Source organism: Commensalibacter melissae (assembly GCF_003691365.1).
Taxonomy (GTDB): domain Bacteria; phylum Pseudomonadota; class Alphaproteobacteria; order Acetobacterales; family Acetobacteraceae; genus Commensalibacter; species Commensalibacter melissae.
The window spans coordinates 1069901-1300586 of sequence record NZ_CP033087.1; the positions used below are offsets into that span (position 1 = coordinate 1069901).

General features: G+C 37.2%; 213 protein-coding genes and 3 tRNA genes (2 of these 216 cut by a window edge). 82 read left to right on the plus strand and 134 right to left on the minus strand.

Annotated elements, in window-relative coordinates; all coding sequences use genetic code 11:
- The 5 genes in view from trpC to D9V35_RS04870 are tightly spaced (at most 39 nt apart) and all read right to left on the minus strand, a layout consistent with a single transcriptional unit that may run on beyond the window.
- On the minus strand, nt 1-455 hold the 5' portion of the coding sequence (gene trpC / locus D9V35_RS04850) for an indole-3-glycerol phosphate synthase TrpC (RefSeq protein WP_122123602.1). The gene continues 403 nt to the left of window position 1, outside the view; the window shows 455 of its 858 coding nt (coding positions 1-455); its start codon is at nt 453-455; its stop codon lies off the left edge, out of view.
- Nucleotides 456-467: 12 nt separating this feature from the next.
- Nucleotides 468-1544 carry an anthranilate phosphoribosyltransferase gene (gene trpD / locus D9V35_RS04855; protein ID WP_155565479.1) on the minus strand — a complete coding sequence of 359 codons (1077 nt, stop codon included), beginning with the start codon at nt 1542-1544 and terminating at the stop codon, nt 468-470.
- Between the two features lie 2 nt (nt 1545-1546).
- Entirely contained in the window at nt 1547-2149 is a 603-nt protein-coding gene (locus tag D9V35_RS04860) for an anthranilate synthase component II (protein ID WP_110438022.1), read from the minus strand.
- A 39-nt stretch (nt 2150-2188) separates the two neighbouring features.
- Nucleotides 2189-3700, minus strand: a complete 1512-nt coding sequence (gene trpE, locus D9V35_RS04865; protein ID WP_122123603.1) for an anthranilate synthase component I — start codon at nt 3698-3700, stop codon at nt 2189-2191.
- A 21-nt stretch (nt 3701-3721) separates the two neighbouring features.
- Nucleotides 3722-5644: a peptidylprolyl isomerase gene (locus D9V35_RS04870; protein ID WP_122123604.1), complete on the minus strand. Its 1923-nt coding sequence runs from the start codon at nt 5642-5644 to the stop codon at nt 3722-3724.
- A 210-nt stretch (nt 5645-5854) separates the two neighbouring features.
- Between D9V35_RS04870 and tpiA the strand changes: the two genes are divergently transcribed.
- From tpiA to kdsA, 4 genes are read left to right on the plus strand one after another with little or no spacing between them, the layout of a single operon-like run.
- Nucleotides 5855-6610, plus strand: a complete 756-nt coding sequence (gene tpiA, locus D9V35_RS04875) for a triose-phosphate isomerase (protein ID WP_122123605.1) — start codon at nt 5855-5857, stop codon at nt 6608-6610.
- Nucleotides 6611-6650: 40 nt separating this feature from the next.
- Nucleotides 6651-6944 (plus strand): preprotein translocase subunit SecG, encoded by a 294-nt coding sequence (secG, locus tag D9V35_RS04880; RefSeq protein WP_110438026.1) that lies wholly within the window; start codon nt 6651-6653, stop codon nt 6942-6944.
- 56 nt (nt 6945-7000) lie between these two features.
- On the plus strand, nt 7001-8632 hold the full coding sequence (locus tag D9V35_RS04885) for a CTP synthase (RefSeq protein ID WP_122123606.1): 1632 nt from the start codon (nt 7001-7003) through the stop codon (nt 8630-8632).
- Entirely contained in the window at nt 8629-9465 is an 837-nt protein-coding gene (gene kdsA / locus D9V35_RS04890; RefSeq protein WP_122123607.1) for a 3-deoxy-8-phosphooctulonate synthase, read from the plus strand. The genes D9V35_RS04885 and kdsA overlap by 4 nt, the downstream gene beginning before the upstream one ends.
- Here kdsA and D9V35_RS04895 read toward each other — a convergent pair.
- The gene (locus tag D9V35_RS04895; protein ID WP_162988583.1) at nt 9446-9922 is read right to left on the minus strand and encodes a DUF3429 domain-containing protein; all 477 of its coding nucleotides are present in this window, start codon (nt 9920-9922) and stop codon (nt 9446-9448) included. The two genes, kdsA and D9V35_RS04895, sit on opposite strands and share 20 nt — an antisense overlap.
- A gap of 207 nt (nt 9923-10129) precedes the next feature.
- Between D9V35_RS04895 and eno the strand changes: the two genes are divergently transcribed.
- The gene (eno, locus tag D9V35_RS04900; RefSeq protein ID WP_122123609.1) at nt 10130-11419 is read left to right on the plus strand and encodes a phosphopyruvate hydratase; all 1290 of its coding nucleotides are present in this window, start codon (nt 10130-10132) and stop codon (nt 11417-11419) included.
- A gap of 35 nt (nt 11420-11454) precedes the next feature.
- Nucleotides 11455-11784 carry an FtsB family cell division protein gene (locus D9V35_RS04905; protein WP_122123610.1) on the plus strand — a complete coding sequence of 110 codons (330 nt, stop codon included), beginning with the start codon at nt 11455-11457 and terminating at the stop codon, nt 11782-11784.
- Nucleotides 11785-11886: 102 nt separating this feature from the next.
- Here the strand turns inward: D9V35_RS04905 and rpmG are convergent, their stop codons facing one another.
- From rpmG to D9V35_RS04925, 4 genes are all read right to left on the minus strand, one after another.
- Nucleotides 11887-12054: a 50S ribosomal protein L33 gene (gene rpmG, locus D9V35_RS04910; RefSeq protein WP_008853818.1), complete on the minus strand. Its 168-nt coding sequence runs from the start codon at nt 12052-12054 to the stop codon at nt 11887-11889.
- A 156-nt stretch (nt 12055-12210) separates the two neighbouring features.
- Nucleotides 12211-13626 (minus strand): dethiobiotin synthase, encoded by a 1416-nt coding sequence (gene bioD, locus D9V35_RS04915; RefSeq protein WP_122123611.1) that lies wholly within the window; start codon nt 13624-13626, stop codon nt 12211-12213.
- Nucleotides 13619-14284: an alpha/beta fold hydrolase gene (locus D9V35_RS04920; RefSeq protein WP_122123612.1), complete on the minus strand. Its 666-nt coding sequence runs from the start codon at nt 14282-14284 to the stop codon at nt 13619-13621. Before D9V35_RS04920 ends, bioD begins: the two co-directional genes overlap by 8 nt.
- A gap of 2 nt (nt 14285-14286) precedes the next feature.
- Nucleotides 14287-15459 carry an aminotransferase class I/II-fold pyridoxal phosphate-dependent enzyme gene (locus D9V35_RS04925; protein WP_122123613.1) on the minus strand — a complete coding sequence of 391 codons (1173 nt, stop codon included), beginning with the start codon at nt 15457-15459 and terminating at the stop codon, nt 14287-14289.
- 76 nt (nt 15460-15535) lie between these two features.
- Here D9V35_RS04925 and D9V35_RS04930 point away from each other — a divergent pair, with 76 nt between their 5' ends.
- On the plus strand, nt 15536-16786 hold the full coding sequence (locus D9V35_RS04930; RefSeq protein WP_122123614.1) for an adenosylmethionine--8-amino-7-oxononanoate transaminase: 1251 nt from the start codon (nt 15536-15538) through the stop codon (nt 16784-16786).
- On the opposite strand, the gene D9V35_RS04935 is transcribed toward D9V35_RS04930, so the two are convergent.
- The 3 genes from D9V35_RS04935 to uvrC all read right to left on the minus strand — a co-directional run bounded on the left by D9V35_RS04935 (nt 16783) and on the right by uvrC (nt 20036).
- A complete protein-coding gene (locus tag D9V35_RS04935; RefSeq protein ID WP_122123615.1) occupies nt 16783-17415 on the minus strand; it encodes a hypothetical protein in 633 nt (210 codons plus the stop codon). The two genes, D9V35_RS04930 and D9V35_RS04935, sit on opposite strands and share 4 nt — an antisense overlap.
- 85 nt (nt 17416-17500) lie before the next feature.
- Nucleotides 17501-18079: a CDP-diacylglycerol--glycerol-3-phosphate 3-phosphatidyltransferase gene (pgsA, locus tag D9V35_RS04940; protein WP_110438037.1), complete on the minus strand. Its 579-nt coding sequence runs from the start codon at nt 18077-18079 to the stop codon at nt 17501-17503.
- A 94-nt stretch (nt 18080-18173) separates the two neighbouring features.
- On the minus strand, nt 18174-20036 hold the full coding sequence (gene uvrC / locus D9V35_RS04945) for an excinuclease ABC subunit UvrC (protein ID WP_122123616.1): 1863 nt from the start codon (nt 20034-20036) through the stop codon (nt 18174-18176).
- 450 nt (nt 20037-20486) lie between these two features.
- Here uvrC and xth point away from each other — a divergent pair, with 450 nt between their 5' ends.
- On the plus strand, nt 20487-21281 hold the full coding sequence (gene xth, locus D9V35_RS04950) for an exodeoxyribonuclease III (RefSeq protein WP_122123617.1): 795 nt from the start codon (nt 20487-20489) through the stop codon (nt 21279-21281).
- Between the two features lie 4 nt (nt 21282-21285).
- Here the strand turns inward: xth and D9V35_RS04955 are convergent, their stop codons facing one another.
- A complete protein-coding gene (locus D9V35_RS04955; protein WP_122123618.1) occupies nt 21286-22002 on the minus strand; it encodes a response regulator transcription factor in 717 nt (238 codons plus the stop codon).
- 205 nt (nt 22003-22207) lie between these two features.
- Here D9V35_RS04955 and D9V35_RS04960 point away from each other — a divergent pair, with 205 nt between their 5' ends.
- On the plus strand, nt 22208-23452 hold the full coding sequence (locus D9V35_RS04960) for a cation:proton antiporter (RefSeq protein ID WP_122123619.1): 1245 nt from the start codon (nt 22208-22210) through the stop codon (nt 23450-23452).
- On the opposite strand, the gene D9V35_RS04965 is transcribed toward D9V35_RS04960, so the two are convergent.
- The 4 genes from D9V35_RS04965 to D9V35_RS04980 all read right to left on the minus strand — a co-directional run bounded on the left by D9V35_RS04965 (nt 23449) and on the right by D9V35_RS04980 (nt 28200).
- Nucleotides 23449-24744 carry an RsmB/NOP family class I SAM-dependent RNA methyltransferase gene (locus D9V35_RS04965; RefSeq protein WP_122123620.1) on the minus strand — a complete coding sequence of 432 codons (1296 nt, stop codon included), beginning with the start codon at nt 24742-24744 and terminating at the stop codon, nt 23449-23451. The genes D9V35_RS04960 and D9V35_RS04965 overlap by 4 nt on opposite strands.
- A gap of 38 nt (nt 24745-24782) precedes the next feature.
- Nucleotides 24783-26267, minus strand: a complete 1485-nt coding sequence (gene guaB / locus D9V35_RS04970) for an IMP dehydrogenase (protein ID WP_122123621.1) — start codon at nt 26265-26267, stop codon at nt 24783-24785.
- Nucleotides 26268-26445: 178 nt separating this feature from the next.
- Entirely contained in the window at nt 26446-27165 is a 720-nt protein-coding gene (locus D9V35_RS04975; RefSeq protein WP_122123622.1) for an RlmE family RNA methyltransferase, read from the minus strand.
- A gap of 36 nt (nt 27166-27201) precedes the next feature.
- On the minus strand, nt 27202-28200 hold the full coding sequence (locus tag D9V35_RS04980) for a Ppx/GppA phosphatase family protein (RefSeq protein ID WP_122123623.1): 999 nt from the start codon (nt 28198-28200) through the stop codon (nt 27202-27204).
- Between the two features lie 192 nt (nt 28201-28392).
- On the opposite strand from D9V35_RS04980, the gene D9V35_RS04985 reads away from it, so the two are divergent.
- Together D9V35_RS04985 and D9V35_RS04990 are read left to right on the plus strand one after the other, a co-directional pair.
- Nucleotides 28393-28466 (plus strand) — tRNA-Gln (locus tag D9V35_RS04985).
- Between the two features lie 34 nt (nt 28467-28500).
- Nucleotides 28501-29202, plus strand: coding sequence for an NUDIX hydrolase (locus D9V35_RS04990; RefSeq protein WP_122123624.1), 702 nt, complete (start codon nt 28501-28503; stop codon nt 29200-29202).
- Here the strand turns inward: D9V35_RS04990 and D9V35_RS04995 are convergent, their stop codons facing one another.
- The 3 genes from D9V35_RS04995 to D9V35_RS05005 all read right to left on the minus strand — a co-directional run bounded on the left by D9V35_RS04995 (nt 29203) and on the right by D9V35_RS05005 (nt 32628).
- Entirely contained in the window at nt 29203-30750 is a 1548-nt protein-coding gene (locus D9V35_RS04995) for a peptide chain release factor 3 (protein ID WP_122123625.1), read from the minus strand.
- A gap of 90 nt (nt 30751-30840) precedes the next feature.
- The gene (gene rpsD, locus D9V35_RS05000; protein WP_110438048.1) at nt 30841-31458 is read right to left on the minus strand and encodes a 30S ribosomal protein S4; all 618 of its coding nucleotides are present in this window, start codon (nt 31456-31458) and stop codon (nt 30841-30843) included.
- Nucleotides 31459-31701: 243 nt separating this feature from the next.
- Nucleotides 31702-32628 carry an SEL1-like repeat protein gene (locus D9V35_RS05005; RefSeq protein ID WP_122123626.1) on the minus strand — a complete coding sequence of 309 codons (927 nt, stop codon included), beginning with the start codon at nt 32626-32628 and terminating at the stop codon, nt 31702-31704.
- 171 nt (nt 32629-32799) lie between these two features.
- Between D9V35_RS05005 and D9V35_RS05010 the strand changes: the two genes are divergently transcribed.
- Complete coding sequence (locus D9V35_RS05010; RefSeq protein WP_122123627.1) at nt 32800-33330, plus strand: HdeD family acid-resistance protein; 531 nt, start codon at nt 32800-32802, stop codon at nt 33328-33330.
- Between the two features lie 5 nt (nt 33331-33335).
- Here D9V35_RS05010 and D9V35_RS05015 read toward each other — a convergent pair whose 3' ends face one another.
- A complete protein-coding gene (locus D9V35_RS05015) occupies nt 33336-34103 on the minus strand; it encodes an RNA methyltransferase (RefSeq protein ID WP_205910293.1) in 768 nt (255 codons plus the stop codon).
- Complete coding sequence (cysS, locus tag D9V35_RS05020; protein ID WP_122124271.1) at nt 34100-35455, minus strand: cysteine--tRNA ligase; 1356 nt, start codon at nt 35453-35455, stop codon at nt 34100-34102. Before cysS ends, D9V35_RS05015 begins: the two co-directional genes overlap by 4 nt.
- Nucleotides 35456-35547: 92 nt before the next feature.
- On the opposite strand from cysS, the gene D9V35_RS05025 reads away from it, so the two are divergent.
- Nucleotides 35548-36927: an MATE family efflux transporter gene (locus D9V35_RS05025; RefSeq protein WP_122123629.1), complete on the plus strand. Its 1380-nt coding sequence runs from the start codon at nt 35548-35550 to the stop codon at nt 36925-36927.
- A gap of 7 nt (nt 36928-36934) precedes the next feature.
- On the opposite strand, the gene D9V35_RS05030 is transcribed toward D9V35_RS05025, so the two are convergent.
- The 7 genes from D9V35_RS05030 to D9V35_RS05060 form a co-directional block, all read right to left on the minus strand.
- Nucleotides 36935-37960 carry a lipid A deacylase LpxR family protein gene (locus D9V35_RS05030; protein WP_122123630.1) on the minus strand — a complete coding sequence of 342 codons (1026 nt, stop codon included), beginning with the start codon at nt 37958-37960 and terminating at the stop codon, nt 36935-36937.
- A gap of 133 nt (nt 37961-38093) precedes the next feature.
- Nucleotides 38094-38789, minus strand: coding sequence for a DNA polymerase III subunit epsilon (dnaQ, locus tag D9V35_RS05035; RefSeq protein WP_122123631.1), 696 nt, complete (start codon nt 38787-38789; stop codon nt 38094-38096).
- Nucleotides 38786-39382 (minus strand): dephospho-CoA kinase, encoded by a 597-nt coding sequence (coaE, locus tag D9V35_RS05040; protein ID WP_122123632.1) that lies wholly within the window; start codon nt 39380-39382, stop codon nt 38786-38788. Before coaE ends, dnaQ begins: the two co-directional genes overlap by 4 nt.
- Before the next feature lie 9 nt (nt 39383-39391).
- Nucleotides 39392-40231 carry a shikimate dehydrogenase gene (locus D9V35_RS05045; protein WP_122123633.1) on the minus strand — a complete coding sequence of 280 codons (840 nt, stop codon included), beginning with the start codon at nt 40229-40231 and terminating at the stop codon, nt 39392-39394.
- Nucleotides 40228-40632, minus strand: a complete 405-nt coding sequence (locus tag D9V35_RS09495) for an N-formylglutamate amidohydrolase (RefSeq protein WP_122123634.1) — start codon at nt 40630-40632, stop codon at nt 40228-40230. The genes D9V35_RS05045 and D9V35_RS09495 overlap by 4 nt, the downstream gene beginning before the upstream one ends.
- A complete protein-coding gene (locus tag D9V35_RS09500) occupies nt 40557-41015 on the minus strand; it encodes an N-formylglutamate amidohydrolase (RefSeq protein ID WP_122123635.1) in 459 nt (152 codons plus the stop codon). The genes D9V35_RS09495 and D9V35_RS09500 overlap by 76 nt, the downstream gene beginning before the upstream one ends.
- 28 nt (nt 41016-41043) lie before the next feature.
- Nucleotides 41044-41787, minus strand: coding sequence for a JAB domain-containing protein (locus D9V35_RS05060; RefSeq protein ID WP_122123636.1), 744 nt, complete (start codon nt 41785-41787; stop codon nt 41044-41046).
- A gap of 50 nt (nt 41788-41837) precedes the next feature.
- Between D9V35_RS05060 and D9V35_RS05065 the strand changes: the two genes are divergently transcribed.
- The 7 genes from D9V35_RS05065 (at nt 41838) to D9V35_RS05095 (ending at nt 49953) form a co-directional block, all read left to right on the plus strand.
- Nucleotides 41838-44051 (plus strand): ATP-dependent helicase, encoded by a 2214-nt coding sequence (locus D9V35_RS05065; protein ID WP_122123637.1) that lies wholly within the window; start codon nt 41838-41840, stop codon nt 44049-44051.
- Complete coding sequence (locus D9V35_RS05070) at nt 44048-44953, plus strand: 50S ribosomal protein L11 methyltransferase (RefSeq protein ID WP_122123638.1); 906 nt, start codon at nt 44048-44050, stop codon at nt 44951-44953. The genes D9V35_RS05065 and D9V35_RS05070 overlap by 4 nt, the downstream gene beginning before the upstream one ends.
- Nucleotides 44950-45447 carry a GNAT family N-acetyltransferase gene (locus D9V35_RS05075; protein ID WP_122123639.1) on the plus strand — a complete coding sequence of 166 codons (498 nt, stop codon included), beginning with the start codon at nt 44950-44952 and terminating at the stop codon, nt 45445-45447. Before D9V35_RS05070 ends, D9V35_RS05075 begins: the two co-directional genes overlap by 4 nt.
- A 31-nt stretch (nt 45448-45478) precedes the next feature.
- Nucleotides 45479-47236 (plus strand): aminopeptidase P family protein, encoded by a 1758-nt coding sequence (locus D9V35_RS05080; protein WP_122123640.1) that lies wholly within the window; start codon nt 45479-45481, stop codon nt 47234-47236.
- 95 nt (nt 47237-47331) lie between these two features.
- Nucleotides 47332-48360, plus strand: coding sequence for an isocitrate/isopropylmalate dehydrogenase family protein (locus D9V35_RS05085; protein WP_122123641.1), 1029 nt, complete (start codon nt 47332-47334; stop codon nt 48358-48360).
- A gap of 159 nt (nt 48361-48519) precedes the next feature.
- The gene (locus D9V35_RS05090) at nt 48520-48855 is read left to right on the plus strand and encodes a DoxX family protein (RefSeq protein ID WP_122123642.1); all 336 of its coding nucleotides are present in this window, start codon (nt 48520-48522) and stop codon (nt 48853-48855) included.
- 81 nt (nt 48856-48936) lie between these two features.
- Nucleotides 48937-49953 carry a HoxN/HupN/NixA family nickel/cobalt transporter gene (locus D9V35_RS05095; protein ID WP_122123643.1) on the plus strand — a complete coding sequence of 339 codons (1017 nt, stop codon included), beginning with the start codon at nt 48937-48939 and terminating at the stop codon, nt 49951-49953.
- Between the two features lie 7 nt (nt 49954-49960).
- Here D9V35_RS05095 and D9V35_RS05100 read toward each other — a convergent pair whose 3' ends face one another.
- Nucleotides 49961-50425 (minus strand): hypothetical protein, encoded by a 465-nt coding sequence (locus D9V35_RS05100; protein WP_122123644.1) that lies wholly within the window; start codon nt 50423-50425, stop codon nt 49961-49963.
- Nucleotides 50426-50454: 29 nt separating this feature from the next.
- Nucleotides 50455-51126, minus strand: coding sequence for a glycine zipper domain-containing protein (locus tag D9V35_RS05105; RefSeq protein WP_232347464.1), 672 nt, complete (start codon nt 51124-51126; stop codon nt 50455-50457).
- 277 nt (nt 51127-51403) lie between these two features.
- Here D9V35_RS05105 and D9V35_RS05110 point away from each other — a divergent pair, with 277 nt between their 5' ends.
- Nucleotides 51404-52912: a carboxylesterase/lipase family protein gene (locus D9V35_RS05110; protein WP_162988584.1), complete on the plus strand. Its 1509-nt coding sequence runs from the start codon at nt 51404-51406 to the stop codon at nt 52910-52912.
- Between the two features lie 78 nt (nt 52913-52990).
- Here the strand turns inward: D9V35_RS05110 and D9V35_RS05115 are convergent, their stop codons facing one another.
- From D9V35_RS05115 to D9V35_RS05145, 7 genes are read right to left on the minus strand one after another with little or no spacing between them, the layout of a single operon-like run.
- Nucleotides 52991-54565: a formylglycine-generating enzyme family protein gene (locus tag D9V35_RS05115; RefSeq protein WP_158523850.1), complete on the minus strand. Its 1575-nt coding sequence runs from the start codon at nt 54563-54565 to the stop codon at nt 52991-52993.
- Nucleotides 54562-55788 carry an ABC transporter permease gene (locus tag D9V35_RS05120; RefSeq protein ID WP_110438069.1) on the minus strand — a complete coding sequence of 409 codons (1227 nt, stop codon included), beginning with the start codon at nt 55786-55788 and terminating at the stop codon, nt 54562-54564. The genes D9V35_RS05115 and D9V35_RS05120 overlap by 4 nt, the downstream gene beginning before the upstream one ends.
- Nucleotides 55781-56491: an ABC transporter ATP-binding protein gene (locus D9V35_RS05125; RefSeq protein WP_110438070.1), complete on the minus strand. Its 711-nt coding sequence runs from the start codon at nt 56489-56491 to the stop codon at nt 55781-55783. The genes D9V35_RS05120 and D9V35_RS05125 overlap by 8 nt, the downstream gene beginning before the upstream one ends.
- Nucleotides 56491-58443 (minus strand): vWA domain-containing protein, encoded by a 1953-nt coding sequence (locus tag D9V35_RS05130; RefSeq protein ID WP_240993343.1) that lies wholly within the window; start codon nt 58441-58443, stop codon nt 56491-56493. The genes D9V35_RS05125 and D9V35_RS05130 overlap by 1 nt, the downstream gene beginning before the upstream one ends.
- Nucleotides 58440-59675: an SEL1-like repeat protein gene (locus tag D9V35_RS05135; RefSeq protein ID WP_122123646.1), complete on the minus strand. Its 1236-nt coding sequence runs from the start codon at nt 59673-59675 to the stop codon at nt 58440-58442. The genes D9V35_RS05130 and D9V35_RS05135 overlap by 4 nt, the downstream gene beginning before the upstream one ends.
- Before the next feature lies 1 nt (nt 59676).
- Entirely contained in the window at nt 59677-62313 is a 2637-nt protein-coding gene (locus D9V35_RS05140) for a virulence factor SrfC family protein (RefSeq protein WP_122123647.1), read from the minus strand.
- Nucleotides 62314-62329: 16 nt separating this feature from the next.
- Nucleotides 62330-65254 (minus strand): virulence factor SrfB, encoded by a 2925-nt coding sequence (locus D9V35_RS05145; RefSeq protein WP_122123648.1) that lies wholly within the window; start codon nt 65252-65254, stop codon nt 62330-62332.
- Between the two features lie 266 nt (nt 65255-65520).
- On the opposite strand from D9V35_RS05145, the gene D9V35_RS05150 reads away from it, so the two are divergent.
- Entirely contained in the window at nt 65521-66888 is a 1368-nt protein-coding gene (locus D9V35_RS05150; RefSeq protein ID WP_122123649.1) for an MFS transporter, read from the plus strand.
- On the opposite strand, the gene D9V35_RS05155 is transcribed toward D9V35_RS05150, so the two are convergent.
- From D9V35_RS05155 to thiD, 3 genes are read right to left on the minus strand one after another with little or no spacing between them, the layout of a single operon-like run.
- Nucleotides 66889-67812, minus strand: coding sequence for a retroviral-like aspartic protease family protein (locus tag D9V35_RS05155; protein ID WP_122123650.1), 924 nt, complete (start codon nt 67810-67812; stop codon nt 66889-66891). It abuts the gene before it with no gap.
- Entirely contained in the window at nt 67809-68792 is a 984-nt protein-coding gene (locus D9V35_RS05160) for a tyrosine recombinase XerC (protein ID WP_122123651.1), read from the minus strand. Before D9V35_RS05160 ends, D9V35_RS05155 begins: the two co-directional genes overlap by 4 nt.
- A 45-nt stretch (nt 68793-68837) precedes the next feature.
- Nucleotides 68838-69638, minus strand: a complete 801-nt coding sequence (thiD, locus tag D9V35_RS05165) for a bifunctional hydroxymethylpyrimidine kinase/phosphomethylpyrimidine kinase (RefSeq protein ID WP_122123652.1) — start codon at nt 69636-69638, stop codon at nt 68838-68840.
- 153 nt (nt 69639-69791) lie between these two features.
- On the opposite strand from thiD, the gene D9V35_RS05170 reads away from it, so the two are divergent.
- Nucleotides 69792-72047, plus strand: coding sequence for a primosomal protein N' (locus D9V35_RS05170; RefSeq protein ID WP_240993344.1), 2256 nt, complete (start codon nt 69792-69794; stop codon nt 72045-72047).
- Between the two features lie 152 nt (nt 72048-72199).
- Nucleotides 72200-73183, plus strand: a complete 984-nt coding sequence (locus D9V35_RS05175) for an MYG1 family protein (protein WP_110438079.1) — start codon at nt 72200-72202, stop codon at nt 73181-73183.
- Nucleotides 73184-73246: 63 nt separating this feature from the next.
- On the opposite strand, the gene gabD is transcribed toward D9V35_RS05175, so the two are convergent.
- A complete protein-coding gene (gene gabD / locus D9V35_RS05180) occupies nt 73247-74713 on the minus strand; it encodes an NADP-dependent succinate-semialdehyde dehydrogenase (protein ID WP_122123653.1) in 1467 nt (488 codons plus the stop codon).
- A 230-nt stretch (nt 74714-74943) separates the two neighbouring features.
- On the opposite strand from gabD, the gene D9V35_RS05185 reads away from it, so the two are divergent.
- Nucleotides 74944-76041, plus strand: a complete 1098-nt coding sequence (locus D9V35_RS05185) for a branched-chain amino acid aminotransferase (RefSeq protein ID WP_122123654.1) — start codon at nt 74944-74946, stop codon at nt 76039-76041.
- 72 nt (nt 76042-76113) lie between these two features.
- Here the strand turns inward: D9V35_RS05185 and D9V35_RS05190 are convergent, their stop codons facing one another.
- Genes D9V35_RS05190 through D9V35_RS05205 form a run of 4 tightly spaced genes read right to left on the minus strand, consistent with a single transcriptional unit; the run spans nt 76114 to nt 80364 of the window.
- The gene (locus D9V35_RS05190; protein ID WP_122123655.1) at nt 76114-76623 is read right to left on the minus strand and encodes a hypothetical protein; all 510 of its coding nucleotides are present in this window, start codon (nt 76621-76623) and stop codon (nt 76114-76116) included.
- Nucleotides 76624-76628: 5 nt separating this feature from the next.
- Nucleotides 76629-77891: a hypothetical protein gene (locus D9V35_RS05195; RefSeq protein WP_122123656.1), complete on the minus strand. Its 1263-nt coding sequence runs from the start codon at nt 77889-77891 to the stop codon at nt 76629-76631.
- A 5-nt stretch (nt 77892-77896) separates the two neighbouring features.
- Nucleotides 77897-78649, minus strand: a complete 753-nt coding sequence (locus tag D9V35_RS05200) for a hypothetical protein (RefSeq protein WP_122123657.1) — start codon at nt 78647-78649, stop codon at nt 77897-77899.
- A complete protein-coding gene (locus tag D9V35_RS05205; protein ID WP_122123658.1) occupies nt 78646-80364 on the minus strand; it encodes a S1 family peptidase in 1719 nt (572 codons plus the stop codon). The genes D9V35_RS05200 and D9V35_RS05205 overlap by 4 nt, the downstream gene beginning before the upstream one ends.
- A gap of 303 nt (nt 80365-80667) precedes the next feature.
- Here D9V35_RS05205 and D9V35_RS05210 point away from each other — a divergent pair, with 303 nt between their 5' ends.
- The 4 genes from D9V35_RS05210 to D9V35_RS05225 all read left to right on the plus strand — a co-directional run bounded on the left by D9V35_RS05210 (nt 80668) and on the right by D9V35_RS05225 (nt 82499).
- On the plus strand, nt 80668-81165 hold the full coding sequence (locus D9V35_RS05210) for a hypothetical protein (RefSeq protein WP_122123659.1): 498 nt from the start codon (nt 80668-80670) through the stop codon (nt 81163-81165).
- A gap of 2 nt (nt 81166-81167) precedes the next feature.
- A complete protein-coding gene (locus D9V35_RS05215; protein ID WP_162988585.1) occupies nt 81168-81599 on the plus strand; it encodes a hypothetical protein in 432 nt (143 codons plus the stop codon).
- A gap of 46 nt (nt 81600-81645) precedes the next feature.
- The gene (locus D9V35_RS05220) at nt 81646-82062 is read left to right on the plus strand and encodes an outer membrane protein assembly factor BamE (RefSeq protein ID WP_122123661.1); all 417 of its coding nucleotides are present in this window, start codon (nt 81646-81648) and stop codon (nt 82060-82062) included.
- 65 nt (nt 82063-82127) lie between these two features.
- Complete coding sequence (locus tag D9V35_RS05225; RefSeq protein ID WP_162988586.1) at nt 82128-82499, plus strand: DUF1499 domain-containing protein; 372 nt, start codon at nt 82128-82130, stop codon at nt 82497-82499.
- A gap of 3 nt (nt 82500-82502) precedes the next feature.
- On the opposite strand, the gene D9V35_RS05230 is transcribed toward D9V35_RS05225, so the two are convergent.
- Both D9V35_RS05230 and D9V35_RS05235 read right to left on the minus strand, forming a co-directional pair.
- Nucleotides 82503-82901 carry a hypothetical protein gene (locus D9V35_RS05230; protein ID WP_122123663.1) on the minus strand — a complete coding sequence of 133 codons (399 nt, stop codon included), beginning with the start codon at nt 82899-82901 and terminating at the stop codon, nt 82503-82505.
- Nucleotides 82901-83509: a hypothetical protein gene (locus tag D9V35_RS05235; protein ID WP_162988587.1), complete on the minus strand. Its 609-nt coding sequence runs from the start codon at nt 83507-83509 to the stop codon at nt 82901-82903. The genes D9V35_RS05230 and D9V35_RS05235 overlap by 1 nt, the downstream gene beginning before the upstream one ends.
- Nucleotides 83510-83714: 205 nt before the next feature.
- Here D9V35_RS05235 and D9V35_RS09505 point away from each other — a divergent pair, with 205 nt between their 5' ends.
- From D9V35_RS09505 to D9V35_RS05255, 5 genes are all read left to right on the plus strand, one after another.
- Complete coding sequence (locus tag D9V35_RS09505; RefSeq protein WP_255415879.1) at nt 83715-83843, plus strand: hypothetical protein; 129 nt, start codon at nt 83715-83717, stop codon at nt 83841-83843.
- 183 nt (nt 83844-84026) lie between these two features.
- The gene (gene gpt / locus D9V35_RS05240; protein ID WP_110438092.1) at nt 84027-84500 is read left to right on the plus strand and encodes a xanthine phosphoribosyltransferase; all 474 of its coding nucleotides are present in this window, start codon (nt 84027-84029) and stop codon (nt 84498-84500) included.
- Between the two features lie 67 nt (nt 84501-84567).
- Nucleotides 84568-84645, plus strand: a tRNA-Pro gene (locus D9V35_RS05245).
- A gap of 59 nt (nt 84646-84704) precedes the next feature.
- Nucleotides 84705-85013 (plus strand): NADH dehydrogenase ubiquinone Fe-S protein 4, encoded by a 309-nt coding sequence (locus D9V35_RS05250; RefSeq protein WP_122123665.1) that lies wholly within the window; start codon nt 84705-84707, stop codon nt 85011-85013.
- A gap of 11 nt (nt 85014-85024) precedes the next feature.
- A tRNA-Arg gene (locus D9V35_RS05255) sits at nt 85025-85098 on the plus strand.
- 23 nt (nt 85099-85121) lie between these two features.
- Here the strand turns inward: D9V35_RS05255 and D9V35_RS05260 are convergent.
- On the minus strand, nt 85122-85784 hold the full coding sequence (locus D9V35_RS05260) for a L,D-transpeptidase family protein (protein WP_162988588.1): 663 nt from the start codon (nt 85782-85784) through the stop codon (nt 85122-85124).
- Nucleotides 85785-86307: 523 nt separating this feature from the next.
- Between D9V35_RS05260 and putA the strand changes: the two genes are divergently transcribed.
- Nucleotides 86308-89949: a bifunctional proline dehydrogenase/L-glutamate gamma-semialdehyde dehydrogenase PutA gene (gene putA / locus D9V35_RS05265; RefSeq protein ID WP_122123667.1), complete on the plus strand. Its 3642-nt coding sequence runs from the start codon at nt 86308-86310 to the stop codon at nt 89947-89949.
- Between the two features lie 122 nt (nt 89950-90071).
- Here the strand turns inward: putA and D9V35_RS05270 are convergent, their stop codons facing one another.
- From D9V35_RS05270 to D9V35_RS05295, 6 genes are all read right to left on the minus strand, one after another.
- Entirely contained in the window at nt 90072-91445 is a 1374-nt protein-coding gene (locus D9V35_RS05270) for a 4Fe-4S binding protein (RefSeq protein ID WP_122123668.1), read from the minus strand.
- A gap of 26 nt (nt 91446-91471) precedes the next feature.
- The gene (locus D9V35_RS05275) at nt 91472-92302 is read right to left on the minus strand and encodes an FTR1 family iron permease (RefSeq protein WP_110438097.1); all 831 of its coding nucleotides are present in this window, start codon (nt 92300-92302) and stop codon (nt 91472-91474) included.
- Between the two features lie 11 nt (nt 92303-92313).
- Nucleotides 92314-92643 (minus strand): cupredoxin domain-containing protein, encoded by a 330-nt coding sequence (locus tag D9V35_RS05280; RefSeq protein ID WP_110438098.1) that lies wholly within the window; start codon nt 92641-92643, stop codon nt 92314-92316.
- A 130-nt stretch (nt 92644-92773) separates the two neighbouring features.
- A complete protein-coding gene (locus tag D9V35_RS05285) occupies nt 92774-93304 on the minus strand; it encodes an iron transporter (RefSeq protein WP_122123669.1) in 531 nt (176 codons plus the stop codon).
- Nucleotides 93305-93783: 479 nt separating this feature from the next.
- A complete protein-coding gene (locus D9V35_RS05290; RefSeq protein ID WP_122123670.1) occupies nt 93784-95010 on the minus strand; it encodes an autotransporter strand-loop-strand O-heptosyltransferase in 1227 nt (408 codons plus the stop codon).
- Nucleotides 95011-95022: 12 nt separating this feature from the next.
- Nucleotides 95023-97299: a Hint domain-containing protein gene (locus D9V35_RS05295; RefSeq protein WP_122123671.1), complete on the minus strand. Its 2277-nt coding sequence runs from the start codon at nt 97297-97299 to the stop codon at nt 95023-95025.
- A 546-nt stretch (nt 97300-97845) separates the two neighbouring features.
- On the opposite strand from D9V35_RS05295, the gene galE reads away from it, so the two are divergent.
- On the plus strand, nt 97846-98862 hold the full coding sequence (galE, locus tag D9V35_RS05300; RefSeq protein WP_122123672.1) for a UDP-glucose 4-epimerase GalE: 1017 nt from the start codon (nt 97846-97848) through the stop codon (nt 98860-98862).
- Nucleotides 98863-98928: 66 nt separating this feature from the next.
- Here galE and D9V35_RS05305 read toward each other — a convergent pair whose 3' ends face one another.
- The 8 genes from D9V35_RS05305 to cydD all read right to left on the minus strand — a co-directional run bounded on the left by D9V35_RS05305 (nt 98929) and on the right by cydD (nt 108183).
- Nucleotides 98929-99411 carry a YbhB/YbcL family Raf kinase inhibitor-like protein gene (locus D9V35_RS05305; RefSeq protein WP_110438103.1) on the minus strand — a complete coding sequence of 161 codons (483 nt, stop codon included), beginning with the start codon at nt 99409-99411 and terminating at the stop codon, nt 98929-98931.
- Between the two features lie 155 nt (nt 99412-99566).
- Nucleotides 99567-100316: a DNA repair protein RecO gene (recO, locus tag D9V35_RS05310; RefSeq protein ID WP_122123673.1), complete on the minus strand. Its 750-nt coding sequence runs from the start codon at nt 100314-100316 to the stop codon at nt 99567-99569.
- Nucleotides 100317-100344: 28 nt separating this feature from the next.
- A complete protein-coding gene (gene tsf, locus D9V35_RS05315; protein WP_122123674.1) occupies nt 100345-101250 on the minus strand; it encodes a translation elongation factor Ts in 906 nt (301 codons plus the stop codon).
- A gap of 131 nt (nt 101251-101381) precedes the next feature.
- A complete protein-coding gene (gene rpsB / locus D9V35_RS05320) occupies nt 101382-102170 on the minus strand; it encodes a 30S ribosomal protein S2 (protein WP_110438106.1) in 789 nt (262 codons plus the stop codon).
- A 306-nt stretch (nt 102171-102476) separates the two neighbouring features.
- Nucleotides 102477-104309, minus strand: coding sequence for a DNA helicase RecQ (recQ, locus tag D9V35_RS05325; protein WP_122123675.1), 1833 nt, complete (start codon nt 104307-104309; stop codon nt 102477-102479).
- A 26-nt stretch (nt 104310-104335) separates the two neighbouring features.
- Nucleotides 104336-104725 carry an OmpA family protein gene (locus D9V35_RS05330; protein ID WP_122123676.1) on the minus strand — a complete coding sequence of 130 codons (390 nt, stop codon included), beginning with the start codon at nt 104723-104725 and terminating at the stop codon, nt 104336-104338.
- A 76-nt stretch (nt 104726-104801) separates the two neighbouring features.
- Nucleotides 104802-106487 (minus strand): thiol reductant ABC exporter subunit CydC, encoded by a 1686-nt coding sequence (gene cydC / locus D9V35_RS05335; protein ID WP_122123677.1) that lies wholly within the window; start codon nt 106485-106487, stop codon nt 104802-104804.
- A gap of 1 nt (nt 106488) precedes the next feature.
- A complete protein-coding gene (gene cydD, locus D9V35_RS05340) occupies nt 106489-108183 on the minus strand; it encodes a thiol reductant ABC exporter subunit CydD (protein WP_122123678.1) in 1695 nt (564 codons plus the stop codon).
- A 264-nt stretch (nt 108184-108447) separates the two neighbouring features.
- Between cydD and D9V35_RS05345 the strand changes: the two genes are divergently transcribed.
- Together D9V35_RS05345 and D9V35_RS05350 are read left to right on the plus strand one after the other, a co-directional pair.
- Nucleotides 108448-110283, plus strand: coding sequence for an ABC-F family ATP-binding cassette domain-containing protein (locus tag D9V35_RS05345; protein ID WP_122123679.1), 1836 nt, complete (start codon nt 108448-108450; stop codon nt 110281-110283).
- Nucleotides 110284-110447: 164 nt separating this feature from the next.
- Nucleotides 110448-111506 carry a beta/alpha barrel domain-containing protein gene (locus D9V35_RS05350; protein WP_122123680.1) on the plus strand — a complete coding sequence of 353 codons (1059 nt, stop codon included), beginning with the start codon at nt 110448-110450 and terminating at the stop codon, nt 111504-111506.
- 453 nt (nt 111507-111959) lie between these two features.
- Here the strand turns inward: D9V35_RS05350 and D9V35_RS05355 are convergent, their stop codons facing one another.
- Nucleotides 111960-112958, minus strand: a complete 999-nt coding sequence (locus tag D9V35_RS05355) for a Gfo/Idh/MocA family protein (RefSeq protein WP_122123681.1) — start codon at nt 112956-112958, stop codon at nt 111960-111962.
- A 242-nt stretch (nt 112959-113200) separates the two neighbouring features.
- Between D9V35_RS05355 and secD the strand changes: the two genes are divergently transcribed.
- Together secD and secF are read left to right on the plus strand one after the other, a co-directional pair.
- The gene (gene secD / locus D9V35_RS05360; protein ID WP_122123682.1) at nt 113201-114754 is read left to right on the plus strand and encodes a protein translocase subunit SecD; all 1554 of its coding nucleotides are present in this window, start codon (nt 113201-113203) and stop codon (nt 114752-114754) included.
- Nucleotides 114755-114764: 10 nt separating this feature from the next.
- Nucleotides 114765-115703: a protein translocase subunit SecF gene (gene secF / locus D9V35_RS05365; protein ID WP_122123683.1), complete on the plus strand. Its 939-nt coding sequence runs from the start codon at nt 114765-114767 to the stop codon at nt 115701-115703.
- A 38-nt stretch (nt 115704-115741) separates the two neighbouring features.
- Here secF and D9V35_RS05370 read toward each other — a convergent pair whose 3' ends face one another.
- Both D9V35_RS05370 and mscL read right to left on the minus strand, forming a co-directional pair.
- Nucleotides 115742-116074, minus strand: coding sequence for a hypothetical protein (locus tag D9V35_RS05370; RefSeq protein WP_122123684.1), 333 nt, complete (start codon nt 116072-116074; stop codon nt 115742-115744).
- A gap of 51 nt (nt 116075-116125) precedes the next feature.
- Complete coding sequence (gene mscL, locus D9V35_RS05375; protein ID WP_240993345.1) at nt 116126-116596, minus strand: large-conductance mechanosensitive channel protein MscL; 471 nt, start codon at nt 116594-116596, stop codon at nt 116126-116128.
- 198 nt (nt 116597-116794) lie between these two features.
- Between mscL and rpmE the strand changes: the two genes are divergently transcribed.
- The 4 genes from rpmE (at nt 116795) to D9V35_RS05395 (ending at nt 119533) form a co-directional block, all read left to right on the plus strand.
- A complete protein-coding gene (gene rpmE / locus D9V35_RS05380; RefSeq protein ID WP_110438117.1) occupies nt 116795-117022 on the plus strand; it encodes a 50S ribosomal protein L31 in 228 nt (75 codons plus the stop codon).
- Nucleotides 117023-117198: 176 nt separating this feature from the next.
- Nucleotides 117199-117867 carry a DUF1013 domain-containing protein gene (locus tag D9V35_RS05385; protein ID WP_122123685.1) on the plus strand — a complete coding sequence of 223 codons (669 nt, stop codon included), beginning with the start codon at nt 117199-117201 and terminating at the stop codon, nt 117865-117867.
- A 2-nt stretch (nt 117868-117869) separates the two neighbouring features.
- Nucleotides 117870-118379, plus strand: coding sequence for a 5-(carboxyamino)imidazole ribonucleotide mutase (gene purE, locus D9V35_RS05390; RefSeq protein WP_122123686.1), 510 nt, complete (start codon nt 117870-117872; stop codon nt 118377-118379).
- A gap of 26 nt (nt 118380-118405) precedes the next feature.
- Entirely contained in the window at nt 118406-119533 is a 1128-nt protein-coding gene (locus D9V35_RS05395; protein ID WP_122123687.1) for a 5-(carboxyamino)imidazole ribonucleotide synthase, read from the plus strand.
- Here the strand turns inward: D9V35_RS05395 and D9V35_RS05400 are convergent.
- Nucleotides 119496-120158: a JAB domain-containing protein gene (locus D9V35_RS05400; RefSeq protein ID WP_162988589.1), complete on the minus strand. Its 663-nt coding sequence runs from the start codon at nt 120156-120158 to the stop codon at nt 119496-119498. The genes D9V35_RS05395 and D9V35_RS05400 overlap by 38 nt on opposite strands.
- A gap of 154 nt (nt 120159-120312) precedes the next feature.
- Between D9V35_RS05400 and argH the strand changes: the two genes are divergently transcribed.
- On the plus strand, nt 120313-121713 hold the full coding sequence (gene argH / locus D9V35_RS05405; protein WP_232347466.1) for an argininosuccinate lyase: 1401 nt from the start codon (nt 120313-120315) through the stop codon (nt 121711-121713).
- Nucleotides 121710-121859, plus strand: coding sequence for a hypothetical protein (locus D9V35_RS09350; protein ID WP_162988590.1), 150 nt, complete (start codon nt 121710-121712; stop codon nt 121857-121859). Before argH ends, D9V35_RS09350 begins: the two co-directional genes overlap by 4 nt.
- A 4-nt stretch (nt 121860-121863) precedes the next feature.
- Here D9V35_RS09350 and D9V35_RS05410 read toward each other — a convergent pair whose 3' ends face one another.
- A complete protein-coding gene (locus tag D9V35_RS05410; protein WP_162988591.1) occupies nt 121864-122616 on the minus strand; it encodes a trypsin-like serine peptidase in 753 nt (250 codons plus the stop codon).
- A gap of 133 nt (nt 122617-122749) precedes the next feature.
- Between D9V35_RS05410 and lysA the strand changes: the two genes are divergently transcribed.
- Nucleotides 122750-124075, plus strand: coding sequence for a diaminopimelate decarboxylase (gene lysA, locus D9V35_RS05415; RefSeq protein ID WP_122123690.1), 1326 nt, complete (start codon nt 122750-122752; stop codon nt 124073-124075).
- Nucleotides 124076-124346: 271 nt separating this feature from the next.
- Here the strand turns inward: lysA and D9V35_RS05420 are convergent, their stop codons facing one another.
- Both D9V35_RS05420 and D9V35_RS05425 read right to left on the minus strand, forming a co-directional pair.
- Nucleotides 124347-125030, minus strand: a complete 684-nt coding sequence (locus tag D9V35_RS05420; protein WP_122123691.1) for a Fe2+-dependent dioxygenase — start codon at nt 125028-125030, stop codon at nt 124347-124349.
- Nucleotides 125031-125056: 26 nt separating this feature from the next.
- On the minus strand, nt 125057-127357 hold the full coding sequence (locus tag D9V35_RS05425; protein ID WP_240993346.1) for a TonB-dependent receptor: 2301 nt from the start codon (nt 127355-127357) through the stop codon (nt 125057-125059).
- A gap of 282 nt (nt 127358-127639) precedes the next feature.
- Here D9V35_RS05425 and D9V35_RS05430 point away from each other — a divergent pair, with 282 nt between their 5' ends.
- From D9V35_RS05430 to hpf, 7 genes are all read left to right on the plus strand, one after another.
- The gene (locus tag D9V35_RS05430; protein WP_122123692.1) at nt 127640-128056 is read left to right on the plus strand and encodes an EVE domain-containing protein; all 417 of its coding nucleotides are present in this window, start codon (nt 127640-127642) and stop codon (nt 128054-128056) included.
- A gap of 48 nt (nt 128057-128104) precedes the next feature.
- The gene (locus tag D9V35_RS05435) at nt 128105-128767 is read left to right on the plus strand and encodes a ribonuclease D (RefSeq protein WP_122123693.1); all 663 of its coding nucleotides are present in this window, start codon (nt 128105-128107) and stop codon (nt 128765-128767) included.
- An 88-nt stretch (nt 128768-128855) separates the two neighbouring features.
- Nucleotides 128856-129848: a KpsF/GutQ family sugar-phosphate isomerase gene (locus tag D9V35_RS05440; protein WP_122123694.1), complete on the plus strand. Its 993-nt coding sequence runs from the start codon at nt 128856-128858 to the stop codon at nt 129846-129848.
- The gene (lptC, locus tag D9V35_RS05445) at nt 129845-130618 is read left to right on the plus strand and encodes an LPS export ABC transporter periplasmic protein LptC (protein WP_232347468.1); all 774 of its coding nucleotides are present in this window, start codon (nt 129845-129847) and stop codon (nt 130616-130618) included. Before D9V35_RS05440 ends, lptC begins: the two co-directional genes overlap by 4 nt.
- 5 nt (nt 130619-130623) lie before the next feature.
- Nucleotides 130624-131586, plus strand: coding sequence for an LptA/OstA family protein (locus D9V35_RS05450; RefSeq protein ID WP_122123695.1), 963 nt, complete (start codon nt 130624-130626; stop codon nt 131584-131586).
- Nucleotides 131587-131618: 32 nt separating this feature from the next.
- Entirely contained in the window at nt 131619-132398 is a 780-nt protein-coding gene (lptB, locus tag D9V35_RS05455; protein WP_122123696.1) for an LPS export ABC transporter ATP-binding protein, read from the plus strand.
- A 143-nt stretch (nt 132399-132541) separates the two neighbouring features.
- Nucleotides 132542-133117, plus strand: coding sequence for a ribosome hibernation-promoting factor, HPF/YfiA family (hpf, locus tag D9V35_RS05460; protein WP_122123697.1), 576 nt, complete (start codon nt 132542-132544; stop codon nt 133115-133117).
- A 58-nt stretch (nt 133118-133175) separates the two neighbouring features.
- Here hpf and D9V35_RS05465 read toward each other — a convergent pair whose 3' ends face one another.
- Entirely contained in the window at nt 133176-133442 is a 267-nt protein-coding gene (locus D9V35_RS05465) for a DUF1150 family protein (protein WP_110438132.1), read from the minus strand.
- A 62-nt stretch (nt 133443-133504) separates the two neighbouring features.
- Nucleotides 133505-134023: an Hsp20 family protein gene (locus D9V35_RS05470; protein WP_122123698.1), complete on the minus strand. Its 519-nt coding sequence runs from the start codon at nt 134021-134023 to the stop codon at nt 133505-133507.
- 212 nt (nt 134024-134235) lie between these two features.
- On the opposite strand from D9V35_RS05470, the gene def reads away from it, so the two are divergent.
- From def to truA, 3 genes are read left to right on the plus strand one after another with little or no spacing between them, the layout of a single operon-like run.
- Nucleotides 134236-134760 carry a peptide deformylase gene (gene def, locus D9V35_RS05475; protein ID WP_122123699.1) on the plus strand — a complete coding sequence of 175 codons (525 nt, stop codon included), beginning with the start codon at nt 134236-134238 and terminating at the stop codon, nt 134758-134760.
- A 21-nt stretch (nt 134761-134781) separates the two neighbouring features.
- Nucleotides 134782-135711: a methionyl-tRNA formyltransferase gene (gene fmt / locus D9V35_RS05480; RefSeq protein ID WP_122123700.1), complete on the plus strand. Its 930-nt coding sequence runs from the start codon at nt 134782-134784 to the stop codon at nt 135709-135711.
- Nucleotides 135711-136490, plus strand: coding sequence for a tRNA pseudouridine(38-40) synthase TruA (gene truA / locus D9V35_RS05485; RefSeq protein WP_110438136.1), 780 nt, complete (start codon nt 135711-135713; stop codon nt 136488-136490). The genes fmt and truA overlap by 1 nt, the downstream gene beginning before the upstream one ends.
- Here the strand turns inward: truA and D9V35_RS05490 are convergent.
- The 9 genes from D9V35_RS05490 to rpmH are packed head-to-tail and all read right to left on the minus strand — an operon-like array spanning nt 136484 to nt 143375.
- Nucleotides 136484-137131 (minus strand): hypothetical protein, encoded by a 648-nt coding sequence (locus tag D9V35_RS05490; protein ID WP_110438137.1) that lies wholly within the window; start codon nt 137129-137131, stop codon nt 136484-136486. The two genes, truA and D9V35_RS05490, sit on opposite strands and share 7 nt — an antisense overlap.
- Complete coding sequence (gene dapE / locus D9V35_RS05495; protein ID WP_122123701.1) at nt 137128-138261, minus strand: succinyl-diaminopimelate desuccinylase; 1134 nt, start codon at nt 138259-138261, stop codon at nt 137128-137130. The genes D9V35_RS05490 and dapE overlap by 4 nt, the downstream gene beginning before the upstream one ends.
- Nucleotides 138262-138289: 28 nt before the next feature.
- Nucleotides 138290-139138, minus strand: coding sequence for a 2,3,4,5-tetrahydropyridine-2,6-dicarboxylate N-succinyltransferase (gene dapD, locus D9V35_RS05500; protein ID WP_122123702.1), 849 nt, complete (start codon nt 139136-139138; stop codon nt 138290-138292).
- Nucleotides 139139-139175: 37 nt separating this feature from the next.
- The gene (argB, locus tag D9V35_RS05505) at nt 139176-140108 is read right to left on the minus strand and encodes an acetylglutamate kinase (protein WP_110438140.1); all 933 of its coding nucleotides are present in this window, start codon (nt 140106-140108) and stop codon (nt 139176-139178) included.
- A 24-nt stretch (nt 140109-140132) separates the two neighbouring features.
- Entirely contained in the window at nt 140133-140792 is a 660-nt protein-coding gene (gene yihA, locus D9V35_RS05510; protein ID WP_122123703.1) for a ribosome biogenesis GTP-binding protein YihA/YsxC, read from the minus strand.
- A 2-nt stretch (nt 140793-140794) separates the two neighbouring features.
- Nucleotides 140795-142567, minus strand: coding sequence for a membrane protein insertase YidC (gene yidC / locus D9V35_RS05515; RefSeq protein WP_122123704.1), 1773 nt, complete (start codon nt 142565-142567; stop codon nt 140795-140797).
- A gap of 26 nt (nt 142568-142593) precedes the next feature.
- Complete coding sequence (yidD, locus tag D9V35_RS05520; protein WP_110438143.1) at nt 142594-142827, minus strand: membrane protein insertion efficiency factor YidD; 234 nt, start codon at nt 142825-142827, stop codon at nt 142594-142596.
- Nucleotides 142828-143184, minus strand: coding sequence for a ribonuclease P protein component (rnpA, locus tag D9V35_RS05525; RefSeq protein WP_110438592.1), 357 nt, complete (start codon nt 143182-143184; stop codon nt 142828-142830).
- 56 nt (nt 143185-143240) lie between these two features.
- Nucleotides 143241-143375, minus strand: coding sequence for a 50S ribosomal protein L34 (gene rpmH / locus D9V35_RS05530; protein ID WP_110438144.1), 135 nt, complete (start codon nt 143373-143375; stop codon nt 143241-143243).
- Nucleotides 143376-143746: 371 nt separating this feature from the next.
- On the opposite strand from rpmH, the gene D9V35_RS09355 reads away from it, so the two are divergent.
- Nucleotides 143747-143977, plus strand: a complete 231-nt coding sequence (locus D9V35_RS09355; RefSeq protein ID WP_155565578.1) for a hypothetical protein — start codon at nt 143747-143749, stop codon at nt 143975-143977.
- Here D9V35_RS09355 and gloA read toward each other — a convergent pair.
- The 20 genes from gloA to folK form a co-directional block, all read right to left on the minus strand.
- Complete coding sequence (gloA, locus tag D9V35_RS05540) at nt 143974-144363, minus strand: lactoylglutathione lyase (protein WP_122123706.1); 390 nt, start codon at nt 144361-144363, stop codon at nt 143974-143976. The genes D9V35_RS09355 and gloA overlap by 4 nt on opposite strands.
- The gene (locus tag D9V35_RS05545; protein WP_122123707.1) at nt 144364-145227 is read right to left on the minus strand and encodes an LpxI family protein; all 864 of its coding nucleotides are present in this window, start codon (nt 145225-145227) and stop codon (nt 144364-144366) included.
- 7 nt (nt 145228-145234) lie between these two features.
- Entirely contained in the window at nt 145235-146110 is an 876-nt protein-coding gene (lpxA, locus tag D9V35_RS05550; RefSeq protein ID WP_122123708.1) for an acyl-ACP--UDP-N-acetylglucosamine O-acyltransferase, read from the minus strand.
- Nucleotides 146111-146195: 85 nt separating this feature from the next.
- Complete coding sequence (gene fabZ, locus D9V35_RS05555; RefSeq protein WP_255412353.1) at nt 146196-146651, minus strand: 3-hydroxyacyl-ACP dehydratase FabZ; 456 nt, start codon at nt 146649-146651, stop codon at nt 146196-146198.
- Between the two features lie 98 nt (nt 146652-146749).
- Nucleotides 146750-147817: a UDP-3-O-(3-hydroxymyristoyl)glucosamine N-acyltransferase gene (gene lpxD / locus D9V35_RS05560; protein WP_122123709.1), complete on the minus strand. Its 1068-nt coding sequence runs from the start codon at nt 147815-147817 to the stop codon at nt 146750-146752.
- Between the two features lie 26 nt (nt 147818-147843).
- A complete protein-coding gene (locus D9V35_RS05565) occupies nt 147844-148695 on the minus strand; it encodes an OmpH family outer membrane protein (RefSeq protein ID WP_122124277.1) in 852 nt (283 codons plus the stop codon).
- Between the two features lie 51 nt (nt 148696-148746).
- Nucleotides 148747-151170 carry an outer membrane protein assembly factor BamA gene (gene bamA / locus D9V35_RS05570; protein ID WP_122124278.1) on the minus strand — a complete coding sequence of 808 codons (2424 nt, stop codon included), beginning with the start codon at nt 151168-151170 and terminating at the stop codon, nt 148747-148749.
- Nucleotides 151171-151369: 199 nt separating this feature from the next.
- Nucleotides 151370-152476, minus strand: a complete 1107-nt coding sequence (gene rseP, locus D9V35_RS05575) for an RIP metalloprotease RseP (RefSeq protein WP_122123710.1) — start codon at nt 152474-152476, stop codon at nt 151370-151372.
- A gap of 25 nt (nt 152477-152501) precedes the next feature.
- Nucleotides 152502-153659, minus strand: a complete 1158-nt coding sequence (gene dxr / locus D9V35_RS05580) for a 1-deoxy-D-xylulose-5-phosphate reductoisomerase (RefSeq protein WP_122123711.1) — start codon at nt 153657-153659, stop codon at nt 152502-152504.
- Nucleotides 153660-153704: 45 nt separating this feature from the next.
- Nucleotides 153705-154583, minus strand: a complete 879-nt coding sequence (locus tag D9V35_RS05585) for a phosphatidate cytidylyltransferase (protein WP_162988592.1) — start codon at nt 154581-154583, stop codon at nt 153705-153707.
- On the minus strand, nt 154576-155349 hold the full coding sequence (locus tag D9V35_RS05590; protein WP_122123713.1) for an isoprenyl transferase: 774 nt from the start codon (nt 155347-155349) through the stop codon (nt 154576-154578). The genes D9V35_RS05585 and D9V35_RS05590 overlap by 8 nt, the downstream gene beginning before the upstream one ends.
- A 25-nt stretch (nt 155350-155374) precedes the next feature.
- The gene (gene frr, locus D9V35_RS05595) at nt 155375-155896 is read right to left on the minus strand and encodes a ribosome recycling factor (RefSeq protein ID WP_231504077.1); all 522 of its coding nucleotides are present in this window, start codon (nt 155894-155896) and stop codon (nt 155375-155377) included.
- Between the two features lie 87 nt (nt 155897-155983).
- Nucleotides 155984-156727, minus strand: a complete 744-nt coding sequence (gene pyrH / locus D9V35_RS05600) for a UMP kinase (RefSeq protein WP_110438157.1) — start codon at nt 156725-156727, stop codon at nt 155984-155986.
- A 114-nt stretch (nt 156728-156841) separates the two neighbouring features.
- The gene (era, locus tag D9V35_RS05605) at nt 156842-157726 is read right to left on the minus strand and encodes a GTPase Era (RefSeq protein WP_122123714.1); all 885 of its coding nucleotides are present in this window, start codon (nt 157724-157726) and stop codon (nt 156842-156844) included.
- Nucleotides 157726-158478 carry a ribonuclease III gene (rnc, locus tag D9V35_RS05610; protein WP_110438159.1) on the minus strand — a complete coding sequence of 251 codons (753 nt, stop codon included), beginning with the start codon at nt 158476-158478 and terminating at the stop codon, nt 157726-157728. Before rnc ends, era begins: the two co-directional genes overlap by 1 nt.
- Nucleotides 158475-159335 (minus strand): signal peptidase I, encoded by an 861-nt coding sequence (lepB, locus tag D9V35_RS05615; protein WP_122123715.1) that lies wholly within the window; start codon nt 159333-159335, stop codon nt 158475-158477. The genes rnc and lepB overlap by 4 nt, the downstream gene beginning before the upstream one ends.
- A 70-nt stretch (nt 159336-159405) precedes the next feature.
- On the minus strand, nt 159406-159828 hold the full coding sequence (acpS, locus tag D9V35_RS05620) for a holo-ACP synthase (RefSeq protein WP_122123716.1): 423 nt from the start codon (nt 159826-159828) through the stop codon (nt 159406-159408).
- A gap of 16 nt (nt 159829-159844) precedes the next feature.
- Nucleotides 159845-162112 (minus strand): RelA/SpoT family protein, encoded by a 2268-nt coding sequence (locus tag D9V35_RS05625; RefSeq protein WP_110438162.1) that lies wholly within the window; start codon nt 162110-162112, stop codon nt 159845-159847.
- A 70-nt stretch (nt 162113-162182) separates the two neighbouring features.
- Entirely contained in the window at nt 162183-162590 is a 408-nt protein-coding gene (rpoZ, locus tag D9V35_RS05630; RefSeq protein ID WP_110438163.1) for a DNA-directed RNA polymerase subunit omega, read from the minus strand.
- 57 nt (nt 162591-162647) lie between these two features.
- Nucleotides 162648-163145, minus strand: coding sequence for a 2-amino-4-hydroxy-6-hydroxymethyldihydropteridine diphosphokinase (gene folK / locus D9V35_RS05635; RefSeq protein WP_122123717.1), 498 nt, complete (start codon nt 163143-163145; stop codon nt 162648-162650).
- Between the two features lie 179 nt (nt 163146-163324).
- On the opposite strand from folK, the gene D9V35_RS05640 reads away from it, so the two are divergent.
- From D9V35_RS05640 to D9V35_RS05655, 4 genes are all read left to right on the plus strand, one after another.
- Nucleotides 163325-163870: a LabA-like NYN domain-containing protein gene (locus D9V35_RS05640; protein ID WP_110438165.1), complete on the plus strand. Its 546-nt coding sequence runs from the start codon at nt 163325-163327 to the stop codon at nt 163868-163870.
- 62 nt (nt 163871-163932) lie between these two features.
- Entirely contained in the window at nt 163933-164568 is a 636-nt protein-coding gene (locus D9V35_RS05645) for a uracil-DNA glycosylase (RefSeq protein WP_122123718.1), read from the plus strand.
- Nucleotides 164569-164955: 387 nt separating this feature from the next.
- The gene (locus D9V35_RS05650; RefSeq protein WP_110438167.1) at nt 164956-165204 is read left to right on the plus strand and encodes a hypothetical protein; all 249 of its coding nucleotides are present in this window, start codon (nt 164956-164958) and stop codon (nt 165202-165204) included.
- A gap of 173 nt (nt 165205-165377) precedes the next feature.
- Nucleotides 165378-166847 (plus strand): PepSY-associated TM helix domain-containing protein, encoded by a 1470-nt coding sequence (locus tag D9V35_RS05655; RefSeq protein ID WP_122123719.1) that lies wholly within the window; start codon nt 165378-165380, stop codon nt 166845-166847.
- 331 nt (nt 166848-167178) lie between these two features.
- Here D9V35_RS05655 and D9V35_RS05665 read toward each other — a convergent pair whose 3' ends face one another.
- The 3 genes from D9V35_RS05665 to D9V35_RS05675 all read right to left on the minus strand — a co-directional run bounded on the left by D9V35_RS05665 (nt 167179) and on the right by D9V35_RS05675 (nt 171784).
- Nucleotides 167179-168672: a Ppx/GppA family phosphatase gene (locus D9V35_RS05665; protein WP_122123721.1), complete on the minus strand. Its 1494-nt coding sequence runs from the start codon at nt 168670-168672 to the stop codon at nt 167179-167181.
- 43 nt (nt 168673-168715) lie between these two features.
- The gene (locus D9V35_RS05670) at nt 168716-170785 is read right to left on the minus strand and encodes an RNA degradosome polyphosphate kinase (protein WP_240993411.1); all 2070 of its coding nucleotides are present in this window, start codon (nt 170783-170785) and stop codon (nt 168716-168718) included.
- Nucleotides 170786-171043: 258 nt separating this feature from the next.
- The gene (locus tag D9V35_RS05675) at nt 171044-171784 is read right to left on the minus strand and encodes a P-loop NTPase family protein (protein ID WP_122123723.1); all 741 of its coding nucleotides are present in this window, start codon (nt 171782-171784) and stop codon (nt 171044-171046) included.
- A 109-nt stretch (nt 171785-171893) separates the two neighbouring features.
- Between D9V35_RS05675 and purM the strand changes: the two genes are divergently transcribed.
- Both purM and purN read left to right on the plus strand, forming a co-directional pair.
- Entirely contained in the window at nt 171894-173009 is a 1116-nt protein-coding gene (purM, locus tag D9V35_RS05680; protein ID WP_122123724.1) for a phosphoribosylformylglycinamidine cyclo-ligase, read from the plus strand.
- 19 nt (nt 173010-173028) lie between these two features.
- The gene (gene purN, locus D9V35_RS05685; protein ID WP_110438174.1) at nt 173029-173646 is read left to right on the plus strand and encodes a phosphoribosylglycinamide formyltransferase; all 618 of its coding nucleotides are present in this window, start codon (nt 173029-173031) and stop codon (nt 173644-173646) included.
- A gap of 40 nt (nt 173647-173686) precedes the next feature.
- Here the strand turns inward: purN and ndk are convergent, their stop codons facing one another.
- Nucleotides 173687-174109: a nucleoside-diphosphate kinase gene (ndk, locus tag D9V35_RS05690; protein ID WP_110438175.1), complete on the minus strand. Its 423-nt coding sequence runs from the start codon at nt 174107-174109 to the stop codon at nt 173687-173689.
- A gap of 116 nt (nt 174110-174225) precedes the next feature.
- Here ndk and D9V35_RS05695 point away from each other — a divergent pair, with 116 nt between their 5' ends.
- Nucleotides 174226-176115, plus strand: a complete 1890-nt coding sequence (locus D9V35_RS05695) for an ABC-F family ATP-binding cassette domain-containing protein (protein WP_122123725.1) — start codon at nt 174226-174228, stop codon at nt 176113-176115.
- Nucleotides 176116-176181: 66 nt separating this feature from the next.
- On the opposite strand, the gene proP is transcribed toward D9V35_RS05695, so the two are convergent.
- From proP to D9V35_RS05715, 4 genes are all read right to left on the minus strand, one after another.
- Nucleotides 176182-177684: a glycine betaine/L-proline transporter ProP gene (proP, locus tag D9V35_RS05700; RefSeq protein ID WP_122123726.1), complete on the minus strand. Its 1503-nt coding sequence runs from the start codon at nt 177682-177684 to the stop codon at nt 176182-176184.
- Nucleotides 177685-177781: 97 nt separating this feature from the next.
- Nucleotides 177782-178288 carry a hypothetical protein gene (locus tag D9V35_RS05705; protein WP_122123727.1) on the minus strand — a complete coding sequence of 169 codons (507 nt, stop codon included), beginning with the start codon at nt 178286-178288 and terminating at the stop codon, nt 177782-177784.
- A gap of 4 nt (nt 178289-178292) precedes the next feature.
- Nucleotides 178293-179426, minus strand: coding sequence for a DegT/DnrJ/EryC1/StrS family aminotransferase (locus D9V35_RS05710; RefSeq protein ID WP_122123728.1), 1134 nt, complete (start codon nt 179424-179426; stop codon nt 178293-178295).
- Nucleotides 179427-179483: 57 nt separating this feature from the next.
- Entirely contained in the window at nt 179484-181442 is a 1959-nt protein-coding gene (locus D9V35_RS05715) for a polysaccharide biosynthesis protein (protein WP_240993347.1), read from the minus strand.
- A gap of 162 nt (nt 181443-181604) precedes the next feature.
- Here D9V35_RS05715 and D9V35_RS05720 point away from each other — a divergent pair, with 162 nt between their 5' ends.
- Nucleotides 181605-182540 (plus strand): MraY family glycosyltransferase, encoded by a 936-nt coding sequence (locus tag D9V35_RS05720; RefSeq protein ID WP_162988593.1) that lies wholly within the window; start codon nt 181605-181607, stop codon nt 182538-182540.
- A 41-nt stretch (nt 182541-182581) separates the two neighbouring features.
- Here the strand turns inward: D9V35_RS05720 and D9V35_RS05725 are convergent, their stop codons facing one another.
- The 3 genes from D9V35_RS05725 to D9V35_RS05735 form a co-directional block, all read right to left on the minus strand.
- Entirely contained in the window at nt 182582-183181 is a 600-nt protein-coding gene (locus D9V35_RS05725; protein WP_110438181.1) for a hypothetical protein, read from the minus strand.
- A gap of 158 nt (nt 183182-183339) precedes the next feature.
- Nucleotides 183340-183684 (minus strand): MarR family transcriptional regulator, encoded by a 345-nt coding sequence (locus D9V35_RS05730; protein WP_110438182.1) that lies wholly within the window; start codon nt 183682-183684, stop codon nt 183340-183342.
- A gap of 207 nt (nt 183685-183891) precedes the next feature.
- Entirely contained in the window at nt 183892-185289 is a 1398-nt protein-coding gene (locus D9V35_RS05735) for an amino acid permease (protein WP_110438183.1), read from the minus strand.
- 200 nt (nt 185290-185489) lie between these two features.
- On the opposite strand from D9V35_RS05735, the gene D9V35_RS05740 reads away from it, so the two are divergent.
- From D9V35_RS05740 to fdxA, 3 genes are all read left to right on the plus strand, one after another.
- Entirely contained in the window at nt 185490-187988 is a 2499-nt protein-coding gene (locus D9V35_RS05740) for a helicase-related protein (protein ID WP_122123730.1), read from the plus strand.
- Nucleotides 187985-188266 carry an RNA-binding S4 domain-containing protein gene (locus tag D9V35_RS05745; RefSeq protein WP_122123731.1) on the plus strand — a complete coding sequence of 94 codons (282 nt, stop codon included), beginning with the start codon at nt 187985-187987 and terminating at the stop codon, nt 188264-188266. The genes D9V35_RS05740 and D9V35_RS05745 overlap by 4 nt, the downstream gene beginning before the upstream one ends.
- A 147-nt stretch (nt 188267-188413) precedes the next feature.
- Entirely contained in the window at nt 188414-188746 is a 333-nt protein-coding gene (gene fdxA / locus D9V35_RS05750) for a ferredoxin FdxA (protein ID WP_110438186.1), read from the plus strand.
- Nucleotides 188747-188858: 112 nt separating this feature from the next.
- Here fdxA and cyoD read toward each other — a convergent pair whose 3' ends face one another.
- The 5 genes from cyoD to D9V35_RS05775 form a co-directional block, all read right to left on the minus strand.
- The gene (gene cyoD, locus D9V35_RS05755) at nt 188859-189194 is read right to left on the minus strand and encodes a cytochrome o ubiquinol oxidase subunit IV (protein WP_110438187.1); all 336 of its coding nucleotides are present in this window, start codon (nt 189192-189194) and stop codon (nt 188859-188861) included.
- The gene (cyoC, locus tag D9V35_RS05760; protein ID WP_196424137.1) at nt 189194-189814 is read right to left on the minus strand and encodes a cytochrome o ubiquinol oxidase subunit III; all 621 of its coding nucleotides are present in this window, start codon (nt 189812-189814) and stop codon (nt 189194-189196) included. Before cyoC ends, cyoD begins: the two co-directional genes overlap by 1 nt.
- Entirely contained in the window at nt 189814-191802 is a 1989-nt protein-coding gene (gene cyoB, locus D9V35_RS05765) for a cytochrome o ubiquinol oxidase subunit I (RefSeq protein ID WP_110438188.1), read from the minus strand. Before cyoB ends, cyoC begins: the two co-directional genes overlap by 1 nt.
- Before the next feature lie 4 nt (nt 191803-191806).
- Entirely contained in the window at nt 191807-192745 is a 939-nt protein-coding gene (cyoA, locus tag D9V35_RS05770; protein ID WP_110438189.1) for a ubiquinol oxidase subunit II, read from the minus strand.
- Nucleotides 192746-193097: 352 nt separating this feature from the next.
- On the minus strand, nt 193098-193868 hold the full coding sequence (locus D9V35_RS05775; RefSeq protein WP_122123732.1) for a Bax inhibitor-1/YccA family protein: 771 nt from the start codon (nt 193866-193868) through the stop codon (nt 193098-193100).
- Nucleotides 193869-194005: 137 nt separating this feature from the next.
- Between D9V35_RS05775 and thpR the strand changes: the two genes are divergently transcribed.
- Nucleotides 194006-194551: an RNA 2',3'-cyclic phosphodiesterase gene (gene thpR / locus D9V35_RS05780; RefSeq protein ID WP_122123733.1), complete on the plus strand. Its 546-nt coding sequence runs from the start codon at nt 194006-194008 to the stop codon at nt 194549-194551.
- Here the strand turns inward: thpR and D9V35_RS05785 are convergent.
- Both D9V35_RS05785 and D9V35_RS05790 read right to left on the minus strand, forming a co-directional pair.
- Complete coding sequence (locus tag D9V35_RS05785; RefSeq protein ID WP_122123734.1) at nt 194548-196614, minus strand: lysylphosphatidylglycerol synthase domain-containing protein; 2067 nt, start codon at nt 196612-196614, stop codon at nt 194548-194550. The two genes, thpR and D9V35_RS05785, sit on opposite strands and share 4 nt — an antisense overlap.
- A 51-nt stretch (nt 196615-196665) precedes the next feature.
- Nucleotides 196666-198279, minus strand: coding sequence for a lysine--tRNA ligase (locus D9V35_RS05790; RefSeq protein WP_122123735.1), 1614 nt, complete (start codon nt 198277-198279; stop codon nt 196666-196668).
- A 126-nt stretch (nt 198280-198405) separates the two neighbouring features.
- On the opposite strand from D9V35_RS05790, the gene D9V35_RS05795 reads away from it, so the two are divergent.
- Nucleotides 198406-201228 (plus strand): ATP-dependent DNA helicase, encoded by a 2823-nt coding sequence (locus tag D9V35_RS05795; RefSeq protein ID WP_122123736.1) that lies wholly within the window; start codon nt 198406-198408, stop codon nt 201226-201228.
- A gap of 95 nt (nt 201229-201323) precedes the next feature.
- On the opposite strand, the gene D9V35_RS05800 is transcribed toward D9V35_RS05795, so the two are convergent.
- From D9V35_RS05800 to groES, 3 genes are all read right to left on the minus strand, one after another.
- Entirely contained in the window at nt 201324-201527 is a 204-nt protein-coding gene (locus D9V35_RS05800; RefSeq protein ID WP_110438195.1) for a cold-shock protein, read from the minus strand.
- A gap of 462 nt (nt 201528-201989) precedes the next feature.
- Nucleotides 201990-203636, minus strand: coding sequence for a chaperonin GroEL (groL, locus tag D9V35_RS05805; protein WP_110438196.1), 1647 nt, complete (start codon nt 203634-203636; stop codon nt 201990-201992).
- A gap of 67 nt (nt 203637-203703) precedes the next feature.
- A complete protein-coding gene (gene groES, locus D9V35_RS05810) occupies nt 203704-203994 on the minus strand; it encodes a co-chaperone GroES (RefSeq protein WP_110438197.1) in 291 nt (96 codons plus the stop codon).
- Nucleotides 203995-204333: 339 nt separating this feature from the next.
- On the opposite strand from groES, the gene D9V35_RS05815 reads away from it, so the two are divergent.
- From D9V35_RS05815 to D9V35_RS05825, 3 genes are all read left to right on the plus strand, one after another.
- Complete coding sequence (locus tag D9V35_RS05815; protein WP_122123737.1) at nt 204334-204921, plus strand: TetR/AcrR family transcriptional regulator; 588 nt, start codon at nt 204334-204336, stop codon at nt 204919-204921.
- Between the two features lie 70 nt (nt 204922-204991).
- Nucleotides 204992-206077 (plus strand): alkene reductase, encoded by a 1086-nt coding sequence (locus D9V35_RS05820; RefSeq protein ID WP_122123738.1) that lies wholly within the window; start codon nt 204992-204994, stop codon nt 206075-206077.
- Nucleotides 206078-206188: 111 nt separating this feature from the next.
- Nucleotides 206189-207280, plus strand: coding sequence for an alkene reductase (locus tag D9V35_RS05825; RefSeq protein ID WP_122123739.1), 1092 nt, complete (start codon nt 206189-206191; stop codon nt 207278-207280).
- A gap of 54 nt (nt 207281-207334) precedes the next feature.
- Here D9V35_RS05825 and D9V35_RS05830 read toward each other — a convergent pair whose 3' ends face one another.
- From D9V35_RS05830 to D9V35_RS05840, 3 genes are read right to left on the minus strand one after another with little or no spacing between them, the layout of a single operon-like run.
- Entirely contained in the window at nt 207335-208228 is an 894-nt protein-coding gene (locus tag D9V35_RS05830; protein ID WP_122123740.1) for an S-methyl-5'-thioadenosine phosphorylase, read from the minus strand.
- Nucleotides 208215-208997: a cytochrome c1 gene (locus tag D9V35_RS05835; protein ID WP_162988594.1), complete on the minus strand. Its 783-nt coding sequence runs from the start codon at nt 208995-208997 to the stop codon at nt 208215-208217. The genes D9V35_RS05830 and D9V35_RS05835 overlap by 14 nt, the downstream gene beginning before the upstream one ends.
- Before the next feature lie 16 nt (nt 208998-209013).
- On the minus strand, nt 209014-210255 hold the full coding sequence (locus D9V35_RS05840) for a cytochrome b (protein WP_122123742.1): 1242 nt from the start codon (nt 210253-210255) through the stop codon (nt 209014-209016).
- Nucleotides 210256-210435: 180 nt separating this feature from the next.
- Between D9V35_RS05840 and D9V35_RS05845 the strand changes: the two genes are divergently transcribed.
- Nucleotides 210436-211503 (plus strand): hypothetical protein, encoded by a 1068-nt coding sequence (locus D9V35_RS05845; RefSeq protein WP_122123743.1) that lies wholly within the window; start codon nt 210436-210438, stop codon nt 211501-211503.
- A gap of 8 nt (nt 211504-211511) precedes the next feature.
- Here D9V35_RS05845 and D9V35_RS05850 read toward each other — a convergent pair whose 3' ends face one another.
- From D9V35_RS05850 to D9V35_RS05870, 5 genes are all read right to left on the minus strand, one after another.
- Nucleotides 211512-212000, minus strand: coding sequence for a Smr/MutS family protein (locus tag D9V35_RS05850; RefSeq protein WP_162988595.1), 489 nt, complete (start codon nt 211998-212000; stop codon nt 211512-211514).
- A 219-nt stretch (nt 212001-212219) separates the two neighbouring features.
- A complete protein-coding gene (locus D9V35_RS05855) occupies nt 212220-213638 on the minus strand; it encodes a cytochrome-c peroxidase (protein ID WP_122123745.1) in 1419 nt (472 codons plus the stop codon).
- Nucleotides 213639-213739: 101 nt separating this feature from the next.
- Nucleotides 213740-214561: a DNA-methyltransferase gene (locus D9V35_RS05860; protein ID WP_240993412.1), complete on the minus strand. Its 822-nt coding sequence runs from the start codon at nt 214559-214561 to the stop codon at nt 213740-213742.
- A gap of 46 nt (nt 214562-214607) precedes the next feature.
- Nucleotides 214608-215807, minus strand: a complete 1200-nt coding sequence (mltA, locus tag D9V35_RS05865) for a murein transglycosylase A (protein WP_122123746.1) — start codon at nt 215805-215807, stop codon at nt 214608-214610.
- A gap of 16 nt (nt 215808-215823) precedes the next feature.
- Complete coding sequence (locus D9V35_RS05870) at nt 215824-216528, minus strand: Tim44/TimA family putative adaptor protein (RefSeq protein WP_122123747.1); 705 nt, start codon at nt 216526-216528, stop codon at nt 215824-215826.
- Between the two features lie 232 nt (nt 216529-216760).
- Between D9V35_RS05870 and secB the strand changes: the two genes are divergently transcribed.
- On the plus strand, nt 216761-217285 hold the full coding sequence (gene secB / locus D9V35_RS05875) for a protein-export chaperone SecB (RefSeq protein WP_122123748.1): 525 nt from the start codon (nt 216761-216763) through the stop codon (nt 217283-217285).
- 14 nt (nt 217286-217299) lie between these two features.
- On the opposite strand, the gene D9V35_RS05880 is transcribed toward secB, so the two are convergent.
- Both D9V35_RS05880 and hemC read right to left on the minus strand, forming a co-directional pair.
- Nucleotides 217300-218031 carry a uroporphyrinogen-III synthase gene (locus D9V35_RS05880; protein WP_162988596.1) on the minus strand — a complete coding sequence of 244 codons (732 nt, stop codon included), beginning with the start codon at nt 218029-218031 and terminating at the stop codon, nt 217300-217302.
- A gap of 2 nt (nt 218032-218033) precedes the next feature.
- Nucleotides 218034-219104, minus strand: a complete 1071-nt coding sequence (hemC, locus tag D9V35_RS05885) for a hydroxymethylbilane synthase (protein WP_122123750.1) — start codon at nt 219102-219104, stop codon at nt 218034-218036.
- Nucleotides 219105-219162: 58 nt separating this feature from the next.
- Between hemC and tsaD the strand changes: the two genes are divergently transcribed.
- From tsaD to D9V35_RS05915, 6 genes are all read left to right on the plus strand, one after another.
- Complete coding sequence (gene tsaD, locus D9V35_RS05890; protein ID WP_122123751.1) at nt 219163-220263, plus strand: tRNA (adenosine(37)-N6)-threonylcarbamoyltransferase complex transferase subunit TsaD; 1101 nt, start codon at nt 219163-219165, stop codon at nt 220261-220263.
- Nucleotides 220264-220292: 29 nt separating this feature from the next.
- Nucleotides 220293-221255 (plus strand): NAD(P)H-dependent glycerol-3-phosphate dehydrogenase, encoded by a 963-nt coding sequence (locus D9V35_RS05895; protein ID WP_122123752.1) that lies wholly within the window; start codon nt 220293-220295, stop codon nt 221253-221255.
- A gap of 87 nt (nt 221256-221342) precedes the next feature.
- Nucleotides 221343-221831, plus strand: a complete 489-nt coding sequence (locus D9V35_RS05900) for a glutathione peroxidase (protein ID WP_122123753.1) — start codon at nt 221343-221345, stop codon at nt 221829-221831.
- A 60-nt stretch (nt 221832-221891) separates the two neighbouring features.
- On the plus strand, nt 221892-223445 hold the full coding sequence (gene murJ, locus D9V35_RS05905) for a murein biosynthesis integral membrane protein MurJ (protein ID WP_122123754.1): 1554 nt from the start codon (nt 221892-221894) through the stop codon (nt 223443-223445).
- 27 nt (nt 223446-223472) lie between these two features.
- Nucleotides 223473-226115, plus strand: a complete 2643-nt coding sequence (mutS, locus tag D9V35_RS05910; RefSeq protein WP_122123755.1) for a DNA mismatch repair protein MutS — start codon at nt 223473-223475, stop codon at nt 226113-226115.
- A gap of 63 nt (nt 226116-226178) precedes the next feature.
- Nucleotides 226179-229106: a [protein-PII] uridylyltransferase gene (locus D9V35_RS05915; protein ID WP_122123756.1), complete on the plus strand. Its 2928-nt coding sequence runs from the start codon at nt 226179-226181 to the stop codon at nt 229104-229106.
- Here the strand turns inward: D9V35_RS05915 and D9V35_RS05920 are convergent.
- On the minus strand, nt 229096-230686 hold the 3' portion of the coding sequence (locus D9V35_RS05920) for a tetratricopeptide repeat protein (RefSeq protein WP_122123757.1). It continues 293 nt past the right edge of the window; the window shows 1591 of its 1884 coding nt (coding positions 294-1884); its start codon lies beyond the right edge, outside the window — the gene reads right to left on this strand; its stop codon occupies nt 229096-229098. The genes D9V35_RS05915 and D9V35_RS05920 overlap by 11 nt on opposite strands.

Sequence of the window (230686 nt, forward strand, 5' to 3'; positions counted from 1 at the left end):
TAAACTTGATAAGGTTCAAGAATAAAATCTTTACGTAGAACAGGAAGGGAACAAGCATCTCTTGCAATTTTGAGATCCTCATTATTTCCATGAAAATATGCATTTTCTGTCAAAACGGATAAACAACAAGCTCCTGCATTTTCATATTGAACCGCGATCATCGCCGGATCATAGTCAGGACGAATAATTCCTGCAGATGGAGACGCTTTTTTACATTCAGCAATTAATCCAATCTGTTTTTTTGCCACCTGGTCTTTTATTATTTTAGCAAAACCGCGAGTAGGCGTATTTTTATTTTTTGCTTCTCGAATAATATCCTTGAAGGATTTTATTTCAGCCCTTTTTGCAACCTCAGCTCTTGTTCTTGCACAAATTCGCTCCAATACATCAGAAGGATGATTTTCAGATTGCAAAATGGCATTCAATACGGAATTGGATTTTTCTTCGTCATTCATGATATTGTCTAATTAAAAATGGTTTTCATTTTGTATGGCCCGAAGAACTGATAAAGCCTTACCGCTATCGATCGCTTCAGACGCTTGGTTTATAAGTCTCTTCAAGATACAAGGATCAATTTCACCATGTGAATTTATCAAAGAATAACCTTTTACAATATGTAGCGCAATAGCGGTATTTATCAAGACTGTGTCACGATAGGCACCTTTTTCACCATAAAGAAGATCCAGCAATGCCTTCGCATTTTCGGATGGTGTTCCACCCTGTATCTCTGTAAGAGGGGTATGTCTCAGACCGGCCGCTTCCATAGTGGACAATGTTAAATCAACCGGTACAATCCTGTTATTTTCCAGGGCCAGTATCGTTGATGGTCCTGCCAACGTAATTTCATCAACACCGTGTTCGGATTTATTGGGATCAATAAACCCATGAACAGCCCATACCCGTTTTGAACCCAGTTTTTGCAAGACCTTGATTAGAGGATACAACCATTTTTCATGATATACCCCAATCATTTGATATGAAACATTTGCAGGATTGGATAAAGGACCCAGTAAATTAAATATAGTCCGAATTCCAAGTTCTTTACGTACGATATTAATTTCTTTAAGAGCCGGATGATGAATAAAGGCCGATAAAAAAGCCAATTTATTATCACGCAAATTATTTTCAATAACTTCAAAATCATCCTCTGGCATAATACCCAGAGCAGATAGTACATCAACACCACCACTTTTGGATGACTGTGCCCGATTTCCATGTTTGGCAACCGGTATTCCAAGAGCGGCCAGAACAAAACTGACAGCAGTAGAAATATTCAAAGTGCTGCGTCCATCTCCGCCTGTTCCACATACATCAATTGTTTCATCATCAATCAGTTTTATGGACAGCATGCGTTGACGCATTGATTGAACAGCTCCTAAAAGCTCTTCAACCGTTTCACCCCGCATTCGTAATATTATTAAAAAAGCCGCTATTTGAGCATTTGGAACATTACCAGAAAATATATGCTCGAAAATTTCATAGGACTTTTCCGTAGAAAACTTTTGTCCTTGTAAGGCTTGTTGTAAAATATGTGTAAAAGACAAAGTTAAATCCTGTTTTTCAATGACTTTTTTTCATTCCATTCATTTGATAAAAAAAGGAAGTTTTTCAATAAATCATGACCTTGTTCAGAAGCAATGCTTTCTGGATGAAATTGCACTCCATATAAAGGAAATCTTTTATGTTGCAAAGCCATTAAAATATAATCGTCGGTGAATGCCGTTAAATTAAAATCATCAGGGAGACTTTCCGTTTCAATAATTAAAGAATGATAACGAGTTACCTTTAGGGGATTGTGCAAATTCTTAAATATTCCCCTTCCATCATGTTTGATTTTTGAAATTTTTCCATGCATTGGATTTGTCTTGATAATTTTGGCTCCAAATGCCTGCCCAATAGCCTGATGTCCAAGACAAACACCCAAAATGGGGATTCTTGATGCGGCACTTTTAATCAACTCACAACATATCCCTGCATCAGAAGGTGTACAAGGGCCAGGTGAGATAACAATTGCCTCGGGTTTTAATGATATGGCTTCACTTACAGAGATTGAATCATTTCTGTAAACCTGACAGTCACATCCCAAATCACCAAGATATTGGACAAGATTATATGTAAAACTGTCATAATTATCGATAAGTAAAATCATGATTTCTTCGAATTCCAAAAATTTGATTAAAGCATATGACTAATTTGCTTTTTTAGAAAAATTCTTGTTGGTAAACGTATAACGCCAAGCCTCTTCAGCAGCACGAAATAATGCTTTTGCCTTATGTTTTGTCTCTTGGTATTCCGCTTCCGGATCGCTGTCAGCAACCACCCCACACCCTGCTTGAACATACATGTGCTGATCTTTAATGAGAGCTGTTCGCAATCCTATACAGGTATCCATACTTCCATCCGCTCCAAAATAGCCAATACATCCGGCATAGGTTGTTCTGCGTGTTGGTTCTACCTCATCAAGAATTTCCATCGCTCTTATTTTGGGTGCTCCCGTCAATGTTCCAGCTGGAAAACCGGCAATCAAAGCATCCAGAGCGGTTAGCCCTTTACGCAATTTCCCTTCAACATTTGATGAAATATGCATTACATGGCTAAATCGTTCAATAACAAATTTTTCTGTTACTTTTACACTTCCAATTTCACTGACACGCCCAACATCATTCCGACCCAAATCAATCAGCATAAGATGTTCGGCCAATTCTTTTTTATCAGCCAACAATTCTTTTTCTAACTTGAGGTCTTCTTCATAACTTTTACCTCTTGGACGAGTACCCGCCAAGGGGCGAACCGTTACTTTTCCACCTCTCAACCTGACAAGAATCTCAGGTGATGAGCCAACCAGAGAAAAATTTTCAAGTTGAAGACAAAACAAGAAAGGTGCCGGATTGATTCGTCTTAACGCACGATATAATGATACTGGTGATAGAGCAAAAGGAACAGAAAAGCGTTGACTGGGGACAACCTGAAAAACATCACCATCATAAATATATTTTTTGATATTTTGAACAATATCCCTAAACTGATCTTTGGTTAATGTTGATTGCGGTTTTGGTAATGTTAATGGATTGATATTCGAAGTTTTTTGCTCTAAAGGAAAAGGCTCAGCCAATGCTTCTTGAATTTTTTGCAAGTTTTTTTTTGCCTGAAATTCTGTTTTGTCTGACGTATCCCTTAGAGGTGCCGCCAAAATCAGTTCGTCCTTAACGGCATCAAAAATTGCAAAAACAGAAGGTCTGATCATGATTCCTTCAGGCAAATGAAGATCATTGGCCGGAGGATTGGGCAGATCTTCCATCTGTCTGACCATATCATATCCCAAATATCCAAAGATCCCCCCAACCATGGGTGGAATATTTATATCAATTTCTAATTGGCTTTCAGAAATCAATGCACGCAGAGATTCCAGAGGCTTTTTATTTTCCTTAATGTAATTTTTCGCACTGTCTGATGGATTTCGATTAATATAGGCAATTCCATCTATAGATTTCCATATCAAATCGGGAAATAAACCGATAATGGAATAACGTGCTTTGTTTATTCCTCCTTGCACGCTTTCCAACAAAAAAATATTGGTCAGATTCTTTCCAACCAATTCGGATAATCTTAAAAACGCAGCAACAGGGGTCAGTAAATCAGCTGATTTAATTGAATATATTACTGTTTTTTGTTGATTAATCTGAAAATCTTCATTCAACACGAAATCTTAATTCCTTTTGAGTTAATGGCTCAGCTGATCAATTAACGCATCAAGCGCTTTTTTATTGATTGTGGGTTTACTTGATTGTTCTAATGATAATGCATAACTAGCCTCAATATCGTTTTGTAAAGACTGAGCTAATTTATCTTTCAAAATTTGGTAGTTGTCCTGATCATTTTTCGATTGCGGTGTTTCAATCAAATTCAAACTTGCCACCACAAAACCATCATTTGATTCAATCATAGTGACATCACCAAGTTTCATTGAAAAAGCTGCATTCTGCAATACTGGCGATAGATTCTGGGCTGGCTTTTGTCTAGTAAATCCCTGACTTAACTGTAAGGGAAAACCTGACTTTACTTCTTCAAGTTTCTTTTTCTGAACAAAAACAGCTTTATATATGTCTGTAGCGGCAATATTTGCCTGATGATAAATATCTGCATTTTGCCAGGCTTTTATAACCTTGTTTTTTGCTTTATCATAAGGTTCCTCATGAGCAGGCAATATATCCTCAATTAAAAATGCATAATATGAATTATTTCCGCCATCTATCACAGAAGGATAGGTATTTTTGGCAGTTGAGAAAATTTTGGTCAACATATTCTGTCTGAATTTTCCACTTGCGGGTATAGGTGCCTGTTCTCCATTAAGGGTCAATCCCTGTTCATTAATTGTTCCTTCCACTGCATCAGCACCTATATCAGATGTAATTTTATCAAGACTACTTCCTTCTGCCAAAATGTTCTGTAATTTGGAAACACGACTTCCCAATTCCTGTTTGGCTTGTTCATTTGCAATTTCAGCTTTCAATTGTGATTTGGCCTGTTCAAAACTAACAATTTTGGAAGGTAGTATCCTGGTTACTTTAACTACCGACCAACCTAAAGTTGTTTTGAATGGTTCTGTCACTGTTTCAGGATTTGCATTGAAAACCTCATTACCCAGTTCGGGCAGAGGAATTGCCGTTTTTTCTAGACCTGTCATTTCCAAAGCCGTTCCTTGATTATTATGCGCATACTCCTGTATTTTTTCCCAGTTGTTCTGATGACGCCAATATACAGATGCTGTCTGCGCCTGACTTTGCTGGTTAAAAGTCAATACTTGAAAGCTTCTGGCTTCAGAATGAACAAATTGCTTTTTCTTGTATTCATAGGCTTGATGTAAACTTTTATCATCAATCTCCAGACTTTTGGCTATTGTGTCAGGCGATAGAATGACAATTTTTACCCTTCTATATTCAGGGATTTTAAATTCCCATAAGTGATTGTCATAATAACGCTTCAATATTTCTTCCTTTGGCGTTTCTCCTGAATGAAAATGACTATATGGCACTGAAACAAAGGATAATTTTCGCGTCTGATTCAAAAATTGATAATAGGGCTGCACAAAACTATCAGAAACTTTAACCCCCGATACAATTGGATCAATCATGTTTTGAATGGATATTTGATCCCGAACCATGGAAAGAAAATATTTTTCGGATATATTTGCCGCTTTTAACTGCAAATTGAATTTCTCACGATCAAATTTTCCATCTGTTTGATATTCAGGCATATTCCAGATTGTATCTCTAATCACCGTATCAGGAACATTAAGCCCCAATGAATGAGCGTTATTAATCAAAATATTTTGCAAAATCAGCTGCTGCAACGTTTGATTAATTGTCATATTTTTAACTATGGGTGGAATTTGGGAAATATCCGAATATCCCTCTTTCATAGCCTCTTGGTATATTTGCTTTTGGGAAAGGTTATCCAATTCCATTACAGAAATTTTTCTATCACCAACCTTGGCAACAACATTAGGATCACCATTAAGGCCATTGTTCCAGACATTCATGAATATGTCACTGACGCCCCATCCAACAAATACAATAAATATGAGTGCGACGAGAATTCGCCCAAACCAGGAATCAATAAATAAATGCCTTAACCGAGATAACATGTGATATAACCCAACCGCGTTATTTTAATTGATAATGAATCATTCTATAATTGATAAGACCAAACTGATCCACAAAAACATTTGAAAATATTATTCATAAACAGCTTTAAAAAACATCCTTTCATAACATATCCACATTATATACTATAAGCTTTATATCTTATCTATCCTGATTATCAAACATTACCTTATTCAAAGGAGTATATTAAAATGAGCAGCCCGATTATTATTGGTAATTGGAAAATGAACGGATTAACCCAAGAGGCAAAACATATTGTTTCAACCTTGCTTACCTATGCAACAAATCATCAGAATTTTGCAAAGACAGTCGTGTGCCCACCGTTCACCCAGTTACAACTTGTTAAAGAAATGATCGAAAGCAGCCCTTTTGGACTTGGTGCTCAGGATTGCCATTTTGAAGATAAAGGTGCACATACGGGTGATATTTCCCCTGCCATGTTACAGGATATTGGAGTGAAATACGTTGTTTTGGGTCATTCTGAGCGGAGAAAAGATCATCAGGAGAGTGATCAACTGGTTTTAAAAAAAACAATCGCAGCACAAAACAAAGGGCTATTACCTGTTGTATGTATCGGTGAAACCAAACAAGAACGAGAAACAAACCAACAAGAAAAAATTGTAGAGGCACAGTTAAAAGGTTCACTACCTCAAAATTTTAATGGGTTAGTCGCTTATGAACCTATTTGGGCCATTGGTACCGGATTAACAGCCAATAATGATCAGATTTCTGAAATGATTCAATTCATTCGCAAAAAACTTGTTGCTCAATATGGAGAAAATGGTAAAAAAATATCTATATTATATGGGGGTTCTGTAAAACCTGGTAATGTTAGGGATATTTATGCCACTCCTGAACTGGGCGGTGTTCTAGTTGGAGGTGTCAGCATTGTTCCTGATGATTTCATAAAATTAATTGACATAGCTCAAGAATTTATTAGGTCTTAATCTTTATTATCCCTATCGATTGTGAAAGTATATATACACCATGATGACTGCTCTATTAATTTTGCATATAATCGTAACCTTTGCACTGATCGGAATTGTTTTAATTCAAAGAAGTGAAGGTGGAGGATTAGGTATTGGAACCAGTCAAGGCATGGGTGCATTTATGACCGGTCGAGGAACAACCAATCTTTTGACTCGCACTACAGCGATTCTTGCAGCCATTTTTATGATCTTATGCATTACAATGGCTGTTATGAACAAGGGGGCTTCGACCAAAACAAATGATATACTTGCACAACCAGTGTCCAATGGAAAAAATATTCCCCAAAAATAGTTTTTCCCTTAATCACTTCAATTCTTATAAAAGCTACTCCGTGTAAAGAAAGCTGCATGACACGATATATATTCATTACTGGTGGTGTTGTATCCTCATTAGGCAAAGGCATTGCCTCTGCCGCTTTGGCAAGTTTATTGCAATCTCGTGGTTATTCTGTCCGACTGAGAAAACTTGATCCCTATTTGAACGTGGATCCGGGAACCATGAGCCCTTACCAACATGGGGAAGTGTTTGTTACGGATGATGGAGCTGAAACCGACCTTGATTTGGGTCATTACGAACGTTTTACAGGAGTCAATGCAACTAAAAATGATAATGCAACGACCGGTCGTATTTATTCTGATGTAATCATGCGCGAAAGACGTGGAGACTATCTAGGCGCAACCGTTCAGGTAATTCCCCATATTACTAATGCGATCAAGTCCGTTATCCTGAACAATTCTGGAGATGTGGATTTCATGTTGGTTGAAATTGGGGGAACAGTCGGTGATATTGAAAGTCTTCCTTTTCTTGAAGCCATACGACAATTAAAAAATGAACTCGGAACAGATCATACATTATTCATTCATCTCACTCTTGTACCATGGATTGCTTCTGCGGGTGAGCTTAAGACAAAACCTACCCAGCATTCTGTCAAAGAATTGCAGAATGTTGGAATACAACCCCAAATTTTATTATGTCGTTGCGATCGTCCTATTCCCAAAAATGAACGACAAAAAATTGCGAATTTTTGTAATGTAAAACCTGAAGCTGTCGTCCCCGCCTTAAACGTTGACACTATTTATGACTGTCCAATTGCCTATCATCAAGAAGGGCTTGATACGGAAGTATTGAAACATTTCAATTTACCATATCAAACTGAACCTGATTTGAGCAAATGGCAGGAAATTGTCGATGCCATTCGTCATCCTCGTTCAGAAATTAATGTTGCAATCGTGGGTAAATATACTGCCTTGCTCGATAGTTACAAATCCCTCATTGAAGCGTTAATTCACGGTGGAATTGCCAATAAGGTTAAAGTCAACTTTCAATGGATTGAAGCCCAAAAACTTGAAACAATGGATAATCTTTCCGGATTTTTTGAAAATACAAATGCCATTCTGGTTCCGGGTGGATTTGGTGAACGTGGTAGCGAAGGCAAAATCAAGGCCATACAATATGCAAGGGAGCAAAATATCCCTTTCCTTGGTATTTGCTTTGGAATGCAAATGGCGGTTATTGAATGTGCCCGTAATCTGGCAAATCTTACAAATGCTTCCTCTTCTGAATTTGGTCCAACGGATGAACCCCTTATTGGTATTTTAACAGAATGGATTGATGCTGATCAGGTCAAACATCGATATTCAGGAAATAATATGGGTGGCACAATGCGTTTGGGATCTTATCAAGCTGTTTTGACCCCAAATTCAAAAGTTGCCGAAATCTATGGAGATGTCAAGATTCAAGAGCGGCATCGTCATCGTTATGAAGTTAACATTCATTACAAAGATCAACTTGAAAAAACCGGCCTTAGATTTTCAGGACTTTCTCCGGATGGTGTTTTGCCAGAAATCGTAGAATATACCGACCATCCCTGGTTTATTGCAGTACAGTATCATCCCGAACTCAAATCCAAGCCATTTTCACCTCATCCTCTTTTTTCAAGCTTTATTAAAGCTGCAACAGAACAGGCCATTCCAAAATGATTCTGAATAAATCAGTCAATGTTCAATCCCTGACACTGGCAAATAATTTGCCTTTCATATTAATTGCGGGTCCTTGTCAAATTGAATCTCTAGATCATGCACTTGAAACGGCTGGTATTTTAAAAAATATTTGTCAGGAATTAAATATTGGACTGGTTTATAAAAGTTCTTTTGATAAAGCTAATCGCACCAGTATTGGAACGAAAAGAGGGCCAGGAATGGATAAGGGTCTATCCATTCTTGAAGAGGTAAAGTCAAAGTTGAAAATTCCTGTTTTGACTGATATTCATCTACCAGAACAATGTGCGGAAGTGGCTTCAGTTGTAGATATATTGCAAATACCTGCTTTTTTATGCAGACAAACGGATTTGTTGATAGCTGCGGCGAAAACTGGAAAAGTTGTCAACGTCAAAAAAGGTCAGTTTCTTGCACCATGGGACATGAAAAATGTAGCCCAAAAAATAGCATCTACAGGCAATGAAAATATTTTGCTATGCGATCGTGGCACATCTTTTGGATATAACACGCTGGTTAGCGATATGCGGGGATTGCCTATAATGGCGCAAACAGGTTATCCAGTTATATTTGACGCCACCCATTCTGTTCAGCAACCCGGTGGAATGGGAGGATCATCAGGTGGTCAGAGAGAATTTGTTCCATATTTATCCAGAGCCGCTGTTGCTGTGGGAGTTGCAGGTCTGTTTATTGAAACGCATGAGAATCCAGATCAGGCCCCGAGCGATGGGCCAAACATGTTACATTTAAAAGATGTTCCCCCATTAATGAAAACCTTGATTAAAATTGATCAAATTGTTAAATCAGACGGGCAATAAAAGCGCTTATCAAACAAACTTCAATCATGATTGTTAATATCCAGCGAATTGAATAATATCCATTTGGCAACTCGCTGGAAAGATAAATTTTTTTCTCATAAGAGAATAATAGCATATAACTTGATATCAAAAGAAAAATTGCGATCAGATCATATTTATAAATTGTCAGTACAATTATTATTTCACCTATAATGCAGGGTGATATGGCCAGCAACATTCTTTTTTTATTTATTTCCTCACTCTCTGATTGCAAATAGAGAATTGGTTTTTGCATTGCAAGTATCCAGTTTATTCCCCCAGTGAAAGACAAAAGAATTACTGCATAACTGACAAAAGAAATTATCAATTTTTGAATTGAAACAGAAGCAGGATAAAATAGAATGAAAATTGTCATTAAGAACAAGGGTAAAGGCGACAGTATTCCTGTAATAAAAAATATAAAGGGAATACGATTCATAGATTTCTCCATAATGATCAATTATTTTTTTAAAATTAGCTGAATATTGTAAATAGCTGGCAATTTGACCATTTCTTGATTATACTTGGTAATGTTTAACAAAATGTCCAATATTCTTGGCATTTTACTAAGTTATCAATCTAGTTAAATAGATTTGGAAATACAAATTTTTACTCTTATTAAAAATAAAAATGTAAGGATTAAATAATGAGTACAATTGTTGATATTCATGCTCGGGAAATCCTCGATAGTCGCGGAACCCCAACAATTGAAGTCGATGTTGAACTGGAAACAGGCGTTATTGGACGTGCCGCTGTTCCATCCGGGGCTTCTACCGGCGTTCATGAAGCCGTTGAACTTCGTGATAATGATAAAAACCGTTATAATGGCAAGGGTGTTCAAACAGCTGTTAAAAACGTCAATAGCGAAATATTCGAAGCAATCGTTGGTCTTGAATCCTTGGATCAGTTACAAATTGATCAAACCATGATTGAACTCGATGGCACTCCGAATAAAGGACGTCTTGGCGCTAATGCACTTTTGGGTGTTTCAATGGCTGCTGCCAAGGCGTCAGCAGAGGAATTGGGTCTTCCATTATATCGTTATATAGGTTCTCCATATTCACATATTCTTCCAGTTCCAATGATGAACATCCTGAATGGTGGTAAGCATGCCGACAATCCTATCGACATTCAAGAATTCATGATTGTTCCTCACGGGGCATCTTCAATTGCTGAAGCTGTGCGCATGGGTTCTGAAGTTTTCAATGCATTGAAAAAAGACCTTAAAGCAGCGGGACTAAACACGAATGTTGGTGATGAAGGGGGATTTGCCCCTAACCTCAAATCAGCACATGAAGCATTGTCCTATATCGTAAAAGCTATTGAAAAAGCTGGATACAAAGCTGGTGAGGAGATTTCCTTGGCGCTAGATCTTGCCTCTTCAGAATTTTTCAAGGACGGTAAATATAATATGACAGGTGAAGGGAAAATTTTCAATTCCAGTCAGATGGTTGATTATATTGTCGAACTTTGCAACAGTTTCCCGATTATTTCTGCAGAAGATGGATGTGCTGAAGATGATTGGGAAGGATGGACTGAATTAACACAAAAACTGGGAAATAAAATCCAATTGGTCGGCGATGATTTATTTGTAACCAATCCTGAAAGACTTGCAAAGGGAATTAAAGCCCATGTAGGTAATTCATTGTTGGTTAAAGTCAATCAAATCGGAACATTATCTGAAACTTTCAAGGCGATGGAATTGGCACATCGTCATGGTTATACAACCGTTGTAAGCCACCGTTCTGGTGAAACTGAAGATGCCACTATTGCTGATTTGGCTGTTGCAACCAATGCAGGACAAATTAAAACCGGTTCCCTTTCCCGTTCTGACCGCATGGCAAAATATAATCAATTAATCAGAATTGAGGAAGATTTGGGAAATACAGCCAAATATGCTGGTCGTAACGCCTTTAGAGCTTTAGAAACCTTGTAATTCTTTTTCAATTGATAAACACGGGGAGAAAATCAATGCATATCATACATGCAATCAAAAGATTTGTAAAAGCAACGATTCCTCCCCTTTTCTTCTTGTTACTGACAGCATATTTTGTAAAAAATACCTTTGATGGGGATCATGGCCTAAAAAGTTATCATATTCAACAGGAACAGATGATAAGAGCACAGCAAAGTCAGCAAGATGCAATTTCCGAACAAGCAGCCTGGGAAAGAAGAGTAAAAGGATTAAAAGAAAATGCCCTTGATGCAGACCTTTTAGATGAGCGAACACGGGTTATGTTAAGTTATTCAAACCAGGAAGAAATTGTTATTCCTTATAAAACAAATGAACATCTTTATTAATATAAAAGATTATTGATTTATTGAAACAAATCTGAATAAAAAAACCCTGACTAAATCAATAGTCAAAGTTTCTTTTTGATCCATAAATTAATTTAAGATTAATTACTTAATTTTTGCTTCACGGAAAACAACGTGTTTACGAACAACTGGATCGTATTTTTTCAATTCCATCTTGCCGGTATGGGCTCTTGCATTTTTTCTGGTTACATAGAAAAAACCAGTTTCCGCCGTTGAAAGCAATTTAATTTGTATTGTGTTACTTTTCGCCATTCTGTCCTCATTTTGATCAGGCTGATTTACTAAAATATAACTATATATTTTAGGGTTATATTTTACATATAAAAGCAAGTCTATTCTTTAATTCAACTTACTTACAAAATTTTAAGATTTTGTCAAATATTATTTGTTCATAATATTTTACGGATTTTAGACCATTTCTTCAGGAATGGAAATACATTCACATAACGTGGAAAGATTATCTGGATTTACATTTGATAGAAAAGGCACTTGTCCCAAAATCTTGACTTTTCCATGACTTATTATAGAATTTTTACAATCTTCGTTCAACGGGCCATTTAAAATTACCCCTGAAATTTTTATATTTCTATTTCTTAAAGCCTCGATTGTCATTAAAGTATGATTCAATGTTCCCAAAATAGTCCGGGCTACAACTATAACAGGTAAATTAATCTTTTCAATAAGATCAATGATAAACAAATGATCATTGATAGGTACAAAAATCCCACCCGCTCCTTCAACTATGTATTTGTTTTCTTGTTTTAAATCAGATACATTCACGTGATCAAGGCTTAATTCACGATTTTCCAGTCTTGCAGCATCTTCAGGAGATAAAGGTGCTTGCAATTTTATAATTGGGGATAAATATTGTGTCTCGGAAAGTTCGGCTAAATGGCAAACTGTATCTGTATCTCCAATATCGCAATTTAAACCTGTTTGAATAGGTTTCCAATAAACCGCATTTAGCAATTTTGTTAAACATGCAGAAATTAGTGTTTTTCCAATATCTGTATCAGTTCCCGTAACAAAAAAACCTTTAGCGGAAAATTTACGGAAAACACCATAGGCTATATGATAAGAACAATAATTGTAATTTTTACTAAAATCAGAAAGAACTTTCTTAAACTGAGATAACTTCAAGGGTTTTGAGGTTTCGAGAGGAACAGAAGCTCCTATAGAACGAAGTCCTTTGAAAAAATCAATTGCTGTGTCAAATTGAACAATGATCTCATCAGTTTCCCAACGACCGGTTCCTGTTTCTGGCCAAACTGATTGAATAGATTCAATTGATGGATAAGTCTGTAAATTACAGCTAAAATCATTGTCGTTATAGATAGAACGCCATTCTTTAAACGTTTCAAACGTTAGGGTAGAACAAATCAAATAGCCATTTTGTTTCAAATAATTTGTAAGAGTCCTGATTGCACTTGCAACATTATCAAACCATTGGAAAGTCAGGCTTGAACAAATCAAATCATATTTTTCATCCAATTCTGGATATTCACCATCCATAAGCTTAAATGTTAAATCGTATTTATGGTTTTTGAACTTATTTTTTGCACGATTCAGCATTTCAGGTGATATATCTGTCAATACAAAATGTGCATCAGGAAAAAAATCGATAAGATATTGAGTTAATAATCCAGTTCCACAACCAATTTCAAGAATTGATATTTTTTCTTTACGATTGACTGATGTTCTGTATTGTTTCCGAATACAATCAGACAATTTTTTCGCAACAATTTTTTGTATTGAGGCAAATTTTTCATATTGATCCGCCTGATCAAAAGCTTTGATTATTTTTTCTTTATAATTTCTAGACATTATTTATAAGTTCTCTGATGATTTCCGCACAGGCATTCGTTTTTGATAAAGGCAATATATGTGTATCATCGTCAAGCCACAAATAGTTGCACTCTTGAAATGATTGTATGGTCATGGTTTCATTAACAACAGGATCTTTTTTTGAAGCTATAATTGTGAGTTTATTTCTGATCTGTGGAATGATACCTCGAACATCCCCAAATTTAAGAAATTCAAGTCCTTTTTGCAATTCTTCAATATTAAAGCTGGGCAAAAAATTTACTACTTGACCACATTGCTGATAAAACTGTTTCATTATAAGATTTGAATCAGTGGATAATCCTCTGGACATACGATCCAGAACCCTTGATGCCACACCTTTCGGAAATGTAGGATCTCTGGAAAATCTGGCGAAACTGTTAATAGCCACGTAATATTTGAAACGAAAAGAAAAATTTTTTAAGAGATATAAAAAACCTAAAGAGTGTCCTACAGCAATATATTTCTCTTGTAAGTTTAAAATTGATTTAAGATTACAATTTTTATCCGTGTTTTTCCCTATAAAACCCAAATCAATTGTTTCTGAGTGGTATTCTTTTAGATTATTTTGTAATTTTTGCCAAAATGATGATGAATATCCCCATCCATGGACAAATAGCAAACGATAATTATTTTTCATGATCAATGAATTGAAATTAAATCAATTGAATGAAAAGATTTTAGTAAATACTCTATTTCATCCTCTCGATGACCTGCACTAAGAGTCAATCGTAAACGACTTCCATGAGAGGGAACGGTGGGTGGACGAATTGGGGTAATCCAGATATTTTTTTCTTTCAAAGCATTTGCCATTAATTGGGCCTTTATTGGTGATCCAACAATAACAGGAATTATATGTGAAATAGACTGACCACATTGATATCCCAGTGACTCTAATTGTTTTCTAACCTTTTCAGACTGTTTAACCAAAAAGGCACGTTGGTTTGTTAATGAAGGCATTAATTCTAGTGCTGCCTCGATGCTACCCATTACGGCGGCGGGCAATGCAGTCGTGTGAATAAAAGCAGAACAAAAATTCACCAGCCATTCACATAAATCTCTGGATCCAGCTATATAGGCCCCAAAACTTCCCCACGCTTTACTAAATGTTCCCATCGTTAAATCAGCAAAGGCAGGGGCCAATCCCTCGCCTTTACTTCCAAATATTCCGGTTGCATGTGCGTCATCTAGAAATAAAAAGGCATTAAATTGGTCGGCAACTGATCTTAATCTTTTCAAGTCACAGACATCGCCATCCATACTGAATATGGTTTCCGTTAAAATTATTCTTGAACCTTTTTCCCCCTCAATTTTTTTCAACCGTGTTTGTAGATGGTCAAGATCATTGTGATTGAAACGGATCTGTTTAACTTGACCAGCTTTGCATCCATAATGCAAACTGGCATGATTCAATTTATCCGTAAATACCCATACTGGTTTTGGAAAATTTTCAATGAGTGAAGCAACAACCCCAACATTTGCCTGCCAACCAGATGGAAATATTAATGCCGCTTCAGTTCCTAGAAAATTAGCTAGTTTCTCCTCAATTTTACCATAATATGAAGCATTGGACGTAATTAATCTGGATGCCCCGCTTCCAGTACCATATTGTCTTAAAAACTCCTCACCTTTAATTTTTAAATTTGCATTGTTTGATAATCCCAGATAATCATTACTGGAAAAATTTATATAACTTTTACCCTTATTTTTTATATGTAATGAATCAATTATTTCAAACGTTGGCAATTCTCTTTTTAAATCCTCTTTAGCTCTTTTGTCTAATTCCCGAGAAAAAAAAATATCAAATCGATTCATTAAGTTAGTCTTTTCAAATTTTAAAATTTTTGTTTAGTTATGCAAACTCTACCTTAACAATTATAGGCAAAATCCCATGTTTCATTCAACTTTAAAAAATATATGGTTACCCTATACGCAAATGAATAATTGTAATGCCCCAATTGTTGCAAAAGCCACGCATGGAAGTACAATTATCCTAAATGATGGAGCTAAATTGATTGATGGTATTGCTTCATGGTGGACAGCCTGTCACGGGTATAATCACCCACATATTATCAAAACGGTAAAAAAACAACTTGAACTAATGCCTCATATTATGTTTGGTGGCATTATTCATCAACCTGCAATTGATTTGGCAAAACATCTGGCAAACCTGTTGCCTGGAGATTTAAACAAAGTTTTTTTTTCTGAATCAGGCTCCGTATCTGTGGAAGTGGCACTAAAAATTGCAGCCCAATTCTGGTTAAACCAAAATAACAATATCAAAAACAAAATAATTTCTTTTCATGGTGGATATCATGGTGATACCATGGCGACAATGGCGGTTTGTGATCCTGAAGAAGGAATGCATAATTTATTCAAGAATATTATTCCCCACCAATACAACATTCCTTTGCCTGATACCTCGGAGAAACAAAAGGATTTCATTCAGTTTCTAGAAAAGCATCATAAAACCATTGCTGCAATTTTAATTGAACCTTTGATACAGGGAGCTGGAGGCATGTTATTTCATTCTCCAGAAATTTTAAGATTTTTGCGAAAACAAGCTGATCATTTTGAAATTTTATTGATATTTGACGAAATTTTTACCGGATTTGGCAGAACGGGAAGTTTTTTTGCCTGTGAACAGGCAGATGTCATTCCGGATATTATTACACTTTCGAAAGCATTAAGTGGAGGCACGATGGCATTGGCTGCAACCATTGCGAAAGAATATATATTTGACGGGTTTTTATCTGATAGTGATCAACATGCCCTGATGCATGGACCAACATTTATGGCTAATCCCCTGGCCTGTTCCGCTGCCAATGCATCCTTGGAAGTTTTTGATCAATACAATTGGAAGAATGCAGTCAGTTCCATTGAAAGACAAATGAAAAAAGAATTAACACAATGTAAAAATTTAAAAAATGTCAAGGATGTTAGGATAAAAGGGGCCGTTGCCGTTGTTGAGTTATACAATATTTCAAACTTAAACCGTCTAAAGACAAAATTTATCCAACAGAATGTATGGATACGTCCCTTCAGAAATATCGTTTATCTTACACCCTCTTTCACCATAACACCTGAAGAATTATCCTTGTTAACTAATTCAATATATGATGTGATCAAACATGAATATTAATTTTCACCATCATTTTTTGATGATTTATTTTTACCTCTTTTATTTTCATTTTTAGATGTCGGCAATTGGCTATCCGGGATAATCTTTACAACACCCCTGGAATTGATAATGGTACTGGTTCCATCCCCATTCGGAACGATTACTGGAGCGTCCTTACCTTTTTCAATATATTTCGCTCCCTGATCCTTAATTGAGTCAGGCAGCCTTCCATTGATGAAATCCGTCATTCCATTTTTGATCTGATATTGTTCCCCTAGATTCAGATTACCATCTTCTGGAAAATCAACAGGAACAGATTGCTTATTGATTTGATCATGCGTTACGCTGTCTACATCACCACCTGCCGCTCTACTGTAATCTGATAGGGAGAAACTTTTATCATCACTCGCAACATCACTCAACGTAGGTAATGCAGGAGGACGAGAGGGCCAAATATTTTCACTTTGAGGTAACAAAGGGGTTGTAGCTATCGCCATATTGCCTTTTACCCTTTGCATATTTTCCGCATATCCTTCTGGAGCCTCGGGATTATTTCCTGGTAAAGAAACGGTATCATCAAAAAATTTATCTATCCCGGAACACCCACTTAATATCAAAAATGTGGTAATAAGTGCAGCATAATTCCGCATGATTGTTCTCCATCCGTTTTAAAAATTTGATGATACATAATTTAAAAAAATACATATCCAACAAGATAATTCAAATATAAGCTTTTTAAAAATCCGTTTTATTAATAAATCTGATACCCGTATGAATATAACCCCAACCCGTAATAATCGTTAAAATTGCCGCAATCCATAATAATATCGATCCAATAACATTAACCGGAAACCAGTTAATGTTCAATAATTCTGCACTGCTATCTCCAGCAAGTAAAAAACCAATAGCCACCATTTGAAAAGTTGTTTTCCATTTTGCCAGTTTTGTGACTGGTAGGCTGATCTCGAAAGAGGAAAGATATTCTCTTAATCCGCTGACCAGTATTTCTCTTGCCAAGATAATCATTGCAGGAATCAGTCCACCGTATGGAAGACGATCGTAACCAGCCATAACAATCAATATGATACCCACCAGTAATTTATCCGCAATGGGATCAAACATTTTTCCAAAGTCGGAAAGCTGTTGCCATGCACGGGCAAGCTTACCGTCTAAATAATCCGTAATACCAGCGATAATAAATAGTATACAGGCCAATAAATCTGTTACCGGCTTATGAACCATTACAAGAACAGCCACCAATGGTATTATAATTATACGGGACAAGGTAAGACAATTAGGTAAATTATAAAACATTTCTATTTAGGATCACGGCTGAACATTTATCAAAATAGTTATTTAACATTTTATAAAAAAAATGGAATAAAAAATATATATTTTCTTATATTTGTTACTTATATACACCAGGTCTAAAATAATCATATATTGATTCAGCCAAAACTCTATTAATACCTGGAATATTTTCTAAATCCGCAACACTGGCCTCTTTAACGGCGCTGGCAGAACCAAAATGGTTTAGTAGATTACGTTTTCTCTTATTACCTATACCCGGAATTGAATCCAGTTCGGATTTTTCTATGCTTTTTAATCTTCCCCCTCTATGAGTAGTAATGGCAAATCGATGCGCCTCATCTCTTAATCGTTGCAGATAATACAGAACAGGATCTCTTTCAGACAATTGAAAAGGATTTTGATCACGTGTAAAAAACCACTCTCTCCCTGCATTCCGGTCCGGTCCTTTGGCAATACTGACCAAAGCGACATTTTCAATCCCGAGCTCTTTCAAAATTGCATCAACAGCCGAAAACTGTCCCGCACCACCATCTATTAACAGTAAATCAGGGAAATTCTGCCAATCAGCAATTTTACCCTTGTTAAAACGTCTGAATAAAACCTCACGCATCATACCAAAGTCATCTCCAGGGGTGATATCAGATTTAATTGAAAATTTACGATAACCAGACTTAATAAAACCTTCAGGTCCAGCCACAACCATTGCCCCATATGCATTGGTACCCATTATGTGACTATTATCGTAAATCTCAATTCTTTTCGGAATATCAGACAGATTAAAAATATCACGAACCTGTTCTAATAATTTTGTTTGTGATGCAGTTTCAGCCAATTTCCGATCAAGCGCCATATGAGCATTATGTACCGCATGATCAACAACAGCCCTTTTCTCCCCTATTTTTGGCACATACAAACTTACCCTTTTCGATGCCCTCATACTTAATGCCTTACTCATCAGCGCTTGGTCAGATAATTTAATATTCATGTATATTTGTGATGGCGGCGGTTTATTTTCATAGAATTGTCCCAAAAAGGCATCCAAAATTTCTTCGGGGCTTTGATCCTCTGTTTGTATCGGGAATAAAGCACGATTGCCATTATTTCTTCCTCCCCTAATAAAAAACACCTGAATGCAGGTTAGATAACCCTTTTGCGCAAATGCTATTATATCAGCGTTGTCAATTGTTGCAGGATTAATTACTCCATTTGTTTGAACATAGGTAAAGGCCCGAATACGATCACGCATCACCGCAGCACGTTCAAAATCCAATTGCTCTGACGCCTTTTCCATTTCGGTAGCCAATTGCTGCTGAATAATGTTTGTTTCTCCAGAAAGAAATGATTTTGCTTGATTTATAAGATCATCATAATCTGTTTTACTAACGCGATCATCACAAGGACCAGAACATCGTTTGATCTGATAAAGCAAACATGGTCGCTTTCTGGAATTAAAAATACTGTCTTCACAACTTCTTAGCAGAAATATTTTCTGTAAAAGTTCAAGAGTCTGATTGACTGCCCCAACCGAAGCAAACGGCCCCCAATAGTAATTTTTCTTGGATATTTTTCCCCGATGTTTATCAATTCTAGACCATTTTTCTTTTGTTATAACTAACCAAGGGTATGATTTATCATCCCTCAACAAAATATTATATCGTGGTTTAAGACTTTTAATCAGATTGGCTTCAAGTAGTAGAGCCTCAGCTTCCGTATAGGTGGTTATAATTTCCATGGAAGTCGTTTGCAAAATCATTTTACGTATACGCTCGGTCAATTGTGTCAAGCGTGTATAGGAGGATACGCGTTTTTTTAAATTTTTTGCTTTACCAACATATAAAACTTCCCCTTTTTCATTAAGCATACGATAAACCCCTGCCGTTTCGGGCATTGTTTTCAAAGCATGCTTAATTGCTTTTGTACCCTTATACGAATCCAAAGTTTTGTAATCATGAAGTTTCATTGCATTTTTTTTACCATCATCACAAATAAGTTCTGTTATCCTTTTATTTTCTAAGACTTATTTTACTTCTCCACTGATTTTGTGGATAACTCTATGGATGAATATCTAATATATGGATGTAAAAGGCAGTTTATCAAGCCCTTATATGTTTTGCCTAATTTTTAAGCAATTAATATAACTCATTGATTTTCAATCATTTTTATTGTTACATGGAATTATTCAATATTTATAACTAATTTATCACAAACCCTAAAATCACTGTCAAGTCCAATAGTGGACAAAATAAAAATTTTAATTTCAATAATGTAATTATCCACAATTTTCAATATTAAGATTTATTTATTTTTTACTGGACATTTTCTGATTAAATTCCTAAATTGACCTTCTTCTCTTAATTTGAATTTATTTTAAATTATAATCAATTTCCCTTTTCAAATTTGAAATTTCTATATGCGTATAATTAGTTGGAACATTAATTCATTAAGGTTACGCTTGCCTTTGTTAAAACAACTGGTAGAATTAGCAAATCCCGATATTTTATGCCTTCAGGAAACAAAAGTCCCTGATCCTCTTTTTCCCCGATCTGAAATAGAATTACTCGGTTTTCACAATTGTCTTTTTAAAGGAATGAAAAGTTATAACGGCGTTTGTATTTTATCAAAACATCCATTAGGATACCATGTTTCCAACACTATACAATGGTGCGGTAAAAGTGACTGCAGACATATTTCAGTTCAATTCAATTATAAAAATAAAAAAATAAACCTTCATAATTTCTATATTCCTGCAGGTGGGGATGAACCTGATCCAACTATAAATCCCAAATTCAAACATAAATTAGATTTCCTGACAGAAACAAAAGAATGGTTTTCTCAAAATAAGGAGACCAGTTCAATTCTTGTAGGAGATTTTAATATTGCACCCTTGGAAAATGATGTATGGAACCACAAACAATTATTGAAAATTGTCAGTCATACACCCATTGAAACTGAAAAACTCAATCAATGGTTACATACGGGTTATATTGATGCAATGCGTGAAATAATTCCTCCCCACGAAAAACTATATACCTGGTGGTCTTATAGAAACCGTAACTGGGAAAAGTCAAACCGGGGAAGAAGGTTGGATCATTTATGGATTTCTCCAGATCTACGATCACACCTAAAAACAATTCAGGTTTTTAAAGAGGCTAGAAACTGGGACAAACCTTCTGATCATGTCCCAATCATGCTGGAATTAAAATAAATAACTATTCTTCTTTTTTATCAGAAATTGAGCTCAGCCGATATCCACCAGCCTCAGTTATCAGAAGGGTTACATTCGAAGGATCAGGCTCGATTTTTTGGCGTAGACGATAAATATGGGTCTCAAGTGTATGGGTTGTCACCGCTGAATTATATCCCCAAACCTCATTCAACAAAACTTGTCTTGGTACTGGTCTTGATCCTGACCGATATAAAAATTTGAGTATGGCAGCCTCTTTTTCAGTCAAACGGATCCGACGATTTGAATCCTGTTCCTGCAACGACTTTGCAGACGGACGAAAAATATAATTGCCAATTGTGAAAACAGCATCCTCACTACTAGCAAAAATACGCATCTGTGCCCTTAATCTTGCCAGTAACTCGGCAATGCGAAATGGTTTTGATACATAATCATTACCGCCTGCATCAAGCCCCCTTACAACATCCTCTTCATTATCTGAACCTGTCAGCATAATAATGGGTGTTCTGCAACCTTCCTTACGTAAATAGGCACATAGATCACATCCATCGCCATCTGGAAGCATTACATCCAATATGATTGCATCATAATGCTTATCAGAATCCAGAATTTTGTTTTTAGCCTCATTTACCGTTAAGGCACTTGAAACCTCAAATTCTTGATTTTCTTGCAATTGTTCGGTTAGTGTTTCAATTAACTTTGGATCATCATCAACCACTAAAACAGGATGAATGCCTGTCATTGAATTTACCCTTCTTTTAAAACCATATCCCTATTACAAATATAAGGATGAAGTTAGAGATTAGTATCTTTATACTCAAAATTACGTTAATTTTTAATAATTTTTAACTAAAAATTACAAAAATTTTCAATTTTATAGCTCAAAAATAATTTACTTAAACTCAAATTACCCTAAAATTATACCTAAATAATAAAGGGAAATTAACATGAGTATCCTGACCCTTATTTCTTTATTGTTTCTTCTTACCGCAATTTGCGGGGCAATTAATCTGAAATATCTCAAACTTCCCATGACCATAGGAATTATGATTGCCGCATTCATATTTTCAATAATCCTATTTATCTCGGATTATTTCCTTTCATTTGTTTCCGGATATTCATTTGCACAGAAAATTATCTCACAAATCAATTTTCCCACTTTGCTTCTCAATGGTGCTCTAGCATTTCTGCTTTTTGCAGGAAGTTTGCAAATTTCATTACATGAGTTGTGGAAAGCTCGCTATAATATTGCTTCCTTGACAATTATTGGCACTTTATTATCGATATTATTTCTCGGTCTTGTTTTTTGGGTTCTGTTTTATCTATTTTCTATTCCCATTTCTTTACTCTGGTGTCTCACCCTAGGCGCTATTATAGCCCCGACAGATCCGGTTTCAGTTATCAGTATGTTCGGCAGACTAGGCCTTTCCAAACGGTTACAAGCAATTTTTGCTGGAGAAAGTCTTTTCAATGATGGTATAGCTTTAATTGCTTTTACAACATTTTTATCCGTAATCATTCATCAAAAGACCCCATCCACAACCAGTCTATTCTTGATTAGCATAAAAGAGATTATTGGCAGTGGTCTTCTGGGTATTATAACCGCCACCATTGTTATTTTTATAATCAGACGATTGTCCCACAACGAAATTACCATATTATTTTCACTGGCTTTGGCGGCAGGTACCTTTTCTATCGCAAGTGATCTTAACATGTCAGGTCCCATTGCAGTTGTGGCAAGCGGTTTATTGATCGGTAACCATCTTCAAAAACAGCCTGCGGAAAAAAGTGATTCGGTTATTTACTGCTGGCATGTAATTGATGAAATCCTCAATACCATGCTATTTTTGATAATTGGGTTGCAGATTGTCATCATCCCTTTCAGTTATCATATTCTGGTTATCACATTCCTAGCTTTTCCATTTCTGGCAATTACACGTTTCATAGCCCTCAGTCTAAGTGGTTTTGTATTATTATATCAGGATTCAAACCCGAAGGGTTTGATTTCCATTCTAACATGGGGAGGACTAAGAGGAGGTATTTCCCTGGCAATAGCCTTATCTCTCCCCAATATATTTCCAAAAAATGAAATCCTGCTCATCTGTTATGGGTGCGTAGTGTTAACCGTTTTAATTCAGGGATTAACCATAGAATACGTTGTTAATTATTTTTACAGAAAAGAAATAAATTAATTATTCACCATAACCGTGCAAAAAAAACCATCCGTTTGATTTTGCGCTGGTGTTAATTGAAAACTTGTTTTTTTCATGAATTTTTCGGGTAACAATCCTGAGGTCGTATCAGGTTCTACGAGTGAAAAATTGTTATTTCTTTCCAGAAAATTATTGATTTGATTTTGATTTTCCTGACGTAATATTGAACAGGTTGCATATATCAACCTTCCACCTTTTTTTACCATTCTCGCTGCAGAATCAAGAATATGGGCCTGTTTTTCAACAAGTTCCAATAAATCATTTTCCTTAAACCTTAAACGCGCATCAGGATTACGTCTCCAAGTTCCGGTACCGCTACAAGGTGCATCAACCAAAACACGATCGAAACTTTCAACACGCCTTTTTAACCATTTTGCATCTTCAGCAAAAATATGGGTTTCACAATTAAAAACACCTGCCCTTCGCAAACGACTTTGAGCGGCATTTAACCTAGTGGAAAAAATATCTGATGCAATAATATGCCCTTTATTTTTCATCATCATCGCCATAGCCAACGTTTTACCTCCAGCTCCCGCGCAATAATCCAGGACACGCATTGACGATTTAACACCAGTCATGAGTGCAATTAATTGGCTACCTTCGTCTTGAATTTCAACCAGACCATTTTTGTAAGCATTTGTGGATGTTATGGATTGTCTTCCTTGAGCTCTCAATCCCCATGGAGAAATATTCATTAATTCTGTTTGTATATTTTCAGATGCTAGAATCTCCCTGGCTTTATATCGATCTTCCACTTTTAGAAAATTGACACGCAAATCAAGAGTGGCTGGTTCCAACAATGTTGAAAGTTCTTTTTCTGTCTGATCCCCGTATTGGTCATTTATGATAGGATATACCCAATCTGGAACTTCATAAATTACCGCTTTGGACATTTCAGCGGAAACAAACGGTTTGTTTACCAAAGATTGCAAATATAAAATTTCGTTATTATTTAACAATAATGGCGCATATTTTTCACCTGAATAAAAATTATGCACTTTATTTATAGAATTTCCTGACAAAACCAAATAAGCTGCGACCATCATACGAGGATTGATCGGACTACCTACTCTTTTCAGCCACCATTTCAACTTTCGGTAACAACGTAAAATTTCCCAAACTTTACCTGAAACAAAACGACGATCCCCTCCTCCAATATAACGGCGCCGCCTGAAAAACCGATTGGCTGTTGAATCAGCCGGAATATATTTTTCTTTCTGAATAGCTAAAAGCAGTTCAATCACTGCCGAAATTTGTGCTGAAGGGGTCATACGTCTTTACTTAAATATCTGATAGACAAATTTATTATTTAATTATGATGATAGTTAGGCGCTTCACGCGTAATTACAACATCATGAACATGGCTTTCCCTCAATCCCGCTCCCGTAATTTTACGGAATTGAACATTTATTTTCATTTCTTCAATCGTCGCATTGCCAGTATATCCCATACCTGCTTTCAAACCGCCAACCATCTGATGTATAACTCCTTCTGCCGCCCCTTTGTATGTTACCTGCCCTTCAATGCCTTCAGGAACAAGCTTATGGCTTTCCTTGATATCCTGTTGAAAATAACGGTCAGCAGATCCACGAGCCATGGCACCAAGACTTCCCATTCCGCGGTATGATTTATAGGAACGTCCCTGATATAGAAATACTTCACCAGGGGCTTCATCAGTACCTGCCAGTAAAGATCCAATCATGACAACATCTGCACCCGCACCGATAGCTTTAACAATATCGCCAGACGTGCGAATTCCACCATCTGCTATTAAAGGAATATTGGCAGCATGACAAATTTCAGACACTTCCATTACTGCCGAAAATTGGGGAACTCCTACCCCTGCAACAACACGGGTTGTACAGATTGAACCTGGACCAATTCCAACTTTTACTGCATCAGCGCCAACATCAATCAATGCTTGAGCACCTTCTGGTGTCGCAATATTTCCCGCAATAATTTGAACGTCAGCATAATTTTTCTTGAGGCGCCCTATCGAGTCCAAAACACCCTGGGAATGTCCATGTGCCGTATCTACGACCAAAACGTCAACACCAGCCTCTATAAGCGTGACAGCCCGTTTATATCCGTCCTCACCAACACCTGTGGCAGCAGCACAACGTAAACGACCATATTGATCCTTGTTGGCCAAAGGATAAACGACTGATTTTTCCATATCCTTGACAGTCATTATTCCGACACAACAATCATTTTTATCAACGACAAGCAATTTTTCGATACGATTTTGATGAAGCAGTTTTTTAGCTTCATCGGGACTCACACCCTCTTTGACTGTAACCAGGTTATCTTTTGTCATTAACTCCGCAACAGGTTGTTTTGCATTTGTTGCAAACCGGACATCACGATGCGTGACAATACCAACAAGCCGATTCGTATTTTTTTCAATAACAGGTAGACCACTTATGTTATGGCGTTTCATTGTTGCAATGACTTCTTCTAAAGTCTGTTCAGGATGAACAGTTACCGGATCAACCACCATTCCCGATTCAAAGCGTTTTACCTGCTTGACCTGATTGGCTTGTTCCTGAATGGATAGATTTTTATGAATAACCCCTATTCCTCCATTTTGTGCCATAGCAATGGCCATTGCACATTCGGTCACTGTATCCATGGCTGATGAAATCAAGGGTATATTCAAACGGATAGATCGGGTCAAATTGGACCGAACATCAGCCTGATTAGGCAATACATTAGATTTTGCTGGAATAATCAAAACATCATCAAAAGCAAGGGCTTCTCGAATATGTTTTTGGGAAATAGATGAATGTGCCATTATGGTACCCTTTATTAAAAATTAGAAAATTAAAGATAAAAAGGGATAACCGAAAAAAATCGGGTTCCAATTATTGGCAATTCTTCATACCTAAAAAATTGTGATTAGACAAGCCAAAAATCAATTTTGTGTCAAATAGTGACAAAATCAAATTATCCTTGAAATTTTATCAACACATTCACGATTTATCTTCGGAATTATTCCCTTTAAACCCTGTAGCAATCACATATAACTCTTTGGATTCCTTACGACTTGCTGGAGGTTTTGCATGTTTTACAATTTTGAAGGATCGCTTGAGTTTATTTAACATCAATTTTTCACTTCCCCCCTGGAAAACTTTGGCAATAAAAACTCCATTCAAATTTAAAATTTTTATTGCAAAGTCCAAAGCCTGTTCTGTCAAATCAATTATTCTTATATGATCCGTTGCTGCATGTCCTGTCGTGTTCGGTGCCATATCAGACATGACCAGATCCGCCTTACCCTCTAATTTACCCAGTAAAACTTCAAGATTATGGGGCTCTGTAAAATCTCCCTGAAAAATATCAGCTCCCATGACTGGTTCAACTTGCAACAAATCAATACCTACAACTTTGGATGCCTTGTGATATACCGCAACCTGAGACCATCCTCCTGGCGCTGCACCCAGATCAACAACCTTCATCCCCTTTTTTAAAAAATGAAATTTGTCATTTAATTCTATCAGCTTATAAGCGGCACGGGACCGCCAGCCATGTTGTTGTGCAGCTTTTACATAAGGATCATTTAACTGACGCGTCAACCATCTTTGTTGAGATGTTGAACGCCCTTTTGTTTTTTTTAAGGTAACCGTCAATCCAGTATCAAAACGCGATTTCTTCTTTTTGCGCGAATTAGAATTCGCATTATCTTTATTCATAGTTTTTACTTTAATTATACTGATTAATTAAATTCATTACTGGTTTAACAAATAATGATGATTTTTATAATAGTTTCTTAACTTGTTTGTCGTCATTTTGGCAATTATTCCATCTCGAATACCTCGATCGGCAACGACAATGTCATTGGCGGGCCACAAGGTATGTATGGCATCAAATATTGCGCATCCAGGTAAAAGATAATGAATTCTTTTTTTATATCGGTCGGAAAGAATTTCAGTCTCTTTGAATTTCTGATCTAGCAAAGTCCTGATTATTTCCTTGAGTTGGGCTGTTTGCAAAGACAAACCATCAATCGCCGCACGATTATACTTATTTTGGTTTAACAAAATGCTTGCAAGGGTGGTTATAGTCCCACTTACCCCTATGAATTGAACCTGATTTCTTACAATCTCTGCCTGAATACGGTGAATGGCCTCGAATTCCATTACCTTGGATAAAACAAAATCAAACATTTGATAGTAATTCTGCAAAGTGGCAATATTGAATTGCTCCCTTAACGTAAGAATGCCAACAGGTATACTGAAACATCCAATCAAAATATATTTTCGTCGCGCAAAATCAATTTTAACCCATGCAATTTCAGTGGAACCACCTCCAATATCAAATAATAGAGCCTTGGTCTTATTACGTTTCAACACATTGTCATATAAAAATGAATTACAACCGGCCAAAGCCAGCTCAACCTCTTCCCGTGGTGAAATAACCTTAATGTTCAGTCCTGTTTCATATAAAACCTGACTAAGAAAATGATCAGCATTTGAGGCGCGTCGACAAGCTTCGGTAGCGACAGCATAAAAAGCGGAAAATCTTTTACCTTCAATTTTGGATGCACAATGTCGGAGGGCGACCATTGTACGTTCCATGGCAGCTTGACTCAACTGACCTGTTTCATACAATCCCTCACCCAATCGAACTACTCGATTATAATGATCAACAATTCTCAACCTGCCACGATCAGATGACACGATCAGCAGACGACAATTATTTGTGCCTAAATCCAATGCCGCAAACATATTTACGCCCTAATTACTTTATCCAGTCAAAGTTAATTCCTTATATTTTGTATAGCTCCTTAATATTAACACAATTTATTATTAATTTGGATTTTTTTATTAAAATAACTAAAAATTTTTGTAATTAATTTATTTTACCATACCCTTGTTTTATAATTTTTTACATGTTATAAGCATCCACATTAAATGTATTGGGAGATAGTTTAGCGGTAGAACTACCGGCTCTGACCCGGTCAGCCCTGGTTCGAATCCAGGTCTCCCAGCCAAAAATGTTTCCGTTATGACATTCAAGATAATAAAATGAGATGGAAAACATTTACTTTATATTCAGAATGTTCCGTAAAAGTTATAGATTATAAAACTGAATTATCTATAAATCTTGAAAAATGGATTGAAAATTCATGGGTTGCCAAAAAAACATTATACCCAAAATTGTTTAATGGACGTGTATTTACCGCTACTTTGATATTACCCCATCAAATAACGGGATATTGGACAGAATATAGATATGTTTCGGCCCAAATGGAAAATAAGGAGTTTAATAAATCTCTTTGTCTTAAACCTTTGGCTGTAACAGGTTTAATTTTTTGCGATGATGGTTTTATTCTTGGAAAAAGAAATAAAAATAGCGTTTATTTACCCAGTTACTGGCAATGTGCCCCTGCGGGTAGCGTGGAAGCGCGTCATAAAGAAAAAACTGTAAATTTGCACGAACAATTATTTGTGGAGGCAAGAGAAGAACTTGGATTAAAAAAAGATTTTTTTTCAAATAGCCGCATTCTTATTGCAACTCAACATCCTGAAACAGACATAATCGATATCGGAATAATGTTGAAAACACACTTGAATTTTCAACAAATATATAATTATTGGCAAAAAAAAGGCAACTCAGAATATGATGAACTTATATGCATATCCGATTTAACCCTTTTACCTAAACCAATTATTCCATCCACCAGATATTTAATCAAGGCCAGCTATAAAGATAATAACAGGATATGACTAGCTGCTTTTAACAATGCCGATCTGTTTGATATCATGAAATTTTAAGTCTTTTTGCATTTCAACAGTTCGTTGCATCATGAATTCAGAAGTGGCCAGAAATACTGGATCTCCGTCTATGTCATCAGCAATGGCACTTTTGTTGGAATTAATAAATTTCTCAATTTTGTTTTTCTCACCCTCAAACCAACGGACCTGTGTAAAAGATACAGTATCAAATCCTATTTCAACACCGTACTCATGTTTCAAACGCGTCTGTAAGACATCAAGTTGCAATATTCCAACCACACCAACAATAGGCGAAGACCCGTCCTGTGGTTTAAAAAGCTGGACAACGCCCTCTTCTGCAAGCTCAATTAATGCCTGTTTTAATTTCTTGGCTTTCATCGCATCAGCAAGGCGAACCCGTCGTAATATTTCAGGGGCAAAATAGGGTACTCCTGTAAATTGAAGCTCCTCTCCTTCCGTCAAGGTATCTCCAATACGTAATGTGCCATGATTGGGAATTCCAACAACATCTCCCGCAAAAGCCTCTTCTGCCAATTGTCTGTCTTGTGCAAAGAAAAACTGAGGCGTATGTAACGCAAAAGTTTTTCCTGTACGGGTATGTTTCAATTTCATACCTCGTTCTAAACGTCCAGAACAAATACGGGCAAAGGCGATACGATCCCGATGATTTGGATCCATATTTGCCTGAATTTTAAATACAAGGGCAGTCATTGATGGTTCATTTGCCGCCACCAGACGTTGATCACTTTCCTGATTTCGTGGACTTGGGCCAAATTCAACCAATGCATCCAAAAGATCATGAACCCCCAATTCCTTAATCGCACTTCCAAAAAAAACCGGGGTTAAAAAACCTGCCTTAAAATCATCAATATTAAATTCCGGCAGAGCAGCCTTAACCAATTCCACTTCTTCTTTTAATGCTATAACACGATCATCTGTTTCTGGAATTCCCTGTTTTAGGCGCATGGTTTGTTTCCGAACATCATAAGCACCCAAAAATTTGGCAGCCCGTCCCACAGGCCATGTTAAAGGTGTTGTTTCAAGAGCCAGTGTAGAGGCCACTTCATCTAGCAATTCAAAAGGATCCCGAGATTCCCTGTCCATCTTGTTGATAAAGGTTACAATCGGTATATCGCGCAAACGACAAATTTCAAAAAGTTTCCGTGTTCTTGCCTCAATCCCTTTTGCCGCATCAATAACCATAACTGCGGCATCAACAGCCGTCAAAGTCCTGTATGTATCTTCAGAAAAATCTTCGTGACCAGGCGTATCCAACAAGTTAAAAATGCAACCACCATATTCAAACGTCATAACAGAAGTTACAACTGAAATACCACGATCCTTTTCAATATTCATCCAGTCCGAACGAGTTCGACGCTGTTCCCTTTTAGCACGGACATTTCCCGCCATCTGTATAGCCCCACCAGCATGCAATATACGTTCAGTCAAAGTCGTCTTACCCGCATCAGGATGGGAAATAATAGCAAAAGTGCGACGACGGGAAATTTCTTTATCCAGACTCTGAACTGTATCTAACATCAAGCAGCCCTAAATTTATATTGAAAACAATAAACGCACAAAAGCCGAGCAAAAAATTGCTCGGCATTTTTGTATAAAAATAAAATGTAATTAACGAGAATAAAACTCGACAACCAAATTGGGTTCCATAGTTACAGGATATGGAACATCATTTAATTTTGGCGTACGAACAAATGAACCCTTCATTTGACGATGATCAACCTCTAAATATTCAGGAATATCCCGTTCTTTACTTTGAACAGCATCCAGTACAATAGCAAGTTGTTTTGATCTTTCCCTAACTTCAACAACATCATTATCTTTTAATGAATATGATGGAATATTAACACGCTTGCCATTTACTAAAATATGTCCATGATTAATGAACTGACGTGCAGCAAATGGAGTGGATGCAAATTTTAACCGATAAACAACAGCATCCAAACGACGTTCCAACAAATTGATTAAGTTTTCAGAAGTATCACCTTTACGACGAGATGCTTCAGCGTAATAACGACGGAATTGCTTTTCACTGATATTTCCGTAATATCCCTTGAGTTTTTGTTTAGCCATTAACTGAACGCTAAAATCGGAAGGCTTTGCACGGCGGCGTTGACCGTGTTGACCAGGACCATATTCACGCTTGTTAACCGGTGATTTAGCACGTCCCCACAAATTAACCCCTAAACGACGGTTAATTTTATATTTGCTTTGTAAACGCTTACTCATACGTCTAAATATCTTTCTTTATATATGTTAAAATATCGCATTGAGGTAAAGCAATATTAGATTTTATTGTACCAGTAGTTCTTTAACTCGCATCAAAGACGGGTTTATATTTGATACAAAGTAACCTCATCACTTCTTTGGATAAAAATAAACCACTTTTCTGGCAGTAGAAGCCTATATATTCAAACTTTAATGAATTGTCAAATAATTAACAGTTTGAATAATATTAAAAAAAATTTAAAATTATTTCGTATTCAACAACCTATATTTGTCGCAGCCTTTTTGAGATCTATTTAAACATGATTGTTTAAAATACTCTTTTGCCATGGCCTCATCTTGAGGAAGCAACTTCCCTTCATGATATATTTCCCCAAGTCGCAATTGGGCATCCGTATTTTCTTGATCTGCAGCTTTACGATAATAGAAAAGAGCCGTCTGAAAATCCTGTAATACACCGTGACCCGCTTCATACATTTTTCCCAACTTGTATAAAGCGCCTTCATATCCCTGATCAGCTGACTTCTGATACAATTCTTTCGCCTTGAAATAATCTAAATCTGTGCCCTTACCTGTATCATATAATGATCCCAGGATATACTGGGCAAAACTATTTCCTTGTTCTGCAGATTTACGGGTCCATTGAAAGGCTTTGGAAAAATCTTGTTTACATCCCTTACCTTCTAAATACATAATTCCAAGAGCGGATTGAGCCATTAGATTCCCTTGCAAAGCAGCCTTATGAAAATAATCAAACGCCTTGTCATAATTCTGCTCAATCCCTTCACCATTCTGATACAAATTACCTAAATAAAACTGCGCTTCAGCATTCCCCTGTCCTGCGGAATAGTTAAACCATTCAATCGCTTTATTATAATCTTGCGGCACAATAACACCCAAGGCATAAAACCGACCTAAAACAAATTGTGCTGGCGCAAAACCTCCGCTGGCAGATTGTGTAAAAAATATAAGGGCTAATCTATCATTTTTCTGAACCCCTTTACCCGTTAAATAAATTACACCTAACCTGTAACAATATTCAGCAGAGGGTAGATAGAGAATTTTTTCAAATTGACCGAACCAGTATGATAAATGGCTTTCATATGCATGGGAACGAACAGGATATGTACATATAAAAAAAGTAGCGGCAAGAATAACAATAATGTTTTTCATTATGAACCTTAATGATTTATAAAATGAAATAAAAAAATATCGTTAACTATCTGTTCATACCAAATTATGACTGATTTTATTAATAAATAAATAGATTAATTTCATAAAAAAAATTAAACTAACTACAATTAACCGCTTTACAAAATTATAAAATATTTTTCGGAGATCATAATGGATCAATTAATAGCCCAAAAATGGAAATGGTTCGTAGGATTGGGAATATTGTGTTTGATTACCGGCATTCTGTGCCTAATTGACACGGTTTTTGTAACAATTGCAATGGTTATAATTATTGGAATTTTATTAATTATTACAGGTTTGGCCCAACTCATTCACGCCTGTTATCTTAAAGATTGGAGCAGTTTTCTCTGGTCAGCCCTATGCGGTATCATTTATCTTATTGGCGGTATATTATTGATTCGTGAACCTGTTAATGGTTCGGTTATAATTACCATTTTTCTTGGTATTTGTTTTTGTTTTGGTGGAATCATGCGTCTTATGATTGCCTTTAACAATAAAAATACCAAAGGATGGGGATTGTTGGTATTCAGTGGTATTCTTGGCTTGATTTTAGGGTTTATTCTTTTTGTCAATCCAATAAACGGCCTGTGGTTTATCGGATTCATGGTTGGTTTTGACCTTATCTTCAATGGAACTGCATGGTTGCAACTTGGCCTTACGCTCAAATCCCAAATTAAATAATTTAATTATTTCTTGGGGCCCTTAACCAATTCCGCCACAACACCATGAAGGGTTCGTAATTCCTGTTCTGTCACTTCTCCCCTTTGAAAAAGATGATACAGATTACGAATCATTCCTGACCGTTTTTCCTGATTGCGTAGAAATCCACAATGATCAAGCTCCCTGATCAAATGATTCATAAAATTATTCAGCTCTCCTTTAGTAGCGATATGCGTTTTGTTAGTCTGCAACTGGCGCTCCGGTGTTTCTTCAGTGGACATCCACCACTCATAAGCCATAATCATAACCGCTTGTGATAAATTCAATGACATGAATCTTGGATCCAAGGGATAACGGATCCAATAATCAGTCTGAACAAAATCCTCATTTTCCAACCCGGTTCGCTCTGGCCCAAACAAAATACCGATTTTCAATCCACGATTGGTCATTTCCCGCATTTCACATGCGCCACCACGCGCCGTTAATAAAGGTTTGATAATTTGACGAGGTCTGGGACAGGTTGCAAAAACATGCTGTAAATCCGCAACAGCGGCTTCTACCGTATCGAAAACTTTTGTATGATCCAATAAACGGTCTGCACCAGATGCTGCTCTCCAGGCTTTTGGCTGTGGCCATCCATCTCGCGGGGCCACCAACCGCAAATGGAACAATCCCCCGTTCGCCATCGCTCGAGCTACACTGCCAATATTATCAGCAAGCTGTGGGCGAACCAAAATAACGACAGGTGTATTTCCAACTGGAATCAGATCAGCACCACCATCACGACCTGTCATAATTTTCTCCATGTCGTACCTTGTGGACTGTCTTCCAATAAGATACCCTGAGCTTTGAGCTGGTCACGTATTTTATCCGCCTTGATAAAATCTTTCGATTTTTTTGCATTATTTCTTTCTTGAATTAAGATCTTAATCTCATCTTCATTATCAATATCTTGAAACCATTGAGTTGGTAGACTATTAAACAAGCCAAGCTGTTGACCCGCCTGTTTCAATTTTAAGGCAGAATGTTCATCACCTTGTAAAGCTTTATCTGCAAATTGATGCATAAACACCAAAGCTTGGGGGGTGTTTAAATCATTTGCCAAAGCATCCATGACTAATTCTGGCAAATCCATTTCTGAATTAAAATTCTGTTCATAAGGCAATAAGGCGCGATAGAAACGATCCATAACCTTTTTAGCATCTTTTAAGGCTTCATCAGTGAAATTCAAAACAGAACGGTAATGAGATTGCAATAATAATAACCGTAATGCTTCTGGATTATGCTTTGTCAATATTTCCCGTATTGTAAAAAAATTGCCTAGAGACTTGGACATTTTTTCACCATTTACCAACAGCATGGCATTATGTAGCCAATAATTGGCAAACTGACTACCTGGAAAACAACATAGACTTTGTGCACATTCATTTTCGTGGTGGGGAAAAATCAGATCCTGACCACCGCCATGAATATCAAAATTTTCACCGAGGTAACGATGGGACATTGCAGAACATTCAATATGCCAGCCTGGCCTACCCTTTCCCCAGGGACTATCCCATCCTGGTTCATCCTCATTTGAAGGTTTCCATAAAACAAAATCACCGGGATTTTTTTTGTAAGTCGCGATCTCAACTCTTGCCCCAGCCAGCAATTCATCTGGATTGCGGCCCGATAAACTCCCATATTTCTTGTATTGATGGACAGAGAAAAGAACATGACCATCAGCTTCATAGGCATATCCCTGACTGACAAGACTGATAATCATCTCTTGTATGTCTTCAATATGTTCTGTAGCTTTTGGTTCAATATCAGGGGGCAAGATAAACATTGAAGCCATATCTTGATGAAATTCTTCAATCGTTCGACAGGTCAATGCTTGAATAGATTCATGATTGGCTCTGGCACGGGCATTTATCTTATCATCAACATCCGTAATATTCCGTACATAAGTCACTTTAGGATAAATTTTCCGCAACAATCTTACCAAAATATCGGCTGTTAACATTGCACGCAAATTGCCAATATGTAAAAAATCGTATACTGTAGGGCCACAAAAATATAAACGGATATTTAAAGAATCTAATGGTTTAAAAGGTAAAATCTTATGATGACGACTGTCATATAGGGAAATTTCTGGCTTATTCATTGTTTTACCTTGTTCATATCCTGTATTCGATTGTGTCCAAACAACACTCAATAAATTAAATCTTTATTCTTTATTAGTCATAAATAAATATAATGCAACTTTCTCAACCAGCTTTTCTGAAAAAAGAACTTTCTGCGATCTTTTTTATTGCCATACCAATCGCATTTGCCCAACTATGTCAAATGGCTATGGGTGTAACCGATACGATTTTATTGGGAAAAGTCGATAAAGAAACCTTAGCAATCGGTGGATTTACAACACAGTTATTTTTTACTGTTTGTGTTGTTTTGCAATCGGCGTTGAGTTCAGCTGCAATTTTAATTGCTGAATATATAGGATCAAAGAGAATTTCACAGATATCCAAAATTTATTGGACAACCTATATATTTGGATTAATTCTCTGTATTCCCTGCTATTTTCTTTTGAAATCAACAAACTTTATATTGATGTGGACAGGTGAAAATCCTGATATGATTGCAAAATCCAGTCATTTTATGGATATTCTCTTATGGGGTATGCCCCCTGTTCTTGTTGGAACAGGTTTAATAAGAGTTGTTTTACCAGCTTTTAATGCCTCGAAAATTCTTTTGCAAATAACACCTTTAACTACAATTATCAACGCCTTGTTAAATGCAGCCTTTATTTATGGTTTATGGGGCGCCCCTAAAATGGGCTTGTATGGTTCAGCAATTGGCAGCACAATTACTTTGTGGGTTTCAACAATTTTATTTATTGGAGTAACCCATTGCAAAAAGAATTTAAAACAATATCTTTATCCTTTTAAAATTGATTTGTCCTTGCTTTTACCCTTGATGCGTCTGGGGTTGCCCATCTGTGTCAGTTCAGCAGCTGAAATGCTTCTTTTCCTTGCAACTTCTTTCCGGGCAGGACTACTAGGAACCGATGCACTTGCCGCCCATCAAATTGCCAACAGCTTTGCCACTTTTACGTTCATGATACCCCTTGCTATTTCTCAGGCCGCCAATGTTCGGGTAAGTTATTGGGTTGGCGCTCAAAAACCTTTGTATGCGAAAAATTCAGGTTTTTTATCTATCGGTCTTGGTTCTGTTTTTATGGGGCTGATTGGTATAATCATTTTCATTTTCCCGAAAACCATTGTCAGCCTTTTTATTGATATTCATTCAGTCAGTAATCAATCAACAATTGAAATTGCGATCGTTATATTGAAAATTGTTGCTCTTTTCCAGATTGTTGACGGTATGCAAGGCGTTGCGATGGGTGCATTACGCGGATTGAAAGATACCACAATCCCAATGATCTTTGCTTTGATAAGCTATTGGGTAATTGGATATACACTGAGTGGTTGGTTTGCATTTTCATTGAACTATAAAGCACCAGGATTGTGGACAGGCATGGCTATTGGCCTTGCTGTTATTGCTGTATTGGCAACAGCACGTTTTTATTATCTTACCTATCGCCCAAGCAGAATAATGGAACGTGCCTTACGTTAGAGAAAAATCAAAATTTAAAGGATACGGAAACAGATCCATAATTAAATAATCCACTTTTTTGTCCTCTGAATTCTTGGGTCTGCCAAGTTTGGGTATAAGCAATTTTATATCCTTTGATAATTAAAGCGGCCCCTGCAAGAATTTCGCCAACATCTGATCTTTTTGAAACATGTTGCGCATGTGATTTAGAGGGATCCCCTTGCAAAGTGGCATTATAGGCTACAGCCTGACCATCTACACCACCAAATAAATACCAGTTAACAAAACGGGTTCCAACATAGGCATCAGTACCGTCATTTCCCGAACCAATTCTTGTAGGTCCGAAATCACTTTCAAGACCCTGTCCAAAACGGAATAGGGAACCGATTTGTCCATAAATTCTATAAATCCCCATTGCACCATTAGCTGAAGGTAAGATATCAAAATCAACCGATCCAGCATGCCCTGCGAGAAATCTCCATGTTCTACCCATTTGAACCTGAAAAACGGGCACACTCTTTAACTGGTTGTGCCAGCCACGGTTTTTGTGATCCCCAGTAATGGCATGAAAACCATTTTGAACCTGACGTCCCATAGCTCCGGGGCCTAAAACACCGGCTTGAATACCAAACACACTCCTCGTATCATCCGTGTCACTTATAAGATTAACGGTTGTTAATAAAACCCCAGCATAAGGTCGATCATGTGGCAATCTCTGGCTCGATTGAGTATCACGTGGTGTAAATATCGACTGCTGCAATCCCCAATGAATTCGTTGCATTCCCTTTCCCAAAAGAAACGTGTTCATATCCGCGACAGGTTGAGGCAACGTGTCAGTAGGAGATGTCCACCCTATTCTAAGTCCGTTTGTATAATATTGATCAGACGTTCCTTTCAAGGTTGAGGCTGCATCATTTTCCCATTGTATTGTTAGGGTATTATATGGATCTTGTTTCGGTGTTGAAAAAGAAGGATGAGAATAGAATAAACCCATTGAACAGATGGAAAAACATGATAATAATTTTGTTAGTGACAAATGATCCCGTTTGCCCATTTTCAACCTTTTGACTCTAAATATTCTATTTAATCTAAACTTATAAAATCAAACAAAATTTGAATATAGTATATCAAAATAAAAGATTATTTTCTTAATATGCAACCTATTCACAAATTAAATTATTGAATAATCAATTTTTATCCATAAAATGATTCCATAAGGCATTTGGTATTTTCTTATTCAAAAATTCCTTGTGAATCTTCAATTCTTTTTCAGTGGCTTTCATGAAAACGGGTTGATGAATATGATTTTTTTTATAGGTTTTTCTTATTTTTTCCTTTGTTTGATTATCAAAGCTCAATCCTCTCTGACGGCCGCCCGTAAGCTGAATATACACCTCTGACAATAATTTACAGTCCAACAACGCGTTATGTGTTGTGCGTTCTGACAAATCTATCGAAAACCGTCGACATAATGCATCCAGGCTATTTGGCGAGGATGGATATTGAGCACGGGCAATTTGTAAGGTATCAACCATTCTGTCCAGAGATAATGTTGGACGATTGATATATTTCAGTTCTGAATTTACAAATTTAAAATCAAACGGTGCATTATGCGCGACCAGGGGATCATTTTGAATAAAATTCAGAAACTCGTCAGCAATATCCTTGAATTTTGGCTTACCTTGCAGATCTTCAATTGTAAATCCATGAATTCGTGTTGCCTCAACAGGAATATCTCGCTCTGGATCAATCAAAACATGATAAAAATTATCTGTTGGCAAATCATTGATTAACTCTATTGCGGCAATTTCTATAATTCGATCGCCATTATCTGGATTGACACCTGTTGTTTCTGTATCAAAAAGTACAGACCTTTTTTTCATAATTGATCTTTCTTCATTAATATAGCCAAGCGCTTTACCTGAATGTAAGTATATGCCCTATTCAATCCTGTTTGAATAACCCTATCCGCCCATTGACATTTCAAACTATTGGGAAGCTGATGAGAAATTAATATTTCAGCCTGTTGCCATGAAATTCCACCTCGATTGATAATGCGTATTTTTTGAATTTGCTTTGGTGCATTAACCAAAAGGGTTTTGGTGCATACTTGATCTATCTTTTTTTCGAACAACAAGGGAATATCCAATACACACCATAATTTTCTTTTTCCCTGCCAAAATTGGATGAATTTTTTTCGTTCCATATCAACCAATGGAAGGATAATGTTTTCAATTTTTTTTAGATTATTCCGATCCTGTGAAATTAATTTCCTCAAATAGGATCGATCAAGTATATTGTCATGCACTGACCCGGGAAAAGCTTTGGCAAGAAATGGTAAAGCTTTACCATCAGATCCCTGTAATTGATGCACAACATGGTCAGCATCAAAAACTGGGAAACCCTCTTTACGCAACTGGGAACATACCGTGGTTTTACCCATACCCATTCCACCTGTTACGCCCAATATCTTCATAATGAAATATTATGCTCTAATTGTTTTGGCAACATATTCGATTGTCTCGGAATCAATCTTGGGATCCACTCCAAACCATTCGCGAAAACCGAAACGGGCCTGGTGAAGCAGCATCCCCAATCCTTCAATGGTCTTCAAATTGAATTCTTTTGCCACTTTTAACAGAGGGGTTAAACGAGGAACATAGACAATATCCGTAACAACCAAACCTGATTTTGCTTTGGATAGATCAAAATCAAAACTTTCTTTCCCTTCCATTCCCAAAGAGGTTGTATTTACCAGTAAGTCATATTGACCCAATAAAGATGTCCAGGTATCCCATGCGATAACATTACCTGTCCCAAGATCTTGAGCAAGCTGCAATGCCCTGGAATTTGTGCGATTTGCTATTGTAATCTTCGCTTTCTCATGGGCAAGCGATGAAATAACCGAACGTGCAGCCCCACCTGCTCCAAGTATTAGTACATTACAATTTTTAATTCTGATGTTATGATCCCTAAGGGATTCTATAAAACCAGCACCATCTGTAGAAGTGCCAAATATCTTACCGTCATTTTTAAAAGTCAAGGTATTGACAGAACCTATTTTCCTCGCGATTTCATCAACCTCATCACAACAAGAAAAGGCAATTTCTTTATTGGGGATGGTTATATTGCATCCTTTAAACCCCGAAGCTGACAGGCCAATTATGACTTTTTTGAAATTTTCAGGCTTAACGGCCAGAGGAATGTAAACCCCGTCAATTCCATACCGATTCAACCAAAAATTATGAAGCAGGGGAGATCGGGAATGTTCAACTGGCCACCCAAGAACCGCAGCAACTTTAGCTTTTCCTGTAATAATATTCATCGTTTTCCGTATTCCTGTAAAGTCAGTGGCAATAAGTAAGCCAGACGATCCGCCCATTCCTTTTGCTGAATTTCCGATCTTATTAAATCCTGTCGAATCTCCAGTTCCAAATATGGCAATTTTCCTCCATACGCATGACAAGGTACAGAATAATCATTCTTCTCATTTAATCGATAGGGTTCATTATCTCCAATTGGAAAATCATAATATTGCTCAAGATATTTTTTGAATATTAATCCGAATTCCGGATAACGATCATGCAAAATACCCGCATGCCAGGGTCTTTCAATATTATCCATTTGAGGTGTAAAACTGTGCAGCGCTATTAAACAGGTTGAAATCTGCGCATTTTGTCGACGTTCAATATCCTGTTCAATACAAGCATGATAGGAATTGTAAATTGATGAAACACGTGATTTTTTTCCTCATCAGACAAATCAAGATTACCTTTTATAACTGTTTTATCGCTAATTTCAATAATCAGGTTTTCATGATTTGGATTTCTGTTGCAATCAATGACAAGTCTTGAATAGTTTTGAAGAATTAACGTGGCATTTAATTTTTTTGCAAGTTTTTTTCCTACCCCTTTTATTCCAATATCAAAAGCAATATGTCGCTCAAGATCATTTGGCTCCAATCCAAGGTTATTTAGTTTTTCAGGAATGAATTTCCCTGCATGATCACAAATAATCAAAAAGGGTGAAATCGAATGCCGGTTTATCATATTCACAGGATCAGGATCATTGACTGATAAAATACTGGATGATTTTGATTTGTAAAACATAAACGCAGTCAGTTTGTTGGGTTCTGGATTATTTTAATATACTAACATAATGATGATTAACACAAAATAAATGTTCACTGAGATTTAAATCAAAAAAACCAACCTTTGATTGCAACATTTTGGAGAATTGATCAATCTGATATTTCATATCAGGAGTTATTTCTTCATTAATATAATGTACCAATACAATTTGAGTCGCATCATTTTCAATCGCTTTCTTTAGTATAGTCGCAACAGAATTTTTTGATGGATACACCATAAAATATTCTTTGATGAAGCTATATTGACTGTTTAAATAAATTATCCTCAAGGATTTAAGATTGATTTTATCCTGTTTTGGAAAGTTTTTTTCCAAAAAAACAACCATTTCATTCAAGCGTTTAAAACTTGTTGGCACAATTAAATCAGACATGCATAGACGCAAAGCCACCAATTGAATGAATTGAATCAATTCAGTAAATCTCTTACTGTATATGATCTGATCAGTACGATCTGTATTTGCTTTGATAACATGCCACAAAGAACCATGCTGGTTAATCAATTGTTTTGCCAAAGGTTTTGTATCCTTTCTGGGAATGAATGAATATAACAGCATTTCAAGGATCTCGTAATCTTCGAGAACATCTGTTCCCCTGGATAAAATTTTTGAACGCATACGGTTGCGATGCCCTCTACCGTCCAAATTTTTAAAAGGTTTGCTTCCTTTATAATTCGAGGGTAAAGAAGAATTATGATCCATTAATATGTTCAACCTGTTATCATTTGATTTCATCAATCACCTTATCAACAATATTGAAAATTAATTCAATCCTGTAAAGCGTAATGACCCAATATCTAAGCCAACTTAACGAAACGCAAAAAAAAGCTGTTGAAACAACAGAAGGTCCTATTCTAGTGCTGGCTGGTGCCGGAACCGGTAAAACTCGTGTTTTAACATCACGTTTTGCCCATATTCTCCTTTCAGGAAAAGCGTATCCCAATCAGATTTTAGCGGTGACTTTTACCAATAAAGCTTCAAGAGAAATGAGCGAAAGAATTGCCAGCCTCATAAATAAACCAGTCGAGGGATTATGGTTGGGAAGTTTTCATAAAATATGTGCAAGGATGTTAAGGCAAAATGCTACACTTGTCGGATTAACCTCTAATTTCACCATTCTGGACACAGATGATCAATTACGCCTAATCAAGCAAATTACACCCGCTTATTCAATCGACACAAAAAGAGTATCCCCACAGTTAATTCTTGGTATAATCCAGTTCTGGAAAGACAAGGGTTACTCACCGGATAATTTGCCTAATGATGAAATAAATAAATCCGGAAATTCCCTAATCAAGACAATTTATGCCCATTATCAAAAACGCCTGCGGGAAATTAACGCATGTGATTTTGGCGATCTTATGCTGCACATGTTTAATATTTTTAGCCAGCATCAACATATCTTGGAAAAATATCAGCGTTATTTTACGTATATTATGGTTGATGAATATCAAGACACCAATATGATACAATATTTGTGGTTAAAATTATTAGCCCAAAAAAATGGACAAGAAGCCAATATTTGCTGTGTAGGAGATGACGATCAATCCATATATTCCTGGCGTGGGGCAGATATAACCAATATTTTGAGATTTGAAAGGGATTTTCCAGGGGCTAAAATTATCCGTTTGGAAAATAATTATCGTTCAACCTCTTCTATCCTTGGTGCCGCATCAGGCTTGATATCATTTAACTCGCAACGATTGGGAAAAACTCTTCACGCTGCCAATGCCACCGTTGAAGGAGAAAAAATCAAAATTCTCTCAACCTATGATTCCGATGAAGAGGCAAGAATCATTTGTAAAAATATTATTGATTTTCACAAAAAAGAACAACAATTTGGCGATATGGCAATCCTGATGCGTACCAGTTCCCAAACCCGTCCTTTTGAGGAATGCATGATTAAATTGGGAATACCCTATAAAATCATTAGCGGGGTAAGGTTTTACGAACGTGCTGAAATACGCGATGTCATCGCTTACATGCGCACTGTCGCCCAGCCGTCTGATGATTTGGCATTTGAAAGAATCATTAATGTTCCGAAACGCGGAATTGGCAAAGCCGCCCTTCAGAAATTGCATCTGCTTTCCCGAGAGTCCAATATTTCCCTAACGATGGCAGCACAGCAAGCATTAAATCAGGGAATAATCAGGGGTAAGGTAGCGAGTGAACTGAATCAACTGATGCTTCAACTTGAAATGGCAAGATCCACGAGTGAAAAAGCTGGTCATCTAAAGGCGATTGATGACCTGATTCATCATTGCGGCTATATTGAGATGTGGCAGCAAAACAAGTCTGTTGAATCAGAAGGTCGACTTGAAAACATCAGGGAACTTTTCCGGGCGATGTCCGAGTTTCAATCTTTGTATGAATTCTTGGAACATATCTCTCTTATAATGGATAATGATGAACTGAGTGGAGATGACAAGGTCAATTTAATGACACTTCACGCCGCCAAGGGCCTTGAATTTGATACTGTTTTTTTGCCGGGATGGGAGGAAGGCCTTTTTCCCTCACAACGCACACTGGATGAAAATGGATTGAATGGCTTGGAAGAGGAAAGACGTTTGGCTTATGTTGGCATTACCCGTGCCAGGCGAAATCTGGTGATATCCTATGCCGCAAACCGCCAGATTTATGGAAACTGGCAATCAGCAATTCCCAGCCGTTTCATTGAAGAATTACCCAGCCAGTTTATTGTAAATCCGTCAATCAGAATCAATAGAAACCATAGTAATCCAAATTATTTTGATAATTTGAATTTTGAAAAAAAACAGAAAGAAACCCGAGACACCATTTCTTTTGGAAATATTTTTACACCAAATAAACAACGTCAAAATTTGCCAAAATCTAAAAATATTCTTGTAGGTGCCCGTGTGTTTCATCAAAAATTCGGTTATGGAACTGTATTAAAGACTGAACAGAATAAACTTGAAATCAATTTTGATAAAACCGGAATTAAAAACGTTATAGACAGCTTTGTGACGGAAACATCATGACATTAAAAACTAAACGGCATGCCAATGCGCTTGAAACCATTTCACTAATTGTTCCAGAAAAACATATTGAAATATTTGAACAGGCCCTAAACACGGTTTGCCCGACCGTAGGGATATTTGAGGAAAATGAAGACAAGAATCTTTGGCGATTGGAAGGAATCAAGGATACAGGCTATGGAGATAAAGAGCTTAACAGTGCAATTACGTTAGCAGGCGGCCTTACCCAGTTCTTTCCAGAAATCCAAAAACATTCCACTGAAACAGAAGGATGGCTTGCAAAAACCTATGAATCTTTTCCTGCACAAAAAGTGGGTAATATGTTCATTATTCGTGGCACGCATTTGAACGATCCAATCTCTTCTTCACGTGTTGTTTTAACCCTTGATGCAGGTGTGGCTTTTGGATCTGGTGAACATGGTTCAACTCGTGGATGTCTAATTGCCCTTGAAAAGATCGCTTATAAAAATCCTCGTAAAATTCTAGATCTTGGATGTGGCTCAGGAATTTTGGCAATGGCTGCAGCTGCCTTATTCCACAAAAAGGTTCTGGCTGTTGATATTGAACCATGGTCCGTTCGAGCTGCCCGAGAAAATGTTAAAAGAAACAAACTGGGGAATTTCGTCCATTGTGAGGTTGGTAATGGTTGGCTGACACCTTCAATTCGAAAGCAAGCCCCATATGATCTTGTTTTTGCCAATATTCTTGCACGTCCCTTATGTAAAATGGCCAGAAATCTAGCCAGAAATTTACAACCTGAAGGTATAGCAATATTATCGGGTCTACTTATATCCCAAACAGCAATGGTATTGTCCGCACATCAAAAACAGGGTCTGAAGCTTGAAGACAAAGTTACACAGGGACATTGGGCGACATTAATTCTTAAAAAACCGAGAGAAAAATGATTCAAATCCGCCATGCATTAATTACGGATCTTAACAGTATCCTCCAGATCGTTAATCGAGAGATTATTTATGGAACGGCTTTCTGGATGACAAAAGTCCGCACCTATGATGAACAGCTAGTATGGTTCGAAAACCATGAAAAAGAGGGATTCCCGATTTTTGTTGCCGTCAATGAACAGCAAAAAATCCTCGGTTTTGCCACATATGGACATTTCAGGGCCTATGACGGGTATAAACATACTGTTGAGCATTCGGTTTATCTGATTCCGGAAGCCCAGGGTCAAGGACTTGGCAAAAAACTGATGAAGCATCTTGTGAATTATGCCTCCCAAAATAATGTGCATGTCATGGTCGCTGCCATAACCGCCAATAACCAGGTCTCGATACGATTACATGAATGGTTCGGATTCAAACATGCAGGTATCTTACCGCAAACAGGAATAAAATTTGAAAAATGGCTGGATCTATTGTTCATGTACAAAATAATAAATTAAGATCATTAATAACCTTGAATAAAATCATCTTATGCAACATACAGAAAAACTGTCTTCGCTACGTTCCATACTAAAAAAAGATCATCTTGACGGATTTATAATCAATCGCGGGGATGAATTTCTCAATGAATATGTCGCCCCTTATGCCGAACGCCTTGCGTGGTTGACTGGATTTACTGGAAGTGCAGGCATAGCTGTTGTATTACCGGATAATGCTGCTGTATTTTCAGATGGACGCTATATTCTTCAAATGCAACAGCAGCTTGACCAAGAATTATGGGAATATCACCATATTTCCCATAAATCACCTCTTGCATGGATCTTAGATCACAATCATCTGCAAAAATTAAAATTAGGATATGACCCAAGATTAATGAGTCAAAAAAACTTGGAATCACTACAAAATAATAAAATAATACTTGTTCCAATCACTGATAATCCAATAGACACAATTTGGCTGGATCAACCAGGCTATCCTAATCAACCTATTGAACCTCATCCTCTGGAATTTTCTGGTTTATCACATCATAATAAAATCGAAAAATTGCAAAAAGAACTACTTTTCAACAATGAAGATGCATTTATATTTTGTGATCCAGCCTCTATATGCTGGCTTCTTAATATTCGTGGTTCCGATGTTCCATATAGCCCTATTCCACTTGTTTTTGCAATTTTATATAGAGATCATGTATGTTTATATGCAGATCAGGAACAATATTCCGAAACACTGTCAGATTTTCTCGGTCACACTGTAAAATTATGTTCACGAAATGATATATATTCAGATTTAAGAAAAATCACATCTTTTGTCATAGGATTGGATAAAAATCAGACACCGATAGGATTTATTCAACTTCTAGAAAAACAAGAAATATCAATTCATTATCGTACAAATCCCATTCTATTGCCCAAGTCATGCAAAAATCAAGTTGAACAAAAAGGTGCCATAAATGCCCATATCAGGGACGGTATTGCAATGTGCCGTTTTTTATTCTGGCTTGAGAAACATGGTATTGATAAATCCGAAACTGTAGTGGCAGAAAAACTCAACCAGTTCAGAATAGAAACCGGGGGAAAATTTTACAAAGAGGAGAGTTTTCCCGCAATCTCTGCCATCGGTTCCAACGGTGCGATTATCCATTACCAAGCAACAAAAACAAACCACTCGATTATAAGGGAAAATCAGCTTTACCTTATTGACAGTGGCGGGCAGTACAAAGACGGAACCACAGATATCACCCGCACCATTTGGATGGGAAAAAAATTTGCCCCCTCCTCAATTCGTGAACAGGCAACAATGGTTCTAAAAGGCCATATCGCACTTTCATCAGCCGTTTTTCCAATTGGAACAACAGGAAGTCAACTTGACGTATTGGCACGTTACGCTTTATGGCAGAACGGTTTGAATTATGATCACGGAACTGGTCATGGTGTGGGAAGTTATCTTTCCGTACATGAAGGTCCCTGTCGAATATCATCACAACCCTTTCCTATTTCCCTAAAAGAAGGAATGATTCTTTCCAATGAACCAGGATACTATCTTGCTGGACATCATGGTATCCGTCTTGAAAACCTTTTACTTGTTTGCAAGGCTCCTTATGATAACTTTTTGAAATTTAAACCCCTAACGCTTGTCCCTTTTGACTGGAAAATCATAAATTCAACTTTGTTAACCCCACAGGAAAAAAATTGGTTAAACAATTATCATAAACAAATTACCGATTTGATCTATCCTCATCTGAATAAAAATGAGCAAACATGGCTCATGAAAATGTGCACGTTCATTTGATAGTTGATGCCTTTATTAACCCCGAGATCGATGATAAAAATATATGAAATTAACATAGATCTAATTTTTATTTAGAATTATTCAAAGGTACAATCATGTCAAATCTATCTCTAATTCCAGCCACCCTTATCCCAGGCGATGGAATAGGTCCCGAAATTGTTGGTGCAACTATCGAAATTCTCGATGCCATTCAGGCACCATTCAAATGGGACAGACAACTTGCGGGCATGGCTGGCGTGGATGCATCAGGCGATCCATTACCTCAGTCAACAATCGAGAGTATTCACAAAACTGGCCTGGTATTGAAAGGACCCCTGACAACACCTGTAGGTAAAGGTTACCGTTCAATCAATGTTACCCTACGCAGGGAATTCGGACTTTATGCAAATGTTCGTCCCACCAAAACTCTTATTCAGGGTGGCAGATTTGATAATATTGACATTGTTGTAATACGTGAAAATCTCGAAGGTTTTTATGCTGCCATGGAAAATCATATCCCTGTTGATAATGATCTGAAAGCTATCGCCACATGTGCAGGTTACACCTCACGTAAAGAATGCCGGAGAATTGTGAAATTTGCCTTTGATTATGCAGTGCAAAACAATCGTAAAAAGGTTACACTTGTTCACAAGGCTAATATTCTTAAAGAATTATGCGGTCTGTTTCTTGAAGAGGGTCGCAAGGTTGCCAAGGAATACGAAGGCAAAATTGCCTGTGAGGAACGTATTGTTGATGCCTGTTCGATGGAACTGGTTATAAAACCCGAAACCTACGATGTAATCGTTACAACCAATCTCTTCGGGGATATTCTATCAGACCTGACATCAGGTTTAACAGGTGGGCTGGGTCTTGCACCAGGCGCTAATATCGGTGAAAAAGCGGCAATGTTTGAGGCTGTTCATGGTTCCGCTCCAGATATAGCAGGTAAAAACTGCGCCAATCCTATCGCTGTGTTGAGAGCCGCAGCCTTAATGTTGAAACATGTTAAACGTGACGATCTTGCAAAAAGAATTGATAAGGCAATTCATAAAGTTGTTGTAGAGGATAAAGTCAGAACCCGTGACCTGGGAGGTGATGTAACTACGAAAGAAATTACGGCGGCATTAAAACAAGCTGTAGCTTAATTTATCATAATCTTCGATTTATATAGATTTTCTTACAGGCATTTTGTAAAATATATTTACAGTTTTAAATAAGTTCATTTCAAATTTATTTACTTAATTTCTTGGAATGGTAATTGTTACACTTATTTACAAAATATTCATATTTAGGAGATTATAATTATGGCTAAATGTTGCAAAAAAATCTTTAAAACCCTTGTTGGTTTGGGATTTGTTGCATGTGGAACAAGCAAGGTTTTAGGCGCTAGCATCCAAGAAAAAAGATTTTCTGAAATGAATTGGTCTCAAACCAATATGAAAATAGTTGGTGGCCTTGAAGTTGCTGGGGCATCAATGCTTTTATGCAAAAAAACCTCTAAATTGGGTGCTCTTACCCTATTGGCAGCTGCAACATGCATGTTTGCTGCAGGTCTGAAACATAAAAGAAAACAGGATCTCGCTCTTGATGGTGTTGGTATTTTTGCCGCTCTCTCGCTTTTACGGTGTAAAAAAAATTAAAATCTGAATTTTAATGCCCCTTTTATTTAAGGTTAAATTACTTTAATAAAAGGGGTTTTAATATATATCTCAAGGATTTTGATGCGAATTTCTCCTAAACGTCCGGTAAAATCTGTCATTTCCATTTATTTTTTCTTGATACTTGCAAATACACTTGCATGGATTTGGGCCCTGAAATCATTTTACCATTCACCACTTCTTCTCAACACAGCGTTTTTGGCTTGGGTATTCGGTTTACGTCATGCAGTGGATGCAGACCACATTGCTGCCATTGATAATGTTGTCAGACAATTTACCCAACATAAAAAACCTTCCCTTGCCACTGGATTATGGTTTGCTCTTGGTCATTCAAGTATAGTTATTCTTTTTTGTCTGCTCGTTGCAGCTTTTGCCAATCGGTTCAAAACACAAATTGATGAATTCCAATTAATTGGTGGCACCCTAGCGACTTTGGTATCCGGCAGTTTCTTGTTGATCATAGCATTTATCAATTTTTTTATATTTTTGAAAATTTGGAAAATATTCAAAGATTTTCGTGCAAATAAATCCTATTCAATCGAGGATATGGATAATATACTCGCTTCAAGAGGATTTTTATCGAGAATTTTAAAACCCGCCTTTCGCATGGTGTCCAAGGAATGGCATATGTTACCATTGGGTTTTCTTTTCGGTTTGGGATTCGATACCGCAACCGAGATCGGTTTATTGGGAATTGCCGCCATACAGGCAGCTAAAGGCATGGCCACGTGGGATACTATGGTTTTTCCGCTTTTATTTACTTGCGGAATGACCTTGATTGACACTACAGACAGTATTGTTATGACAGGTGCCTATAATTGGGCATTTAAAGAACCACTAAGGAAATTATGGTACAATCTAACCATGACTGGCCTTTCAATCTTTATCGCGACTGTCATTGGTGGAATTGAAATTCTAGGGTTGTTACAGGAAAAATTCAAGCTTTCCGGATTTTTTTGGGATCAAGTGCAAGAATTACAAGAAAATCTAGGGTCAGCAGGTTTCATAATTATCAGTATATTTATACTCTGCTGGATCTCATCCTTTACAATATTTCATAAATTTAGGAAAGCTACCTAATTATTCATTACATTTTACCCAAGATTGCTGACAGAGCATTTAGATCCTTTTGTGAAGGATCATCATTTACCCTGGATCTTCTTGCATTGTAATTATCGAGCAATTTTTGTTTCTGATTTAACTGCTGTTGCGTCAAACTATGATTCGCTCGAGCATGCTGCAATTTTTTCCGTACAGCCCAAGCCTGATTATCTATTTGAGTCAATTGATTGCGTCTTTGTTCTAACCTGGTCTGCAATTCAATGGATTGTGAATGAGCCTGAGCCGCATTCTGTTGCTGGTTTACCGCATTTTGCTGTTCATATTGCAATTGATTATTCAAATTCTGGGAGCGTTTATTATAACCATTACCAACAGAACATCCCAATCCGCTAAAAAAATTTGTTTTATCAGGATCACAACTTTGAGGATTGGAACAGTTTGTCAATATCATGAATGAAGTTAAGGGTATGATAAATTGATAGAATTTCATTAATAAATCCTTTTGAAAATTTATTTTAATCAACCTGCAGGTTGATTGTTCATGCCATTCACTAAAATATTCTCGGCATATTTTAAACGGCTAACTGCTGCATCTGTTGATTGTGCTTCCTGCTCAAAACGATTATCATGAGCTATCTGAGCGTATTGGTGCATTTGCTCACTTTGTTTAGAATAATAATTTATCTTATTGTTTAATTGGGCTTTTTGATTATTAAAATGAGATAATTGTTGTTTATATTGTCTAACAGTAATTTTTTTTGACGCTATCTGTTTATTAAGGTTTGCCAGTTGTCTCTGTAACTGAGCAACCTGCAGCGATGCCTGTTGCGCGTCATTACTTGCATTCAAAGCTATCTGATGAGCGGCGGCAATTTGTTTGTTCAATTGATCTTCCTGTAACTGCTGATTTTCTGTACGATGTGCAACAGCATATCCAGCACCGGTTCCCAATGCCGCTCCACTTAATGAACCAATCAAAGCCCCCTTACCATGACCAGCCAAACCTCCCACCAAAGCCCCAAGAGCTGCACCGCTCAATGCTCCTGTCCCAAGCGTTTGATTGAATTGGGAATTTCTTTGCATTTGTCGATTTTGTTCGGGAGATAGATTTGGATTATAGGCAGGTGTACATGCCATTAATGAAAAACAGGAACAGCCAATAATAATTTTAGTAAAATAGGATCTGGACATACGTTACCTTAATATTTTATTAAATACAAATAATCTAAACCAAATGGGTTCATGATCCAATCCTTTAATAAATTTTGGAATCACGATAATTGTTGTAAGGTGATAATTATATCATAAAAGAGATATTTATTTATACTATTTGAGTTAACTGGCCTATAAACATTCAGATTTGTTCATTTCATATAAAAGTACAATACGCATGTATGAATACCCTTTTTTAAAAAAAGTAATATTTCAATTTTTTCTCACATTTTTATCATCTTTGGCGCTTATTACAATGACTTCAGCATCAACATCACATCCTTTTATTGAATTAAATAATCAAGGAAAACTTCAGGGATATTTTGATAACCAACTAGCTATTTTCAAAGGGATTCCGTATGCCACGCCTCCTGTTCGTTCATTCAGATGGTTTCCCCCACAGCCTGTTCAGCCTTGGCAGGGAATCAAAACAACCACTGAATATGGACCAAATTGCAGTCAGTATCCCAATCGATGGGATAAGAAAGAAACCTTTCCTATAACAAGCGAGGATTGCTTATATCTTAATATCTGGATGCCAAAATCCTTTTTTGAAAAAAACGAAACTCCAAAAAAATATCCTGTAATGGTCTGGATTCATGGCGGTGGTTTTGTTTCCGGCGGAAGTAATCAGGAAGTCTTCGATGGCAGTTCAATGGCAAATGAAGGGGTTATAGTTGTTACTTTCAATTACAGACTTGGACGTTTTGGTTTTTTTGCACGTCCGGACTTGCAGCAAGAAAATGAGGAGAACAAATGGGCAAACTATGGAATTATGGACCAAATTGCAGCTTTACAATGGGTACAGAAAAATATTTCCTCTTTTGGCGGGGATAGCGATAATATCACCTTATTTGGCGAATCTGCAGGCGGCGCCTCAATTATATCCCTAATGACCATTTCAGAGGCAAAAGGTTTATTTAATAAGGCCATTATTCAATCTGGAACAGGGCATTCACGCTTTTTCCCACCCAGAACCATTGATGACGCAGAAAAAACAGGCCTAAATTTCGCAAAAAAAAATAATATCCAAAACGATGAATATGCTTTGGAAAATTTGCGTAAGCTACCTGCTGAAACCATTGTCGATAAATTGAATTTAGATGATCTACAACCTGACTATTTTTCAGGATTGATTATTGATGGTATCATGTTGAAGCAATCCCTTGATAGTGCTTTTGAAAAAGGTGCTTTTTATCCTGTTCCTACATTAATCGGCGATACGAGTGGTGATGGTTTTATGATTAACCAATCCGGTTTGAAAGATATGGCAGGCAAGCTGGGAATGAATATAGAGGATCTCAATAAAATTTATAATCCGAATGGAAAACTATCCGAAACCAGAATTTTGCATCAATTTATGGCCGATATTCAAATTCTTGAACCGACCCGGTTATTGACACAACAAATTGCCAGTAAAAATGTTCCTGTCTATCGCTATCGTTTTTCCTATATTACCAGTTCGGCCCGTCCTTATACTTCCTATGGGGCACCACATGCATCAGAATTACCCTATGTTTTTGGAACGTTGAACAAAGTATACTCATCCTTGACACCTCAAGACAATGCCATGTCAGAAGCAATAAAAAAATATTGGGTCAATTTTGCAAAATATTCAAAACCTAAAGTAGACGGATTATCGGAATTTTCCGAATTTAAAATTCATCCTGATAAATTACTCAATTTTTCAACAACCGGTATCAAATTTGAAACTGATCCATTTCAATCGAGATTGGATTATATTGAAAATGCATTAAAAAAATAAAAAAATCCTGACTAAGAGATCAAATCTGTATTGTCTCATGATTCTCTTTCGAGGTCTGTAACACTAAGTTTACGGACTTCAATTATTGTTTTTATTATTGATGTTTACAGAATCTCTTGCCTGATTTGACTGAATATTTTTCATATCTTGCAGGACATATACATTTGTCCACTTACTTTTTGGTAAAGAGAGCAATACCTGTATTCGATTGGCAAAAAATGCCAGATTATTGAGTTTTCTAGCTTTATATGCTGTTTCAATCATGGTAAATTGTTTTTTTCTATCAATAATCGATGATGAATCTGCTATTTTACGGATAGTTTCCAAATACCCGTCAATTGAATTATTTAAGATTTGTTTATGATTGATAATGTTTGATTTTATATCGTTTTTTTGTTTTTGGCTCAACATATTCAAAAGCGATAATTCCTTTTCCAAAATCAATATTGTATGTTGATTTTCCCAAATATTTAATGCCAAAGCGGATGCCGCTTCAATTTGGGCACGCATGGTTGCCGCCAAGAAATCATTACGAGCTCTGGCATCCTGATCCAGTTGTGTTGATATCTGTTCAAGCCCGGCCTTTAAGGATGCTTCTGTTGTCTGTTTCTTAAGCTTATCAATCAGCTGATGCGTATTGGCTGTCACTTTTTGAGATTTTTGCAATAATTGATCAAACTCTGATGAAGCCTGATTGGTTTCTTGCAGGCTACCCAATGTAGGTGCGGAAATAACAACTCTAAAACCCATGGTTGCGAGATGTGTCGGTTGATTGGTATTTTGGTCATATAAAGGGATTTCCTCACGTAATGCCGTATTGAGATCCGATGGATTAAATGTATAATTTCCACCTTTTACTATTATTCCACCTGTTAATCCATGCTGACGTCCCACACGATTCAAATGATAATAATCCTGCATCATCTGCCCCACTTCTCCCAACATATCATATAACCCCAAAGGATTTGGTTTCATGCTACCTACCGTTTGAACCTGACCATTTGCCAGTTCCGAACCAGTCATAACATATTCTTCAATTCCTTCTGGCATTGGCCATGTTGGTGCAAGAAAATCCGTTTCGCTAACCTTGTTGCCTCCCTGAGCAGCATAATACCATTCCGCTTCTGTAGGTAAACGGATATAACCATATTTATTACCACGTTTTGGCAATGAATTTTTAGCATGTTGCAATAGCCAAACAGACCATTTTTCCGCAAAATTTTCAGCCTCAAACCATGAAATATTATTGACTGCTTTCTGTCCTGACTGATCGGGTTGTTTGCATGAATCCTGATCTAGAATGGCATCATATTGATTTCTTGTAACGTCATATTTCCCAATATAATAGAAATTACTTCCATTCACCCCGCTCGAAAAAGGTGCTGCAAGCTGCGCTTGCCTTATATAATCGCTATAACCTTGCTGAGTTTCAGATTGCCCTATCTGAATTGGTAAATCATCCAAAACTCCACCTTCTGTCGGCACTTCAACCTTACGAAAAACCATTTTACCTCCACAAGGCAATGGCAAGGCAAAATCATCCTTCATTGGATGGATATCTATAAATTTACTTGGCCATGATGCGTTTATTGCTTTTGAAATAGTAGGAAAAAATCCAATACCAAGTCCAATAATCAAAACAATTTGTTTCATAAAGCAATTACCCCTTCCCATGGCTGTATTTTGGCTGCTCTCTTTCCCGATAAAAAACTGATTATGAAACTTGCCCCAAAGGTTAAACAGATAGTTGCCAAAATCAATTCCTTATTCAACAAAAATAAAACATGATTTTGTGGTAGAATATTTTTAAATAAATGATTGATCAGTTCTCCTGCTCCTATCGCGGCAACAAACGAAATCGCCAGACCGCAAAATGCAAGAATAAAAGATTGAAAAAGTGGAAAAAAAATTAAATCCAATGAACAAAACCCAGAATAGCGCAATAAAGCCAGAGATCTGTGTTTACGTTCGGTATTTGCCCAAAGGCCAGATCCCAATGAAATACATAAACCGCCCCCTCCCAATGACGCAATTAAGATGAAAAGATATTGCAAGCGTTTTGTTAACGATAATAATCCAGAAACATCTCCTGCTCTTGATATGATATCTATATTGTTATTACGTAGATTCCTGTCTAATTTTGGCACATCAGTCAAATTTTTGGCATATAACCGGAAACCAGAATACACGATATTTGGCGGTATTTTGAAATTATTAACTTGAACGGGCCAGTTTTCAATACCATCCTGATAGGTTTCCACGGCAACAGCCAATGACAAGGATACAAAGGCGCAATCCTTATCTGTAACGGAGGGTGGCAATACAGATACGACTTTCAAAGGAAAATTTACTTGCTGTTTAGTATTATGATATATTCTTTCAAGAATGGCATTTACTTGATCTCCATCATGAATATGCAAATAGCTGGCCGCTGAGGCTGATAAAAAAATTTCATCATTTTCTTGTATAAAAGCAGAAATATTACCTAACAAGGGGTCACCTTTGGCTGAAGGTACTAACATGATATGCCTGCCATCACCATTATTCTTGTCAGCCATATTTTCCATAAACAAACTTGCTGCCAATGTACGGGTTCGAGGCATGATAAATGCAATATCGTTATTTGAATTAATGTTCTTTATATCACCAAGGGAAAAACTACGATTGGATATTGTGACTATTTCCCTGACATGAGGATCTTCAAGCAATGATTGCCTAATACTGGTTAATACACCACTTCTTAATCCGGCAATGACAATTAAAGGGGCCAAAACTGCGACAATGCCCAGAATATGGCATAATGATAAAATTGGTTCATTTTTCAAGTCTTTCCAGGCAAGTTTAGCGGATAAAAATAAATGCAGATTTTTATGCATGGATCCGTAACCGAGTTATTTTCGTTTCATTGTCAATATAACACGCCATCTCCTTTAGACCATATTGTAACGCCCGTTTAACATCATGTGAGGTCATGATTAAAACGGATCCAGCCTCCGTTACTGTCTCAACCAATAAATGTAAAATTTCGTCGGCTAGAGTGGGATGAACAGAAGCCGTGGGTTCATCCGCTAAAACAATCATGGGTCTATTGATTAATGCTCTTGCAACAGCCACTCTTTGACGCTGGCCAACAGATACCTGACATGGTTTTTTAGATAAAATTGGTCCAATTTCAAGAAAGGTAATCAACTGATCAAACCAGACTTTATTCTTTTTTCCAATAATCGATAAGGGTAGAGTTATATTTTCCTTTACAGTGATAAAAGGAATTAGGCCCGCTGTTTGCGGAACAAAACCAGAATATGCTGACCTTAAATGAGCCAATTGATCCCGTCTGTAATTATTCCATAATTTTAAAATATCATTTTGTTCAAAATAGAAATTACGTCCTTTTGTCGGTTTCAAGGATAAGGATAACATTCCCAATATCGTACTTTTACCACATCCTGAAGGACCGGAAATGAGTATACGATCACCATGTTTAATTTCTGCATGATCAATATTGATTTTGATTCCGTCAGAAAATTCATATGCAACATTATCAAGAAAAATAAAGGGATTTCCCGAAAATTCTCTCATCAAGGTAAGGCTTCCAAGGGAACAGGATAAACCGCTTCACCAGGATCTTTGCTTCCAGTTAACTGTACCCAAAGATCAGGATGAGACTCATATTCCTGATAAAGTCGTAAACGGCTTTCAACATTATTCAGAACTGTTCTTTGCGCAATTGCTCCCATTGCCAGCCAATCCTGTTCCGAAATGTTCATGATATCCGACTTATAAGGTAAACCTTGCAAATATTCTCCCAGTAATCCGCCAATATTTTTAGATTGGGAAATTTTTTGCGGATCACGGGCTGCTGTTGCAAAGGCTGAACGAAGTTGGGTAAAAAATGTCTGTGGTTCGGTTCTTCCCGCTAATCCTGTTTTCAAGATGATCTGTAAGGATTGGGCTAAATCTGACAACTGGTTTTTGGTTAAGAGAACACGTACTTCAATGGCCTTTTTAACTGGATTAGTCAAATCCCGATCTGTTGTATAACTCGAAATCACATCAGGAACGGAAGTATTTTCCTCCTTACCCATATAGGCAAGACGCATAGCCTGGCTGACAACTTTGATTTGATCCTCTGCTTTTTTAGATTGAGCATTTTTCTTTGACGGATTCAATCCTGCTATAGGTCTACCAGTTGTATCCGCCACCTGTTGCAATAATGCCATTGTGAGGGTCTGAATCACTTCTGAAAAAGCCTCTGGTGTCCCCCCCCTAACAGGAAAATATAAGGATCCAGCCGTACCAAACTGGCTTAGCTTTCTATATTGGCTTGCAGCCTTGGTATGATTATTGATTTTCTGACCTGCAGGCGTTAATAAATGAACAACAAATACAGCAACTCCTTTTGATTCAGCAAGCTGTTTGATTTCTTCAATTCCCAGTTTAGTTATACTGTGAGGATCATTTGCCTCCCTTGCACCTGCATCCGTCACCAGAATAATATATTTACCAGCTGATTGATTCCAGTCAATTTCATCAAGTGCGGTTTTAATTCCAGCGATAGCATCCTCGTCAAAAGACTTTGACGAAACTTTTGCATCATGAACTGAAGCTATGGCATTGTTAACATTATCCACAGGTTGCTTGAAATCGGGTCTTGCAAAAACCTTTGTTTCATATTCCAGTGACGGATTATCTTTTAAACTGTCCCGAAAGGCAACCAATCCAAAACGAAAATTATTTTTAACCGCTGTATTTTTTATTGAATTAATCAATGATTTAACCGCTGCCTGAGTTTGTTCAATATAGGGTTCCATACTTACAGTCGTATCCATAACAAACACCAAACTGGCCTTGAAATTCCTCAAATTCGCTGGCGATGCATCAAGTTTGCTTTTTTGTGACGGAGCGGAAACGACATGAAGCAAACGTAATGGAGGGCCACTTGGACGATCTATCTGCTGGGCATCAAGAATTGGCAACAAATAGAAATTATGAGTGATATCTACATATGTATCAGGTTCCATGGCTATCACCGGACCAGGATTACCGGCCAGTGCATTTTTTGCTAATTCCTTGGCTTTATCCCCACCAGATTGATCCAGCAGTATCTGTTTTTCATCCTGCTCATTTTTCATGAATAATGAACGCTCGCGTCCAGCCGGATTGGTAAAGGCACCAACCATTGTATGCGCCCAGTTAATTACTTTATCAGCTGGCACCCAGCCTACAATATGACCCTGGGTATCGCTTCCAACCTGCAACCAATCTTCATTTCCCTGTGTGTCTTTCTGACGTTTATAAACATAAAAAACCTTGAAGCCCTCAATCGGTTTCGCATTCTGATTTGAGGGTGAATCTGATAAGACAACACCAGGTCTAGTTATGATTTTTTGATAAAGATTATGTTTTCCTTCCATAAGCAATGGTGTGGAGGATGGGGAAACAGCAGGATCAGCAAAAATAACTGAGGAACTTTCTATTGCTGAAAAATACAATAGCGAAAGAATTAATGATTTATTCAGAATTTTTCTCACTGCCAAAAATCCTTTAACGTAAGACGAGCCATTTCATTCCCAGTTTCAGCTTTTTTACTTAACCAGTCGTACAATGCCTGACGTGGGGCAACAACTTCTCGAGAGCCTTTTTGGGCAGCCATCCGGAAATATCGTGCCGCTTCACGCATATCAGGACTGGGAATGGGACCATCCACCTTGAAGTTTACAGGACTGTAAAGTAAACCCAACTTGACCATTGCTTCACTTTCCCCCTTGGATGCTGCATTTTCCAGTAACAAAATTCCATCATCAGCCTGCTTATTTTCTAACCGCCTTTCCCCCTCTTTAGTAATAGCCAATGTGCTGGGTGCTTTGCTAAGAACATCCTGTAATGGCATTACTTCCAAATTTTCCGCCTTGTTTTGGGAATTGGATTTGGTTGATTCAGGAAAAGATTGCTTCTGGGAATTTTCAGATTGTTTTCCATCATCATTATTCTTTTTATCATTACTCTGTTTTATTACTGGTTTGTTTTCTAGAGTTTTTTCCTTAACAGAAGGATTTTTATTGGGAACATGATGTTTTTTTATATAAATTCCTGTTCCAATGCTGAATAACGACAAAAGACCCAAACCTGATCCTAAAATTATCCAGGGTAGTTTGCTTCTGGTCTTGTTTGATTCTCCATGCAGATTTTCACTATTCAATAAATCCTCTTTTTGTGGAAAAATGGGGCGTTTCTTTTGTATCTCTGGATTTATAACCGGTAAGTCAGGTTTGTTTTCATTCTGATTAACTCGATTATTTTCAGTATCCATTACAACAGTTTCTATATCCGGTTCAGCTCCCGATTGATCTAGGGAAACAGTGGGTTCTTCTTGTTGTTTATTTATTTTATTAACTATTTCTAAATTTTTTTTCTCTTTCCCGGGACTGCTGACATCATCTATTTTTTTATTTTCAACAACTTTTCTGGAAACACTTCGTTTGCCGATAATGGGAGGCCAGATTACGGTTTGGACAAGATCCAGTTCCGGAACCTTGATCTGGCATGGGCTCCCCGCCTCCAGTAAATCACATAAACGGTCAGCTTCAATAAATAAAACTAGATCATTTCCTTGTTGTTCCTGACGTATAACCTTTTGAACAGGAATTGAGGGAAATTGTGGAAACGTAATATTAAAATTCTGCCCCTTCAAATCTGCCTTACTTATTACGGTAATAGCGGCTTCACCTGGTCCTGATGCTGAAATTTTTAATACCGAATTCATTTTATAAACCTTTTAATACGGTTATGATACGCCCTAGGGCTTCATTTGCAGCTGGATCAATTCCATCAAGACTGGAAGCGCCAGCATTTTCTTCAAATCGCTGTACCATGGCTGAAATCCAATCTCGAACAAAACGTTCGTGATATGGAACGGGATGTTCAGGTAAAATCAATATATCATTGGGTGCCTCTCTTGGTTCGAATACATGATGCTCACCCTTTAATCCTCTTGTCATGGGTCTTTCAGATAATGGTACGGAATGATAACCCAAATAATAAACAAAATTACCAATTTCCATTTCTGCCAACAAAACCTGTGTTTCACCCTTTAATGAACCACTGGTGAAAAGCGCCGCATTGCGTCTTAATTGTTCAGCAAGCCTATCCCTGAGATTTAACCGTCTTGCAAGCAAGGATATCTCTGCCGTTAATGCGGTTAATTGTTCTGTTGAAATATAAAAATGCTGTTCAACCTGATCATTACGAGAAAAATCATCCATAATATGATTCCATTTGGACAATACTAAATCGGCATATTGTTCATGACGATCTTTTGCCTGTCCCGTATCCACTTCTTTTTCCTGTTTTTGATCCGATAAATCGGCATCTGGAAACATATCCTGAAAAAGATCGTCTACATCACTTGTTCGACCGATCAACAATCTCTGGTTGGAAAGCTGCATTTCCATACTATGCCATGCTTCCATCATATCCTCTCGCCTAACCTGGAGTGACCGTAACAAAGATCCAAACATTTGTGATTTGACGGATTGCATCAATGATAGAGCTATTGATTTAGCCTCCGATGAAGCCTTTTTGATAGCTTCTTCCGTATTGCCACTATGATAATAAGGAGAAATGAAACGTGCCAGGTTAACAGCAAGATGTTCGATCTGTCCATTAATCTGTTCAACTTTTAACCGTGCGTCACATACTTTTCCCAATGCACCGGCAAGATAGGTGATACCTCCATCATTTGGCTGCAAAACAGCATTCCATGCCTTTTCAGGATCAGCCACATAACGCTTGATTTCAGGATTACTCAAATAAGCCTGTTTCATCGTTTCAACTAAATTTTTTGCCCGTTCAGCAATTCCAGCTTCTTCCTTATGTCCGTTAACGACCGTGTAATCCATAACAGCTGGGAAACTTATAGAGGGACTACGTAACCAGTAAAGATTATTGAAAGGATGATTATCTCTCCAATTCTCAATCCAACTGCACGTTTTAAAAAAGTCAATTAGACTTGCATTAATTCTGGCTGTCCATCTTGTGCTTGATGAAGGAGATTCTCCTGCTTTTTGTTCAAACTCCCGATCAAATTTTGTTAAAACAACAAACAAATTATCTCTTTGTCTATTACGTTCTTCTTCCGTCGTACCGATACTGTTTCTTACCCATCCATCAATCATACCTGGCAGGGTTGAAACATTCTGTATGGAATCACCAATACACAATAACATTGCCGAAATTTCACGTTCGGCTTCATAGCGTTGAAAAAGATAGGCCACCTTTCCCCGAAGAAATAAACGTCCCAAAGCTTCTGGTGCCTGGAGAAACGCTTGTGGATCGTAAATCATTTCTCTTGATCTTGCGCCAGGAAAATCAAGCAAATCCGTTTCCTTGAGAAATGCCCATGGAGCATCACTTCCTATTGGAACGGTTAATTCTGCCGTCAATGCCGTTACAATTGAACGGTCAATTGATTGTCTTTCCCCTTTTGAAGTCAAAACGGTAACTTTATCTTGGGAATTCATTCCAAGCGTGAATAGGGTTTCAACATTCAATATACTTTTTTCTCTTGGCTTCAGTGCTTCTGTAGAGCAATAGACATTTTCCGTTTTTCCCAAATTTCCTAAAACTGTAAATAAATTTCTTCCTAAATTGGTAAATTGCCCCAGATTGTTCCATAATGGTGAAAACAAGACAGCCGATTCATGAGCTGGAATATACGGAACGGTTTCCCTCAGTTGCTGCCAGTAAATTTCTCTTAATTTTTCAAATCTATGATGGTCGGGATATTGTTTTTTTAAATATTCATATAGAACCTCTATATCATCAATATCTATAATTGAATTAATGATCTTGTCTTGCATAAAAGGTTTCATTGACTGAAACAAATTCTGTAGTGACTGATCGTCAATTTCGGCATCTTTTGTCTTAAAATCCTCAATTGATGTATTGGTCAATATTTTTATGACATCAACCGCTGACAACAATCGTAATGGAACGGGCATATTTTCATCAATAACGTCAATTTTCCGCGTCGTAAAACGAGATACAAGCCCCGTTGATTCATTACCACCTTGTGGATTCATATCCGTTAAGAAATTAAGATTTTCTTTTTGATAATACGCTATCAATGCCTGTCCGGGTTTTGTCGCCAAACTTGAAACAAGATAGGATTTACCTGCCTGAGACGCTCCAAAAACCGCCACGGCAGGTGGCTGGTAAGCTGCATTGTCAAGTTGTCTGGCCTGCCGACGAAATCGCCTAAGGGTATATTTGACTGCATCCCCATCTCCCCTAATGGCTTTTGGATTATCTTCAAACCAGTGTAAAGCCATATCAGCAGAACATAATACATTCCCGGTTCTTTTTTGTAGATGCCTGGTCATTTCTTGAATATCGTTTGGCATATTAAATAATCTTTCTCTAGGCTAAGGTAAAGCGACCTGTATCACGCCAATAACCTTCGGAATTCATCATGGTTTGCAATCTCAGGACCAAAAGTCGGGTGGAATATTGCTCGCCATTCCGATCTGTTATTTCAACAATCCTGAATTGTTCGCGATCTGAATAATCATTTTTTAGATTTTCCTTTTCTTGATCGATATCCTGACGCTTAATTGTTACCGTCAAAGGCAGGGCAACTTTATTCAGAGCATTGAAATTATTTATTTCCAAAACATATAATGGCGACGCTGGCCATCTTTCAATTCCAAGCTGACGAAAACCAATCTTGGTGGTATTTTCAAAATCATCAATCTTGAAACCTACATCTTCTTGAGGCTTCCTTTCGGGTAAATCTATATTTGAAAGCCAAACATTTTTATTCCTCAACTGACCATTTTTTTCCAAACGACCAATAAAACGCACAGTGGAATACATATGCAAATCACGTGATCGTAATACAAAATTCTGTAACTTCCCTTCCGCCTGTAAACATAAAGATGCACCAACTACAACGGTGGTTTTTGGATCACTTATACGGTTCTGAGCATCACGGAAAGAATAATATGCACCAACACGATAATGGTACATACCTATAATACGGTGAACCGGAACCGGCATGGCGGCCATAATCATATCAACAATTCTGCGTAATCTTGAAGGTCTACCTGAAATCAACAAGACATCACAATCATAGGTCCAAATTGCTTCGCACAATTTCGCTATGACATCACCCATAACATATGTGATCGAGGCCTCAACCTGTTGCACCTTGGCTATGATTTCCAAATCGGTTATTTTAAAATTTTCTGCTCCTGCTTTTTTGGCAAGGGTCTGAATGTAATTTTGGGATCGCTCGATATTTTCCTTGTCCTCACCAAGAACATCGCCAATATGGAATGCATCAAGTATATCGATTGTTCGATCAGTTAAATTTTCATAACGGGACAATATTGCCAATGCAACCGGTTCCAAAACATTATTGACAAAAAGCTGTCTTAAATGACGCTCCTGTTCTGATTGCCCTCCCCAGTCCTGTCCAATGGCGGAACTAAAAAATGCCTGGGTGTCAATTACGCCCGCTTTACGTAGGGAATTTTCCATTATGGGTAAAATGATATGCGTTATGATATGTTCAAGAATATCATCCCCTGCTATTTTAAAGCTTTCCCTAAATTCCTGATGTGGACAAATTGTCTCACCCACAGGCACAGAATAGGAACTTATCATCAAGTCAGTCGTTCCACCTCCAATATCCAAGCTTGCTATCCTAATTTTCGGTATCCGGTTATCAGTTTCCCTATCTTTATCGACATGACCGTTTAATTGCATGAACTCATCCAAATTTCCACCGAGACGTTCGGTAATCTCGTTATATAACCAAACGATTTGGGTTGCTGTTGCCTCATCAAGATGCGTGTGAATTTTTGGCCGTTCATTTGTAGATATACCCAGCATTTCGCAATATAAATCAATGGCTGAAATCGCACGATTACGTAAGATTTTCTGTTCTGCTACCGGCATACCGGGAGGTAATGTCAATGTTACAGACCGAAGATGTCTCATTAAAGTTTTATTTTGTCTTTGTTCACGATTTTGAGGTGAGTTCATCTGTAATCTTGCTTGAAACAAAATTTCCACAAGCATAAAGGTAAATAATGAACTCCGTGAAAAATTTGGTTGTGTAGTGATATTCTCCCCTATTAAACGTTCCTCCTCAGTCAAAACACGACCATCCGGTGAAATCATTGCCATAAATGCCCCCGTAACTGGAGGATCGATTATTCTGCCCGAAATACCCATGGAACGGCTATTGTAACGCCAGCTTTGCAAAGATAAACGCGTGTCCCATATATATCTTTTAGGAGATGTGATACCGGTTATACCTTCATTTCCAATTCTTGTCCCTGCCAAATGTGCCGCCTCATAACCTACCCTGACCGGACTTGGCCAATAAAAGGCAGACACCCTTCCGGAACGACGAGAGAGAAGATCACTTCCAAAATTTGCACGAGCAAATTCTATACAGCTTGGAAATGGTTTGTCATATTTAAGATTGGGACGTGAAAGATCTCTAAGAATCAAAGGATAGCTATTTGAAAAATTAACATCCTGTCCCGGATGATCCTCAACTAAAATTCCACAGCTCCTTGAATTTCCCAAATCCAGAATTAGGTCTACCTCAACCGGGACTTGTGATGTTATTCCCTTACCACCATCCAGCAAATGCACTGATGGTAAGGTTTGCAAGGAGGTTAAAATCTGTAGGAATGCCTGATAGACGGCATAATGCCAACAATATCGTTCTTCATATAAAGAACTATTGACAACATTTTCCTGTTTGATTTTCAAAAGCCAATCACCAACCCATCCTTCATTCAAAAACCATGCCACATCAGTAAAATTAGAAACGAATTTATAACAGTCCTGTCTTTGGCTATCTTCTATAGTGGGTGCATTATAAATTTCATTATTATCCTGTGTTTGCAAACTTGTATCAAAGACAAGATCAAATTGATACAAATCCTCCCTTATCTGTGTAAGATATCCACGTACCCAATTTGCCGGTCCATTTCGAAAATGCTCATTACCTGTTTCTTCACCCGATATGAGCGCAAAAAAAGGCAAGGGTATCCATTGATGCAGAAACATTTGCATCATCCCTTTCCAGGAAATCTCATAAATCTGATTTTCAGGTGGAACCTGACCGGATTGAACATCCCTCAACACACCTGTTTCGGGATCCTCCCTAAGGGAATGCAAGATATAACGTGGTGTACCATCATCATATTCACCATTACGCTCTTCCCAAAACCAGCAATGAACATTTTTTAATTGCGCAACAGGAATTTTAATAGACCAAAACTGTATTCCACTGTCAGGAATTAAAGTGATGATACGAGACATATGATTCTCAATCCCCTGAGAAATATTAGGACACAAATTGATAGATTAAACTATAACAGCTATTATAAAATAAAAAATAAATAATTGAATTGTTTTAACGACCCAGTTTTTATGAAATAATTTTGAAAATCTATTTAAATATAAATTTCAACCAATTAAAAAATAAATAATATTCTGAGTATGATTGAACACTATATTAATTGAGCTTCATATCTTGACTATATAAATCAAATACCGTACCTAAATAACTAGGTATATTAATAATCATGAACATTCCGATTGAAAACAATCAAAAACGGTTTTTACCCATTGTCGCAGCAATATCATTTTTCATGGCTGCACTTGATTCAACTGCCGTCAATACAATAATTCCCTACTTATCCAATTTTTTTAACACACCTTTATTCAAAACAAAAAATATCATTATTTATTATATGGTGGCTGGGTCTCTTTTCATTCCCCTTACGGGATATCTATGCCAAAAACATGGATGTCGCATAATTTTTTGTCTTTCACTGGCAATTTTTACATCTGGTTCTCTTTTATGCGGACTTTCCCATAACTTGAATGAATTGTTAATCGCAAGGATTATTCAGGGTTCTGGAGGAGCACTTATGCTGCCGATCGGTCGATTGGCAATTATCCAGACCTTTTCCAAAGACGAACTGGTAAAAGCATTAAGTATGGTAACCCTTCCCGCTTTGACTGGTCCCTTGATCGGTCCCATTGTTGGGGGGATGATCACTTCTTATTTTCATTGGTCTCTAATATTTTTAATCAATATACCCTTCGGTATTCTTGGAATTATATTTGCCTTACGAATTTTCCCCGATATCAAGGATAAATCAATTAAAATGGATTATACAGGGTACGGAATATTTGCCATTTCAATAGCCTTTCTTACCTATGCACTCAGTCTATTTAGTGAAACAAAACAATTTAAAATTCCAACCCTGATTCTTATTCTGGGCATTCTTTTAATGATATTTTACTGGATAAAATCCTATAATCATAAACACCCCTTATTTCATCACAACCTTTTTAAAGTAAGAAGCTTCACAATTGGAATTTTCGGTAACATCGTTGCACGTATCGGATGCGGCGCCGTGCCGTTCATGCTGCCATTGATGTTACAAATTCTATTGGGACTTTCACCCGTAAAATGTGGTTTTGCAATGTTACCATTGGCCATTGCTTCTTTTGTAGGAAAATCTTTCGTCGATCAGATTATAAGACAAACCGGTTACCGACGTTTTCTGTTTATCAACACTATATTGCTCAGTTTTTCATATATTTCGTATGTAACTGTAACAAGTTCATCCAGCTGGACATTACTGGTTGTTCTCATGCTCATTACTGGATTTATAAATTCCATTCAATTTACAGCTATGAATACAGTTACCGTTATTGATCTATCTTTTCGTAAACAACCTTCAGGAAGCGGTCTATTATCCACAGTCATGCAACTTTCCATGGCTTCTGGTGTTGCCGTCTCTGCAATACTTTTAAATGTAGATCAATCTTTGCATCCCAATTCCGCTCCTGCAATGCATTTTCATTTTACATGGTTTTGGTTGGGTATAACGACACTTTTCAGCTCTTTTATCTTTTGGTTTTTGCCAAAAGGAAAATAATTATTCTTCCCTATTATTTATAAAATACAATTTTTCACGTTTATAGGATATCCATATTTTATTTAGTGCAAACCAGTCTGAACCAATCAGCATATCTGCTTCATCATGCAATGGGGATACGGTCAATGTAGGTTTGATTTCAACCTGTCCACCAATTTCGAAACGCTTAAATTGATACCAGTGATAAACAACCTCTTTTGAACCAATCGAGCTTGCCAGTCCACCCGGACGTGTGGCCAGCTCATTTTCATGAATTCCCATTTCTTTTACTTTTTGAAGGGCAACTATTCGGGATCGTGCACCACTGTCAATTAGGGCTTCTAGGGGAAACTGATCAATTCTTACCTTTGTAAACACACGAAAACCTTTTTTGTCCAAATCAGTAATATGACCTTTTTCTTGCCAAAAAGGTGGTACCATACATAATAATGAATGGCTGTTCACCTCCCATAAATTCAGCTTTCCTGTTTTTAATGAAAATTCAACATCAAAATTTGATAATATATCTCCACCGATCAATCCTGAAATGGCAGGTTTAATTCTTGGAAATTGAGGTAAATTACCAACTGGTATAGATAAAGCGCCCAGATTGTACGTTCCTATGTGCATATTTCGGATAAAAACATTTTGTACTGTTTTACTTCCCCCTTTTGAACCCAGTATTATTGTTTTTTGGCCTGGATCCACAGGTAAATGCAACCTTGAAGCTCCATCCAAAGAAATAAGACTTCCTTCTGATCCTGTGTCAATAATCAGGGAAACCATTTGTCCATTAATTTGAAAATCCCCTATTATATAACCTCCTATATTTCTGAGAGGAATTTGCGCAATTTTTTCATAACTGCATAAATTCCTTTCGGCTTTGGCAGAATCAAAAGACCATAAGCCTGTAAAAAAATAAAATGTCAGAATGAGTTTTTTCATATTTTTCTGTTTATATTTGCTTTGGGATGGGCTTTATTCCATACTTCCAGTAAATGAGATTCATCCATCAATGTATAACGCTGCGTTGTAGACAGGCTTGCATGTCCTAACAACATCTGTATTGTTCTTAAATCTCCTCCGTTTTGTAAAATATGGGTGGCAAATGAGTGACGTAGGGCATGAGGTGTTGCCAATTCTGACAATCCCGTAATGCGTCTGTATTCACGCATATTTTTTTGGGCAATCGATGGATTTAACCTTTTGCCTTTAACACCGACAAAAACTGGTGATTGAGATTTTATCATAAAAGGGTAATGTTTTTCCCATTTTATTAATGCCTCAGCCACATAGGACAAAATCGGCACAAGTCGTTCCTTGTTTCCTTTACCGGTTATCCTTAGGGTTGCACCCTCACGGGTCAGGTCTGCATTTCTGAGATCCCCCCAATTTAAGGATAAGGCTTCAGACAACCGCAAACCACAACCATACAACAATGTAAATAAAGCGATGTCACGATTTTGAGTCATTGGCGACTGATCAACAATTGCAATATTCCTAGTCAACTCTGAAGCCTCTTTTTCCGTCAATGGATGAGGTAAAGGTTGATTGACCTTTGGAATCTTTATTAATGAAGCAATATTATTCTCAATATAATAAAACCTTGCCAAAAAGCGATAAAATGACCGTAATGCGGATAAACGCCTTTTACGTGTACGGATTGCGGCATCTTGCGTATGTCGACCCTGACCAAGATAATGACTTTTAAGGGCTTTATTGTTTTCATCCGCCATCCATGCCCTGACATCCTTATATGAAAGATCGGCAAGATCATGCCCGGTTATTTCTTTCCCCCTATAATTTGCAAAAAATTGTAAAAAAAGGGTTAAATCTTGTTGATAGGCAATAATACTATTAGATGAGGCTCTTTGACTGTCCCTCATCCATTTCAAGAAATGCTTTAAATAATCTTCTGCCAGCATGATTGGATCCTTTCAACGCGATTCTGTCACTGAAATGATAATTTATTATAAATTCCATATTCTGTAAAAATGATTGACCGGCCCATGTCCCTTACCCACTTGCAGCTGATTGCCAGCCTTAAGTGCATGCCCTAGATAATTCTTGGCCTCTCTGACCGCATCAGGAATTTTCATAACGGGAATCAAGGCTGTTATGGCAGAAGACAACGTGCATCCTGTCCCGTGATTATTATTTGTCATCACTCTTTCATCTTCATAATCGAAAATTTCATTCTTATTACATAATACATCAAAACAGTTAAATCCCTCGAGATGTCCCCCTTTTAACAAAACCCAATGAGATCCAAATGAAAGTAATTTCTGTGCCTCCTCTTTCATTTCCAGCATTGTTATTGGATCATCTCTATTCAATAAAACGCATGCCTCCGGGATATTTGGGGTAATAAGGGTGGCAAGAGGAAATAGTTCGTCCTTCAATGCATTAACTCCCGCATCATTGATCAAATAATCACCGCTTTTTGCCACCATGACAGGATCAATAACGACCTTGGCAACATTATATTCTCTCAATTTCTGGGCTACAATCCTGACAATAAGCTCATTGCCAAGCATTCCGATTTTGACAGCGTCAACATGGATATCCTGAAAAATCGCATCGATCTGATCTGCAACCATTTTAGGATCCATAATCTGAAAAGATCTTACCCCTTGGGTGTTTTGCGCAACAACCGCCGTTATGACTGACATTGCATAGGTTCCCAATGCGGAAAAGGTTTTGATATCAGCCTGGATTCCCGCCCCTCCACTTGGATCGGTTCCAGCAATTGTTAAAATATTTTTAATCATGTAGATCCCAATTTATGTCTAATATTTTATGATTATAGCTTTAATTCATTCTAGAGATATATTTTATCTTAAATCCAGAACATATAATTTCAAACAATGCTATACTATCCTCATAAAATAAGATTTTGCCTCAATTTCAATTGAGTTTGTCAAATGAATCCTGATATTTTATCTGATATGCCTCTATCTTACCGTAAAACAGTCCCGGTTCTTCTCCCTTACCCATTCAAGGAACCTTTTGATTATATAATTCCACACGACCTAAAAGTAGAAAAAATCATTCCCGGTACCCTGGTTATTGTACCGCTCAATCAACGTAAGGAAATAGGGGTTGTCTGGCAAGATCACGTTCTATCAGGCAATTTGTCTTTATCACTCACCCCCACCCCCAAAAAAGAAAAAAGAAAATTAAAAGAAATTATTTCGATTTTACCCATTCAGCCCCTACCGAGAGTTTTAATGCAATTCATTGATTGGATGGCAAATTACAATTTTACGGAATCAGGTTCCGTTCTGGCAATGGCAATCCGTAATATCAGAAATCTCACCGTTCCCTTAAAAAAAGAATATGGGTGGATAAAAACATCACCTTTGCCAACAAATTTGAAAATTACCGAAAAAAGAAAAAAAATTCTGGATTTCATGAATATTCCAGATCAAGCCTATACAACAAGGGAATTGACAGAAAATTTACATATAAAACCTTCGGTTATTTATGGACTGGAAAAATCAGGGGGCATTTTCAAACAACCCCTTACCAATTTTACGCAATTTTCAAAACCTGATCCCAATTTTCATCAACCTAACCTTTCCGAAGAACAAACCAAAGCAACAATTTTTTTAAGAAAACAAGTAGATAAGAAAAAATTTTCTGTAACTTTACTGCAAGGCATTACCGGTTCAGGAAAAACAGAAGTTTATATGCAAGCCATAGCTTCCTGCATCGAACAGAATAAACAAGTTCTGGTTTTATTGCCAGAAATCGCTTTGTCAGCTCAATGGACCAACCGGTTTTACAAACGTTTTGGCGTAAATCCTGCACTATGGCATTCCGATCTAGGTTTGAAACACCGTAAACAAACCTGGATGGCTATATTAAAAAATGAAGTTTTCGTGTTAGTTGGCGCGAGATCCGCCCTATTTCTACCTTTTTATGATCTGGGATTGATAATTGTAGACGAGGAACACGAATCTTCCTTCAAACAGGAGGAAGGTGTTATCTATAATGCCAGGGATATGGCCATTGTCAGGGCTAAACTATCCTCGTGTCCTATTATTTTGGTTTCCGCCACCCCTTCAATGGAAACCCTGATAAATGCGCATCAGGGAAAATATTTTCATCTCACCTTAACCAAACGACATGGTGGGGCTATCATGCCACGAACCGAACTGGTTGACATGAAAATACATCCACCAGAAAAAGGACATTTCCTGTCACCACCTCTTGTAAAGGCAACACAGGAAAAACTTGACAAAAACGAACAGGTCTTGTTTTTTTTGAACAGGCGCGGTTACGCCCCTTTAACTTTATGCCGTGCTTGTGGTTACCGTCTTGAATGTCCACATTGTTCAGCATGGTTGGTTGAGCATCGCAGCACTAGAAAACTGGTATGTCATCATTGCGATTATTTTATACCCGTTCCGCTGGAATGTCCCCATTGCAATACCAAGAATAGTCTGGTTCCCATTGGTCCTGGAATTGAACGCATTACCGAAGAGGCAAGAATTACCTTTCCTGACGCAAAAATCCTTGTCATGTCCAGTGACTGTTTAAACAGCCCCAAAATGACAGCCGAAGCCGTTCGCCAAATTATGCGAAAAGAAGTCAACCTTATTATCGGCACCCAAATTGTTGCCAAGGGATGGCATTTCCCTGATCTTACTCTTGTTGGGGTTATAGATGCCGATTTGGGATTAACCGGCGCAGATTTACGTGCGGCTGAAAAAACATTACAGTTATTGAATCAGGTCGGGGGTAGAGCCGGTCGAGCCAGATTTCCCGGTACAGTTATAATTCAAAGTTTTTTAACAGATCATCCCGTAATGGAGACGTTAATCAAAGGTGATTTCAATCAATTCATGATCGAAGAGGCGCATGAGCGTAAAGCCGGATTTTGGCCTCCTTACGGTCGATTGGCCGCCATAATCGTAAGTGCAGATACAAATCAGGATGCTTTGGAAACAGCTCAAGAACTCGGTCTAAATGCACCCAGCCGAGATGGGGTCATCGTTTTGGGACCTGCCCCAGCTCCCCTATCTCTGCTTCGTAACCGTTATCGACAGCGTTTATTGTTAAGAACACATAAATCCATCGCCATACAGCCGATCCTACATCAATGGTTGGATCCAATTAAACCCAAAAAAAACGTAAAAATAACCGTGGATATCGATCCAATATCGTTTTTGTAAAATCAATTAAGATTTATAGTCTGAATATTTTCATAATTAGAATTCATATAAAATATTCTGTATGAAATCTTAATTAATCGCTCGCATCCAATGATGTTTTTATTTATTATGTTTTTTCGTTATTAATTTATTTGTACTGATCAGGAGATCCCATGCCTAACTCCCCTACAATTCATTCTGATTCTCTTACAGAAGGATTGATGGATTATTCAAAGGAACTTTTAATCGTCACACATAACGGACGTTTTCATATTGACGATGTTTTCGCCTTTACAACCTTATTTCTTGCATTGGATTTAGAAAATAGACCCTTTCGGCTAGAAAGAACACGTAACCCTGAAATCATTGAAAAAGCTGATATTGTTTTTGATGTTGGGGGAATTTTTGATGGTAAGCGTTATTTTGACCATCACCAGATTGGTGCTCCTGAAAGAGATATCAAACAGACACCCAAAAACATGGAAGGAACCATTCCCTATAGTTCTGCTGGTCTTATATGGACCGCTTTTGGCTTGGATGTCATTAAAAAACTAGCCCCTGACCTGGATGAGAAATCACATCGTGTTGCGCATAGTGTAATTGAAAAAGCGCTAGTCATTCCCATAGATGCAATCGATAATGGAAAAATGCAACCTGAAAACGGATTAAATTTTTCATCAATCATAAATATTTTCAATCCTGCGTGGGATTGCGACGACCCGTCAAACCAGCTGGAACGTTTTTTTGAGGCAAGTAAAATCGTTCAAACTGTTTTGATTTATCAACTTAATATTGAATTTGCTCGTAACAGAGCCATCAGCTGTTGTGAAGAAGCATACAAGAACAGCCCCGATAACCGTATTTTGATGTTGCCTCGCTGGATGCCACATATATATCCGATTTTTGCCAATGCTTGGAATACACAACTGGTAATTTACCCTGCAGAAAATGAATGGCGTGTCGGAACAGTTCCGATCCGTATGCACGGAAACGATCGACGTAGATTGTTTCCTGCCAGCTGGGGAGGATTAGAAGGTGAAAACCTAGAAAAAGAAACAGGAATTCTGGGGGCGAAATTCGTTCACAAGGGATTGTTCATAGCTGTTGCCACATCAAAAGAGGCAGCAATTGCACTTGCGCACAAAACCCTGGAATAATTTATAGAAAACTATAATTAAGGATTAGAATTCGTGTTAATCCTTAATCTTGTCTAATCTAATTTACAGGTGAATACCCAAGCATAAATATTTGATTTCAAGATAATCATCTATACCATATTTGGAACCTTCCCTTCCAAGACCTGATGCCTTTATTCCGCCAAAAGGTGCCATTTCATTTGAGATCAAACCAGTATTAATTCCCACAATCCCGTATTCCAAGGCTTCTGATACACGTGTTATTCTTGAAATATCATTGGCATAAAAATAGGATGCCAAACCAAATTCCGTATCATTGGCCAGATAAATAACCTCTTCTTCAGTTTCAAAGCGATATACAGGCGCCAATGGTCCAAAAGTTTCCTCTTTCGAAACCAGTGCATTAAATGGTACATTCGATAAAATTGTCGGCTCGAAAAAACATCCCTCAAGAGCTTCACCACCAATGACAACAGTTGCGCCTTTATTTACAGCATCATCAATATGTTCTTTCACCTTTTTCAAGGCATTTCGATCAATCAAGGGACCAATGGTTACATCTTTATTCAATCCATTGCCAACCTTGAGTTTGGTAACGGCATGTTTAAATTTTTCAATAAATTGATCATAAACTGAATCATGAACATAGAATCGATTTGCACAGACACAAGTTTGACCCGCATTTCGATATTTGGACATCATTGCCCCTTCCACCGCCGCATCAATATCTGCATCTTCAAAAACGATAAAGGGTGCATTCCCCCCCAATTCCATTGATAATTTTTTTACCGTACCAGCTGATTCCTGTATTAATTGAGCGCCAATTTCTGTTGATCCTGTAAAGGTTAGTTTACGAACAATTGGATTAGAGGTCAACTCTCCACCAATTTCCCCTGAGGATCCTGTAATGATATTGAAAACCCCTGGCGGTAATCCAGCTTCTTCAGCAAGCACACCCAGGGCCAAGGCAGAGTAAGGGGTCATACTTGCGGGTTTAAGTACCATTGAACATCCAACTGCCAATGCTGGACCAGCCTTGCGGGTAATCATCGCGTTGGGAAAATTCCAGGGGGTAATTGCTGCTGTAACCCCAATTGGTTGTTTAATAACCGAAATCCGTTTATTTGCCATGTGTCCGGGAATAGTATCGCCATAAACCCTTTTTGCCTCTTCGGCAAACCATTCCAGATAAGACGCGCCATATTGAATTTCCCCCTTAGCCTCCGCCAAGGGTTTCCCCTGTTCAAGTGTGAGAATTAATGCAAGATCATCCTTGTTTTCTTCCATTAATTCATACCAACGACGCAAAATGACAGATCGCTCTTTTGCGGTTTTTTTTCGCCACGCAATCTGGGCGGTTTGTGCGGCTTTAATAGCCTTTTTTGTTTCGTTACCACCCATTTTCGGAACAGTTCCAATAATTTCATCAGTTGCAGGATTGACAACCTGAATTACTTGACCATTATCTGCATTCAACCATTGACCATCAATGAAACATTGCTGTTTGAACAATGACTTGTTTTTTAAATCGTCAAGACTTTTTTGAACCATGCCTGTTGCTTTCTATCATATGGAATAATTAATGTTATTGAGATTATAACAAAGCGAATTCTATTTTGTTATAATTTACATTATCATAACAAAGAATTGTTTTTGATTTATATTATATAATAGATCCATATTAAAATTTTACTGAAAACAACTTGCATAACAATCTATTTTGCTGTTGTATATTTTGTAACAAAATTACTTAAAACTAAAGATAAAAGAAAGATAAGAAAATGAATTCCGGAAAACAATTTCCGATTAAATTCTCCCAAAATCCAAACAGCCTGTCAAAAAAGGAACGTGAGGCAATTTTAAAAAAACCTGGTTTTGGGCAAAAATTCACAGACCATATGTTGATAATTCATTATAATGATGAAAAGAAATGGCATGATGCGGAAATCAAAGCTTACGGACCAATTAGTTTAGATCCTGCCGTTTGCGTTTTTCATTATGCACAAGAAATATTCGAAGGCATGAAGGCCTATAAGGCAAATGATGGTCGTATTCTTTTATTCAGACCCGAAGCCAACGCCAAACGTTTTGCCAATTCGGCCAAAAGGCTTGCCATGGCCCAACTTCCTGAATCACTCTATTTACAATCCATAAATGAATTTGTTAAAGCGGAAAAGAATTGGATCCCAGACCAGGAGATAGGTTCTCTATATCTCCGTCCTTTCATGATTGCCAGCAAACCTTATCTTGGTGTTAAACCTTCCCCGGAATATCTATTTATGCTGATTGCCTCGCCAGCCGGTTCCTATTTTTCCAAAGATGCACAATCTGTATCTGTATGGGTTTCTGAATTCTATACAAGGGCGGCCCCCGGTGGAACTGGAGAGGTTAAATGTGGTGGAAATTATGCAGCCAGCCTTGCCGCCCAACAGGAAGCTACAAAAAATCAGTGTGACCAACTTATTTTTCTTGATTCTGTAGAGCATAAATGGATTGAGGAAATGGGAGGGATGAATATCTTTTTTGTATTCAAAGATGAAACTTTACTAACCCCCCCCTTAAGTGGAACCATTCTACCTGGGGTAACCCGTGATTCTCTTATTACCTTAGCAAAAGATAAGGGACTGACCGTTAAACAGGAAAAATATTCAATCCATCAATTGATTGACGATATTCAATCAAAAAAAATCTCTGAAATCTTTGCCTGTGGCACTGCCGCTGTCATTACGCCTATTGGAAAAATAAAAAATTCAAAAGGCGAATATATTATAAATGAAGGTAAATCAGGAAAAATTACCCAAGACCTTCGTAAAAGTTTGATTGACATTCAATTCGGAAATGTCATTGATCCCTATCAATGGGTAAAAGTAGTAAAATAAAAACTTTTTGTTTTTCTTATCTTTAATAACCATTTTCCAAACTAAATAAATATATTTTAGGGAAAATGGTTTTCATTTTTCTGAAAATCCGAATTTAGCATGGCTTATACAATAATTAAACTTACTTAACATGGATGGCAATCCAAGCAAATCAACAATATTTACGGGTTGCTGACCATATTCAACAACAACCAAATCTGCATAGGATAATTTTTGTAACAAATAGTTGAAATCCCTTAAATTCAAACGATTCATCAACATATTCTTATCCATCGCTTTCATCGTGAACAAAAAATGTTCCTTATTAATTGTCAAGGCTATATTTTTATTTTTACCCGGAATTTGCTTACCTTTTGAATCCCATAAAATCAAACCAACATTATTTGCATCCCTTTCAAACCCAAGAACCAGATCATTTGAAAGAACATGACATGAATCAATTTGCTGTTTCATATGTGAGTAATGAAACGCTGTCCAATTTCCTTCATGTCCATCCAGATGATATGTTTGTTCCGCAGCTTTCACTTGCAAGCAAAATAAAAATAAACTGTAAACTAAAAATAAATAATTACGAAACATCATCTTGATTATCTTTTAAATATACCTGTGGACTGATGACCATTTTCGTCTATATATGTACATCTTGCTTCGCGATCATTCAATCTTGTACAAACATTTTTACCACTGATAAGATGAAAATCCCCCTGACAGTCCTCTGGTTGATTCAGTACAAGCTGTTCGCCCTGAAACCCGGCATATAAAGGTCCCTGACATGTCCCACCATCTCGCCTTGTTAAAACCTGATGACCCGCCGCGTTCGGATTAAAACACAAGGACCAGTTTGTTACAGGTTGATGAGAATTGAAAAATAAACCGTGCGTATATAATTCTAAATGTGTTGTCAAATGCCAACATCCCTTTAACATTGTCGTGTCTTTCTTGTTCCAGGATTCTTTTGGAAGATCAACCTTGTTATTGGATTTAACATCTGTTTTTGGTGGAACAGTTGAATTTACGGGAGGTTTTGGAACATTTTTTTTCTGCAAAGTTTCTATATCAGGTAAATTCGGATTATCTTTCAGGGATGGTATTTCAGGTAATTGTTCAGGAGGTGGTAAAGGGTCAATTTTTGTTGGATCAATAGGTACTAAGGGTTTTACCGAAGGAATTCGACATTGATTTTGTAAAATATTCCACTGTTCAAGCAACTTATTTCGTTCATCCGCCAATTGATCCTGACGTTTTTTGTCATTCATTACATGCCTGACTTTATTTTCCGAAGGATAAATGATTTCACATTTTTTTCCATTTAAATCTTCATCCGTCCAAAATATTGACGTCAATAAACCTAATGCAAAAGCACTCAATGCTGTAATCCAAGGAAATCTGTTCCAAAAAAACAAATGATTTCTCTTTTTTCTCTCAACACCCATCAATGGATCATAGGTTTTCTGGTCACATGAAAAACCCCATGCAGTGATTACAGGTTTTCCATCAACGGCATACAAAAAATCCAAGCCAGGAAATTGACAGCATTGATTGAAAAATCTTGAAAGCGTGAGACCAGGATAATGTTGAGTTATTTCCTCAATATCCAGCAAAATTGAACGTGTTGCCTGTAATAATTTTTGCTGCTGATTTTGATCAAGTTCTTTCCATGAAAAACTTGTTTGTCCCTCCGCATTCCAACGAACGATATCGTTATTGAATTCTGGCTGAGCAAAAATTCTTGCGTGATCCGCATCACTATAGGTTAATATTTCATTATATATCTGATGATAAAAATTCTGTTGCCGATTAAAAAGAGGTTTTAACCGATTGATTTTTTGTCGACTTAATACCAAAACCATCAGGTTCATTCCTTATTGACCAAAGAATGAAGATCATTTTGTTTTTTTAGTATCACGCCAACAACAAGCAATGTCAAAAAAAACAACACCAAAGGTAAAAGCCAATAATAACGACAATAATTTATTGATATGATTCCTTTCCACCATGGCAATATCATCAATAATAGTAAAATGAGACCACTTGTTATCCATGGCCAAAAATTTTTGTTCTCAATGCGATTATTAAATGGTGAAACTGGAGGAGGAAGAATTGTCATAACTTTCATATTCCTCTCCTTTCCCTTGGCGGACAAAACTTCCTTTTTTGAATAAGGCTGATTTGATTCATGTCCCCATTCCAATATGGCTGGTCCATGAGGGGTTGCGATTATGAATTCGTCATTGGGAAATTGTAATGCATCCAAAAGAAGCTTGCCTCTTTGCTTTTGCAATGAATCTGGAGAGTTTATCAAACACTGAGCGTATTTTTTCCCTTTTTCGATATAATCATACGCCTCTTTTAAATTCTCCTCTTTTGATAAATGTTTGACAGGGAGATTTTGGCTGTCGACAGGCAAATACCAATCAACCTCTCCTCTTCCCCGATCCAATTGAGGTTCAAGCAATAAAGCGGCACATTCAGGACCGACATTCTTCTTCAAAAGATCATGCAGAATATGCCAGTTTTCCAATATCAACTGACCATTCATTCCAAGGGGTTTTGCCTTATTGAAATTAGTTGTAACAATCGGTCTTCCTGGAATAAATTGCAATTTCATTTTAAATTATCCTTTTTAGATTCAATAGGATCAGAAGATGATTGATTATTATCCTGCTCGGATTTGTCAGATTTAAATGCGGGCTTGTCAGCCGATTGGTCTTGCTTTTCCACCGGTTCAGACTGGCAGACTCCCGATTGAACCTGGATAGGTAGATTTGAGGATTGTAAAACTCTAACAATCATGTCGGATTTTTGGGCATAATTTCCATGGGAGGATGTATACTGATCCATCGTTACAAACGTGTTTACTCCAACTACCCTTCCACAAAGATCAACCAGTGGACCTCCAGAATTACCCGGGGAAACCATTGCGCTATGAGGCATTATTTTTTCGCCATTGTGATTATTCTGAATTCCGTTAATCTGTCCCTTGGTCAATATAACACCAGGAATTGCTTGTAGATCACCCTTCATCAGTCTTTGCATCGCATCATCCTGGCTTATCATGATTCCCGGATAACCTGCAGCGACAACATCCTGTAAGGGTCGTGCATCTAATGAAAAACTCAGAGGTTGTTGCGGTGGCGCATTTTCAACCTTAAGAATTGCCAGGTCCAGTCCTCCATTTTCTATAGTCTGACTTACAGAAACAACATGAGCAAGTTTCAACTGTCCCAAGGATTTATTGGTAACCATTACAGAATTGTTCTTGGCATTTTCAACCACATGTCGATTAGTCACGATTGTGTCGGATGTGACGAAAAATCCTGTACCCGAAGCGGCAGATACATCATCGTCCTTTAACACCATTATAAAAACAGTACTTTTTTCAAGCAGTTCCGGTAAACTACCTTCAAAAATTTTTCCGGTTGAAGTCATTGGTGTAAATGGATGTTCTAAACTTTTATTTAATGATGGATCTGCACGAGATTCCCTTATGTTACAGGGTGGATTTTTTAACTTATCCTTCAAAATCTTAATTTCTGTTTCCAGATCATGATTGGATTTCTCTATTTGCGGATATTGTTTAACAAGATTATGAGCTTCCCGAACTGTAATTCCATTAATTTTGATTGGATGTTCAGCAAAAATTATTCGCCAACCCAACAATAAACCTATAAAAAAAAACAAAATCGCCGCTATTAATCGAGATAAAACAAATCTATTATTGAAATTTGTCAAAAACCGAAAACGTGATGATATTTTAGGATTTACCGTAGAATTTTCTTGTGATTTAATAGATGACTTTATTTGTCCATTTACCTTTTTTTCATCAGAGAAATGTGAAATAGCGTCTTTTGCAGGTTTGGGCTCAGATGAAAATTGAAACAATGATGGTAAATATATTCCTGATTTTTTATTGTCCTGAAAAGAATTTGCTCCCCAATTCTTAATAATTATCTTATCCCCGCTTATAAGAATATCCCTAAAATCCGTAATATGTAAAACAGCTTCAACAATTTTTCCGCTCGAACTGTCCCTGGATATATTTTCAAACAAATTTTTAAATGAAATAGCCATTTTCTGATAAATTTGCTGCTTTTGCTGCCCAGTTATTATTTTTGGCTCTTCAAAGGTATCCACATACCAGGAAATCAATAACGTATCTTTATTTTGATTTTCTGTAACAACAGGTTCAGCCAATTGTATATCTGGACAATACTGAGAAAAAATTTTGATGATCAAATCGTATTTTTCATAAATAATTTGATCATTTATAGTCATTATTTCTGATTTTTTTAGATTCTGTTTGTCAAGAAGAAATAATGTCATATTTGCTCGCAAATTTTATGAAATATCTTTTAAACTTAATGATAGTAATCCAATGTTATATTCTTGCCAAGTATGGCATAGCAAAGCCAAGCTTTGAGTCCCGTATAACAAGTAATTATCAATAAAATAAAATCAGGCAAAACTTGCCAAAACTATTCATTTTTAAAGACAAAAAACAAAAAATAATTTAAGATAATTGAAAAAATCAAATTAGGATTTTTAAATAAACCTTTTTCCAAATTATATTATAATAATTTCAAATGTAAAAAAATAACGGAATGATTTTCCAAATCGGATACACCAATGCTAACTATCAAAAATTATTTGAATTTGAATATCATTATCGGAATTACATTGGCATTAATCCCCTTATCTGCTCATGCAAAAAATGACAAGTCTTTGACAACAATGGAAATTCGGACTTTACAGACAAGGGAATTCCCGAATTTATCTTCTTCTCAAGCCTATCAAATTGCTTTGTCTACCTTTCAGGATCTTGGATTTATTATTACAGAAACTTCACCTGCCATGGGGCTTATCGCAGCCAACCAGACTCACCCTGATTTAAATCAGGTTATTTTGGCAACTTTAACTTTAAGTTCAAAAAATGATTCTGTTCATACAATCATTGCACGCCTATCCTTAAGTGCCTATCCACTTTATAATGGTGAAGAAGGTGCAAATTTAAACGGTGGTCCTCCAAGACAATCTGAAATCATTCGATCCCCTTTAACATATCAACAGTTTTTTGATGCCTTTTCCTATTCACTATCCCTTCATCAAAATTACACATCTCGATGAAAATGACACTTAAATTTTTTCTTTGCATATTGGGGTTGTCATGTTCCTCACTGACAGCTTGTTCAAACAATAATGAATCTATGCTTCCCGCCACTCAAAAACGTGTAAATGAAACGCGTACATTCGAGGCACCTAATCAAGATATTTTGTTGAAAACCATTATTACAACACTGCAGGATCAAGGTTTTAATATTGTAAAAGTCAATTTGGACAGTTCCGAGGTAACGGCACAACAAAACAGCAATATAATATTGAGTGTAATGACATATCCCATTGATAGAAATAAATTTGCTGTAAGAGTCAATGGACAAATTTACAATAATTTCAGCATTTCCTCAACCGGATATGAAAATATAGCAGACCCTGTTTTTTATCAAAAGAATTTTTTTGAACCACTATCCCGGTCACTATTCTTGCAAAATCATCCATTTTAACCTTACTGTAAATAATGGCTTTTCTATTTAATAATGGACAAACATCATGCGCTTTCTCAAATATGTGATTATTCCCACCACAGTTTTACTCATGGCTGGTTGTGAATCAGCATCAAAACAGACCCAAGATGCTCAGACGGCTCAAAATACAGATGCCCATCTGACTCTTGGAACCATTGAAAGCCAACTTCATAAAGGTATGAGTAATGCCTCGGTTGTTGAAATTTTTGGGCCACCCAATATTGTAACTTCCGATGATCAACATCAGGAAGTATGGGTGTATGATCGGATTTCAACCATGCGTACACATTCCAGTTCTGGAGGATGGGCAACCATTGTTATCCTCGGGTTGGGAAACAAAGCCAATACATCCAGCACGTCACAACGAACACTCACCTTGATTGTTAAATTTGACCATAATCAAAAAGTTAGAGATTATTCTTATAGATATAGCAATTTCTAGGAATGCAAACACTTTCTCGTATATATATTTCTATATCCCTTTGGGGCCAAATCTTCATTGGGATCATGGTTTTATTAAATCCGCTTCAAACTGTTTTGGCAAAACCGCAACAGACTCTTGCACTAAGGGCTATTCAGAGTCGATCATTTGAAACTACGGATCAGCAAAAAATGATCCAGGCCATTTCATCTACGCTGCAAGACATGGGATATATCATTGTGAGATCAAATGATCAGATCGGTTTTGTCACGGCAACCCATTTTACAGATGACATAATTGAAATTACCGTTACGACACAACCCAATAAAGATCATATTATCGTCAGGGCTACGGCTCGTATGAATAACTTGCCGTTGGACAAAAACCCTGAATTCTATCAAAATTTTTTCAATCAGTTATCTCAAGCCACATTCTTGAACGCCAACGCCATTTATTAGAGATCAGGATAAATTACGTGACAACGTATCAAAAAATTCCTGATAAACTTGGGGTGACGTTACAGGATATTGATTGTAGCGCAACGCTATACGAACTGTCGTACCATGGTTTACCATTGATATTATATTTGCCTGCATGATATGTCCGTTTTCCAGACGTATGACTTCAATCAGATGGCTTAGATCATCCACCCTGACAATTTGAAAATCCAGACTGACCAGTGTTTTAATTACGGCTTGATTAACCCTATTTATATCTGACTGATCAAATTGCCGCATTTGCATATTACGAAGCTGACCTGTCGGTAAGTCAGTTAATCTCAGGCTTGTTGGTATGGAATTCCCATTACATCCTGCCAACAATAAAACCACGACCACAGAAAATAAATGAAAAATTTTCATTAGGATTGAGCCTGTAAATAAATTGCTTTTGACAAAGCTTCAAAGAAATTCTGATAAATTTTTGGATCCCGGACTAACCAGATTTCACCGACATGTCCGTCATTGTAAAAATCACGCATTTCAATTGAAACATGAATTTGAAATCCTTTTTTATTATTTTCCAAAGGTAAAAGCACAACAGAAACAGAACTGTTTTTCTTGGCAACATATAAACTATTTTGTCCACCAGCCAGTTCAAACGGTCCCAGCTGAATTGCCAAATTTCCACCCGCCCACGGTTTTTGATGAAAATGAGTGATCGGAATTCCAAAAAAACTCAAAGGCTGACCAATATCATATGTCTGGTCTGCATATAAGGTGCCAACCCCCGCATTCACCTCTCTTATAACATAATGCTGATCTTGGACAACATTCATTACAGCACGCATAAGCTCTGATCTATCAGTTATATCGAAATCCCTGCTTTGCATCGAAAAACGAGCGACCCTGTCTGAGGTTAACCTCATACTATTTTGAGGAGGTGTATCAGAAGCTGAACATGCACTTAAAAAAATTAAGATGACAACCAAACTGTCTAGACAATAAGAAATTAGGTTTTTCTTATTCATATTCACATAATCCGTCTTGACTTCTGAAATCTTGAAACGAATTTCCAATATTTAAAAGCCTATATTTAATATCTGTAACAAATATTGTAATAATAAAATATACAGTTTCATTCTACATTAATATTTTCCCATATTAAAATAAACAAGATATATTTGTTTGGATCGTTTCGTTATAAATTCTTTACCGTTTTACCATGGATTCTTTATGAGTGATAAATCAAACATCAGGGCAGGTTCAATCGAAAGGGTAACTCCTAGCAATAAGCAGGGAAGTTTTCCTTTAAAAATTGATTCTGATTCAGTCATTGGTTCCAAATATACTTTTTTTACTTAATTAACCCAATCTTTTGCCAGAATCCCTCTTGGAAAAACATGTTTGTGCCATTATTAATTTACCTTTCAACCATCAGGGATCAACTGCATTCTACACGATAGTGCTTTTTATGCCTGATTCCAAAAGTTATTACATTCCTATTCGGCGAGATTACTCAATTCCAAATGGAGGTTCTTTATTTTAATGGCTACCAAATATATGACCGTTTCCTGGGATCAATTACACAAAGATGCCCGTATATTATCTGAACGCTTGAGCAATTTTAATTTCAGAGGAATTATCGCGATAACACGTGGTGGGTTAATTCCCGCGGGAATTATTGCACGTGAATTGGAACTTCGTTTGATTGATACAATATCAGTTGTCACTTATGATGAGGAAAAAAGAGGTGAATTAAATATCATTAAAAATCCCTCCATTACCGAAGATGGTAATGGTTTTCTAATTATTGACGACCTCGTTGATTCGGGAATTACTGCCAAAGCTATTCGTAAGTTGTTACCAAAAGCTTATTTTGCCTGCCTTTATGCCAAACCTGCCGGCAAGGAATATACTGACCAATTTATCATGGAAGTTCAACAGGATATGTGGATCCTGTTCCCATGGGATATGGCCCCCGCCTTTGCACCCCCTCTTATCAAATCCCAAAAAAAATAAAAAAAAGCATATTTTATAAAAAAATAACTTGCCTTATAGCGCAGAACAGGATAGCTATAGGGCCATTCGGGGTGTGGCGCAGCCTGGCTAGCGCGCTTGTTTTGGGTACAAGAGGCCCCCGGTTCGAATCCGGGCTCCCCGACCATTAATAAAGACCTTGGGTTAAAATCCTTGGGTATTTTTTAATAAGCAAAAGAGGTTTTCATGACACGGGCGCGAATTTATAAATGCCCTCAAAAGGCTACACAATCTGGTAAAATTCGCAGTCATAGATGGATTCTTGATTATGGACAATCCTCCCCTCGATCACATGATTCCTTAACTGGATGGGTAGGATGTAGTGAGACACAAACTGAAGTAAAACTCAGTTTCCCTACAAAAGATCAAGCAATTCAATATGCAGAAAAAAATTCAATTGCTTATGATTTGGAAGAACCAGGTAGTCATCATTATGTTGTCAAAAATTATGAAGATAATTTTCACAACAATCGGAAAATGAACTGGACTCACTGAAATTATATTTTGCGCTCTTAGCTCAGCTGGATAGAGCAACAGCCTTCTAAGCTGTGGGTCGCTGGTTCGAATCCAGCAGGGCGCATTTCCAATTTTTCGCAAAACTGTTTAATCATTTTTCATAGATGGCAAATTCCAAATCTGTTGTTTCTGATGATAAACAACTTTAGGTAATAATACATAAATTGGATGATAATCAGGATTAAGCCATCTAAGAATTTGTGTCATATCCTTTTCATCCATTGCTGTACAACCTGAAGTCTCCGCATTCGCATTTTTTCTTAAATGTGCAAAGATACAGCTTCCATAATGAGGAATATTCTTCTCATTATGTTCAATGACAAAACCTAATTTATAAAGTTGGTCCCCTTTAAAATGAATATCCCTACGCATAGGTTCAGACAAAATAAATTTTTCTTTTAAAGAAAAATTTTGTTTATCAATAATTTGATTATATTGAGACGATGTAGGATCATCAATACAGTAGTCATATTGTGTCATGACATGGTAAGGATAATTTATAGAAAGATTATTCCTATAACCAAATGCAAAGCCTATTTTGAATATTCCAACAGGACTGCGCTTATCACCCTCTTTTTTGTACAGACCTTCTTGGATAAATGGATGCAATCCCCTGCCCCAAGCCAATCCTTGACTACCTAGAGATACAGAAACACCATTTCCTTTTTTGTGCCATTTTGAATGCAAATATTCAAATCTGTATAATTTTCCCCTATTACTATACCATCCATCAGTTATAACAACGATCATTTGCTGTTTTTTTTGCCAGTGATACAAAATTGATTTTTGTGTATGATTACAACCTGAAAAAAATAAACAACCTATTAATGGAATGATTTTTTTTGAAAATAAATTAAACAAATTATTCAATATCCATTTTTGATGAAAACCATATTCTCCAACAGAATCGAAAACAATTTTTACTATAAAAATACAATAATAACGTATCACCAAATATACAATTCATTAAGCTCCCACTTTTAATAAGTATCTCAAATAATATGTAATATTTTCAATTATTTCCCTAAGGTAAAGCTAATTATCTCCGATTAAATTACAATATAATAATTTCGTTGCAGTTAAATACATAATTACGTAAACATAATTCATATCCTGTTTTTTTCATTATTAAATTAGAACAATAGCGCAATAAATAAACATAAAATTTATAATAAAATTATCATATTTATATAATTCTTGTTTTATTCAATGGATAAATTATGTAAGAAGCGACATAATCTTAAATATTATATTTTCAGTTTCGAGGATTTTTATGTCTGTTTTTTCTCAATTTGACAATAATATACGCACTCAGAACTCTTTAAGAGATAAAATTACGGCGACAATACGACTTCCAGAAACGGAATGTGTCAAAACCCTACTTCCACAAGCTACCCTATCTGATGAAATGAACAGACAGATATCGGAACATGCAAGATCATTAACACAATATTTAAGAGAACATCGCAACTTGAAGGGTGTCGAGACTCTTGTTCAGGAATTTTCATTATCTTCCGCCGAAGGCGTTGCACTTATGTGCCTTGCCGAAGCTCTTTTACGCATTCCTGATACTGAAACACGTGATGCATTAATCAGGGATAAGATCAGCACTGGTGACTGGATATCACATGCAGGTTTCAAGAAACCTATTTTCACCAACGCCGCCGCATGGGGACTTGCTTTGACAGGAAAACTCGTTACGCCTGTAAAAGAAAAAAATCTTGCAGCAACCCTTACAAAATTGGTACAGCGGCAGGGTGAAAGCATAATCCGTATCGCCCTTGATCGGGCTATGCGCATGATGGGTGAACAATTTGTTCTTGGCCAAACAATGGAAGAGGCTTTAAACCAAAGCAGAAAAATGGAGGATATCGGATTTCGTTATTCGTACGATATGCTTGGTGAGGCTGCTATAACAGAAGAAGATGCGGAACGTTACAGGGTTGATTATGAAAATGCTTTGCATGCAATCGGCCGTTCAACACATGGTAACTCGGTTTATGAACGTGCTGGATTATCCATTAAATTATCCGCTTTACACCCCCGTTATTCTCGTTCCCAATATGACCGAGTCATGAAAGAACTCCTTCCGACTTTAACGAATTTGGTTCTTCTTGCACGCCAATATAATATTGGCATCAATATTGATGCAGAAGAGAGTGAGCGCCTTGAAATCTCTCTTGATTTGATGGAAGCCTTATGTAATCACCCAGATCTGAAAAACTGGAACGGTATTGGTTTTGTTGTCCAAGCTTATGGCCGCAGGGCTCCCTATGTCCTGGATTATTTGATTGATCTGGCTCATCGAACAAACCGCAGATTGATGGTACGTTTGGTAAAGGGTGCCTATTGGGACAGTGAAATTAAAAAAGCGCAGGTTGAAGGTCAATCCGATTTTCCTGTCTATACCCGCAAAATTCATACAGATATTAGTTATATTGCATGCGCGAAAAAATTATTGTCCAATAGAGACGCAATTTTTCCACAGTTTGCCACACATAATGTTCGAACACTTGCAACAATTTATGCACTTGCAGGAAAAGATTATGATATTGAACAATATGAATTTCAGTGTCTCCATGGTATGGGTGAACAGTTATATAGCAAAATCGTACAAGCGGGTGATCTTTCACGACCATGTCGTATATACGCCCCTGTAGGAACACATGAAACTTTGCTTGCTTATCTTGTTCGCAGATTATTGGAGAATGGAGCTAATTCTTCATTTGTAAACCAGATTGGCAACAGTGACATTTCAATTGATCAACTGATTGCAAACCCTGTGGATGAAGCTCTGAAAATAAATCCTGTTGGCAGTCCTCATCCAGCCATCCGTTTACCACGCTCCATTTATGGTCAGGAAAGATTGAATTCAAGAGGCATTGATTTCAACAATGAATTTATTCTACATGATCTTTCTAAGGCCCTTAAAGATTCTCCAGCATCTTGGGAAGCATTTCCAATTCTTGCAGGAAAGAAAACTAAGTTCAAAAACAAACCATTGGATGTTTTAAATCCTGCTGATCATAACGATAAGGTAGGGACAGTTATCGAGGCATCACAAGCGGAAATTGATCGTGCGTTCAAATCGGCAGTAAAGGGTGCCAAGGACTGGGCTGGATTGGATCCTGATAAAAGGGCCGTTCCCTTGTTGAAAGCTGCAGATCTTTTGGAAGAGCAATTGTATCCTTTATTGGGATTGATTATTCGTGAAGCGGGAAAATCTTTTCCCAATGCCCTGGCTGAAGTAAGAGAAGCGATTGACTTTCTCAGATACTATGGTTCAACAGTTGCCAGAACTTTCAATAATAATACTCACGCACCATTGAGTGGACCCGTTGTTTGCATCAGCCCATGGAATTTCCCACTGGCCATTTTTATCGGGCAAATTTCTGCAGCTCTTGCTGCCGGAAATCCTGTTATTGCCAAACCAGCCGAGGAAACGCCTTTAATTGCCACTAAGGCAGTCCAAATTATGCATGAAGCGGGTATACCGGAAGAAATTCTTCAATTATTACCCGGTAAGGGAGATATTGGGGCATCTCTTATTTCAAATAAGGAAGTCCATGGAGTAATGTTTACAGGATCAACAGCAGTTGCTCGTGAAATTTCTAAAAATCTTGCCAGCAGAAGATCTCCATCAGGCAACATTATTCCTTTTGTGGCTGAAACAGGCGGCCAAAATGCACTTATCGTTGATTCCTCTGCCCTCGCCGAACAAGTTGTTGTTGATATCATCAGTTCTGCATTTGACAGTGCCGGTCAACGATGCTCTGCCCTAAGGGTATTGTACGTTCAGGAAGATTGCGCAGATCGGGTTATTACCATGTTACGGGGTGCAACCAAGGAGCTTATTATAGATAATCCTCTTTCTCTCAAAACCGACATAGGTCCTGTAATCAGTCAGGATGCATTAAATCGTCTAAATAATCATGTCGAATATATGAAAAAGAAAGGATTTAAAATCTGGTCCCTACCTTTACCTGAAAAAACAGACAATGGTACATTTATGATGCCGACCATAATCGAAATCAATCAGATATCCGATATTCCTGATGAAGTTTTTGGTCCTGTCCTTCATGTTGTTCGATTTAGACGAGATCAGATTGACAATATAATTAAATCGATAAACCAAACAGGTTTTGGGTTAACGTTTGGTATTCATTCCCGTATTGATGAAACCATTGAGGATGTAACAAAAAAAATTAATGCCGGTAATATATACATTAACCGTAATATCATCGGGGCGATTGTTGGCGTACAACCTTTTGGGGGAAAAGGTCTTTCCGGAACAGGTCCAAAGGCAGGTGCACCCTTCATTCTAAGAAGGATGTTGCAACAAAGCCCCGTTTTCGATGAATTCCCCAAACAATCTCTACCCCCCATTGCACAGCAGTGGCTGGACTGGTTGACAAGCAATCAAAAGAATTTTGTTTCTACAGCAAAAAATCTGTTATCCCATACAATAGTAAATTCAAATATTGAATTAAATGGACCAGTAGGTGAAAAAAATATTTATTCTCTCTCACCACGAGGAACAGTATTATGTATCGCTAAAACACGAGATATCTTATTGAGACAAATTTCCTTATCCCTGAAATGTGGAAATTCAGTCCTGATTTTTGCACCTGATCAGATCACAGAATGGTATTCACAATTGCCCCATGAATTGTCATTACACATCAGAAAGGTAAAATCAATGAATGAGCAACCTTGCACGATCATTCTGGGTGAAAAAGATGTTCCCGAATTTGAAGAAGCTCGTCAGAATATGGCATTTTCAGACAATGGAATTATTTCTGCACTAGATGTAGATGAAAATTTCGAAAATACGGATCTTCTCATGGAAGAGATCTCCATAAGCAATAACACGACTGCTGCAGGGGGAAATGCCTCTTTAATGACAATAGATTAATATCAATTTTGATTTATAAAACACAAACCCTTTTTATTTTATATAATAAGGGTTCAATAAAGACCGACCCTATTTACAGAATAAAAAAGATAGGGTTTTCATTTATTAATGTTTTCAATTATTTACCATATCCAAAACATTAAAACCCATGCCCCAACAACGGGTATTACAGATACAGTATAAAGGGTAAACGATAAAAACATTTGATAAAAATATTTATTATATTTCCGAAGAATTTTATAGCCCAAGTATAAACTCCAAATACTGCCACCCCCCAGAATAATCGCACGCATATCCTTTAGCCACCAAAAGACAACCCCCTCATATTGAAGTAATTTGACACTTGTTGCGTTGAGACCGAGAAAAAGACCTGCCGCTGCCAAAGGTATGAGTGCCTGGGAAAAATATAGATAAAAATCAGGTTTATGATAAAGTCTGGCCAAAAATTTGTAGATCAATGTTAACCACACGCCATAAAGGATTCCGGATCCAAGAATGTAGAAACTGACACAAAAGCCATCCAGCAAATTGAAACTATCATTGTTGGCAGGGTAATTCGTTAAAATCCACCAGGGAGCCGTTGCATTCAATGGCCAAAATATTTCATGATTAACCAACCATTCTGCCAAATATTGTTTAAAATAAACAAACCAAGGCGAAACCGTCCACGTAAATGCTCCAATAGCAACGCCAATCATACCGAATAACAATAGTCTGATCTGCCAAATATTTTGCTGTTCATTACCGTAAACAAGAATTTCTTCATTCACGGACCTCGTCTGCAAACTGACAGCATTTCTATAGCCTGCACAACGTCCACACATATGGCAAGCTGAAACGCCATGAAGCTGTCGAATATTAATCATTGGTGGGCAATGCGGATTTGAATGCTCTTTTTCTTGAAATTCTGACCATTTTTGCTGATCTGTCTTAAAAGTAAAAGGAGAAAGCCGAGAAAGAAGATTAAACACACCATTAACCGGGCACAGATAACGACACCAGACACGGTTACCATTTCCATATAGATATCCTATAACTATTGCTGCTGCTGTTGAACCTCCCAGTATCAATAATGCAGGTATCGCATAATCATAAACACTTATAAGTTGTCCATACAAAGTGGTTAATATAAAAGCAATCGCTGGCCAACCTCTCCATTTGAGTAAACGGGGGATTTTCTTTTTTCGTCCGAAATTTTTGGATGTCCATTCCGTCAAAGTTCCCTCTGGACAAAATACACCACACCAAATTCGTCCTATAAATAACATTGACAATATTACAAAGGGCCACCAGATTCCCCAAAAAACAAATTGGGCAAATAAAACAATATTGTTAAAAATATGCGAATGTTTTGGGGGTAAATGCATTAAGGCGGGAATAATCAGAAGCAAAAAATAAATTGCAACAACAAACCATTTAATTCCCTGAATAATGGTTTGATGACGTTGCATAGCAATTCCCGTTTGATTAATTGCCTTTTTCAGCAAAACCCTCATTATTTTTTCCAATGTTATTTATTGTATTAATAAGTTTTTTTAAAAGTTACGTTGCACAATAAAATGGCAATGAACCAGTAAATAACAAGAGCTGAAATTTGCATTAATGAAGGTTCCGCATGATAACCTGTCAAACCTGTTAAGGTACTGTTGTCAGGAATAAACCCTGCGGTACTCCATACAGGATTATCCATAAAATTATAAATCCATTCCGGAATATCATAAGCGGCAATCTGGACAGAGGCTTTATCAATGGCGCTTATAAAAAGTCCACCACCAATTAGAAGCAAAAGAAATTCACTGACAATGAAAAACCATTTCCATGAAATGAATTTAAATGATTTCTGTAAACACCAAAATGTTAGCAATGCCAAGATTAATCCCAAAAAACCGCCCAGTATAAATAATCCCAATGAAGATCCCTTTTGTTCCGCACCAATACCTGCCAAAAATACAACTGTTTCTGATCCTTCTCTTGCGACTGCCAGCATGGATAAAAGAAGAATCCCTATTCCACTTCCGGATTTCTGTACACTTTCGGCTGCCTCCTGTTCAAGATGCTTTTTCATACCTCGACCATGATGATGCATCCAGATTACCATTTGCAATATCAAACATGCCGCGACAAACATCATAATGGTAAAAAACCATTCTCCACCTGCACCGGCAAACCAAGTGCTGGCGATCCAAAATGCAACAGCCAATAATCCTGCAAGCGCCAGACCAAGTCCCGTCCCAATCCATAGCTGTCTTGTCAGGGATACCAGATTTTCCCTTCTCAGCCATGCATATAAAATGCCTATAACCAGTAATGCCTCAACGCTCTCACGCCATACAATAAACAAAGGCGCACCCATAATAAAAACTCCTATTTGGAAATAATGTCAAAGCCTGGCATATTGACGTGAAAATCATCGATAAAATGATATTTCCCTGTTTTAAGTGGATGTATAACCACAAATGAGGTCACATCAGGCCCCAAGACCTTTTCAACCCTTAAAGAAAGATTTTCAAATTCAGCCGGTACTTTACCTGTATTTTTAATGGTAATTTTAAAACGCTGGTTTGCCGGCACTTCTATTGATGAGGGTTTAAAAACACCATCCGTGATGGTGATATCATAATTTTGAAGTGGTGCACTGAAAACGTGTACTGGCCAAATGGAAAACAATGACAAAACAGCATAAAATTTTTTCATTCTAAATATCCGAAAATATGCTTTTAATGATTGGATTATCAATAAACAATCTCAAATTATTAAGATGTAATATTTATTTATAAATATGTTGAACGTCTTAATAATTTATATTTAATCGCTGTTTTAAATATTAATATCCACCCTTTTTACCAGTTCCGGCATATGTAAAGTCATATTGTGTGACACATTCCCCAAACCAGGGTGCAACACCCGTTTCCTTGTCAACATGACGACCAAACATGGATTCTCTGGCCGGTGGAAGAAGCGTGAGTTTTAAATGATATTTTCCCGCTCCCAGAAGTTTGATATTCTCGCCATAATGCGGTCCATCATTTGCAACCATTGGATGAAGTATACCTTGTAATTTTTTCTCATCACCAATTTTGGTTAACTCATAAGATACTTGTAGATAAGGCATCCAGCTGCCTTCTTGAAAACCATTTTTATTATTGGCTGTTGCATGAATATCCGCTTCAAGATGAACATCAGATTTTGCCGCTGACAACATGATACCGTCAGGCTCCATTTCAATTGGCTGCAGATAGACAGCCGCAATTTCCATATTTCCACATATCTGTGGTTTGCCAATGGGATATTCTACGGCAAAGGCTGGTGTTGACAATAGGATTGTACAACCTATCAAAAGATATTTCTTAAACATTATAAATTACTTTCCTTAATCAAATATGTGATCGAATCAATGAGTTAGAGCATAAAATGAGAATAGAAATCAATTTTATATGCAAATAAAAATTAATAGCAACTGTTTATATTAAAATATCAATTTTATTCATAAAAGTTTATAACAATGCATTCATATGGAAGTTTGACCAGACCTGTATATTCAAAAAGAATTGCCTGATTATCAGAAATCTGGGAACAAATACAACCCAACATCTTATTTCAATAAGAAAACAATTATTAGCATTTTACAAAATATAAAATGTGAATTACTTAATAAAACTGATGTAATGTAAAAAAATTATTTAACAAGATATTTATGTAATTTTTTATTATTGATATTAGGAAAATATTTTAATTAATTTATTATATATAATTAGGAACAATTTAATTGTTTTTAAAATTTATTATCAGGGATTTTTTATATTTCCATGATAATAAATTTATTTTCTGGTAGAATCATTCTTTATTTATATTTGAAATCAGTTTTTGAATGACTTGAATAACAAAAGTTGAAGTTATTGATTTCGTACATTCATAATGTCTGGGCGTATCACGATGTCGCGGACACCACGTATAATTATCATGTTCGAATTCATATTTCATATCATTCCAGCAGGAATTACAGACATGCCAATTTATAATCCGATAAGGCGTATAGAATTCGTTCATGGGATGGGTAAATCCGGAAATCATGACAACAGGAATATTCATTGTCCACGCCATCCAGGACAATCCTGAACTCAATCCAACAAAAAATTCGGCATGTTTCAACCACCTTGCGCGTTCTGATAAAGGCCGGTTTCCTGTTTCATTTTCCGCATTGTAAGGTATGGAATTAAATATTATACCATGTCCCGAAATGGTATTCTGATCAATGCAGATCACCCTGTAGTTTTGACTTTTCAAATAATCAACAACAAGTTCCCAACCTTTGGGATTGTTCCAATATTTACATTGAGAGCTTGCTTGAACGGCAATACATACATATTTTTCTTTGATAGGCCTGGATTCATCAGGTAATCTAAGGGTTAGTTTCTCATCTTTTTCTGTCGATAACCCCAAAATGTAAGCTGCTGTTTTATGCAACCCCACCAACCTGAAATCACATGGCTGATATAAGTTTTGCTCGTCCTTGAAAAACAGACCAAAATAATAACAGGCATAACTATCAGAAAATATGTTATTTTCCTCGGCCTTTTTCATTGTTGTAAAATTGATTTCTGGATATGATCTTTTCAAAAGATCAATAAATTTTTCATCAATTATACAGTGAAGCTTACACGAATGTTTTTTCTTGAATTCAATGGCGTAGGGTAACCAGGCAAAAGTATCACCGATTGTTCCAACCGGACATTGAATGACAACCTTTTTATCTTTTAGATCAAGTTGATGATTGAACAATTGTCTGGTTACATTATTTTCTATTTCCTCCACAGTAATTTTAAAATTGACATAAAAACGTTTGGAGGAACTGACCGTTCCCCCAGCGACTTGACCTTGGAACAGGATATTGCCGGTATCAAGATCTTGCAATGTAACTTTCCATAATCCCTTTTCTCTTTTGGGAAGCATCACTCTGGCACCCAAATTGAAATCATATCGGATTTCTTTGGGTGCCGACTGAGTAGGTACAGGTGTCACATTTACATAGGATTTTTTATCCTTTGATGATGCAGACGTCATGTAAATCCGATTTTACTGTTGTACCGCTTTTCTGTGTTCTTCATTTTCCTCAAGAACATAGGGACCTGCAGAAACGATTTCCAGAACGAGAACACATTTATCGTCTTTGCAATAATCCTCCAAAGGTAAAAAGGCATTGCCATTTGTCCATCTGACTGAATCACTGTCCAATTTATGCCATCCATCAAGATTTTCTTCACTGAGATGAACATCAATATCAAAACTCTTATTTTTATTGAAAAGCTTGATATTCTTGATCAATAGACCGAGATAGCGTCTATCATCAACAAATGGACCAATAACATCACTTGGTCGGCTTGCACGGGAAACAATCCGGACATTCTTGGTATTTTTTGGAATAACGAAGGTTACTTTTCCATTATCAATTCGTTTTTCGATCACATTGCCATTATCGGCTATAAGGCAAATATCATGATCATTTGTAATTAGGGGTTTTCTGCCTTTTCTATCAATATGTTTGGCCAAAGCCTGATCCAAGAGGGAATTATATACTTTTTCCACACTGTCACGATCAACGTTTAATGGAGCCGCGGCATCATTTACCCAATTTTTAGGCAACCGGATAACATTATTTTCAATATCCTTGATGGTGTCCCTGGTATTCAAATAACTTTCAGTAAGCATTCCATTCGCCGTGATGACAGAATGTTCTCCTGTTTCAATATGATAGTATCTGTACATTTTCTGTGAATGATCGTAATAAATGGAATGATTATTGACCAACATACGCACGGGTATAAATTTACCATCAATAAACAGGCAATGTTCAGGTGTTACATAAGTATCTTGATATGGAATATTCTCGGAAATGGCATCTTTCAGAATACAGACAGGATATCCACCCTCATCATCGGGCAAATGCGTGTTAACAAAATGTGTATCACTGACTATGGAGGTTATGGGCTGTAATTGCAACCCGTTATCTGTGTGAATATAAACCCTGTCATTCACCCCAAGATTTTCAACCGCGATATCACCCCTATCAGTTTTAATTAACGTTCCGGCTAAAAAGCATGGATATGTTTCATCACCTTTAACGGGTAATGTTACATTGGCTATATTTATATTTGTTGAATTATCAATATGAGGATTAACAAACCCAGCGCCATTTGCTACATCAATACTACCTGCATCGTCTGTTGTCCGAAAATAACCTGAACCTCCTTTTAAATGGGAATTAACTAATTTACCTCCGCTTGCAATTCTATTTTCATCACTATTCGGATTATAAAAAGTATCATCATCAGATATTCCACCATTTTCAATTTTGGATATTTCTGATACATAATGATTTTTTTGTGAAATTCCCCCACTGGATACGGTAAGAAAACCATTATAAACCCAGGAATTTGTCAGTTTACCACCCGACTGAATGAATATTTTCGGATTTGAATCACCAGCAAAGTTACTCATATTAGCTAATTGATAGAGACCATCCACGACTGCCCCGCTATGAATAGTCAATGCGCCATGAATCATATCTACTGGACCATAAATCTTTTCGGAGTTGGGCTGTCCTTCCCGTTGAAAATAGGTTTTACCTTCTTCATCCACATCCGCGATCCAGTTTCCCCCTGTTAAAAGAGGATATTCATTTTCTATAACAACATTTGCAAAATCTGGCGGAACATAGTTTTCAGGTTCATTATAAATGGCATTTCCTGCTATATATAATTTAACATTTTGAGCGCCTGAATTAATGGAGGTAATATCAGGCATATGATGATTTTTTATCACGGCACCTGACGCGTAGTGAATTTCCGATCTGTTTGCCGCAGTTCTGAAAGAACTTGATTCCCCCTTCAAATTGGGATTTTTTAATGTACCACCACTTTCTGCTGTATCACCTGGATTGTAGAATGTATCATTATCGGAAATTCCTCCATCATCTATCGTCACTACTTCTGATACCATAGAGTTATCGGATGAGATACCGCCATTATAAATATGAATATCACCATTTATAAGATTTGAATCTTTAATCACACCACCTGACTTAACATTAATTAATGGATTAGCCCGTCCACCAAATCCACTCATATTCGCTATTTCATTTAACCCACTTACGACAGCACCACTTTCAATATTCAATGTGCCATGAATCATGTTTACTGGCCCCTTGACACTGATACCACCGCTTACATAGACAGTATTCCCGGCATCATCTAGTTTTGCGGTCCATTCTCCACCGGATAATATTGGATAATCATTCTGAATAACAACATGCCTAAAATCCGTATCACTTGAAATAATATTATTACCAGCCATAACAGTTTTATCCCTATAAAATAAAAAATTAAATAATCTAAATCAATCTTTCCAATTGTTTAATATTTCACTTAAGCAATATGAAACCAATTTTCAATATACAATTATAATTTTACCACAATTATAATTATGATGTAATTAATGAAATTATTAACATAATAATTATTTTTAAGATACTGATTTTATTCAGAATTAAAATTCAACTTAAATTTATATAGGAAAATCGGATAAATTCTGTATAAATTTAATAAATTCATGAAGTTTTGAAAACGTAAATAATTCTAAACAAAAATAATATGTGAATAATACATATATATTATTGATAAATATGTAAAAAAATTAATAATCAATCATATCAAAAAATTAGTTAGCATTTTTTAGCCTCGAATATATTAAAATATCATTAAAAATTTTTATTCTTTTTTGAATTGTAACATTTCATGGGACTAATTAATTTCTTTATTTGCAAATCCCAGTACAGTAATATGCTGACCGATTTAATTTGAATAGTAATATAATTTAATTTTTAAATATAGGGCCATATTCATGACAATATTAGTTACAGGTGGTTGCGGTTATATTGGAAGCCATACTTGTATTCAACTAATAAAACAAGGTATTGATCCAGTTATCATTGACAATCTTTATAACGGCAAGGAAATCGTTCTTGATCGCATTAAAAAGATTACTGGAAAACGACCAAGATTTTATCAAGGGGATATTAGAAACAAAGATCTTTTAGACACCATATTCAAAGAAAACAATATAAAGGGAGTTATTCATTTTGCAGGACTGAAAGCCGTTGGTGAATCGGTACGCAAACCATTGGAATATTATGATGTCAATGTTTATGGTACTATCAATTTGCTTGATGCCATGAAAAAGGCCAACGTCAAAAAATTTATTTTCAGTTCATCCGCAACTGTTTACGGATCCCAGCCGATTATTCCATATATCGAAACCATGGAAACCGGAGAGCCAACCCAACCATACGGTCGCAGCAAGCTCTTCATTGAGAAAATTCTTCAGGATCTATCAATCGCGGACCAGGACTGGTCCATTACAATATTAAGATATTTCAATCCCGTAGGAGCGCATCCATCAGGATTGATTGGCGAGGATCCCCAGGGTATTCCCAATAATCTCATGCCTTATATCACTCAGGTAGCTATTGGAAAATTGGACTCCCTTGCAGTATTCGGCAATGATTATGAAACCAGAGATGGAACGTGTATCAGGGATTTTATTCATGTTATGGATTTGGCTGAGGGACACTTGGCCGCACTCAAATATAATGACACCCAATCAGGAGTGAATATTTTCAATTTGGGTTCCGGTCAGGGAAATAGTGTACTGGAGGTTATAGCCACTTTTGAAAATGTGTTCAGAAAAAAATTGCCATATCATTTTGCCCCACGTCGTGATGGAGATCTACCCGCATATTGGGCTAATGCTGATCGCGCCAAAAAATTATTGAATTGGGAAACGAGATTGAATCTGCATGATATGGTAAAGGATTCTTGGAACTGGCAAAGTAAAAACCCCAACGGTTTTGAAGGGTAGCTTTTAAATTAGCGACATATTGATCAAATTATCACAATCTGTAAAACAATGATTGTGATAATTCATTCAACCTTTTAAATGACAGATCAATTGTGCAGAAGCCAATGAATGATGATGCACGTTAAAACCGACGAAAGCTGGGGTTGAGGAAGGTGTCACATCTATTCTTGCTATATTCAATGCATGAATCGTAATTATATAACGATGCGGTTTTCCAGGTGGTGGTGCTCCACCCCCGTATTCCTTTTGACCAAAATCATTTCGAATCTCAATTGCACCTTCAGGCAGCAATTTATTGGAGGAAGCCCCTTCAACCAGATGTGTTATGTTGGGTGATATATTGACAACAACCCAATGCCACCATCCAGACCCGGTTGGAGCATCAGGATCGTACATGGTTATAACAAAGCTTTTTGTATTATCTGGAGCATCCTCCCAAAATAAAGAGGGGGAAAGATTACCTCCATTCTGTCCCATGCCATGATAACGTTGGGCATTGGGCATTTCATCACCTTCTTTATAGGAATGGCTCCAAATTCGGAAAACCATATCAATCTCCTTAAATATGTCATTATATGACAGTTATATTTTATTTTTCTAAGGCTGTATATGGTTTTAATTTTGCAGAGATTACAAATAATTTGATATTACATGCAAATTTTTCTCATTTTTTATTTCATAAATCTAAAAAATGAAATTGAATATCAAAAATTGTCAATATTTGCCGCCACTTTTTCTTCAAAATTTTTTCTTGCTTTGGGCAAGTCTTTATTTATTAAGGAAAACACATTTTTCTCTAGAAAATAACGGGATAATTTCAAACCATTCATCCAATCTTTCTGATTGCCATTTTCTTCCTCATTCAGAAAAAAAGATGGAAAAGGGAATAATTTCGGCTTCCACTTTCCTGCCATAACTTCCGTAACCACTTTTCCCGTACGTGGAGACACAAAAAAAGATTGACACTTGTCAGATTCATAACAGATTGATATATCCAACGCATACCCCAGTGCCGCAAGAAAATTTAATTCCCATCGTAATAGCCGAGGAACAATTTCTTTATTTGAATCTGTAGGGTTTTCCGCGACAAAATCAAGATATTGAAAAGATGATTTTGCAATATATTCCACCGGTTGACGCTCGAGTAATCCACTCTCGGCTACAGCACATAAGGACAGCATGGCTGAAAATGCCAATGGACAAGGCGATAGAATTGCAAAATTCGAACGTATCAATTCGCCTTTGAAATATCCCAACTGATCTGATAGTTTCGCTGACCAATCGACATTGACAAAATTTCCCGTCTGCCAAATGGAAATTTGACGACGGGAAATCATACCCTTGACAAGCCCCCTGAATAATCCCTGCTCTAGCGAAAGAACAGACACTATTCCATCAGTTTCTCCATAAGGGCGTGTATTCAAAACAATAACCGGGGAAGACCATTCCTGCATTCTATCTCCCCCACCCTGTTAATTGTAATCAACCCTTGACAGCTTGGGCAACTTCAGCAGCAAAATCGCTTTCTTCTTTTTCAATGCCTTCACCCAGATGGAAACGTTCAAAGGCAACAAGTTTTGCTCCATTTTTGTCAACAACAGCCTTGACTTTGCTTTCACCATCATGAATCCAGGTTTGTTCCAAAAGAACAACTTCTTCATAGAATTTACGTAAGCGACCCTCAACCATTTTTTCAATGATATTGTCCGGTTTACCTGATGCACGCGCCTGTTCAATAAAAATGCTTTTTTCACGTTCAACAGCGGCAGGATCAATTTCTTCAACACTTAATGCAATTGGACGTACAGCGGCTACCTGCATACCAATTTTACGACCGAGGTCCTCAATTTCATCAGATGCTTCAGGTGCCTCCAAAGCAACCAGTACACCAATTTTTCCTAAACCTGGACGCAAGGCGGAATGAACATAGCTTGCTACAACACCAGAAGAAACTTCAAAAACACGCACACGTCGAATGGTCATGTTTTCACCAATTGTAGCAATCAAGTTGGTTAGATTTTCTGCAACAGTTTTTCCATTTTCCATTGTGGCATTTTTCAAGGCCTCGACATCTTCACCCACTGTCAATGCAACTTTGGCGACATCCTCAACAAATTGTTGAAACTGTTCATTTCTGGCGACAAAATCGGTTTCAGCATTAATTTCGACCATGGCAGCCTTGTTACCCGCTGTCGCAATTCCTACCAATCCCTCAGCAGCCACACGGCCGGATTTTTTTGCAGCAGTAGCCAATCCCTTTTTACGTAACCAATCAATAGCTTCCTCGATATTGCCAGCTGTCTGATTAAGCGCCTTTTTGCAATCCATCATGCCGGCACCGGTTTTTTCACGTAATTCTTTTACTAATGCAGCTGTAATCTCTGCCATCATTTTTCCCTTTTCTTAACACACGAACGTCTCGATCAATATCGAGACGTTATGCTTGTATCATTTAATATAAATTGATTTTTTGACGAATTTCATATTGAATCGTCAACAATCAGAAAACTTATTGGCAATTAAGCTGGAACGTCTGGTGTCTCTTGTACAGAAACAGATTCCATAATAATTTCAGGAGGCAATTCCTCTGCCGCACCAATATCTTCACCTGCGGCACCTAATTCCTTGGAAATACCATCCAACACAGCACCGGCAACCAAATCACAATATAAATTGATTGAACGTAATGCATCATCATTTCCTGGAATTGGATAGGTAATCCCATCAGGATCTGAATTGCTATCCAGGACAGCTACAACAGGAATACCCAATTTGTTAGCTTCCTGTACAGCCAATTTTTCCTTATTCGTATCAATGATAAAGAGTATGTCCGGCAAACCACCCATTTCCTTGATACCGCCAAGTGAACGTTCCAATTTATCACGTTCACGGGTCAACTGAAGAATCTCTTTCTTGGTCAACCCAATTGTATCGCCATCAAGCGTTTCTTCGATCTGGCGTAAACGCTTGATAGAATTGGTAATGGTCTTCCAGTTTGTCAGCATACCCCCTAGCCAACGGTGATTGACATAGTACTGCCCACAACGTTTGGCTGTTTCCGCAACAATCTCAGAAGCTGTACGTTTAGTGCCAACAAACAATACTCTTCCACCATTGGCAACTGTATCACGAACGGCATGTAATGCACGATCCAGCATAGGAACCGTTTGTTGAAGATCAATAATATGAACCTGGTTACGGACACCAAATAAGAAAGGTGCCATTTTAGGGTTCCAGCGACGTGTATGATGTCCGAAATGAACACCCGCTTCCAATAACTGACGCAAAGTAAAATCTGGCATTGCCATAAATATTATCCTTATAACTGGTTAAACCTCCGTAAAGTACCGATTACCTTTTTCAAGCACCAGCGGTCGAACCTTTACGTGTGAATTGTCGAACAATTTCGATCATATCGTATATGATAGATTTTTGATAAAAATTCAAGTGAATCTTTAATAAAGAAACATATGCAAAAATATTGATCTTTATGAAAACATTTTTTAAATTTCTTTATTCTTGATTATCAAAAAAAATAATAAATAATTAGTGTAAAATAAATGACTTCATTATCGTTTAGTCTTATACGTAAAATCATCCAATATAAATAATCATTATCTATTATTTTGAAACTCCTTGATTATTTCTAATAATTTCAATCCATAATGTTCCAATTTCATATTCCCTACACCTTTTATATCCTTAAAATCTTTCAAGGTTTGGGGATTACAAAGAGCTACTTCCCTTAACACCGAATCATGAAAAATGATATATGGAGGAACCTGTTGTTTACGCGCCTCATCTGATCGCCATTTTTTTAATTCATCAAATAATTTATGCCGGTTTTGTGTTATTAGCAATGTATCGTCTGTATTTTGACATTTATATATTTCAGATTTTTCAATATCTTCACGCAGAAATAAACTCTTTTTCCCCCTTAACAACGGACGGGCTTTTTCTTGGTTTAGAAACAAATTTGAAAATTCCTCTCCCTGACGCAAAACATCTCGGGCCATCAATTGGTGAATAACAGAACGCCAAAAATTGTGTGACTTATCTTTCCCAATACCAAATAAAGAAAGTCTATCATGCTGAAAATTTTTAACTTGAATATTATATTTGCCTCGCAATACATTAATAATATGCATTGCTCCAAAACGTTGTCCGGTGCGGTATACTGCAGAAATCACTTTCTGAGCCGCTATAGTTCCATTTAACAGTCTTACAGGATTTTTACAATTATCACAGTGATTACAAGACTTATCCTGGTTTTCTCCAAAACAATGCAACAAAAGTTTTGTTCGGCATTCAGCCGTTTCAGATAATGCCACCATCATATCAAGTCTTGAACACGCGATTTTCTTCTGTTCATCTGTAATCGTAGAATGTTCAAGAAAATATCGCGCCTTAGCAACATCAGCACCATTATAGAATAAAACGGTTTCGGCAAGGTCACCATCCCGTCCAGCCCGACCTATTTGTTGATAATAATCTTCTGGTCCCCTGGGCATATCCAAATGCACAACCAATCTGACATCCGGACGATCGATTCCCATTCCAAAAGCAACCGTCGCAACGATAATTAAAGGCTCTCCTGATCGAAACCTTAATAGGATACCTCTTTTTTCAAGTGCGGATAAACCGGCATGATAAGCTAAAGCGGTAAAACCATAACGAACAAGATTATGAGCTATCCGTTCAGATTTATTACGACTTCCACAATACACGATACAAGCCGCATCCCGATATTTTTTTAATAATTCCCTTAGCTGTTTGGATTCGGTATTTTTTTGTATTACACGTATAAATAAATTAGACCGATGAAAACTGGATCGCAGAATTTTGGCTTCAGGCATATCCAAAGCCTGAATGATATCCTTTTGCGTGACTGGATCAGCTGTTGCTGTAAGGGCAATTCTTGGAACAGAGGGAAATATCCGAGGTAAATCACATAAAAGGCGATATTCCGGACGAAAATCATGTCCCCATACGGATATACAATGGGCTTCATCAATTGCAATCATGGAAATTTGAATTTTTTCCAAAAATTTCAATGTATCGTTATGGAGCAAGCGTTCTGGGGAAACATATAAGAGCTTGAGTTTTTTTGAAGCAATATCATGACGGATATTGTATGCTTCCTCATTTTCCAATTCTGAGTGTAATGCACCTGCACTTATACCTAATTGCCTTAAAGCTGCTACCTGATCATCCATCAATGCAATTAATGGTGAAATAACCAAGCCCATTCCAGAACGACACAAAGCCGGGATTTGATAACAAATACTTTTACCTCCCCCGGTGGGCATCAATAACAAAACATCCTGATTTTGCATTACAAGATCAATCGCCTGTTTTTGCAAACCACGAAAACACTGATACCCAAAAACTGTTTCTAGTATTTTTTGGGGGTCTCTCTCATCATGTAATCTAACTTTATCAAACAAGTTAAAAAAGATTATCCAGATAGAATTTATTGAACTATAATTTCCACACGTCTTGCCGCCACTTGACTTTTACGATTTTCTGGCGGACGGGGAATATCATGAACACGATTTGACAGAACTCCATCATCCACAACCTTTTGTGCAACAATTTTGGCACGCTGAATTGCCATCATTTCATCTTTGGATAAATCGCCATAAATTGCTGCATAACCTTTGACATAAACCTGTTTTTCAGGAAATTTTTTCGCATAAGTAGCAGCTTGAGAAATGGTTTTGTTAGCCGAATCATCCAGATCCGTGGAAGCAAATGGAAAAAATACAACATAGGTTCTGTCATTCTTTTGCGTTAAAGAACCGGATTGGGAACATGCCCCCAACAAAATGGATGCTAGTAAAACAGGAACAAATCGACGCATTTAATTACTTTCTTTCAAGGCAACATTTTCAAATCAATATATAATATCAACAAGTAATAAAATATATAATTTTCTTTTATTCCGCAACTAGTTGTCCATTAGATAACCGCCATACCTCATCTATGTTTTCAACACCCGTTAAACGGTGCATTATCAAAATCACCGTTCGGTTGCCTGTTATCTGATTTAGGGTTTGAAAAAACGCTTTTTCAGTATCACCGTCTAATCCTGATGTTGGTTCATCCAAAAGTAAAATCGGGGCTTTTAGTAACATTGTACGTGCCAATGCAATCCTTCTTCCCTGTCCTCCGGAAACCTTTACACCACCCTCTCCAAGCCAGGTATCCAGTCCATCCGGCATTTCACGAACAACATTTGCCACTGCAGCATCAGAAAGAGCTTGCCACAAATCTTCCTCTGTCGCATCAGGGTTTCCAAGCAAAAGATTCTGACGAATTGTATCATCAAATAAATGGGTGTTTTGAGAAAGCCATGCTATTCGTTTGCGGACTGATTCATTATCAAACCAGTCAAGATTTTGATCTGCCAATGTTATTGAGCCCTTTGTTGGCTGAATAACCTTTAATAACAAGGCCGCCAGAGTGGATTTTCCCACACCGGATGATCCTATAATGGCAATTTTTTTTCCTTGTGCAATCGTCAGGTTCAAATTCTGATAAAGCCATGGTTGTGACTCTCCCCAACGAAACGATACATCCCGAAACTTGATATCCCCGGTTTCAGGTGGAACTTTACCAGATTTAGAATTGTCTTCAACTTTTTTATTGTCATTAATATTCACAACTCTTATGGCGGCATTGACGATTTGACCTGCCAAACCTCCTGCCTTGCTCAAAGGAACGACCAATTCAAATGCTGTAATAGTCAGAAAAAGACAGAAAACCGTGTGAAAAGCGTTCAATCCATGAAAACCAATGTTCAATCCGCTCATCAATACAAATAAAACAGCAACTTGACCAAAAAAATATGCGATGACTCCTATTAACGCTACTTTCCTTGCCTGAATATATTGTTGATCAAAAAGTTCATTCTCATTTTTTTTGATTAATATGGAAACTCGATGTTCTGCTCCAAAGGCTCTTATTTCCCTTAAACCATGAATAAAATCCAGAACTGTTATTCTCAGCTGTGCCGTACCCTGAACAAGTTTTTTCCCTCTTTTCCGAGTTATAAAGCCCGCACCAAATGGGCATAAAAATGCAGAAATTCCATAACAAATCACGATAGATACAGCCAATGCCAAATTATAATGGGCAATAACTGTAAAAAGCACAAAAGATGTCAATATGGAACCGAAAAACGGTAAAATAAGACGCAAATATAATCCGTCCAATGTTTCAATATCAGAAACCAATCGGGATAATATATCCCCACTATGACGGAAACCCAATCCTGCCGCACTCCCCATAGCAAGTGTACGGAAAAACCATATCCTTAAGTCTGCTAAAGCATGAAACATGGCATTATGGGTAAACAATCTTTCCACATATCGCATAATCATGCGGGAAACCCCGACCATTTTTAAAAACAGTGAGCTGGTTATGATTGCACCCATAGCTGTCAAGGCAACCTTGCCCCCGGCAAAGCTCATTAAAGCCAATCCCAATAATACGGCTATCAAGGAGATAAAAATTCCAAAAAGTAAAGCGGGCAACCGTTTATACCATATCGAAAATATTGTTTTAAACGCTGCCGTCACGGAGGATTTTTCAGATCTGGTAATATCTTTAATATTTTGCATATTATCCTTCCTTCTGACAGGAAATTATAAATCCATGATTTAAATTGATGTGTATACCAGGCAATTTTTGCCCCTGTTCCGAATGGGTGGCCATAATGACTGTTCTATTTTCAGTCAGTTTCAACAATTGATTAAAAATACCCCTCTCCGTTTCGGGATCAAGATGAGCTGTAGGTTCGTCAAGCAATAATAATGGAGCGTTTTTCAGATATGCTCGTGCAATAGCAATTCTTTGGGCCTGACCACCCGATAACCCATAACCGTTTTCACCAATTACCGTATCAAGCCCATGCGGTAAATCTAATAAATATCGATCTATCGCCGCCGCTTCAATGGCTTGTTGAAATTCTTGCTCGGTTGCGGAGGGTCTGGCAAACATAATATTCTCACGAATAGTACCGCAAAAAATAACAGGTTTTTGCCCGATCCATGCCATTAATTTTGACAATGAAGCAGCCGAATATTCGGTAATATCCAATCCATTTACCAAAACCTGCCCCTCATTCGGCTTTATAAATCCGAGAATCATTTCGATAATGGTTGATTTTCCTGCACCAGACTGACCTATCAATAAAGCTCTTTCCCCTGCCTTGATGTCGAAATTCAGGGAATGTAATATACGACCTCTTTGAGCGTCCCAATGATAGGAAACATTTTTAAAGCTTATTTCCACTTTATCATTGAAAGGAATATCCTTTACATTGGTTGAAAATTCATTTTTGACAGGCAATTCAACAATAGATGCAGCCGTTCCGCCAAGTCGTGCCCTGTCCTGATAGGCCAGAGCCAAACTGCGTAGAGGACCAAAAAACTCCGGAATAATCAATAAAGTAAAGAGAATATGCGTGACAGGAATAGATTGTATTGAATGAATTTGGACAAATTGACTTCCATCCATCAACACTACCAGAATAATCGCGATAATCATCGCACAATCAATAGAGGCAGACGACAAGAAAGCTACCCGTAATATTTTCATCGTTCTCTTACGCAATTCATCTGCTGATAATGCAAGTCTATTGGCCATGTCATCTGATCGACCAGCCAATACAATCGTTGCAATCCCTCTTACTCTATCAAGAAATTGAGCCTGCAAACGGGTCATTGCCAAAAATTGCTTTCTTGCAGCCATGGCTGCTCCAATTCCAAAAATTGCCTGTGCAATAGGAACCATCAAACCACATAAACCCATAATCAACGCTGACCATGGTTGAACCAAATACACGAAAAAAAGAATAAGTAGTGGTGAGGCAATCCATAGAACCGATGCCGGCAACCATCGTGAAAAATAACCATCCAAAGATTCAACCTGATCAACCGCCAATGCTGTCAAAGCGCCACTTGATTGTCGCCTTAATATTGAAGGACCGATTTGCATAATATGATTGATAATCAAATTACGTAGGCGATGTCGTGCTTTAAGACCGATTTTGATCGTAAAGTCACCTTCCAAAAAAAATACGCATCCTTTGAGAAGCGATAGTAACAGATAAAATAATATCAGTATTGAAATTGGAAATTGTATTGGTATGGATGGGACCAAGATTTTTCCGATAATTTCAGCAATCACCCATGCCATACCGACAGCAATCAAACTTGAAAGCAATCCTAAAATTACAAGAGGGAAAATTGCCTTTTTGCCAATTTTCGTTTGTAATCTTGTCCAGTTTTTAATTTTTGTTTTTTTATCAGGCATATAATCCACTCTTTATCACGATAAAAAGATGCATTGGCAATTCAATCTGGGTAATTTACAATTTAAAAAGTAAAAAAAAATTATCAGATTATTCAAAATTTCAGTAATTTTATTTATTCCCAAATTTTTAAAAACAAAATCAATTTATTATCAAAATTTTGTCTATTTAATAAAAATATTTACATCTTCATATTTAATAAATATGTTTTAATATACAAATTTACTTATATAGCAAACATTCTGTAAACCACATTATCTCATTATATGTCATCCCCACTTTTGCTTATACAAAATCTTTCTTACAGTTTTGGAGGTCACCCCCTTTTTACCGACCTGAATTTCAATATTGCAAATAATGAAAAATTATGTCTGGTCGGTAGAAATGGATCAGGGAAATCCACTTTATTCAAAATTATAATGGGATTACAAAATAGAGATTCAGGAAATCTTTTTATACAGCCTGGCACTACCATTCAATGCCTATCCCAAGAACCTGATCTTTCTTATTTCACAAAAACCATTGATTATGTTTGTTCAGAATTACCCAGTCCGGATGATCATTTTCGTGGGCGAATTCTGCTTGAGGCACTGGGATTAACTGGTAATGAAAATCCTGCACATCTATCAGGGGGTGAAACAAGACGCTGTGCACTGGCCAAGGTTTTAGCTCCAAGACCAGATCTATTACTGTTAGATGAACCCACAAATCATCTGGATCTTCCAACAATAGAATGGCTGGAATCTGAATTAAAATCTTTATCTTCTGCGGTTTTAGTGATCAGCCATGACCGTCGATTTCTGGATAATATGGCAAAAGGCATTATCTGGCTGGATAGAGGACAGGCAAGGCAACTTTCCATGAAATTTTCCGAATTTGAATTATGGAGGGAGAATTTTTTCGAACAGGAAGCACTGGAGTATCATAAGTTAAATCGTCAAATTGCAAGAGAGGAGGATTGGGTGCGTTACGGCGTTACCGCCCGACGCAAACGTAATGTTAGACGAATGGCGGAACTTTCAGAACTTCGTCTAAAAAGAAAAAACCATATACAGAATCCTTCCTTGGACACCCTACAATCAAGTGATGCAGAAAATTCCGGTAAAATTGTCATAGATGCAAAAAACATAACCAAATCCTATAATTCAAGAACAATCATAAATAATTTAAATTTACGTATTGTACGTGGAGATCGGCTTGGCATTATTGGTCCAAATGGTGCCGGTAAAAGTACGTTGCTAAAATTATTGATAGAGCAGGAACTGCCTGATCAGGGAGAAATCAAACTTGGAAGCAAACTTGAGATCAATTATCTAGATCAACACAGACAGATTCTTGATCCTGAAAAAACATTGGCAGAAACGCTAACACGTGGACGTGGAGATTATGTAGATGTCGGAGGGGAAAAAAAACACGTTATCGGATATATGAAACAGTATCTTTTTCAACCAGAACAAGCAAAAACACCCGTGAAGGTTTTATCTGGTGGAGAAAAAGCTCGATTATTGCTTGCTTGTGCTTTGAGCCAACCTTCAAACCTGATGATTCTGGATGAACCTACGAATGATTTTGATTTGGAAACGCTTGATTTGTTACAGGAAGTGTTGTCCACCTATAAAGGGACCCTTATTCTGGTCAGTCATGATCGAGATTTTCTTGATCGAATTGCCACTTCAGTTCTTGTAGCTGAAGGTGATGGTATCTGGACAGAATATGCCGGTGGATATTCTGACATGATGGCACTTCGTGAATATCAACAGGAAAATCTTATCAGGAAGACACAAAATAAATCGCAAAAACCAACATATTCAAAAACACCCATTAAACCAAAACCTAAAAAACTTTCATACAAAGACCAGTATGAACTGGATCATTTACCAGAAAAGCTTCAGAAACTTCAAATCTCTATAATGCAGCTGAACCAGCTTCTCAATGATCCAGGATTATATCAGAAAGACCCTGATTTATTTGAAAAATTCACACGGCAATTACTGTATAAACAAAAAGAACAAGAAAAACTTGAGGAAAGATGGCTTGAATTGGAAATTTTGCAGGAGAATTTGAAATCAAATGATGAATTAAGCAGTTCATCTAATCAGTAAATCCTGTAATTTTAAATTATTTGTTTTACCTGATTGAATTGTCTGTCATGACAGCCATATATTTTGTAATATGTTATAGGAATGACATGAAATATCAAGCAACTTCCGGCTTTAAATATCAACAATTTGAAAATCACGTATCATCATAAGGAGGAACCCTGTTCATGGAAAATCATAACCATCCATTTTACAATCCAAGGTTAAGTTATGAGGAAAACTACCAGAAAGGCCCTTTTGGAGATTTTACACAAAAACCGGAAATTTCTATTGTAAACCAACCTTCTGTTCATTTTCTGGGAAATAAGATTAATCTACCATTCGGTATTCCCGCCGGACCTTTACTCAATGGCAAATATGTAAAGGCGGCACTGGACTGGGGATATGATTTGTGCGTCTATAAGACGGTCAGAACAAAAAAATATAAATGCCATCCCCTTCCCAATGTCTTGGCTGTCCATCCGGAACATAGACTTTCAGAAAATGTTGATACAGTATTAGCTGATCAAAATTATGATTTGCCTTTATCCATAACAAACTCTTTTGGTGTCCCCTCTTTTGATCCAGATATATGGCAACCTGACATGGAGGACGCAGTTAATTATGCAAAACCTGGACAGGTTGTAATCGGCAGTTTCCAGGGCACATTGGGTGTTACCAATCATATCGAGGAAAATTATGCAGAAGCGGCCCGTTTGGTCGATGAGACAGGTGTTCCCCTTCTAGAGGCAAATTTAAGCTGTCCCAATGAAGGGGCAAATAACCTTTTATGTTTCGATATTGATAAGGTTGAACGGATTGCCCACGCGATCAAGAATGCCGTACCAGATAAACCATTGATGCTTAAACTGGCTTATTTTAAAAATAACAAACTTCTTTATTCTTTTCTTGAAAGATTGGCTCCTATCGTTGACGGCTTCTGCGCAATCAACACCCTTTCGGCAAGACCTGTGACCTCTCAAGGTAAACAGGCTTTGGGAAGGGACCGTCCAACAGGAGGAGTTTGTGGTGATGCAATTCGTTGGGCCGGTGAAGAAATGGTTTCCCGCCTATATGAATGGAGAGCCAATCATAATGAAAAATTTGTCATTACAGGTGTTGGGGGAGTCAATAGCCCAGAACATTATCAAACATATCTTTCCCTGGGTGCTGATGCTGTCATGAGTGCAACCGGCGCAATGTGGAATCCTGCGCTAGCATTACAAATAAAAAAGGCGCTTCAATAATTTTTTACATTAAATCAAGTTATCAAAATAAAAATATTTTCAATAACTTGATTTAAAGGCTTCTCCTATTAATTTTTCATTTATTTCAAAAACAACAACATTGTATTATTATAAATGTCATTTAATCTATATTATGACGATTATACAGTTCATTTTTTATAAATGGTTATGTAATATTATCCTGTTTAAAAATCTTAAAATATAATCCTAGATAGCATGAAATCATTTGCCACTAAATCATATCATTTTCACATCAATATTAATTTTTATGGAAAATTAATTGTGAAACTTCAAAAATTAATACTGCAAAATTTTTATCATGCTGATCATTTCCATCGATATGAAAAACACATTATTTACCATTTCTTCATAACAATTAGCACAAACCATCAAAACTGCTTTGTTAGATCATGATAAATTACAGAACTATATCCCTTTAAAGATATATTAATATTAAAAGCTATTTGTTTTAGAATTCAATAATCCAGAAACCTGCATTCGCTCTCTTGATTCTTTTATACTTTTGATCACCGCCAATGCTGCATTCAAAGCCCTTCGCCCCGCAACCCCATCCACGAGAACTGGTATTCCATCAAGACAGGATTTTACAAAAGCATGATGCTCAGCCTCCATATTATCATGATCTTTCCATTTCACCACTTCTCTTCTAAATCCATTGGTACCAGGTAAAGGCATACCCTTTTCTTTTCCAATCATGACCAATTGATTTTCCACAAAATCAGCCGATAAATACCCTTCTTCGGAAAAAATTCGCATTTTACGCTCAGTTTTTAAGGAAATACGACTGGCTGCAATGGTCGCAACGCATCCATTTTCAAAAGTAACCCGAGCATTTGCTATGTCTTCGAATTCTGATGTCACGGATGCACCCAACGCATCCACTTTTCGTATATGAGATGGTACGATAGCTAGAACAAGATCGAGATCATGGATCATTAGATCAAGAATAACAGAAACATCAACCCCTCTCGGCTTGAAAGGTGCAATTCGCATGGTTTCAATATATAAAGGCTTCTTTATACGTTCATGTATAACTTTCTGTTCCGCTGAATAACGTAAAAGATGCCCAACTTGCAAGACAAGTCCACGACTATTTGCCAGATCAATGAGATGATCAGCCTGATCAAGCGTTGAGGCAATCGGTTTTTCTATTAGAACATGCCTACCTTTTTCAAGGGCCTCAAGGGCCAATTCATAATGAAATTCGGCAGGTGCGGCAATAATCAAGGCATCACAAGATTGTAACAGCTGATCAAGTGGCATATAGGGAACATTACCGGCTTCTTTTCCAACTTTTATTGCATTGCCAATTACTGGATCATAGATACCGATCAGATTTTCACGCTCTGCTTTAAAAGATTTTAAAGCATGAAAACGACCAAAATATCCCGCCCCAGCAATACCCACACGCAAAATCGACTGTTCTGCCATTTGTTTTCTCGCTTTATATTAAATTTAAACTTACAATTTTTCTTAAATTTGGATAGAAAATAAAATATTCTTAAACGTATTTAAACATTGTTTTTATTTATAATGCTATATATACCTTGCCATATAATAGTATTATAACCAAAACATATTGCATCGAATAACATGACAACGACCCTGTTGTTAAACGTTCCCTTTAACCATTTTCAGTCCATCGGGACAAAAAGGATTTAGTCGTTACTGCGATGATGTATTACAGTCGAACAAAACTTGCCCTGGTTTTCGCCACTTGTTTCATGGGGCTATTATTATGTTTACCCAATTTTGTTAAACATCCATCTTTTAAGATACCTTGGCATCAGATCCATCTTGGCCTTGATTTAAAAGGAGGATCCTATTTACTGATGCAGGTGGATGTGGAGACCATCAGCATAAACCGTTTACAGACGTTGAGTGACAATGTTCGGCAAACCCTTATTTCCAAAAATCTGGGTTATCGCAATTTACATATGGTTCCCAAAGATCATACCATTGTTTTTAATTTGCGTGATCCACGTGAAAAAGAGGGTGTTTTATCTGCATTGAGATCAATGCCAAAAGCGGTTCCCAATGAATTTGAGGTTAGTAATAACAATGATCAAATTAGAATGAAACTTTCAACTGATGCAATGCAGCACCGCGCAAGCGAGGCGGTAACTCAATCCATTGAAATTGTTCGCAAACGTATCGATGCAACAGGTGCTGTCGATCCATCCATAACCCGTCAGGGTACAGACAGAATCATTGTTCAGCTACCGGGCGTCAGTGATCCGAACCGGATTAAGCAATTACTTGGTACAACAGCTAAAATGACATTTCACTTATTGGATGAAAATGCAAACCCAAACCTACCTCCACCCGGTGTAACATTTCTCCCAACAGCTGGAAATGAAAATGAAAAATTACCAATACGTGATCATATTGAAGTTGACGGTGCCGACCTAACAGGAGCAAGTGCTGGATTTGATCAGCAAAGTGGCGAATATGCAGTAAATTTCAGTTTTGACAATGCAGGCGCACAATCTTTCGCAAATGTTACCCGTGCCAATATCAACAAACGTTTCGCTATAGTGTTGGATAATAAGGTTATAGAGGCACCTGTCATTCGGACTCCAATCACAGGCGGGAATGGTCAAATTACAGGCGGATTTGATGCGCAAAAAGCCACTGATCTTGCCTTACTTTTACGAGCAGGTGCCTTGCCTGCTCCGCTAAAAGTGATGGAAGAACGTTCAATTGGTCCATCACTGGGGGCTGATGCTATCAGGGCTGGAGGATTGAGTCTGGTAAGCGGTTTTGTCCTTGTGATTATTTTTATGCTTCTATTTTATGGTCGTTTTGGTCTCTATGCGAACATCGCTTTATTTGCAAATCTCGTATTAATGAGTGCCATTTTATCTCTTTTCGAAGCGACGCTAACCTTGCCAGGTATGGCGGGAATGCTTCTAACCCTTGGAATGGCAGTTGACGCAAATATTCTTATCAATGAACGCATTCGCGAAGAAACACGTAATGGCCGTACGCCCCTTAACGCTTTACAAACTGGATTTGATCGTGCTCTCAATACAATCATCGACAGTAACGTCACCGCTTTCATTGCACACGTCATGTTATTCATATTTGGAACGGGTGCGGTCAAGGGATTTGCATTGACTATCACCATTGGTATTGTTACGACCCTTTTCACCACCTTATGCCTCTCCTGGATGCTGACAATTCGCTGGTATGCTGTCACCCGCCCTAAAGAACTTCCGATTTGAAAGAAAGAATATGCTTGGTCGTCCTTTATTACATCTCGTCCCACATGGCACAAAAATTCATTTTATGCGTGGACGCTTTGCCGGCCTGATAACATCAGCGGTTTTATCTATTGCATCAATTATTCTTTTCTTTCATCCCGGCTTGACATTGGGACTGGATTTCCGTGGCGGTATTGTGGTTGAAGCGCAAACTCCTGAACCTGCTGATTTTAGCAAATTGCGCAAATTTTTATCTGATGCCGACATTACAGCAGCTGGATTACAACAATTTGGTGGGAAAAATAATGTCCTGATCCGGCTTGACGCACCCAAAGAAAATAATGGCGATGCAACCCAGATATTGATCAGCAAAGTCAGATCAGCCGTTACAAATTATGAAACTGGTACAAAAATTGTACGAGCCGATGCTGTTGGTGCCTCTGTTTCCTCTGAATTATTCAGAAATGGGCTTTTGGCACTTGGAATCAGTCTTTTTATGATTATGATTTATATCTGGTTTCGATTTGAATGGGAATTTGCACTTAGCGCCATTATAACCTTGCTTCTTGATTTAACAAAAACAATCGGATTTCTTGTAATCACACATTTTGAATTCGATCTGGTCATGGTGGCTGCCATCTTGACAATTCTAGGCTATTCAACAAACGATAAAGTTGTCGTATATGATCGAGTAAGGGAAAATCTAAGAAAATATCATTCCATGCCATTTCAAGAATTGCTTGACCTATCAATTAATGAAACGTTAAGCAGAACCCTTGCCACTTCGTTTACCGTGTTTTTAGCCGCCTTACCTCTTGCCCTGTTCGGTGGTGCATCTCTTTCCGGTTTTGCGTGGGTAATGTTATTTGGTATTGTTGTGGGAACGTCTTCCTCCATCTTCATTGCCGCTCCCCTGCTTCTATTTATGGAAGAGGGAAGCTTGAGAAGAAAAACCAAAAGATCATCCTAGAATTATTTCATGAGCAGTTTAAAAGAACTGCTCAATTTTTAACGAATATTATTTTTATTCAAAGACTGTATCAGTATTTCCACAGAATTTTTTGCATTTTTCAAATTATGCTTATTCGGTTTCGATAATGCCATCATAACGTAATGTTTAGCATTTTGATCCTTTAAAAAAATATCCTGGAAATCAGTCAATAAAACAGAAGATAAGCTACCTAGATAACCAATACACATACCATGAGTAAATATGTAATTATAGGCAATGGAATGTGAGGTTACGCGTTCAGATGACTTTAATGAATTTTCTTGTGATTGACAAGCGCTCAAGGGAAACAAAAAAAAGGTTAATCCTAATAAAACATATCGCTTAAACATTTAAAACTTCTTTGTTCCCATAGACTTATAATCAATTTATCAAAAATTGATCTAGGATTGTTTTCTGTTTGCAAGAATATCTCTTATTTCCTGCAGTAAAACTTCCTGTTTTGTTGGTTGTGCGGCTTTAACTTCTTGCTGCGTCTTGATGCGATTATAGATATCATTCAACCCTCTGACAATCAGGAAAACAACAAATCCGATAATTAGAAACTGAATAATCGTGTTGAGAAAAACTCCAAAGTTTAAAGTTACCGCACCTATTCTTTGTGCCTCGGCCAGTGTTTTAACATGAGGTCCCTTTAAGGTGATAAATAAATTACTGAAATCGACACCACCTAGAAACAAACCAATGATGGGATTGAAAATATCATTCACCAAACTTTTAACCACACTTGTAAAAGCGGCACCAACGATAATACCCACAGCCAGATCAACAACATTACCCCGCATGATAAAGGATTCAAATTCATGAATCCATTTAATGCTCCTACTTTTTTTAGCCATATTTTCATAACTCATTTTCATTTCCATTCAATTGCTCTAAAAAATAGTTACGTATCAATTATATTTGAAAAAAGAATTTTAAATAAGAAAAAAATGTCAAACAGTAAAAAATAACAAAGAAGAGATTGATTTCGAGCAGTAAAATGACTATAAATACATTTTCTTTCTCCGTCTGTTAACGGAGTTTTTTTTACAATCTGTTAAGAGAAAATCATGAAAAACGATATCCATCCAGATTATCACGAAATTACAGTCGTCATGACAGACGGTACTGAATTCAAAACCCGTTCCTGTTATGGCTCTAATGGCGATACATTGCGTCTTGACGTAGATCCTAAATCTCATCCTGCATGGACCGGAGTTCAGCGTATCAATGATACACGGGGTCAAGTTGCGAAATTTAACAAGCGTTTTGCTGGTATCGGACAAAAAAAGGTTTAAATAATTAGATTATTTTATTAACCTTATTGATGTAAGGGTGACTTCATCACCCTTATCTCAATCAAATAAAATTACTAAATTACAGCTTTTAAAATAGTCTATATTGTTTTAACTTAAAATTTACAGTTTTAAGTTTTTAATAATATTCTACTCTATTTTTATCATACAGGATTGTCATGACCTTACCTCTTATGCCTAAGGCTACCGCAGTATGGCTTATTGAAAAAACTGCTTTAACCTTTAATCAAATTGCAGAATTTTGTGGCATGCATCCTTTGGAAGTCCAGGCAATTGCCGATGGCGAGGTAGCTCAAAGTATCATTGGCTATGATCCTGTTGCCAATGGCCAGTTAACCCAAGAAGAGATTAATCGCTGTGAGGCTGATCCAGATCTAAAACTAAAACTATCAGCAAATCGCATGCAAATCGTCAAGCGATCAAAAGGCGCAAGATATACTCCCATTTCAAAGAGAAATGATCGTCCTGATGCAATTGCCTTCCTGTTAAGAAACTATCCCCAATTGCTAGATCAGCAAATTGCCAAGCTTTTGGGAACGACTAAAGATACAATTGCCAAGGTAAGAGATAAACAGCATTGGAATTCCGCCAATATTAAACCACGTGATCCAATCATACTGGGATTATGCAGTCAAATGGATTTAAACAGTGCTGTTGCCGAAGCGAACAGACGTGTTGAGAAGGATGAGACGGATACCTCTTCCCTTAATCCCTCAGAAACAACAGAACATCAGGAATCTTCAGAAACAAAGAAAGAAGAGCTAGATATCAATCATATATTTTCCAATTATTCTGAAAAAAACAATCAATCCGACGATCTAAATTAATTATGCCATTATCCCATTCCTCTTCATCAAATATTTCCCTCGCTGTTGGTGTTATTATGGGCAGCCAGTCGGACTGGGATATTATGAGTCACAGTGCTGATATATTAAAAAAACTTGATATATCACATGAAGTAAAAATTGTATCGGCTCATCGTACACCCGATCGATTAAGGGAATATGCAATATCCGCTGTTGAACGGGGAATCAGGGTTATTATTGCAGGCGCAGGTGGCGCTGCACATCTTCCCGGTATGGTTGCCGCCTGGACACATTTACCTGTTCTTGGTGTACCAATGCAAACCCATGCCCTAAACGGTAAGGACAGTTTGTTATCAATTGTGCAAATGCCTGCAGGTATTCCGGTTGGCACCCTGGCCATCGGAAAAGCTGGGGCCATTAATGCGGCACTTTTGGCAGTATCTATCCTATCTATCGCTGATCAGTCAATCGCCCAACGCTTAGTTTCCTGGCGCAAAGCACAAACAGATTCTGTCTCTATTTCTCCACTTTAATTATACATTATTAATAAGAGGGACTTATGCTTTTACCTAATTCAACCATAGGAATCGTTGGAGGCGGACAATTAGGCAGAATGTCTGCTGTAGCGGCGGCACGTCTTGGATTTAGAACACATATTTTATCTGACATTATGGATGCTCCTGCCGCTCAAGTGGCTTCTGGCATTACGGTTGGATCTTATCATGATCAATCAATTTTAAAACAATTTGCTGAACAGGTTGATGTAATAACATTTGAATTTGAAAATATAAATATAGAAGGAATAGAATATCTTGCCACCGTACGACCTGTTCATCCTTCCAGCAATGTCTTAAAAATCAGCCAAGACAGGTTTCTTGAAAAAGACTTTTTAAATCAACATGATATTCCAACCACTCAATGGATTTCTGTTTTTCAGTTAGAAGATGGCATAAATGCGGCAGAAAAACTGGGATTTCCTTTTATCCTTAAAACCACTAGATTGGGGTATGATGGTAAAGGTCAGGCCGTTATCCGTACCGACGAAGAATTCAAAAAAGCCTTTAAAAATTTGAATCCTCACCCTCTAATTGCTGAAAAAAAAGTAAACTTTTATAAAGAAATTAGCGTGATGGTTGTTCAGAATGAACATGATGAATTACAAACATTCGATGTTACTGAAAACCGACATAAAAATGGAATTCTTGACCTCAGTATCGCACCAGCCCGAATTACCTCAGCATTGCAAAATAAAGCCAAAAAGATCGCAGTTAAGATAGCCCAGGCTCTCAAACTTGTTGGTATCTTGGGAGTTGAAATGTTCATTGATGATCAGGATAATATTCTTGTCAATGAAATAGCACCCCGTCCTCACAATTCAGGACATTGGACAATGAATGCCTGTCCCTTTGACCAATTTGAAATGCATATTCGTGCTGTCGCAAATCTTCCCTTACCGCCTATAGCTCGACATTCGGATGCCATCATGAAAAATCTTATAGGCCCCCAAACACTGGAATATTGGCCAAAGATTTTAAAAAATGATCGAATGATAGGACATTTATACGGAAAAAAGGAAGCAAAACCGGGTCGAAAAATGGGACATGTCAATATAAATTTTCCATATAATGGTTTACCCGGAGAATTCGGAATTAAAGCGGCATTATCATTTCTTTGTTCTGGGGATTAAGCAATCCACTTTCCAAAAAAGAAAAATAGATACCATTCCCGATTATTATATGATCGGCGATATCAATATTAACTGCTTCCAAGGCTTCAACTAATATATATGTTAATTTTTTATCAGCTTCCGAAGGTAACGCTATTCCACTGGGATGATTATGTACCAGAATCAAGGATTCAACCTCGAATTTAAGAGCATATTTCGCTATTTCACGGATATGGATGGATGTGGTACTCACGGTCCCTGAAGCTTGATGACTGATTGAAATGATATGGGCATTCCTATCGAGAAGAATAATATAGAAATGTTCAATCGTTTCTCTTGATAAGAAAGCAATTAGATAATCGGTTAAATATTTTTTAAACCGTAGAATGTTTTTATTATAAATTTCTGATTTCAAAATACGTATGCTTGTTGCATATATAAGGGAAATAAACGCTATATCCTTTTCAGATAAATTGAATTCCTCAATTAACTGATTTTTGTCATAGGTAAAAAGATGCGGAAAAGATCCAAGTTTTGTTAGAATATTTTCTTGCCAATTTTCATTATGTTGTTCAAATTTTATCCATTGGGATAACAAAGTTAAATATTGTGAATCAGATTTTATATTATCTTGTTTTTCTTTCATAAAACTGTGCATTTTCATATTGAAAACATCCTCAATTCTCAAAATGTTGATTCCTTATGTTCGAATAGGATAAGTTCTTTATTAATACAGTTTAAATATTAATTACGTAAGATTATTAAGATTATATATACCAATAAATTAGGAGATTGAATTCTTGAATCAAAAAACTGCCAACAAACAGTGGGGAGGACGTTTCACCTCTGGACCTTCAGCCATTATGGAGCAAATAAATGCCTCTATCGGCTTTGATAAAAACTTATGGAAACAGGATATACAAGGGTCAATAGCTCATGCAGAAATGCTGGCCAAACAGAAAATAATTTCCGAAGCGGATAAAAACAGTATTCATCAAGGTCTTAGGGAAATTGAGCGAGAAATTCAATCTGGTCAATTCGAATTTAGCAGAGCTCTTGAGGATATTCATATGAATATCGAAGCCCGTTTGGCAGAACGTATCGGTGAGGCAGGAAAAAGGCTTCATACAGCACGCTCAAGAAATGACCAAGTTGCGACAGATTTTCGTTTATGGATCAGACAAAATATCGATGAATTAATTCCAATGATAAATCATCTGATGCTGACCCTTGCTTCCCGAGCTCTGGAATATGCGGAAACAGCTATGCCCGGTTTCACTCATTTGCAATCTGCCCAACCGGTGACGTTCGGTCATCATTTACTGGCTTATACAGAAATGTTGAATCGGGATCGGGGACGATTGATAGATGCACGCAGACGACTAAATGAAAATCCCTTGGGTGCGGCGGCTTTAGCTGGCACCTCATTCCCAATTGACCGCCAATTGACTTCTAAATTATTGGGATTTGACCGTCCCATGGCAAATTCACTTGACGCAGTCTCTGATCGTGACTTTGCCCTGGAATATCTTTCCGCTCTTTCCATCATGTCGATTCATCTTTCACGCATGGCGGAAGAAATTGTAATTTGGTGTTCATCTCCTTTTTCTTTTATCCAGCTTTCAGATGCCTATACTACAGGTTCATCCATCATGCCACAAAAACGAAATCCAGATGCCGCCGAACTGGTTCGGGCCAAAGTTGGACGAATTTCAGGTGCACTTACAGGACTTTTGACCGTCATGAAGGGTCTTCCTCTCGCATATGCTAAAGATATGCAAGAAGACAAGGAACAGGTTTTTGCTGCAACCGAAACTATTATTCTGTGTTTAGCCGCTTGTTCAGGAATGATTGCAGATTTAAAGGCCAATCAAGACAATATGGCCTATTGGGCAGGGTCCGGTTTCTCTACAGCCACAGATCTCGCAGACTGGCTGGTTAAAGAATTAGAATTACCCTTCAGAACAGCCCATCATGTAACAGGAAAAATTGTCAGCTATGCCGAAACACATAATCTTGCTCTTGAGAATGTGCCTTTACAAAAAATGCAGGAAATCGAACCTTTGATTAACAATGATATATATTCAGTTTTAGGAGTTCAGTCCTCACTTGCCTCTCGAACCAGTGAAGGTGGCACCGCTCCCAAAAATGTAAGAAAATCTGCAAAAATATGGATCGATAAATTAAAGGATATATCATGAAACGTTTTTTTTCTCTTTTTTTCGCTCTTGGTAGTATTGCAATCCTCACAATCACCCTGTCTGGATGTGGCAAAAAAGCATCTCCTAAACCGGTTGGTCCCCCCGAAAAAGTAATTTATCCCCGAGCCTATCCACCTCAAGACTAATCCATTAATCCCTGGGTGGAGTGGTGAGTAACACGGCCATGCCACCGGGACGATCTGAATAAGCGGCAATCTGAATTGCTGTTATAACCCATTCCTTATTTTTATTTACTGTAAACAAAGGGGCACCACTACTTCCATATGTGGCTTGACAGTCATGCGCAAGAATAGTTTTACCCCCATTATTTTTTAATATATCGGTTACATGACATTCTTGATCAGCATATAAAACTTCCTGACGGTCCTGATCATAACCAGCCAGATATATAATCATACCGATATAAGGTTGATCTTTATTAAAACCGAAAAAATCCTCTTGATTTGTTTTTTTATCATTAAGCACAAGATAGGCCCAGTCATGGTGAATATTGTCCAATGTGGCTTTTTCCGAACCCTCTCCCTTATAATTTTCTGATTTAATAATATTAAGGACATTATAAGCTGATCGATAAGTTTGTCGCTGGTATCCCAGAAGAAAATGAACAGAATGTGGGTTGACAAAATGATTGGTTTTTCTAATCCATAAACAATGAGCTGCAGTTATCACCAATCTTGAACTGACAAGAAATCCCGTACAATGCGTACCAAGCTCTGTTTGTACACGTCCCAAAACCTGCCAAGGTTTCTCTGCAGGATTTACCAATTGTCGATGATTGTTTTTTTGGCTAATGCCTGGCAAATCTTTTGCGGGAACGGAATAGGATAAGGTTGAAATCGATATAAATATCGTACATGTAAATATCCTGATAAAAATATTCAATTTTCCATCCCTTATCGCTATTTCTTTTTTCCTTAATAAAGAATAATTATATTATTCTATCCTACTGTTTTTTATAGATTGTTATAAAATCAGTATAATATTATTTTTTTTCCGACCAAAGGCTTTTTGATTAATGTCATCTTCTAAAACCGAACCTGAAACAAATTATCAAACCCTTTTACAAACGCATCCAGACTTTATTATTGATGAAAAGAAGGGGCTCTGTTTTGGTAAAGTTCCACTTCAATCTCTTACTGATCATTATGGTAGTCCTGTATGGGTAATCAATGCAGATATATTAACATCACGTTTTCAAAAACTTTCTAGAGCATTTCTGCAAAACAAAATGGACTTTTCTATTCATTATGCCGTGAAAGCAAATGATCATCTGGCCATACTTGATCTTTTGGCAAAAGAAGGAGCGGGAGTTGACATTGTCAGTCTGGGTGAATTAAGGAGAGCACTAAAAGTCAATATCAACCCACGAAAAATTTGTTTTTCAGGAGTGGGAAAAACAGAGGAAGAATTAAAAGCCGCCATTCAATTAGAAATAGGCCAAATCAATGTTGAGAGCCGTGAAGAGCTTCATCTTATTTCTAAAATAGCAATGGATACAGGAAAAAAAGCCGCAATTTGTTTAAGAGTCAATCCTGATGTCGATGCCAGAACGCATCATAAAATTACTACAGGTTTGGCGGAAAACAAATTTGGTATCGCTTATGAGCAAGCTCTTCAGGTTTACAAAGAAGCAAGCCAACTGGATAATATTCTCCCATTGGGATTTGATGTCCATATTGGTAGTCAGATTTCATCTGTAGAGCCCTATAAAAAAGCTTTTTTAAAAATGGGAAAACTTGTTAAACAAGCACGTAAAGAAGGATTAGAGGTCTCTGTTCTAGACTGTGGAGGTGGTTTTGGCATTTCTTACTATGACGAAAAAGAGTCCGACCCATATGCTCTAGCTAATTTAATGCAAGAAATTTTCTCTTCCCTTAATATCCGTATTTGTATTGAACCTGGCCGCTGGCTGGTTGGTCCGGCAGGCATCCTGATCAGCAAAGTTATCAGAAGAAAAAACAATGGGCCAGAGGCAGCCCCTTTCATTATTCTTGATGCTGCCATGAACGACCTTTTGCGTCCAGCGATGTACGATGCGTGGCACGGTATCTTACCTATACAGGCTGAAATATATAAGCGTCCCTTGGAAAAACAGAATATTGACGGTCCAATATGCGAATCAAGTGATATTTTTGCTCGCCAACGGTTACTTCCCCAATTAAGGGAAAATGATGAAATTGCCATTCTGGATGCCGGTGCCTATGGACACGTCATGAGTTCCTCTTATAATGCCCGTCCCCAAGCTTTACAATTGATGATCAAGGATAAAAGATTATTTGTTATCAAACCACGTCAAACATTTGAATCCTTATGGAATAATGAAACTATACCCAACGGATAATTGATTTATATTATACCGAACATGTAAGCACAGTCATTATGGCATTCAGATTGGTTTTCTTTTATTTATAAAGGTAAATAAATAATTATATACTTATTTAGTGGAATAAAGTTTAGTATGTTTTGATTAAGATATGATAATCATCATATTATTCCATAAATTTTATTCATTCACCAGAATTAACAAATTTATTAAATATGTTTTTATTTCATTAGGTTTTAATCAAAAAAAGCACTTTATTTTTTAGTGCTTTTTTAAAAATTATTTCAATCTATAGCTCACACCATAATCGCATCAAATTATGATAAACATTTGTCAACTCTAAAATCTGAGGATCATTATCATCCATTCTGGTTCTTAACTTAATAATCGACATATCCAGATCAAATAAAACCCGCCTCTTGTCAGAATCTCGAATCATTGACTGGGTCCAGAAAAAAGATGCCCAACGACTGCCACGCGTTATTTTGCTGACAGAATGCAAGCTGTAGGTTGGGTAAACAATCATGTCGCCAGCAGGGAGCTTGATTGATTGTGCACCACTTGGATCATGCATGATCAGCTCTCCACCATCATAATCCTCAGGATTATTTAAAAACAAAGTCGAGGATACATCCGTTCTTATACGCATATTGGCTTCATGAATTGGACGTAACGCATTATCCACATGATCGGGGAACTCCATGCCTTCATCATAACGGTTGAATAAAGGCGGGCAAACCCGATAAGGAACAACTGCTGAATTGAAAATCGGATTACGTCCCAGAGCTTTCAATATAATTTCTCCCAATTCTTTACTTTCGGGTGATTTCTGGTCAATTTGTATATTACGCTTGACCTGGGCAGATTGTTCACCTGCCGTAACCTTACCATCTACAAAAGGTGCCCGTTTATAAACAGACTGAACGTAAGCCAATTCTTCTTTATTTAAAACTTGAGGAATATGAATGATCATCAAACTAACCTGATTATATTTTGAAGTTATTCTAACATGTTCAAACTGAACATGAATGCTCTACCATTAGATGGTGTCACACGATTACTGAATAAAGAGTCATAATTCAAACGGTTGGTCAGATTGTAAATATTGAACGACACTTTCCAATGATCGTCGAATTTATGAGAAAGCATGGCATCAATCGTTACATTTGATGGTACTTTTGCATTGTTTCTGTTATTCAAATAAACTGGTCCACGCCATGTTACACCTCCACCAATCAACAAATTGTATGGTGTATTGGGCATTATATTATACGTTGTCCATAAATTTCCCTGATGAGAGGGAACATAGAACATGCGATTTCCCTTGATATTTGGCGTTAAAGAACCTGTAACTTTACTATGATATGCAGCAAAGGCACCATAGACGCTCCAATTATTCGTGATATTACCGGATATACCCAATTCAATCCCCTGATTGTAACCTTTGTCACCCGTACTTGTCACCGCTCCTGACAATGGATCACTAACCATCTGGTTGCTTTTTTCAAGATGGAACAAAGATGCTGTCAGTCCCAGTCGCTGATTCAAAAGGCTCCATTTTCCACCCAGTTCATATAAATGGCTTTTTTCCGGTTTCATTCCGTTTTGACCATCCTTCATCGGTGCATACGAATTCGTCAAATACATACCCAATGGCGTTGTAGAGGATGACCATGTGAAATAGTAAGCCTGATTTTCATCTGGATTGAATAGCAAACTTACTGTCGGGTTGAACACATTATCGTTCGTTGACATACGGTGCGTTGTAAAGGATTTGCCCCCTTGGGTATTATAAAACGCTTCCCAGTTGTCATAACGGAAACCACCCTTAATTGACCAAGCTTTGGTGAACCATATCTGGTCATACAAGAAAACACCAACATCACGGGAATGTCCATATCTACGGGATGGATCCCCTACTTTACTGTTGGGATCACCAGGCATGATATGTATTGGATAATCAATCGCATCCGTTGGATGAACAAGATTGTTGTTTGGCAGGGATGCGGAAAATTGTCCGTAATGACGGCTTTCATGAGCATAGGCAATATCAACACCAGCCGTTAATTGATGTTTGATAAAACTTGTATTGAAATTGGCAATAGTTGATAAAACATTTTGGAACGACCAGGTGCTCTGTTCATATGGACTTGGACCTGCCGTTTGAATAATAGCGTCCTGAGGACGACCATCAAAATATGGGTCACTACAATCTGTTGGCGTACATTTAGGTCGTGTAACAGAAAACTGACGTTGATAATTACCATATCGAGTATCGTTATGGATAACAATATCAGGAGTGATGTTATAGGTTAAACGTCCCGTAACCTGGTTATCCTGGGTTTGGTCCTTATCCATTTTGTTACCATACCAATTTCCCCTTCTTATTCCATATTCGGTCGCAGGTCTACCAATTGTATGACCAGGTTTTGTAATTACAGGAACACCGTAATCGGGAATGCGATCATCCTGTTGATGTACAAATTGCAAAACATAACTTAAATCTGTTCCCAGACCAAAAGCTATGGATGGCGCCAGACCCCAACGATGGGAATATAAATTATCTCTTCCCACAACATTATTGCTGTTGGCCATACCCTCCATGCGAACAGCAATATTATCATTAATCTGCTTGTTCAAATCAAAAGTGCCACGGTAATAATCCCCGTTTCCACCAGTAAATTCCGCTTTATATTGATCTTTCAATATTGGTTTTTTTGTTACAACATTAATGGCACCACCCGTAGTTCCATTCCCAAATACAGATGAAGATGGACCCTTAATAACCACCACATTTTCATAATTGAAACTGTCACGGCTATAGACACCGAAATCTCTCAGGCCATCTTCATAAATATCATTCTGGGCCTGAAAACCGCGGATGAGAAACTGATTTCCGGACATGCCGCCACGTCCCTCCCCAACGGAAGAGGTTACCCCCGGTACATTTTTTAATGCTTCATCAAGAGATTTGACATTTTGCTCTTCCATAATTTTGGCCGGAACAAGATTGATATTCTGAGGGGTATGCATGATATCCTGTGGCATCAAACTGACACCTGTATTCTGCGTCAGAATATTATCATTCTTTTTTCCACGAACAAGAATATGCTCATTCGTTGTTGACTGGTTATCTGTTGTTTGATCTTTTGTTATTTGTTGATTTACTTTATTTGCTGATGATGCAACAGCATTGTTCGATTTTTCTGCATTTGCAGATTTGGTGATAGCAGTATTCCCTAATAATCCGACCATTACTGCCAATGATACTGGTTGAAGCGTCCTTTTTATTCCTGACAATTTAAAAATCCATCCAATAAAATACTGATAATGATAATTAATAACATGAGATATTGAGAATCATTATCAGTATACAGATACAATTGCAACTGGCGGAAATCAAATAAATCATGATGGTTTGCAAATGAATAAATGGACAACAAATATTGTAAAATTGTTTTTTACATATTTTTAAAGAGTTATAATAAATTTCATCCGTTTGAGATTGACTGAATTTTAATTCAAATTTTCAAAATATGTGATAATAATACAATAGGTATAAAAAATAAATGTTTTATAAATATGACAAATTATTGGTTAATTAAATCGGAACCTTCTGCTTTTTCATGGCAGGAACAATTGAGAAACAAAATCGAACCCTGGACAGGGGTGAGAAATCATCAGGCGAAAAAAAATCTACAATTAATGAAAAAAAATGATCTGGCTTTTTTCTACCATTCCAATGAAGGTAAGGAAATTGTTGGTATTGTAAGAATTGATAAAGAGGCCTATCCCGATCCGACCGATACAGAACACAGATGGTTTTGTGTGGATGTAGAGACAATATGTTCGGTACCTGTACCCATTACCCTAAAAAAAATCAAATCCTTTCCTGAACTGGAAGATATAGCACTTATTAAACAATCCAGATTGTCAGTAATGCCAATCAGTTCAGAACATTGGAAAATTTTATGTGATCTTGGAAATGTGAAATTATAAGTCAATTCATTTTTTCTTGCTAAAATTTAATAAACACTTGGACAAATTATGAAAAATAACAATAAACAAATTCTCGATCATATTCATCTTTACCAGCATGATATACCTTCCGGACTAGATCTTGGAAAAATAGTCGCAATTGACACTGAGACCATGGGATTAAATTATGATCGAGACCGGCTTTGTTTGATTCAGTTAAGCAAAGGGGATGGACAGGTTCATATTGTCCAGTTTGTACCCGAACGGCTTGGTGGTAAAGGGTTCAATTCCTGCCCCAATCTAAAAAAATTACTTACTGATCACTCCATTGCAAAATTAATGCACTTTGCCCGATTTGATGTCGGGATATTACAAAAAACCTTTCAAATAAGTATGAAATCCGTAATTTGTACAAAAATTGCAGCTAAATTGGTCAGAACTTTTACGGATAAACACGGACTGGCTGTTCTATGCAGAGAATTACTTGATATTGAATTAAGTAAACAGCAACAAACTTCAGATTGGGGTTCACCAACCCTGAGCATTGAACAATTGACCTATGCAGCTGCAGATGTTCTTTATCTTCATCAATTGTGGGAAATCTTGGAAGTTTTATTAATCAGGGAAAACCGTTTGGAAATTGCAGAAGCCTGTTTTTCATTTTTACCAACAAGAGCCACCCTGGATCAGCTCGGATATCTAGATCCTGATATATTCGATCATCGCGGTTAAGAATTTAACAGTTTCATTTCATTTTGAAACTCTATATATATTATTATATCTGTTTTAATAATAATTAAATTTAATCAAGTGCATTGAAATGACCAAAATTGCCTCATCAGAGATTGATACAGCTCTTGAAGCTCTATCTATAGAATCTAATGGCATCCTGGATTTGATTGATGCACTTCGAGACAAAACCGAACTTACTCAATCTTTCTTGGAAACCGCCAATCTCATATCTGAAATTAATGGTCGGGTGGTATTAACCGGAATTGGCAAATCTGGGCATATTGCAAAAAAAATTCAATCAACACTAGCCTCCACTGGTACACCATCTCTCTTTGTTCATCCTTCTGAGGCTTCCCATGGAGATCTGGGAATGATTCAAAAAGATGACATCATTCTGGCTGTATCCGCTTCTGGTGAAACCCAGGAATTATTCAATATAATTATTCATGCAAAACGATTCAGCATCCCATTGATTAGCATAACAACCAATCCACAATCGACTTTGGCAAAAAATTCCAGCATAATTCTCTCACTTCCCCATTCAAGGGAGGCATGCCCACTGGGTTTGGCACCAACGACCAGCACGTTAATGCAACTGGCAATAGGCGATGCCCTGGCAATAACATTATTGAAAATGAGGCACTTCACCGCATCAGATTTCGGTATTTATCATCCCGGTGGTAGATTGGGCAGCAGACTTAAGATTGTTGAAGATTTAATGCACACAGACAAGGATATCCCCTTGGGGCATTCAAGGATGCCTATCACCGATGCAATCATGGAAATGACTCAAAAAGCCCTGGGTTGCATTGGCATTATTTCTGAAAATGGGAGGCTGATCGGGCTGATAACAGATGGCGATCTAAGGCGAGCATTCAACAAGGATATAAGAAAATTGACAACTCAAGAAATCATGAATCCCTCGCCTCTTACCATTAAATCCGATATGCTGGCTGCTGAAGCGCTGAAACTCATGAATAATGATAATCATCCCATTACCTGTTTATTTGTCGTGGATTCCAGAAATCATCCAATAGGGGTTTTGCACATTCATGATCTTTTACGAGCGGGCATTGCATGAATATGTCAACAAACAGTCAACCGAATGAAGAATCTAGTTCAAAAAACAAAATTGAAAGAACCGATTTTCAGGACAAGGAAAAATATTTAAGTCATAGATCACAAAATATCATTGAAAGACGGCATATTCCTAAACCCGCAGAAATGGAACGCCGGAACACCATTATGAAGTGGGTTAAATGGGGCCTACCAATTACAGCCCTTGTTTTGTTAAGTTCCATTGCTGTCTGGCCGGAGATTGATCGGGCTTTGCATACCAACAAGGAAGTGATGAAACAGCTTTCCCGTATCAAGATTGAAAGTGGAACCATGATTGACGCTACTTTTCATGGCTTGGATACACATAATCGACCCTATACCATAACATCTGAAAAAGTTGTTCAGAAATCTAACAATAGCAATCTTATCCATCTAGGCAATCCAAAAGCTGATATTTTATTGCAGGACAATGTTTGGATGATGGTCACGGCGGACAAGGGAAATTATACACAGCATGAACAGGATTTAGGATTGATAAAACATGTTGTTTTATACCGAAATGATGGAGTTTTCATGTATAGCGATATGGCAGACGTTGCTTTAAAGTCCTCTGTTGTGACTGGCAACAACTGGATTCATGCTGAAGGACCCTTTGGCATCTTGGATGCCCAAACCTATTTCCTTGACTTGCATGCCGGAATTGCTCAATTTAAGGGACCAGGCCGATTGGTCTTGAATGATGATAAAAAAAATAATTCCTCCAATCCTACTCAAGCTAAATCATCGGAATAAAATTGATGAATAAACGCAATTTATTACCTTTTGCCATTTCAAGTATCTTTTATAGTTTTTTCAACATCCATACTGTCCATGGTCAAAGTATAGATCTATCACATGGTGGACAGATTACGGTTACAGCTCTTGGAGGATTTGACTGGGATCAAAACGCCAAAAAAGTGACCGCCTATAATCAAGCCAAGGCAGTTCGTGAAAATGTAACGGTCACAGCAGACAGACTTATCGCCTATTATCGAAAAAAAGCTGGCGATACAGAATCAAAGTCCTCCCAAAACCCCAATCCTCAACAAAAAAGCGGTGATATAACTCAAAGCGATTCAGGTTCAAATGAAATATATCGTCTGTACGCTTATGGTCATGTTCATATTTATACGAATACCGATCAGGCCTGGGGAGATAAAGCAGTTTATGATATTGATCAGGCAACCCTGGTTTTAACGGGTAAACATATGAAATTAACCACCCCTCAAAATGTCATGACCGCAAAAGATGCCATGGAATATCACTCCCAAACCAGAATGTCAGTTGGTCGGGGTGATGCAACCGTAATTAATATCAAGGATGGTCGACAAATCAATGCGGATGTACTGGTTGGCTATAGCAGCCCTGATGATCAAAAAAAACCTGAACAAAAAAATAACGTGACTGACAGTAAGAAATCTGATGACCTTACCAAATCCGGAAAGTTGGAAAAAGTCAACGCATTTGGTAACGTTGTCGTGCGAACCCAATCTGAAACTGTTCGTGGAGACCGCGGTGTTTATGTTCCCAATACAGGAATCGCCCGCATCGTGGGCAATGTTCATATCACAAGAGGCCAAAACCAGCTAAATGGTCATGCTGCCATTATCAACATGCATACCGGTATTGCTCACATGACAGAAATGCCTGGTCAAAGAGTCCAGGGACTGGTCGTTCCAAACCAAGCAAATCAAAATAATCAACCAAGCGATAAAAAATAGTTTTTAATTTTTATAAGTGAGTTTCAAATTCCATGCCTGAAACCGAATCTGCTTCCAATAATACATCATCAACCAAAAATTTACCTGATAATGAAGGGCTATTTGCAGACAACATAGGAAAAACCTATAAAAAACGACAGGTTGTCAAAAACGTGTCATTACGCGTTCATCGAGGAGAAGCTGTCGGTCTTTTGGGCCCAAATGGTGCTGGCAAGACTACAAGTTTTTATATGATTGTTGGGTTAGTTCAGCCAGATACAGGATCAATTCGCCTTGATAACACAGATATTACCAAATTGCCAATGTATCGGCGAGCAAGACTTGGCATTGGTTATCTGCCTCAAGAGGCAAGTATATTTAGAGGGTTAAATGTAGAACAAAATATTATGGCAGTTCTGGAAGTTGTTGAATCCAATGCCGATAAAAGACATGAAACGCTTGATGGATTATTGGCGGAATTCGGAATTTCACATTTACGACATTCCCCCTCCCTTTCCCTATCTGGTGGAGAAAGACGCCGTTTGGAAATCGCCCGAGCGCTTGCCAGCGATCCGAATTACATTCTTCTGGATGAGCCCTTAGCTGGAATTGATCCAATTGCTGTCGGAGAAATTCGTGATCTTGTTTCCCATCTCAAAGATCGTGAAATTGGTGTGTTAATTACGGATCATAATGTAAGAGAAACCCTGGAAATTATTGATAGGGCATATATCATGAACAGTGGCCAGCTTCTTATGGAAGGACGTCCTGAAGAAGTGGTCGCTCATGAAGATGTACGTAGAGTTTATTTGGGGGAAAAATTCACATTATAATTCACCTTAACGGTTAAAAATTAACTATAGATCTTACCATTAATCAAAATGATAGAACAATTACCACCCATGCGTTGATAAAGCTTTAATTTTGAAAAATTAGATACTAGAATAGTAAGGAATATAACTAAGGGAGAACCGTAATGGATATTTCCATCTTTGGTAATAAAATTGATATTCCTGATTGGTTTAAAAACAAGATTAATCAAAATCTTCAAGAAATCACGCAAAAATATTTTAAAAATATCGTTGATTGTTCAGTAACATTTAACAAATCCCCATCCGATTATCGTTGTCAGATACATATCCATGCTTCTCGATCCCTTTCATTACGTGGAGAGGCAAATGCAGATAATGTACAAGAATCTTTTAATATTGCCCTTGAACATTTACATAACAGACTAAAAAAATATAAGAGACGGTTGATTACAAAAAGAGATCATGCCCCTCCCGCTCATGAATTATTCCAAGGTAACCAATATATTATTGATAATGATATCCCCTTGGAAACATCGGTGGAATCTCAAAAAGATGCAAAAATCATTGATAAAAAAACGACTCATATAGACACATTATCGCTTCAAGATGCCATCATGGTTCTAGATTTATCTGAAAGACCGGTATTGATGTTTAAAAATCTGGATAATAACCGTATCAATGTCATATATAAGCAAAATGAAGATAGGATAATCCTACTGGATTCAGGAATGATATCTTGAACAAAAAACAGGGAGTTATCCCTGTTTTTTATATTGAATATTATCTTGTTATTATCAATTAATGAACCATGATAGGCATCATTTCCTGCTGCAAGATCGCAGCATATGCTGTCTTGGCATTGTCCGTCACTGCCATAGGTGTCCCATCAGCCGCATGAATGGCAAATGCCTGTTCACCATTGATCGTGATTTCCTTTACGTAAGCCAATTGGGACACACCCAAGGCTTTTAGCTGATTGTCTGTTAAATGACGAACATCAACAACGTCACTACCTTCTTTGGTCGCAATTAATTTAGATTTTTCCTTGATGTCGAAATCCTTCATAATTGATCAAGACCTCCTTTAAAAACAGATGGCAAGATAATCCTGCATCTTTCAATATAATATCATTCTTTTTCTGTAAGTTGCAAACTTCGTATCGCACCAGAGCGATAGGCATCTGATGTGCCAACTTTCTGTGACATAACTTTATTATATGATTTACGCCTTGCATTGGAATTTTGTACTATTTCAATATGGCGGATTCTTGTCTCCGGTTTGGGCCGGATAATATCAATATGAAGCAAACCATTATCCAGCCATGCTCGTTCAACCTTGATACCCTCAGCCAAAATAAAAGCTCTTTGAAATTGCCTTGCCGCAATTCCTCGGTAAAGAAATACACGCTCTTCATTATCTTCAAGCTGCCTGCCACGAATGACCAGCTGATTATCTTCCTGCGTTATTTGCAAATCTTCCATCATGAAACCAGCTACAGCCAAGGTAATCCGTAAACTGGAAGATCCAATTTGTTCTATATTATAGGGCGGATAACCATCAGAAGTCGATTTTGCCGCTCGTTCTAAAATCTGTTCCAAATGATCAAAGCCCAGGAACATAGGCGATGTAAAAAGCCTTCCTGACATGAAAGCCCCCTCCTTTAATATATTGAAGCGAGACATATAACTAGGCCCAAAATGGCACCTATCTATTTTATTATATGGAATAATCGCCAAGGACTACAAGTATTATATCTTTTAAAATTAGATTTCGCACCATAACAAAATATTGTATTAATATATTAAATCTTTATATAGACAATGATAGAATAATTTAAACTATGGCACAAATTTAGAAAATGAATGACGATATTGAAACAAGACCTGTTTTACTTGCAACCAACCCTTTTTTACGTAAAAAAACCAAAATCGTTGAAAAAGAGGATTTGAAAGACGTAAAAGAACTTTTATCCATGATGTTTGAAACCATGTACAAGGCAGGTGGTATCGGTTTGGCTGCTCCTCAGGTTGGAATTGGGCTGAGATTTTTCGTTATTGATCTCATGCAGAATAATCAGTCAGAAAAAATTGTCATTATAAATCCTGAAGTTATTGAGAAATCAGAAGAATTGGAAAGTTATAAAGAAGGTTGCCTGTCTTTTCCAGATCAATATTCCGATGTAATTCGCCCTGAAAAAATTAAAATCAGCTATATGGATATTAATGGAAGTCGCCAAGAAATGGAGGCTGATGGATTGCTTGCACGTTGTATTCAACATGAAACAGATCATCTTGATGGAATATTGTTTGTGGATCATATTTCAAGCCTTAAACGTAACATTATTATGCGTAAAATTATCAAAGAGCAAAAAAGACACCGCTAATTATATATACGAGAAGCTAGGATGCGTATTGTCTTCATGGGAACACCGGATTTTGCTGTTCCCGCTTTACAGGCACTTTATCAAGCCGGACATGAAATTGTTGCCGTATATTGTCAACCTCCCCGCCCTGCTGGCAGAGGGAGGAAAATAACTCCCTGTGCCGTGCAAAATATTGCTGAGCAATTGCATATTCCCGTCTTTTCACCCATCAAATTAAAAAACCAGCCAAAAGAATTTGAACAGTTCGCTTCTTTTAATCCTGATATAGCCATAGTTGCAGCTTACGGACTTATTCTACCTGAGGAAATACTTACACTACCTAAATTAGGCTGTATCAATATCCATGCAAGTCTTCTTCCACGCTGGCGAGGAGCCTCGCCCATTCAGACGGCAATCTGGTCAGGTGACCAAAAATCAGGTGTCAGCATAATGCAGATGGACAAAGGTCTTGACACAGGAGCCGTTTATATTGAAAAGTCTATTCCAATTACAAAAAAAACGACAACTCAAATTCTTCACGATCAACTTGCGCAATTAGGGGGTGAACTCATACTTGAAACCCTTTCAGAATTGACAGAAAATCCAAATTCAAAACCAGTTCCACAATTATCAGGGCTCGCAACCTACGCTAGGCAATTGACAAAAGAGGATGGCAAAATTGATTGGAATCAATCAGCTGAATCTATTGATCGACAAATTCGTGCCTTGACACCCTGGCCTGGGACATTCTGCTTTCTAGAAGGAAAATTACTTAAGATTCTTAAAGCTGAGCTCAGCTCTCAATCAAGCATGGCAGAATCTGGAACAATTATACATCCTGATTTTTATGTGGCATGTGGTGAAAATCAGGTCCTTAAAATTCTGGAATTACAATTGACTGGAAAGAAAAAAATGCCAATCAATGAATTTCTCAAAGGTTATCATCTCAAATTAAATACAAAACTTGTCTAATGAATTTTACCATACAGAGATGGGCCGTCAAAATCGAATATGATGGTACAGGTCTTGTTGGATGGCAACGGCAGGATAACGGCCTTTCTGTTCAGCAAATATTAGAAGAGGCTGCCTGCAAACTATGCAACGGTCAATTTAAAATAGCCAGCATTACCGCCGGTCGGACAGATGCCGGTGTTCATGCCTTGGGACAAGTGGCCCATCTTGATTTTCCGGCACATATACCCTTAACAGCCAAAAAAATTCGCGATGGCTTAAATTACTATATGAAACCTCATGCCGTTACAATCTTGCAATCAGGGCTGGTTGATGCAGAATGGAATGCACGTTTTTCTGCAATAAAACGAAAATATATTTATGTCATTCTCAACCGTCAGAGCCGTCCTGCTTTGGATATTAATCATGTATGGCATGTACGAAAGAAATTAAATGTCGATGCTATGAACGAAGCTGCTCAAACCTTATTGGGAAGCCATGATTTTACATCATTCAGAGCTACTGCATGTCAGGCAAAGTCACCAATCCGTATTTTGGACAAATTTAACGTTTATCAAATTGATGATAAAATTTATTTTGAAACACAGGCCCGTTCATTTTTACATCATCAAGTACGTAATATGGTAGGAACCCTTAAAATGATTGGAGACGGATATTGGCCAATAAAACAGGCCTATGCAATTTTACAGGGTAGAGATAGAAAATTGGCAGGAATCAAAGCTCCTGCAACAGGTTTGTTCCTCAAGGAAATAACCTATCCGGATGACCCTTTTCAGTGAACAGCTGACAATTCATGTGATAGTCTGACCAGTGTATCACTGTTACAAATTGACAAAACAAACAACAATATTACTTCAGAAAAAAACAAACTGATAACAACGATTAGAGATTGTTTATTGTTAATCTGTAATCCCACTTTAATTGTCATCCATGATATCCAGATCATGTAAGCCAGATATAAAATCATTAAAACCGCCATAAAGCCCAATATAATTGATGGCGTAAAACCAGGTAACGATACAATCATCATACCTATAATCAAATCTAAAATTGGCATCCATTGACACCAACAATAACTTGAAACTGTTCTTTTCCAAAATCTTTCCTTATGCCAAAGGACGGAAAAAGAATGAATCAAAATCGGTATAAGTAATACTGTACATAATTTATATAAAAATAATGATATGGTAAAAATAAATAAATATGCTTTTTTTGCCTGAACAACACTTAATATATTAAAACCATCAATGACCACCAATAATGCTATCCATGGTGCCAGAGCACTTAACACTCCATCTGTTGAAGAGGGAAACAAATTTATCCCTTCTTCCTTACCACCACCCAGAGCAAGCATCCCCTTGAAAATATCTTTGAGCTTTGAATCAGAAGATTTCTTTTGATTATTTGAATTAAGTGTCATAGGAAATAATTTTTCAAAAACTGTGTGTAAATTGAACTTAATTTTTTTAAATCTTCAATGGGTACAGCTTCATTCACTTTATGCATAGTCTGCCCGACAAGACCAAATTCAGCAACATTACAATAATTTGAAATAAACCGAGCATCGGAGGTTCCCCCCCCTGTATCCAGACGTGGTTTAACAGATGATATTTCTTCAATTGCCAAACGAATTGCCTGCACTTCATTTCCTGGTTCTGTCAAAAATGCCTCACCAGATACAACTATATCTATTTGACAATGTTCTGCAACACGTCTTGCTTGAGTTTCAATCCAGCCTATTAAAGAATTCCCATTATGTAAATGATTAAAACGAATATTTAACCGCGCTGTCGCAGTGGCAGGAATTAAATTTGTCGTTTTATTCCCTACATCAATAGATGTCACTTGAACAGATGAAGGCTGAAACCATTTATTCCCCTTGTCTAAAGATAATGTTGTTAAAGAGGATAATATTTCTATCAATTTATGAATTGGATTATCTGCAAGATGAGGATAGGCGACATGTCCTTGGATACCTTCAACAGTAATAACCGCATTCAAACTACCCCGACGCCCAATTTTAATTACATCACCCAACTCCTGTGCTGATGTTGGTTCACCCACCAGACAAAAATCAGGAATATGTTTTTTTTCCTTCATCCACTCAAGTACTTTAACAGTACCATTAACACCGGGCCCTTCTTCATCTCCGGTAATCAAAAAACTTAATGACCCAGTAAAATTAGCTTGAAGAGATAGGAAATTTTCAACCGCTGTCACAAATGCAGCAATGCCACCTTTCATATCACAGGCACCACGTCCGTAAATGATATTATCTTCAATAACGCCTTGAAAAGGATTATGTTGCCAATCATTATTTCCCGCAGGAACAACATCTGTATGACCAGCAAAACATAAATGTGGCTTTCCTGTCCCGTAACGCGCAAAAAAATTCAAAACGTTGTCATTACCTTCACCATAAGGCAAATCATATATTTCAAAACCAATCTTTTTCAGTCTTGTTTTTAAAATATCCTGCGCTCCAAGATCTTGTGGTGTAACTGACGGACAACGAATCAGATCTTGCAATAGCTTCACGGGATCGTGCATATTAAATGGAACCAATCTTTTTCAGTATTTAACTTCTTAACAGCTCATTGATTGAAGTTTTTGAGCGTGTCCTTTCATCTACACGTTTGATAATAACCGCGCAAGCCAATCCAGGTAAAGTATTGCCGTCTTCACTTACCGCTTTTTTAGGCGGAAGGGTTCCGGGAACAACAACTGAATAAGCTGGTACCCGTCCCATGAACACTTCTCCGGTATTACGATCAATTACTTTCGTTGACGCACCTAAAAATACACCCATTGAAAGGACACTGCCTTTTTCAACAATAACTCCCTCTGCCACTTCACAGCGGGCTCCGATAAAACAATCATCTTCAATAATGACTGGAGCAGCCTGCAGAGGTTCCAATACTCCACCAATACCCACACCACCACTAATATGACAGTTTTTACCGATTTGTGCACAGCTCCCAACCGTTACCCAAGTGTCAATCATGGTTCCACTATCCACATAGGCACCCACATTGACAAAACTTGGCATCAAAACAACATTTGAAGCAATATAGGCTGAACGACGTACAATTGATCCTGGAACAGCACGAAAACCGGCTTTGGCAAAATCGGCATCCCCCCAGTTGTTAAATTTTAATGAAACTTTATCATAAGCGGCAATGCCAATTTCACTTTTCATCGCATGATTATCGTAAAGACGAAAAGACAAAAGTACCGCCTTTTTAATCCATTCATGTATTGTCCATTTTTGATCGGCTTGTGTTGCAACCCGTAACTTGCCAATATCAAGAAGATTTAATACTTGATCGACCGTTTCCCTTGCAACTCCCTGTGTTGTGGGCGATAATTGGGCCCGATTTTCCCATAATTTATCAATTTCATTTTGCAAAGCATCTATATCTGTCATAAATTTTTTCCCTTATCAAATAATAAAATAATTTATATTATAATACTTTACCAGAACGAATTAAGGTCCCTGATCCACCTTCAGTAAATAATTCCAGTAAACAGGCATGTGGTACTCGTCCATCCATAATTACTGCAGCTTGAGCGCCAGCTTTAACTGCCTCTAGACATGTTTCAATTTTTGGAATCATTCCACCTGTTATAATTCCTGATGCTATTGCTTCCTTGGCTTCTTCTTCCGTTAATTCAGAAATAAGATTTCCATCTTTATCCAAAACACCCGGTACATCAGTTAACATAAATAATCTTGATGCCCTGACTGCCCCGGCAATTGACCCTGCGGCAATATCGGCATTAATATTATAGGTTTGCCCCTGTTTATCGGTTCCAATAGGTGCGACAACAGGAATTAGTCCAGAACCAGATAAAGCATATAAAACCCTAGGATCAATATGAACAGGTTCACCAACCAGTCCCAAGTCAATTGTTTTCTCACACTGGAGAGTTTCATCCCAGACATGTTTAACAAGCTTGTGCGCCTCGATTAAGCCGCCGTCTTTACCTGATATACCCACTGCCAAAGCGCCAGCCTGATTAATGAGGGTCGCAACCTGCTTGTTGACTGTCCCGGCCAAAACCATTTCAATCACATCAATTATAGCCTCACTCGTAATACGCAAACCATCAATGAAATTCGATTCAATTTCCATCCGCTTCAGCATTTGATTTATTTGGGGACCTCCCCCATGAACAATTATTGGATTGATTCCAACCTGTTTCAAAAGCGCAATATCATGACCGAAATCGTTTGACAAGTGATTGTCAACCATGGCATGACCACCATATTTGATAACAATCGTATCACCCGTATAGCGTCTTAAATATGGCAAGGCTCTTGCAAGCGTCTTGGCTTGTTCATGCGCCTCTTTGGCAGCTTCCTTAACTGACTCTAACGATTGATGATTACCCATAATAGTTAAATCCTGATGATTCTCTTAGATAAGCTGAGCCAAATCAGCCCGAAGTTCTTGAATACCTATATTTTTTTGACTGCTTGTAAAACGTATATAAGGATAGGCAGCAGTATGTTTTGCAATCAAGTCCTTTATATCTTGTTCTTTTTGTGAAAATTGAACCGAGCTCAAACCATCACATTTTGTCATTACAATCTGAAATGTTACAGCCGCTCTATCCAATAAATTCATAATCTGATGATCACTTTCTTTAAGCTCTATACGAGCGTCAAGCAAAAGCATAACCCTTAAAAGCGTTGGTCTTCCCCTTAAAAAGGAAAACATCATCTTTTGCCAATCTTTTTTAACGGATTGAGAGGCCTTGGCATAACCATAGCCTGGCATATCAACAAAGACCAAACAACCACCAATATTGAAAAAATTCAATTGTTGAGTTCTTCCTGGCTCTGAAGAAGCTCTTGCCAGCATTTTTTGCCCTGTTAACGCATTAATCAAACTCGATTTACCTACATTTGAACGTCCGGCAAAAGCAACTTCCGGTAATAAGGAAGGTTCAAGCTGATTTAACCGTTGTGCACCAAAGAAAAATTTTGCTTCTCGAGAAAAAAGAAGCCGCCCAGCTTCAATAAACTGGGCATTTTCATCATTTTGATGAGTGGATATGCCATCTTTTGAAAACATGGCTACCTATCTTTTTTTGATTTAGAAATGGCTTGCTTTTCCTTGATTGCCATATGTTTTTGAATAACAAGCTGCTGAATTGCTGTTAACAGGTTGTTCCAACTATAATAAATTACCAATCCAACAGGTTGCGTAGCCAGTACAACCGTAAAAATAACTGGCATCAATTGAAACATTTTTTTCTGGACAGGATCAATTACTGCAGGATTCAATTTTTGCTGCAAGAACATTGTTGTCCCAAATAACAAAGGCCAGATACCGACATGCAACAAAGGTGAAATAGCAGAAGGATCAAAAGGAATAAGACCAAATAAATTCAGTATATTCGTTGGATCCGGGGCTGACAAATCATGAATCCAGCCAAAAAATGGCGCATGTCGCATTTCAATTGTGACGTACAAATCCTTATACAAACACCAGAAAATCGGAATCTGAATTAACATCGGCAAACAACCACTGGCAGGATTTACCCCCTGCTCCTTGTACAATAGCATCATCTGCTGATTCATCTGTGCCTGGTCGCCTTTATAGCGTTCACGAATTTCTTTCATTTTTGGCTGCAATTCTTTCATCTTGCCCATCGAATGAAATTGTTTTGAAGCCAAAGGATAAAAAACAAGCTTTACAATCAAGGTAAATGTTAATAAAGCAAGACCGAAATTACCCCATAAACCATTTAACCAATCCAAAACGATAAAAATTGGATAGGTAAGAAATGAAAACCACCCGAAATCAACAGATTTCCAGAAATTGGGAATATGATATTCTTTTTCATAGCGATTAAGAAGGTGAAGTTCCTTCGCACCAGAAAATACATTTCCATCCGTTACGACAACTTCACCAGGTCCTACAGAAATTGGCTGTTGTGAAGTGAAACCAACCTGGTATGTCCCTTTTTGATTTTCTGAATCTCCTGAATTATTCGCATGATCTTCTGGAACAAATCCATAATGAACTGTTACATTCTTATCCTGTTGTGGAACAATGGCATTTAACCAGTATTTATCAGTTATACCCGCCCAGCCCCCTTTACTGTTCTGACTCCAGGCAATATGATGTTCCCCTTTGGAATTTTCCCGCAGATATTTATAGGAATTTTGTTCCAGACGATCATTTATAATTCCTAATGGCCCTTCATGCATTAAATAGCCACCGACCTCTTTTGGTGCATATCCACGATTAACACGTCCGTAAAAAACAAAATGAACGGGTTGACTTGATTTATTTTTAACCTTTTGCTCAATATGAAAAAGATATTCCTTATCAAGTGAAATAATTTTCTGGAATTCAATTCCTGCACCATTATCCCAAGTCAGGGTTAAAGGGTGGCCAGGAGTTAATTTTTCTTCATCTGCCTTCCATACAGAAGTTGAATCAGGAAATTTAACAGACGTATTATCCGTATTAAACCAACCTGTTTCAATATAATTGGGTTCTTTACTATCTGCCTTGTCAAGGACTCTAACCAATGGTGAATCAGCTTTAACCGTTTCATGATAGTTTTTTAAAACCAAATCATCGAAAACAGCACCCCGAAGATTGATTGATCCTTTTACAGCGTTTGCCTCAAAAGGAATTCTTATTTCAGGACCAGTCACTTTTGCTATTGTTTTAATTTCATGAGGAATATTGGACTGGGACTGTCCGGTTCCAGTTTGTTGAGTCACCTGTTTTTCATTTTCATGCACTGAAGACGTTTGAGGCGTAAAATATTCAAATGCAAAAAGAATTAAAACAGAAAGTAAAGTCGCCAGAAAAAAGCGCTTATTATCCATTCAAAGCCAGCCAATCATTCTTTGTTTTAAAAACTAATAACTTGTTTTTTTGGAGGAACAGGGTCATTTCCACCCGCATTCCAAGGGTTACATCGCAAAATGCGCCATCCACCAAATAAAATGCCCTTTACAACACCATGTTGTTCTATAGCTATCTTCATATATTCACTACAACTTGGATTAAAACGACAATTATGTCCCAAAAATGGGCTTATACATAACCGATAAAAATCAATTGAATGAATAAGCAATTTTTTCATTTACGCATCAAATTTCATGCCAGCTTTCTTTAAAGCCTGGTAAAAATCGTGAACGATATGGGGATAAGGTTTTGAAAAAGTTTTGTTACGTCCTATTAGAACCAAATCAACTCCACATAGACATATTTCTTTTCCAGCTTGATAAATCACGGCTCGTAACCGGCGTTTTATACGATTTCGTACAACCGCGTTTCCTACTTTTTTTGTTACGGTAAACCCTACCCTTCCCGGTTGATTATCATGCCTGTTCAAGAATTGTAATACCAAACTGGATGTAGGGATTTTTTGCCCTTGAGCAGCCACTTTCAAAAAGTGCACTCTTTTTTTCAAGTGTAAAAGCTTAAAATCGGATTGAATTGACTGAATCCTTTGTAACCTTATCTTTCTAAAAAGTCGTTCTGACAAAGCAGATCTTACGCAGAAAGACGTTTACGACCTTTGGCCCTACGACTTGAAATAACCTTACGACCGCCAACAGTAGCCATACGTGCACGAAAACCGTGGCGGTGTTTACGAACAATTTTGGAAGGTTGATAGGTACGCTTCACGAAATTTCTCCTTAAAAATATTGCAAATTGTATTTATTCCAGAATAAGCCATTAAAGGTCAACAGAATAATAACTCTTAAAAAGCTGTTTATAATCTGATTATGGGAAATCGTCAATCAAACTCAATAGCCATAAAATGTTTTTTATGATAATTTAAGAGAATTACTCAATATATATAATGCTTGAAAATGACATTTCATAAAAATCAATTCTATTTATGCAAAAATTTATTAAATTATGTTGTCTATTTGCTTGAAGGCGTTTTTGTTTATTTAATTTTAATGTTACTCTATAAATACAATTTAGATATAAAGCTGATTTTGCTATCTGGTTGCCTGATTTTTTGTGCAACTCTTTTTCTAATGAATTTCTTGTTTCAATCGCAAATATATAAAGTTAAAAACAATCATTATCGACAACTTTCACTTTTAAGACATGATGTTAAGGGCTTGTTATCACCAGCCTTATTACAGGCCGATCGCATCATCCTCAATAAGTCTGCTGATAAAAAAATTATTCAATCAGCAGAATCAATCGCCAGTTCTATTGAAAAAACTTCTGATTATCTAAATTCCACAAAAAAGATTGATAATTTATTCTAATCATTTTGAATGAGTTCAATTTTGTAACCGTCTGGATCCTCCACAAAAGCTATGAATGTTTTCCCAAATTTAACAGGTCCTGGTTCACGAGTAATTTTGCCACCCGATTGCCTAATTTTCTCAACCAATTGGGTAACATCATCAACACCAAAAGCAAGATGACCAAATCCTGTTCCCACATTATAGGGCGTTTCACATCCCCAATTATAGGTCAGTTCGAGTTCTGCCCCACCTTTGTCATTACCTTGATAGGCCATATAAACCAATGTATACTTACCCTCTGGCACATCCTTACGACGCACTTCATGAAGCCCCAGCGTTTTATAAAATGAAATGGACTTGTCAAGATCGAAAACCCGAAGCATTGTATGTAAAAACATTGACATTCAATTTTCCTTACGCAAATATTTTTGTTCAAATGTCACAGGATTATAGCTTAACAGAAACAGGCCTTTTTGATTTGCAATTGCAACCATTTCGTCTTTGTGGATTAATAATGTTCCCTCTGCCTCGAAGGCGATACCTCTTAATCCGGAATAATGGGCATTATATACCGTTTTTGGACCAATGGTTGGCATATCGGCTTTTCGTTCCTGATTCGGTTTGACCTGTTTGATCAAAATGCCGCCCAAACCTGGTTGCTGACATTCTTTCGCCCGTTTTAACATGGCATCAGTTCCTTCCATGGCTTCTACAGCAATAACCAATTCATTTTGAACAATACATGCCTGTCCAATATCAAGCTCTCCTATAACTTTATTAATTTTAATTCCTTTAGCAATATCCTGTAAAGCCAATTTATCTGGAATAACATCTCCTAAAATTCCCTCATATACAGGCTGTAAAAATTCATGAGCTCCTCGTACTGTAAACCCTTCCTCATTTAGCACACGAACAAGGGAGGCAAGCAATCCATCATCTCCAGCAAAAAGGGCCTTACCTATTTTTCCTAATATTCTTACCCCTTCCGGGTCTGGACGAAGATCAAAAAATGATGGTCGTTTCACTGGTCCAATCAAGACAAGTTCTTTACAATTATTCTGGCGTAAAATATTTAGAATATGTCCTGCAGCGGCTAATCTTACATATTCATGTGGCCAAGAGCTGACAATATGAGGTTCTGCAAAATCCTTAAAAGCCACAATAAAAATAGAATATCCTTTTTTCTTTGCAGCTTCTGCAACCTTTCCTGGCAAAGGTCCTCCTCCTGCCAAGATACCTAAAACAGGCTGTTGTCGGTTTTTATCCATCTAATATTTAATCATCATTTTCAGAAGAGGAAATCATGCGTCCAACTTTAACCAATCCACGTCGGCTCGGATTCTGAATAAAATCCAGTATTTCCTTTACACGCTCAATATGTCCATATTTTTCGTGCACTAATTTCAACCGTTCATCAAAAACCATTTCTTGTTCATTTTCTTTCGGGAAAAGAATTCGATAAACGCCTCTTAAAGCATGCAACTCCTGATTTTTAACCCCATTTCGTTTCAGCCAAATCCAATGCATTCCCACCAAACGGGCCCGATTACCTATTACACTACCATAGGGTATGACATCAGATTCAACTCCTGTTACACCCCCTACCAAGGCCCCTCTACCAATTCTTACGAATTGATGAATAGCTGCACATCCCATAATTCGTGCATCATCATCTATGTGAACATGCCCCCCTAGAACAACATTGTTCACAATGATCACTCTATCTCCTAAATAGCAATCATGTGCAATATGAGAGTTAACCATTATCAGACAATCGGAACCTACGCGGGTCACCCCATTTCCGATAGCTGTTCCGCGATGAATTGTCACTTGTTCCCGAACAATGGTACGGGCACCAATAATACAGCTTGTCAACTCACCTTTATATTTCAAATCTTGCGGGGCCAGACCAATTGTAGAGAATGGATAATAGACTGAATCTTTTCCCAAAACAGTTTTTCCCTCGACAATGACATTTGCTATAAGTTTTGCACCATCTTCAACAACAACATCATCACCAACAATACACCATGGACCAATATGTATTCCCTGTCCCAACTTAGCTTTTTCAGACACAATTGCCAATGGATGGATATAACAATCACGAGAGGAACGATTTATTTGTATATTTTTTGTCAGAGTTTCCTCCATCCCCTTAAAAAACTTTAAAACAACTCAATACTTATAATTATGATAAAATTAAGTTTATATTTTAAATATTTCCATAAATGAATTTTTAGCCAACAATCATGGCACTGAAAATTGCCTCAGCCACTGAAACTCCATTAACTTTTGCTATACCGCGAAATTTCCAGACATTTGCACGGTTACGTTCTTTTTCCACATGAATATGCAATTGATCCCCTGGAACAACCGGCTTTCTGAATTTCGCGCTATCCACAGTCATAAAATATACAAGTTTACCTTCGAATTCACTTCCGAGTGTTTTTACAACCAAAACCGCTGCCGTCTGAGCCATAGCTTCAATTATTAAAACACCAGGCATAACAGGATGTCCCGGAAAATGCCCAATAAAAAACTGATCATTTACCGTAACATTCTTAATTCCTGTTGCAGAGCTTCCCAATTTTACATCGACTACACGATCAATAAGTAAAAATGGATATCGATGCGGAATAGCCTTCATTATTCCCTCGATATCAATAACAAGTATATCGATTTCACTATTTATTGTATCTGATTGAACTGTAGAATTTTCTAGATTTTTATTCACGTTTTCAAACCATTATAAGAACGAAAAAATTAATTATTATTGCAAAACAAGAATGTTCATTCTTTTTCTTTTGAAGACGACTTAACAAGACGCCTTAAAAAAGCAACATTTCTGAAAAACTCTCGAAAAGGCATTGCCGGACTACCAATTACATCGGATTTAGCATCAATATCCGACATTACACCACATTGTGCACCTATTCGGGCATGTTCCCCAATATGGATATGTCCAATCAAACCTGCCTGTGCAGCAATTGTAACGAAATCCTCCAATCGGGTCGAGCCGGATATTCCAGCCTGGGCTACCACAATACAGCATTTTCCCATTTGGACATTATGTCCGATTTGAACTAGATTATCTATTCTCGATCCTTCACCAATAACCGTATCTCTTACCGATCCCCGATCAATTGTTGAGTTAGAACCAATTTCAACATCATCTTTCAGGATAACTTTACCTATTTGAGGTACACTTAAAAAACCATGTTCACTAATGGCAAAACCAAATCCATCCTGTCCTATCCTAACTCCTGGATATAACGTAATTCTATTCCCCAGAATTGCACAGCTCAAAGAAACATGACTTCCAATTCGACAGTTTTCACCAATTTCCACACCCTGTTCAATAACAGTATGAGACCCAATAATTGAACCCTTTCCAATTTTCACGTTTGCCTTTATCACTACAAATTCCTGGATTTCAACTTCATCATCAATCTGGGCAGTTGAGTCAATACAGGCAGAAGAATGAATACCGACTTGAACCGAACTTTTAGGATAAAACAAAGATGCTATTCTCGCCCATTCCAAATACGGATTTTTTGTTACCAAAGCATGAGAATGATGGGGTATTTTATCTGCAAAAGCAGGTGAAACAATTATTAATCCGGCTTTTGTTTGAGATAGCAAGTCAATATATCGTTTATTATCAAGAAAACTAACCTCATTTTGCGTGGCTGATTGCAAAGGCGCAATTCCCATTAAATCAAAAGATTTATCTCGACCATTGTATGCTGGAACAAATTTGGCTTCAGAAGACCCAATAATCTGTTCCAGGGCAATAGGTGCAGACTTTTTAAAAAAACGAGAATCACCAGGACAATTGTTAATCGTATTCAGATTCACTTTATAATAACACTTGATTTTATTAATTATTTAGTTGTTTTCTTTGGTTCAACCGCTTTGGTCTGAGGTTTTTGAGGTTCAGGATTCGCTGTTGTTGGCATTGTTCCACTTTTTGCCAATTCTTCAGGATCGACATTTGCCGCAGGTACAAAAACAGATGGTAGATTTTTATTAAGCTCTTTTAAAACATCATTTGTAATATCGAGCTCATTAACGCTTAATGCGACTTGCTCACGATGTAGTACCAAATTCATATTATGACTGGAAGCCACATTCTGAATAATCTGAATCAATTCACGTTCAATCTGTCCAAAAGAAACTTGTGCCGCCTCTTGAATAATCCTGCTTCGATTGCGAAAATCCTTTTGTGCCTTTAAAACACGTGCCTGTAACTGACGTGCACGCGATTGAATTTGTTCAGAAGTCATTGTTCTAGCTTTTGCCTGAATTTGCTGCTGTTCCGAACGCCAAACTTTTTGTTCTTTTTGAACATCCTGTTGCAGATTGTCCCTACGAGCTTCCAATAATTTTGAGGCTTCAAGATAAGCGGTTGATTGACGCATAACATCCGGAACACTGATTACCCCAATTACAGCCTGTGGTGGTGGGTTGGATTTTGCAATAGGAGCTGGTGTCGGAATTGGTGGTAATGGCAAAACAGGCTGATTTTGATTCTGCATGTCGGTTTCATCGGAATCATCCGTGTCAGGAACAGAAGCAACCGGTACAGCTTTACTAACATTAGCAGTGGAATGCTTTACTGTTTTTGGCGTATTAATAACAGGTTTTGTCTGGCTCCCTTTAGGAATGAACCATCCATTATTCTCGTCTGCGGCATGGACAGAATTATTAAATCCAGAAAATGAAGGAATAATCATTAACCCTGTCACTGCTAAAAAAAGCTTTAAATTTTTTGCCATTATAAATCCTTAAAACTGTTGTCCAAAACCAAATCTTAATAGTTGTACCCGGTCACGTCTCTGTTTGACAATAGGTATACCAACATCAACATTCAACATACCGAAAGGACTTTTCCATGAAATACCAGCACCAGTACTTACACGCGGTGTCATTGAATTTCCCCAAATCGGTGTATAACGATCTCCATCAGTTGCTTTATTGGTATAACGACGTTTAACACGCATTCCTCCCAAAGCACCCATATCCACAAAATAACGACCCATTAAACCCAGATCACGTGAAGCGGGCATGGGAAAATTAACTTGTGCTGAAGCCGTGTACATGAAACGACCTCCCAGAAAATCTTCCTCACCATGGGATTTACCCTCAACCACATGACTGATTGGATGCGTTCTTGGTCCAACTCCACCATCATAGAAACCACGCAAATTGTTACCACCAAGATAAAAGTTATCAATAACGCTTCTATGATTATGTCCTGAAATATCGCTTATATAGCCTGCACCACCACTGATACTCAATGTCCAATCACGATTACCGGTAAAATCATCCAGGGGGAAATACTGGGCAGCATCAATTTTACCGCGAACATATTTCGTGTCACCACCGACACCAGCAAAATCTCCACCTAGGCGAACCAAGGTTCCACTGTGAGGATTCATTCTCGAATCTCTCGTGTCATAAGTAATCGTCGTACCAATTTGCGACAAGAATGAATAACCTTTTTGATCAAGAATATAGAAAGATGAGTGACTCCAAATATCATGAACCCTTCTTTCCATAATCGAATATGTCCATTGCTGTGACAGTACGTTATTAAACGCGTATCCGATACGAAAAGTTGCACCATACCTGTTTTCGGCATAGTTTTGATAAGTCTGATAATTATTTTCAAGATAGAATATATCAATCCCCGCGACCATATTCTTACCCAGAAAATATGGATCTGTTATCGAAAAATCAGCTTGTCGAGCATAATAGGCCATCGTACCGTTAATTCCCGCATCAACCCCTGTTCCAAGGAAATTACGCTGCCTTAACCCTATATTTCCCAACACACCGGAATCCGTGGAATATCCTCCCCCTAGTGAGAATTCACCTGTTGGTTTTTCCTGAACATTTACAGAAACCATTCGTTTATCAGGAGCGGAACCTTTACTTTTTTCTACTTTGACAGTTTTGAAATATCCCAAATCCTCAACTGATTGCTTTATATATTTCTCGGTTGTATCAGTAAAAGGATCATTTTCAGCTATAGGCAACTCACGACGGATAACCTTATCCTGAGTCACCGTATTACCGTTAATGTCTATTCTCTCAACATAAACCCTCGGCCCTTCCATAACATCAAAAAGCAGATCAACAATCTTTTTTTCCGGGTTACGCGCAATTTCGGGTCTTACCACGGCAAAGGGATGTCCCTGTGACTGCAATGTTTCCTGAATATCTTTAGCTAAATCATCAATTTCCTTACCATCATAGATTTGCCCTTTACGTATTGGAATCATCCGTTGAACTTTTTCAGCTGTCACATTTTCAACATTTGAACGGGCATCAACCTTACCCAGACGATATTGAGGCCCCTCTTCCATTGTATAGGTGATGTAAAAAGATTTATGGTCAGGTGATAATTCACCCGTAGCATTGATCATTTTGAAATCGACATAACCATTACGTAAATAAAATCTTCGAATCAATTCCGCATCATAACGGACACGTTCCGGATTATACTGATCGGAAGAGGAAAAGAATCGATACCACGCAGCTTCTTTTGAAGAGGTTACCTGACTTAAACGTGCCTCACTGAATGCATGGTTACCAACAAAAGTAAGTTTTTTAATTAAAGTTTTAGGACCCTCATCAATTCTAAAAACAACATCAATACGATTATGAGACAGGTTGATAATTTGTGGCGTAACAGTTACTGAATAACGTCCTTTTGCACCATACATGGCTAGGATACGCTGACGATCAGAAGCAATCAGTGAAGGGGAATAAACAGAACGCGCCCTCAAGGAAGTGTATTTCTGAATATCCGTATCCTTGAGTTTGGAATTACCCTCATAAGCTACACGATTGATAATCGGATTCTCTATAACCTTGATTTGTAACGTACTGCCGGAACGATGCAGACTTATATCTTTGAATAAACCTGTAGCATAAAGTGTTTTTAAAGAACGATCCAATAAATCCTTATTAAATGGATCACCTGGTTGAGCCAGCATATAAGAAAGAACTGTCGGGGTTTCAACTCGATCATTTCCATATACTTCAATTGATTGGATAATGCCGCCCTGTTTCGTTATTTGATTATCAACAGAACGCTTTTTATTACGGGATTTTTTTATAGAACTTCGACGATAATCCGCTTTTTTATGATGAGATGCATAAGAAGTTTTACTTGTTGTTTGAGCATGTAACGATACGCACATAAAAGGAAATATGCATACAGAAGCAAACAACGCCGAACGTTTACCGGACAAATCAGCCACCCTTTATTACCAAAACAAATCCATTCAATTCAATATCACAAGAAATACAACAATTAAATCAAATTTTATTTCTTAAACTAAAGGGGTAACGATTTTTAATCCTTTTTACAAGTTTTTGATTACAGAAATTGAATAGAATTTATTTACTGTGGCTTGTAAACCAGCTTATCAAACCCAATTGTGATATATCGTTATATGTTGAAAATAAAAAAAGCAACAAAATCAATCCGAAACCGATTTGAAATGCCCATGCCTGAATTTTTTTATGCACAGGTTTACGATATACAGCTTCAATAACATAAAATAATAACCGTCCTCCATCCAACATTGGAATCGGAAACAAATTTATAAGGCCTAAATTAATGGATAAGACTGCCATCATTAAGATTAATTGATCAAAACCTTTTTCTGCAACTTGACCAGAAATCTGGGCTATTTTTATTGGTCCGCCCAGTTCACTCAAGGAACGTTGTCTGGTAACCATCTGCCCCAGTCCAATAACAGTGTCAGCGGTTATATTCCATGTTTCACGGAATGCATACACGACAGAATCTTCGATTGACAATCGATGTTTTTCAACAAAAATTCTGCCCATGACAATTCCCAACTGCCCTATTGATTTATGGTCAATTAATTTTGAACTAATTATGATCGGCAATGAAACTTCCTTACCTTCTCTCTTCACAATCACCGTTGTCGTCATTCCCGGATGCTTTTTCGCAAATAAAGCCAGGGATTGAGCATCAGGATTTTTATATTTGTCAATTTGAATAATTATATCATGAGGCTTCATACCAGCTTGACTGGCAGCACTATTTGGAACAATATTTTCCACCACTGGTTTAATAAAAGGTTTACCTGAAATTGCGAATACACCGGCAAACAGGATCACGGCTAAAACAAAATTAAAAAAAGGTCCTGCAAAAATAACGATTGAACGATCCAATACAGGTTTTGCATGAAATGTCTTCCCCGGAATCCAATTTGCTTTTTGTTCATCCGTGGCATCTTCCGGATCTTCAAATCCATGCGGTTTTACGTAACCACCCAACGGAATAGGACATAACCGCCATTCGGTTCCAACCTTATCACGCCATTTATATAGCGGTTTGCCAAAACCAATTGAAAATACGTCGACATGAACCCCACGCCAACGTGCAGCCAAATAATGACCAAGTTCATGAATGAATACAAGCACTCCTAATACAAATATGAAAGAAATAATTGTTACTATAAACGCATGCATCCAGTCTTACCCTATATTTCTTAGATTAGTTATTGTAATTGTTCAGCCACTCTTTTGCGCAACGTCGAGCTTCCATATCCCAATGCAACACATCTTCTAGTGAATTCGCCGTCGGTGCACCAAGTTTTTGCATGACGGTTTCAACTAGAACCGCTATATGAAGAAAACGAATTTTTTCATGAAGAAATGCATCAACTGCCACTTCATTGGCTGCTGATAGAATAGTTGGCGCACATTTACCAGCTTTCAAGGATTCACGCGCCAATCTTAAAGCTGGAAATCTTGTTTCGTCAGGTGCTTCAAAATCCAACTTTCCTGCCTTGGCAAGATTCAATCGTTCAACATTTGAATACATTCTCTTCGGCCACGCCAGAGTGTGAGCAATTGGAATTCTCATATCTGGAGAACCAAGTTGTGCCAAGATACTTCCATCTTCATATTGTACCATACTGTGTACAATGGATTGGGGGTGGATTAAAACATCAATTTTATTCTCGCTTACGGAAAACAACCTAGCCGCCTCAATAATTTCCAACCCTTTATTAAACATTGTTGCTGAATCAATGGTAATCTTGGCACCCATCGTCCATGTCGGATGTTTTAAAGCCTGATCTAGTGAAACATTTTTCATCTCTTCAAGGGAAAATTTTCGAAATGGCCCACCAGAGGCGGTAAGAATAATTTTTTCGATTGCATTATATTGTTTGTCCGCCATTGACTGAAAAACGGCATTATGCTCGGAATCAACAGGAAGTAATGTCGCGCCGGCCTCTTTCACGGCCTTTAACATTACATCTCCAGCTGAAACCAAGGCCTCTTTGTTAGCCAAGGCAACATAACGACCGTTTTTAACGGCGGCCAAAGTTGGTTCCAAGCCAATGGCACCGGTAATAGCCGCCATTGTCCAATCAACAGGAATAGCTGCCGCTTCCAAGACAGCCTGACGTCCCCCCATTACCTTTACAGGAAAAGAATTCAGCAATTCTTTCAATTGTGGTAAAAATTGATCATCTGCAATAACAGCATATTCAGCATTAAGCTTAATTGCCTGTTCAGCAAGTCTTTTAAAATTCTTGCCCCCAATCAAGGCAATCGTTTTGAACGCCTGGGGATCTTGCAACAAGAGATCAACTGTCGAACACCCAATACTTCCTGTACAACCCAATATTGAAACCGTCTTCATTTCCTGAAAATCCTCTTCATGTCCAAAACCAGAATGCTCCCTTTATTATTTAAACAAATATAAAGGTATATTAGGTTTTATATTAAATATTAATTGATTATTAGCTAGCGATCCACCATTCCATTTGACACCCTCTATTTCAGATGGCAGGAAGAAAGTAAGAAGAGCAACCAAAATTGATACTGTCAACAAAGCATCGCAACGATCCAGAACCCCCCCATGTCCCGGAATGATTTTGCCTGAATCTTTAACACCTAAAATACGTTTAAGTTTACTTTCAAGCAAATCACCAATTTGCGCCATAATACCGATAAGAACACTCAAAACACATCCGATAAGATAGGAATGTTCAATTCCTTGATTCAAATATCCAATGATACAGGCACCGACGCAGCCAGCACCAATCAATCCACCTATAGCCCCTGACCAGGTTTTGCCAGGAGAGACAGAAGGAATAAGTTTGGGACCACCAACAAGTTTTCCAACAAGATAGGCACAACTGTCACTTGCAATAACAACCGAAACAATCCAGATGATCATCCAAGTTTGAAAGCCTGTCATAAACCGTAGCCATAATAAAGATAAACCAGCGCCACCGATAATCACTGATCCCAACCATAATTGCGGTCCAAAGATAAAGGCAAACCCCAATATGATATAAAGTGATTGTGTCCACATCCCTTCAAGGGCGGCGCAATAGGCTATAACCGGCCAAAATAAAAACAGACATCCTTTAAAATTTTTATAACTTATTTTAAAAAGATTTTCCCATTCATATACCATTACGATACTTATAATGGAAATCATACCGATGTAATACCATTCACCCCATACGATACAAATCAAAGCAACAGGAACAATAATCACTGCAGAAACAATTCGTACAGGCAAATCCTGCCAGGAAGCTTGTTGATTATTATTCACTATCTTCTAATCCCGGTCTGACACCAAAACGTCGTTCCCGACGAATATAAATATCTATAACCCTATCAAAATCCTTTTTGTCAAAGTCTGGCCAAAGCGTATCAATGAAAATTAATTCAGCATAAGCGGCCTGCCATAAAAGAAAATTCGATAATCTGCTTTCACCACTTGTTCGTAAAATAAGATCTGGATCTGGTATATCTGCCGTAAAAAGATATGATGCAAATAAATCTTCTGTTATGTCCCGTAAATCAAGCAACTTGTCAACCCGATCCTGACAAATTTTCTTAACTGCCTGAATAACTTCTCCTCTCCCTCCATAGGAAAGAGCTAAAGTCAGGACAAGCGCATCATTATTCTTTGTCAAATATTCCACTGCATGCAAATCGTTTTGAAGATTTTGATCAAAACGTGTAATATCACCAATTATACGAATACGAATATTCTGCTTATGAAGCTTTTTAACTTCGCTTTTAAGGTAAAATTTCAAGAGGCCGGTTAAATCTGAGACTTCCTCTGGTGTTCTTTGCCAATTTTCAGAAGAAAACGCATAAAGAGTCAACCATTTTATCTTTTTTTCAATAGCAAATTCTATACTGCGTTTGACCGCCTGTGCACCTGCACGATGTCCGGCAATTCTCGGCAACCCTCTTGCAGTTGCCCAACGACTGTTGCCATCCATAATGATCGCAACATGTTGGGGTATTTCACAATCATCCATTGTTGATGATATTTTGACATTATCATGAACAGTAGGTAAAACCATTAATTATCAACCTGATGTTTATGATCTATACCTGTTTAATGTCACGTTCTTTTTCAGCAAAAACCTCATCAATTTTATTGACATACTGATCAGTTATTTTCTGAATTTCATCAGACCAATCTTTTACATCATCTTGGCTGATTTCACCTTTTTTTTCAGCAGCTTTGGTTTTGTCCATTCCATCACGACGAACACCCCTCACCGCAATTTTTGCATTTTCAGCATATCGGCTTGCAGCCTTAACCATTTCATTACGTCGCTCTTCAGTCAACTGTGGAATAGGCACTCTAATTAATTGCCCGTCAGGAATAGGATTTAATCCCAACCCACTTTCCCTTATCGCCTTGTCTACAGCGGATACTAGCGTCTTGTCCCATATTTGAACAGATAACATTCGTGATTCTGGCGCTGTAATGGAAGCGACCTGAGTAATTGGTGTAATGCTTCCATAAGCATCAACGCGAATAGGCTCCAGCAAGGCCGGAGTTGCACGTCCTGAACGCAACCCTGCCAGATCATGCTTAAAAGATTCAATAGCACTCTGCATACGTCGTGTCAGATCCTGCTTTAAACTATTAATATCATCAACCACATCAACACCTTTTAAAATTATTAAGATTATTTAATTTATCTTTTACTTATGATTTGAAGAAGAAGCAACCACTCTGGTACAAACACCATTCCCCAATAACACATTTTCAAAATTGCCCTCTTTGTGTACATTAAACACTATCATTGGCAACTTATTATCCTGAGCCAGACTAAAAGCCGTCGCATCCATGATATTTAATTCCTTGATGAGAGCCTCAGAATAGGTGATTGTATCATATCTTTTGGCATCAGGATTGTTCTTGGGGTCGCTATCATAGACACCATCAACCTGTGTCCCTTTCAGCATAATATCACATCCCATCTCTATGGCTCGCAACGCTGCAGCTGTATCCGTAGTAAAATAGGGATTTCCCGTACCCGCCGCAAAAATAACCACCCGTCCCTGTTTTATATGTGAAATGGCCTTGTTTCTTACATAATTTTCTGCAATCTGAGGAATATCAATCGCCGACATGATACAGCTTTCAATATGATGCTGTTCCAAAACATTATGCAAAACAATTGCGTTAATCACTGTAGCCAGCATTCCAGCATAATCACCATGAACACGATCTATTCCCTTGGAGGCTGCAGTCATGCCACGAAAAATATTGCCACCACCGATTACCAAACAAACTTCCACACCAGACTTAACAACATTGGCGATATCGCTTACAATAGCGTTTGCAACTTTTGGATCGATACCATAACTACCTTCACCCAGTAAAGCCTCACCTGAAATTTTCAATAAAACTCGTTTAGGAACAATTTTTTCTGAAGAAACCATTATAAATTCACATTGTAAATAAAGTTTTTTTAAGTGGTTAAAGATATTATATCAGCCATTAAAATTTTGAAAGAATGAAAATAAATTTTAATTGATTAACAAACAATGCTTACCCTATGAAAGATCAAGCCCTATGGCTTTTAATCGATTATTTTCACTATCCCAATTCTTTCTTTCCTTAACTGTTAAAAAAACGTGACATGGCCGTTCCAATAAACGAGAAAGTTCTTTTCGGGCCCGTTCACCGATCATTCGTATTTTTTGTCCTTGATGCCCAATTATAATCGCTTTGTGATTGGGTTTAGAGACATATATTACCAAATCAACCCGTATTGAATGATCAGATTTTTCTTTGAAACTTTCTGTTTCAACGGTTATTGCATAAGGAATTTCTTCATGAGTCTTCATAAAAATTTGTTCACGCACCAACTCGGCAGCAAGCAACCGGTCTGGCAAATTGGTCAAATCATCATCTGGATATAGCCATGGCCCTTCAGGAACCTCTTTTGCCAGTGCTTCTATTAAATCATTTACACCATTCCCCTTTTTCGCACTCACCATAAAACTACGTTCTATTGAAAGTAAACTATTAACCTGATCTGCAAGAGGTAACAGTTTCTGGGGGATAATTTTATCAATTTTATTTAATACCAACCAAATACGGCGGCTAGTTTCCTTCAATTTTTGAATTATAAGGTTAATCTCTTCATTTAATCCATTATGTGCATCCAGAATAAAAAGGGTTATATCTGAATCCACCGCACCGGTCCAGGCATTTGAAACCATCAATTCGTCCAGACGTCTTTTAGGCTTAAATATACCTGGTGTATCGACCAAAAGAATTTGAGATTGCTGATGCATAACAATTCCCAATATCCTCATTCTTGTTGTTTGTGCCTTGGGGCTGACAATTGACAATTTCGCCCCTACCATTTGATTTAACAAAGTTGATTTACCAGCATTTGGTGCGCCTATTAATGCAACAAAACCGCAACGCATCACTTATTACCCTGTCTCTTGATTTTATTAACCTTATTTAGTTTGCCCAGCAAATCCTTGGCTGCCGCACTCTGTGCACTTCTTTTGCTTCCCCCTTTACCTTGTCCCTCCATATTTTGTGCCTTGACGTTTATAATAAATACAGGCGTATGGGACGGACCCTCCTGGGAAACCAATTCATATACTGGTAAAGGCAATCCTCTTGTCAACAGCCATTCTTGCAATGCTGTTTTTGAATCTTTGGGAGGCAGCGCCTGCGCTTTCATAATATCAACCCATAATTTACGGACGAATTTTCTGACAGGTTCAAGTCCTCCATCAAGATACATCGCCCCCAAAATAGCCTCTACAGCATCAGCCAGAACACTTTCGGTATAATTGACCCCGGCTTTTTCTTCATGTGACGCAACATGAATACTGTTATGAATTTCAAGTTTTGATGCTATTTTTGCCAAAACTGTTTTGGACACAAGATTAGCATGACGAGGTCCAAGATCACCTTCCTGCTCATCCGGAAAACGTTCCAATAACCATTCCGCCATCACCAATCCTAAAACACGGTCACCAATAAACTCCAACCGTTCATTTGACCGGGCTCTTTTCCTTTTTTTATGTGCATATTTTTGCTCATACACTGCGGAACGATGGGTTAAAGCCTTTCGGAACAATGACTTTTTTACAAATTCATATCCCAGTTTATTTTCAAGTTCTTTTTCAGAAGAATTCAGGGAGTTAATAGTTATTTTTGTCATTTTACCACTTTAAACAATCTATCCCAACGTATTTCAACTGGCCAATACCAAAATTGCCAAACTGGATGCTGACTATCATAAGAATAAAAAATAAACTGCACTTTCCCGATTAAGTGATCAATTGGGACATATCCAAGATAATCTGGCGAATTAGGATCTGTGAATCGACTGTCCGCACTATGTTCACGATTATCACCCATAGCGAAAAAATGTCCCTGAGGCACCTTGTAGATAACAGTATTATTTACGTTTAATTCCCCATTCCATAAATAGGGAGATTGTTCATATTCATCAAAATCTTTTTGCAGAATATCGTGTTTAACAATTTTACTATTGGCTGGTAGGAATTCAGTAAATCGATGATCCACTTCAACAGGAACAGAAGAATTCTCTTTATAGTGATATTTTCCTCTAAATTGACGTTCAACGGCCTTGCCATTTACGTATAAAACACTATTTTTTACCTGAACAGTATCTCCCGGCAAACCAATAATTCTTTTTACGTAGTAATCGTAGGGAGGCTTAGTACTTCTGAAAACAGCTACATCTCCTCTTTTCGGAGCTTTATACCATAGCCTGCCTTTAAGATCCGGATGATAGAAAGGTAAGGAATAGCGAGAATACCCATAACTATATTTACTAACAAAAATATAATCCCCAACCAAAAGGGTCGGGATCATTGAACCAGATGGGATATTGCAGGGCTCGAATAGTAAAATGCGTATAACAAGAATAATAAGACCACCCCAAAAGATAGTAGAAATCAATTCCTTGATCTGATGCCATATTGAAACATGTTTTTCATTATTTCCTGTATCTTTTACAGGTTTATTTATCTTATCCTGATTATTTTCCATATAAACATTCTATCTTGTTAAATTCCTGATTAGGTGCCCGATTTAGATGCGGTATTTCAAAGTTTCACGATCACTGTTCATTTACGGTATTCATTGGAAGCATTTCAATAATAACTTGCGCAAATGCATAAGGATATTCATCACTCATGGTCAGTAAAATATTCGTTTTTTTATTTTTATCAATTAATTTTTGTAAAGATCTGAAAGCGCCATTATATAATCTTAATGTTGGTTTACCTTTTTCGTTATTGACAATTTCAATATCCTTGTAAAAAACCTCTTCTGTAAATCCCGTACCCAATGCCTTGGCACAGGCCTCCTTTGCTGCCCACCGCTTGGCATAAGTTCCAGACTTAAGTTTGTCTGATCGCATTTCAGCCTTTTTTATCTCTTTATCAGTAAATATACGATGAAGAAAACGTTCCTTATGGTGTGTAATGACTTTTTCAATACGACGAATGTCACATAAATCTGACCCAATACCAATAATCACTTTATTTCTCCATTAATCATGAACATGATCGTTCAACATGAACAATCCCCTTGACCATTTGCAAACCATTGATAACCTGATTTAAATGTGTAAGGTCTTTAACTTCCACATCCAAAAGAATTTCGATGAAATCCATATGTCGGTTAACAATTTTCAAATTTATCAAAGAGCCATCATACTGAACAATACGATTGGCAATAGTTGCCAGAATGACGTTGTCGTTTTCCGCTACAATTTTAATACGCGCTGTATAATTTTTCTGTCTATTCACCTGGTTTAATATATCATAGTCCCAATCCAAACTCATAAAACGTTCTGGGGTAGCAGAAAAACTGTTTAATGTTGAACATTCCTTGCGATGAATAGTGATCCCCTTACCTGTTGCAACAATACCAACAATGGCATCATCGGGAATTGGATGACAGCAACCCGCAAAATGAACCACAATTCCCTTATCCATACCTTTCAATGGGGAAGAGAATTTATGATCGTCTTTATTTTTATTTTGGCTAATACGGCCTTTATCGCTTAACCCGGGCACAAAACGAGGGGCACGTTTAATAGGTTTTAATTCTGGGTAAGCAACATATACTATATCTTTGGCAGAAATATTATCACTACCCACCGCTATATATAATTCATCAAGAGAGGTTTGTTTAAAATTCTTCAAAACAGTTTCAAGAATTTTTTGTGATCCATCAACACCTTCCTGCCGAAAAGCCTTAGCCAACGCAACGCGTCCAGCCTCCATTTTTAATTCTTTTTGTTGATTACTTACAAAATGACGAATTCGAGCTCTCGCTTTTCCAGTAACTACAAATCTTTCCCAGGATGGAGAAGGGTTACCTTCCCGTGCAGTCATAATTTCCACTTGATCACCATTTTTTAATTTTTGGCGCAAGGGGATAAGTCGTCCATTCACTTTTGCACCAACACAACGATCCCCAACCTGACTATGAACCGCATAGGCAAAGTCGACAGGTGTCGCTCCTCTTGGTAGCTGGATCAATTCCCCTTTCGGTGTGAAACAAAAAACGAGATCCTGATATAATTCCAGCTTCGTATTTTCCAAAAATTCATCTGGGGCTGTTGAATCTTCAAGAATTTCAAGAAGATCCTGAACCCAGCGTAATTTTTTCATCTTGGCAGCAATGCCAATAACCTGGTCATTATTTTTACTGTTTTTGTTAATAATCGGCAGCTGCTTATATATCCAATGAGACGCAACACCATTTTCAGCAATATCATGCATCTCTCTTGTACGGATTTGAATTTCAATTTTCTGATTGCGAGGAAAACGCAAGGTTACCCCCGTATGAATACTCTGATAACCATTGGCCTTGGGCGCTGAAATATAGTCTTTAAAACGTCCGGCTACAACAGGGTAATGACTATGCACTATACCAAGGGCTGTATAACAATCCTCTTTGGTTTCAACCACAATTCGAAATGCCATTATGTCGGAAAGCTGTTCAAAGGTAACCTGCCTTCGCTGCATTTTTTCCCAAATAGAGTAACAAGATTTTTCCCTTCCCGTTACCTCGACCTGCTTCAACCCACCCTTTTGGCAGATTGCCTTAAGCTCGGCACAGACTTCCTCAATAATATCTGCACCCTGTCCACGCAAGAAATTTAAACGCGCTTTAATAGAAGCATCTGCCTCAGGTTCCAAAACAGAAAATGCAATATTTTGCAATTCCCTTTTCACATTATCCATTCCGATACGTTCAGCCAATGGCGCGTAAATATCCATTGTTTCACGAGCAATACGCTGCCTACGATCTAGTCTTTGAACATAGTGTAAAGTACGCATGTTATGCAGACGATCAGCAAGCTTGACAATCAATACACGTATATCCTTGGACATCGCCAAGACAAGTTTACGAAAATTTTCAGCTTGTTTTGTCTTATCAGATTGTAATTCAAGCCTTGTCAGTTTGGTAACGCCATCCACCAAATCTGCAACAACCTTGCTGAATTCTTTTTCTATAAATTCTCGGGTAATTTCTGTATCTTCTATCGTATCATGCAAAAGACCTGTTACGATAGAGGCAATGTCAACTTTCATATGAGCCAAAATATTTGCCACAGCCAAAGGATGTGTAATATATGGAGCCCCATTGTCACGATACTGTTTCTCGTGTGCTTGAACAGAAATTCTAAAAGCTTTCTCTACACAAGCAACATTCGCCTCCGGCTCATATTTCCGAATACGATCAATTAGTCCAGCGCAATCAATTTGATTGCTTTCACTCAAGGCTATGGGAAAGCTGATATTTTCCACTTATAATCCAAAAATTAAATGACACTCTTATTTAATTTTATAGATTATAAAACTGAAAAATAAAATTAAATTATTCCTCTTTATTTTCAGAAGCCATACGACGACGATCCAATTCATGCATTATTTGATTAATGTTCTCAAAGGAATTTGTCGGTTTAGCCTGTTCTTCCTCGATTGAAACATCTTGAAGGCCAAAGATATTTTTTTCCGCTGGGATCAGATCTGCAACCTCTTCCTCCACTGGTTCAGGTTCAGGAGCACGAGTCAGGGTACGGATAATATCATTTTTAATTGTTGCAAGATCAATTTTTTCATCTGCAATTTCTCTTAGGGCAACCACTGGATTTTTATCATTGTCACGATCTATAGTTAACGCCTCACCTCTTGAAATGTTGCGTGCTCGTTGTGAAGCATAAAGCACCAATTCAAAACGATTAGGAATTTTTTCAACACAATCTTCTACAGTAACGCGTGCCATTCAAATTAATCTCCAGATTCAAAAGGATTTTACCAATATCATATTTTTATCAAGAAATCAAATGTAAGGTTCAATACCCTGATCAGGTGGTAGTTCTGATATTAATTCATCAAGTGATTTCTTGCTTTCGGGATGAACCCAATTTGGCAATACATCTTTTAAGGGATATAAAACAAAAGCCCTTAAATGTGCCCGTGGATGCGGCACGATCAATCGTGATGAATCTTTGATGATTTTGTTATGATATGCGATTATATCGAGGTCAAGCGGGCGAGATTCATTTATCTTTTGACGTATTCTACCTGCTTTGTCCTCCAAATCATTTAAAATTGACAGTAAATCTTCGCATGGAATTTGACTATCAAACAATATGACACCATTTATATATAAAGGTTGAGATGACGGCGGAATTGGTGTAGTTTGGTACATTGGAGAAACGATCATGGAGGTATCATTAAGTTTTTTACCCAAATAATAAAATGCTTTTTGACACATTTCATAAGGGTTGTCTCCCCATGCTCCTGGAAGGTTGCTTCCTACTGAAATAATAATCATAGTTTTGTAATAATTACCTAAATAAATAAATTTACATCACAAGGATACAAAATATCTCGCCTTTTAATGTAAAATTGATATAACCTATAAAATGTTGATATAACTGATAAAACAAATTATGTATAACGATTTTTATTCTTATTTAACTCCTGCTTTCAAAAATTTTAAGGTGCTTATAAATGTTTCTTAAAAATAATGAAAAGGTCTGCTTATTTATCGATGGAGCAAACCTTTATTCCGCATCACGTAATCTGAATTTTGATGTCGATTACAGAAATTTACTCAATTTTTTTAAAAAACAATGTAACGTCATTCGTGCCTATTATTATTCTGCCGTCCTAGATACAGAAGAATATTCTCCATTAAAACCCCTGACTGACTGGTTGGCCTATAATGGGTTTCTTCTGGTTACCAAGAATGCCCGTGAATTTACAGACCAAAATGGTCGGCGAAGGGTAAAAGGAAGCATGGATATTGAATTGGCTGTCGATATGATGGAAATTGCTCCAAAAATTGATCATGCCATATTATTCAGTGGTGATGCCGATTTACGACGCCTTGTTGAATCCGTTCAACGACAGGGGGTACGTGTTTCTGTCGTATCTTCTATCAAAACCAACCCACCCATGATTGGTGATGAATTAAGAAGACAAGCCGATCAATTTATTGAATTAACAAGCATTGCACCCGAGTTCACTCGACGGCCAAATGAAGCCCAACAATAACTATACATAATCTTTATATCCAATTTTATTACAGTCTATTTTTTCAAAAAATATTTGATTTCATGATAAATTTAACACCTGACATAAATTGTAGCATTTGTCCTCGTCTTAAAAATTTTAGAGAAGAAAATAAAGAAAAATTTCCTACAGGCTGGAATGCACCTGTTCCAACCTGGGGGAATATTGATTCAGAATTACTTATTGTTGGTCTAGCTCCGGGATTAAAAGGGGCAAACTTGACCGGGCGTCCTTTCACGGGAGATTATGCAGGCATTTTACTCTACAATACTCTTATCAAATACAAATTTGCCTCTGGAACTTATCAGGCTGATCCCAATGATGGTTTGACCCTGATCAATTGTAAAATCTTGAATGCCGTTCGTTGCGTACCACCTCAAAATAAACCCACAACGCAAGAGGAAAAAAACTGTCGCCCTTATTTGAAATCAGCAATTGAAAATATGATGAATTTAAAAATTATTTTGGCGTTGGGTGTAATTGCACATAACAATATTTTGTCATGTTTTAACATTTCGAATTCTAAAGTGAAATTCAAGCATGGACAATATATTCAACTAAATGAAAAAATATCGCTGGTCGACAGCTATCATGTATCAAAATATAATACGAGTACCAGATTATTAACAACGGAAATGTTTGAAAATTTAATAGAATCTATTCACGTCAAACTTGATTAGGATTACTTTCTCCTTTTTAAAAAAAATTGAAAAATAATTATCAAGATCATTATTACAACTAATAATCCATAAACAAATAACGGGAATATTCCAAGAGCCATCTCTACTGTCATAACTTAAATTCTACAGTTTTTTACAAGTTATAATATTTTCTAAATAAAATAACCCATTTCAATTAAAATAAAAAATTTTGTTTCTAAAAATTGCAATAAGTTTTTGCTGATATTTTTATCTACTCATTCTTATTTAAAATATTCAAATATACTCTTTAATTTTATTAAATAAATACCTTTATTAAAAGAAAACAAATATAACTAAATTAAAACTACAAACAACCTTTATAAAACAAAACACAAATCTTATACTTACACTATGATAGGAAATACTATGCCTTCTAAAATAAATGTAAGAGATATCCCCGTACAAAACATTAATTGTGGAAATATCATTTTTTATCTTGATCAACTATGGAAGGTCATAAAAATAAGATATTCCCTTAAAAATTCATGCATCAATTTTCATGCCATAAGACAAATCAATAATACAGACACAACATCTCTTGAAAATATAGACAAGGATATTATCCAATTGCAAAGAGTTCCCGAGGCTTCCATCACAATTGTTGAAAATACCTAACTTATTACTTATCAGCCATCTGAATTCTTTTTTATATATAAATGTTTCATTATTATTATAATTATTATTTATATATAAAAAATTTAAATTCCTCTATAATAATGTCAAGACTATTGCTTTTTTATTATTTCTGATAATAATAATTATTATCATTAAGCGTTACAAATCATATTATGCATCAAAAAACTTTATTCTTGATAAAATCCATTCATCGCTGGATAGGGCTGGCAGGTGGATGGTTTCTTTTTATAATTATTATTTCAGGCAGCCTAACCTTATTTGATAGTGAAATCAATCAATGGATGCGGCCAGAACTTGCACGGGTCAAACCGGCCCCCCTTTCCTCCAAGGCACTGGATAATGCCTACAAAATTTGGACATATAGCCAAAATATGCCCAAAAATTTAATTAAACTTCCCTCTTCTCGCGATCCCTATCTATATGTTTCCTATTTAAAGGGCAATATAAAACGCAATATTGTTCTTGACCCTCATGAAGGGAATATTATTCCAGTCCGAAATACAGCAGGCGCTTCATTTATCGTTTCCATTCATAAAAAACTATATATGAATCCTAGATATGGACAATTTATTTTACTTATTGTCGCTTTTTTCTTTATTCTTTCAATCATTACTGGTGTGATTTTACATTATAAACCCTTTATCAAAATGCTTTTTAACCTTCAGGTCAAGGCTGCCCCCCTTCGACAACAACTTAATTATCATACGTCCATTGGAATAATTTTCTTGCCATTTCTTTTTATAATAGCATTAAGCGGTTTTTTATTCATCATTCCTCATTATCTACCTTCTCCTCATCCTCAATCAAAACCTGAAAATATATATAAAGACAATCTGAACACATTATCTAAACAAAATTTACTCAATTTAGTTAATGAAACTGAACGTTATTTTAATAATCCCGCAGGATTCATTTTTTTTACTCCTAAAGAAATAAAAATAAGTGAAGCGAACAATAGTCATCTAACCAGTTTTAAAAATCTAGTTGGTTTTGATAAAACTACAGGAAAATTAACATCACATTCTTCCTTATCCCCCATGTTTGGTTATCCTGAAAAAGTTATTTTTGGCATTCATATGGCCAGGGCAGGTGGAGCCATATTCAGAACTATCAATTTTATATTAGGATTGGGCAGTGCGTTTTGCATAGCTTTTGGTCTTTTATATTATTCTAATCGCCATAAAAATAAACTTTTTACAAACAAAATAACCTATATTGGATATAAAACAATTGAAGGAATTAATACTAGCGTCATTATGGGAACTCTTATAGGATTCATATCTCTTTTATGGATCAATCGATTTATTCCCTTTGATTTTCCAAACAGAATCCATAATGAAATTTTTTTATTTTTCACAATATGTCTTCTTGTCTGCATTTACGGTTTTTTATCAGCATATTTTAACTATACAAATCATGCCTTAAAAAAATTAATGACAATATTCAGCTATCTCTGTCTACTTCTTCCTATTATGGATCTGTTATTCAATAATATCCTGATAAAAGCCTCGTTACTGAATGGAAATTTCCTTTTTATAAAAATGGATGGCACAGTTTTTATTTTAGGTATTGTTTCATTATTGTTTTGCTCATATTTAAATAAAAAATCTTATCTATCATGATCATACTTATTATAACGTTAAATATTCTTGGCATATTCGTTTTTGCTGGCAGTCTGAAGAAATTTCAAGATAAACTACCAAAGCAGTATTCAAACGAACAAATAAAATATTATTATAAAATTATCAGTGTGTTGCTTATATTTTGCAGCTTTATACTTTGTCATTTATGTTGGAGGAAGATAGGCTGGATAATTGGGGTCAACCTGACTTCCATCAATGCGCTTGCGGTCACTATCGTGATAAGTTACTTTCCTCAATTTTTTTTAAAATGGAATGATAAATTTCATTCTATATTTGCTTCATAGTCAGGCAAGTATCTATATAAATTTATTCATTTATGGTCAGGCAGTAATTTCGTATCAAGACCCATCAATTGACCTAATCGGGACAAACGACGTGAGACTGTCTCACTGATAACAGCATCCAGATGATGATAATAATATAATGTAAGTTTCTTTTTCCCAACTTTTAACCGTGTTCTCAACAAAAGGTTGGGAAGATTTCCTGATAATGTATATGCCAATCGAAATGCCAGTCCCAATATTACGGCCTGTTCATAATGTTTAGGAGAAAGAATTTTCTTGGAAGCAGACAGGAATTTATCATTCATGGTGGCATCATAACGTATCGCAATTGTCAAGGCCAAGAAGGCTCGCAACTGATGGTCAAACGCCATGCCGGCCATTCGTAAAATACGATAATAAGCCTGCTCTTTACGATAGGCTGGATGGTCATGACAACCACAATCAGAAATCATACAGGCTACCCAGCGTTTTTGCTGCATATCCTGATCTTCATTATTAAAAAGTGAATCTGTCCACTTGATCAGAGCGGAAGGAAATTCCTGTACACGACCCAATCGTTTACAAACATCTAAAGCTGCAGCTTCTTGTGGGTTTTGATTACGATTATTTTCGGCAATAACATTTCGCATATACCAACCTTCCCGAACCCCCTCTGCGCAAAAAATAATTTTTGACGGTTTCAAAATCATTAATAACTGTTTCAACACCGTGGCGGCATATGGTAAATCGTTTAACCTTTTATGAATTAAGGCCTGTGTATTTAAATTTCCATCTTTTAGCTTAAGTAAAATCCAATCCACAAGAATTTTTGCTTCATTATAAGAAAGCGTGTAATAATGAACGATACAAATCGGATAAGAAGTGTATTCCATATATAATTGTGCCATTGCCCGAAAAGCGCCACCGACCAAATATAATTTTTTCTTTTTGGATTCATGCAACCATTTAACCGATTTTATATCCCTACCCGCAATAATATTCGCTTTTGGAATTTTCTTGCCTGCACGATCCATCAGGCGAATAACACCCAAAGACAAGGTTTGGGCATTATATCGCTGCTGATTTGAAATTTGCACCAGCTCCATAGAGCCACCACCAATATCCGCAACAACACCGTCCGCATTCGGAATACTGCACATTACACCTGCAGCGGCATAATCTGCTTCCTGTTCGCCAGTCAATATTTGAACAGGTACACAAGGCATCCATTTATGCAACTTTTTTAAAAATTCATGTCCATCATCTGCATCTCTAACCGCTGCAGTCGCTAGGACAACAAATGGATCCGCCTTCATTGTCGTGGCAATTGCATAAAACCTTTTAAAAACATCTTCGGCTAACAAGACACCTTGCGGATTGAGTTTACCTGTTTTTTCCAACCCGCTTCCCAATCTAAGTGTGGCTTTTTCATTAAAGATAATTACGGGATTACGCTCCCTTCCTTCAAAAACAACTAAACGAACGGAATTCGAGCCCAAATCTACAATTGCTGATCGTATTGAGGAAGAGGAATGGATCATTATTATTTCCTTTGAGGCAAAAAAAATTATAGCAGATTATAGTCTAATCCAAAGGTCTTGTATCCAACGAGGGATTCTCCATAAAATAGTTATGTGCGGAAAAAGGAGGTTCCGAAGATTCAAGACGTTTCCATTTTTTATCCCTCCCCAATTGCCAAGACTGCATATTATCTTTCAGATTTGCAACCATTAACTGATTTAAAATTTTATAATGAATATCTTCTGGCAAAATAGGTATCATTTCCTCGATCCGACGATCCATATTTCTTTCCATCCAATCTGCAGAAGACATATAGACTTTAGCCGATCTTGAAGGAAGCTCGTACCCGTTTCCAAATACAAAGACTCTGGCATGTTCAAGAAAACGGCCAACAATTGATTTGACAAATATATTTTCAGAAAGATTTTTGATACCCGGACGAAGACAGCAAATTCCTCGAACAATTATATTTATTTTTACACCTGCACAAGACGCCTCATATAATTTGTCAATTAATTGTGGATCCACAAGAGAATTCATTTTAAGCCACATCGCACCCGGTTTGCCTGCATTTACAAAAGCAATTTCATCATCAATCAATTCATTTAAGGTTTTACGGATGGTTAGAGGTGAAAACGCAATTTTTTCCATTTTGTCAGGACGTGCATATCCCGTGACATAATTAAATAATTTGGCCGCATCACGCGTTAATTCGGCATTACAGGTAAAATAGGATAAATCAGTATAAATTTTTGCTGTAATCGGATGATAATTGCCAGTGCCAAAATGGGCATAAGAGCGTATGTTTCCCCCCTCTCTTCTAACAACAAGACTCAATTTTGCATGGGTCTTCCAATCGGCAAAACCGAAAACAACCTGCACACCGGCTGCCTCCAAATCCCGTGAAAGACGAATATTGGCTTCTTCATCAAAACGGGCCCTTAATTCAACAATGGCTGTTACGGAAATTCCATTTTCTGCTGCCTCAATTAAAGCTTTGACAATGGGACTGTCCCGGGATGTTCGATATAAAGTTTGTTTAATGGCTAAAACCTGAGGGTCTTGAGCCGCCTGACGCAAAAACTGAATCACAACATCAAAACTCTCGAAAGGATGGTATGCCAACAAATCTTTTGAACGTAACAGGGCAAAACAGTCCCCGGCACTTTCCCGAATACGCGCGGGAAGATGAGGTGCATAATATGGAAAAAGGAGATCTGGCCTGTTATCAACAATGAGTTGCTTAACATCCACCAATCCCAGTATTCCCTTATGAACCGTCACCTCTTCCGGAGGCACTTCAAGAGCATGGGCAACTATTTCACCAAGTTTTGGAGGGAAATGTTCATCGATATCCAAATGAATCACAACCCCGCGTCTTCTTCTTTTCAAGGCTGTTTCATAGGATCTCACCAGATCCTCCGCTTCTTCTTCAAATTCGACATCTGTATCACGAATAACGCGTAACAAGCCATAATTCGCAATTTTGTATCCAGGAAAGATCGATGAAATAAATATCCTAACCAAATCCTCCAATAAAACAAACCTTTGAATTTTATTGCTACATAACGATAAAGGCAAAGGTATAAAACGCAACAGCTGCGACGGCAATAAAATCATAACATATTTGCGGCTGCTATTTTGGCTAATCAATCTTAAAGCAATTGCGAGATTTAAATTCGGTATAAATGGAATGGGATGGGCAGGATCCAAGGCAATAGGGGTCAGGATTGGAAAAATACGCTCCATAAAAAATTGATGTAACCAAGCCAGATCTTCCTTGTTCAACTCTTCTGCCTTACAAACAATGATACCTGAGTCACTCAATAATTTTATAAGTTCATGATAGATCCGTTGCTGGTCACTAAATAGTCCCTTAACCCTTTCCTGAATGGCAACTAATTGTTCTGCAGGTGTTAAACCATCAGGAGAAAGTGCTATCAACCCCTCTCTCACTTGACCGGTCAGTCCCGCAACACGTACGGAATAAAATTCATCAAGATTGCTTGCGCTAATGGATAAAAAACGTACCCTTTCCAAAAGTGGATTATGTTTATTTTCGGCTTCCTCTACGACCCTTTGGTTAAAATCAAGCCATGATAATTCCCGATTAATAAAACGCTCATAATCCATTTTGATATTATTAGATATCTGAATACTGTTTCGCTGCTTAATTTTACGACCCGACTGTTTCACAGTAATTTTATTTTGTGTCAAATGATTGATATTCGATATATTTTTACGATTTTTTTGGATCATGTAATATTACTTTATACTGAATTATTTGCATTAAAAATTATTTTATTAATTTATCAATTTTAACACAATTTTCTCTAGTTTTTTCAAATAATTCAAAATCACGTTTAATTATAACATATTATTTCTATATCATTATAAAATTGACAATTCATCAAGAATTTTCATGACCAGATTCCTGGTCATTCCCCCCTGTTCAACAAGGGTTATTTCATCTAACCGTTCAATAAACTGACGTACAGCAAAAGCTGTTCTTGGTAATCGTAACTGAATAATATCCATAATGGACGTTGGAATAACCAATTGCCTGTCAGCTACTAACCGAAGAAATAAAAGCCGTAATAATTCCTCTTCAGGTTGTTCAATTTTAATCGCTATGATTGACCGTAATCGACTAGCCAAATCGGGCAACTCAACTTCCCATCGAGCTGGTGGGGAACGCCCTCCTAGAACAGTTACGATCCGCAACTCTTTGGTCATGTTTAAAATATGCAACAATGAATGAAAATCAGTGACTAGATCGGCATCATCTATAACAATGGCTTTTATTTCTTTATTTTGTAATTTTTCCGACCAATATACAGAAGAGGTTTGTTGTAAAGCAGAAGCTGGAATATATAATGCCTGTTCCCTTTCCGCCCATATTTGCAATAAATGCGTTTTACCTGTTCCTGAATCTCCCCATATTGCCAAACGTCGATCTGGCCAATCTGGCACATTGTAGGTTGTTTTACTGATCCCAAGCCAGGTCCGTGCAGCAAAATTTGAAGGTGAATTTATAAAATCTGAAGAAATAAAACGAGGCTTATAGGTAAAGGGTAAAGCGAGCTGCCTTGACGTATTAAAAAAACAATTTTGTTTATTTTTTTCCTGCATTACTACTTTACCAAAATTCAATCTATCCTATAAACCCTATTATGGTGTAAAACTATCCTATAACCATTTCAAGATAAACCTATAAAGCAAGAATAGAGGCTGCTTAATAATGAAGTCAGATTTTTCTGAGAATACAGAACTAAATAACCAGCAGGATGAAATCACCTATGAAAATGCTGGTGTCAGTATTGCCACAGGGGATGCATTGATCGAAGCTATAAAACCGGTTGTCTCCCAAACTCATAATAATGGTGTTATGGGTAATCTGGGCGGATTTGGTGCGTTATTTGACTTAAAAGCAACCGGCTATCTAGATCCAATTCTTGTTTCAGGAACCGATGGGGTTGGAACAAAGCTTTTGCCCGCAATCGAAACAGGGCTGTGCGACAATATCGGATTTGATCTAGTTGGAATGTGTGTGAATGATATCGTTGTGCAAGGTGCAAGACCTTTGTTTTTTCTCGATTATTTTGCCACCGGAAAATTAGAGCTTGATCAGGCACAACGTGTCATACAAAGTATCAGTAAGGCCTGTGAAGCAAGTGGCTGTGCCTTGATTGGTGGCGAAACAGCGGAAATGCCGGGGATGTACAAGGAAAAGCATTATGATCTGGCCGGATTCGCCGTTGGAGCAGTTGAAAGAGATCAGATTCTACCCAAAAATATCACTAGCGGTGATAAAATTATCGCTTTGACATCAAATGGTGTTCATTCCAACGGATTTTCCTTGGTACGCTCAATTGTAAAAGCCCAAAACCTGTCATGGGACGATGTGGCACCTTTCGATCCCAACCAGTTTCTTGGAGAGGCATTACTCGCCCCGACACAGCTTTATGTAAAACCTGTACTAAAACTTCATGAGGCTGGTCTACTAAACGGGGCCGCCCATATTACAGGCGGTGGAATTGTCGGCAATCTTCCACGTATTTTGCCAGACAATCTTGTGGCTGTTGTTGACGGACAAAGCTGGCCCATGCCACCAGTATTTTCATGGCTGGCCCACGCTGGCAACGTTCAACCAGAGGAAATGCTGAAAGTATTTAATTGCGGTATTGGCATGATATTGATCACATCAGATTTTGAAGCCGTGAATAAACTACTTAATGATACCGATGTCCAGGCTTATATCATTGGCCAGATTGAACCAAAAACCGAACTCGATAATGATCAACAGGTATTCTTCAGCGACCTACCCGATTTTACCTTTATTCCTGAAATTGATTAACAAGGTGAGAACCCTTTAAATGTCGAAGAAAAAACGTATAGCGATCATGATAAGCGGACGTGGTTCAAATATGCGTTCCCTTATTGATGCATGTGCCAAACCCTCTTTCCCAGCATCAATTGAGTTGATCATTAGTAATAACCCGGATGCAGAAGGATTGGAAATCGCCCGCAAATCGGGTATTTCCACTCAAGTCATTGATGACTATGATTTTGGCAATAACAGACAAGCTCATGAACGCCAAATTAATGCGGCCCTTCAAGCCCATCATGTTACAACAATCTGTCTTGCAGGTTATATGCGACTTTTAAGCCCGTTTTTGATCAATGAATGGAAAGGTAAAATCCTAAATATTCATCCAAGTCTCTTACCAGCTTTTCCTGGTTTAGATACCCATAAAAAAGCCCTTAAAAAAGGGGTTAAGATACATGGTTGCACCATTCATATCGTAACAGAAAAAATGGATGATGGTCCTATTCTAGGTCAGGCAGCAATTCCTGTTCTTCCCGATGATACAGAAAACACCTTGGCAAAACGTGTATTGGACCAAGAACATCTTCTTTATCCAAGAGTTTTAAAGAATTTTCTATTGGGATTTGAAGCTGATTCGACTTCTGATACCCTGATTAATGGATAAATTTAAAAAGGCTGGAGATAAAGATCTCCAACCTTTGGTTTTATACGCAGATTTCAATGTCTGAAAAAAAGAAACGAATTTCAATAGCTGCATTTTCGGCAGAATCAGATCCATGAACTGAATTGGCCTCAATTGATTCAGCAAATTGCGCACGAATCGTGTGTGCCTGAGCTTTTTTAGGATCTGTTGCACCCATGATATCACGATTTTTTTGAACAGCGTTTTCGCCCTCCAAAACCTGAACCACGACAGGACCACTTATCATAAATTCAACCAGATCATTGAAAAAAGGACGTTCTTTATGAACTGAATAAAAAGCTTCAGCTTGCTGCTTGCTTAGCTGAATACGTTTTTGTCCAACGATTTTTAATCCCGTCCCTTCAATTAAGGCGTTGATTTTACCAGTCAAATTACGACGTGTTGCATCTGGTTTTAAAATTGACAGCGTTCTTTGTAAAGTCATATTGAAATTTCCTTTAATCTGTAAATATATTGCAGAGAAAAAATACTCTATTGGTAAATAGAAGTATTTCTCTTATCTTGTCGATAGTTTTTTTATCATATTTTGCAGGCAGATTTGTGAGTACGCTGGTTATAAATCACCTTACCCTTCGAATTTTAGGTCGCCCCCTCTTGGAAGATGCTTCCCTTACCATTGAGAATGGGCAAAAAGTTGGACTGGTTGGCCGAAATGGAACAGGAAAATCAACATTGCTAGCCGCAATTTCTGGAGATATATCAATTGATGGAGGTGAGATTCTTTTATCAAACCGTATAAAAATGGCACGGGTTAAACAGGAAACACCATCTGGTAATTTATCATTAATTGAAACAGTGCTTTCTGCGGATAAAGAACGTACGTATCTCATAAATGAGGCTGAATCAACACGGGATGGGTATCGGCTTGCTGAAATTCATGAAAGACTAATAGCCATACAAGCTGACAGCGCTCCGGCTCGCGCAGCAACCATTCTTGCAGGTTTGGGTTTCAGTGCAGAAAACCAACAACGTCCTATTTCGGATTTTTCTGGTGGATGGAGAATGCGAGTTGCTCTAGCGAGCACATTGTTTTTAAATCCCGATTTACTGCTCCTTGATGAACCCACCAATCATCTTGATTTAGAAGCGACTTTGTGGTTGCAATCCTGGATCAACAATTTTTCTGGCAGTGCAATAATTGTCAGCCATGATCGCAATCTTTTGAATGAATGTGTTGATGCCATTGCCCATCTTCATCATCAGAAATTGTCCATGACAGCTGGAGGATATGATGAATTTATCAGAATACATAACGAAAAAATACTTCAACAAAATCGGGAAACTGAAAAAATAGCCGCGAAACGTGCTCATATGCAAGCTTTTGTCGATCGCTTTCGTGCCAAGGCGACCAAGGCCAGACAAGCGCAAGCACGCTTAAAAGCACTTGAAAAACTGCCTGTTTTGGAAGAAATTGTTGAGGAAAGGGCAATACATTTCGAATTTCCCCAACCTGTACAATTACCGCCTCCATTAATTACCCTTGATCAAGTCAAGGTTGGATACGGCGATCATGTTGTACTTTCCAATTTAACATTAAGAATTGATCCAGATGACCGTATTGCCCTTTTGGGTGCAAATGGTAACGGTAAATCAACCTTTATCAAACTTATCGCAGGTTGCCTGAAACCAATGGAAGGTAGCATTCATAATCACACCAAACTTTCTGTTGGTTATTTTGCTCAACATCAGTTAGAAGAACTTATTCCTGGTCAAACCCCATTCAGTCATCTTGAAAAGGTTTTACCAAAAGCCACACCCACTGAATTGAGAGCGCAACTTGCACGATTTGGATTAAATACCGAGCAAACTGATACCCCTGTTCAATCCTTGTCTGGTGGAGAAAAAGCTCGACTTGTTCTGGCTCTTATCACACGTCATAAACCCAATATCCTATTGCTTGATGAACCTACCAATCATTTGGATCTTGATGCCAAAGAATCCCTAATTCATGCATTATCCTCCTTTGAAGGAGCTGTCATACTTATTTCCCATGATCCACGTCTGATAGAACTGATAGCTGACCGGCTTTGGTTGGTTAATAATGGTACAGTTGAATCTTTTGATGGTGATATCAATGATTACCGTCAATGGCTAACGGATAATAAACGTATTCTTGATTCATCCGTAAAAAATACAGAAACTGGCTCATCTCAAAAATTAGCACGCAAGGAAAGAGCGGAAAAACGGAAAATACTTCAACCGTTAAAAAATAAAATAAAGGCTCTTGAATTACTTATTCAGAAAAATAGTGAAGCATATCTCAAAATTGAACAAAAAATGGCTGAACCAGAGTTTTATTCAAATGTATCAGCTGAAGAAATAACAAAATTACAAATCGAATTGGCTGAATATCAAAAACGAAAAAATCAAGCCGAAGAAGATTGGCTTATTTTACAAGATAAACTGGAAAATACTGAAAAAGAATTGTAAATAATTTATAATATACCAACAGGCAATGAATATGATTTCATCATTGCCTGTTAATAAAATATTGAATCAGTCCAGTTTAGGATGTTGATCAATCAGTATCTGTCTACGTCGTTCCAAATCTGCAATTTTTTCATCAATTTCCTCAACTTTTTGCTCTATCGTATCAAAATGTTCTGATAAAATTTCTTTGGCTTCATTACGATCGGAAGCTGTTGGTGTTTCACCTCTTAAGGGTTTATTGGCCGTTTCAGGCATTCGTATTCCTGTCCACAGTCCTATTAATGAAATACCCATCAAATAAAATGCAGGCATATTTAAGTTATGCGTTGCTTCAACCATCCATGCCACAATTGTTGGTGTCATGCCTGCGATTAAAATCGAAATATTAAAAGCAATCGCCAATGCGCTATAACGAATTTGAGTTGGAAAAATAGCTGGCAGGATTGAAGCCATCACACCGATAAAACAATTCAATAATATGGCAAGAATTAATAAACCAATAAATATAAAACCGACTGAATTGGTTTGAATCATCAAAAAGGCAGGATAAGATAATAAAAAAAGTCCAGTGCTACCCCCCAATATAAAAGGACGCCGTCCAATTTTATCACTTGTCATTCCAATTATAGGCTGAACAAATAACATACCAACCATTACGGCAATAATAATCAGTACGCCGTGATTTTCTGAATAATGCAAATTATGTGAAAGATAACTCGGCATATAAGTCAAAAGAACATAATACGTCACGTTGGTAACAATTACTATTCCAACACATATCATTAAACTTTTCCAATATTTACCGGCCACTTCCCGATATGATAGCTTGGGTGAATTTCTGAGGTTTACCTTACTTTCAGCCTCCATGTCCTCGACATGCTTTTGAAAGGCTGGTGTTTCCTCCAATTCATGACGCAAATATAATCCTATTGCTCCCAAAGGAAGGGCTAAAAAGAAAGGAATACGCCATCCCCATCTCTCAAACTGCACATCAGAAATCATGCTGGATATCAAAACAACAACACCCGCCCCAATTACAAACCCTGCGATGGATCCGAAATCAAGCCAACTTCCCATTAATCCACGTTTACGATCAGGGGAATATTCCGCGACAAAAATTGCGGCACCGGAATATTCTCCACCTACTGAAAACCCCTGTACAAGCTTTGCAATCAATAATAAGACCGGGGACATAATACCAATGGATTGATAACTTGGGATTAATCCAATACTACAAGTACCCAAGGACATTATGATTATAGTTATCGCCAGGATTTTTTGTCTTCCGTATCGATCCCCCAAAACACCACAAACTATTCCCCCCAATGGACGAACAAGAAAAGGAACAGAAAAAGTCCCCAATGAGGCAATCATTTGAACACTTGGTGAAGCATCAGGAAAAAAAACCTTACCCAATACAAAGGCCAAAAATCCATAAACCCCAAAATCGAACCATTCCATTGCATTTCCAAGTGCGGCTGCAGTTATGGCTTTTTTTAATTTGTCATCATCGATAATGGTGATGTCATTAATATTCATTGGTTTATATATTTTTTTTGCTGGCCTCATTAATATTTCCTTCAAAAGTATAATTTATCTTCATAAATCAATTTTTTTTATTTTTTAAATTTTTAATTTTTTTTGATTTTAACAAGATTTAAACATTTTAAGGAAAATCTGTCCTTTCATAATCATATTGATCAACAAGCTTTCTTAATGGATCAAAAGCACTATCATTACAATCTTTTACAAATATCTTGCTTTCATTCTCATTGATGACTTCATAAAATATCTTGTTATTCCAATCCGCCTGGCTGATCCCAAGCCACAATACCAAAGTGAAAGGGTGAGGTTTTTCATGTTCAGGTTTGTTAATATAATAGTTTTTGTCCAGATCACGATTAAACTGAATTTCGACATCCCCGGTGGATGGCGGGTTCTGATGTAATGGTCCCCAACCTTTTAGATTGGATTTTATCCATTTCTTAACCGATTCAAGCTCTGAAGGTGTTAAACTACGTTTTTTGTGCAAGGGCCCAACAACAAGTTCTGCATTGACTATCGGTGGAAAAGTAACAGGTTGAATTTTATCCCTCACCGAAAGCCATATGATCATCACAATGGTAAGACAAACGATTAATACAAGGGTTAAAATTATATTTTGCTTTCTCATTCTTTTATTTTTTTACTTTTAAAACTGCTTGAATAACACGGTTAACCTGAGCATTCGAAAGTTCTGGATGAATAGGTAATGCCAAAATCCGTTTGGAAACTTCCTCTGATACTGACAAATATGTTCCATCATGATAGGAGTGATAGGCAGGTTGTAAATGCAATGGTAAGGGATAATAAATGGCCGAGGGAATATTTTCAGCCTTTAACGTATCTTGTACAAATTTGCGTTCTGCTTCATCACTTAATAGAATTGAATAAATTGCCCAGGCACTTTTACTATTTAATACCCGAGTAGGTATTTTTACACAAGACAAAAGCGCGGCATCGTATAAAGTTGCAATTTCTTCTCTTCTTACAAGCTCCTCTTCAAGATAACCGAATTTGGCCAACAATATTGCTGCCTGTATCGTATCCAAACGTCCATTTATTCCCGTTCGCAAAACCTGATAACGTGTCTGTCCTTCGCCATGCGAACGCAACGAGCGATAAAGTTCAAACTTTTCTAAACTGTTTGTAAAAATTGCACCACCATCCCCATAGGCTCCAAAAGGTTTGGATGGAAAAAATGAGGTGATCGTGGCATCTGCCTGACTTCCCAGTTTCTTTCCATGATATTGACCACCAAAGGACTGAGCACAATCATCCAACAAAAATAAATTTTCATCTTTAGCAATCTGGCATAATTCATTCCATGGCGCAGGCTGTCCAAAAAGATCTACCCCAATAATGGCTTTAGGTTTTAATTTATTTTCTTTTTTAACCTTATCAATTGCACTTTTGAGATTAATTGGATCAATTTGAAAAGTTTCAGGATTAATATCAACAAAAATGGGAGTTGCACCCAGCAATAATGGAACCTCAGCTGTTGCTGTATAGGTAAATGCAGGTAAAAATACAGCATCCCCTCTTCCAACATTTTCACCCATTAACGCAATCTGGATTGCATCTGTTCCAGATGAAACCCCTATACAATATGAAACACCGACATATTCCGCCAAACGATCTTCAAGTTCCTGAACTTCAGGTCCTAAAATAAACTTTCCATGTGAAAAAACCTTGTCTATACGATCTTTTAAAATCTTTCCTATACGTGCCTGTTGTTTGTTCAAATCTAAAAATAATATCGGATCATTCATATTCACCTCTAGTATAATTTTTTAAATTATCTTATTCGATTTTTTGATTTCGTTCATTTAATTCGACAAATGTATAAATTCAGGCACTAATTTCTGCACATATGTTATTGCCTCAACAACATCATTATTATCACATGCATATCTAATCCGATCGATATATTCCGTAACCACCTTGATATCCATACCTTTGGGCGTTGCCATCAATAAACCGTCATGATCAGTTGGAACTGGGGCTTCACGACCATAAAATAATTCCTCAAATAATTTTTCACCAGGTTTTGCTCCGGTAAATTCTATGACTATGTCCTCATCCGGTTTTAACCCGGCAAGGCGAATCATCTGACGTGCCAAATCCAGAATTTTTATGGGTTTTCCCATATCAAGTACAAAAATGCCCCCCTGATGCAACATCTCATCCGTTTTGTCTCCATTCCCAAATCTTATTGTTGCTCTTACGCTAGCCTGTAAAACCAACCCTACCGCTTCTGGAATAGTCATAAAATAGCGTTGCATATTTGGATCGGTAACCGTCAAAGGTCCTCCATGACTCAACTGACGCTTGAACAGGGGAACAACAGATCCTGTTGAGCCAAGAACATTTCCAAACCTTACCGTAATGAATCGCATTTTGCTCATACCCAACCATTCAAAGCCCTGATTTTTCTTTTCAGGATCATGGTCACGAATGGTTTTATCGAGAGACTGACAATACATTTCTGCAATTCGTTTTGAAACGCCCATAAAGCTTGAGGGATTAACCGCTTTATCAGTTGATATCATGATAAATGCCTGTGTCCCGCATTTAACAGCAGCATCAGCCACAACACGCGTGCCAATAATATTTGTTAAAAATCCCTCGATTGGATTATTCTCGATTGTAAATACATGTTTCAAAGCTGCAGCATGAAAGACCAAATCTGGTTTATATTTTTGAAAGAGGGAATTCACTCTTTTCTTTTCTCGTATATTGATTAAGATCGTTTCCCTTAAACCTGCAAAATTACTTTCCGATAATTCAATATTTATCTTCCATAGTGCATATTCGCTTTGATCAAGCAACAATAATAATTTAGGGGATAAATCAGCAACTTGCCGAACCAATTCTGATCCTATACTTCCTCCCGCACCTGTAATGGCAACGACTTTGTCCTTTATCATTTCAGCCATGCCAGCACGATCCAAGACAATCTGTGGCCTGTTCAATAATTCATCAAGAGCAATCGGTTTCAATTCTAAATTGGCGGCAGGTGATAAATGGGTAATTACTGGTGTTCTCTGAACATCAATATTCCATTTACCCGCAATTGCTAAAAAATCCCGCAATTGCTCCCCTCTTAATTCTTGACCAATAATCACGAATAAAGAAGGTAATTTTTTTTGTTCATCAAGCTGTGTCAGTATGACAGAAAAATCATCCAAACTTCCTAAAATGGGAATATTATGAATACGATGCCCTTTTCTATTCTGACGAAAAGAGATCAGTCCCATAACCGATAATACGTTTGAATGATCAAGCCGTATAGCCCGCATAAACAGATCAATATCTGCATCATTTCCAACAATGATAATTTTTCTTTTTTTATTGAAATAATTTCTAAATGCTTCTGAAGATAAAATCCGGTAACCTATTCTACCACCGCCCATTAATAGCAAAAGAACCATTGCATAAATAAACGGAAATGTCACGGAAGGTAATGGATATCCGGTTACATACAATAAACAGGTGAATAATATCGCACTGCCTACAGATGCAGCGGCTATATTTAACAAATCTGCTATCCCGGAAAAACGCCAATATTGTTGTGGAATATGAAATGGTATTCCACTAACCAGCAAGGTCAATACACCACCCGTTAAAAACCATAATGGATGGATAAACCCGCCCTGTGGATCAGAAAGCCAACGTGCCAATGGAGCGGCAATGGCTGCCAACAGACCATCCATAAAAATATTGATAGCAATACGATTAAATATCTTTTTTTGTTGGCTAGAAATAGTTACATTAGGCTGTTGCAAAATCACTTTTCCATTTAAATAATGTAGAATAACTTTATTTAATTACATTACATTTAAAAAACAATGAACTCTGTAAACTATAAATATTTGTTACTTATCTGGCTTATCTCCAATACACTATTATCCGCAACAATTGTGAAATATGTTGCCTCAGTTGGTATTATGGATAATCCAAACCAACGGAGTTCTCATACATTTCCAATACCAAAAGGCGGTGGGATAGGTATCATTTCCGCCTTTTTAACTGCCAATATAAGTTTTATTTACTTATTTAACCAGCATTATTCTTTATCAATCATAGGTTTATTATCAACCATTACATTCATATCATTATTTTCGTGGCTGGACGATATCAAACAATGGTCAGCCTTATCCAAACTGGCAATTCAGTTTATTGCATCCATAAGTGTTTGTATTTTTGTCTTTCCAGCCTCTTTCTTAGAAAGCCATTTATATTTGCTTCCTTTTTTTATAATCTGGCTTGTTTATATAACTAATGCTTATAATTTTATGGATGGTTTAAACGGTTTGGCTGCTGGAGTTGCCGCAATCTGCTGCCTGTTTATTTATTTTTATAGCACAAATCTGGAAAATAAAATTTTTGCATTATCCCTGTTGACTGGATTGCTCGGTTTTCTTCCTTTTAATTTCCCAAAAGCTGAAATTTTTATGGGAGATGTCGGCAGTCAAGCTTGCGGTTTGATATTGGCCTCTTTTGCCATTATTCCCTTAGGCACAGCGATCAACGCAAACTTTGTCACCTTAATTTCTCAAAATATAATAATATTTTTTCTTTTGTTTGGTTTCATTTTTGATGTGACTTTTACATTAATACGTAGAATAATTAACAAGGAACCTTATTTACAAGCACATCGCAGCCATTTATATCAAATGGCCCATCGCAGTCATATTTCTCCGATTTTAATCACGTTTATAGAATGTTTATTTTGCATTTGGGGTGGTTTTTTATTCTATCTATTCCCCCTTATTTCATTGCAAAACATTGAACTCGCGTGCTCGCTACTGATTTTGCCTCAACTTATCTGGACTTTATTCATTCTTTACAAAACACAGTCTTTAAATATAAAAAAATGGTAACTGTATGATATCCAGTTACCATTTTCCAAAAATTCAAACAACTATTTTTTCATTTTATCTAGTTGTTCACCATTTAATTCATCTGCAGTCATATGACTTTTATTTGCAGATTTTTTAATGTTTTTTTCTTTCTGCTTGTCAGCTTCAGCTGCTTTTTGCAAATGTTTATCAACAAATTTAATTTCAAAACCTGCAGGTGCACCGGCCAATCTTCCGCCAACAGTGTTTGTATCCATTTTAATGATAACATTCTTTGCATTTTTTAGATTTCCAGCCCCTACACCAACACCAGCTGTGGCTTCACCCGTAGCGGCAGCATATTTTCCAGCAAAATCATATATATTTTTTAACTGAAAAACACGTCCTGTTGCTTGAGATTTTGAAAAACCTAATGCAACAACATCACCACCCTTTATCTTGAACTTGTAAACATGTCCTCTATAATGAAGAATACCATCTCCCCAAGTATAACCAACGCCTAAATCTGCTGAATGAAAGGTCATAGTCACCGTACCTACGGATTTTTCAGAAGATGCAGCAGCTTGGTGAACACGTTTGTGATGATTGGCCGCAAATATTGGATTAATTAAAAAAGACGATCCAATCAGAGTGGCGGCAAAGAGTAAGTTATTATTTTTCATTATGATTTCCCCAAATAGTTTCTGTACTATAATAACACTTACCTGGAAATAAATAAATATATTAAACTACATTCTCATTTTGGGTATTAAATAAAAAAGCAGTTATTGAATTAATAACTGCTCTTACAACATATATAGTAATTGTTATATAACCATTATTATTGCTTCACAGCTTCGCTCATAATGGATTGAATATTCTGCAAATATTCATAACCTTCTTCTGTACGCTGCACTAATACAGAGCGACGATCCATAGGGTCTGTTTTTCTACCTAGCAAATTGAGTTCTTCCAATCGATCCAGAGCTCTTGTGATAGCTGGTTTTGAAACTCTTAGAGCCGCTGCCAATCCACGAACAGTCTGAACTGTTTCATTCAAATAACAAATCAAGAAAACAGCCAATTGACGTGCTGACAAGTCAGGTTTATCCTGACGTACCATTGTCGTGATTGTATTCTGGAGAATAACAATCTGTTGTTCAAAAGGGATTTTTTTAGAAGTCATTTTATAACCTTTGAATAATTACTTACATATAACGTTGTGTCAGTTAAACAAATGAGTATTATGACTTAAAATATCAACCTTCTCTACAAAAAATTATAACAAATTAATTACAATTAATTTGACACACCAAAAAAACATAGGAAAAGTAATAAAAATTTCTCATTGAAAAATTAGTTTATTAAGATTTAAGCTTTATTTACCTCCTTTTTATTTTGATAGTAAAATTATTTTACTCTTTTTTTTTGATTTTGTAACTATATAATAACAAAAAGTAATAAAAATAAACCAAGCACTTCCGATATATAATGCCATACGCGTGTCAAACTGTATCATTAGCGTCAATAACGTGAAAAAAATAAATATTATGCAAAGAATACAGGAGATATATCCACCAGGTAATTTGAAGAAAGAACTCATGTGTTTATGAAAATGTTTTTTTCTATACTGGATATAGGACAGTAATATTAGCAACCAAGTAAATAATGAAATAATTGTCGCAATGGAAGCCACCAAAGTAAAAATTTCAATAATACTTTTATTATTAAAAAGTAATAAGATAACTGAAGTTAATAAACATAAGCAAGAAAATCTCAGACCATTTATCGGTATAGAATGTTTGGATAAATTCCCAAAAAAAGCAGGCGCTTTATTAAGTCTTGCCAAACCATATAACATACGGCTACTGGAAAATACCCCGCTGTTTGTGGATGATGCAGCTGACGTAATCACAACAATATAGACTATTGCAGCAGCTGCAGGGAGACCAGCAAACAAAAACAACATGATAAATGGACTTTTGGATGGATTGATACTTTGCCAAGGAATAACCGCCATAATAACCATTACAGAAAATACGTAAAACATCAAAATTCTTAAAGGGATATTATTAATGGCCTTGGGTAAATTTTTTTCCGGATCTTTAGATTCAGCCGCAACGGTACCAATCAGCTCAACTCCAATAAAGGCAAAGGTGGCACTTTGAAATCCAGCCAAAAACCCCTCAAATCCATTAGGAAACAAATTACCATGATTCCATATGTTTTTTACAGAGGTCACGTCTCCTGATGGAGAACGAAAACCCGTAACGATAAAAAAGATACCAACAAGAATTAAAACAATAATGGCTAGAATTTTGATAATGGCAAAACTAAATTCCATTTCACCAAATATTCGAACAGTCAAGCGGTTTAAAATATAAAATATTGCGATACAGCATAGAGCCGGTATCCAAGAATACAAATTGGGATAAAATATTTGCGTATATCCTGAAATGGCAATTAGATCTGCAATACCAATGACAATCCAGCACAACCAGTAAGACCAACCCAAAACAAAGCCGCAACAAGGTCCAAGCAATTCTGTAACAAAATCTACAAATGATCTGTATCGTAAATCAGATAAAAGAATTTCGCCCAAGGCACGCATTACAAGGAATACAATAATACCAATAATACAGTAAATAAAAATAATAGAGGGACCAGCAAGTGAAATCGTATTAGCCGCTCCCATAAAAAGACCAGTGCCTATACACCCTCCAATTGCAATTAACTGCATATGTCGGTTACTCAAATTTCTTTTTAGTTCTGTATCTATACCCTGACCCATAAAAAACCTTTGTTACATTGATTTTTCAAACGTGTTTGAAAATGATTAATTTTTTGCAAACAATAAATTAATTATTTAATTATTAATTAAAATAAAATCTCAAAACAATTGTAATTTATAATTATCATTGAATGATTATCTAGTTAATTTATCTATTATCCTGTACGCTTATCAAAAACAGCTGATATAAATTATCTATAATGACACAAATCAAAGCAATACTTGGACCAACAAATACTGGCAAGACCTATACAGCCCTTGAACGCTTGCTTGCTTATCCTTCCGGAATCATTGGATTTCCCCTAAGGCTTCTTGCCAAGGAAAACTATGACCGAATGGTTAAAATCAAAGGAAAAAAAAATGTCGGGCTTATAACAGGTGAGGAAAAAATTGTCCCACCCCAGGCAAAATGGTTTTCCTGCACTGTTGAGGCAATGCCTGTTCATATACCCGTTGATATTGTCATCATTGATGAAATTCAGCTTTGTTCAGATCCAGATCGTGGACACATTTTTACCCACCGGCTTCTTCATTGCCGCGGAACATATGAAACAATTTTTCTCGGAGCTGATACAATCATCCCTATTTTGAAAAAACTTGTTCCATCTATCGAAATACAAACACGGCCAAGACTTTCATCATTAGTATATAATGGATTTACCAAATTAACAAAATTGCCACCACGTTGTGCAATTGTTGCCTTTTCAGCCCATGAAGTTTATGCCATTGCAGAATTGGTCAAGCGTCAAAAAGGTGGATGTGCAATTATCATGGGACGACTTTCTCCCCGTACTCGTAATGCACAAATGGAACTTTATCAAAATAAAGAGGTTGACTATTTGATTGCCACCGATGCAATTGGCATGGGTTTGAATATGGATGTCAATCATATCGCTTTTGTGAATTTATCAAAATATGATGGACGACAGATGCGTAATCTCTATCCAAGTGAAATTGCTCAAATTGCAGGTAGGGCTGGGAGAGGCTCAAAGGATGGAACATTTGGCATAACCGCGAATTGTCCAATAATTTCTGATAAAATTGTCAATGCCATAGAAAATCATGCTTTCGATCCCATAAAACAAATTTATTGGCGTAATCATGATCTCGATTTTCAAAATCCCCTGACACTTTTTTCCACCTTATCCACACCTTCACTGTTTCCACAGCTTATAACTGGTCAATATTCTTCTGATCTTAAAAACCTATCTTATCTTATCCAAGACCATGAAGTACGTTCAATATGTACGTCACAATTTAAAACTGAATTGTTATGGGAATGTTGTCAAATACCCGACTTTAAAAAAATTGGCAGTGAATATCATGCACGGATATGTAAACAAATTTTCCTTTTTTTGATCAAACAAGGCCATATACCTGAAAATTGGATTGATCAGCAAATTCAACAGCTAAATCATTTGCAGGGGGACATCGATACCTTAATGCAGAGACTTGCCAGTATTCGTATCTATTCATTTTTAACAACAAAAAATAATTGGGTAGAATCATCATCTTATTGGCACACCCAAACAAAAGAGATAGAAGAAAAACTTTCCGACGCGCTACATGACAGTTTGGTATCAAAGTTCGTTAATCAAAGGGTCACAAACCTTATCCATCATTTATCTCACTCTAAACAAATAAATGCCTTTACCTCTATAACAAATGAAGGGAATATTTCAATTGATGGCGAGTTTATTGGTAAAATTCGGGGATTTTGTTTTCAACTTCCGGATTCAATCCATAAAGACGAACGCTCTTTTATTTTAAAAAAAATTAATAAATCGATTGAAAAATTTATCCCTCAACAGGTTAATCGATTAATTCACGATAATGATAAAGAATTTATGATAGATCATGATAAAAAAATTATATCATGGCAAAAATCACCAATCGCTCAATTAAAAAAAGGCAAGGATTTTTTTCATCCAGATATCTGCCTTTTAAATAAGGATTTAATTCAACAAGTTTTTCAAAATTTAATCTTGAGAAGATTGAAAGAATTTTTAGAAAATTATAATCGAAGATTATTTCCAAATTTTTTTAATGCCTTGGATAATGATAACAACACATCAGAACTACGTGGAATTCTGCATCAACTTTATGAAAATGGAGGCATTTTATGGACTGAACAATATTTCAATTTGTCAAAAGACACAATTAAACAATTGAAACATTACAAGATTCATTATGGAAATCACGCAATTTATATCGAAAACTTTTTTAAAGAAAAACAATATTATTTACGACATACACTCCTCACACTCAATGAACAGATTGCTAATCCTGTTTTACTTTCACCTAAACAAGTTGCTTATTTAACTTCTTCGACAATGAACAAAAATCTTGTTGCCAAGATGGGATGGCTTGTTGCCAATAAACAGATCATCAGATTGGATATTGCAGAAAAATTGACGTTCAAGCTTAAGAAAGCGTCAAAAAAACATCCTGTTTGTTTTCATAAAAAATGGATAGCACCTGTTCCATATTATAATGATAACATTATTCCACTACTTAAATCTCTAAAATTGCAACCCAAAAAACCTGAAAAATTAACATATGAAAAATTTGGCCCTCCAGCACCCTTATTAATTAAAAAAATTAAAATAAAAAAACAGCGCAAAATTAAACATATGACGCATCTTACCCAAGATAATCCATTTAACATTCTTAAAAACTTTCTTTTGAATCGTACATGAACTATCAAACTGAGCTAACCTGTCAACGTATTGATATCTGGCTTTGGCATGCTAGAATATATAAATCCCGATCGATTAGTTATTTCTCGATTAAAAACGAAATTATAAAAATAAATTCAAAATCAGTTATCAAACCTGCAACTTTAATAAAAAAAAACGATATCATTACCATTCCCTGGAATAATAGTAGCAGGGTAATACAGGTCTTGGGTTTTTCAACCCGAAGAGTTTCAACAAAATTATGTCACTCTTTATACAAAGAAATTCTTGAAAAATAGATTTTGATGTAATAAAGAAAATGAATAATTTTCTTGTTAGTCATCAAGATGATACCTAACTTATATAAGTAAGCTATTTTATATAATTAAGAAAAACAATTATTTAGGGAAAAACCCTTATTTAACTAGTATGAATCGGAGAAAACAATGGCCTATGTGGTCACAGAAAACTGTATCCGCTGCAAATATATGGATTGTGTAGAAGTATGTCCCGTCGACTGCTTCTATGCGGGTGAAAATTTTCTAGTTATAAGCCCAGAAGAATGTATCGATTGTGGAGTATGTGAACCTGAATGCCCTGCAGAAGCTATATTCCCTGACAGTGATGATCGTTCTACCGACTGGATTGAGATCAATGCTGAACTGTCCAAATCATGGCCAAACATTACAAGAAAAGAAAATACACCTTCGGATGCTGATGAATGGAACGGAAAGCCTGATAAAAAGGATATGCTTTCCCGGGAACCGCATAAGAGCTAATGTATATCTGTCTTTAATCAATAAAAAACCCTTTATCATTTGATAAAGGGTTTTTTTATAACTTGATTTCATTTTGCCCCATAATGATTTACAGGACAAAACGTAAATATAATTATCGAGACATCATGTTATAACTTGCATTATGCATTACGAATAACGTTCCAAATACAATAACGATTGCTACGAAAAGCGAAAATGCATAACTTACCAAATCAACACGTTTTTCTGGAGACACACTGACATGCAAGAAAAATACTGACTGAACAATAATTTGTAATGCTGCCAATACCCCAAGCGTAGTTGCAGTAGCCATCGTTGAAAACATATGTTCCATAACGATATAAAAAGCAATTACCGTAAGGATGATCGATAATACATACCCGACTATATAGGATGCTACAGAGCCGTGTCCTGCCTCTTCTGAGGCTGTAGTGTGATTTTCTGTCATTATGCCATACTCAACAGGTAAACGAAACTAAATACGCAAATCCAAACAATATCCAAGAAATGCCAAAATAAACTCATACAAGCCAATCTTGGCATCATTGTTTTGTTTAGACCCTTTGTTACCAATTGAATCATCAGAACCGTCATCCAAATCAGACCCAAAGTAACATGTAAGCCATGCGTTCCAACAAGTGTAAAGAATGCCGACCAATAAGCGCTAACGGTTGGTGAGGCACCATGTTGAACAAAAGCGATAAACTCTTGAACTTCCAAAACAAGGAACCCTAAACCAAGAATGGCTGAAACCACCATCCATAAAAGTGTTCCATTGTTACTGTTACGACGCGCCTGAATCATCGCGAAACCGAAGGTAAGTGAACTTGTCAACAGCAAGGCAGTTTCAATAGCCACTCGCCCCAGTTCAAACATTTCTTTACTGGTTGGACCACCAGCAAACTGATTTCTTAAAACCGCATAACTGGTAAATAAACACCCAAAGACAATGCAGTCCGACATCAAATACATCCAAAAGCCAAAGAATGAATGATTTTCATGCTCATGTTCGTGTTCATGAACATTTTGTGAAGTATTTGACATCGTTGTACTCATATTCTCAGCCATTATTCAGCCACCTGTGTCATAAGTTTACGAGAATGTTCTTTTTCAATACGTTCAACTTCTGAAGCAGGAATGACATATTCTTTATCATCTTTAAAGCTATAGCCAATAGCTAATACAAAATTAAGAATTACGGTAACAATCACAAGCCACCAGATATGCCAAACTGCCGCAAATCCCAGAACCAATGCAAACATGCCATGCCAAAAACCTGCAGACGTGTTTTTAGGCATAAGAATATCCTTATAGGTTTCAGACGTACGACGTGTATCAATTCCATGCTCTTTATTATATGCATAAGCATCACGTGATTGAACAACTGGAATATGAGCAAAGTTATAAACAGGAGCTGGAGAAGAAGTTGACCATTCAAGACTACGACCATCCCATGGATCACCCGTTACATCAATATTTTCAGGTTTTTTCGCGTTAATAATACCAAGGAAAATCTGTAATAATTGGCAAACAACACCACAAAGGATACAAAATACACCAACACAGGCAATCTGTAACCAGAAATGCCAATTGGGATTGTCATAATGATTCAAACGACGAACCATTCCATCAAATCCGGTAATGTATAATGGAACAAATGAAAGGAAAAATCCAAAGAACCAGAAAAAGAATGCGGCCTTACCAAGTTTCTGACTCATCTTGAAACCGGTTACTTTTGGAGCCCAAAAATTCATCCCCGCGACATAACCAAAATAAACACCACCAATAATAGTATTATGGAAGTGAGCAATCAAGAATTCACTATTATGCAAAACGAAGTCACTGGCTGGAATTGCCAGCATAACCCCGGTCATACCACCAATAACGAAAACAATCATAAATCCGATTGTCCAATACATTGGTGCAGTAAATTCGATACGTCCTCTAAACATGGTAAAGAGCCAGTTAAAGACCTTAACTCCTGTTGGGATGGCAATGATCATCGTCATGATACCAAAAAAGGTATTAACATTTGCTCCGGCACCCATTGTAAAGAAGTGGTGAACCCAAACCAGCAAGGACAAGGTCGTAATCGCCAAACTTGCATAAACCATTGTTGCATAACCGAATAATGGTTTTTTGCAAAATACAGGAACAACTTCCGAGAAAACACCAAAGGCAGGAATTACAAGAATGTAAACTTCAGGATGTCCCCATGCCCAGATCAGATTCAAATACAACATTACATTTCCACCACCATCATTGGTAAAGAAATGCATTCCACAATAACGATCCAGTGCCAATTCAGCCACAGCCACTGTCAAGGCAGGGAATGTCGTAAAAATCATGATACAAGATGCAATAACAGTCCATGTGAAAACAGGAATACGCATCCATGTCATTCCTGGGGCACGCATTTTGACAACTGTAGTTATAAAGTTAACAGCAGTCAAAAGCGTTCCAACACCGGAAATCTGAACAGCCCAGATATAATAGTCTACCCCTACGCCAGGACTGAACTGCAATTCAGAAACAGGTGGATAGGCCAACCAACCAGCAGTCGAGAAATCACCAATAAACAAAGAGATGTTAACTAGTATAGCACCAGCAGTCGTTAACCAAAAACTTAATGAGTTGATAAATGGAAAAGCGACGTCACGAGCACCAATCTGCAAAGGAACGATAAGGTTAAATAGACCCTGCATAAATGCCATGGCCATGAAGAAAATCATGATTGTACCATGAGCAGTGAAAATTTGGTCATAATGCGATGGAGGCAGGTAACCAGGACTATTATAAGCCATGGCCTGTTGCAGACGCATCATGATAGCATCCGCAAATCCACGGAATAACATAACAAGTGCAAGCACGATGTACATTATACCGATACGCTTGTGATCAACCGAGAAAAGCCAGTTTCTGAACAATACACCCCATTTACCATAGTATGTGATCGCTCCTAAAACAGCCAATCCAACAATAACTACCCCAATAAATGTCCCTACCAATATAGGTACATGATATGGAATAGCCGAAAGACTTAATTTACCTAACATTTATCTATTCCTCTGCGTGCTTCATTTCACCAGATTGACTTGAGCTCATATGAATCATTTGCCCAGTAGCTTTATCCATAACCATACCATTGTTATATTTTGCTATGATTGTATCGAATAAAACCGGTTCAACATGAGCATAGTATTCAACTGGATTTTTAATACTATCTTCATGCAATTTAGCATATGTTTCATTATTCAAGTCTTGAGAAGACGCACGAACTTTTTCAATCCAGTCCTGAAATCCCTTTTCATCTTTAACCAATGTACGGAATCTCATATCTGAATATCCAGCACCACTGTAATTATTGGTTTCCCCCAAATAATCACCTTCTGTAGAAGCCAATAAATGCAATTGAGTTTGCATACCAGCCATTACATAGACTTGTGACCCTAGCTGCGGAATCCAAAAAGAGTTCATTGTCGCATCGGACGTTAATCGGAAGGAAACTGGTGTATTAACAGGTACTACCAATTGATTAACTGTGGCTATACCATATTCAGGATAAATAAATAACCATTTCCAGTTTAACGCAACAACCTGAACATCAATTGGTTTGACTTGTGGATTATCAGCAGGTGCAGCGATTGGTTTATAAGGATCCAATTCATGAGATGAAACAAATGTTTTATATGCAAGAAAAGCAATCAAACACATTGGAATTCCCCACATACATATTTCAATCGGAAGTGAGAAATCCCATTTTGGTGAATATGTTGCACTGGTATTTGATGCACGATAACGTCTTGCAATAATTAAGGTTGCAATAATAACGGGAATAACAACGCAAAGCATTGCCCCTACCGTCATCATAATCAATTCTTTCTCACTTTGTCCTATCGGTCCTTTTGGATCAAATAAAACCAAGTTACATCCACCCAACATAAGAGTAGATGTTAAACCCACTACCGATAATGTAATTTTCGGTAATAATTTTTTCATTCTATGCCTCGTTGATTCTGACATCGCTCAACTCATCAGCGTGTTTATTTTATAAAACTTCTTTTTAATTGAGAAATCATATAAAAAAACAGTTTTATATTATTAAATTTTTATATAAAATTCATTCTTCATAAAAAGACCACAATTTTTTCTAAATTTAGACATATAATCATGATCTTAGTATAATGTTATTTTATATCTAATTGTTTACTATAAATAACATCCCATTACAACTCACTTTATAAGCAAGCACTTATTAAATATCGATTATGGATTATGGCTATAATCAAAAAAAAATAGTGCTGAATAAATCAGCACTATTTTCAACATTCATAAAACTGTCATTTTAAGCTTAGTTGTCGTTTTGACGAACACCCATGAATTGCAGCATAAACTGAAACAGGTTGATAAAATTCAAATACATACTTAAGGCATCATAAACGCTGGCTTTAAGCACGATATCAGACCCTTCATATTGATAAAGATTTTGATAGGAAAGCTTAATACGTTGAGTATCCGTAGCGGCAAGACCTGTAAAAATGATCACTCCAACTATATTAATGATTAATCCTAGTTGTCCGCTTTTGAAAAAAATATTCGCAACCATGGCTAAAACAAGACCAAACAGACCCATCCCTAAAAAAGAACCAATACCTGTCAAATCTTTGTGAGTTGAGTATCCCCACAAAGACATTCCTGCAAACATACCTGCTGTGACTACAAACGTCCTTACGATGGATTCACCTGTATATACATAAAAGATATTTGCCATACTAACGCCCATGACACCACAAAATACCCAGAAAAGCGTTTGTGCAGCTTGCGTTGAAAGACGATTGACCCCAAAGGACATTACCAAGACAAATGCCAATGGTGAAAAAATAGCGATATAACCCAATAATGTTGGTGTGATTCCAATGGTTCTGTATCCCATCACTACCGGATGATAAAATATATCACCTAAAGATGTGTTAACAACCAAATATGAAACTAATGCAGTTAGCAACAACCCTGATGCCATCCAATTATAGATACGAAGCATATAATTTCTAAGACCTGCATCATATGCGACTTTGGCATTGACATTGGTCATATTGTTATAAGAATCAGGACGAAATACCATTTACTTTACTCATTAAAATTTTCATAGACTTATATAATATATTTCATTTACAGCCCAAATATCAAGCATTGAAAAAAAATATGTTATATTCATAATTAATACGCAAAGAGTTGAATTATAAAAACAGAATTGATCATATGCGCTTATTTATAGGTATTGATTTCCCAAATTATGTAACTCGCCATTTAAGTCAATTAAGAGGTAGTTTGACCTATGTAAGATGGTATGACCCTGGGACCTACCACCTCACACTAAATTTTATAGGTGAAATTAATGACTATGATCTGTTGAATGATCTTGATTTGACACTTGAAAAAATATCGCCCCCTTCATTCAATTTGACAATTGATAAGGTTAATCTATTTCAAACAGCATCCAATACCCAAATATTATGGGCGGGGATCCAGCCTTCTGAGAGTCTGGTTCATTTACGTAAAAAAGTGGAACAAATCTTAAGACAATTAGAAATCAAAACTCAAAAACAAAAATTTGTTCCCCATATTACACTGGGGAAAGGTTCTTGCCTTCCTCAAGAACATATCAAACAATGGTTGAATCATTATAACCTGTTAAAAATTCCCGATATTGAAATAACCCACTTCTCATTGTTCAGCTCGTATCCTGGTAAGGAGCAGCCCAATTACATAATTGAGAAAAATTATCCATTATCTTTTCAAACTTAAGATTTTTTGAATTTACCAATCAGATTAATCATAAAACTAGCATACTGGACTTCACAACAAACAAAATGGTCCGTTTTATCCAGTTTCAAACTCGCCAATCCAAAATCATGATAAATGGTCAGGTATTTTTTTCCCGCACCCCAAAAACCAATAGACCGATTTTCCTGTAACGCCAAATCCCTAAGACGCCAGATAGTATTGACAATTTCACGTTCATTACCCACGGGATCTCCTATTCCGACTAAAAAATTATCCTTACGAATAAAAGGTATAGCCGTTCCCTCCTTTGAGCAGATCAAGATACCATTCGGTTTAATATCATCCAGTAATTTATTGTCTGTATCAGACATAACCCGATATAATTCTTTAGTTTCCCCTGACCAGGGCCATGAAACTATTTTTGCTGGAAGCATAAGCTTAAACAATATTAAAATTCCGCTTATTCCCACCACTGCAATAATTATTTTTGTTGCGATTGAAATATTGCCAGAGAAAAAAACCTGAACAACTCCATATTGAGCAATTGATTGCGGGATTAACCAGTTTATTATCAATACAGTGGTTAAAAATAAAATAACCTCTACAATAATTTTGCTGGAAAACGGTGCATCCGTTAAACTGGCTGATCGATAATAACATTTTCTAAACGGTGCAATAAAAAACGCAACCAAAGTCAGTATGGCCGGAATAATGAGATAAGTTCCCATAATCAACGTAATTACTGCTGATGCAATTAAAATACAAAGACTTAATCCCCATGCGAGTGTAATTCTACGGACTAATGACACCGTAAGAGTTAATAGGATAAGACCTAAAAACGATAAAATATAATCGCCTGTAAGTTCAATAAATAATGAAAAAGTTCCTGCATCGTGAAGAATCAATCCGGAATCAAACAAAGGCACAGCCAGATCAATCAAAGCGCAAATAAAAACTGCCGCTGCTGCAATGGCTACAGAAAAAGCCGCATCACTCTCCCGCAGATTTTCATCAATGAATAGAGATGGATTGAATCGTAACAGATTCTTTTTTCTGGGCTTATCAAATATGGATTTGCTTCTAATTAAAATTTCATGCACTGCAAACATACTGCCTGCAATAAACAATGGTATTAAATAATACAAAAACCGGAAAACAAATATAACACACATAATATTGGCCATTGGCATATAATTTTTTAAAGCCAATATCATGCTGCCCTCAAACACCCCTGCGCCCCCAGGTACACTTGATATTAACCCGGCAATATAGGAAGCGATATAAATCGCCATAAAAGACATAAAATCAAGTGCGGGATAACCGGTCATGATTGAATGAGACGGTACGACACAATAAGGGATTGCAGCCGTTATTATAACTTCAGCAGTTGCGACAACAATTTGTGAAATAGCCATGGATGGCCGAGGAAACGATAAAGTATATTTCCAGACTTTTAACGTGTTGCATCGGAATGAAAGAAAAATATAACCAAAGACCCCTAACCACGCGACAATTCCGATAAAAATAAATATCCAGCCTGGCAATGCCTGCCCAATGATTGGTAATGAATTCGATTTAAATATTAATAACGCGCCTACTAGCACCGCAACACCTATAAAATAGGTAATGGAACAAAAGGCGATAACCTGAAGGATTTCTAAAGGCTTAAGCCCCCAACTCCCATATAACCGGAAACGAACCATTGCTCCAGAAACTGCCGACAAACCAATATTATGTGAAAGCACATAGGAACAAAAAGATGCAAAGGCAGTTTTCAAAAAAGACAAGCGGTATCCAATTTGTCTAACAGCCATTTTATCATAAAACGACAGGACAAAAAATGACAATAAGGTGCACGCTCCAGCCATTAACAAGGAAAAAGTGGGAATTTGTTCAAAAGATAGCTTAATCTCTTTCAGGCTGAGATGTTTGAATTCCTTTTGCACAACATAAATTGCAGCCACGAATAACAAAACACCAATAATACGAGAACAATATTTTAAATGAATCTTCCAACCCGTGTTTTTATAATGTTTCCCATCATTCTGGGTGTTATTGAGTTTTTCGAAATCCGATGGCTGCATGAATCTTCTATGTTATAATTGATAAAGCAAAATCTTTCGATCTTCTTATATTTATCTTTTTACCGCCTTGTTAATCAACTCTATTGTTTCTTTTATTCCATATACGGCGATAAACATTCCGAAACGTGGCCCATCTTTTTGTCCGAGTAACACTTCATAAAGACAACCAAACCAATCCCTTAACGGTTCAAATTCGTATTTTTTACCGATTGCAAACACCAAATTTTGTAAAATATCAGGTTTATGCTCTTCCGCTGGTAATTTCTTCAATTCAACAGATAACTCAATCAAAGCCCTTGCCTCTCGTTCATCCGGTGTACGATAAACCTTATGGGGACGAATGAAATCAGCATAATATGCCAGGGCATTCTCTACTAGCTGAGCCAACATGGGGCTATTGTCAGGCGATACAGATTCATCATATCGTTTAAGAAATCCCCATAATATCTCGGCTCTTTCCGCATTCGCAACACTGGCAAGATTTAATAACATTGCGAATGAAATCGGACTTCCCGCTTTTTTTGGTAAAACACCTCCATGTATGAACCAGGCAGGATTAGCATATTTCTTTTCTTTTTCAGCGGGTCCGACACTATCATCTTCCCGCTCTGATTTCTGCCAATTTTCAACATGTTTAAGATATTCATCTGTAGTCTTGGGTATAACATCAAAAAATAATCTTTTCGCCCGTCTAGGTGCATTAAACATATATTGCGCAAGACTTTCCGAGGGACCATATCGCAACCATTCTTCAATCGACAGTCCATTTCCTTTCGATTTTGAGATTTTTTGCCCCTGATCATCAAGAAATAATTCATATGTTAGATTGGCTGGTGGAGTGCCACCAAGAATTTTACAAATCTTGCTTGAAAGTCGAACACTGTCAATCAGATCCTTTCCTGACATTTCATAATCTACCCCCAGGGCATACCAGCGCATTGCCCAATCAGCTTTCCATTGTAATTTTGCATATCCACCTGTAACAGGGGTTTCAAAAAGCTTGCCATTCCCATCACGCCATTGAATAGTTCCAGATACCGGATCAATTTTTTCCATAGGAACTTGCATAACAATTCCCGTTTCAGGATGGACAGGTAACACAGGGGAATAGGTGGCCCGTCTTTCTTCTCTCAGTGTCGGTGCAATTACAGCAACTATCTTGTCGTGAACTTCCAATATTCTTTTCAAAGCGGAATCGAATTTTCCTGATTGATAATATTCTGTTGAGGAGACAAATTCATATTCAAATCCAAAATGATCAAGAAAGGAACAAAGTTGGGCATTATTATGTGCACCAAAAGATTCATGTGTTCCAAATGGATCAGGTATACTTGACAAAGGTTTTCCTAAATGTTCTTTTAACATTTCCTGATTAGGTACATTTTCTGGAATTTTACGTAAACCATCCATATCATCTGAAAATGCAAGAATGACAGCTTTTTTCCCTGTCAGGGCCTGATATGCCTGGCTGACCCAAGAAGTGCGAGCCACTTCGCCAAATGTTCCGATATGCGGTAAACCAGAAGGGCCATATCCTGTTTCAAGCAAGGCGGGTTTATCCGATTTATCTTTTTTATTCCGAACATGTTCAGCCAATTTTACGGCTTCCTCGAAAGGCCATATTTTGGGTATTGAAGTAAAAGAAGAAAAATCGTTTATTGTCATTATTTTACAGCCACTATAAAAATGCCTGCCCTCTGATTAAATATGGATTTAAAAAACTATTATCTGTTAGATTAACAGGATAAAAATCAATATATTATCATATACGTATGAATTGTTAGAAAATAAATGGTTTTAAAAGATTATTCCGCATTAATTATTCATGATAATCAATTTTCATTATTTAATACGGATGGAGAAATTCTTAATTTACCGTTACAGACATTGATTGCTGAACTTGAACAAACAACTGAATTGCTGATCATACACAAATCTTATACCTACCGTAAACTAAAATCCCCAAAAACCATTCATACTGACCGGTGGCTTGATTTGCTTGAACTTGCCGCATTTGTATTTCCCGTTCAATCCTTTGGCTATACAGTCACAAATTTTGCCAATGCATTAAAAATCCCCATGCCTTTAAATCCTGAAGCTGATTTTTTAATAATTATCTGCGATTATCTTATCCTAAAATTCAAGGAAGAATATAATCATGGCAATAAAGACCTGATTGCCGCTCGGCTAGCGGCCCTCTATCATGCACAATGGTTATGGGCTCCAATATTATTATCTGCACTTGATATTTCTCTACCGTTACCAGCGCAACAACTGCAAGCTTCTGACGCGCTCAGAATATGGCAACGATTACCAAAATGGCAAGAACTTTCCCCACGTCCCAAACCCAGCCAATTTCCTGTCAAACGCCAGGAAACCTTTAATCGTTTGGCCGAAATTCTGGGACCTGGCGCTGAAGATCGAGCTGGACAAATTGATTTTACAGATGTTGCCCGTTATGCATTTGAACCTTGTGTGGAACAGGGAAAACCCAATATTGTATTAGCCGAGGCAGGAACAGGTACAGGAAAGACCTCTGCCTATATTGCTCCAGCAAGTTTATGGGCTGAACACAATAAAGGAACAGTTTGGATAAATACCTACACGCGCCATTTACAAAGGCAAATCGAACATGAATTCCATTATCTTTATCCAGATCCTGCCACCCGCAAGAAAAAAATTGTGGTCCGAAAAGGTAGAGAGAATTATTTATGTTTATTAAATTTAGATGAATATATTACGCTTCATTTCAATAAAAATGATGGTAACGGTAATAATATCGCCATTGTTTTATTATGCAACTGGGCTGAACAAAGCAATGATGGTGATCTTTTTGGAGGTGACCTGCCTAACTGGTTCCATGATCTTTTTGACAACAGAATATTATCTATTCTTGCTGAAAGACGGGGTGAATGCATTCATGCAAGTTGCCCACATTACCAGACTTGTTTTGTTGAACATTCCATTCGCAGAGCCCAAAATGCAGAAATTGTTATTGCAAATCACGCCCTGGTCATTAACCACTTTGCCTGGTCTTTAGATAATGCCTCTCCTGAATGGGAAAGTAATCTACCGTCCCGCTTGATTTTTGACGAGGCCCATCATATATCGGATGCAGCCGATTCAGCTTTTTCAACCGCTTTCTCGGCTACTGAAACCAGCGAATTGAGACGATGGCTATTAGGAAATGAAGGGAACAATACACGTTCAAAAGGATTGAAAAAGCGTATTCATGACGTAATTATTGGCAATAAAGCGCTTGAAAAGGATTTGGAAGAAATTATTGATTCCGCTTTTATTTTACCCCCCTTAAATTGGTCAAGTCATCTTGCATCATTTCATGACAATAAGGATGAAAACCTAACCAATTTATCTGAGCGTTTCTTTTACCTCATATATCAGCAAATACAAGCCCGTTCTTCCCGTAACCAAATTATCAATCAGTCCTACGCAGAAACAAGACAATATGAATGCGATCTCTATCCGCTATTACCGGAATTAGTTGCACTTGTACCAAATTTAATTCAATCCTTTCAAAAATTGCTAAACTGTCTTTTAAAATTTACACGCAATATAGAAACCAAATTAAATAATGAAAAAGACTCTCTGGACAAAATGTCCCTTGAGAGACTTGAGACAACTCACGCAACATTAACCCGGAAAGCGGTTACTCCCTTAACTCTATGGTTGGATCTTTTGACTTCATTGAATAAACCAGAACATTCCAATAGCCAACCTAAAACTCATGTTTCATTTCTGAAATCTGAACATAAGAATAAAAATATAACAGACGTAGGTTTATTTCATCATTGGCTTGACCCAACCATTCCATTGATGAAAATGCTGGCACCTTCAATACAAGGTATGCTTTTCACCTCTGCAACCTTACGCGATGAAAGTAACAATGACACAGAAGCATCCTGGCAAGCAGCCGAACAAAGAGTTGGGACAGAACATCTTCCCGTTCAACCTCTTAGAGCTGCATTAAGTTGTCCCTTCAATTATGACAAGCAAGCCCGTGTTTTTGTAGTTAATGACATTAATATTCATTCCATTAATGAAGTGGCCCATGCCTACCTGCATTTATTCAAGGCCTCCAAAGGTGGTGCATTGGGATTGTTTACAGCAATTCATCGGTTACGTGCAATTTATCACCAGATTAATGAATCTTTGGAAAAAGATAATATTTCTCTTTTTGCACAACATATCGATCCATTGAGTAATAATAGTCTGGTTGAATTGTTTAAAAATGATATGCGCTCCTGTCTATTGGGTACTGATGCCATGCGGGATGGAATCAATATTCCAGGTAATTCTTTACGCCTTGTTGTATTTGAAAGAATACCCTGGCCTCGCCCTGATATTCTTTATCGAGAAAGAAGAAAGTATTTTTATAAAGACAAACCCAATCTTTATGATGAGCAAATTGTTCGATTGCGCTTAAGACAGGCTTTTGGCAGATTGATACGTACTCAATCAGACAAGGGAATTTTTATTATTTTGGACCGTCGTACACCAACTCGTGTATTGTCCGCTTTCCCAAAAAATGTTCCGATACGAAGACAGAGCCTACAAGAGGTAATCAATCAGACGACCCTTTTTTATGAAAAATAAATCATCATAAACAACAAAACCAGCTCTTTATCAAAAGAGCTGGCTTGCTTACGGTAAATAGATAACTCTAATACCAGTAATCGTATGCTTCGATCTTACAAAGGCTTGAGATTAGCTGCAGCAGCTTTACCTCTTTCTGTTACAATATCATAGCTTACACGCTGATTTTCCTTCAAATCACGAAGTCCAGCAGCCTGAACAGCTGTAATATGCACAAAAACGTCTTTGCCACCTTCTTCAGGGACAATAAAACCAAATCCTTTTGTAGGATTAAACCATTTCACGGTTCCAGTATACATTATAACCGCGCATCCTTATCATATATAGAATATCAAGCCTTGAAACATAGACCTGATATAGAGTTAAAATCAAAACGAATAAATCGTTTACCTATTCAGAAAGAAAACTTTCATGGGACTATTTGACACATAAAATAAATAAACTGTCAATATAATTATTATTTATTAAATAAAAAAAACATATATATTGTAAATTTAATATAAAATATAAATAAATTTTTAGTATTTATTAAAATTTTAGAATATTTATTTATTATTTAGAATAAAACACTTAAAAAATATATCGCAACATTTCATTTACAATATTATTCAAGACTATTTAATATGGTTAATTTAATAATTACTACTTCATAATTGTGATCAAATATTCACATATATAAAAAGGTTACTGCCATTATTGACAGTAACCTTTCAGGATAAGATAATTATTTAGTTATTATCCTTTGTGCAATAAGGGAGAAATTAGAAATCCATTCCACCCATACCGCCCATGCCACCCATACCTGCAGGCATTTCAGGAGCTTTTTTCTCTGGACGTTCTGCAACCATCGCTTCAGTTGTAATCAACAGACCAGCTACAGAAGCCGCATCTTGTAAAGCGCTACGAACAACCTTTGTCGGATCAATGATACCGGCCTGAACGAGATCCTTATATTCTCCAACCTGAGCATCAAAACCAAAATTATATGAGTCATTTTCAAGAACTTTACCAGCGATAACCGCACCGTCTTCACCAGCATTTTCAACAATTTGGCGCAATGGGGTTTGCAATGCCTTGCGAACAATATCAACACCAACACGTTGATCATCATTTTCGTGAGTATGATTGGAAAGTCTTAAAGATGCACGTGCCAATGCGGTACCACCACCTGGAACAATACCTTCCTCAACTGCTGCACGAGTTGCATGAAGAGCATCATCCACACGGTCACGACGCTCCTTAACTTCCACCTCTGTAGATCCACCAACGCGGATAACAGCAACACCACCTGCTAATTTAGCAAGACGTTCCTGTAATTTCTCACGATCATAATCTGAGGTTGTCTCTTCAATCTGAGCACGGATTTGGTTACAACGTCCCTTGATTTGATCAACGTCACCAGTACCTTCAACGATTGTTGTATTTTCCTTATCGATATGGACTTTTTTAGCGTTACCAAGCATTTTAATTGTAACGTTTTCAAGTTTAATACCAATATCTTCACTTACAACCTGACCACCGGTTAAAATGGCAATATCTTCAAGCATTGCCTTACGACGATCACCAAAACCAGGCGCTTTCACAGCAGCAATTTTTAAGCCACCACGCAACTTGTTAACAACCAAGGTTGCCAATGCCTCACCATCAACATCTTCAGCAATAATCAACAACGGACGACCGCTTTGAACAACACTTTCCAACAAAGGCAGCATTGGCTGTAAAGATGAAAGCTTCTTTTCATGGATCAAGATTAAAGGATTATCAAGATCAGCGGTCATTTTTTCTGCGTTTGTAACGAAATATGGAGAAATATAACCACGATCAAATTGCATTCCCTCAACAACATCGAGTTCTGTTTGCAACCCTTTGGCTTCCTCAACAGTGATAACGCCCTCTTTGCCAACTTTTTCCATGGCTTTGCTGATCATATCACCAATTTCTTTTTCACCATTTGCAGAAATGGTTCCAACCTGAGCAATTTCGGATTGGGTAGAAATTTTCTTTGTTTTTGCCTTCAATTCTTCAACAACAATTGAAACCGCCTTATCAATTCCACGTTTCAGATCCATAGGATTCATACCTGCAGCAACCGATTTTAACCCCTCACGAACAATCGCTTGAGCTAAAACCGTGGCGGTTGTTGTTCCGTCACCGGCAACATCATTGGTTTTTGAAGCAACCTCGCGAACCATTTGGGCGCCCATATTCTCAAACTTGTCAGCAAGCTCGATTTCTTTTGCAACAGATACACCGTCCTTGGTAATACGGGGTGCACCAAAGCTTTTATCAAGAACAACGTTACGCCCTTTTGGACCCAAGGTTACCTTAACTGCATCTGCCAGAATATCAACGCCACGTAACATACGTTGACGTGCATCAGCACCAAATCTTACATCTTTGGCTGCCATAATCTTAATCTCCTACAAGAAATTCTTTAAAAAAAGTCAAAATCAAAAGCTGGTGAAAAATTGCGGATTAACCTACAATTCCCATAATATCGCTTTCTTTCATAATCAAAAGCTCTTCGCCATTTAATTTGACTTCGGTCCCAGACCATTTACCGAATAAAACTTTATCACCTTTTTTAACATCCAGAGGAACAATTTGTCCCTGCTCATTACGAGCTCCCGGACCTACGGCAATGACTTCGCCTTCTTGAGGTTTTTCTTTTGCTGTATCTGGAATGATAATTCCACCGACAGTTTTTTCTTCACTGTTTAGCCGACGAACGACTACACGGTCATGTAATGGACGAAAATTCGTCATTTGGATCGCTCCATAATTTCTATATAATGCCCTTAATCAAAGCAGCATTATGGGTTTTAACTACGCGCGTTTTTGCCGCGTTACTCCAAATATTACAGTGGCATTATTGCCACTTATATTTGGTTTTAAGGTAACCATAATCATGTACAATGTCAACTAAATTTAATTCCTATGCACAGATATAAGTTACTTAAATTTTATCGATTGATTTATTGTGTATAATTACAATATATTTTAAAGAATAATACTTATTAAGTAAGTTACTTACAAAAGATTTTATCACATAACATAACGTGCTTTCAGACTCAAATCTCTTTTTCCGTAACCTCATATCGTCTTATGAATGCTAAAAATAAAAAAAATCTTCTTTTGAAAATTGGTCAGGAATTTTTTGCAAGCCAAGGTTTTACAAATGTTGGTTTAGCTGAAATTCTCAAACAAGCAAATATTCCCAAAGGCTCATTCTATTATTATTTCAATTCCAAGGAAGATTACGGCGTTCAGGTCATTGATCACTATATTGACAATTATATAATGGCTCTTCAGTCCTTACTTAAGTCTTCTTCACTTTCAGGAAAAGATCGTCTACTTAAATATTGGGAAAAATGGCAATTTTCACAATGCGACAATAATTTTGAGGGACATTGTCTTATCGTTAAATTAAGTTCTGAGGTGACGGATTATTCCGAACCGATGCGTAAGGCATTCTGTAGAGGAACCGACCGGATATTATCCCTTATCGCACAAATTATTGCCATAGGCCAAAAAGATAATTCCATTCACAATCAGGCTGACAATTTTTTTATAGCTCAACAACTATATCAACAATGGTTGGGAGCAAGTTTAATGGTGAAAATACAAAAACGGTCTACAGCATTTACTATCGCCCTCCATTTCACAAACTTTCTTCTTGACAATAATATTTAATTTTTCATAGATTAATAGACGACCGGTCTACTATTTTTTGAAAATATAATTATTAGTGAGGTTTACCACTATGCCTATTCTATTTGATCCCATTCAGTTGGGCGCAATAAAAGCTTCCAACCGTATCATCATGGCTCCTATGTCACGTTCAAGAGCGACAAAAGATCACATTCCCACCCCTATGATGATTGAATATTATCGTCAAAGGGCAACAGCTGGTTTGATCATTTCCGAGGGTACAGGAATTTCACAAGAGGGAATGGGATTTCCCTATGCTCCTGGTATATGGAATAAGGAACAGGTTGAAGCATGGAAACCCATAACCCAGGCTGTTCATGATAAAGGCGGTAAAATTATTTGCCAATTGTGGCATATGGGACGCACAGTACATTCTTCATTTTATCCATCTCCCATTTCTGCATCAGCAACCACAGCGCCAGGTCATGCACATACTTATGATGGGAAGAAACCCTATGTTCAGGCAAGGGCTTTACTTGTTGATGAAATTCCAAGATTACTCAATGATTATGCCAAAGCGGCACAAAATGCTATGGACTCTGGTTTTGATGGTGTCCAGATTCATGCCGCAAATGGCTACCTGATTGATGAATTTTTACGTGACAGCAGTAATTTCCGTCAAGATGAATATGGCGGTTCAATTGAAAATCGCCTACGTCTACTAATCGAGATTACGAAAATGGTTTGCCATGAGGTGGGTTCAGATCGAACATCTGTGCGTCTTTCTCCAAATGAACGTGTACAGGGTGTATTTGACAGCAATGCCAAAAGCCTTTTTATCGCTGCCAGCCAAGCGTTGAGTAGAGAAAAAATTAATTTCCTGGAAGTCAGGGAACCACAAATCGGCAATAAAGATAATTATGTGGAAAAAGATTTGACAGATGCTGACTATCATCCACCGATTTTTCCTTCTATGCGGGAAAATTTCAAGGGTAATTTCGTTATTAATGGAACGTATAATGGTCAACTGGCCCAAAAAATTGTTAAAACGGGACAAGCAGATGCAGTTTCTTTTGGTCGTCCTTTTATTTCCAATCCGGATTTGGTCGAAAAAATTAAAACGGGCAAACCCTTTGTCCCACATGATTCGTCCATTTGGTATACTCAGGATGAAAAAGGCTATATTGACTTCAAGTAAAATAATGAATGAATAGCCTTCCCGTATCTTTAATGATAATATCATTATGTTCATTTGCTTACGTCAATAGATAAAACTGACTTAACAAGATAATAATATTGGAAAAATTAAATGGTTACTTTATTTGACTCTATTCAATTGGGCGCAATAAAAGCATCTAACCGTATCATCATGGCACCCTTAACCCGGGGACGGGCCACAAAGGATCATATTCCAACTTCTTTAATGATAGAATATTATCGCCAAAGAGCCTCTGCAGGTCTGATCATTTCAGAAGGAACAGGAATTTCACAAGAGGGATTGGGATGGGCATATGCTCCAGGCATATGGAATAAACAGCAAGTTGAGGCATGGAAACCTGTAACCCAGGCTGTTCATGATGAGGGGGGTCATATTATTTGTCAATTATGGCATATGGGTCGAACCGTACATCCATCATTTTACCCTTCTCCTATTTCCGCATCAGCAACCACAGCTCCAAGATATGCACACACATATGAAGGAAAAAAGCCGTATGAAAAAGCGCGTGCATTACCCAAAGAAGAAATTCCCCGATTAATCAATGATTATATAAAAGCTGCAAATCATGCCATGGAAGCGGGATTTGACGGTGTACAAATACATGCCGCCAATGGATATTTGATTGATGAATTTTTAAGAGACAATTGCAATTTTAGAACGGATGAGTACGGCGGAAGTATTGAAAATAGAATCAGGCTACTAATTGAAATAACACATAATGTCTGCAAAACAGTGGGATCAGACAGAACTTCAGTTAGACTTTCACCAAATGAAGAAATTCAAGGCGTTCATGACAGTAATCCCGAACCATTATTTATTGCCGCCTCAAAGGCTTTAAGTAAAGAAAATATTAATTTTTTGGAAGTGAGGGAACCACGACCAGGTGAAGACAATTTCGTCATGTCAACCCTTACAGATCAGGATTTCTATCCCCCCATCGCTCCCGCAATGAGGAAAAATTTTAAGGGAAATTTTGTCATTAATGGCTCCTATAATGGGCACTCTGCTCAAAAAATTATCAAGAACAATGAGGCGGATGCTGTTTCATTCGGCCGACCATTTATTTCCAATCCCGACCTTGTTCACAAAATTAAAAATGATATCCCCCTAAAACCATCTGATAGCAAAACCTGGTTCAGTCAGGGAAAAGAAGGTTATACGGATTATCCCGTTGCAAAATAATCCAAGCTCTACTCTGGTTTATAAAAATTGATCAGAGTAGATTCAAAAATGAAATTATAAAACCCGATCAGCAATCGTTTTTAAACGTTCAACCAAAACAGGATCACGTTTTTCCGGTGCCGTTATCAATGCATAATCCAGGGCGTGTTTACATTGACATTCACTGTTCCCCTGAGGTCTTTTCCCTAAAGCTGGAATAAATTTCTCAACCAAAGAGCTAGCATGTCTGGCATTTTGCTTCAGTATTCTGACAACAGCTTCAACGCTAACCGCATCATGTTCCTCATGCCAACAATCATAATCGGTAACCATAGCAATTGTCGCATAACAGATTTCTGCCTCTCGCGCCAAAGCTGCCTCTGGCATATTGGTCATACCAATAACCGACGCACCCCATGAACGATAAAGCTGACTTTCCGCCCGTGTTGAAAACTGAGGGCCTTCCATAACAAGATAGGTTCCCCCCTTGACAACTTTGATTTCTAATTGTTTTGCCTGTTCATACAGCATCTGCCTCAATTTAGGACAAAATGGATCAGCCAGAGATACATGGGCAACCAATCCCTTTTCAAAAAAACTTTTGGTTCGTAAACGTGAACGGTCAATTAATTGATCCACCACAACAAATGTACCTGGGGACAATTCCTCTTTCAGGGAACCGACAGCAGAAACAGAAACAAGATCCGTAACACCTAGTTTTTTCATCGCTGCAATATTCGCCCGATAATTCACATCTGTTGGAGAATATACATGGCCCCGACCATGTCTCGGTAAGAATACACATGAAACACCATCAAGTGTGCCTTTTAATAACTGATCGGATGGCTTGCCCCAGGGTGTATCAACTTCCACCCACTGCTGATCACTCAAACCTGAAATATTATATAATCCCGAACCACCGATAACCCCAATGACTGGCTTATCATGAGTATGACTATTTATTGACATTTGACCACACTTTACGATTAATAAGAAATACAAGAATAATGATAAAAATCATATAAAGAAAAAGCATTATTCCCATACGATGACGTTCTGTCAAATGGGGATGTGCAACCCAATTCAGAAAAATGACAATATCTCTTGCTTGTTGTTCAACAGTTGCTGACGTGCCATCTTCATAATGAATACCTCCATCAGTCAAAGGAGGTTTCATCCCTATCTGGTGATGCGGTGCATAAAGATTATAATATGAGGCTTTATTGTCAAAATGAAAACCTGATGGTGCAGTTTCATAACCCAATAATAGAGCCATCACATAATCGGCCCCGTTTTTTCTGATCATCATGTAACGTGAAAAATCCGGCGGTATTTTACCGTTATTGGCTGTTTTCGCAATATTATCATTAAAGTACGGTTTTTTTAAATAATCAGTTACATTGGCTGGACGGTAATAATCCTGCCCTTGATTATCCTTGCCATCCATGACCTGATCCCTATGGGCAATTTTATCAATATGCTCAAGAGTCAATCCCATTTGCTGCAAATCAGCATAACGCATCACATTGATGGAGTGACATGAAGCACATTTTTGTCTATAAACCTGATAACCCCTTTGCACACTCGCATTGTCAAAATATCCTAATGAACCTCTAAAGCTCCACTCATAATGCGGTATAGTAATTTCATGATTTTTATCCACTGCCCAGATTGTCATCATTGCCGTTATAAAAATCAGGATATTTAAGAAAAAACCTAGAACAATCTTCTTAACCATGCCCATAAATCGCGTCCTATTTATTATCACATAATGAAGAATCATGTAATTTACATCGAATTTCAAAACGGGCCGATAAGGGTAAAATCACTAAAAAATGGCAATAATAATACAATAATGAAAGGCGTCCCACCCATATAAGTGAGTTAAATGTATGAAATTTTCCTACAATACCCAACATTACGAAAGCAATAACCAAAATAATCAATGATATACGGTAAATAGGTCTGTATCGTGCCGATTTAACAGGTGATGAGTCCAGCCACGGAACCAAGAATAGAAGAAAAATCGTTCCTGCTGATAAAGCCATTCCCCCAAATTTATATGGTATTATTTGTAAAATTCCGTAAAAAGGTAGGAAATACCACTCTGGAGCAATGGACGCTGGGGTTTCCAGTGGATTGGCTGGAATATAATTTTCACTATTTGTCAACAACCCTGGTTCAAAAAAAATCAAAATAACCATTATTAATCCGGAAACGCCTAGAACCAGCCCATCTTTTGCCACAAAATAAGGAAAGAAAGGAAGAACATTCTTTTTTGATGTAATATCGATTCCTTCAGGATTATTGGATTTTACATGATGCATGCAAATGACATGAAGAAAAACGATAAAACAGATTACAAACGCCAAAACAAAATGAATTGTATAGTAACGATGTAATGTCAGTGCGTTTGGTATTTCCCCACCCATCAACCAACCGGACAAATTTTGTCCTATGATTGGAATGGATGAAATCGCTTGAATAACTACATTAGCAGCCCAGTAAGACATTTGCCCCCATGGCAATATATATCCAGCAAAAGCCGTTATCATTACAGAAACTGTCAAAATCATCCCCGAACACCAGACCAGCTCTCTTGGTGATTTATAAGAACCGTAATATAATCCCCTAAACAAATGCAAATATAGAAAAGCCAAAAACAAATTTGATCCTGCCATATGAATGGATCTAATTAACCAGCCGCTTGGCACCCTTCTTTCAATCATCTCTATTGATAAAAAAGCATGATAAGGCATAGCTGTATAATATAAAGTTAAAAAAATCCCCGTCAGTAACATCAAGAATAAAATAACAGTTAAGACAGCACCAAATGTCCACCAAATATTCAAATTTTTAGGCATTGGAAACTGAATGTATTCTTTCTGAATCACCGAAAAAAAGGGAAAACGTTTATCCAGCCATAATTTAAAAGACTGTTTGTTCCTAACAGTTTTTTTTCTTTGCCCATTCTGGGATAAATTCAGATCACCCATGCCATTAACTTACTCAATAAAAAGCATACAAATTCTAAAAAATTATAAATAGTATAATAAATAACAATTTCGCCTTTATATTGCTACAATTCCATGTAAAATAAAACCAGTCATGTTTTTTATTAATGATTTACTTGTTTTTTCCTCTTAAAAAAATAATTTTCTATAAAGCAATCCTTCATGTCTTTATCGATATCCAGACGACATCTACTTAAATTTTTATCACTGACAGGTATGACAACAGCCCTACCCTCGTTGCCTATTAAGGCTAATGAAGTTTTATCAACGGTTGACCCTACTAAAGATGGTAAAGATGACTATTCACTTATAGTGGGTGGTACAAAAGAAAGTCGAATAGGTCAATTTTCCAGCACACTAGCAGATTTATTTAAACAGAATATCGAGAGTAACCCTTTGTTATCTCTGCAATTCACAACTGGTTATGATAGTGTAACAGCATCAAATTTATTCGATACAAGATTAACCCAAGACGGCTCGATCGCATTGATAACTTCTGGATCTGCCATTATCGCAGCCTTGGCCGCTGATCCGCGTGTTCATTTTGATTATCAACATTGGATACCTGTATTTTCAACCATCACTCCAATTATTGTTATATCGAGACAACCTTTTCATAACTCTATTCCTGATCTTTTAAAGAATAGAACAATGAAAGTTGGAGTCTCCACCCTTATTGGAAAAGAACTTCCAACATTATTGGGAATTGAACTTTTACAAATCAGTACTAAACCCGTAATCGGAATTACAACGTTATCAACTGGAATTGAAGCGTTACGTAACCGAACAATAGATATATTACAGATAGATTCCCCTGAGGGGTTTGCAGAACTGCCGAAATTGTTGGCCGAGGGATTTCATATCTTTTTTTCATTTGATCAGGAATCCTCGTATAGCCCTTCTTTTTCCAGTCTCTACACGAAATTGCCCCATTATCGCACAGGCAACACATTATTTGAAATATGGCAAACCCTTGCCCTTGCAGCCAGAATTAATTCTGCCGTTTTCTTGCCCATGCTGACCCCTTCAGCGCTTGTTACAAAATGGCGTTTGAATTTCGAAAAAATCACTGATAATCCTTATTTTCAATCAATTGTACATGCCAACAATATTGTCACTCAAAATAGTTTAAAAACAATTGATAATTTTTCAAAATTGATCCCCTCTGCTACAGCAACTTTGGCATTGAGACGCTGGTTGTCATTGAAAATTTCCCAATGGGAAAATTGAAAAAAATTCTAACGCCTTTTTTTCAGTAGAATTCTAACCGCTCCATTATTCGTAGCGGACACATAGGAAGTTGCAAGTATCATTGAATGTATATAAGGACGATTTAACCAATGAGGTAATTCTCTTTTGAGTATACCACCACCTTGGGATAGATTTCCAACACCTGTTATAATTTCGATACATCTTATTTGTTGTCTATAGGCATTTAAAATAAAATTTTCCAAGGCTAAAAATGCATGATGTGCTGTAAAACCGTGTAAATCTAATCTCCATTGCGATTTTAACTCGCCATTCTGAAACTTCTTCCAGGTATTTTTATCCAGTCCGGGTTGTTTCTGTCCAATTGCCATGAAAGAATCATTTTTATTATTTAATTGATTCTTATGAGCTTTAAAAAGTTTATAATGCTGTATGAACAAGGAATTTTCATTCAGCACTATTTTCTTAATATTGTTCGTCTGTTTGAAATTATTTTTATTCGTTTGTTTTTGAGACATGAAAAATGAATCAAGATCATTTTTTATATATATTAATTTATCCCGTTTTGCAGATTTTTTAATTGAATATGTAAAATTATCCCATAATATTCGTTCCTCTTTACTAAGCTGTCTTTTTTTCAAAATAATCCTCTTTCATTTACCCTTATCCTATCACAACAAAAAAACCTTTCACCCGTTTTAACAGGTGAAAGGTTAAACAAATAAACTAGCTTGAAATTATGGATTCATTTTATCAATAGATTGACCTTGATATTTTCCTGTTAATGATTTCAGGAATTCTACAATATCATCAACATCCTGATCTGGAATTTGATGATCAGGAGTTTGATATTTAACCATTTCAATTACAGCCTCTTTTAGGGTTTTCGCACTGCCATCATGAAAATAAGGCGCGGTCAAGGCAATATTGCGTAATAAGGGAATCTTAAAGAAGAAACGATCATTTTGATCATGTGTAAAATTAAATCGGCCAAAATCCGCATTTGTCAAGGCTTTGTTTAGACGATCCTGGAAAAAATCACGTTGCAGTCCCATTTTGGCAAAAGATGCTCCACCAACACCGACTCCATTATGGCAACTTGCGCAACCGATATTCTTAAAAACTTGATATCCATGTTTAGCTCGTTCACTAATCGCACTATCTATTCCCTTCAAATACATATCAAAGGGACTGTCTGGCGTAATCAAGGTTTTTTCATATTCTGCAATCGCTTCTGTTATTGTTTTCTGGTCAATTACGGAACTGTTATAGACATTCATGAAATCTTTTTCATATGAAGGGTCTTTACGTAATTTGTCAGCAACTTCCTCCCATTTTTTTGATCCCATTTCAATCGGGTTCATTACGGGCCCTGCAGCCTGTGCCATCAGATCGCTAGCTCTTCCGTCCCAAAACTGGGTGTGATTGAATACAGAATTATATACGGTGGGTACATTGATAGGACCTTTTTGACCATTAATCCCGGTTGCTGTTACAAGATTATCCACCCCGCCCTTTTTCAGATCATGGCATGAAGCACAGGTAAGGGTATTGTCACCAGATAAACGTTTTTCGAAAAACAGTTTTTCTCCCAGGGCAACCTTTTTGGCATCGACCTCTAAAGATTCAGGAATAGGTTGAATGGGTTCATCAGCAAATTGTTCTGCCACACCTGATGTTGCGTAACTTTGTCTACGTTCACGCTTGATCCATTTAATCACGGTATCTCGTTGCTCAGCTGAAAGGCGTGCATGCCAGTGCATTAATAAATACAGTGATGGCGGCATTAGATTTCGTTGCATTACGAATTCTATACGAGACAGGGAAACATTATCAACTGGCTCGCCTTTATTCATCGCATCAAGAACGGGTTCAAGATGAAAATTTTCCAGTCCCTTTGTGCGATCACTTTGCATCAACTGATTTGCCACAGGTATCTTGAAATAGAAAGGCATATCTACTTTTTGCGTATGACAGTAATCACAACGGGCTTCCCTTAAAACATTAAAAGCATCCATCGCCATTTTATCGTGACGCAATGGTGAACTATCTGACAAACTAGGGGCTGTAGAATGATCATAACGGGTTAAATACGTAACAACCCCTCCATAAACGATGGCAAAAACCACCAGAAGCATTAAAATAAGTTTTTTCATCCACTGTTTTCCAAACAATACATAACCTAGAATTTTTATAAATCTTTAGAATTTCAAAAAAATATCAAGTTTTGAATTAATAATAAATCAGAATTTATCTTTTATTTGGTCAATACCGCTTTTTCCAACCTTTCTTTGGCAATTTTTACATAATTTTTATCAATCTCCATTCCTATGGCCCTTCCCCCTTCATAATGGGCTGCCAATAAAGTAGTTCCCGTACCCATAAACGGATCCACTACAACTGGATTTTTTTTTCCATGCAACCTTAGACACATTTGGGGCAACGCAATTGGAAAAGTTCCAGGATGATTGAATTTTTCCGATTTTTTTCTAATCGTGTCATAGGGAATAAACCATACATCACCTCGACAACGTAAATCATACGTATGAGATCGTCTAGCAATATTGGACTTATCCTTATATGGAACTCCTACATTGAGACGATTTAACTGCACGATTCCAGTTTTCGTCAAATGGAATATATATTCATGATTGCGATGCAGAAATCGTTTGCTGACTACAGGTTTGAAATGACCGTAACTTTCCTCACCTATTGAAATAGACTTCACCCATTCTATGTGATTTTGCAATATGAAAATTTTTCTCAATCGGACAATCAGTTCAAATGGCAACCAAGGATTTGATGATGATCCGGCAATATTCAAAAAAAACGAAGCATCATCCTTCATGACTCTTTTAATTTCAAAACAGATTTTTTCAAGCCAATCGAGATATTCTGCCTCTCCCTTTTTATCCTGATAAGCGCTATAGACTATACCTAGGTTATATGGAGGAGAGGTAATAAAAACATCTACAGAACGGTCTTTCATTTTTTGCAAAACCGTTAAACAATCCCCCCTAATAATAGTATGCCTATCAACCCTGAAGCTATATGGACGTAATAAAAGTTCCTGTTTTATTTGAACTTTGGTCTTTTTACGTAAAGACACTTAAAATCTCACTTGATTATCGCTTCACTGATGCAGGAACTGACTGATTGGAATGGGAAAACTGACGGGGCAACAAAAGATATATCTTTCCTTTTTCATTCATCAGCCCCGCATACCATTCAGCGGTCTTACCCCATCCGGTGAATAGGTCCAACCGGTTCATTCCATGAATGTCCCCGCCCAAGTCATGGGCAAAGACCATATGTTTCCATGACCTTTTATCCTGATGTCCAGGTTCAGGCATTAGGGTTTCAATCCATAAAGGACTACCCAACGGTATCCATTTTTTATCAACAGCAGCAGATCGGCCTGCACTTAAACTAACATTAAAAGCACCTTTTGGTCCTTCATCAAGAATTTGATTATTTAAAATTTTAAAGAAAACGTAATTTTTATTTTCTTCCATCAGGGAGAGTGCTTGATCAGGATGGTTGAATAGCCACGTTCTCAATGAATAAATATTGATTGCATCAGAATTCATATATCCTTTGTCAATAAGGATTTTTCCTAATGGTGTATAGGGTTGTCCATTCTTGCCGGCATAAGCCAGACGTAAAATTTTACCGTCCGGTAACAAAATCCGGCCTGATCCTTGAATTTGCATAAAAAACAGATCTGCCGAATTTTTTAACCAGACAATTTCAAGATTTTTACCGTTTAATGCCCCTTTGTCAATTTCAGCACGTGTGTAGTAGGGAATGAATTGATTATTCTGCATGTGACCATACTGAATTTGACCATCAACAGTTTTACGCGCTTTCAGATCGTTGGGACGTGTATATACAGGTACTTGATAATTGCCTGTTTTTACAGTTGACCCTTCAATTTCTGGTTCATAATATCCTGTCACCTTCCCTTTCTGAATTCTATAGGAGTATTGATAAGGTTGTAGCCATTGTTCAAAAAAGTTTTTCACTTGTAGAGGTTGTTTGATATCAATCTGTTCCGCAGCAATACAAACTGGAATCCAATCCTTAGCCTGACTTCCTGGCAAACCGCTGACTCCCCCTAGATAAGTGGTAGATGGCAATTTTCTTATCTGCCTACAGGTTTGACGAAAAACTGTCAAAATTTGTGAGTGGTTTTCCTGATTCCATCCTTGTAATACCTGATAGGAAACCGGATAGAATTCTGATAGTTTTTCCTGACCTTCCTGTACACAAGCGGTCAGACATATCCCAAGGGATATCGATATTGCATGAACAAAGCGTTTCATAACAAGCCTATTAAATTCAAGTTCCTGTACGAGTTGATTTTAAACGCCAGGAAATATCCTGACCATTCATTCCTAATACACGTTCAAATAACCAGAAATCAATAAATTCCGTCACAGATTCCGTACCAACTACAGGTTCTTTCTTTTTATCAAATATACAATTCAATTGATCAGAAATGATCTTAACCTCAATCAATGCTTTTTTAGGATCAACTTCAGATTTAATTTCAGCTTTTGTTATAGCGATCGAACAAATTGCTTTGATTTCAATTTTTTGAATTTCGTGTGCCTCTTGACGTTTTTTTATAGCCCTTTCAAATGAAGAATAGGCATCTGATGTCAACATTGACCCAAGACTATTTAAGTCTGCATTAGCAAATGCAGTTAGAATTTTACGAAATACTATTTCAGTACCTGCCACAAATTTTTGCGGAACAAAAGTTGAATCGAGCGCGCTAATTTCTTGTAAAGTCTGTCCTAATTCACTATTGGCAGCCGGTATTTCATAATTAACCTTGGGTACAGGTGCTACTGCTGGCTGTACGGGTTTATTTTTTGTATTTGATAAAAAAGCTGGTGCTTTAACTGTCAAGGAAATGGCTTCATGTTTCTCAAATCCAGTTTTTTTCCCTAATACACTTCGCAAACGGAGAATCAGAAAAATCGCTATCAAGGAAAATATTATAATATCTATGGGAATATCACCTACAGAAAAATCCATCTTTTAACCTGTTAACTTGAACCTATATTGAAGTTATTTACTATATTCTTTTATGATCATTTAAAACATTAAAAACAAATTATTTTATTTAATTATTTCAATTTTTAAACTGCCTCTTGTTTTTTTATTATAAGTTTAATTAGTATAAATCGTTTTATTTAATGATAAAATTTATGTTATATGAAAATTTAAAAATTTTTAAATTAAGAATAAAGAATATATAGAGAATATAATGACTGACTCAACAAATACGGTATCGAGCAATCAAACAGAAGGAACACCCCCTTCCCTTCCATTAACCCTTAATATCCAGTTTACAAAAGATCTTTCGTTTGAAGTCCCTCACGGAGCTGCCATTTTCGCGAGTTTGCAAGAGGCTCCCCAAATATCGGTTTCAATTGACACAAATGCCAACCGATTAAATGAAAACGGAGTTTATGAGGTCAGTTTAAAAATTAAAATTGACGCTGTAGAGGCACAAAAACAAAATGAAGGTACCAGTCGCACAATTTTTATTGCGGAACTTATCTACTGTGCTGTTGTAACCCTGAATAATCCGCCAGAAGAATTGATTGAACCCATTCTTCTTGTCGAAGTTCCTCGTTTGATTTTCCCTTATGCACGAAATATTATAAGTGAAGTTACACGAGATGGAGGGTTTCCACCCGTTGTTCTACAACCCATAGATTTTGTTTCTTTATGGCAAAATAAACAACAACAGGCAGCCCAAACACATACCGAGGCAGGTCATGCATAATTTTGAGCATACTATCACTTTATAAGATAAAGCATGGATTCAGTAGAGGGATGATCCGCAACGACAATCCCTTTCCACTGGAAATTCTCCAATACCTTTTTCACTTTTTCACTTATTGCAATAGCATAAATCTGGTTAAGCAAATATCTATACTCTTCATATAGAAGATCCTTAAAAAACTGGGCTGTTTCCGAAGAGAAAAATAGAATTGTATTAATTTCCCCCCGTTTGAGTTTCTCAATAAAAGAAAAAGGTATAAAATCTTTTCGTCTGGTTTCGTACACTTCTTCCACAATCATTTTGAAACCAGAATTTTGTAAATTGGAAATCAATTTTTTTCCCTGCCCTTTTCCTACAGGAAACAATAAACCGCCTTGTTTGGGAAACAATTCCCTTTGAATTAAATCATTCAAAGCGTTCGAATCTTTATGCGCACTTTGAACCTTTTCAAAACCAGCAATTTTAGCATCATGCGCAGTTATATCGCCAACAGCAAAAACAGGGATATCCCTATATCTTATATCTTGCCGAATAAATAATTTTACCGTAGAAATGATGGCTTGGCGGCTTGTAAACAAAATAGCCTGAATTTGATCAATATTGGTAAATTCAACAGACAATTGATTAACATTCATCAAGGGTAAGGCTAATGTTTTCCATCCCAATTTCTGAACCTTTAAAATCGTTTCACTCAACCCTGGTTCTGGCCGAGTTATTACAACATAATTTTTTTGCTTGTCACCCAATTTCAAGACTCAAAAATATCATTCGGACTATCTTTACGCAATTGTTTACCTAACTCATGACCGATCAATTCAGCTTCTTCCAGGGTTCCTATAACATCTTTTTTGATTAAAAAAGAACCGTCTTCTCTTGCAACCAATCCCGTTAAATGCAACCGTTCTTCCTGACCCGGAAAAGAAACAACCCTTGCATACCCGCCAATTGGTGTTCGACAAGATCCATCAAGCTCAGCCAGCAAGGCACGTTCAGCGCTGGATACCGCCTTTGCCTCCCTATTTTCAATTGCCGAAAGCATTTCAAGCAATTCTGTGTCCTTTTCTCTAACTGTGATTCCAACAATACCTTGACCCGCCGCTGGAACCATAATTGAGGGATCAATCAAAACATCAATTCGATGCTCCATATCCAGTCTTTGCAATCCTGCAGCAGCAAGAAAAGTTGCATCAAATTGTTTTGAGGTAATTTTATCCAAACGTGTCTGAATATTACCCCTCAACAATCCAAATTTCAAATCAGGTCTATAATGCAGCAATTGAGCTTGACGTCGTACGGAAGAAGACCCGATCAACGCGCCTTTTGGTAAAACATCAAATGGATTTTTAGAATCAATGGGTTGATATTCACTTCTAACAATTAAAGCATCCCTCGCATCTTGTCTTTTTAGCGTACATGCCAAAACAAGACCTTTGGGCAGGTCTGTTTCTAGATCTTTAAGGCTATGGACAGCAAAATCAATATTCCCTTCCAACAGCTGTTCATGAATTTCCTTGGCAAATAATCCCTTGCCACCGATTTCAGCCAAACGTCGATCCTGTATGCGATCTCCTGAAGTATGAATTTGAAATTCCTGAAACGCCCCAATCTGACGTAATAAAGGGCAGAATTGTGTCAATAATGTGAGAAAATTGCGAGTCTGGACCAAAGCCAAAGGAGAACCCCTGGTTCCTACTCGCAGGGGCAGTCCTCTTTTTCCATGGGCTTTAATATAGTTTGCTTTCTGTAATTCCGCAGCCTTGGCGGCAACCCGTTGTAAATTGGGATTTGAAGCAATATGTACTATGTTTTTGATATCCATAAAAATATACTTTATCTATATTTATACTCATATTCTCTTTAAAAGAAAAATATTCATTATGATATCCATACACCAAACACGTATAAAAACAAATAACTGCTTTAAAATTCTGGCAATTGAATCTTCTTGTGATGATACAGCATGCGCAATCATTCGTTCGGACGGAATGGTTTTGGGAGAAAAGGTTCATTCACAAAAGGAACATGTTCATTTTGGTGGTGTGGTACCAGAAATAGCTGCCCGTGCTCATATGCACCATCTTCCTTCTTTGGTAAATTCATTGTTGGATGAGGCAAAAGTTTCTTGGTGTCAAATTGATGCCATTGCCGCAACCTGCGGACCCGGTTTAATTGGTGGGGTGATTGTTGGCAGCAGTTTTGCAAAAGGTCTGGCACTTTCAAAAAAAATTCCCTTTATTGGTATCAATCACATCGAGGCTCATGCCCTTACCGTCCGTTTACCGGATATTTCAAGCAAGAAAATAGAATTTCCCTATCTATTATTTTTAACATCAGGTGGCCATTGTCAATGTATCTATGTTGACGATGTCGGTAAATATCAGCATTTGGGAGGTACTATTGATGATGCGGCTGGCGAGGCTTTTGATAAAGTTGCAAAAATGCTTGGACTTCCCTGGCCTGGTGGTCCAGCCCTTGAAGCCTTGGCAAAAGAGGGAAATGAAAATGCATTCATCATGCCTCATCCTTTATATGGCCGTGACGGATGTGACTTCTCATTTTCCGGACTTAAAACGGCAGTGGCTAATTTACTTGAACCCTATAAGGACTTATCTTGCTTGCCACGCTCTTTGGCAGCTGACATTGCGGCGAGTTTCCAGAAAACTATAACGGATACCATTATCAACAGATTAGAGAATGCCATTCAAATGGCCCCTAAAACCAAAATTCTTGCGACAGCTGGTGGGGTTGCGGCCAACCAATATTTAAAGTTTCATCTAATGAGACTTGCCAGTCAATATAATATGGAATTTATAGCCCCTCCAATTCGTTATTGTACGGATAACGCAGTTATGATTGGATGGGCAGCAATTGAAATTTTAAAAAAGACCATTACAAATAATTTTATTCCAAACGACATTGATTTGATACCTCGTCCACGTTGGCCTTTGTCTGAAATGAAGTCTCGTTTTGAACACTAAGTCTTTTATTATTTGAAGGATTATGAAACATGAAGAAATCAATTGCTGTCATTGGTGCCGGCGCTTGGGGAATAGCCCTTGCCATTCATGTTGCTCGTACAAATGCCAACGTATATTTATGGAGTAGAAAAGAGCTTCCCGATCCGAATACAAAAACACTTTCAAGATTAAAAAATTTCCCTTTACCAAATAATATTCAGGTTCATAATTCATTTCCAAAGAGGGCCGATCTTATTTTTTTGGCAGTACCCCTTCAATTTATCCGCTCCATTCTACCGAATATCAGTAGTTTACAATGTCCGATTATTGTCTGCTGCAAAGGTGTAGAACAGCAAACCCTTAAATTTCCATCAGAAATAATTGAAGAATTTGTGCCAAAACAGAATATCGCCATTTTGTCAGGTCCAAATTTTGCTCACGAAGTGGCAGCAAATTTACCAACAGCCAGTGTTATCGCGTCTGACAACATACAAATGGCCCAGGAAATTTCAGATGAAATTTCAACTTTTAATTTTCGTTTTTATAAAAATGATGATCCCATTGGTGTTCAAATTGGCGGTGCTGCAAAAAACATATTTGCAATTGCCGCAGGTGCGGCAATTGGAGCCGGTTTGGGGGAAAATGCCCGTGCTTCGCTAATAACCCGTGGTATTAGCGAACTTTCGAGACTCAGTCTCGGATTGGGAGGATCTCCCAGAACATTATCAGGATTGGCTGGCTTGGGAGACATGATTTTGACATGCACGGGAACGTCATCTAGAAACTATTCATTAGGAATCGAGTTAGGTAATGGAAAAAAGCTTGACGCCATCCTAAAGGAGAGAACTGTCGTGACAGAAGGCGTTACAACCACTCCCGCCTTGCTTAAAAGAGCGCAAAACCATCATATTGACGTTCCAATTATTGAAACAGTCGCCGCCATATTAAGTGATAAAATCACCATTCATCAAGCAAAGGAAAGATTGATGTCCCGTCCCATTCCTTTCGAATAAATAAACATTTATATTTAAAATAATATTTAATATAATAAAAAAAATTTTAAAAATCTTGTCAACGAAACTGAATCCATAACATATATAATGACCACATCACTCTATGATTTAACTATATCCTCCTCTACAGGGGAAAGTATTAACCTTGGTAAATTTCAGGGTAAGCCTTTATTAATTATCAATACCGCGTCTCATTGTAAATTTACGCCTCAATATGAAGATTTACAGGATTTATGGCTTTATTTTAGAAATTGGGATTTGAATATTATCGCCATTCCTTCCGGTGATTTCGGCAATCAAGAGTTTGAAACAAATGAAGAAATCAGGAATTTTTGTCTTAAGCGTTATCGTATTGATTTTATTCTGGCCCAAAAAAGCCATGTAAAGGGAAAACAGGCCATTCCACTTTTTCAATGGCTGAATAAAGCAGGGGGATATATATCAAAACCAAGATGGAATTTCTATAAATATATTATAAGCCGTCAGGGCAAGTTGTCATCTTGGTACTCATGTTTAACACGTCCTTCATCCAAGAGGTTTATTAATGCGGTTGAACGTGTAGCCTATGATTTATAAATCTGATAATAACTAAATAATATTATTTTATAAAATACCTCCACCTTGGTAAAGGTTTCAATGTTTAAAAATCTTTTAACAGTCAGTGGGTGGACCATGTTAAGCCGTCTTCTGGGACTGGTTCGAGATCAACTGCTTGCCGCCTTTCTTGGAGCCGGTTCTTTACAGGATGCCTATCAGGTTGCCTTTAGGTTACCAAACATGTTTCGCCGTTTATTTGGTGAAGGCGCTTTTAACGCCGCTTTTGTCCCCTTATTCACCCTAACTCTTGATAAGAAAAATATTAACGAGGCTAAGAAATTTGCAAATGAATCGTTCAATATTCTTATATTCATCTTGTTGATTTTCACCTTACTGGGTGAAATTTTTATGCCCCAACTGCTTCACATCATAGCTCCAGGTTTTACCACCGATAAAAATCGTTATCATGAAGCCATTATTTTAAGCCGTATCACCTTTCCCTATATGATCTTAATCTGTGGAGCAGCTTTATTGGCTGGTGTTTTGAACAGTTTACATCATTTCAGCATTGCTGCTGCTGCTTATGTCAGTTTTAATATATTTGGAATTGCCGCGCTGCTCTGGCTAACCCCTTTTATGCCAAACGCAGCATGGGCTGCAGCATGGGGAGTTACAATTTCAGGAGTGGCCCAGTTTGGCATTTTATGGTTAGCGGCAAGAAAAGCTGGGATCACTATCCTTTTCCATCGACCAAAATTAAGTCCAAGTATCAAAAAACTCTTTAGGAAGATGACCCCCGGCATTATTGGAAGTGGCATCACACAGATCAATTTAACCATTGATACAATCATCGCCACCTTGTTACCGACCGGTAGCGTTTCAGTCATGTATTTTGCTGACCGAATTAATCAGCTACCCCTTGGTGTTCTAGGAGCTGCTGCAGGAACAACCCTATTACCCCTATTAACAAAAGAGCTTAATACCGGAAATAAAGAAGCTGCCTTATCCATTCAAAATAAAACTCTTGATTATTGTTTGCTTTTGACACTGCCTGCAGCTTTTGGTTTATTTACCTTGGCCCCTCTTATAATTTCAACTTTATTTGGTCATGGTGCTTTTAATCTTGACGCTGTCTGTAAATCAGCTCAATCCTTACGGACCTATACAGTTGGCCTTCCAGCCTTTATCCTTATCAAGGTTTTATCTCCTGGTTTTTTTGCCCGTGGTGATACATCTACTCCTGTAAAAATCGGTATATTCACCCTTTTATTGAATTTCATCCTGAATCTTATATTCATGTATCCTCTTGCCCATATGGGCCCCCCTCTGGCAAGCAGTATTGCGGCCATTGCTAATGTCGGGGCCCTTGCTTTCATTTTATGGAAGAAAGATGCGTTTTACCTACCGATTTCTATAATAAAACGTATCATTTATATGCTTGTTGCCGCATTCATCATGAGTTTGAGCATATTTTTGACAGAAATGATTTTCTTTCAAAATATAATTAAAAATCCAATTTTATTTCGTATAATAGATCTCTCTATTTTAGTGTTAACAGGCGGAATTGTTTATGGAGGAATTCTTCACATTTTTAATATCATTGATTTGAATTCGACTTGCCTAAAAGTCAGACAAAGAATTTTGAAACAATAAATAAAAAAGCGGTTTAAACAGGTATATATGACACTTCCTTCTGCAAAAGGTGCCACACCCGTAATGGCACAATGGTTTTCTCTTAAAAAAGAACATCCTGATGCCCTTCTTTTCTTTAGAATGGGTGATTTTTTTGAACTGTTCTTTCATGATGCAGAAGCGGCGGCAAATGCACTCGATATTGCCCTGACTGCTCGTGGTACCCATGCCGGACAGCCAATTCCCATGTGTGGTGTTCCCGTTGGTACTGCTGCAACCTATCTTGCTCGTCTCATCAAAAAAGGATTCAAGGTTGCTGTTGCAGAACAAACAGAAAGTCCAAAAAAAAGAGGAAAAAATCAAAAAGGCCCGCTTTCAAGAGCTGTTATACGTTTAATCACTCCAGGAACCCTGACCGAAGATGAATTATTAAACGCTTCTCAACCAAATTATATCCTTTGTATCATCCCTGACCTTAAAAAAAATTCCTCCAATCTGGGAGCGGCATGGATTGATATCTCAACAGGAATTTTTGAAACTAGCTATTTCAAATCCTTTCAATTAGATGATTTTTTAGCCCGTATCAATCCCTCTGAAATCTTGGCACCCAATCAATTATATCTAAATTCGTATGAAAATCGTCAAACAATATTGAATGAAATCAGTAATATCAAGATTGCTCAAAAACAACTTGCGACTTTATTCAATATCAACTCCTTATCCGCACTAGGTGATTTCAAAAATGAAGAAATTATTGCTGGATATGAACTGATCACCTATATTGGCCAAACACAAAATGGTAGAATTCCACAATTATCACGTCCTCAATCACAAAAATACGAATCAATCCTAGCTATTGATCAAGCAACGAGAAACAGTCTTGAAATTCTTGAAAATAATGCCGGCAACAACCAATTTACCCTATTTTCCAGCATTAACCGTGCCATTACGGCACCAGGTTCAAGAATGTTGGCAAATTGGCTGTCGTCACCCCTGACTGAAATCGATAAAATTGAAGCCCGACAAAAAGGATGGATTTATCTATATCAAAATACACAGCTTTTAACCCTTCTACGCCAGACCCTGAAAGGTTCGCCAGACATTGCCCGCTCTCTGGGTCGAATTTCGGTCGGCAGAGGTTCTCCCCGTGATCTGGCATCCATACGAAACGGTTTGCATGTTGCCAGAAAAATAGCACAAATCTTGTCGAAATACGAAAAAAAAATTGATCGAACTCCACCCTATATCCATAAAATCAGGCATTATCTTTTATCAGGAAACATCCTTCTTGAAAATTTAACCAAAGCCTTGATGGAAAATCCTCCCCTTAAACTGGAAGAGGGTTCAATTATCAAAGAGGGTTATGATGAAAAGCTTGACACTTACCGTCATCTTCATCAGCAAAGCCGGCAAATAATTATTGATTTGCAACAAAAATACTGCAAAAAATATGATATCTCCACATTAAAGATTCGATTTAGCAACCAATTGGGATATATCATTGAGCTCAGTCGTACTGCAGCCGCAAAATTAAAAGATTGTCCAGAACTGATTTTAAGACAGGGAACAGTTAATCTTGCACGTTATACAACCGACGAATTAAATATCTTAAATACAAAGATCCTTGAAGCTTCCTCCATTTCTGCAGAATATGAAAAGATGCTTTTTGATAAGCTGATTGAGGAAACGTTACGGGAAATGGATTTGCCGCTTCTGGCAAACGCCATTGCTGTCATTGATGTTTTACAGTCATGTGCGACGCTTTATTCCTCGCAAGAATGGTGTGTACCAACTTTAACCAATGATACACGCTTCACACTTAAAAACGCACGCCATCCAGTTGTTGAGGTCGCGTTACAAAAACCTGATAAGTTTACACCCAACTCCTGCAATTTATCCAACAATAAAAGGGTTATGCTGCTTACAGGTCCTAACATGGCGGGAAAATCAACATTCCTAAGACAAGTCGCCCTAAACGTCATTCTTGCACAAAGTGGTTTGCCCTTACCTGCAACAAATGCTGAAATTGGAATTGTCGATCGCTTGTTCTCAAGGGTGGGTGCCTCTGATGACCTTGCCAATGGTCGATCAACCTTTATGGTTGAAATGACCGAGGCAGCTTCAATTCTAAATCAGGCTGGTCCCCGTTCTCTTGTTGTAATTGATGAAATAGGAAGAGGAACTTCAACCCTGGATGGATTGGCCATCGCTTGGGCTATATTAGAAACCTTGCATAATACGATACAATGTCGTACAATTTTTGCCACACATTTTCATGAATTATCACAATTGACCCATCATTTGCCATTTATACAAAATTTTACCATGAAAATTAAAGAATGGAAAGGTTCCATAATTTTCCAATATGAGGTAGTGCCTGGCGCAGCCGAACATAGTTGGGGTATTCATGTCGCACAGTTAGCAGGTGTGCCAACAACAACGTTAAACAGGGCAAAATCGGTTTTACAAACTCTTGAAACGCAACAGTATGGTTCCCAAATCTCACTTCCTCTATCAGACACTGATGCAACGGTTGGAAATCAGGATCATTCCCAAGTAAATTTTGATACTAAAAAACGAAAAATGCTTAATGAAATAAAAACTGCCCTTATGGAAATCAATCCGGATCAAATCACTCCAATAAATGCCATAAATATTCTTTATAAACTAAAAAAAGTTATTGATAGATGATGATTTTTTTTTAATTATTGTCTGTAAATGCCCTTTATTCTATTATGAAATTGGTTAAATAAATTGAAGCAATCTTTACTTAATTTCTCCTCTAACCCTGAAAAAGCGACAGAATCTCTTCGCAATTACGTTCAAAAGATTTTAAATAATAATCCAGATTTATCCAGAGAGGAATTGCTTCAGATTTTCAGACGTCATCTCGGGCGCATCCAGACACAAATTCAATCCGAATTTGAGATATCCAAAATTCCAGGACTGAAAGCCGCCACGGAACTGGCCGAATATATTGACGGTTTAATTACCGTTATATTTGATTTTATCTATAAAACCTTACCCTCCACAGATATCGCCACACATTCCATAGCATTGGTCGCGACAGGTGGATATGGAAGAAAGGCCCTTGCCCCGTTCAGTGATATTGACCTTCTTTTTTTAACGTCTGAGCGTCCCTCAAGCAATCTGCTCAATACGATTGAACAATTTTTATATTTTCTTTGGGATTTAGGGTTAAAAGTTGGTCATGCCACACGTTCCATTTCGGAATGTCTTTCAACAGCACAAAAAGACATAACCATTTTGACCACTTTACTTGATTCACGTTTTGTAAGCGGAGATCAGAAACTTTTCAACCAATTTAGTATTGAATTCAAAAGGACCCATGAAACCGTGGGTGATGTTCGTTATATTCAGGAAAAGCGTAAAGAGAAAAAAAACAGGTACAAAAAATTTGGAGAAACTCCGTATCTAGTTGAACCTAATATCAAAGAAGGTTTGGGAGGACTAAGAGACTTACAGACAATTCATTGGGAATGCCGCTATATCCTCGGGTTAAATCAGCAGGACAATATCTTCATCAATCCATATATCGGATCCTTGAATGTACTGAATGAACAAGAGGTTCGACGTTTAAGGAGAGCGCATAATTTTTTATGGACGGTTCGTTTTCAGTTGCACTATATCGCAGGACGAGCTGAAGACCGATTGACTTTTGATATGCAGCCCATCATTGGGGGGAGGATGGGATACACACGACATGGACAACAAGTCGGTGTTGAACGATTTATGCGACATTATTTTCTTACGGCCCGCGAAATAACGCGTTTAACCTATGTTATCGAGGCGGCTTTATATCTTCATGCCCAACGGCTCAAAATAACCGATTACCAAAACAATAAATTTCTTGAACATACCGGTTTTGCCCTTTTAGAAAACCAGCTTTTTCCAACGCCAAAAATTTCATTTGACAATCAGCCCATTTACATGATGCGGATGCTTAAGATTGCCCAGACCCAAAAACGTGCCATTCATCCTCTGGCAATTCATCAAATGATCAGAGCGGAACGACAGACCAACCTATTACGTGGGGACAAAGAGGCTTCCCATATTTTCCTTGATCTGTTATGCGATATACCGAAAGTACTTACTTCAAAGGCACGCTATAAACGTCTAAGCCAGAATAAAAATGAACGTCAGATAGCTGTTCCGTTTGACCCAGTCTCGGACGAACAATATAATTTTCATTGGCTGCAAATCCTTAATACAACAGGTGTATTGGGTCAGTTCATTCCTGAATGGCGTCATATGGTGGGACAGATGCAATTTGATACCTATCATGTATTTACCGTTGATCAACATAGTATTGAAGCTGTCAAACTTTTGGCGCTACTCGAAGCAGGATATTATCCCGAGGATTTGCATTTTGCCTACAAACTCATTCAGGGATTACAGTCACGACGGGCATTATATCTTGCCACCCTTCTTCATGATTCAGGCAAAGGCAAAGGTTCAGATCATTCTGAACTTGGTTCTCAAATGGCGGTTAATATTTGTGCAAGATTGCATATGTCAGCCGATGAATCAGATACCGTTTCCTGGCTTATCCTTCATCACCTGCTTTTAAGCAGTACTGCATTTCAACGCGATATCGATGACCCAAAAACAATTTTGGATCTGGTTGATACCATTCAATCTCCAGAACGTCTTCGTTTATTATTTTTACTAACCGTTTCTGATATTCGTGCCGTTAACGATAAAGTTTGGAATGCATGGAAAGCTACCCTTTTAGTCGAACTTTACAACCGAATATCCGAGGTGTTAGAAGGAAGTCTTGCAACTGCTGAACAAGATACCCGAGTCCACCAGAGTAAAGATAGTATCACCAACCTGTTGAATAGCAAAGAATTCAATTCATGGGAAATTGATGATTTTATCAAGCTGGGATATGCCAGTTATTGGCTATCTTTTGATCAAGACACATATTTGCGCCACGCGGAAATAATTACAAAAGCGAATCAATCAAGCTCTCCCCTAACGGTCCATACCCATCCCATTCATGACCGTGGTGTCACAGAAGTCACCATCTATACACAGGATCACTCCGGTTTATTTTCAAAAATCGCAGGTGCCCTATCGATTGCTGGGGCATCCATTGTGGATGCACGAATTCACACCCTCACAAATGGCATGATTCTGGATACATTCTGGATACAAAATGCCTCCAAAGATGTTTTTGATGAACCCCACCGCCTGAAAAGAGTTGAGGAATTAATTCATTCAACTCTTGAACAGAAAACAGACATAGAACAATGCATATATAATTATTCCCATCACCTGTTATATGGAAGACGTATGCGGGCAATTCATGTCCCTCCCCGTGTTGTTATAGATAATCAGGCTTCTAACAGTTTTACCGTCATTGAAATCAATGGACGTGACCGGATTGGTTTACTTTATGATGTGACAAAGACTATTAAGGAACAAAATCTACAGATAAGTTCCGCCCATATTACAACTTATGGTATTAGAGCTGTGGATGTTTTCTATGTTAAAGACGCGTTTGGTCTAAAAATTCAAGATAAAACCAAATTGTCTCTCATAAGAGACGCTATTCTTCAAAAACTATACCAAGCTGAAGAAAAAATTACTGGTCAACAATCTGAAAAATCTAAGGTAACACAAAATCAACCTCAGTCAGAAAATATCAATTTATAAATTTACTTACTTTTTTTTCCAATGCAAGTTTTACCTTATCAATGACAGCTTGCCAGCTCTCTTCCCCATTCCCCGCTTTTTCTTGTTTGAATAATGTCAAAGTTGGATACCACAAATTCTTTTTTGGTATATCGGGACTTTGATTGTACCATCGCCAGTCCCCACCATAACGGTTTAAAAGCCAGATCTCTTTACCTAAAATACCGGCAAGATGCGCTATTACAGTATCAACTGTTATGATCAAGTCCATTTTCTGCATAATTATGGCTGTATCAAGTAAATCACCCTGTGGTAAAGTCAATATTTTATATTTATCAAGTAATTTCTGAGAAAAATTAATTTGTAAAGATTGAAAAATCACATGTTGAATTGAAAATAACGTTGATAATAATTTAAAAGATATAGACCTTATTCGGTCAAATCGATAATCCGGACTACCTGCCCAACAAATTCCAACATGAAATTTGTTTTCATGCAAAACTATTTCATTTGTTTTATCAAGAATAACTGTAGGCATAATTGGAATGAAATTGATATCTAACAAATAGGGCAAACTCATTAATCTTGCCTGGAAATCAATTGGCTGATTAATTTCCTCCCCTTTTACAATAACTTTACAAATATTATTTAATTCTTGTTGAACAATAACCAATCCAACCAATCGATATACTGGTAAAGGAACTTCCAAAATTATAGAAAGGTTTTTATCTAAATATGGTAGATACCGGATAAACTGAAGAATATCCCCCAATCCCTGTTCTGATCTTATCAGCAATGTGCCTTTTAGCACTTTTCCGTCCCAAAAAGGTATATCAGAATATTCTGGAGCAATTTCAAGTAAAGGATGACGAGATTCCATAAGTCTCCAGCCTTCTTTAAATTGACACTTAGCCAATAATATCGATGACAAATTATATTTCATTCTGTTCTGATCTTCCTCTGACAAAAAATGTAAATCATCATCATGAAACAATCTAATATACAGTTTTTCAGCCTCGTCAATCATTCCTAATTCAAAAAATAACGTACCTAAATTCAAGCCTATTTTCAGATCTGCTGGAAATTTGTCATAAACCTTCTTCAGTAACTTTAGAGATTTCAGCAATGATCCCTCTGCCATATAAACAAGGGACAAATTAACCTGACATTCTGAATTGTCATTCTGCTTATCAAATGCTTTTTCCAAATAATGTTTGGCTTCATCAATTTGATTTAATTGAAATAATATCCCCCCTAAATTAGCATAGGCACCGTAATCATCATGTTTTAAATGAATAATTTTCTTATAAACAATAACAGCTTCATCCAACAAATTTAACGCCTGCAAAACCAATGCAAGTTTGAATAGAAAATCTATTTCTCCTGGATTATTCCTGACAGATTCCTGTGCAACCGACAAAGCTGTTTCATAAAAATGCCGATCCCAATAAAAATCGATCAAATCATTCCAATAATTGAATGTCTTCTGTTGTAATTCAACCGCCTGCTTAAATGCCTGTTCGGCACGTGTATAATCATCTAAATCATTATAAACTCTTGCTATGGCGTTTAATGCCCGATCATCGGATGGTTGTAAAATA

Bases quoted from the DNA above. Each gene is read 5' to 3' on its own strand.
- D9V35_RS05355 (WP_122123681.1), bottom strand. From the start codon at position 112,958: ATGGCAGAACAGTCGATTTTGCGTGTGGGTATTGCTGGGGCGGGATAT.
- D9V35_RS05400 (WP_162988589.1), bottom strand. From the start codon at position 120,158: ATGAAAGAAAAACAAGATAATATAAAATCTGATTCACAATATTTAACT.
- def (WP_122123699.1), top strand. From the start codon at position 134,236: ATGAATGACGATATTGAAACAAGACCTGTTTTACTTGCAACCAACCCT.
- D9V35_RS05060 (WP_122123636.1), bottom strand. From the start codon at position 41,787: ATGAAATCAAATGATAACAGGTTGAACATATTAATGGATCATAATTCT.
- D9V35_RS05260 (WP_162988588.1), bottom strand. From the start codon at position 85,784: ATGATCGTTGTTATAACTGATGGATGGTATAGTAATAGGGGAAAATTA.
- D9V35_RS05070 (WP_122123638.1), top strand. From the start codon at position 44,048: ATGACATTAAAAACTAAACGGCATGCCAATGCGCTTGAAACCATTTCA.
- groES (WP_110438197.1), bottom strand. From the start codon at position 203,994: ATGACGAATTTTCGTCCATTACATGACCGTGTAGTCGTTCGTCGGCTA.
- gloA (WP_122123706.1), bottom strand. From the start codon at position 144,363: ATGTCAATGTTTTTACATACAATGCTTCGGGTTTTCGATCTTGACAAG.
- D9V35_RS05120 (WP_110438069.1), bottom strand. From the start codon at position 55,788: ATGCATAAAAATCTGCATTTATTTTTATCCGCTAAACTTGCCTGGAAA.
- tsaD (WP_122123751.1), top strand. From the start codon at position 219,163: ATGATATCCATACACCAAACACGTATAAAAACAAATAACTGCTTTAAA.
- thiD (WP_122123652.1), bottom strand. From the start codon at position 69,638: ATGATTAAAAATATTTTAACAATTGCTGGAACCGATCCAAGTGGAGGG.
- D9V35_RS05025 (WP_122123629.1), top strand. From the start codon at position 35,548: ATGCAACTTTCTCAACCAGCTTTTCTGAAAAAAGAACTTTCTGCGATC.
- D9V35_RS05210 (WP_122123659.1), top strand. From the start codon at position 80,668: ATGCTAACTATCAAAAATTATTTGAATTTGAATATCATTATCGGAATT.
- secB (WP_122123748.1), top strand. From the start codon at position 216,761: ATGACTGACTCAACAAATACGGTATCGAGCAATCAAACAGAAGGAACA.
- D9V35_RS05305 (WP_110438103.1), bottom strand. From the start codon at position 99,411: ATGGTTTTCCGAATTTGGAGCCATTCCTATAAAGAAGGTGATGAAATG.
- D9V35_RS05285 (WP_122123669.1), bottom strand. From the start codon at position 93,304: ATGTTTAAGAAATATCTTTTGATAGGTTGTACAATCCTATTGTCAACA.
- D9V35_RS05075 (WP_122123639.1), top strand. From the start codon at position 44,950: ATGATTCAAATCCGCCATGCATTAATTACGGATCTTAACAGTATCCTC.
- lepB (WP_122123715.1), bottom strand. From the start codon at position 159,335: ATGGAAAATAATCAGGATAAGATAAATAAACCTGTAAAAGATACAGGA.
- proP (WP_122123726.1), bottom strand. From the start codon at position 177,684: ATGAGGCCAGCAAAAAAAATATATAAACCAATGAATATTAATGACATC.
- purN (WP_110438174.1), top strand. From the start codon at position 173,029: ATGTCGAAGAAAAAACGTATAGCGATCATGATAAGCGGACGTGGTTCA.
- hpf (WP_122123697.1), top strand. From the start codon at position 132,542: ATGGATATTTCCATCTTTGGTAATAAAATTGATATTCCTGATTGGTTT.
- dxr (WP_122123711.1), bottom strand. From the start codon at position 153,659: ATGAAGACGGTTTCAATATTGGGTTGTACAGGAAGTATTGGGTGTTCG.
- yidD (WP_110438143.1), bottom strand. From the start codon at position 142,827: ATGAAAAAATTGCTTATTCATTCAATTGATTTTTATCGGTTATGTATA.
- D9V35_RS05215 (WP_162988585.1), top strand. From the start codon at position 81,168: ATGACACTTAAATTTTTTCTTTGCATATTGGGGTTGTCATGTTCCTCA.
- D9V35_RS05855 (WP_122123745.1), bottom strand. From the start codon at position 213,638: ATGAAAAAACTTATTTTAATGCTTCTGGTGGTTTTTGCCATCGTTTAT.
- cysS (WP_122124271.1), bottom strand. From the start codon at position 35,455: ATGAATAAGCCAGAAATTTCCCTATATGACAGTCGTCATCATAAGATT.
- galE (WP_122123672.1), top strand. From the start codon at position 97,846: ATGACAATATTAGTTACAGGTGGTTGCGGTTATATTGGAAGCCATACT.
- D9V35_RS05800 (WP_110438195.1), bottom strand. From the start codon at position 201,527: ATGTATACTGGAACCGTGAAATGGTTTAATCCTACAAAAGGATTTGGT.
- rpmG (WP_008853818.1), bottom strand. From the start codon at position 12,054: ATGGCGAAAAGTAACACAATACAAATTAAATTGCTTTCAACGGCGGAA.
- cyoC (WP_196424137.1), bottom strand. From the start codon at position 189,814: ATGGCTGAGAATATGAGTACAACGATGTCAAATACTTCACAAAATGTT.
- D9V35_RS04895 (WP_162988583.1), bottom strand. From the start codon at position 9,922: ATGAATCGTATTCCCTTTATATTTTTTATTACAGGAATACTGTCGCCT.
- D9V35_RS05145 (WP_122123648.1), bottom strand. From the start codon at position 65,254: ATGTCTCGTATCATCACTTTAATTCCTGACAGTGGAATACAGTTTTGG.
- rpmE (WP_110438117.1), top strand. From the start codon at position 116,795: ATGAAAAACGATATCCATCCAGATTATCACGAAATTACAGTCGTCATG.
- purM (WP_122123724.1), top strand. From the start codon at position 171,894: ATGAAGTCAGATTTTTCTGAGAATACAGAACTAAATAACCAGCAGGAT.
- secG (WP_110438026.1), top strand. From the start codon at position 6,651: ATGATGACTGCTCTATTAATTTTGCATATAATCGTAACCTTTGCACTG.
- yihA (WP_122123703.1), bottom strand. From the start codon at position 140,792: ATGTTTTCAAAAGATGGCATATCCACTCATCAAAATGATGAAAATGCC.
- D9V35_RS05790 (WP_122123735.1), bottom strand. From the start codon at position 198,279: ATGACAATAAACGATTTTTCTTCTTTTACTTCAATACCCAAAATATGG.
- rnc (WP_110438159.1), bottom strand. From the start codon at position 158,478: ATGACAAAAATAACTATTAACTCCCTGAATTCTTCTGAAAAAGAACTT.
- D9V35_RS05085 (WP_122123641.1), top strand. From the start codon at position 47,332: ATGTCAAATCTATCTCTAATTCCAGCCACCCTTATCCCAGGCGATGGA.
- D9V35_RS05870 (WP_122123747.1), bottom strand. From the start codon at position 216,528: ATGGATTTTTCTGTAGGTGATATTCCCATAGATATTATAATATTTTCC.
- murJ (WP_122123754.1), top strand. From the start codon at position 221,892: ATGTTTAAAAATCTTTTAACAGTCAGTGGGTGGACCATGTTAAGCCGT.
- bioD (WP_122123611.1), bottom strand. From the start codon at position 13,626: ATGTCTAGAAATTATAAAGAAAAAATAATCAAAGCTTTTGATCAGGCG.
- yidC (WP_122123704.1), bottom strand. From the start codon at position 142,567: ATGGATAATAAGCGCTTTTTTCTGGCGACTTTACTTTCTGTTTTAATT.
- xth (WP_122123617.1), top strand. From the start codon at position 20,487: ATGCGTATAATTAGTTGGAACATTAATTCATTAAGGTTACGCTTGCCT.
- fmt (WP_122123700.1), top strand. From the start codon at position 134,782: ATGCGTATTGTCTTCATGGGAACACCGGATTTTGCTGTTCCCGCTTTA.
- D9V35_RS05435 (WP_122123693.1), top strand. From the start codon at position 128,105: ATGAAAAATAACAATAAACAAATTCTCGATCATATTCATCTTTACCAG.
- D9V35_RS05125 (WP_110438070.1), bottom strand. From the start codon at position 56,491: ATGAGAGAATTTTCGGGAAATCCCTTTATTTTTCTTGATAATGTTGCA.
- D9V35_RS05190 (WP_122123655.1), bottom strand. From the start codon at position 76,623: ATGATGTTTCGTAATTATTTATTTTTAGTTTACAGTTTATTTTTATTT.
- cyoB (WP_110438188.1), bottom strand. From the start codon at position 191,802: ATGTTAGGTAAATTAAGTCTTTCGGCTATTCCATATCATGTACCTATA.
- mltA (WP_122123746.1), bottom strand. From the start codon at position 215,807: ATGAAACGCTTTGTTCATGCAATATCGATATCCCTTGGGATATGTCTG.
- D9V35_RS05545 (WP_122123707.1), bottom strand. From the start codon at position 145,227: ATGGATAAAAACCGACAACAGCCTGTTTTAGGTATCTTGGCAGGAGGA.
- truA (WP_110438136.1), top strand. From the start codon at position 135,711: ATGAATTTTACCATACAGAGATGGGCCGTCAAAATCGAATATGATGGT.
- dapD (WP_122123702.1), bottom strand. From the start codon at position 139,138: ATGACAGATATAGATGCTTTGCAAAATGAAATTGATAAATTATGGGAA.
- D9V35_RS05850 (WP_162988595.1), bottom strand. From the start codon at position 212,000: ATGTCTCAAAAACAAACGAATAAAAATAATTTCAAACAGACGAACAAT.
- D9V35_RS05370 (WP_122123684.1), bottom strand. From the start codon at position 116,074: ATGTTTAAGCGATATGTTTTATTAGGATTAACCTTTTTTTTGTTTCCC.
- D9V35_RS04925 (WP_122123613.1), bottom strand. From the start codon at position 15,459: ATGAATCGATTTGATATTTTTTTTTCTCGGGAATTAGACAAAAGAGCT.
- lptC (WP_232347468.1), top strand. From the start codon at position 129,845: ATGAATATGTCAACAAACAGTCAACCGAATGAAGAATCTAGTTCAAAA.
- cyoA (WP_110438189.1), bottom strand. From the start codon at position 192,745: ATGAAAAAATTATTACCGAAAATTACATTATCGGTAGTGGGTTTAACA.
- D9V35_RS05725 (WP_110438181.1), bottom strand. From the start codon at position 183,181: ATGAAAAATAATAACTTACTCTTTGCCGCCACTCTGATTGGATCGTCT.
- gabD (WP_122123653.1), bottom strand. From the start codon at position 74,713: ATGGTTCAAAAAAGTCTTGACGATTTAAAAAACAAGTCATTGTTCAAA.
- D9V35_RS05175 (WP_110438079.1), top strand. From the start codon at position 72,200: ATGCCTAACTCCCCTACAATTCATTCTGATTCTCTTACAGAAGGATTG.
- D9V35_RS05430 (WP_122123692.1), top strand. From the start codon at position 127,640: ATGACAAATTATTGGTTAATTAAATCGGAACCTTCTGCTTTTTCATGG.
- guaB (WP_122123621.1), bottom strand. From the start codon at position 26,267: ATGGCACATTCATCTATTTCCCAAAAACATATTCGAGAAGCCCTTGCT.
- D9V35_RS05230 (WP_122123663.1), bottom strand. From the start codon at position 82,901: ATGAAAATTTTTCATTTATTTTCTGTGGTCGTGGTTTTATTGTTGGCA.
- cydD (WP_122123678.1), bottom strand. From the start codon at position 108,183: ATGCCTGATAAAAAAACAAAAATTAAAAACTGGACAAGATTACAAACG.
- D9V35_RS05350 (WP_122123680.1), top strand. From the start codon at position 110,448: ATGGAAAATCATAACCATCCATTTTACAATCCAAGGTTAAGTTATGAG.
- D9V35_RS04965 (WP_122123620.1), bottom strand. From the start codon at position 24,744: ATGACCCCTTCAGCACAAATTTCGGCAGTGATTGAACTGCTTTTAGCT.
- purE (WP_122123686.1), top strand. From the start codon at position 117,870: ATGCCATTATCCCATTCCTCTTCATCAAATATTTCCCTCGCTGTTGGT.
- cyoD (WP_110438187.1), bottom strand. From the start codon at position 189,194: ATGACAGAAAATCACACTACAGCCTCAGAAGAGGCAGGACACGGCTCT.
- rpsD (WP_110438048.1), bottom strand. From the start codon at position 31,458: ATGAGTAAGCGTTTACAAAGCAAATATAAAATTAACCGTCGTTTAGGG.
- D9V35_RS05250 (WP_122123665.1), top strand. From the start codon at position 84,705: ATGACACGGGCGCGAATTTATAAATGCCCTCAAAAGGCTACACAATCT.
- D9V35_RS05185 (WP_122123654.1), top strand. From the start codon at position 74,944: ATGAATTCCGGAAAACAATTTCCGATTAAATTCTCCCAAAATCCAAAC.
- D9V35_RS04885 (WP_122123606.1), top strand. From the start codon at position 7,001: ATGACACGATATATATTCATTACTGGTGGTGTTGTATCCTCATTAGGC.
- D9V35_RS05565 (WP_122124277.1), bottom strand. From the start codon at position 148,695: ATGATTATTCCTTCATTTTCTGGATTTAATAATTCTGTCCATGCCGCA.
- D9V35_RS05730 (WP_110438182.1), bottom strand. From the start codon at position 183,684: ATGACTTCTAAAAAAATCCCTTTTGAACAACAGATTGTTATTCTCCAG.
- D9V35_RS09505 (WP_255415879.1), top strand. From the start codon at position 83,715: ATGAGTGATAAATCAAACATCAGGGCAGGTTCAATCGAAAGGGTAACT.
- D9V35_RS05195 (WP_122123656.1), bottom strand. From the start codon at position 77,891: ATGGTTTTGGTATTAAGTCGACAAAAAATCAATCGGTTAAAACCTCTT.
- D9V35_RS05895 (WP_122123752.1), top strand. From the start codon at position 220,293: ATGAAGAAATCAATTGCTGTCATTGGTGCCGGCGCTTGGGGAATAGCC.
- recO (WP_122123673.1), bottom strand. From the start codon at position 100,316: ATGCAGGAATGGTCTTCCCCGGTTATTGTTTTGAATACACGCCCTTAT.
- D9V35_RS05640 (WP_110438165.1), top strand. From the start codon at position 163,325: ATGTTTCTTAAAAATAATGAAAAGGTCTGCTTATTTATCGATGGAGCA.
- D9V35_RS04905 (WP_122123610.1), top strand. From the start codon at position 11,455: ATGCATATCATACATGCAATCAAAAGATTTGTAAAAGCAACGATTCCT.
- D9V35_RS04930 (WP_122123614.1), top strand. From the start codon at position 15,536: ATGTTTCATTCAACTTTAAAAAATATATGGTTACCCTATACGCAAATG.
- D9V35_RS05140 (WP_122123647.1), bottom strand. From the start codon at position 62,313: ATGCCAAACGATATTCAAGAAATGACCAGGCATCTACAAAAAAGAACC.
- D9V35_RS05745 (WP_122123731.1), top strand. From the start codon at position 187,985: ATGAACTATCAAACTGAGCTAACCTGTCAACGTATTGATATCTGGCTT.
- D9V35_RS05270 (WP_122123668.1), bottom strand. From the start codon at position 91,445: ATGAGGGTTTTGCTGAAAAAGGCAATTAATCAAACGGGAATTGCTATG.
- tsf (WP_122123674.1), bottom strand. From the start codon at position 101,250: ATGGCAGAGATTACAGCTGCATTAGTAAAAGAATTACGTGAAAAAACC.
- D9V35_RS05825 (WP_122123739.1), top strand. From the start codon at position 206,189: ATGGTTACTTTATTTGACTCTATTCAATTGGGCGCAATAAAAGCATCT.
- D9V35_RS04990 (WP_122123624.1), top strand. From the start codon at position 28,501: ATGAGATGGAAAACATTTACTTTATATTCAGAATGTTCCGTAAAAGTT.
- D9V35_RS05470 (WP_122123698.1), bottom strand. From the start codon at position 134,023: ATGTCAGGAAGGCTTTTTACATCGCCTATGTTCCTGGGCTTTGATCAT.
- D9V35_RS05160 (WP_122123651.1), bottom strand. From the start codon at position 68,792: ATGCTGGCAGAAGATTATTTAAAGCATTTCTTGAAATGGATGAGGGAC.
- D9V35_RS05710 (WP_122123728.1), bottom strand. From the start codon at position 179,426: ATGAATGATCCGATATTATTTTTAGATTTGAACAAACAACAGGCACGT.
- D9V35_RS05670 (WP_240993411.1), bottom strand. From the start codon at position 170,785: ATGGATTATGAGCGTTTTATTAATCGGGAATTATCATGGCTTGATTTT.
- D9V35_RS05030 (WP_122123630.1), bottom strand. From the start codon at position 37,960: ATGGGCAAACGGGATCATTTGTCACTAACAAAATTATTATCATGTTTT.
- D9V35_RS05280 (WP_110438098.1), bottom strand. From the start codon at position 92,643: ATGAAAAAATTTTATGCTGTTTTGTCATTGTTTTCCATTTGGCCAGTA.
- D9V35_RS05650 (WP_110438167.1), top strand. From the start codon at position 164,956: ATGCCTTCTAAAATAAATGTAAGAGATATCCCCGTACAAAACATTAAT.
- D9V35_RS05205 (WP_122123658.1), bottom strand. From the start codon at position 80,364: ATGACATTATTTCTTCTTGACAAACAGAATCTAAAAAAATCAGAAATA.
- secF (WP_122123683.1), top strand. From the start codon at position 114,765: ATGCTTGGTCGTCCTTTATTACATCTCGTCCCACATGGCACAAAAATT.
- D9V35_RS05105 (WP_232347464.1), bottom strand. From the start codon at position 51,126: ATGTCCAGATCCTATTTTACTAAAATTATTATTGGCTGTTCCTGTTTT.
- D9V35_RS05045 (WP_122123633.1), bottom strand. From the start codon at position 40,231: ATGAATATTATTACAGGAAAAGCTAAAGTTGCTGCGGTTCTTGGGTGG.
- ndk (WP_110438175.1), bottom strand. From the start codon at position 174,109: ATGACTTTACAAAGAACGCTGTCAATTTTAAAACCAGATGCAACACGT.
- D9V35_RS05740 (WP_122123730.1), top strand. From the start codon at position 185,490: ATGACACAAATCAAAGCAATACTTGGACCAACAAATACTGGCAAGACC.
- D9V35_RS05775 (WP_122123732.1), bottom strand. From the start codon at position 193,868: ATGGTATTTCGTCCTGATTCTTATAACAATATGACCAATGTCAATGCC.
- D9V35_RS05665 (WP_122123721.1), bottom strand. From the start codon at position 168,672: ATGATCCATTCCTCTTCCTCAATACGATCAGCAATTGTAGATTTGGGC.
- D9V35_RS05115 (WP_158523850.1), bottom strand. From the start codon at position 54,565: ATGAAACAAATTGTTTTGATTATTGGACTTGGTATTGGATTTTTTCCT.
- frr (WP_231504077.1), bottom strand. From the start codon at position 155,896: ATGCAGAGTGCTATTGAATCTTTTAAGCATGATCTGGCAGGGTTGCGT.
- mutS (WP_122123755.1), top strand. From the start codon at position 223,473: ATGACACTTCCTTCTGCAAAAGGTGCCACACCCGTAATGGCACAATGG.
- lysA (WP_122123690.1), top strand. From the start codon at position 122,750: ATGTCATCTTCTAAAACCGAACCTGAAACAAATTATCAAACCCTTTTA.
- uvrC (WP_122123616.1), bottom strand. From the start codon at position 20,036: ATGAAACTTCATGATTACAAAACTTTGGATTCGTATAAGGGTACAAAA.
- D9V35_RS05795 (WP_122123736.1), top strand. From the start codon at position 198,406: ATGGTTTTAAAAGATTATTCCGCATTAATTATTCATGATAATCAATTT.
- lptB (WP_122123696.1), top strand. From the start codon at position 131,619: ATGCCTGAAACCGAATCTGCTTCCAATAATACATCATCAACCAAAAAT.
- D9V35_RS04860 (WP_110438022.1), bottom strand. From the start codon at position 2,149: ATGATTTTACTTATCGATAATTATGACAGTTTTACATATAATCTTGTC.
- D9V35_RS05090 (WP_122123642.1), top strand. From the start codon at position 48,520: ATGGCTAAATGTTGCAAAAAAATCTTTAAAACCCTTGTTGGTTTGGGA.
- pyrH (WP_110438157.1), bottom strand. From the start codon at position 156,727: ATGGTTTCTTCAGAAAAAATTGTTCCTAAACGAGTTTTATTGAAAATT.
- hemC (WP_122123750.1), bottom strand. From the start codon at position 219,104: ATGGATATCAAAAACATAGTACATATTGCTTCAAATCCCAATTTACAA.
- secD (WP_122123682.1), top strand. From the start codon at position 113,201: ATGATGTATTACAGTCGAACAAAACTTGCCCTGGTTTTCGCCACTTGT.
- rseP (WP_122123710.1), bottom strand. From the start codon at position 152,476: ATGCATGCGTTTATAGTAACAATTATTTCTTTCATATTTGTATTAGGA.
- bamA (WP_122124278.1), bottom strand. From the start codon at position 151,170: ATGTGCGTATCGTTACATGCTCAAACAACAAGTAAAACTTCTTATGCA.
- D9V35_RS05675 (WP_122123723.1), bottom strand. From the start codon at position 171,784: ATGCAGGAAAAAAATAAACAAAATTGTTTTTTTAATACGTCAAGGCAG.
- rpsB (WP_110438106.1), bottom strand. From the start codon at position 102,170: ATGGCAATGCCAGATTTTACTTTGCGTCAGTTATTGGAAGCGGGTGTT.
- D9V35_RS05385 (WP_122123685.1), top strand. From the start codon at position 117,199: ATGACCTTACCTCTTATGCCTAAGGCTACCGCAGTATGGCTTATTGAA.
- D9V35_RS05845 (WP_122123743.1), top strand. From the start codon at position 210,436: ATGTCTTTATCGATATCCAGACGACATCTACTTAAATTTTTATCACTG.
- D9V35_RS05155 (WP_122123650.1), bottom strand. From the start codon at position 67,812: ATGAAAAAACTCATTCTGACATTTTATTTTTTTACAGGCTTATGGTCT.
- D9V35_RS04935 (WP_122123615.1), bottom strand. From the start codon at position 17,415: ATGCGGAATTATGCTGCACTTATTACCACATTTTTGATATTAAGTGGG.
- groL (WP_110438196.1), bottom strand. From the start codon at position 203,636: ATGGCAGCCAAAGATGTAAGATTTGGTGCTGATGCACGTCAACGTATG.
- D9V35_RS05420 (WP_122123691.1), bottom strand. From the start codon at position 125,030: ATGATCATTCATATTCCTCAAGTTTTAAATAAAGAAGAATTGGCTTAC.
- D9V35_RS05655 (WP_122123719.1), top strand. From the start codon at position 165,378: ATGCATCAAAAAACTTTATTCTTGATAAAATCCATTCATCGCTGGATA.
- fdxA (WP_110438186.1), top strand. From the start codon at position 188,414: ATGGCCTATGTGGTCACAGAAAACTGTATCCGCTGCAAATATATGGAT.
- D9V35_RS05295 (WP_122123671.1), bottom strand. From the start codon at position 97,299: ATGGCTGGTAATAATATTATTTCAAGTGATACGGATTTTAGGCATGTT.
- D9V35_RS05900 (WP_122123753.1), top strand. From the start codon at position 221,343: ATGACCACATCACTCTATGATTTAACTATATCCTCCTCTACAGGGGAA.
- D9V35_RS05835 (WP_162988594.1), bottom strand. From the start codon at position 208,997: ATGGTTAAGAAGATTGTTCTAGGTTTTTTCTTAAATATCCTGATTTTT.
- D9V35_RS05590 (WP_122123713.1), bottom strand. From the start codon at position 155,349: ATGGTTTTACCTACTGTTCATGATAATGTCAAAATATCATCAACAATG.
- cydC (WP_122123677.1), bottom strand. From the start codon at position 106,487: ATGCAAAATATTAAAGATATTACCAGATCTGAAAAATCCTCCGTGACG.
- gpt (WP_110438092.1), top strand. From the start codon at position 84,027: ATGGCTACCAAATATATGACCGTTTCCTGGGATCAATTACACAAAGAT.
- D9V35_RS05645 (WP_122123718.1), top strand. From the start codon at position 163,933: ATGATAAATTTAACACCTGACATAAATTGTAGCATTTGTCCTCGTCTT.
- D9V35_RS05080 (WP_122123640.1), top strand. From the start codon at position 45,479: ATGCAACATACAGAAAAACTGTCTTCGCTACGTTCCATACTAAAAAAA.
- thpR (WP_122123733.1), top strand. From the start codon at position 194,006: ATGCGCTTATTTATAGGTATTGATTTCCCAAATTATGTAACTCGCCAT.
- D9V35_RS05735 (WP_110438183.1), bottom strand. From the start codon at position 185,289: ATGGGTCAGGGTATAGATACAGAACTAAAAAGAAATTTGAGTAACCGA.
- D9V35_RS05720 (WP_162988593.1), top strand. From the start codon at position 181,605: ATGGATAATCCAAACCAACGGAGTTCTCATACATTTCCAATACCAAAA.
- D9V35_RS05820 (WP_122123738.1), top strand. From the start codon at position 204,992: ATGCCTATTCTATTTGATCCCATTCAGTTGGGCGCAATAAAAGCTTCC.
- D9V35_RS05815 (WP_122123737.1), top strand. From the start codon at position 204,334: ATGAATGCTAAAAATAAAAAAAATCTTCTTTTGAAAATTGGTCAGGAA.
- D9V35_RS09500 (WP_122123635.1), bottom strand. From the start codon at position 41,015: ATGTTTTACAAATCAAAATCATCCAGTATTTTATCAGTCAATGATCCT.
- D9V35_RS04960 (WP_122123619.1), top strand. From the start codon at position 22,208: ATGAGTATCCTGACCCTTATTTCTTTATTGTTTCTTCTTACCGCAATT.
- rpoZ (WP_110438163.1), bottom strand. From the start codon at position 162,590: ATGGCACGCGTTACTGTAGAAGATTGTGTTGAAAAAATTCCTAATCGT.
- folK (WP_122123717.1), bottom strand. From the start codon at position 163,145: ATGATTATTATTTCAGTAGGAAGCAACCTTCCAGGAGCATGGGGAGAC.
- D9V35_RS05290 (WP_122123670.1), bottom strand. From the start codon at position 95,010: ATGACGTCTGCATCATCAAAGGATAAAAAATCCTATGTAAATGTGACA.
- tpiA (WP_122123605.1), top strand. From the start codon at position 5,855: ATGAGCAGCCCGATTATTATTGGTAATTGGAAAATGAACGGATTAACC.
- D9V35_RS05110 (WP_162988584.1), top strand. From the start codon at position 51,404: ATGACTTCAGCATCAACATCACATCCTTTTATTGAATTAAATAATCAA.
- mscL (WP_240993345.1), bottom strand. From the start codon at position 116,596: ATGAGTTATGAAAATATGGCTAAAAAAAGTAGGAGCATTAAATGGATT.
- eno (WP_122123609.1), top strand. From the start codon at position 10,130: ATGAGTACAATTGTTGATATTCATGCTCGGGAAATCCTCGATAGTCGC.
- D9V35_RS05345 (WP_122123679.1), top strand. From the start codon at position 108,448: ATGTCATCCCCACTTTTGCTTATACAAAATCTTTCTTACAGTTTTGGA.
- D9V35_RS05275 (WP_110438097.1), bottom strand. From the start codon at position 92,302: ATGGGTGCGCCTTTGTTTATTGTATGGCGTGAGAGCGTTGAGGCATTA.
- putA (WP_122123667.1), top strand. From the start codon at position 86,308: ATGTCTGTTTTTTCTCAATTTGACAATAATATACGCACTCAGAACTCT.
- lpxA (WP_122123708.1), bottom strand. From the start codon at position 146,110: ATGGAGGAAACTCTGACAAAAAATATACAAATAAATCGTTCCTCTCGT.
- pgsA (WP_110438037.1), bottom strand. From the start codon at position 18,079: ATGTTTTATAATTTACCTAATTGTCTTACCTTGTCCCGTATAATTATA.
- D9V35_RS05490 (WP_110438137.1), bottom strand. From the start codon at position 137,131: ATGACACTTAATTCAAATAATCAAAAGAAATCTTCTGATTCAAAGCTC.
- dapE (WP_122123701.1), bottom strand. From the start codon at position 138,261: ATGCACGATCCCGTGAAGCTATTGCAAGATCTGATTCGTTGTCCGTCA.
- D9V35_RS05135 (WP_122123646.1), bottom strand. From the start codon at position 59,675: ATGAATTCGGTATTAAAAATTTCAGCATCAGGACCAGGTGAAGCCGCT.
- D9V35_RS04980 (WP_122123623.1), bottom strand. From the start codon at position 28,200: ATGTTTGCGGCATTGGATTTAGGCACAAATAATTGTCGTCTGCTGATC.
- D9V35_RS05465 (WP_110438132.1), bottom strand. From the start codon at position 133,442: ATGAAGGATTTCGACATCAAGGAAAAATCTAAATTAATTGCGACCAAA.
- D9V35_RS05200 (WP_122123657.1), bottom strand. From the start codon at position 78,649: ATGAAATTGCAATTTATTCCAGGAAGACCGATTGTTACAACTAATTTC.
- D9V35_RS05450 (WP_122123695.1), top strand. From the start codon at position 130,624: ATGAATAAACGCAATTTATTACCTTTTGCCATTTCAAGTATCTTTTAT.
- D9V35_RS05170 (WP_240993344.1), top strand. From the start codon at position 69,792: ATGAATCCTGATATTTTATCTGATATGCCTCTATCTTACCGTAAAACA.
- dnaQ (WP_122123631.1), bottom strand. From the start codon at position 38,789: ATGAAAAAAAGGTCTGTACTTTTTGATACAGAAACAACAGGTGTCAAT.
- D9V35_RS04920 (WP_122123612.1), bottom strand. From the start codon at position 14,284: ATGAAAAATAATTATCGTTTGCTATTTGTCCATGGATGGGGATATTCA.
- D9V35_RS04975 (WP_122123622.1), bottom strand. From the start codon at position 27,165: ATGAATAAAGATAATGCGAATTCTAATTCGCGCAAAAAGAAGAAATCG.
- D9V35_RS05015 (WP_205910293.1), bottom strand. From the start codon at position 34,103: ATGACAGGTCGTGATGGTGGTGCTGATCTGATTCCAGTTGGAAATACA.
- D9V35_RS05100 (WP_122123644.1), bottom strand. From the start codon at position 50,425: ATGAAATTCTATCAATTTATCATACCCTTAACTTCATTCATGATATTG.
- D9V35_RS04995 (WP_122123625.1), bottom strand. From the start codon at position 30,750: ATGTTAGATACAGTTCAGAGTCTGGATAAAGAAATTTCCCGTCGTCGC.
- D9V35_RS05830 (WP_122123740.1), bottom strand. From the start codon at position 208,228: ATGTCAATAAATAGTCATACTCATGATAAGCCAGTCATTGGGGTTATC.
- D9V35_RS05150 (WP_122123649.1), top strand. From the start codon at position 65,521: ATGAACATTCCGATTGAAAACAATCAAAAACGGTTTTTACCCATTGTC.
- D9V35_RS04955 (WP_122123618.1), bottom strand. From the start codon at position 22,002: ATGACAGGCATTCATCCTGTTTTAGTGGTTGATGATGATCCAAAGTTA.
- D9V35_RS05330 (WP_122123676.1), bottom strand. From the start codon at position 104,725: ATGCGTCGATTTGTTCCTGTTTTACTAGCATCCATTTTGTTGGGGGCA.
- D9V35_RS05440 (WP_122123694.1), top strand. From the start codon at position 128,856: ATGACCAAAATTGCCTCATCAGAGATTGATACAGCTCTTGAAGCTCTA.
- coaE (WP_122123632.1), bottom strand. From the start codon at position 39,382: ATGAAGATATTGGGCGTAACAGGTGGAATGGGTATGGGTAAAACCACG.
- D9V35_RS05840 (WP_122123742.1), bottom strand. From the start codon at position 210,255: ATGGGTGATCTGAATTTATCCCAGAATGGGCAAAGAAAAAAAACTGTT.
- D9V35_RS09350 (WP_162988590.1), top strand. From the start codon at position 121,710: ATGAAACGTTTTTTTTCTCTTTTTTTCGCTCTTGGTAGTATTGCAATC.
- D9V35_RS05395 (WP_122123687.1), top strand. From the start codon at position 118,406: ATGCTTTTACCTAATTCAACCATAGGAATCGTTGGAGGCGGACAATTA.
- D9V35_RS05095 (WP_122123643.1), top strand. From the start codon at position 48,937: ATGCGAATTTCTCCTAAACGTCCGGTAAAATCTGTCATTTCCATTTAT.
- D9V35_RS05220 (WP_122123661.1), top strand. From the start codon at position 81,646: ATGCGCTTTCTCAAATATGTGATTATTCCCACCACAGTTTTACTCATG.
- D9V35_RS05225 (WP_162988586.1), top strand. From the start codon at position 82,128: ATGGTTTTATTAAATCCGCTTCAAACTGTTTTGGCAAAACCGCAACAG.
- D9V35_RS05010 (WP_122123627.1), top strand. From the start codon at position 32,800: ATGGATCAATTAATAGCCCAAAAATGGAAATGGTTCGTAGGATTGGGA.
- D9V35_RS05705 (WP_122123727.1), bottom strand. From the start codon at position 178,288: ATGAGAAAGCAAAATATAATTTTAACCCTTGTATTAATCGTTTGTCTT.
- era (WP_122123714.1), bottom strand. From the start codon at position 157,726: ATGCGTTGCGGTTTTGTTGCATTAATAGGCGCACCAAATGCTGGTAAA.
- D9V35_RS05065 (WP_122123637.1), top strand. From the start codon at position 41,838: ATGACCCAATATCTAAGCCAACTTAACGAAACGCAAAAAAAAGCTGTT.
- kdsA (WP_122123607.1), top strand. From the start codon at position 8,629: ATGATTCTGAATAAATCAGTCAATGTTCAATCCCTGACACTGGCAAAT.
- argB (WP_110438140.1), bottom strand. From the start codon at position 140,108: ATGGGTAATCATCAATCGTTAGAGTCAGTTAAGGAAGCTGCCAAAGAG.
- D9V35_RS05235 (WP_162988587.1), bottom strand. From the start codon at position 83,509: ATGAATAAGAAAAACCTAATTTCTTATTGTCTAGACAGTTTGGTTGTC.
- D9V35_RS04870 (WP_122123604.1), bottom strand. From the start codon at position 5,644: ATGTTATCTCGGTTAAGGCATTTATTTATTGATTCCTGGTTTGGGCGA.
- D9V35_RS05005 (WP_122123626.1), bottom strand. From the start codon at position 32,628: ATGAAAAACATTATTGTTATTCTTGCCGCTACTTTTTTTATATGTACA.
- D9V35_RS05785 (WP_122123734.1), bottom strand. From the start codon at position 196,614: ATGCAGCCATCGGATTTCGAAAAACTCAATAACACCCAGAATGATGGG.